Here is a 230,686-nt window from a genome sequence, read left to right on the forward strand (position 1 = left end):
TTTTTCTGGAGAGAAATCGACACGTGGGCTAAACGGATCCTGCACGAAGTGCATGTCCTCGCCCGCGCCTATGGGTGGCGGGAACAGGACATCCTGAACCTGAGCCCGCTAAGGCGCCAGTGCTATATCGACATGGTGGGCGCATGAGCAGCTTTCTCGACAACCTGTTGGCGCGCAACCTCAGCAAACCTGCCGATAGCGACACCTTGTCCGGCAACACGCAAGAATGGTTGCGGCCGCGCACACCATCCTTGTTTGAGCCAGCCTTGCCAGGAACCGGTGGTCCTGCAATGCAGGATACAGAAGAGGATGAGTCGCACAATGCCGGCGCAACGCCGCACCGGAATAGCGATCCGCGCCGCCAGGGCCATTATGGCCAGGTTAGGCTCGGCGCCGTGCCGGCAGCCCTCGGCGCAACGCCTTTACCTGGTTCTGCACGCAGCAATGCGGCGCCGGATTTCGGGCAGGAGCCTCCCGGCAATTCTGCCGCTGCCGGACAACAAAGCGATGCGCCGCGATTCACGCCAGCTCGCATTGCATCGATGCCTGGGGTCGAAGATGCGCCGGTCATTGAACCAGGCGGATCAGGCAGGAATCGGCGCCGGACTGCAGACAACATCGATGAAACAGCCGGTTTCGATACACGCTTGCGGTCCACTGAATCGCAATTGCGAAACCTGGTCCGGCGCTCGGCGCCCGAAGTCCGGCCCTCGCACGAGGCTGGCGCAGAGCGACGCGACGAAGCGCGTACACGGCTGGCTGCGCCCGCACCTTCGCGCACCGCTGCGATGCCGTCCACCCCGTTCAATGCAGTTTCGCAGGCAGCACTCGATTCGGCGCTGCGATCCCAGCTGCAAGCGCGTGCCGGCCAGTCACGTTCCAGCGCGGCGCCACGCGGCGGGATACACGGCAGTGCAGGCGAAAGCGGCGCCGGGCAACGCACATCGAACATACAAGTATCGATAGGCCGCATCGAAATTCGCGCGGCCAGTGCCGGCACACCGGCGCCGTCGCCAACACGCAAGGAAAGGCCTGCGCCCCAAGCGATCGGCCTGGATGAGTATTTGCGGCAACGTGCAAGCGGAGGCCGCGAATGAGCAATTCACTGGCTATCGCCGCCGCCACGGCAACCTTGCAGGCACTTGTCGGGCAAGGCGTGCGCACCGAGCCCGATCTGAACGATACGACTGTCACGACCTTGTCGCCCGACAAGGCGCGCGACAGCAATAATTCGGCCAACCAAATCAACCTGTTCCTGTACCAGATGCTGCCCAATGCCGCCTGGCGTAATCGCGACATGCCGCGCCAGGTCATGCCGGGCGAGACCGGCATGCCGCCGCTGGCGCTGGATTTGTATTTCCTGATGACGGCTTACGGCCGTAATAACGATGTCACGCAACCGTTCAGCCATCAGCTGCTGGGGCGGGCGATGAGCGTGTTATACGATCATGCATTGCTCGGCCCGGACGAAATACGTGCCGCGATTACGGCATCAATGCCGAATAGCGACCTGGACCGTCAGCTGGAGCGGGTGCGCATCACGCTGCAACCGCTGTCGCTGGAGGAAATTTCAAAGCTGTGGACCGGTTTCCAGACGCAATATCGCTTGTCGGTCGCCTATGCCGTCAGTGTTGTCCTGCTGGAAAGCACACAGCCGGTCAAGACGCCGATACCGGTACTCACGCGCGGACCGGGAGACAGCGGCGTGGCCTCGCAAGGCAGCCTGATACCGCCATTCCCGGGATTGGATGCGGTCATCCCGCCGAAACGGCAAGTGAGCGTCAGGTTGGGCGAACTGCTCACGCTCGCCGGCCATCACCTGGCCGGCGCCAATATCGGCGTGGCATTTCAGCATCCGCTGTGGAGTACGCCGGTCGAGACCGCTCCGGAAGCCGGCGCGAGCGACGTGCAGCTTACCGTCAAGTTACCCGATCAGCCGGCCGCCTGGCCTGCCGGTTTCTACACGATTGCGGTATTGGTCCAGCGTCAAGGAGAAAGCTATCGGCGCAGCACCAGCCAAATGTCGTTTTCAGTCGCTCCCAGCATGACGATTGCGCCTGCGACAACGGTTGCCGGCAATATTACGTTCACTGTGACCTGTTCACCCGAAGCACGCCCCGAACAGCGCGTCATGCTGCTGCTGGGGGACCAGGAAATCATGGCGCAGAGTTTTGCTGTTCAAACCAATACACTGAGCTTTCAGGCAATGGACGTTGGCGCCGGCACGTATTGGGTGCGCTTGCGCATCGACGGTGTCGACAGCCTGCTGGTGGATCGCTCCGTGAGTCCGCCCTTGTTTGACCCCAGCCAGAAAGTAACCGTCACATGAGCGGCTCGACCAATTGGCAAGATGCCAACGCCGAATATCTGTCGACCGCGCTGGCGTGGCTGCGCGGCCGGCTGGAGGCGCACACGGGACAAGTGGCGGAGATCGCACCTTTGCCTGTGACGGCATCTGCTACCGCATCCGCCACGCAGGCGGCTTCGCCAGTCTCGTTCTGGCAGCGCGCTTTCAAGGCCGCGGTCCAACAGGCGCCTGCCCAGCTGACAAGTGCCCCAGTATCGATGCGGACAACCAAGGCAGGGGCACTGACAGCAAAGAACTCTTCTGAATTGGCAACGAGCAATGCCAACGGCGCGCCCCTCCCCGCCCTGCCGCTGCTGGCAAAACAGCTTGGCCTGTCTACCTTCGAACAGGATGTCTTGCTCTTGTGTGTCGCCATGGAGCTGGATACCGGGCTGGCCGCCCTGTGTGCACGCGCCAACGGCGACGCAAGCCGGATCTATCCGACATTTGCGCTGGCAATGACGCTATTCGACGCACCGGCATGGGAAGTCTTGTCGCCGCAACGTCCCTTGCGCTATTGGAGGCTGATCGAAATCAATCAACCGGGCGCCCAGCCGCTCATCACCAGCGCATTGCGGGCGGACGAGCGAATCGTCAACTACCTGAAGGGCCTGAACTACCTCGATGACCGGCTCGCGCCTTTGGTAACGCCGCTGGCCTCGCCGTCGTCCCAGGTAGATCCGCCTGCCTCTCAAGCTGCTGTTGTCGAGACCATCGTCGATCAACTCAAATCGCATGGCGGAACACGCATACCGCTGGTGCAACTGCTCGGTACCGACACGGCCAGCAAGGAGCTCGTCGCGCAATCGGCGGCAAAGGCATTTGCGCTGCAGCCATATCGCATGCCCGCCCGCCATCTGACCGTATCGGCTGGAGAACTGGAGAGGATCGCGCGGCTATGGCAGCGCGAAAGCCTGCTGTTGCCGCTTGCCCTGTACCTGGACACGCAGGAGATCGGCAGCGACGACACGCACAGCGAGCCCGGTGTGGCGGTCAATCGTTTCCTCTCCCGTATCGATTGCGTGATTTTCCTCGATAGCCGCGATCCCTGGTCCGGTGTCGCGCCAACCAGTATTTCCGTAGACATTGGCAAACCCAGTTCCGAAGAACAACAGGCGATCTGGGCCGCAGCATTGGGCGACGCCGCGGGGGAAAGCCCGGCGCTGCTGGCCGGACAGTTCGATTTGAATTTCGCGCGCCAGCAGCAGCTGGCCCGCCAGGCACTGGCGCAAACCGCCGACGCTCAGGCGCCCTTGCAAACACGCTTGTGGGACGCCTGCCTGGCCAGCACCCGTCCGCAAATGGGCGCCATGGCGCAGCGGCTTGATCCCAAGGCGTGCTGGGATGACCTGATTTTGCCGGCTTCAGAAAACGGACTATTGCGCCAGATCGCTGCCCAGGTGGGACAGCGCGGCACCGTATACAACCAATGGGGATTCCGCAGCAAAATGAATCGCGGACTCGGCATCAGCACCTTGTTCGCCGGCGAAAGCGGAACCGGAAAAACCATGGCAGCCGAAGTCATCGCCAACGATCTGCGGCTCAACCTGTATCGCATCGATCTCTCCGCCGTGGTCAGCAAATACATCGGCGAAACAGAGAAGAACCTGCGCCGGCTGTTCGATGCCGCTGAAGACGGAGGTGCAATCCTGTTCTTCGACGAAGCGGACGCCTTGTTCGGCAAGCGCAGCGAAGTCAAGGATAGCCATGACCGCTACGCGAATATCGAAACCAACTATCTGCTGCAGCGCATGGAAGCCTATCGCGGCTTGGCCATACTTGCGACCAATATGAAGAGTGCGCTTGATCCGGCCTTTCTGCGGCGCTTGCGCTTCGTTGTGAATTTTCCTTTCCCCGGGGCGGCAGAACGCAAGGTAATGTGGCAGCAGGCCTTCCCGCCACAGGCGCCCACCGATGGGCTGGATTTCGATCGCCTGGCCAAGCTCAACCTTACCGGCGGCCACATCCACAACATAGCGATTAATGCAGCTTTCCTGGCGGCGCGAGCCAAGGGCCGGATCACCATGCCAGTTGTGCTGGATGCCGCTCGTACCGAGTTCCGCAAATTGGAGCGGCCAATCAACGAGGCGGATTTCCGCTGGTCCGCCGTTTCGGGACTGGTGGCATGAACACGCCTCCGGAAAGGATCACGGTGCATATCGAGCGCCTGGTGTTGGATGGCATGCCGATCGGCAAGGCGCAAGCGCCAGCGCTGCAAGCCGCGATCGAGGCCGAATTGGCGCATTTGCTGGCTGTTCATGGGATCGCGGACGAATTTCGCTCAGGTGCGGCATTGGGCAGCATTCGCACCGGGACAATGACCCTGTCCGGTGAAAATAAGCCTGGCGGGCTCGGCCGGAAAATTGCCCGGGCGGTGCATGCGGGCATTGGGAACGTGCAGGCGAGCGCCGGACACGAAGAAAGCCATGAAGCGGTTGCAGCGACAGTACCGCGAGGAGCACGCTGATGAGCAAGCAGACAAGCAGCCACAACAGGCCAAAAGTTGCGGCCGGCGGTTCTTCGAATCCGAGTGTGGCCCGGCGCACCCACACGCTTGGGCCGCACGTCAATCTGCAACGAGATGTCGGCAGCGCGCCGGTCCGGGATGAGATCGATACATCGGCAGTGACGAATGTATTGAAATCGCCGGGACGGCCACTGGATGCATCGACACGCGCCATGATGGAACCGCGCTTTGGCTACGACTTCAGCCGCGTGCGCGTGCATAACGACGCGCAAGCCGCGATGTCAGCCCAGGCAGTGCAGGCGAATGCCTATACCGCCGGCCCCGACATGGTGTTTGGGGCTGGCCAATATGCTCCCCATTCGACGCAGGGACAACGCTTGATGGCGCACGAACTGAGCCATGTGGTGCAGCAGGCATCCGGGCCTGTCGCGGGCGCACCGGTTGCCGACGGACTGTCGATCAGCCAGCCGTCCGATCCGTTCGAGCAGAGTGCTCGCGCGAACGCAATGGAACTGGATAGCGCAAATACGAGTGGACGCAACGCTCAGGCCGGCAATGGTCCGCATGGTTTGCGGCCTTTGCCTGCTGCTCAGGCGAGTGCGGGCGAGACACATCTGCAAAGGGATGCTGCCGACACCGCCAATACCATCGGCGGCGTGTCAGCCGGCATTGCAGGCGCCGGCCTGCTGGCGGGAATTGTCGGCACGGTATTTTCGGGGCAAAGCGCCGCTGCTGCTGGCCGGCAGGCAGATGCTGCCGAAGCCGCTTCCGTCGGCGCGGCAACGGCCGGCGGCCTTGTCATCAATCACGACACCGTGCCGCCGGGCACGGCAGCCAGCGCGGCGCCTGCGGCTGCGGGAGCGGCCGCCGCCACCGAAACGGAATTACCCACGATTCCCTTGATGCGGATAGGCATCGGCGATGCAATCAATGACTTCGCGGTAATTGGCGTCACCTTGCGCGCCAGCGGCAATACCATCACGGGCGGCCAAACCGAAACGATAGACTCGAACGGCTACGTCGGAGGACTGGCTGGCAACAACCTGTTCATGACCTTGCATGCGCGGCCAACCCCGCCGGTGGCCGGCAAGGACGTGACACGCATCGTGTACGAGGGCAACAACAACCCGGCGCGCCACGGATCGACGAGCCACATTCAGCGTTTTAACGGTGTGATCCGGGTCGATGCGACCGGTGCGATACTCGGCAATCCCGCGCTGGAAGCGCACGCGCATGGCGGGGATCCGGTGCAGGCGAATCCCTCCGGACAACCGCCGGTTCCGGTACGGATAACCACGCCGCCGGAGACAAGATGAGCAGCCGCAGCTTCACAACCGCCCAAGCGCCGGCCAAGCCGCAGGCAGCGCCACCCGTTGCTGCAGGGTTTGCGCAGCGCCGGTGCAGCTGTGGACAACACGTCATAGGCGGCGGCAAGTGCGCGGAATGCAAGAGAAAAGCTGGTTTGCAAAGAAAAAAGGGAGACCATGCGCAGGATCTCGGCGACATGGACGTATTGCCAGATGCCGTTCCGCAAACTCAGGGGCAACCGATAAGCGGACTAACACGCGCCTTCATGGAAACACGTTTCCAGCATGATTTCAGCCAGGTGCGGGTGCATACGGGCAGCACAGCGGCGGAATCGGCGCAGGCTGTCAACGCATTGGCGTACACGGTTGGGCGCGACATTGTGTTCGGCGCCGATCAGTACATGCCGCATACCGCAAGCGGCGCGCTGCTGCTAGCGCATGAGCTGACCCATGTGGTGCAACAAGCCAATGTTGCCCCGTCCGCCTCCTCTAAACCAATCAGCGATCCCGACGATGCCGCCGAGCGCGAAGCCGATGCTGTCGCCAGCCAGGTCGTCAGCGGCGACGATCACCAGCCGGTTGCGGTCAGGCAGTCGCCAATCGCCGCACTGCACGCGCTGGATCAAGGGACTGGAATCGGCATCGGCATCGGGATCGGCGTGGCAGGCTTCGGCGCCCTGGCCATCGCGGGACTCGCCGGCGCCTTCGACAAGACCGAATTCAGCGATCAGGAGCTGACAAACTACCTCGCAGTGCTCGATACCGGACGCATCGAAGGCCATACCGACAGCGACAACAAGGCGCGTGCCTTGGTCAAGCGCTGGGTTACCGGCACCTCCAGCTTTTTGCTCAGCCCTGTGCGCAAGATGTTCATGATCCGTGAAATGCAGGATGGCTTTGTCAGCGACGATGACCGCGAAGGAATTCTTACACTGCTGGAAAACAGCCCTGACATGGGCTTGGCCGCGATCCTGAGTCCGCCCTTGAATTTCCCTTCATTGCTTAGCGATTTGAACTCTGGCGCCTTTGCCAATCGCACAATCCTGTTTTTCGTGAAACGCATGAGCCTGCACAGCGATCCGCTGCTTGCGCAGTTCGTGTCATGGTATGCGAAAGAAAACTTCGGTTCTGACCAGCAAGCGATGGCGCAGAAAATCTTGCGGGATGTATTGGCGGTTTCCAATCTGGACTTTGCCGATGCCGCCGAATTCAAAAACGAAATTTCCAAACGCTTGCGCATCAGTGGGCTGATGCGAGAGTCGCAGGCCGACTCCAACGGCTTTGACTATCCCGAAAACATCAAGTCGAACGACGTCAATGAACCTAACGGATGTGCTGACTATCAGGCGCCTCCGGAGGGCTCCATTTATAATCCTGCGAATGCCCGGGTCAACAAGGCTGCGCGCGACTACTGGTCGAACGTAGTGACGACGAACGGTGCGGCGAACCCGAGCGAACGTAATCTCAGTTATTACTTCGACCTCAGTCCCAAAGGCAAGGAAAACGCTTACGAAGCATTAAAGACGCTGTTCACGCCGCAAGACAGCATCTGCGACAAGACCTTGATTCATTGCGACTACCTGGTCAATGTCATTCAGTTCCGGACCTACGCCGAGACCATCGGGATCGATAAATTCAACGATTATGTCAAAGGCGGCCGCATCCTGATGCGCCTGACTTATACCGGTTTTTCGGACCCATACCAGGTACAGGACCGGCCTTCGCCCAAGGGGCTCGGTTATAGCCAGAATGCAAGGCCTCAATCGCGCTCCGATCTCATGATCGGCGACCACGTGACATTCTGGAACCATCTGGCATTCGATGGCTTGAACGAGATAACCGGTTCCCCCTGGCGGTTGGAGAATGCGGTCCTGGTCGACAAGGGCGCCAAGGGAGAGGATATGTTTCAAGGGCACGGATCCGGCGCTCCGGTCAACGAGCATGAAATGCTAAAGGAGTTGGCGGTAGCGTTCAACGGGTTGGCCAAACCTGCCTTGGCCGCGACTGAAGAGATGAAACTCGGACACCTGCAGCAATCCGAATTTGTGCAAAAGTACGGTCATCAAGTGCGCATGCAACAGGGGCGATGGGTCGTCGTCGACCCGGGACGCGAATCGTTCCGCAATGGCTGGATCTACGACTTGCGCCCTGTCGATGAAGCCAATCCCGAGGCGGATCCATGGTTGCCTGGCCTCAAAGACCCGATGAACCTGAATCAAATGAATGTGGTTGACCGCCCGATCGAATCCGCGCCGGGAAAAGCGCCAACGCCGTGACCGCGACCATACAGGACAGGCAGACACCCGATGAGCACATTTCCTAATTCACCGCGCATCTTGAAAGGCGGCATCGTCCTGCTCGATCCGGACAAATTCACCGTGCTGCCCAACGGCGTGATCGTGCTGCAGTACAACCCGGATACGCTGACGCGCACCCTCAAGATCAAGGGGGCGGAGGAAGGCGGAGACCGTTCCGAGGCGATGCGCCTGACCGGCCCGCCGGTGGAGACCATCAAGCTGGACGCGGAAATCGACGCGACCGATCAACTGGAATTTCCAGACAAGAATCCGACTGCCGCGCAACTGGGCATTTTCCCGCAACTGGCGGCACTGGAAGCGTTGGCATATCCCGCCAGCGCCTCCTTGCAGAACAACTTCAGCCTTGCCCAGCAAGGCACGCTGGAAATCATGCCGATGGTGGCGCCGCTCATGCTGTTCATCTGGAGCGCCAGCAGGATCGTGCCGGTACGCCTGACCGACTTCAGCATTACCGAAGAAGCATTCGATCCGTCGCTCAATCCGATCCGCGCCAAGGTCAGCCTGGGTCTGCGGGTACTGAGCATCGACGACCTGAACTTCGCCGACAAGGGCGGCAGCCTGTATATGGTGTATCAGCAGCAAAAGGAACGCATGGCAAATATGAATACCGGCGGCACCTTGAGCGCGCTGGGCGTGAGGGGGCCGCTATGAGCAATCCGATGACCGATCCGGTACAAGCCATGCTGGCGCAAAGTGCGCTGAAGAATACACAGTTCACCAATCTCAGCCGCTACTATGGCGTTGAAACCGTCACCCTGGTGCTGCCGCAAGGAAAAATGATTTCCTGCCTGAAGCGGCGCTTTCTCCCTGGCGCCGATCAGTTTCAATTGCTGGAGGAACACACCGTCAGACAGGGCGAACGGCTCGACAATATCGCCGCCCGCTACCTCGGCGACCCGGAGTTGTTCTGGCGCATCTGCGACGCCAACAGCGCGATGCGGCCGGAGGAACTGACCGAAACCCTGGCGCGAGTGCTGCGCATCACACTGCCCGAAGGCGTGGCCGGAGTTGCGCTGTGATCTCGTATCCGCGGACCCGCACGGGGAGATCGGCGCCATGAACCGCGGCTTCTATCTCAGCCTGATGATGGGCTCGTTCAATGCCAGCCCCGTGCCGCGCGCAGTGATCGACGCCCTGACCGAAATCCAGGTCACCAGCACGGTCGGCAGCCAAGGCGGATTCCAGTTGAAATTCACGCTCGGCAAGAACTCGGCCATGCAGCAAATGCTGGAAGGCGGCTCGTTCGATCCACGCACGCGCGTCATCATTGCCGTCACGGTCAACGGCAGCACCGAAGTGCTGATGGACGGCATCATCACAAAACAGGACGTGACACCCGCCAGCGGCGCCGGCAAGACCACGCTGACGGTCACCGGGCTCGATTTGACCGCACTGATGGATTTCATAGACCTGACCGGCATTCCCTACCCTGCCTTGCCGAAATTCGTGATTGTGGAGGCGATTCTGGCCAAGTACGCGGTGCTGGGCGTGATCCCGCTGGCGCTGCCGGCCAGCATCCCTACTTTCGAAAATCCGCTCGACCGCTTCATCAAACAGCAAGGCACCGATTATCGCTACGTATCGTCGCTGGCGCGCGAAGACGGCGCCGTATTCTATCTCGACCCGGGGCCGACGCCCGGCAAGAGCCTGGCCTATTACGGCCCGGACCTGAGCAAGATGTTTGGCGGACCGCAGCCCGCGCTGTCGATCAATTTCGACGCCAGTTCGAACATCGACGCCTTGAGTTTTTCCTATGACGGCACGCTGGCGACCCAATATCTGGTCACGATCATCGAACCCAACAGCAAGATTCCGATACCGATTCCGGTGCCGAATCTCGACCTGTTCAAGGCGCCGCTGGCTGCGCATGCGCCGACACCCTTGCGCAGCCAGCAGCTGCGCCCGACCGCCAATCAGAATCCGGCCGGCGCCGCACTGGCTGGCCTGGCTGCCTTGTTCCTCAGTGCGGATGTAGTGAGCGGCAGCGGGCAACTCGACGTCATGCGCTATGGGCGCATATTCAAGGCGCGGCAATTGGCGGCGGTACGTGGCGCCGGGCGTTATTACGACGGCAAGTATTACGTCAAGAGCGTGACCCACAACATCAAGCGCGGTGAATACAAGCAGAGTTTTACCTTGTCGCGCGGCGGCCTCGGTTCTTCAGTGTCACAGGTGAGCATATGAGTGAAGGTCCAAAATTCTTCGGCATCTATCGCGGAACGGTCGTCAACAATATCGATCCGATGCAGATCGGCCGCATCATGGTGACGGTGCCGGACGTCAGCGGCATCACGCCGTCCACCTGGGCCATGCCTTGTGCGCCTGTCGCCGGCAAGCAAAGCGGCGTGTTCATGGTGCCGCAGATCGGCTCCGGGGTATGGCTTCAGTTTGAGGCAGGCGACCCGGACCGGCCGGTCTGGACCGGCGGCTGGTGGGGATTGATGGCTGAAGTGCCGACAGCCGCCGCGGTGCCGCCGGCGATTCCGCCAGGCCAGAACATCATATTCCAGACTACCTTGCAACACTCCTTGATATTGAGCGATGCGGTGCCGTTGCCGGTGGAAGCGCCGGTTCCGGCGCCGGCGCCGCCGGGCACAGGCGGCGTCATCTTGCGCAGCCCGAGCGGCGCGACCATCGTGGTCAACGATACCGGTATCTATATCAACAACGGTAAGGGCGCAACGATAGAAATGATAGGACCGAGCGTGATGATCAATAAAGTAGCCTTGGTGGTGACCTGACATGCCGGGCTTCCTGTTGCATGTCGGTGCAACCGTGCTGTGCGCCCACGGCGGGCAGGCGCAGCCGGCCATGCCGAATCCCCGTGTGCTGGTGAGCGGCCAGCCGACGGTTGCGATGACCGCACCGTACGTCGTCGCCGGATGCGCATTCCCGCCGCCGCCTGCCGCCAACGGGCCATGCGTGACCGCCCAGTTCGTGACCGGATCGGTACGGGTGAGCAGCAACGGCCAGCCGCTGTTGCTGCTGGATAGCCAAGCGATCTGCGCGCCGACCGGGACGCCCTTGATGATCGCGCTGACGCAGGTGCGCGCAACGGCGATGTAGTTCAACCAGAGAACAAGGCAACCGGTCACAGGCGAGGCGACGATGAACATAGACTACCCTTTGCACTTCGACGGACGCGGCCGGACTGCTGCGACCGACGGCAACGACCATATCCGCGACATGATCGAACAATTGCTGTTCACCAATCCGGGCGAACGCGTGAACCGTCCCGACTTCGGCAGCGGATTGATGCAAATGGTGTTTGCGCCGAACAGCCCTGAGCTTGCTGCGGCCTTGCAGTTCACGCTGCAGGCCGCCTTGCAGCGTTATCTGGGCGATCTGATCGAATTGCAAACGCTAGACGTCGGCGCTCAGGATTCGACCCTCAGCATCGTGCTCAAGTATGTGGTGCGGCGTACCTCGCAGAGCCGCACCGACAGCTTTACGAGGAGTACCGCCTGATGGACGATCTACTGCATTGCCAGAGCGGGCAGCGGCGCGAAGATGTGCGTAATGCCAAGCTGTATGGACTCGACTACCTGGAGGTCAGCGATGACCTCCAGGTGACGTTGCTGGTGTATTTCCTCGGCAAGGCGCCGGAACACATCCAGGCAGCTAATGTCCGCATAGCGGGAGGCCAGCGCATACGCGATATCCGCGTCACGCGGCTCAACTTGATGCGCCAGCCTGATCCCACGCTGGACGACGTGATGGAAGTGACGGTCGATCGCTATGGCGACTTTTCTACCTATACGCTAAGTGTGGTGGAGACCGACCAGGCCGGTCGTGCGACCGGGCAGATCATGCTGGGCTTCGACACGCGCTACAGCACGATCTCGTTCAGCTTCAAGGCATCGTGTCCCAGCGACCTTGATTGCAAGGCGGTGCAAAATTGCCCGGCGCCGCTCCGCAGCGAACCGGACATTAATTACCTGGCCAAGGATTACGCCAGTTTCCGCCAACTGATGCTGGACCGGCTGGCGCTGATCATGCCCGATTGGCAGGAAACCCACGTCGCCGATCTTGGCATAGCACTGGTCGAGGTGCTGGCCTACACTGGTGACTACCTCAGCTACTATCAGGATGCGGTGGCCACCGAGGCTTATCTGGCAACGGCACGCCAGCGTATTTCGGTACGGCGCCATGCGCGCCTGGTGGATTATCGAATGCATGACGGCTGCAATGCGCGCGCCTGGCTGAGCATCCATACCGACGCCGACCGCAGCTTCGACGCCAGGCAGGCAAGTTTCATCACCGCCTACCCGGGGGCGCCACGCGACAAACATATACTGACGACGCAGGATCTGGCCAATGTGCCTGCCGGCAGCTACGAAATTTTCGAGCCTCTGGTGTTTGACGGAAATCAAACGCTGCAACTGCATGCGGCTCACAACGAAATCCAGTTTTACACTTGGGGCGATTGCGAATGCTGCCTGGCGTCCGGCGCTACCAGCGCCACGCTGCGCGACCAGTGGGCACGCGGCGGTGCCGACACAGAGATCAATACCGGCAAGCGCATGCTGCAGTTGAAGGCCGGCGATGTGCTGATCTTCGAAGAGATGATCGGTCCCGGAACCGGCAATCCGGCCGACGCTGACCCTCGGCGCCGGCAGGCAGTGCGCTTGACCGATGTCGCGGCCGGCGTCGATCCCTTGTATCAGCAGCCCATCGTCACGATCAACTGGGGGGCGGAGGATGCATTGGCTTTTCCGCTTTGCCTGTCTGCCCAGGCGCCGCCTCCGGAATGCAATTGCCTGGAAAATGTCAGCGTTGCGCACGGCAACGTGGTCTTGGTAGATCATGGCCAGAGCATCAATGAAGTCTTGGGCCAGGTTCCTTTGTACACGATACAAGAGCGTTGCCCCGGCATCTGCGATCCGGCCGACATCCTGGTCACTCCCGGCCGCTTCCGCCCGGCATTGCAGCAGCACCCGTTGACCTTCCGCCAACCGATACAGCTCCAGGAGTCGGCCTGCGCCTTGCTGGCGCAGCAGGTGCGCCAAGCCTTGCCGGCGCTTTCCCTGGATAGCATCGCACCGGCGCCGGACGGCAGCAAGGCCTTGTTTGCGTTCAGCGACGTGCAGGATCCGACCAATCTGGCCAGCATCTTGCACGACGCCAAGGACCAGGCATCGCAAGTCTTGCTGGCGCGTCTGACACCGGCCACACGGCAGGCGCTGGCCGCCTATGATTCCAGCGCGCCGATACCGGCAAGCCTGTTTGCCGGGCTGGCGAAAGAGCTCAATGCGATGCTGCAGACTTGGAGCGCGGCCTGCGATCTTCTCGACAGCGAACCGGACGCGCTCAACATGGTAGTCGAAACCGACAACGATGCCGCTGGTCACGTACGCTTTGCCGAAGCCGCCAGCGAAGGCGCCATGGCGCCGCCGGCCGGCATGCTATTTGAGGCACATTACCGGGTTGGGAATGGCCGTGCCGGCAATGTCGGCGCCGAAACCATTAATTTCCTCGTATTGCGCAGCGAGAGCTGGCCGGGAGCGGAAGTTACTCCGCGCAATCCAATGCCTGCTTGCGGTGGAACCGATCCCGAGGCCCTGGCCGACGTCAAACTGTTCGCCCCGCATGCTTTCCGCAAGACCCTGGCGCGCGCGATCACCGCCGACGATTATGCAACGCTGGCAATGCGCAACCCCAAGCTGCAGCGCGCCGCTGCCACTCTGCGCTGGACCGGCAGCTGGTACGAAGTATTGGTGGCGATCGATCCCTTATGCACAGAACAAGCTGATCCCGTCTTGTTAGGCGAGATCAGCAATTATCTCGAGCGCTTTCGACGCATCGGCCATGACCTGGTTGTCAAGCCCGCTCAATACGTGCCGCTGGATGTGGAGTTGAAGATTTGCGTGAAGCCGCACTACTTGCGTGCACAGGTGGAAGCCGCCTTGCTCGACATCTTCAGCAACCGGCTGCTGCCGAGCGGAAAAAAGGGCCTGTTCCACCCTGACAACCTGAGTTTCGGCAACGGCATTTACGCCAGCAAGCTGACCGCGGCGGCGCAAGCGGCGCCGGGCGTACAAGAGGTGGATATCGTCAAGCTGGAGCGTTACTTCGAGGGGCCGAACGACGAGGTGCAAAACGGCGTCTTGCAACTCGGCCCGCTGGAAGTGGCGCAGCTGGACAATAACGCAAGCTTGCCCGAAAACGGCCGGCTTGCGTTTGACATGAGAGGTGGACGATGAGTCAGCCGCGCAATGCTTCGTCCGGCTGCGCTTCCTGCGGATGCGCAAGCTGCGCCTGTTCAGCCGATCTGTCCTGCGATTGCTGCAGCGGGATTGCCGTGGCGACACCTGTGGCCGAGGCCAACCGCCCTGGCCTGCCTGCCCTCAGCTATCGCGTCGGCACACATGCCACGTTTATGGAGAGCATGTTGGCGCGTCTTACCGGCCTGGCCCTGGATGTGGCGGCGTCGGATGGCAGCAACGTGAATAGTGAAGCAACGCAGCGCATCTACCCGTTGAAGGGCCTGACAACACGCGCGGAAGACGATCCGTCGATTGCGCTGCTGGACGCCTGGGCGACGGTCGGCGACGTGCTCAGCTTCTACCAGGAAAGAATCGCCAATGAGGGATATTTGCGCACTGCCGCCGAACGATTCTCGGTATCCCAATTGGCGCGCCTGGTCGGTTATCGACTGCGCCCCGGCGTCGCCGCCAGCGTCTATCTGGCATTTAATGTGGCCGATGGCTTCCGCGGCGACCTGCCCATGGGTACACGCGCGCAGAGCGTGCCGGATGCGGGCGAATTGCCGCAATTTTTTGAAATCGATGAAAACCTGCCGACGCGCGACACCTGGAATAATTTGAAACCGCGCCTGACCAGGCCGCAACTGATCACCACGCCATTTCAAGCAAGCCCGGCCGCAGCCGGCAGCAACGCGCCAATCGGCAGCGAAGCTGACATCATCGACACCTTGTATTTCCAGGGTACGTCGACCAATTTGAAAAACGGCGACGCGCTCCTGATCGTACTCGATCGCGATAGCGGCCAGCAGGTAGTGCGCTTCATCGAATCGGTCAAGCCGCAGCCGATGCAAAACAGGACTGAAGTGACTCTGCAGCAAGATCCGTTCGTGGTGCAATACGGACATCAGGTACTCGACAACGTCAAGAATGCACTGCAGCCGTATATCGAAGAAACCGGCGGCGTTTTCTCCGGCAATCAGGTCGCCGAGCAGGTGGCCGCAATCCTGCAGGTTCTGCTGAACGCTCTCGCCGCCTCCGACGGCACGCCAGAGGCAGCGGAGCCCTTGGTTCGCGATGTGCTCGCCCAAATCCGCGACAAGCACGACCTGGCCGTCAGGCGCAGCTTCACCCGCCTCGAACCATGGCTGAACATGCTTCTCACGACAGTTGAAACCCTGGTCGAGCAAATCCCGCAACTGGACATCAGCCCGTTGCCGCCCGGCGGTCCACCGGTAGCTGCCGCAGCGAGCTCGATGCTGATCTCCGCCTTGTCCAACCTGGATGCCCTGCTTGCGCCGTTGTCGCTGCCGCCTTCGCTGCAGCCAGCCAATGCCAGGCGCCTGGCGCGCACAATCACGCAGGCATTCGCGCCGCAATCCGACATGGCGCCGCGCCTGCTGGCCAATTTCCGCCCTATCGCCGCACCTAGCCTGTACCAGGCCTGGTCCAAGCTTGGCACTGCCGGCGGCGACGTGACCGTGTACGCAATGCGCGTCAAGGCGCCGCTGTTCGGCCATAATGCGCCGCCCAGGATAACCGGCGTGGCAAACGGCGTCGTCACTGCCTACGGCGAATGGCCGGTAGCCGTTGCTGCGACCACCGGAACGCCAGCGCGTTACCATGAAAAAAACGATGTGGTGTCGCTCGATGCCGCCTATGACAAGATCCATCAGCAAGACTGGATCGTGGTCGACACCCGCGCAGTCGATAGCGCTGCAACCAAGATTGTGCCCACGCCGGGCTTGCTGGTTGCAAAAGCCGGCGGATCAACGGCCACCGTCTCGCGCTCGGATTACGGCATGAGCGGCAAGACGACGCGCATCAACCTGCTCGATCCGGCCAGTTTGGATACAGTCAACTGGCTCGACGTGTTTTCGGCAAATGCCGCGAACTCTGTCGACTTCGATGCGATCCGCAATACCACCGTATATGCGCAAGCGGAAGCATTGACCTTGGCCGAGGAACCGCTGGATGCCGACATCGAAGGCGATACGCTCGAACTGGCCGATCTGTATGATGGCCTGGAATCGGGACGCTGGATCATTGTGTCCGGCGAGCGTACCGACATTCCCGAGGTCAGCGGCGTCGCCGCCAGCGAACTGGTCATGGTAGCGGCGGTCGCCCAGGGCACGCGCACGGCGGCATGTGCGGTGTTTCCTGGCACGGCAGCGCCGATTCCATTTGCTCAGGTGTACTACACCAGCGATCCGAATAGCGCGGGCGACCGTCTGGTAGTGGGTAAATTGGCGAAAAATTTCAGCCCCAGCCAGATTCCGCAAGCGGCCATCCCCAATCAACAGTTTTGCGACCAGGTGCAACTTGCCGACGGCCTCTATGCCAATGCGTATGTACCCACAGACGCCGAGCGCAGCGGCAGCTTCAGTGCATTCACCGGAATGCTGCTCGACCCGCAGACCAGGCTGCCGTTCCCGGACGGGCAGATTCCGTCGTCCCAATTCATGAGCGAAGGGCTGTGGGCATGGCGCATCTCGTCAGGCGCCACGCATACCATACTGACGCTGGCCAACAAGCTGGCCTACAGCTACGATGCCGCCACGGTAGTCATCTACGGCAACGTAGCCAAGGCCAGCCAGGGGCAAACTGTCGGCGAGGTGCTGGGCAACGGCGACGCTTCACAGGCGCTGCAGAAATTCGACTTGCACCAGACACCGCTTACCTACCTGCCCGCGCCTACCCCGGCCGGCGCACAGAGCACGCTGGAGCTGCGAGTCAACGACGTGCTGTGGCATGAAGCCGATACGCTGGACGGTCTGCAGCCGACCGCCCGCAGCTACATCCTGCAAACCGATTCCAGCGAAGATGGCGACACCACGTCCATCATTTTCGGCAATGGCCGTCAAGGCGCACGCCTGCCGACCGGCAGCGCAAACGTCAAGGCGACGTACCGCTACGGCATGGGAAAGGCCGGCAACGTCAAGGCACGCCAGATCAGCCAGCTTGCTACGCATCCGCTGGGCGTGCAGGATGTCGTCAATCCGCTTGCAGCCAGCGGCGGCGCCGATGCCGACAGCCGCGACCAGGCGCGCCGCAATGCGCCGTTGGCGGTGATGGCGCTGGACCGGCTGGTATCGACGCAAGACTATGCAGACTTCACGCGCACTTATGCCGGCATCAGCAAAGCCAGCGCAACGCGTCTCACAGATGGCCGGCGCCAGGTCGTACACGTCAGCATTGCCGGGGCAGACGACATTCCGATCGACTTCAATTCCGACCTGTATCGCAATCTGCTGCAGGCGCTGCGTCAGTTTGGCGACGCACAGCAAGCGCTGCAGGTCGTGCCGCGCCGGCTGAAAGTATTGGTGCTGCACGCAGGTGTGCAAATGCAGCCCGACTACCTGTGGGAGGCGGTCGAGCCGAAAATCCGGGCCGCCCTGCTGGAGGCTTTCGGTTTCGATCAGCGCGAGCTGGGGCAAAGCGCCTACCAAAGCGAAGCCATCGGCGCAATCCAGCAGGTAGAGGGCGTGGCCTATGCCGACCTGAAAATATTCGATGCAGTCGCCGAGGGCATCAGTGTCGGCCAATTGGCCAGCCTGGCCGGCAGCTTGACGCTGCAGCCGCACATCGAGGCGGAACTGGCGCGGATCGATCCGGGCGCAACCGATTTTTCCAAACGCATCCTGGCGGCAGAACTTGCCATCTTCACGCCAGCGATACCCGATACGCTCATCCTGACGGAGATCAGACGATGAACACCAATGCCGACCGCCTGTACGATCTGCTTCCAGTCATCTACCGGCAGCGCGACGCTGACCAGGGTTATCCTTTACGCGCCCTGTTACATGTCATCAGCGAACAGGTCAATCTGGTCGAGGCGGACATCGCCCAGCTCTACGACAACTGGTTCATCGAAACCTGCCAGGACTGGGTGGTGCCCTACATCGGCGATTTGATTGCTTACCAACCTGCGCGCGACGCCGGCGAACCCAGCGACATTTCCACGCAGCGCGGGCAGATGCGCAACCGCGTACTGATCCCGCGCCGCGACGTGGCCCATACCATACGCGACCGCCGCCGCAAAGGCACACTTGCCGTGCTGGAGTCGTTAGCGCAGGACGTGGCCGGCTGGCCGGCTCGCGCGGTCGAATTTTACCGTTTGCTGGCGGTGGCGCAGTCGATCAACCACCTGCGCATGCAACGCGGACGCACTGTCGACGTGCGCAACGGCAGCGCGCTGGAGCGGCTGGGCGGCCCATTTGAGGAATTGGCGCACACTGCCGATGTGCGCCGTATCATTTCGCAGCACCGCATCGGGCGCTTCAATATTCCCAGCGTGGGGGTCTACGTTTGGCGCCTGAAATCCTATTCGGTCACAGAGGCGCCGGCCAACTGCTACGAAGAAGCCGGACCGAATTGTTTCCATTTCAGCGTGCTGGGCAACGACATCCCGCTGTATACGCCGCCGGCGCAGGCCGAACCGCCGCATCCGCCCCAGGAACTGGACGTGCCGCAAGCAATCCGGCGCCGTCCGTTCGAACAGAGCTTGCTGAAGAAAACCTTTGACTACGTCGGCGCGGGTAAGAGTTTTCAGATCTGGGTCGGCACGCCCAGGCAAGCGATCCCGCAGGAACAGCTGGTGGCCGCGGATTTGAGCGACTGGACCTATCGCCCGCTCCCCGGCCAGGTGGCTGTCGACCCGCTGTTGGGCCGCATCGCATTCCCGCCCAACCAGGCACGCCGTCAAGGCGTATGGGTGTCTTACCACTACGGCTTCAGCGCCGATCTCGGCGGCGGCGAGTACGACCGCACACTGGCGCAGCCGGCACATCATCAGTTATACCTGGTCGGCGAAGGGCAAACTTTTACCCGCATCAACGACGCCCTGGCGCAATGGCAAACCGATCAGCCTGCCAATGCGGTGATAGAACTAAGCGATAGCGGCGTCTATGTGGAACAGATCAATGTCGAACTGAAAGAAAAGCAGACGCTGCAAATCCGCGCTGCCAATCGCAAACGCCCTGTCATCCGCATCCTGGATTGGCAAACCTCCTTGTCTGACAGCTTGAGCGTCAGCGGCGCAAAGGGCGCCTGGTTTACACTCGACGGCGTGCTGGTGACCGGACGTTCAGTGCAAATCAGCGGCGACATTGCCGGCGTCACCATACGGCATTCAACATTGGTGGCAGGCTGGAGCCTGGATTGCGACTGCGCACCGCGCCGCCCGACCGAACCCAGCCTGGAGTTGCTGAATGCGCCCGATTGCATCAATATCGAGCACAGTATCCTGGGCATCATCCAGGTCAACCGCGACGAGGTCAAGCTGGACCCTGGCCGGATATGCATCAGCGACAGTATCGTCGACGCCAACAGTCTCGACCGCATCGCACTGGGCGCACCCGAAGGCTTGTGCGCGCACGCTTTGCTTACCATCGTGCGCAGCACCGTGTTCGGGAGAGTGCAGACGCATGCAATCGAATTAGCCGAGAATTGCATCTTCATGAGTCCGCTGCTGGCATGCCGCCGCCAGTTCGGCTGCCTACGCTTCTGTTACATACCGGCCGGCTCACGTACGCCGCGCCGTTATGAGTGCCAGCCGGATCTGGTGGTGCACGCGGTGACCGATCAATTCAATGCCGGCAACGGCAGCATGTCGCCGCAAGCACGCGACGCCCTGCAGCAGCGTGAACGCACGCGCGTCGTGCCGGATTTCAACAGCACGCGCTACGGCACGCCGACCTATTGCCAGCTTAGCCTTGCCTGCGCCGAAGAAATCGTGCGCGGCGCCGACGACGAAGCCGAAATGGGTGTTTTTCACGACCTGTATCAAACGCAACGGGTCGCCAATCTGCGCGCACGTCTCGACGAATATACACCGGCAGGAATGAACGCCGGCATCCTGTTTGCCAGCTAGGAGATCCAGAAATGAAAGCAGACCTGACTCGCAACACCTTCCATCCGCTCAAGCACTTCAGCCGTGTTCTGATGCAGCAAGGACGGGTGCAAGTGGATGCCGACTGGAACGAACAGACCGCCATCCTGCTGCATTATTTGCATACGCTGGGGGCGGATCTGATCGGCGCGCATGGCGGGCCGATCGCACATGCCGGGTTCGCCTTGACGCCGCTGACACCCGGAGGCGCGGCCAGCGGCGATTTCCGGATTACACCGGGACGCTATTATGTAGACGGCATCTTGTGCGAACTGGACACTGACGCGGTCACGCTCACCGTGCAGTCTGCCGCCTCTGGCCAGGTCGTCGTGCAAGTGCCGGCGTGGACGCTGAACGGCATCCCGTTCCAGGCCGGCCAATACGTGGAAGTCTTCGATGCCAAGATTCCCGCACAGACGCCGCCGTTTCCGCCCACCGTGGTCACGATCGCCAGCGTCGACCCCACCCACAGGCTGCTGACCTTGCAAGGCGCGCCGGCCGGTCTGCCGGCACCGCAAATGCCGACATTGCGGCGCGTCGTCAGTTACCTGACCCAGCCCGACTATCCGGTGGCAGCCGGCGCCAAGCTGGCGGCCGGCGACTACCAGGTCTGTCTCGATGTATGGGAACGCCATGTCAGTTACGTGGAGGACGACAGCATACGCGAAGTCGCGCTCGGCGGACCGGACACCGCTACCCGCAGCAAAGTGACCTGGCAAGTGAAATTGGCGCCGGCTTGCGTTGCGGCAAGCGCCAACGCTGCAACCGGCGCAGGGACGGCCGGCAGCGCGGGCAATGCAGGCCAGACCTCACGTTGCTGCAGCGTGGACGAAATCAGCCTGCATTTTCAGCCGCCCAGCCGGCCGCAGCTGAAAGCGCGCGCCAAGCTGGATGCCGGCGCCACCGACCCGTGCATCATTGCGCCGGATGCACGCTATCGCGGCGCCGAGAATCAGCTGTACCGCGTTGAAATCCACTCCGGCGACACCACTCCGCCGACCTTCAAATGGTCACGCGAGAATGGCTCGGTGGTGTTTCCCATCGTCAGCGGCGGCGGCACCAATGTATTGACCCTGGAAACACTTGGGCGCGACGACCGGTTCGGCCTGCGCGAGGGCGATTGGGTCGAAGTGGAAAACGACGATTACGTGCTGCAAAACCTCGCGTCCCCGCTGCTTCAGGTGCAGGCGATCGACCGCGTCGGCCTGAGCGTCACATTAAGCGGCAGCACCGACAGCACAATCAACGATGGCGCCAAACACCCGCTATTGCGCCGCTGGGACCAGCAACAAGGCGACGCCACCGACGGCGGGCTGCAACTGAGCGCCAACGGCGCAGCCGCGATTGTCGAGGACAGCACCGACAATTGGCTCAGCCTGGAAGACGGTGTACAAATCCAGTTCCAGAAACCGGGATCGAATGCCGCCCCCAACCAATACCGTACCGGCGACTACTGGCTGATCCCGGCCCGCACCGCGACCGGCAACGTCGAATGGCCTAGCGAGCCGGATATTCAAGGCCAACCTGTCCCGCTGGCGCTTCCGCCTGATGGCATCGTGCACCATTACGCCCCGCTGGGCGTGCTTACCGTTGATGCCGGCGGCAACGTCGCCGCGGTTTCGTCAGACTGCCGCAAACAATTTGATACCGTCGTGAATCTGACACCGAAAAAACCATGATCCAGGAGCGCCGAAAAATCGAAAGGACAGAGCTGAACGGCTTTGTGGCATAAATAATCACCAACCGTAAGTAAACTGCCAAGGGGCTGAAACAATCGGCAGCTTGACGCCTTGTAATTTTTTGCCCAATATCACGCACATCGGGAAATAATGGATATCCATGATCATTCATCCCGATGCCCGATGCCCGTTTCCTGTTTCCTGTTTTGCAAGCTACGAGGAAACAGTTGAAACCGGCGCAAAATCCACACTTGCCAATTGAGGTTGCCCCAGTCGGCTCACATTCCTGAGCCTGCACGCTGAACGCCATTCACACGTTTCTGACCCGATCGGGACGATGAATTGAAACACCGCCGCCAAGGCGGCAAGTTGCGTTGCATTTGCGGATTGCTTACCACTGCTGATCGTCAGCGAACCGCCCTTCTCCTTTTTGACAGTACATCTTGGCGCCAAGGCGCTGAAGGAATTTCCCATGATTTATGACGTCGTGATTGCCGGCGCAGGTCCGGTCGGCTTATTTCTCGCCTGTGAGCTCCGGCTCGCAGGCATCTCTGTGCTGGTGCTGGAGCAAACCGAAGACCCGCGTTCCCCGTTAAAGCGGCTGCCGTTCGGCATGCGCGGACTATCAGCGCCCGCCATCGAAGCTTTCTACCGTCGCGGATTGCTGAACGACATAACGGCGCCGCTCCGCGTGAAAGATGACGCGGGAAGCAGCCGCACCTCAATTGCCGGGCCGGAGATGCAACAGCCGCGCCGCCAGGCTGGCCATTTCGCCGGCATCCCGTTCGACTACGACAACGTCGATACCTCGAAATGGCCGTATCGCCTGCCAAGCCCCGCCACCACCAATATGGCGGCTGACATGGAGCATATCGAAACTGCTTTGGCCGCTCGCGCAAGCACGATGGGGGTCGAAATCAGGCGCGGCCTCGGCGTCGTAGACATCGACCAGTCGGATGAAGACGTGGTCATTCGAACCAATGGCGAAACTTTTCGCGGACGCTGGCTCGTCGGTTGTGACGGCGGCCGCAGCACGGTGCGCAAGGCTGGCGGCTTTGAATTCACCGGCACCGATCCCGAATTCACCGGCTATTCCGTCCAGGTCGAGATTGGCGATCCTGGCAAGCTTGGCTCAGGCCGCATCTACACGCCGACCGGCATGTATTTTCAATCGCGGCCCGGGACCATCGCAATGGTCGATTTCGACGGCGGCGCTTTCCACCGGACCCAGCCGATCACGCTTGAGCACGTGCAGGCGGTGTTGCGCCGTATCTCCGGTACCGAGGTCACCCTGACGGCCCTCCAGCTTGCCACCACCTGGACGGATCGCGCTTACCAGGCGAAGGCTTACCGTAAAGGACGGGTGCTGCTCGCCGGCGACGCCGCGCACATCCATTCCCCTTTAGGCGGCCAGGGGTTCAACCTCGGGCTTGGCGACGCCATGAACCTTGGATGGAAACTTGCTGCCACCATCCGCGGCCACGCGCCGGCCGGCCTGCTTGACAGCTATTCGAGCGAGCGGCAGCCGGTGGCAGTGCAGGTCCTTGACTGGTCTCGCGCCCAAGTCGCGCTCATGCGGCCGAGCATGCATTCGCGCGCGCTCGAAGCCATCATCCGCGATCTCATCGACACGCGCGACGGCGCAACATACTTCGCCGAGCGCGTGTGGGGTGTTTCTCTGCGCTACGATCTAGGCGGCAGCCACCCCCTTGTGGGCCGCAGCGCTCCCGACTTCGAGCTTGTCGATGGCACAAAACTCGGTGCGCTCCTCAGCAAAGGAAGCGGCCTTTTTTTGGACTTTGACGCCGGCAGACCGTTTCAAGCGCTTGCCAGCGGCTGGGGCGATCGGATCGCGTATGTTGCCAGTGACGCCAAGGATCGCCTTGGCTTGCGCGCCGTACTGGTGCGCCCCGACGGCGTCGTCGCCTGGGCTGCCGAGGCTGCCCGCGGTCACGAGGAAGCTGCCAAGGCCGCGTCGCAATGGTTCGGCGAACCCGGAAAGATGGGGTGATTTGCCGGAGCCGGCCAGACGAAATCTTGGAAGAAACCTCGGAATTTTGGACTACGGAGCGGTGAGCTGTCCGCCGTCATTTGCATCTAAACGTTATATTCTTATGGGAATAACGTAATATACGTTTCAGCCGCAATTGCCTCGATTGCAAAAACACCTGAAAAATCTGCTTTGGCCGATATTCATTCCGTAGCCGAGTCGAAATCCTCATCGTTTCCATGTTTATAAGACAGCTCAAATATTTGGTGACATTGGCAGACATAGGACACTTCTCACGCGCCGCAGAAGCCTGCCATGTATCGCAACCGGCTCTTTCCAATGCCATCCGCAACCTCGAAAAGGAACTTGACCTCAGCCTGGTGCGCCGCGGCAGGAATTATGAAGGGTTGACGGCGGAGGGCGAACGCGTTGTCGGCTGGGCGCAGCAGATGCTGTCGAGCTACGACGCCATGCGCCAGGAGACTGTCGACGCGCATAAAAACCTGTCCGGGACCTTGCGTATCGGCGCCATTCCAACCACCATGCCGATTGTTCCCCTGCTGACCCAGTCCTGCCAGGCCAGCTACGACCAGATCAAGGTCACCGTCCTGTCTCTGTCTTCCGATGAAATTGCGCGCCGCCTGGACACCTGCGACATCGATATAGGCCTGACCTTCATGGACGACAAGTCGATGGACGGATTCCAGGTTTATCCTTTGTTTGTTGAGCGTTACGTGTTGGCCGTGCGCGACGGCTCCGTGCTCCAAGGCCGGATATCATTGACCTGGGCCGAGGTCGCAGAGCTGCCCTTGTGCCTGCTGACCGCCAACATGCAAAGCCGCCGCATTGTCGACGCCGCGTTCCGGCGCGCAGGCGTCAGCCCGCGCATCCGCATGGAGAGCGATTCGATTTTCGCCCTGTATTCCCAGCTGCGCTGCAGCGATTTTTGCGCGGTTGTGCCGCACAGCGTGCTGAGCCTGATCGAATTGCGGCAGGAAATCGCCATGGTGCCGATCACCCCTGGACTTTCGCGCGACATAGGACTTGTCGTGCGCCGCCAGGATCCCTACCCGCCGGTCATCACGGCGGCGCTTGAAATGGCGCTCAAGACGCCGCTGCAGGCGCGCTTCGACAGTTTGATAAGCGGGGTGTATTGAACGATTGCTCCACGGTATTGGATCGTTGACGGCGAACCGCCCAGAATCCTCCATGTCCCCTTGCCTGAAAACCAGCAACGGCTACGACATAAACCTACCAGGAGGATTCAAATGGCAAAAATTGTCTGTGTTCTGTATGACGACCCGGTCACCGGCTATCCGAAAACCTACGCCCGCGACGACCTGCCGCAGCCAGAGCGCTATCCGGATGGGCAAAGCCTGCCTACGCCGAAAGGCATCGATTTCAAGCCCGGCGCGTTGCTGGGGAGCGTCTCGGGCGAATTGGGCCTGCGCAAATACCTGGAAGCCCAGGGCCATCAACTGGTGGTCACTGCCAGCAAAGACGGCGACAACAGCGTTCTCGACCGCGAACTGCCGGATGCCGAAATCGTCATTTCCCAGCCGTTCTGGCCGGCATACATGACCGCCGAGCGCATCGCCAAAGCCAAGAAACTGAAAATGATCGTCACGGCCGGCATCGGCTCCGACCACACCGACCTGCAAGCTGCGATGGAACGCAACATTACTGTCGCCGAAGTGACCTACTGCAATAGCCACAGCGTGGCCGAGCACGTCGTCATGATGATACTGGCCCAGGTGCGCAATTACATCCCATCCTACAACTGGGTGGTCAAGGGCGGCTGGAATATCGCGGATTGCGTGGCGCGCTCCTATGACCTCGAAGCCATGAATGTCGGTACGGTCGCCGCCGGCCGCATCGGCTTGCGGGTCTTGCGCCTGCTTAAGCCGTTCGACGTCAAATTGCATTACCTGGACCGCCACCGCCTGCCTGAGTCCGTGGAAAAAGAGTTGAACCTGACTTACCACTCCAGCCTGGAAAGCCTCAGCAAGGTGTGCGACGTCATCACCCTCAACTGCCCTCTGCATCCGGAAACGGAGCACATGATCAATGAGAAGTCGCTGAAAAATTTCAAGCGCGGCGCCTACCTGATCAACACTGCGCGCGGCAAGCTGTGCGACCGCGACGCCATCGTCAGCGCGCTGGAGAGCGGGCAGCTGGCTGGTTACGCCGGCGACGTCTGGTTCCCGCAGCCGCCGCCAAACGACCATCCATGGCGCACCATGCCGCACCATGGCATGACGCCGCACATTTCCGGCACCAGCCTCTCGGCGCAGACGCGCTATGCCGCAGGCACCCGGGAAATCCTGGAATGCTATTTCGAAGACCGGCCGATCCGCGACGAGTACCTGATCGTCCAAGGCGGCAAGCTTGCGGGGGTAGGCGCGCATTCCTACAGCAAAGGCAACGCCACCTCCGGCTCGGAAGAGGCCAGCCGTTTCAAGAAGGCTTAAACCGGTCGCAGGCCTGTGAATGCGGGCCTGCGGCATTCCACGCGTGGAAACAACCTATCGCGCTAGGCCCACGCATGACTAGCAGCAGTCATACGCCCCTGCCCCATTTGGAATGACCAAATTGTCATTCATTTGTAATGCATTTGCCCTCCCTCCTGCCCTACTCTGTTTTCCTGGAATCCCTCGGTGCAATTATCGGATCCGCTCTCAACGTCGCGCGCCATTCGGCGCAGAATATTGTTGTAATGACTTGGCGGAACCGGCGACTAACCTGTTGTAGTCCAGAAAACACTGAAAGACTGCATTGCCGCAGCTGACACGATGCTGATGGCGTTGATAACGGAGAAAAAATGATCTTGTTTTTGCTGGTGTTCCTTGGCGGCGTGCTGACCATTCTCAGCCCTTGCATCCTGCCGGTTTTGCCTTTCGTGTTCGCCCGTGCGGAACAGCCGTTCCTGCGGTCCGGCCTGCCGATGCTGGTCGGCATGGCCGCAACCTTCGCCGGCATCGCGTCGCTGGCGGCGGTAGGCGGCGCCTGGGCTGTGCATATCAATCAATATGGCCGCGTGCTGGCGCTTATCATGCTTGCGGCATTCGCGCTGACGCTGTTGTCCAAGCGCCTGGCCGATATCGTTGCGAAACCATTCGTCTCGCTGGGAAATCGCCTGGTGCAAGGCGCATCGGATAACCAGGGCGGTTCCGGCGCGGTGCGGGCGTTCCTGCTGGGTATCGCCACCGGCCTGTTGTGGGCGCCCTGCGCCGGCCCTATTCTGGGGCTGGTGCTCACCGGCGCGGCCATTTCCGGTCCGAATACGCACACTTCGCTATTGTTGTTTGCCTATGCGGCTGGTGCGGCAACATCGCTTGGCGCCGCATTGCTGATCGGCGGCCGTCTCTTCACGCTGATGAAAAAATCCCTGGGCGCCGGCGAATGGATCCGGCGCGGCCTGGGCGTGGCGATCCTGCTGGCTGTCGTCGCCATTGCCGCCGGCTGGGACACCGATGTCCTGACGCGCTTGTCGCTCAACAGCACCAACCGCCTGGAACAATCCCTGATTGAACGGATCAAGCCCACGGCTGCCGACGAGGCTCCCATCGCCATGAGCGGCGGCAACGCCATGATGAGCAGCGCAGGGGAACATCGAGATCCGGGCGTTGAAGGCCAGCTCCCTTCATTGGCCGGCGCGACGGCCTGGATCAACTCGGCGCCGCTGACGCCAGAGGCATTGCGCGGGAAAGTCGTCGTGGTCGATTTCTGGACTTACTCTTGCATCAATTGCCTGCGCTCCCTTCCTTACGTCAAAGCCTGGAGCGAGAAATACAAAGACTACGGCCTGGTCGTGCTAGGCATCCACGCTCCTGAATTCGCCTTTGAAAAAGACGTGAAGAACGTGCAGCGCGCGGTCAATGAAATGAAAATCGGCTATCCCGTCGCGCTGGACAACAACTTCAGCATCTGGCAGTCCTTCAATAACCAGTATTGGCCGGCGCATTACTTTATCGACGCGCAAGGCCGGATCCGAGGCCATCATTTCGGCGAAGGCAACTATGACGAATCGGAAATGCTGATCCGCCAGCTTCTGATTGACGCCGGTGCAAAGAACCTTCCCGCGCCGGGTGCATCGATCGATGCCGGCGGCGTGCAAGCCGCAGCCGACAACGAGCACATGCAGTCGCCCGAAACCTACCTGGGTTATGAGCGTGCCGACAACTTCGCGGCAGTGCCGGAGCTTCAGCCGGACCATGTGGCTGAATACCGCTTGTCCAAGCCCTTGGCGCGCAATCAGTGGGGGCTGGATGGCAAGTGGCAAGTCGATAGGGAGAAAGCCATGCTGGCCGGCGGGACCGGCAAGATCTCTTTCCGCTTTTATGCGCGCGACCTGCATCTGGTGATTGGTCCCGGCGCCGACGGAAAGCCGGTGCGGTTTCGCGTCACGCTTGACGGCCAGCCGCCTATGCAGTCGCACGGCGCTGACATCGATGACAAAGGCGACGGCACAGTCAGCGAACAACGGCTCTATCAGCTGATCAGGCAAACAGGCAATGTCGGCGAACACACCTTTTCCATCGAATTTCTCGATGGCGGCGCCCAAGCGTTCGCATTCACTTTTGGATAGGAGGCGATATGAATATCCCGGATAACAAGGCAAAGGCCGATGCAGCCGCGCCGAATGCCCAGCGCCGTTTGTTCATGAAAATGAGCTTGGGCGCCGTCGCGGCCGGCAGCTTGCTGGGCCGAGCCGCAGCGGCGCCGCTGGCCGCTGCAAACCCGAGCACCGAAGTGACCATCGATCTGTTTTCTCCCGCGGGAAAACGCGACAAGACGGTCCGCCTCCCCAAACTGGTAAAGACGGACGCGGACTGGCGCAAGCAGCTCCCCGAGATTTCCTATCTGGTTACGCGTCAGGCAGGAACGGAACGGCCGTTTACCGGCAAAGACTGGAATAACCACAACGATGGCTTGTATCGTTGCATCTGTTGCGATACCGCGGTATTCGACTCCAAAACCAAGTTCGAATCGGGCACCGGCTGGCCGAGTTTCTGGCAGCCGATTTCAGCGGCTAACGTTGTCAGTGAAACCGACCGTAGTTTTGGCATGCAGCGCACGGCGGTATCTTGCCGTCTGTGCGATGCCCATCTGGGGCACGTATTTGACGATGGCCCCAAGCCGACCGGCCTGCGCTATTGCATGAACTCGGCAGCCATGCGATTTGTCGCCCGCGCATAAAATTGCAAGTTCAGCAGGCGGCGGCCCAGTGCCAACTGATCCGGGGTTGCCGCCTGTGATACCGGCATCCGGTTCAGTCCGCCCGCGGCTGTTGCAGCGCACGGTCGTTCGTCGCCAGGTACAAGCGTTTGTAACGTTCATAGCGCGGCTTGAGGCGCGCCGCCAGCGTGGCGGACGGCACAATCAGCTCATCCCCCGGCAAGCTGCTGCACACCACCTCCGCCGCTTCGCCGGTAGCCGCCATGCGCGCCAGCCGGGCCGCACCGAAGGCGCCGCCAAGGTCGCCATCCACCGGCCGCTGCAGCGCAAAGCCGCAGGACGAGGCTACCAGCGAGCCCCAGAAACGGCTGCGGGCGCCGCCGCCGACGAATACGGCCTGGCGGATGCGAGTGCCCGCCGTGCCTAGCGCTGCGTAGCCGTCGGCCAGCGAGAATGCCACGCCTTCCATCACGCTATAGGCAATCGCAGCGGCATCGGTATTCGAGCTCAGGCCGAAGAACATGCCGCTGGCCTGGGCATTGTTGTGCGGCGTACGTTCGCCGTTCAGGTAGGGCAGGAAAATCGGCGCCGTTTCGATAACGGTGTCTTCCGCCAGCCGCGCAAACGCCGCTTCGCTGCTGTGCCCGGTCAGGCGCGTAGCCCATGACAGGCTGGTGGTGGCGGCCAGCGTCACGCTCATCTGGCACCAGCGCTGCGGCAAGGCGTGGCAGAAAGCGTGCATCGCCTGCGCCGGATTCGGCGAAAAATGATCGTTCGAGACGAATATCACGCCCGAGCTGCCGAGCGACACCACGGCGCTGCCGGGGGCCACGGCCCCCACCCCGACTGCCGCGGCAGCATTGTCGCCGGCGCCGCCGGCTACCAGCACGTTGCCGCTGAGGCCCCACTGGCGAGCCAGGTCGTCCTTCAGCTGGCCGGCCACGTCGCGCCCCTCGATCAAGGCCGGCATCTGCTCGCGGCCCAGGCCGGTCGCCTCCAGCATGCGCTCAGACCAGTCGCGCCGGGCGACATCCAGCCACAAGGTGCCTGCGGCATCCGACATGTCCGACACCAGTTCACCCGTAAGGCGGTAGACCAGGTAATCCTTGGGCAGCAATACCTTGGAGATGCTGCGGAACACGGCTGGCTCATGTTTTTGCAGCCACAGCAGCTTGGGTGCGGTGAAACCCGGCATCGCCAGGTTGCCGGTGATCTGGCGCGATTCCGGCACCAGTGCTTCCAGTTCGATGCATTCGGCGAAAGAGCGGCTATCGTTCCACAGGATCGCCGGCCGCAGCACACGATGGCGCGCATCGAGCAGGACCGCGCCGTGCATCTGGCCCGAGACGCCGATCGCGCGCACCGCGGCAAATGCCGCCGGCGCCGCTGCCCGCAATTGCTCCAGGGCGTCGCAGGTCGCTTGCCACCAGTTTTCGGGACTTTGTTCCGACCACATCGGATAAGGCCGGCTGATGGTCTGCTTGACGGCGCTGCTGGCGATCGCTTTGTTGCCGCCATCCACCAGCATGGCTTTGATCTCGGAAGTGCCGAGGTCGATTCCCAGGTACATGAATGAATCCTTCTTTTTTATTGGGTTGCAGACTGACTGGTTCCGCAGCTGCCTTGCGTCAGGTGGCAGGCCCTGAACTTGGACGGCGACATCTGTTTTTTCTGCAAGAACTGGTGATTGAAATGGGAAACGTTATTGAAGCCCACCCGGTAACAGATATCGGTCACCGACAGCTCGCTGTTCATCAACAGTTCGCAGGCGCGGTTGAGCCGCAGGTGGTTGACGTACTGGACGAAGGTCAGTCCGGTATTTTTGCGGAAGAAGCGCGAGAAGGCGGCGCCGGCCATGCGCGCCAGCTCGGCAACGTCGGCTTCCCTCAGGTCAGCGGTGTAGTTTTCCAGGATATACGCCAGCACCTGGTTGATGACGGCGTTGCGGCGCTGGTCGATGCTGGGGTCATAGCTGGGGCTGGCCAGCCGCACGCGCGGCGCATGCGACAGGAAATCCAGCAAATCGAGGAACAAGACCACGCGCCGGGTATCGCTGGCGTTGAGCATGGCGCTCAAGGTTTCGTGTGCGCGCACCTCCGCTTCCTTGCCGAACTGGACGCCAAGGCGCGCCTCGTCGAGCAGGTTCTGCACCTGGCCGAATTCAGGAAACAGCGCCATGCAATCCTGCATGAATTCGGCGCCGAACTGCAGCACCAGGTCGCGCTCCGCCACGCTGGCGCCGGGCGCCAGTTCGCTCACCCAGTTGTGCGGAATGTTGGGGCCGGTGAACACCAGGTTGCCCGGCCCGCAATCGCCGATGTAGTCGCCGACAAACATCTTGCCGCGGGTCTCGCGCAGATAGTGCAGCTCGTACTCGGGATGATAGTGCCAGCGCGCCACCTGGTGCGGATAACCATGCGACCAGACGCGGAACGACTGGTACTGCACTTTCTGGATAAGCTCAAGGTCTGGCTGCATGGTGTCGTCTCCTGTTGTTGCCTGTAGCCAATAAATATCAATGGCGCAATACCAGGCTGCGACCTGTCTCTGCATCGAACACATGCAGGTCGTTCATCGAGACATTAAAGCATACTTGCTCCCCCATCCGCGGGCAACGGTTGGCCGGCACCAGCGCAGTGATTTCGCGCCCGGCATGCAGCAGGCTGACCAGTGATTCAGCCCCGAGCAGTTCCACCAGGTCGACCTGCCCCAGTATTTCAACCTGCTGGTCGCCGGCGCTGGTGGTGAACATGTGGTTGGGCCGTACTCCGAGCACCACGGATTGGCCGTCGCCGATGGCAAACAAGGATTGCGGCAGGCGCCACCGGGCTTGGCCGCTGTCCAGCACGGTCATCCCATCCTCATGGCTGGCGACGCAATCGATGAAATTCATGGCCGGCGTGCCGATGAATCCGGCGGCGAATCTGGATACCGGGTGGTTGTAAATTTCAGCCGGTGTGCCGACCTGCTCGATCCGTCCCGCTTTCAGGAGCACGATGCGGTCAGCCAGCGTCATCGCTTCCAGCTGGTCGTGGGTAACGTAGACCGAGGTAGTCGCCAATTGCCGGTGCAGGCGCTTGATGTCGCCGCGCAGCTGAGCGCGCAGCTTGGCGTCCAGGTTGGAGAGCGGCTCGTCGAACAGGAATACCGCCGGCGTCTTGATCATGGCGCGGCCGATCGCCACCCGCTGCTGCTGGCCGCCCGACATCTGCTTCGGCTTGCGCTCCAGCAGCGGCTCCAGGCTGAGCATCTGCGCTACCAGCCTGACCCGCTCGCTGATCTCGCTCTCCGGCGTCTTGAGGCGGCGCAGGCCGAAGGCCATGTTGTCGTACACCGTCATGTGCGGATACAAGGCGTAATTCTGGAACACCATGGCGATATCGCGTTCGCGCGGCGGCAAGTCATTCACCTGCCTGGCGCCGATATGCAAGGCGCCGTCGCTGATTTCTTCCAGCCCCGCCATCATGCGCAGGATGGTCGATTTGCCGCAGCCGGAGGGGCCGAGCAGCACGATGAATTCAGCGTCCGCAATCTCCATGCTGAAATCGTGGACTACAGGATTGCCTTCATAATGCTTTACCAATTTGTCGCAAACAATGCTGGCCATGGTGCTTATTCCAATTCGATCTGGATCTTGACGTCGTGCGGATTGCCGCTGGCGGCCGCGTCGAAGGCGGCGACGCCGTCGGCGAATTTGAACGAGCGCGAAATGAATGGCTTGACATTGATCTTGCCGGAAGCGATCAGGGCCAGTGCGCGCGGGAAGATATTGGCATAGCGGAACACCGATTCGATGCGGATTTCCTTGGCCAGGAGCGCCACGATGTCGATCGCCACCTTGTCAGCCGGCAGACCCACCAGCACCAGGCAGCCGCCCGGGCACAACAGGTCGAAGATGCCGTCGTAAGCCTTGTCGCTGCCGCTGGCTTCGAACACGATATCGGCGCCCCACTCGCCGCTCAGGCCAATCACGGTTTCCAGCAGCGATTGCTGGCGCAAATTGACCGTGGTGATGCCGGGATAGGCGTGGATCAGGTCCAGTTTTTCCTGCACCAGGTCGCAGATCACCACCCGGCTGCAGCCCCCGGCCAGCGCCGCCAGCGCCGTCATCATGCCGATGGTGCCTGCGCCCATCACCACCGCCAGGTCGCCCGGCTTGATCCTGGCCTTGGTGGCGGCCTGCAGGCCGATCGCCAGCGGTTCGACGATGGCGCCTTCGGCGAAGCTGACATTGTCCGGCAGCTTGAAAGTAAACGCGGCCGGATGCGAGACAAACGGCGTCAGGCAACCGTGGATCGGCGGCGTCGCCCAGAAGCGCACGGCCGGATCGAGGTTATAGAGGCCGAGCCGGACCGCCTTCGATTCGAAATCCGGCACGCCGGGCTCCATGCAGACGCGGTCGCCTACCTGCAGGTGCCTGACGTCGGCGCCGATTTCGGTCACCACGCCGGCGGCTTCATGTCCCAGCACCATCGGTTCCTGCACCACGAAGGAACCGATATTGCCGTGCTGATAATAATGGACGTCGCTGCCGCAGACGCCGACCGTATGAATCTTGATCTTGACGTCGCGCGGACCGATGGCCAGAGGCAAGTCAATCTCGCGCAACCGGATGTCATGCTGTTTTTCGAGAACCAGGGCTTTCATCATCTACTCCATTATCTTGTTAGCGCAGCGAGACGGCGCTGCTCCGTGTTTTGGTTTTGTCCGGCCTTGTGCAAATCTCAGCGATGCTTGAGCATGGAATTGAGCAGCTGGCTCAGCAAACCGAGGAATACCAGCGGCGGCAATGCCAGCAATACAGTGGAAGCGTTGACCACGCCCCACGGCACTTCCTGCCCCATCGAGGTAAAAGTGGCGGCGATCACCGGCAGCGTCGCGGCCTGCTGCGAGGTCAGGGTCAGCGCCATCATCAGTTCGTTCCAGACCAGCACGAAGCTGAATACAACGCCGCCCAGCAAGGTCTTGGACGCGATCGGCAAGGCAATCCGCCAGAACACCGCATACGGTCCGTAGCCGTCGATGGTCGCGGCTTCCTCGACTTCGCGCGGGACCCGCTGGAAGGCCGGGATCGAGAGCCAGATGATGGTCGACAAGGTGGTCAGGAGATAGGTCGCGATCAGTGAAAAACGGGTGTCGTAGACGCCCAGGTCGATCCAGACCGCCATCAGCGGAATCGCCACCGCCACCGGCGGCAGGAAGCGCAGCGACAGCACGAAGAACTGGACATCATCGCGCCGGCGGAATGGATAGCGGGCAATGGCGTAAGCGGCAGGCACCCCCAGCAACGCCCCCAGCCCTACCGCGGCGCCCACCACCAGGATGCTGTTGTACAGGCCGGACAGCACTTCCGGCGTGTGCAGCACCTGCCGATAGTTGTCCAGCGTCGGCCGGAACAGGAAGCGCGGCGTCGGCGAGACGATATCCATCAATTCCTTGAGCGAATTGAGCAACGCCCACAGCACCGGGAACAGCGCCACCGTCACCAGCAGCGCCAGGCCCAGCCAGCCGAATGCCTTGGATAACCCGCGCGTCAGGCTGCCGCCCGCGGTAGCTTTGCCAGGTGCTGCCAGCCTCATCTCGGCTCCCGCCGGCATGTCTGCAATTATTCTTGCCATTTTTTAGCTCGCTTCCAAATGATTGTGAACAGCGCGGTGGTCAGCACCATCATCAGGACCGCCATCGCCGAGGCGTAGGAAATATCGCCGGACAGGCCGATTCCTTGAGAGTAGGCGTACATGTCCAGCGTCTCGGTGGCGATGCCTGGACCACCCTTGGTCATGACATAGATCAGGTCGAATGAACGCAGCGACTCGATCATCTTGATCAGCGCCAGGCTGACCAGCGGCGCCCGCAGCATCGGCAGCGCCACCAGGGCATACACTTCCCAGCTGCGGGCATAGTCGATGCGGGCCGCCTCCAGCGGTTCCGGCGGCAAGGTTTCCAGCAGCTTGAGCACAATCACGGCAAAAAACAGGCCCCATTGCCAGACATCGACAAACGCCACCGCCAGCAGCGCCAGGCCGGGATCGGACAGGAACGCGATGTTGCCAAGGCCGACAAAACCCAGCAGCCAGCTGACGATGCCCAGCAAGGGCGAGAACATGAATTTCCACAGGAAGGCTGCCGACACCCGCGGCAGCAGCACCGGGATGATAAGCAGCACCGACAGCAGGTTGCGCGTGCGGGGCGAGGTTTTCTCGAACAGCCAGACCGCCAGCAGCACGCCAACCACCAGCGTGCCAAGCACGGTGACTGCTTCCCATTGCGCCGATACCTTGATGGCGTTGAGGAAACGGCGGTCCGCCGCCAGCCGTGAAAAATTCTCGAACCAGACGAAATGGCTGTCGGCGTATTGCAGCATGCGGTCGCGCAGCGCCAGGTAGATCGCGCCGACGGTGGGCACCAGCGCCAGCACGGCAAGGATCAGCAGCGGCGGCAGCAGGAACACATAGGGCAAGGAAGAGCTATGGCGTTTATTCATTGTCGTTTCTCGAAAGGCTGCGCCAGGCGGCGCCGGACCGGAGCCGCCTGGCAATCCGGCGTGACGTTCAGTTGCGGCGGCCGGCGCGGGCGATGACGGCGTCGGTATACCTGGCGGCGTCGTCCAGCGCGGCCTTGGCGTCGGTGCGGGTGCCTGTGAACAGTTCTTCCAGCACAACGCCAAGGTTATCGCCGACCTGCGGCCACAGCGGCGACGACCAGATATTCAGCCTGGTGGTGTCGGTGATCGCGTTCAGGCCGGCGACGATCCCCGGCTGCACATGCTGCTGGAAATAAGGGCTGCCAATCGTGCTGCTGCGGTTATAGTCGCTGAACACGCCGTCCTTGAGGCGCGCCTGCTCCTGTTCCTTGCTGCTGGCCCAGGCGATGAATTTGCCGGCAGCCTGGCGCGTGCACTCATCTTTGCTGCCGTAGGCGGCAATCGCAAAGCCGTGGCCGAAACCTGCCGAAGACAGCGGCGCCGGCGGCCGCGCATAACCGACCTTGCCCACTACCGACGATTTGCTAGGGTCTTCCATCCAGTCGGCGAACGGCGTCGATTCGATCATGAAGGCTACCTTGCCGGCACGGAAGCTTTCGACCGCATTGCTCCAGTCGTAGGTGGCGGTGCCGGGCGGCGTGTACTTCAGCAGGTCCATGTAGGTTTGCGTGGCTTTCACCCCGGCCGCCGAATTGAAACCGGCCTTGCCGTCCTTGCCGACCCATTCGCCGCCCATGGCGGTGAAGAACGGCGACCAGCGCCACACGTTCATGCCCGAACCGCGCTGGCCGCGCGCCACCCAGCCATAGACCGCCGGCGGGTTATTCAGCTTCTTGATGGCGGCCTGCAGTTCTTCCAGCGTCTTCGGCACCGCGATGTGCGCCTTGTCCAGCAAGTCCTTGCGGTAATAGAGGAAGTCGCCGCCGCCGTATAGCGGCGCAAAGTAAGCGACATCCTTGTAGCTGGCGACGGCACGGCGGCCGGGCAGGAAATCGTTGTAGTCGTATTCCTTCGGATAGTATTTCAGCAAGGGCAGGATCCAGCCGGCGGCGGCGAACTCTGCCACGTTGGCTTCGTCCACGTAGTAGACCTGGTAGGCGCCGGCCTTGGTGGAGGCGTCCAGGCGCGATTTGCCGCGGCGATCGTTCTCGCCGAAATACACCAGGTCGACCTGGGTGCCGCTGGCCTTGCGGTAGTCGGCCAGCGACTTCTCAAGCGTGGTGAGGCCAAGGGTCTTCTGGGCCAGTACTTTCAATTGCGGAACGCTGCAGGAATCGGCCGCGGAAGCGGCCGGCATCAGGAACACCAGGCCGGCAAGCGCGCCGGCATAGGCGAGTTTATTCATCACTATTGTCTCCTCTGTTTTTTTATGCACCGCGTCTGTGTGACGCAGGGAGACTATAGGGGTGCCCGGCCGGCGGGCGCTACCACAAAAACCGGGGCCGGCTTGTAGTATTTTCACACCCGGGCAGGCCCGTGGATTTTCTACAACCCCACCCTTTTGGCAGCTTTCTGGAGGGGCAAGGGGCTCTCCGTCAGCGCACTTTGATCACGACTTTCCCTTTCGCGCGCCCGGTTTCGACATAGTCCAGCGCCTGCCTGGTTTGCTCGAACGGGAACACCCGGTCGACCACCGGCCGGATGTGGCCGGCTTCGATCAGCCTGGTGATTTCGCCAAGCTGCTGGCCGCTGGCGCTCATGAAGTGAAAGGAGTAGCTGGCGCCGCTGCGCCTGGCGGCTTTTCGGACACCGTAACTGAGCAGCCCCATCACCAGCCGCAGAAAACCGTTCAAGCCGCGCTGCCTGGCGAAATCGGGATCCGGCGGGCCGGCGATGCCGATCAGCTTGCCGCCTGGCTTGAGCACGCTCAGGGATTTTTTCAGTGTGTCGCCGCCCTGCGTGTCGAGCACCAGGTCGTAATCTTTCAGTTTGGCTGAAAAATCATCCTTCCTGTAATCGATGACGATGTCGGCGCCCAGGCTTTTCAGCATGTCGGCGTTGGCCGCACTGGCGGTGGTGGCGACCGTAGCGCCGATGTGCCTGGCCAGCTGGATCGCAATCGTGCCGACGCCGCCCGAACCGGCGTGGATCAGCACTTTCTGGCCTTTCTTCAGCTGGCCTTTTTCGACCAGCGTCTGCCATGCGGTCAACGCCACCAGCGGCATCGACGCGGCCTCCTCCATCGTCAAATTGGCCGGCTTGAGAGCCAGCGAATCTTCCGTGATCGCAATGAATTCGGCAAACGTGCCGATGCGGTCGTCGTCCGGCCGCGCATAGACTTCGTCGCCCACCTTGAAACGGCGCACGCGCGCACCGACGCGCACTACCACGCCGGCCATGTCGCAGCCCAGGATCAGCGGCATCTTATATGGCAACAGCAGCTTGAATTCGCCGTCCCGGATTTTATTGTCCACCGGATTGACGCCGGCAGCATGGATCTGCACCAGGACGTCGTCGTCGCGCAGTACCGGCTCGGGCCGGTCGCCCGAGGTGAGCACGTCCGATTTGCCGTAGCGGTTGATGAAGTAGGCTTTCATGTATTGCTCCCGTTTTATCGTAGATTATTGTGGCAGGACCGTGACGGGTTTGCGCAGCGCCGGCTGGGAGTCAAGCCGCAAGTCCTTGCGTACGCCGGCTTCGACCAGCGCGGCGGGTGCGAACCGGCGCAGGAAGCGCAGGCGGCCGGCCAGCGCACCCGAGGTATAGCGCACTTTCGGCGTCGCCGCCAGCGCCACTTGCACCACCGTCCGGGCTACCACGGCCGGACCATCCGCGCCTTCCAGCGCTTGCTTCACGCGCTGGTCCAGTCCGGCGCGCAGGTCGCGATACTCGTCGAGCGCCTGGTCGGGCTGTAGCTGGTTGGCGTCGAACGCTGACTTGATGTAGGCCGGTTCGACCAGCGAAACACGGATGCCCTGGGTGCGCAGCTCTTGGTCCAGCGATTCCGAGTAGCCTTCCACCGCATGCTTGGTGGCCGAGTACAGCGCCATGTACGGCATCGGCACAAAACCCAGTACCGAGCTGATATTGATGATGCGCCCGCTTCCGCGCCGCCGCATGTGCGGCACGACGGCGCGGATCATCCTGACGATCCCGAAGAAGTTGGTGTCGAAAATCGCCTGCGCCTGCCGGATCGAACTCTCTTCGGCCGCGGCGGGCGCGACGCCAAAGCCGGCATTGTTGACCAGCAGGTCGATGCGCCCTTCAAGCCGCAGCACTTCGTTGACGGCGGCCGCCACCGATTCGTCGCTGGTCACATCCAGCGCCAGCATCTGGAATGCGCGCTTGCCGCTTTGCCCTTGCGCGCCACGGCGGCTGGTGCCGTACACCTTGTAACCCGCCCTGGCGAGCTGCTCGGCGGTGATTTCGCCGATACCCGATGACGCTCCGGTCACGATTGCGATCTTGCTGTTCATTGCGCTTCCTCTCAGTGTAAGCATTTAATATGACGATCATCATATTTTGTGTCAAAAAAAATCCCGGAACGTGGGCTGCCAAGCCGGCCTTATTTGCCAGCCTCAGAAAAATGCTTGAGCGCCGCTTCGCGCAACGCAGCGGACAGCCTGGGATCGTCGACCGCCCGCGCCATCATCATCGTGCCGACCATCGAAGTGACCATGAACATCGCCTGCTCATGCGCGCCCGGTGTTCCCCAGTCGGGCAGCTGGCGGGCCACCATATCGATCATCGCCTTGATGTGGCGCGTGGCCGCGTGCCGCACCTCCGGCGCCTGGCGGTGCATCTCGGAGCCAAGCGCTGCCACCGGGCAGCCATTCTCGACGTCTTCCAGGTGCTGCTGCGATAAATAGGCTTGCATCACCGCCTGCAAGGATTGCCCTGGCGCCGCCGCAGCCGCGATGTCGGCCGACAAGCTCACCGCTTCCGCGCCGGCGCTGTCAGCCGCTTCTGCCAGCAGCATCTCGCGCGAGTCGAAGTGCGCGTAAAAGCCGCCGTGCGTGAGGCCGGCTTCCTTCATGATATCCGCCACCCCGGTGCCGGCATAACCGCTGCGCCGGATCGCGCGCGCGGCTACCTCGACGATACGGTCGTGCGTCGCTTCCTTGCGGCTCCGGGTGGCGCGCCTGGCACCTGGATGGTTTGGTTTAATCTTCATGACGACCATCATATATCATTTTTTAAAAACTCGCACGCTTAGGAATTTCCTTACTATTCAATTCGTCAATCCTGTGAAAAATTCAAGATTTCCTGATGGCACATTTCTTTTCTCTTCCCTATCCTTGCCGCTGGCCGACTTTATCAATCAGAACAAATATGTCTTACCTCGTCCGCGAGTGCATATTTTTATCGATAGGAAATATGAAATGAAAAAGCTGTTATTCGTGATTTCTTTACTCCTCAGCGCTGCTGTTGTCGCAAAGGAGCCTCCCAAGAGATATGACCATGTAGCGGTTGCGCCAACCACTGCCGAGGAGAAAGAAATTGCCGGCCTGTTTGATCGCTGGAATGCCGCCCTGGCGACGGGAAAACCCGAGGAAGTCGTGAAACTGTATGCGCCCAACGGCATATTGCAGCCGACCGTATCAAACAAGATCCGTGCGACGCCGGAAGAAATCAAAGAGTACTTTGAACATTTCCTGCTGCTCAAGCCAAAGGGCACCATCAACTATCGCCAGATCCGCATATTGGGTGAGAATCTTGCGCTCGATAGCGGCGCCTACACTTTTGATGTATTGAAGAACGGCAAGCCGGCCAAGGTGCGGGCACGGTATACCTATGTCTATGAAAAAATCGATGGCGACTGGAAAATCATCAATCATCATTCGTCGGCAATGCCAGAGTTTACCGAGGAAGATTAACTGCCATATGGATTAAATCCCGGCAATCCTGATGAAGAATCAATAGGTTAGGCGACTATTCTCCAGCGCGGCTTTACGCTGGAGAATTACCTTGCCGAACCCTTGGACCGGATCTTGGTCGGGATCTTCAGGAGAAATATCCATTTTCGACAATGCATCCAGGCTGGGCACAAAATAGATTGCCGAGGAAAGTGCGGTAGCGAAATCCAGCAGCCTGTCGGTTTTCGAGACGTCGTCGGAACCTACGCCGTACATCTGTTCAAGCATTCCCATCGTGACCGTGATGTCGCTGCAAAAACCGACAAACATGATGCCCGCCTCTTTCGCGTTTCCATAATTGGCGTTCCTGCGGACGATATCTTTTTCTTCGCCGTTTCTCCTGAACTGGTTCCTGCCGACGTGGGAATCCTCCGGCAAAGGCGATAGCTGGTGGCTTCCGGCCTTGGTCCTGCCCCAGACGTTTTCAGCTTCGTGAACAGCCAAACTCCTTAATTTTTCAACATCCATCTTCCATTTCTGGATCAGCACGGTTGATCCGCCCGCGCCTTTTTCACCGTCGGCAATGATGGCCACGCTGTTGGCGCGGAACGGATTGGGATTTGCAACGCCGTCCGCAAAACCGTCGAATGTCACGTCGTTGTGATAAGGGAAGCAAATCTGTTCACTGGCAAGATCGGCAAAAGGACCCAGCAACGATACCGCTTTGCTCATGCTGTCATACAGGGTTGCGGCGCTTGATTGCGTGATCCAGATCCAGAGGTCATGTTGGGCAGCAGGAGCGATCATGCCGTTGGCGCCTACAACATCCTTGTCGAAAGAACAAAGATTGTCGGGAATATCTGCCGGACAAACCTTTCGCCATACACCACCGAGATGGGCGAAGCCATCGCCCGCCGCATCAGCGAAGCCGCCTGAACCAGTTCACTGAATCCTTTGCCGGAGCCATCCAGTCTGTGCCAGAATCCAGTTCAATAATTCAACAATCCAACATTCAAACGGGAGGTCACAATAATGTTTCATTTTGCACGATCCGCATTCATGTCAAGCCTGGGTTTAGGCATAGCTCTTGGTTTAACCGCTTCCCCTTCTTTTGCCGAACCCGACAAACAGGTTTATGAAAAAGCCGAGCAATACAAGGGCGAGGCCTTGAAACTGCTGGAACGTCTGGTGAATATCGATACCGGCACCGGCGACGAACCGGGATTGAGCCAGGTCAGCGGGATAGTGATTGAAGAGTTAAAAAAAATCGGGGCGCGCGTTGAAACCTATCCGGCAGCGGCGCCCGCAAATGGCAACAACGTGGTGGCGACATTCACCGGAACCGGCAAAGGAAAAATCTTGCTGATGGCGCACATGGATACGGTTTTCAAGCACGGAACAGCCACAGCAAAGCCGTTTTACATCAAAGACAGCCGCGCTTACGGCCCTGGCGTCATGGATGACAAAGGCGGCATCGTCACCGGCCTGTATGCGTTAAAAATCCTGCAACAGCTAGGGTTTAAAGATTATGCGCAGATTACTTTATTGCTCAACTCGAACGAAGAGACCGGCTCGGCCGGCTCACGCGCGCTGATCGAAAAAGTCGCCAAACAGCACGATGTGGTGCTTAACCTCGAACCGGGCCGGCCGGCCGACGGCCTGGTGGTATGGCGCAAAGGCAGCGGCACGGTGAAGGTTGAAGTGACCGGCAAGGCAGCGCACGCCGGCGTTGCGCCCGACAGCGGCCGCAATGCGGCGATGGAAGTGGCGCACCAGATATTGCAGCTCGGCCAGCTTGGCGATCGCGAAAAGCAAACTACGGTCAACTTTACCGTGATAAACGCGGGCGGCGCGACTAACGTCATTCCAGATCACGCTACCGCCTTCGGCGACGTGCGGGTCGCGGTTCCCGAAGAGTTCGACCGTGTCGAAAAAGACCTGGCCAAAGTATCCGAGAAAAAACTGATCCCCGATACCCAGGTGACGACACGCCTGACGCGCGGTTTCCCGCCGATGCCGGCAAACCCGCAATCGGAGGCGCTGGCCGCCAAGGCGCAAGCCATCTATGGCGAGCTGGGCAAAAAACTGACGCTTGAGGGCAGCGGCGGCGCAGCCGATTCGAGCCTCTCGGCAGGTGTCGGGATCCCGACACTGGATGGCTTCGGCATTGTTGGCGGCGGCATCCATACGCCGGAAGAGTACGCCGAAGTCGACAGCGTGGTGCCGCGCTTTTATCTGCTGACCCGCATGATCATGGAGCTGGGCAGCCGGAAATAAGATTCCGCCCGACCAATAGCACGGCCCCCGAGAAAGCGTAAGGATCGTTCTTAATCAGGGGCCGGCTGTTGTTCAGCGATGTGTTTCCAGCCCTTGGCGCCGGCATTGCCTGAGCCAGGCTTGAAGGTGGCCAGCGCGTGGTTCAGGCGCGGTAGCGCAAGGCATCGACCAGCAGCATAAACGCAGGCGATGCCTGACGCCTGCTCGGGTAGTACAGATGGTAACCGGCAAAGGGAGCGCACCAGTCTTCCAGCACGCGCACCAAGTGTCCGGCGTCCACATGTTCAAGCACCATGTCTTCGGGCAAAAACGCCAAGCCGAAACCAGCCAGGGCCGCCCTCAAGCATGGGCTGCTGCTATTGAACGTCAATTGGCCCTCGACCCGCACCTTCAGCGGGTGGCCATTTTTTTCAAACTCCCAGGCATACAGCCCGCCATAGGTCGGCAGGCGGAGATTGGTGCAGTCATGCGCGGTCAGCTCGTGAGGGGTACGCGGCGGCGGACGTTGCTGGAAGTAGACTGGCGATCCGACCACGGCCATGCGCAGGTCCGGCCCGATCCGCACCGCGATCATGTCCTTGGCCACCTGGTCGCCAAGGCGTATGCCGATGTCGAAGCGCCCTGCCACGATGTCGGTCAGCCCGTAGTCGATGGTCACCTCGACCTTGATGTCAGGGTAGCCGGGAAGGAATGTGTTCAGTTTAGGCCACAGCACGCTGTTGGCTGCGTGTTCAGCGGTGGTGATGCGCAGCTTGCCCGCAGGTTTGTCGCGCTGTTCGCTCAGCGCCGCCATCTCGGCTTCGATTTCATCGAGGCGCGGCGCCACCGTCATCAATAGTCGTTCGCCAGCTTCAGTGGCGGAGACGCTGCGCGTGGTGCGCGTCAGCAGGCGGATCCCCAACCGGTTTTCCAGCGCGCGGATGGTGTGGCTGAGCGCAGACTGCGACACGCCGAGCTGCGCGGCGGCGCGCGTAAAGCTGCCCTCGCGCGCGACAGTGACAAAGGCCAGCAGATCATTGAAATTTTCACGCGCCATTCATGAGCCTTTCTCATAAGTCCATGCCGATAATAGCATCTAATCACGGCAGTCCTTGCGCGATAAACTGCCTGGCATCCCCTCACGGAATGCAAAGGAAATGCCATGGAACTCAAACGCGTGGGCACGATCGCTTCAATAAACGGCCCCGAGGCTACTTTTACCGGCAAGGTCCGAATAGAAATGCTGAGCACGCCGCCGGCGCCGGCGCGCACTTCCTGCGCCAGCGTCACCTTCGAGCCAGGCGCTCGCTCGGCCTGGCACACCCACCCGCTGGGCCAGACGCTGATCGTCACCGCCGGTTGTGGCTGGACCCAGTGCGAGGGCGAGCCAGTCGTGGAAATTCGCGCCGGCGACGTGATCTGGTGCCCGCCGGGGCACAAGCATTGGCACGGAGCGACGCCGACCGCCGCCATGACCCATATTGCGGTGCAGGAGGCGCTCGACGGCGTCGCGGTGGTCTGGATGGAAAAGGTCAGCAACGAACAATACCTGGCTGGCAGGCATGCCCGGCAATCCAACTGAACTGCCATTCACCGGACACGAAAGGAAATCTGAATGAAAGACGTCATTGTAGTCATCGGATCAGGATCGATCGGCCAGGCGATCGCCCGCCGGATAAGTGCAGGAAAGCACGTTTTCCTGGCCGACCTGCGCGAAGATAATGCCAACGCCGCCGCGAAAACTCTCAGTGAAGCCGGATTCGAGGTGAGCACTGCAGTGGTGGATGTCACTTCGCGCGAGTCCGTCCATGTTCTCGCCAAGATGGCCGAGGCCCTTGGCGCAGTCACCGGATTGATCCATGCGGCAGGAGTTTCCCCGACGCAGGCGTCGCCTGCCCAGATCCTGCGGGTCGACCTGTATGGCACCGCGCTCGTGCTGGAGGAGTTTGGCAACGTCATCGCTCGCGGCGGCGCCGGCGTGGTGATCGCGTCGCAGTCCGGGCATCGCCTCCCAGCGCTGACGCCGGAGCAAAACAAGGCTCTGGCGATCACGCCGGCTGACGAACTGCTCGCCCTTCCCATGCTCCAGCCGGACCGGGTGACGGACCCGCTCAACGCCTACCAGATTTCCAAGCGAGGAAACGCATTGCGCGTCATGGCCGAGGCGGTGCGTTAGGGTAAGCGCGGGGCGCGAGTCAACACAATCAGCCCTGGCATCATCGTTACACCGCTCGCCAAGGATGAGCTTTCCGGCCCGCGCGGCGCAGGATACCGGCGAATGATGGAACTGTCCTCAGCCGGCCGCGCCGGCACTCCCGACGAGGTAGGAAACGTCGGCGCTCTGCTCATGGGGCCGGACGGGGCGTTTATCACCGGCAGCGATTTCCTCATGGATGGCGGAGTCACAGCCGCTTACTGGTACGGTGAGCTTGCGCCGGCTTGATCAAGTCCCAGGCTGGAGCATCCGGTTTTGTGGAATTTATATTACCGCTTCAAGATGCTCGCGAAGCCTTGCAATATCGCCCTCAACGTCGGCCTGCTTCATGACGTCGTGGCAGGAAAATGCCGGAAGGATTTCTGCGCCACAAAATTTGTAGTTGGCGGTATTGCTGACGAATACGTCGTCGACCGATTTGCCTTGGAACAGGACCTGTCCGGCGTCGCCGAATGCCTCTTCAGGAGCGTTCCATGTCAAGGAAAGCATGTACTTCTTGCCCTGCATCTTCCCGCCAGTCCCGTACTGCTTGCCCGGGTCTTGCCGGGTGCGTCCGTCATCGGCCAGCAAACTCTGTTGCACCAGGCCTGCCGTGAACACTTCGTCGACGTATTTCTTGTATATCCATGGCATGCCGAACCAGTAAACCGGGGATTGCAGAATGATGAAGTCTGCCCTGACGTGTTTTTGAACTTCGGCATCGATATCGTAGCCTGCCTCAATGCTTGTCTGCATGACTTCGTAATCCCGGTTCTCCATTTCCTGCGTGATGATTCCAGCCATGGTCTGGTTCAGCTTGCCGGTGGAGATGCCTTGGTAGAACTGGTGGGCGTTGATTATCAGTGCTTTTTTCATCGTTGATCCTATGTGCTTGCCTGTGTGAGTGCAGCGTTGAACCGCTGTTTGTCCGTGGCTGTCATTGTGAGCCCGGCAGGCGCAGGAAGGTTTGCCGGATTTGATCTTGTTATTGCCTGATCCGATGAATTCGCAGCGAATCTGGAAAACAAGCAGGTCGCTGGTGCTAGACTAGGTTTCGATGATAATTTCTGCGGCAGCCATATGAAATCAGGAAATGGAATCCCTTTGGCAAATACAGGCGATCTTGCGCGGCTGGCAGGAAATATTGCCCAAACCGATGGGGATTACACGACAAAAATCCCTGCATTGATGGTTTATCGCCGCAGCGCAGCCACCGATCCGATGCCATGCATCTATGGCCTGGGGCTGGGCATAACGGTACAGGGCCGCAAGCGTGTCACGCTTGGCGACGAGATCTTTGACTACGGCCCGGGACAAGCGCTCGTTACATCGGTCGACCTGCCGGTGGCGTCCTACGTTACCCGTGCCGACTCTGTCGAACCCTACCTGGGCGTGCGTCTTGAATTGGATGGACGCGTCATTGGCCAGGTGGCTGCCGAGATGGATTTTGCGGCGCCGCTCAAGGCGCCGGCCTCGCGTGCAATGTCCGTCGTGGCATTGGATGATGGCCTGCTCGATGCGCTGACCCGGCTGCTGCGCCTTTTGGATGAACCGCACCTGATTCCACTCATTGTTCCGCTGATCCAGCAGGAAATTGTCGTGCGGCTGCTGAATGGAGAGCATGGGCCGACGCTGCGCCATCTCGTCACGGCCGGCGCCCCGGGCCAGCATATCGCCAAGGTGATCGCCTGGCTGAAGCAGAACTTTGCGGCGGATATCCCCATCGATGACCTGGCTGCCAGAGCCAGCATGAGTCCATCCACCTTCCGGCAGCATTTTCGTGCGGTAGCCGGCATGAGCCCGTTGCAGTATCTGAAGCATCTGCGCTTGCAGGACGCCCGGCAACTGATGCTGAATGAAGACCTGGATGCGGGCAGCGCCGCACTGCGCGTAGGGTATGAAAGCGCTTCCCAGTTCAGCCGCGAATACACCCGCTTGTTTGGCGCGCCTCCGCTGCGGGACATCAAACGATTGCGCGAATCTGCCTGAGCCGGGAAAAAGCCGGCGACGGCGATAAAACATAGGAATAGGCAAGAAAGGCGTCGGAACCGGCAAGCTGATCCGATCGGCGAAGATCCATAATTTACGCATTGGCCAGCGTGTACGTCCAACGCCGCCGACACTGCCGGCGCAGTGTCTGCCCGCAGTGTCTACCATGTCCTGCCCCACTCACATTACGGAGAACCGCCACCCATGAGCTCGCTCAACGTCAACGGCCGCCAGTACACAATCGACGCCGACCCCGGCACACCCATCCTCTGGGCCTTGCGCGATACGCTAGGCATGACCGGCACCAAGTTCGGTTGCGGCGCCGCGCTGTGCGGCGCCTGCACCGTGCACCTGGACGGCCAGGCTACCCGCTCGTGCATTACCCCTGTCTCCGCTGCGGAAGGCAGAAAGATCACCACCATCGAAGCCGTCACCGATGGCAGCGACCCGGTCGGCGCGGCGGTGCACGCCGCATGGGTCAAGCACGACGTGGCGCAGTGCGGCTACTGCCAGAGCGGCCAGATCATGAGCGCCACCGGTTTCCTCAAATCGCTGCCCCGCGGCAAGCAGCCGACCGCCGCCGAGATCGACTCGGCGATGGCCGGCAACATCTGCCGCTGCGGCACCTACGTCCGCATCCGCGCCGCAGTGGCCGATGCCGCCAAAACCCTCGCCTGAAGGAACTGCCATGCTGCCCAATGTTGATTACAGCGAAATGCCGCGCGCCCTGCAGCATTTGCTGACCCGAGGACATGCTGAAGAGGCTGCCAGGCTTCCGCGCCGCCGGTTCCTGAAGCTGGCCGGTTCTGTCGGCTTGGCGCTCGGCGCCTTTCCCCACCTCGCGATGGGACAAGCTACCGGCAACGGCCAGGCCGGTAGCGCCCTCAAGCCAACCCAGCAGCCGTTAACTTTCGTTCACATCGCCCCTGACGGTGAAGTCACGGTAGTGGTCAACCGGCTGGAATTCGGCCAAGGCGTGCAAACCGGCTTGTCGATGATCCTGGCCGAGGAGCTGGATGCGGACTGGAGCCTGGTCCGCAGCAGGCACGGCTCGAACGATCCCGCCTATGTCGATCCGTTCTTCGGCATCCACATCACCGGCGGCTCCAGTTCGGTCAAGAACAGCTTCGCCCAGTATCGCGAACTCGGCGCCCGCGCCAGGGCCATGCTGCTGGGCGCAGCGGCGGTCCGCTGGAATGTGGATGTGGCTGCCCTGCGCACGGAAGCGGGCTCGGTGTTGGGGCCTGGAGGGCGCAAGCTGGGTTACGGCGAACTGGCCGAAGCCGCAATGGCCCTCCCCGTGCCTGAGAAGGTCACGCTGAAGCACGCCAAGGATTTCCGCATCATCGGCCGCCCCACTGCACGCCTGGACGCGCGCGCCAAGAGCAGCGGACGGCAGCAGTTCGGGATTGACGTCCGCCTGCCGGGCCAGCTGACGGCCGTAGTGGCGCGCCCGCCGGTGTTCGGCGCCCGCCTGGCCTCGCTGGACGACAGTGCGGCGCGCGCCGTCAAAGGCGTGAAAGCCGTGCTGCGCGTGCCGCTGGACCGCGGCGCCGAAGGCGTGGCGGTGATCGCCGACGGTTACTGGCCGGCCAAGCTAGGCCGCGACGCGCTGAAGCTGCAGTGGGACACCGCGGCCGTCGAGAAAGTCGACAGCGCACAGCAGCTGGCCCAGTACCGTGAGCTGGCCGCCCGCCCCGGACCTCGGCATTTCGACGCTGACATGGCGCCCCTGGCGGCGGCGCCGCGGCAGCTGGAAGCGGAATTCGTGTTTCCCTACCTGGCTCACGCAGCCATGGAGCCGCTCAACTGCACCGTCGCGCTTGCCGACGGCCGCGCCGAGATATGGACCGGCTCCCAATGCCCCGGCGTGGACGGCGCCGCAGTCGCACGCGTCCTTGGCATCAAGCCGGAGCAAGTGGCAGTGCACGTAGAGATGGCCGGCGGCGGCTTCGGCCGGCGCTTCTCCAGCGGCAGCGATTTTGTGGTCGAAGCCTGCGAAATCGCCAAGGCGGCCCGGGCAGCCGGCCTCAAGGTTCCAGTGCGCACGCTATGGAGCCGCGAGGACGACATGCGCGGCGGCTACTACCGCCCGATGCACTTGCACCGCGCGCGCATAGGTTTCGACGAACGCGGCAAGGTGCTGGCCTGGGACCATGTCATCGTCGGCCAGTCGATTACCACCGGTTCTGTATTTGAACAGTACCAGGTGAAGAACGGCATCGACGCCACGGCAACCGAGGGCATGCGCGAACCCTACGCGCTGCCGATGCGCCTGACGGTTCATCACCCCAAACTCAACGTACCGGTACTGTGGTGGCGCAGCGTCGGCTCCACCCACACTGCCTTCGTGATGGAAACCTTGATCGACGAGATCGCCCGCAGCACAAGACAGGACCCGGTGGCTTACCGCATGCAGCTGTTCGGCGACAAACATATGCGCCACCGGGCTGCCCTGCAGCTGGCGGTGGACAAGAGCGGATATGGCAAGCAGCCATTGCCGGCCGGGCGCGCCTGGGGGGTGGCGGTGCACGAATCCTTTTCCTCCGTGGTGGCTTACGTGGTGGAAGCGTCGGTGCGGGACGGGCAGCCGGTGTTGCACCGCGTGACCGCCGGCGTGCACTGCAACCTCGCGGTCAATCCGCGCAGCGTTGAAGCGCAGATACAGGGCGCAGCGGTCATGGGGCTGTCGATGTGCCTGCCGGGTTCGGCCATCACGCTCAAGGAAGGCGTGGTCGAACAGAGCAACTTCGGCGACTTCACGGTAGCGCGGATCACCGACATACCGGCCTTGGAGGTCCACATCGTACCAAGCGCCGAACCGCCGACCGGCATGGGCGAGCCGGGCTTGCCGCCGCTGGCTCCGGCATTCGCCAACGCCATTTCCCTGCTGACCGGCAAGCCGCTGCGCCAGCTGCCGTTCAACCTGGCGTAAGCCGGCGCCATGGAAGATCTCGATACCCTGGTCTTGCGCACCGCGCTGGACTGGCAGACGGCGGGCCTGCCCGTGGTGCTGGTCACCGTAGCCCGGACCTGGGGTTCTTCTCCCCGGCCGCCCGGCTCGCTCATGGCTATCAACGGCCGTGGCGAAACCGCCGGTTCGGTATCCGGCGGCTGCATTGAGGACGACCTCATTGTCCGTATCAGGAAAGAAGGGACACAGGCCGTTTGCGCAAGCGGCCTGCCTACCGTGCTGCGTTACGGCATCTCGGCCGACGAAGCGCACCGCTTCGGCCTGCCTTGCGGCGGCACCGTGGAACTGGTGCTGGAGCCGGTATCAGCACTTAGCCGGCTGGACGAACTTTTGCTGGCCTGCGAGCGGCGGCACAGCACCGAACGAGTGCTGGATCTGCAGACCGGCCAAGTGCAACTGCGCGCTGGCAGGCGCGATGGCGTGCCCCGGCTGGACGGCAAGCAGCTGGCCACCTACCTGGGGCCGCAGGCCCGCCTCATCGTCATCGGAGCCGGAGATCTCTCGCGCTACTTGTGCCAGATGGCGCTGAGCCTGGGTTTCGAGGTTGTGGTCTGCGACCCGCGGGAAGAATACCGTGCAAGCTGGCTACTCGATGGCGTGACGGTCAGCCACGAAATGCCGGATGACCTGGTCTTGCAGCTGCAGCCTGATGCGCGCACTGCCGTGGTAGCCCTGACGCACGATCCGAAACTGGATGACTTGGCCCTGATCGATGCGCTGCAGTCGGAGGCCTTTTATGTCGGCGCCATCGGCTCGCGCCGCAACAGCGAGCAGCGTCGCGACCGGCTGCGTACATACTTCGACATCACGGAGCCCGCGCTGCAGGGCCTGCATGGTCCGGCGGGCATGTACATCGGCAGCAAGACGCCGGCCGAGATCGCGCTGTCTATCATGGCTGAGATCGTGGCCGTGAAAAACGGCGTCCTGCTGCCGTCAGCCACGCCCGTCGTGGATGGCAAGTCGCTGTACGAAAGCGCCGGGCGCCAGGCGTCGGCCGCCGTTTCCAGCTGCACCGTATAAGGCCCCTGTTTCTCTAGCTGAGGATCAGCCCGGGATTGTCGCAATCGCATCGATCTCGACCAGCACATCAGGATGAAACAATGCCGCCACGCCGATCAGCGAACTGGCCGGAGGATGCGCCGTATTGACGAAGCGATCGCGCACGGAGCGTATCACCGGAAGTAGCTCAGGCTTGAAATCGCGCACGTAGATTGTCAACCGCGCCACATTGCCAAAACTGCTGCCGGCGGCTATCAGGGTCGCCTCAAGATTGGAAAAAACCTGTTCAAGCTGGATCTCAAGTCCCGGTCCGGCAACGGAACCGTCGGCACGGAGTGGCACGTGGCCGGAAAGCAGCAACAGCTTTCCGGTCTCGACAACCGTCGCTTGCGAAATTCCCGGGATGGTTGCTCCAGGCGGGTTGATTGTGCGGAATGTCATGGGCGGATTTTCTCAGGTTACATGTCAGGCATCTTGAATCCAGCCCCTTCAAGCCGGTGTCCGATGTCTGCAAGTTCTTTCATCGGCAAGGCGACGCCCAGGTCCTTTGCAATCGCCACATAAATATCGTAGGCCGCACGAAAGGAAAGCACCCCGGTTCCCGCCTGATGTTCCAAGATCGAAAGGACATTCGTTAGCAGCATGTGGTCCAAGCTGCCGGTTGTCTCCTGCCTGGTCCGGGCCATGATTTATTCGCCTTTAAGTTGACGATAGGCAATTATGCCAGAAACAGGCCCGCGCTATAAATCCCTGGCAAGCCGGAAGCCAAGGTCGTCGATGGCAAATGTCGGATGGCTGCGGCGACGGCTGGTGGCGAGGCCGCCACGCCCGCCATGACGCCGTCGGCAACCGCTGCGGCCACGCCAGGAGCCATGTACAGCGATTCCATGACGGCTACTGTGAGATTGGCCGCGTCGGCTCCAGCGTGCGGGCGCCGCTCAGCACGCGGTTGGCCTCGCGCGCCAGCCGCAGGTAAAAATCGCTGGACAGGCTTTCACCATCCGCATCCAGCGTGATGAACGGCGGCCGGTTGGTCGACGCCGGCGGCTCGGTCGGGATCAGCGATTTGTCGGGAGCCACCTTGTACATCGCCGTGCCCTCGTCCACTTCATCGAACATGGCGGTGTAGAAGATATTGTTGCCGGCCGATTTGAACTCGTAGAACTGGGTCCACCAGAAACGGCCGCCCTTGCGCGGCAGGTTGCGTCCGCCCGGGAACATGACGGGCATGTAGCGCCGCCCCACCCGCTTGGCCTCGGCCAGGTCCGGCGCGATGACGTCGCGCCGCCAGGCTTGCGCGCCGGCTTCATCGCCATAACGGCCTACGGTCCACGGACTGATGACGTCGAAGCGGCGATACACGTCTGCCCATGCAGGATCCTGCAGCGAATCGTCGCCCATCGTGCGCCAGCGCGAAGGCACGCCGCCGATCACGAAGGCGCGCTGGTTGTCGGGCGCGTTTTTGGTGAACCAGTCGATCAGTTCGTTCGCTTGCGCCGGGGTGGCGTTGTGGCCGGTGAATCCCATGCCCCAGATCGAGATGACCGGACGCCCGCCCTGGTGCAGGTAACGGCTCGACGCCAGCGATCCGTCTGCCGCCAGCGCCGCCCAGTGATCCTTGATGCGCGGGATGATGTTCTCCGATTTTTCTCCCGAGATGTCGTACATCACCGCCCAGGCCCGGCCGTTTGCCTCAGCGCCGGCACGCACGTTGGCCGTCACGCCGTCGCGGAAGCGCCGGTCGGCCGAACCCGGCGCCAGCTCGACCACGAACTCCTGCAGGAAAACGCCGTCCAGGCCATACGCCTTCATCCACTCGAAATGGCGGTTGACCGTGCTGCGGTTCCAGGCGCTGTAGAGCGTTGCGGGGGATCCATCGGGCATGACGAACGCGGTATTGCAACGTTCGCCGGCCGGCACGTCGCGCATGTCGGGCCACATGTCGACGCTGACGTTCTGCGGGTTCGGCGTTGCGCCTGGCGCCCAGTGCCGCCAGCCGTTGCCGGCAGCGCTCAGCGGCGAGCCGTCGCCGTTACAGGCAAACCAGCCTTGGTAACCGAACATGTGCTTGCCGTCTATGGTGCCGGCGTCGACCACTGTCGATGCGTTGCCGATGCTGAACCAGTTGAAGTTGCCGGCCAGGCCGCCGTTGACGACGCTGTCCAGGTGCAGCTGGATCACGTGCTGCCCTGCGCTCAAGGTGATATTGCTGGAAAGCGTTTGCCAGTTCTGCCAGCCTTTGGTATCCGGGATCGTCAGCTGCGGCGTGGCGCTGACGCCGTCTACATTGAAATGGAAAGTGCCGCCCTGTCCCTGGCTGGCGACCCGGACTTGCGCGCTATAGTTGCCGGCGGCCGCCACATTGACCGTGTAGTTGAGCCATTCGCCGGCGGGGGTCCAGCCGACGTCATAGCCAGCGCCGGTATCGGAAGTCGCTTCGATGCCGACGCCTTCCGTCTTGCGGTACTGGCCGCCCTGGTTGGCATTGCCCGGGTTGTAGTAACCGACATTCTGTCCGCCGGTGTCAAAGTCTTCAGCCTGGATCGTTCCCGGCAGCGGCCACGCTTTGCCGCCGTAAGGGGAACCGGCGCTGGCAGCCGCCTTTGCGCTGGCGCCGGCCGTCGCCGAACCGGAGCCGCCGCCGTCGCTGCAGCTGCTCAGGAGACACATGCCGATGAAGACAGGCGTGATGCTTCTTAATAAATATCGGGTGGGAGTAGTTTTCAAGAGGGATTCCAATAGGGTGTTTACTGTGGTCTTGGATTGCTGGCGATTGATGATTGCCGGCCATCGCGCCAGGGTGCTCGATGGCCGGCAATCAAGGCTCCAGCTACAGCCCGAGCGCCGAAATGAACTTGTTGGTGTAGCCCAGCGTGCCCGCTTTGCCATAGTCATTGCAGGTGCCGGACGAGTTGTTGTCGGAGCTCGGCGGAGCGCAATCGCGGTCGCGCGAGAAGGCCCAGAAATGGACGCCGGCCAGTTTCTTCGACAAGGCATAGTTCGACACGGTGACCGCATCGGCCAAAGTGAAGGTCTCGGCGATGCTGTCGTTGCCGCCTATCATCGGCGTCACTTCGATCTGGCTGTACGGCACCTTCCAGTGGTTGTGCAGGCTTTCGGCGGCAGCGATGGTCGATTTGCCCATGTCGCATTTGCCGCTGCTGTTGAGCGTGCACAGCGCCGCATTTTCCTGGCCCGACTCGGCAAAATCCATGGTCATCAGGTTGATCGTGTAGTTTTTCAATCCGTAGTTCTGGATCGCGGTCATCACCTTGACGCCGGTGCCGCCCAGGCTCTGGCTTTCGTTGCCGCCGTCGGTCGCCAGCGTGAAGCTGTAGCGCAGGTTCGGATATGCCGCCTGCGCCGCCGACACCCGCGCCACCAGGTTGTTGATATCGCTTTGGGTCTGGCTGCTTTCTATGTCGAAGTCGATGCCCAGCAGGTTGGCGCTGTAGTAGGTCTTGATGAATTTGGTGAAATTGGCGTCCGACGTGCAGGTAAAGCTGCCGCCGCCACCGCCGGTCGCCACGATGTACTTCTTGCCCGCATTGACGAAGCTGGCCACGTTCGCCTTGGCAAACGCCGCGGCGGAGACGCCGCTCCAGTTTTCGCTGCCGCAGCTGCCGGTGGCGAAGGCCCAGGTCACCGCTTGCAGCTTGGCTGGCATTACCTTCAGCAGGATTTGCGAACTGCCGGTCACGGTAGTGTTGAGCTGGTCGCCGTTATAGTCGCCTGAGTAAAAATAAGGGCTGTAGATGAATCCGGTCGGCGGTGGCGCGGCCGGGCCGCTGCAGGTGGTCGGCTGCCAGTACCAGGTGCTGATGGTCGGGTCGGTGCCGTCGCTGCCGTTGGTGCCGGCATTCACCTCCTTGTAGAAATTGCCGTTGGCCGGAAACTGGACCACGCTGCCGATCGCATAATTGATGCCCGCGGTCCAGGTGGTGTACTGGCAGGTTGCAGCAGGCGTCGCTGCGGCCTGGCTGAACCCGGTTTCCGCTGTTGCAGGCTGCCCGGCGCCGTACGCCGAGAACGCCATGCTTGAAAGACCGATTGCAAGTCCTTGTATCAATTTCGATTTCATTTGATTCTCCTGGATAGATTGGGATGGCTTGCTTGTTGCGAGCGTGGTCTGGGTGCCGTCAATCAATGCGGAAAATTGCCGGCCCCGGTTTTTGTCGCGCTCTGTGATCTATCCTCGATATTTCCACATGGAAACAGTTGTCCGACGACTGTAGGGTGCACAAAATTTGCTGTCAACCTGTATCTTGGTGGTATTACCGTAAAGGCTTTTGCGTCATGTTGCGACGCAATGGATACGGCTGCAGGTCGTTGTTTACAATGGTTTTACCGCAAGTCATCAGACCTGTTGCTTTTGCAAGTGGACTTACTGTTTTTTCAGGGATTTTTAGTAAAAACCAGGAAATTTCATTGAAATTGAAAAAATCCTGGCTTGCGCGCACAAGGAATGTGCGGCAAGACCCGTCTCCCAGCGTGGCGTGTTGAGGCGGGATTGAAGCTGCGTCTACTGTGGAGATTACTGGCCGGCAGGCGCTTGTTGTGCCTTGTTATGCTCGGCCAGCGCTACCGCTTTGTAGTCATAAGAAGGATAGAACTCCGTCCTGTAGCTGCCCCAGGCGGTGTCTTCCAGCACGCGGTTTACCTCGCGCAGGCGGGAAGCCGGCAAACGCAGCGTGATGACTTGCCCGATGCCCATCGTTACATACCAGCTTACTACCTCTATTCCCGGCGGCGGGAACGCTTTGTAAAACCCTTGCCTGGCAAGCTGTGCATTGAGCTCGCCAAGCGGGCGCGACTGGTCGTGCTTCAGGAACACGGTCAGCAATAGCGCATTGTCAGGCGTGGCGGCCGCATTGCCGGCTGCGGGAGCGGCTACCGGTTGCGCATTGGCGCCGCCAACGCAGAAAGCCGCCGACGCCAGCAATACGGATATCAGCAACGTCTTGAATTTTCCTTGCATAAGGTTCTCCATGTGGTTAACCGCGATTCGGTCATTCTAAGGTTTGACCGTTTCCATGCCTCTTTCCTGCAGCACCCGCGCCGTTTCGGGACCTGCCAGCAAATGCAGTAACGCCTGTGCAGCATCCTGTTCCTTGCTGGCGGCGCCGATGGCCGCGGTATAGACGGTGAAATTCTGGATTTCGGCCGGCAATGGCCCAACAAAAACCACGCCTTTCACCGCAAGGATTTCGCTGACCTGCTGGAAACCGAGTGTCGCTTCATTGTTCAGCAGATGATCGCCAACGTAGCCGCCCTGCACTTTTACCGCCTTGCGCTCGATCGCGTCGCCGATTCCCCATTGCTGGAACAGTTTCGCCATGTAGATCCCGCTGGACCCGCCAGCGGCGGGATCGATATAGGCAACCGACCTGGCGTCAAGCAGCGCCCGTTTTAACCCTTCTACGGTACTGATATCCGGCTTCGGCGCGCCTGCCGGCACCATGGCGCCAATGCCCACCCGCGCCAGGTCCACCACGCTGGCGGCGTCCGCTTTCCGGCTGGCGACCAGCCGCGCGACCAGGTCCGGCGTCATGATGGCGACGTCGAACGCTGCGCCGCCCTCGATGCGCCTGGCCACGCCGCCGGCGGTATCGTTTTCCAGGATGATCCGGTGGCCGGTGCTGGCCTCGAATTGCGGCGCCATGGCTGCTACCACTTGTTTGTATGCGCCGGCGGTCAGCACCTTCAGGTCGTCAGCCGATGCGGATGGTGGCAGCCCTGCGCCTAGCGCAATTGCTGCTGCGCCGAAAACGATAGCTTTTCTTATTGCGTTCATACCGGGGCCATAAGAAACATTCTTGAAGTGCAGACACGAAGTTTCTGGAATCATGCCAGCACCTATTTTCTATGCATCAAATCCTTGGGACAATTCCTATGTTTTTATCTGAAACAAATGTGTATTGTTTTCGATTCTGTTGCCGAACAGCCGGCAACTAACCTGCAAAAATACAAAATGAATCGAAATCATCGCTTAAATTGGACCGGCATCACAGGAAACTGCCTGGAAATGCTAACCTCGTCACGACAATTTTTCAAGAAGCTGCATTTGCTTTTGGGCATTGCCGTGCTGGGTTTGCTATATGGCTGCGGCGGCGGTAACTCTAGCCCTGATCTGGGCGCCAACGTCGATCCGCCCGCAGGTCTGGTCTATGCTGTCAGTTCGGCCAGTTATGCACAATATCAAGCAATCACGCCGAACGTTCCGCACAGCAGCGGTGGCAAGGTTGACAGCTATAGCGTGGAGCCGGCCCTGCCGGCCGGCCTGGCGTTAGACCCGATAAGCGGCGTTATTCGCGGCACGCCTGCGCAGGCCGGCCCTGCGGTTATCTATACCGTCACTGGCAGCAATGCGCATGGAGCGGCAACCGCCTATCTGCAAATTGAAGTCACGGCTGCCACTACCGCGCCAACCTTGCTGCACTATGCAGACAATCCGGTTTCCTACCCGGTGAGTACCACCATCAATCCCAACCTGCCCTACACCGAAGGCGGTGCAGTGGCGCAATTCCACAGCACTCCAGCCTTGCCGGGTGGGTTGCAGCTGGATTCCTCGACTGGCGTAATCAGCGGCGCACCCAATACCGTGAAGCCGGCAGCAACCTATGTCATCACCGCCAGCAATGCTGCCGGCGCCGTGTCGAGGGCGCTGACGATCAGCATTGCCGATTCTTTGCAGGCGCCTGGCAGCTTGACTTATCGCCAGCCGGCAGCCATCTATTCGCAAGGTCAAGTCATCGCTCCAAATTTGCCCGTTGCCACTGGAGACGCCATTACCGAGTTCAGCGTCCAGCCGCCGTTGCCGGAGGGGCTGAGCCTGAACACAGATAGCGGGGAAATCAGCGGTACGCCAGCTACCCTGCAGGCGGAGCGAACCTACACCATTACTGGAAGCAATCAGGCTGGCAGCAGCTTGGCAACCATTACCATCGCCGTCGCCATACCAGGTTCATTTGAGCCGGGGACCGGCATGAGCAAGCGTCTCCTCGCCCACACTGCCACCTTGCTGCCAAATGGGAAGATACTTTTCGCGGGCGGAGGATTCGGCACCGACGTCTTTGATACAGCAGAAATTTATGATTCAGGTACCGGTATCTGGACACCCACCGGAAAGCTGAACCGCACTCGTCAATATCACACTGCTACCCCGCTGCCAGACGGCAAGGTACTGGTTGTTGGAGGAGATCCATACAACGTCAACTTTTGGAGAACAGCAGAGATTTATGATCCAAGCACCGGCATCTGGACACTTACTGGAATGACGAATTTTCCACGCATGGGCCATACCGCTACCCTCCTGCCAGATGGCAAAGTACTGATTGTTGGAGGAGAACAAAACAACCCATCTGCGAATACGGCAGAGATTTATGACCCGAGTTCTGGCCAGTGGACGCTCACTGGAACGACGAATCACCCTCGTGCCCGATTTCACGCCGCCACGCTATTGGCCACTGGCAAAGTTCTGGTCACGGGTGGAAATTCTTCTGGAGCCACTGCGGAACTGTATGATCCTGATACTGGAGTCTGGAGGGCAACAGGAAACATGGGCAGTGCTCGCAGCCTCCACGCCATGGTCACGCTTCCAGATGGAAAAGTCCTGCTCGCGGGCGATACCAATGCAGCAGAACTTTATGATCCTGCTTCAGATGTCTGGACACCGACCGGCGTCATGAACTATACCCATCAACGCCCTACCGTGACACCGTTACTTGATGGAAAAATCCTGATCGTTGGCGGATATACGAGAACGGCCGAACTCTATGATCCAAGCACCAATTCCTGGGCACTAAGCGGCGACCTGCATGCCATGCGTGCCGGCGGCCATACCGCCACTCAGCTGCACAACGGCAAGGTACTGATCGCTGGGGATGCTCTTGCGACGGAGCTCTATATCCCGTAATTCGATTTGACTGCAATCCAATTCAGTGAGGCTGACGCCAGCTTAACTTGACGGCGCTACGCATTCTTTAATCATGAAGCCACAGGCTCTGCCTGTGGTTTTTTTTCGACTCGACTTCACCCGCACAGCCACCTTGTAACCAGACTTCAAGGTACTGGCCGCTGGCGAGGGAAAGAGTGTTCTTGCGTCGGAACCCTATATTCCTGGTTGATCATCAGGCCGCCCTCTGTTTTCCGTCAAACAAGTTTTTAGGAAAAATCCTATATTTTTCTTTGGCGCGAATGTGTATCGTTTTAGGTTCTACCGCCGAACAGACACTGGTCAAACGGCACGGAATGAAAATGCATCGGACTCATTACTCAAACCGGAATGACCGGCCTGCAGCCGCGAAGAGCATGCCGACCAAGGCATTCAATTTAATCGCTACGATTGGCAGTACACCTCAAGAAACCAAAGGCAGGACATACGTCCGATCGTTTTGGTGCATATGCGCTGCAGGAACGGATATGGTGGCGCGGCGTCCCGGGCACAAAAAATATGATTACCCAATGATACTTTAAGGAGATGATATGAAACCCATGGCTCTTGCTTCATTCTTTCTTTTTTCTGCCTTTGGATTTTCCTGCAGCGCCAGCGTTGTTGCGGCGGAAGGCGGTGCTGGCAGCAATACATCAGGCACATTAAGCGTGGAGTTTGGAAAGCCCACGCACATGCAGCGCCTCTATTACAAAAAGATGTATGACAAAAAGCCATTTCGCGATGCAATTTTATTTTATTACGACAACGGCTTATACAAAATCATTTCTCCAGGCGAAGATCATTATGGAAGCTACGTAGTGGAAGGCAGCTTCGACGATTCGAGATACACGGTGCATTACATCGCATTTCCCTCGGCCGACTGGAACAACACCAGTGCTTATCATGTGCTGGAATTCGATAATGCGGCGGGTCAGTTTACGCAGCGCGCTATCGTACCCATCGATGGAAAAATTCCGCAGCAACACGGCGATTTTTCGGTGGGAGAAAATAAAGTGATCAATCCTCTTGCGGTTAACTGGGAAAGCGGCAAGAGCTTGATGCCTTCACTTCCCTCTAAGAACTAAGCAGAATATGGTGGTGAGGCTTTAGCTTCGTCGTCCAAGATGGTCAAATGGCTGAGGTGGGCCCTTATTTTTCATAAGGGTTGAGCCTGAACACGGATAGTGAGGAAATCAGCGATACGCCGAATACCCTGCAACGCGGTAAGGCGCACTAGGTAGGGCGTAATAGCGCAGCGTATTACGCCGCATGCGATGCCCAAATGAGAAAACGGCGTCAAATTAATTGGGGCGAATAGCAGCAAGAAAATGCTGTTTATGTTATCAAACGTACGGCGCAATACGCTTCGCTATTGACGCCCTACGCCTTGCCGCGTTTGGTTGCATGCGCCTGCGGTGAGTACGGTCAAACCAGCAGCCGGCGCTACGAGCGGCAGCACGATCACCGTCGCTATCAAACTGGAAACAATCCATTTTTATTCCGCAGACATTGTTTTTCACAATTGATAACAATTATTGTCTGTAATATAATGACAGCGAGAGTTCAGCCTCGCTGATTTACTCGTCAATCAGCTTGTAAATTTTTATCCGCACTGCGGATATCCTTCGCATCGATGTACGCCGCACGTCTCGACAGATGTCCAGCCGCAACGATCGCTCCAGATAAGTTTTGCCAGCCGCACCGCCAGCCAACATCTCACTGCTTTAAGGAAATCCTATGAGAAAACGCTTGCCTCGCCTGTTTCGTACAAGCTCCATTATTGTCGCCGGCTTGCTCGCCGCCCCCGCATCGGCTGCCGACGTCGATCCTGAATTTTCTGCCGCTGAAAACCGCCTCAAAGCCAATAATGCTTTCGATAGCCTGAGCCGCTCCAAGGCAAGGCGCGCTTTCGACGCCCTGCCGCCAGCCGATCGCGAAAGACTGTTGTCGTCGCGAATCAGAAAGGCTGTGCCGGGTGCGGCCAACACCAGGATTTTTCTGCGGGACGAGACGGATGACTGCCGCAACATGCCCAGTTATAGCGAGAATAGCGTCGGCTTCAGAATCGGCGTGACGCCGGACGGCTTGAAATTCAGCGGCGGACCCGGCGAATCGTTGCAGACGCCTTATCCATCCATGCATAAAGACGCAGGCTTTTGCGATTTTTCCCTGCATGGCATGACGCCGGCAGTTCGGCAAAATCCAGACGAATACCGGGGCAATTTGCACGGTGCGAATATCGCGCCTCCTTTTAGAAGCCGCCATTCACCCACGTCTACGCTGGCCGAATCGCTGCGCAACCAGCGATATGCCAATGAACAGCAACGGTTATCGGCAAACCCGCCGCCGATGCCGGTCACCACGGATACTTATCGCGAAGGCCGCTCAAGCCGGACTCCCCATTTGCCAGGCAGGGTTATCGTTACCACGCCTGGCGGCGGCCTCAGATTCAAGCCGTAGCAGGTACGGCGTACCCGGTAGGTGTAATGGCGAAGCGTATTACGCCATTACACCTTACGCCTTATCGCGTTGTTATTTGTCTCAGTTTATTTGATATCGCTTGTTTTTGTGAGGCATCACATGCGGCGTAATACGCTTCGCTATTACGCCCTACGCCTCGCCACATTGCACGGCCGGATCAAAGCACACTTCCTCCAACGGCCTCCTTGAGCGGGGCTTCTTTTTTCCCGGAAAACAGTTTCTTCAGCCAATGCTCGAACTCGTCGACATAGGTAAACACCACCGGCACCACCAGCAAGCTCAGGGCGGTCGAGGTCAGCAGGCCGCCGATGACGGCCACCGCCATCGGCTGCCGGAAGCTGGAGTCGGCGCCGAAGCCTAGGGCGATCGGCGCCATGCCGGCGATCATGGCGACGGTGGTCATCACAATCGGCCGCGCCCGCTTATGGCAGGCGTCTATCAATGCCTCGAACACCGACAGGCCGCGGTCGCGCTTGCCGACGATGGCGTATTCGACCAGCAATATCGAGTTCTTGGTCACGATCCCCATCAGCATCACCAGCCCGATCATCGACGGGATGTCCAGCTCGCTGCGCGCCATCAGCAGCGCCAGGAAAGCGCCGCCGAGCGACAACGGAATCGCCGACAGGATGGTGACCGGCTGCAGGAAATCGCGGAACAGCAGCACCAGCACGCAGAACACGCACAGCACACCGATGACGATCGCCATCATGAACCCGGCGCCCAGCTCCGCCGCGATTTCCGCATCGCCGGTCTGGATCAGCTGCACGCTGGACGGCATCTGCTTGACCGCCGGCAGCGCTTTCGCCGCCGCCAGCGCTTCGCCCAGGGGCATGCCGCCGAGATCGGCGCTGACCGTGACGTAGCGCCGGCGGTCGTATCGTTCGATTTTCGACGGCCCGCTCTCCACCGACAGGCTTGCCACCGAAGAAAGAGGCACCAGGCCGTTACGGCCCAGCACATGCAGGTTGGCAAACGTGGTCACGTTCTGGCGATCGACGTCCGGCACGCTGACATTGATATCGACCTGCCGGTTGTCGAGATTCAGCTTGGCCAGGTTTGCCGAAAAATCGCCAGCCGTGGCGATCCGCACCACCTGGCCGATGGCGGCGGTCGACACGCCCAGTTCGCTGGCGCGCTGCAGGTCGGGCCGCACGATGATTTCCGGGCGCTCCAGGCTGGCGGTGGAACTGATGTTGGCCAAGCTGCCGACGCCGCGCAGCTGCCGCTCCATCGCCTGGGCCGTCGCCTTCAGCGCATTTTCATTGTCGCCGGCAAGGATCAGCTGCATTTTCTCGCCAGGGCCGCCCGCACCCACCGTGAAGCGGGCGCCGGGCACATTCAGCAAGGCGCGCCGCACCGCTTTCTCGATTTCGGTCTGGCGCGGACGTTTGGCGCGATCGGCCAGCGACAGCGTCAGCGATCCGTTGCGCACTTCGCCGGCCTGCAGCTGTCCGCCGCCGACCACCTGCGACACGCCTACCGTGGTAAAGATAGCGTCGATGCCGCCCACGCTGCCCAGCGCGGTGCGCGCCCGTTCGGCTACCGCCAGCGTATTCTGCAATGAGCTGCCGGGCGGCAGTTCGACGTTGACTGTCGTATACCCGCGGTCGGCCGGCGGCATCAAACCGGTCGAGATGAAGGGAATCAGGGCCACTGAACCGACAAAAAACAGCGTCGCCGCCAGCATCGTGGTCTTGCGGTGCGCCATGCACCAGCGCACCGCATGCAGGTACCAGCGCATGATCCGGCCATCCTGCTGTTCAACCGCAGGCTTGGATTTCAACAGGTAGGCGGCCATCATCGGCGTCAGGATGCGCGCCACCAGCAACGAGGTAAGGACAGCGATCACCGCGGTCCAGCCGAACTGCTTGAAGAACATGCCCGCAATGCCGCTCATCATGGCCGTCGGCAGGAACACCACGACCAAGGCCATGGTGGTGGCCATCACGGCCAGCGCGATCTCGGTGACCGCGTCGCCGGCCGCCTGCAGGATCGGTTTGCCCATATGCGCATGGCGCTCGATATTCTCGATTTCGACAATTGCATCGTCCACCAGGATGCCGACGATCACCGCCAGCGCCAGCAAGGTCAGGGTATTCAGGGAAAACCCGAACCACGCCATGGCGGCAAAGGCAGGCAGGATCGACAAGGGCAGCGCCGAGGCCGCGACCAGGGTCGCGCGCCAGTCGCGCAAAAAGAACCACACCACCAGCACCGCCAGGATCGAGCCTTCGTACAGCATGTCCATCGAGCCTTCGTACTGCTCCTTGGTGTAGCCGACCGTTCCCGAAATCCGCGTGAATTTCAGCGTGCGGTTGCCGGCTTGCAGCTTTTCCAGCGCCGCGCCGACGTTTTTGGCGATCACGGTTTCGTCGTAGCCCTTGGCGCGGAATACCTTGAAGCCGACCACCGGCTTGCCGTCCAACAAGGCAATCTGGGCGCGCTCGGCGTTGGCGTCGCTGATGGTGGCGATCTGGTCCAGCCTGAGTTTGCGCCCGTTGGCCAGCGTTATCGGGAACGCGGCCAGCTCTGAAGCCTGGTGCACCGTAGCGATCACGCGCGCAGATTGTTCTTCCTGGCCGAACTGCCCGCGGCCGCCCGACGATTCCTGCTGCATGTTGCGCAGCGCCTGCGAGACATCGACAGCGGTCACGCCCTGCGCCGCCATGCGCACCGGATCGACGGCGACGCGCACCTGGCGCGTCAGGCCGCCCACCCGGTCTATGCGACCGATGCCCGGCACTGCCAGGATCGCCTTGCCGACGGTGTCGTCGACAAACCAGGACAGCGCTTCTTCGCTCATGTCGGCGGCGATGGCGTACACCAGCACCGCATCGCCGCCGACGGTGACGGCGCTGACGGTCGGCTGCTGCAGGTCGGTCGGCAACTGCGAGCGTACGCTGTCGACTGAATTCTTGGTGTCGATCAGGGCGTCCGAGAGATTTTTCTCAAGGACGAATTCGACCGTGATCTGCACCTGGCCGTCGGTGATCGAGGTGCGCAGGTGCTTGAGCCCGTTCATGGTCGCCAGCGCGTCTTCCACCTTGCGCGCCACTTCGGTTTCCAGCTGCGCCGGCGCCGCGCCGGGCTGGGTCAGCGTGACATTGATGGTGGGCAGGTCGATATCCGGCAAGTTTTGAATAGGCAGCTTATGGAAACCCATGATGCCGGCGACGGTCAGCAAGGCAAACAGCAGGATCGCCGGGATCGGGTTGCGAATGGACCAGGTGGCGAAATTCATTTGGCCTCCTTGGCTGCCGGCGCAGCGGCGGCATCCGCGGCGCTGCTTGCTACCCGCACGGTATCGCCTTCATTGAGGAAACCGGCGCCGAGAACGACAACCTGATCCGATGGCGCCACGCCCTTCACGATTTCGATGTCGGTGCCCTGCCGGCGCCCGGTGACAACCGCCAGCCGCTCCACTTTATTGCTGCCGTCGTCCTTGAACTTGAGCACATAGGTATGGCCGTCGCGGATGGCGATGCTCTGCGCCGGCACCACCAGCGCCTGCTTCGGATTGAGTGCGATCGCGCCGTTGGCGTACATGCCGGCCCGCACCTGCTGGCCGTCGGCGATATCGGCATACACCAGCCCCAGCCGCGAGCTGCTGTCCAGCGACGGTGCGGTTTGCCGGACCACGGCAGACGCCGTGCCGCCGCCGGGCAGCGCCAGCGCCACCTGCTGGCTGGCCGCAATCCGCGCCAGCTGCTCCGCCGTCACTTCGCCGCGCCACTCCAGGCGCCCTTTCAAGATCATCCTGAACAGTTCCTGCCCGGTCGATACTACCGAACCGGCGGTGGCGGAGCGTGAGCTGATGACGCCGTCGTCGGGCGCGATCACATCGGTATAACGCAGCTGCAGCTGCTTGAACGCAAGCTGCGCGCGCGCCGTCTTCGCCAGCGTGGTCGACTGCAGCACGTCCTGGTCGCTGATGCCGCCGCTGCCCTGCAGCGAAATGGCCCGTTTGGCGTTGGCTTCGGCCTGGTCGTAAGCGGCCACCAGTTGCGCTTCTTCGGCGCGCAGCAGGTCGGGATTGAGGCGCGCCAGAACCTGGCCCTTCTTGACATGGTCGCCGACATTGACCCGCACCTGGTCCAGCTGGTAGCCGCCGATCTGGCTGCCTATGATCGCTTCCTGCCAGGGTGCGACGGCGCCGGACGCAGTCAGGGTCTCGGCCCAGCTTGCCTGGGATGGCCGGGCGATCGTCACTGTCAGCGCCGGCGTGGTCTGGGTCGGCTTGGCTTCAGCCTTGCCCGATTTCACCAGCATGGTTACGCCGGCGGCGACCGCTGCCACGGCAAATACAAGGGCGACGGCGATGGCGACGCCCTTGCGCCGCGGGGAGGATTTGACGGGTGCTACCATTGGTTCGGACGCATTCATGGCTGGGTTTCCTGGTGTATTGCTATCGTATGGTTGTAATGGCGCTGGTGCGGACATGCACCGTGCTAGCCCGGGTTATCGATTTGCCCGGTCGCCTGCATCAGGCTGATCCAGGCCTGGCCCTGGTCGCGCTTGGCGGCAATGAAATTCTCTTCGGCGGTCTGGCGCTGGCGCCGGATGTCTTCCAGCTCGAACATGCTGATGGCGCCGGCCCGCCACTGCGCCTGGCTGGCGCGGAAACTGAGCTGGGCGGCGTCTACCGCATCCTGCGACGATTTCACCCGTTCTTCGGCCGAAGTCTGGAACGCCAGCGCATCTTCGACGTTCTGGACCACGGTACGTAAAGTCGACTGCAATGTGGCGGCAGCTTCCCGGTAGCGTCCGGTGGCGGCATCGACATTGGCCGCGCCGGCGCCGCCGTCGAATAAAGGAACGCTCAATCCCGGCCCGGCCGACCAGCTGGTGAAATTGACCGAATTGCCGACGGCGCGCAGCCAATTCCCCGACAGCATCGCGCTAAGGCTGATGGTCGGCAGCCGCTGCGCGCGCGCCACTCCGATATCCGACCAGGCCGCAGCCAGCAAGCGCTCGGCGGATACCAGGCTTGGATGGTCGCGCAGCACCGTCGCCGGCAGCTCCGGCTGCATGGCCGGCGGGGTCGGCATGACATGCGCGACATCGTCCAGGATCGCGCTGCTTTCCTGCGGATCGGCATTGCTTGCCGTTGGCAGCAGCAAGCGGCGCACCGCTGCCGCCGGCTGTCCGGTCAGCGCCACCAGCGCATCGACGCTGCGCGTGCATTGTTCCTGCTGGCTGATGCGCGCGGTGCGGGCGTTAGCCAGGTTGGTCAGCGCGCTGAATTCCGCCGAAGGCGCGATATAACCGACGGCGCGCCGCTTGCGGGTAAGGGTCAGCTCGGTTTCGCGCGAAGCGATGTCAGCATCGCGCACCTGCAGCGAATAGGCGCAGGCGCGCAGCGAAAGACTGGTATTGGCGACTTGCGCCGCCAGCGACAGGCGGGCGCCCTGGGCATCGGCCGTGCGCGCATCGAGGCGCCGTTGCGCCGCCGAGACCGATTCCCTGATGCGTCCCCAAAGGTCGATCTCCCAGCTGAAATCGGCGCCGACCGAGGATGAGCTCTCCAGCATGGTAGTGGAACTGCCGCCCAGCGTGTTCTGGGTCTGCGCGCGCGTGGCGCTGGCGTTGCCGTTCACCGCAGGCAGGCGCTGTGCATTGGCGACGCCGGCCGCGGCCTTGGCCTGGTCTACCCTGGCCGCAGCCTGGGCCAGGGTCGGATTATCGGCAAACGCCGAGGACACCAGGCTGTCGATGGCGGGATCCCCCAACTGGGTCCACCACTGCCCATTCGCGGCCACTGCGCTGCGTTTGCCGGGATGCGGATTGTTTTCCCAATCGGCCGGGACCGGCTGCTTGGGCGGTGAATAGGCGGGCTGGGTTGCGCACGCGCTCAGGAGCAAGGCAACTGCTGCGGCGGCGGCAAAGGTTCTCATTTTTGGCATATCCGTTTCAATCCATTCCTGCTTTACCTGGAGCCCGATGGGTTTTGTCCGACTGACATTATTTAATAGATCGAGCATTCTATCTATTATAAGCAGGAATCAGCCGCCGTCAATTTATGTTAGATTGATCGCTCTATTTTGTATCTTTTTTGGTTTTTAGGAGGCCGCATGCGCAAAATCGACCCGGTAAAACACGAGCAAAAGCGGCGCGACATCCTCGAAGCCGCGGGCCGTTGCTTTGCCAAGGACGGGTTCCGCGGCGCCAGCATTTCCAGCATCTGCTCCGAAGCGAAAATCAGCGCCGGCCACCTGTATCACTATTTCGCCAGCAAGGAAGCGATCATCGAGGCCATGGCCGCGACCGGCCTCGAACATGCGGAAGCGCGTTTCAATCACTTGATGAAAAGCGACAATCCGATCGAAGGCCTGATAGCCGAAATCGAGCAAGCCAACACCCAGAGCTGCTCCGCGCAGCAGCATCAGATCGACATGCGCGCAAAAAAACAGCTGCATGTGGACATGCTGGCCGAAGCCGGCCGCAATCCCGCCATGGCCGAAATCGTCAACCAGCATTCCACGAAAATACGCGGAATGCTGGCCACCCTGCTGGAAACAGCCCAGAAACGCGGGCAGATCGACCAGACCCTGGATCCAGACCTGGCCGCCGCCATTCTGCTGAGCGCCATGGAAGGCGTCGGCAACATGACGATGCGCGATCCCGAGCTCGACATGAAAAAGAAGCTGGACATGCTGAGCACGCTGATCAAGCGATTCCTGACACCGGGCTCAGGTAAATAAAAATAGAGCCCGGGTTTAAGTCATCGATCTTGTTACCTGGCTTGCTTCACCGCCAGCCATTCGTTCAGCGCCGCCCTGGCAGTCGGGGTGAAGTCGGTGAACACGCCATCCACGCCCAGCTCGAAATACGCCTTGTACTCCGCCTTCGGGTCACCGTTATAGGTGCGCGTCAAGCGCGCCGGCTCATCGCGGTAGGTGAACGGATGCACGAACAGGCCTAGCCGGTGGGCGTCGGTGACCAGGCTGGTCGGCGCCATGTTGGAGGCGTCCGACAGCTTCTTCACCGCATTGCCGGCGGCGTCCACGCCTTGCGGCGGCAGTATGTACAGTTTCCATGGACCGATGCCGTCGGCATAGGTCTTGACTTCAGCCAGGCCTTCCGGCGTCGCCATCGCCGCGAAGGTGCGCGGATCGCCCTTTTGCAGCCAGGAGAAAGGCTTGGCGGTGTCCGGCGAACCGTAAGTCATGACGCCGGTCTTGAAGTCGGTGCCGTCGCCGTCCATCAGCTGCACCACCTTGGTCTTGAGGCCGAGGCGGCGCATCAGCTTCAAGCTCTCCGGTTCGAACGATTGCACGAAAACCGGGGAATCATGGGTGTTCCAGCCTTCCTTATCCAGCATCGCGAGCAGCTTTTCTTCCAGCGGCACGCCCAGCGCGCGCTGGTAGATCGGATTCTTGGTTTCCGGATAGATCGTCAAGGTGCTGCGGGGATTGGCGGCGCGCGTGGCTTTGGCGAGGTCGATGACTTCCTGGAATGTCGCCATCGGGTACATGCCGTCGTACTGGTGGCTGCGGACCGCGATCGGCTGCTTGACGCGCAAGGTCTTCAGTTCGGCCGCCGTGAAATCGCTGATATACCAGTCCGGCGCCACGGCCACGCCGTCGACCGTGCGCGATTTCTTGCGCGACGCAAATTCAGGGTGGCTGGCGACATCGGTGGTGTCGCTCAGGAACGGGTTGTGGCAGACGAACAGCACGCCGTCGCTGGACGACATCAAGTCCATCTCCAGCGAATCGGTGCCGGCGGCGATCGCCGCCTGGTAACCGGCGATGATTTCTTCCGGATACAGGCCGGCCAGCCCGCGGTGGCCGATGACCAGCGGCGGATTGCCGTCGAGCGTCTTGAGGCCGGGGTAATGCGCGGCGGCGCCGGACGTCGGCTGGCTGGCGCAGCCCGCAGCCAGGGCGGCTGCGGCAAACAATGAAGCTGTCAGTACGTATTTCATAGGGCTCCTGCAGGTTGTTCAGGGAAAGTGTCTGGAACGGCACAGCGACTATTACACAATGTCTGCGCGTTGCAAGATATATGTCTGGTTGGGACACAACTTTGCCTGGAAATGCGAGCAAGATCCATACCCATGCTGGTAGCGTGAAATGATTGTCTGGAGGAATGTTTAGCCGACAAGCTGATTTAATTTTTCATATAAATCAGCCTGTTATTGCATATATTTAATTTATTACTTTAAATATTTTACTTTTAATATCTTGCTTTAACTTCGATGATGTTCGACCTTGGTCAGGCCACCTGCTCCCGCCACCAGCGCCGTCCCTCTTGCGGCTCGGCAAGGCTGAGCAGTTCGCCCATCTGCGGCGTGCTGACCGCCACTCCTTGCCGTTCGGCCAGCGCAATGATGCGTTCGAACGGGTCTTGCCAGACATGCAAGGCAAGGTCAAAAGTACCGTTATGCACCGGCAGCAACTGCTTGCCGCCCAGGTCCAGGTGGGCCTGCAGGGTCTGTTCCGGCTGCATGTGCACATCCGGCCAGTCAACGCCGTAGGCGCCGGTTTCTATCATGGTCAGGTCGAACGGGCCGTAGCGGTCGCCGATTTCCTTGAAGCCGCCGAAATAGCCGCTGTCGCCGCTGAAAAACAGCCGCAGGTCGTCATCCAGAATTACCCAGGAAGCCCACAAGGTGCGGTTGCCGTCACTCAGGCCGCGCCCTGAAAAGTGGCGCGCGGGCGTGGCCACCAGCTGCAGGCCGCTTACCATGGTGCTTTGCCACCAGTCCAGCTGCTGTATCTTTTCTGCCGGCACGCCCCATTTGACCAGCGTATCCCCTACCCCCAGCGGCGTCAGGAAATGCTCTACCTTGCCGGCCAGCTGCAGGATAGCGTCATAGTCCAGGTGATCGTAATGGTCATGCGACAGGATCACGCCCTTGATCGGTGGCAGCTCGGCGATGCCGAGCGGCGGCTGGTGGAAGCGCTTGGGGCCGATCCACTGGAACGGCGAGGCGCGCTCGGAAAACACCGGATCGGTCAGCCAGAATTCGCCGCGCAGCTTGAGCAGCATGGTGGAATGCCCCAGGCGAAACAGTGAGCGGTCCGGCGCCGCCAGCAGCTGCTCGCGGCTGAGCGCCTGCACCGGAATGGGCCTGGCCGGCACCGTGCCGGGCGGCTTGTGGAAGGCAAACCGCCAAATGATCTGCAAGGTCTTCCACAAGCCGTTCTTGTGCCTGGGAAGCTGGTTGCGGAATTTGCCGTCGCGCCGCTGCGAGGGCCTGGGGAGAATATGCGTATCGAGTGCTGTGAGCGTTTCGCTTGCCATGCCGTTTATCCTGTTGCCACTGTGGTTGGTTGACGATCCCCTGCAATGGCAAGGAATATTTACACTACACAGTGTAGTTTAAACAGGAAAAAAGTAAACTTATTAGTGCAAATAATTTGTAACCGGCGCCCGCGCTCCGGCCCAAAAATCATGAAGCTGACGGCAGCAGCGCCCGGACGCTAATGCCGCCGTACAGCAATCCTTGCAGCACCCTACCCCGCGATGGCAACCCTGAGCGCCAGCGCAATCCCCTTGGCTGCTTGCGAGATCTCGTCCAGCGACGGGAAGCTGGGAGCGATGCGGATGTGGCGGTCCTCGACGTCGTTGCCATAAGGGAATGCAGCGCCGGCAGACGTCAGCGTGATGCCTAGCTCTTTGGCCAGTGCGATAGTCCGCTTGGCGCAACCAGGCGGCGTGACGAGGTCGATGAAATAGCCGCCGTGCGGCCGGGTCCAGGTTACTCCGTCGATCCCGCCCAGGTAGGCGTCGAACTGCGCCAGCACGGCGTCGAATTTCGGTTTCAGCAGCTGGCGGTGGCGTTCCATCAGCGCTTCGACATTGGCGCGGTCTTTCAGGAAGCGCACGTGGCGCAGCTGGTTGATCTTGTCCGGGCCGATGGTGCGCACCGATGTCTTGCGCTGCCACCAGGCGATGTTGGCTGCCGATGAAGCCAGCGCGGCCAGGCCGGCGCCGGCCAGCGTGATCTTGGAGGTCGAGGCAAAAACGATGGCGCGGTCCGGATTGCCGGCGCGTTCGCAAGCTTCCAGCACATTGATGGTGGTGTGCTTCTGCTCGCTCAGGTGATGCAGGCGGTAAGCATCGTCCCACAGCAGCAGGAAATCCGGCGCGGCGGTCTTCATGGCGGCCAGGCGCTGCACCACTTCGGCTGAATAGATGGCGCCGGAAGGATTGCTGTATTTGGGAACGCACCACATGCCCTTGATGCTGGCATCGCCGGCCACCAGTTTTTCCACCAGGCCCATGTCCGGGCCGTCGTCGCTCAGCGGCACGCTGATCATCTTGATGCCAAGCGATTCGCAGATCGAGAAATGACGATCGTAGCCTGGCACCGGGCACAGGAAAGTCACCGGCTGCTGCCGGCTCCAAGGCGCATGGCCGGTTATCCCGTATAACAGGCAGAACACGATGGCGTCGTGCATCAACGCCAGGCTGGCGTTGCCGTCCACCACCACCTGCCCGGCAGGCACGTCCAGCAGGCTGGCAAACAGGGCGCGCGCTTCCGGCAGGCCGCTGGCTATGCCATAGTTGCGTGTGTCGGTGCCGTCGGCGGCGGTAAAACCGTCGAGTTGCTGCAGCAAGGCGCTGGACAGGTCGAGCTGCTCCGGCGCCGGCTTGCCGCGCGACATGTCGAGCTTGAGGCCGAGCTGCTTGAATGCATCGTATTGCGCTTGAATCTCTTGTGAAGTCATTGGTTTTTCCTGCAAAGGCAGCCCCAGGCTGGGGCTGCGCGTTAATCAATCAATCAATAGCCCAGCGCCAGTCCCGAGTTGCGGCGCGGGTCGTTGGCGCCGTAGAACCGGTTCTTGCCAACCGGCTTGCCGCCCAGCGATGGCGCCCCGACCAGTATGGCGGCGACATGGTTGAACGGTTGCGGCACGGTGAACTTCTGGCCCCAGCCTTCGAGGATTTTCTGGGTATCGGGGCTGAGCGTGAACGGTTCGAGATTGGTGGCTTCCGGCAGCCACTGCTGGTGGAAGCGCGGCGCATCGACCGCCTCCTGCAGGTTCATGCCGTAGTCGATCATGTTCAGCATGGTCAGCAGGGTCGCCGTGATGATGCGGCTGCCGCCAGGCGTGCCGACCACCATTACCGTCTTGCCGTCCTTGGTGACGATGGTCGGGCTCATCGACGACAGCGGACGTTTGCCGGGAGCGATGGCGTTGGTCTCGCCCTGCACCAGGCCGTACATGTTGGGCACGCCGATCTTGGCTGTGAAATCGTCCATTTCATCGTTGAGCATGATGCCGGTCTTGCTGGCCATGACGCCGGCGCCGAACCAGTCGTTCAGCGTGTAGGTGACCGACACCGCGTTGCCCCATTTGTCGACGATCGAATAGTGCGTGGTGTTGCTGCCTTCATGCGGCGCCACCCCGGGCTTGATGTCCTGCGATATACCGGCCTTGTGCGGATCGATGGCGGCGCGGATCTTTGCCGCATAACCCTTGTCAAGCAAACGCGCCAGCGGATTCTTCACGTAGTCGGGATCGCCCAGGTAGCTGTTGCGGTCAACATAGGCGTGGCGCATGGCCTCGATCTGGTAGTGCATCGCCTGCGCTGAGCGGAAGCCGAGGTTTTGCATCGGGTAGCCCTCGAGGATATTCATGATCTCGCAGATGACCACGCCGCCCGAGCTGGGCGGCGGCGCCGAGACTACGTGGTAGCCGCGGTAATCGCATTCGACCGGCGCCAGTTCGCGGGTTTTGTACTGGTCGAGGTCAGGCTGGGTGAGGATGCCCTTGCCGGCCTGGCTGGAGGCGACGATGGCTTGCGCCACCCAGCCTTTGTAGAAGCCGTCGCTGCCCTTGGCGCTGATTTCGCGCAAGGTCTTGGCCAGGTCCTTTTGCACCAGTTTCTGGCCGACGCGGAACGGCTCGCCTTTGTTGAGGAAGATGGCGCCCGAGTCGGCCGCATCTTTCTTGAAGGCAGCGGTTGCGGTGTCCAGCATGTCGACATCGCCCTGGTCCAGCACGAAGCCGTCTTCAGCGTACTTGATGGCCGGCGCGATCACCGCGGCGCGCTTCATCGTGCCGTATTTGCTCAACGCCAGCTCCATGCCGGACACCGTGCCCGGCACCCCGACCGCCAGGTGGCCCTTGGTGCTCAGGTTGGGAACCACGTTGCCGTTCTGGTCCAGATACATGTTGGCGGTGGCCGCCAGCGGCGCCTTTTCGCGGAAATCGAGGAAAGTCTTGCGGCCGTCGGCCAGCTGGATGGTCATGAAACCGCCGCCGCCGATGTTGCCGGCGGCCGGATACACCACCGCCAGCGCATAACCGACCGCCACTGCGGCATCGACCGCATTGCCGCCGTCCTTGAGGACGTCGACGCCGATACGGGTGGCAAGGTGCTGGGCCGTGACGACCATGCCGTTCTCGGCCGCCGCCGGCGCCAGCGAGGCGGCCTGGGTGCAGGCATAACAAAGGGCGAATGCGGTCGCAAGCAGCGACTTGGCCAGGGGATTCGATTTCATGTGCAGGTCTCCAGTGCTGGGGAAAGGGACGTTGTCAGCTGCGGCCCGGCAGCGCAGCGATGCCAGGACCGTGCACCACATTCTATAGTGGATAGACGAGGAAAAGCGCGAACTAAGCCGCTGCCGGCCTGGGCTTGCGCAACGCCGTCAGCGAAGCCCGCTGCTGCCCTTGCCCGTCGAAGTTGCCGGGCGCCAGCCACTGTTCAAAAGCCGCGCGCAGTTCCGGCCACTCGCCGTCGACGATCGAGAACCACGCAGTATCGCGCGAGCGGCCCTTGTAGACGATGGCTTGGCGGAATATGCCCTCGAACTGGAAACCGAGGCGCGCGGCCGCCTGGCGCGACGGCGCATTGAGGCTGTCGCATTTCCATTCGTAGCGGCGGTAGCCGAGGTCGTCGAAGGCGTGCCGCATCAGCAGGTACTGGGCCTCGGTCGACACCGGCGTGCGCTTCAGCAACGGTGAAAACGCCACAAAGCCGACTTCGACGACACCATTGGCCGGGTCGATCCGCATCAGGGCCAGGGTGCCGACCGCCTTTCCCGTCTTGCGCTCGATCACCGCATAGTGCAGAGGATCGCTGCCGGCGGCGGCCTGCTCGGCATAGCTGCGGTAGCCGGCGGCATCGGCGAACGGGCCGACCGACATGTAGGTCCAGTCGCGGCCGTCCGCCGCCTGGCTGTAGGCGGTATACAGGTCGGCGGCATGGCGTTGCGCATCCAGCGGCTCGAGGCGGCAGTAGCGGCCTTCGATGGCGGCGTTGTGCGGGGGACGCGCACGGGCAGTCCAGCTTGGCAAGGGTTCGCCGATCGGCTGCTGGTACGTATTCAAAATGCTGGGCATAGAAGATTCCTTGCTGGATGAGGCCCGGCATGCGCCGGGCATGTGCTAAAGTAAGCCCTTCGTGGCCCTGGAAAAAGATCCACATCCCACATATTTCATGGTGCCACGCTGACACTCCCATGACGACCGCCCCCGCCCGCCTGCAGCAAGCCCTGCTCGAAGCCCCGCTGGACAAAGACAGCGGCGCAACGCCGATGCAGCGCCAGCTGCATCATCGCATCAAGGAAGCGATCCTGGACGGCCGGCTTGCCCCCGGCAGCCGCCTGCCCGGCTCGCGCGCCTTGGCTGAAGCGCTGTCGATCTCGCGCAATACCGTGACCGCCGCCTACGACCTGCTCGCCGCCGAAGGTTATGTCGCGCCCGACCGCCAGGGCACCAGGGTGGCGACGCTATCGCGCCCGGCGCCGCCGCATCGGCATCTGCAGCGCGGCGCATCGCCTGCCCCTGCCGTAGCACTGCGCCTGAACCGCATCCCGGCCAGTCCACCGCGCACGGACGCCAGCGCGACGCTGCGCCCGGGCGTTCCAGCCTTGTCCCATTTTCCATTGGCGGCCTGGCGCCGTGCCGTCGACCGCGCGATCCGCCGCAGCGGGCCGTCGGCCCTGGGTTACGGCGACCCGCTGGGCGAACCGGCGCTGCGCGCTTCCATCGCCCGCCATCTCGGCATCGCCCGCGGCGTGCGCTGCGAAGCGGAGCAAGTCATCATTACCGAAGGCGCGCAGGAAGCGCTGGCGCTGTGCGTGCGGCTGCTGACCAATCCCGGCGACACGGCCTGGGTCGAGGATCCCGGTTATCGCGGCGCAAAAGCGGCCATGCATGCCGGCGACTTGCACATCGCGCCGCTGCGCATCGACGGCGACGGCGTGATCGCAACGGAAGACGACTGGAAATCCCCGCCGCGCCTGGTCTACACCACGCCCTCGCATCAATACCCGGCGGGCGCGGTGCTGACGGTTGCCCGGCGCCTGGAGTTGATCGCGCAGGCGCGGCGCCATGGCGCGTGGATCATCGAGGACGACTACGACAGCGAATTCCGCCACGCCGGCGAACCCATCGGCGCCATGCAGGGACTGGTGGCGCAGGCGCCGGTGCTGTATGTGGGAACCTTCAGCAAGACCATGTTCCCTTCGCTGCGGCTGGGATTCCTGGTGCTGCCGGCGGCGCTGCTGGCCGAGATGCAGACGCCGCTGGAAGAAATGCTGCGCGGCGGCCACCGCTACGAACAGCTGGCGCTGTCCGAGTTCATCGAAAGCGGCCAGTTCAGCCGCCACCTGGGACGCATGCGGCGCCTGTACCGCGATCGCCAGCAGGCGCTGCGCGAAGCCATCGCGCGCCACCTGCAGGTACCGCACATGATCGAAGGCGGCCACTGCGGATTGCACCTGACGGTGCGGCTGCCGGCCAGCTATCCGGATCGCAAGATCGCCGCGGCCGCGCGCCGTTATGGCATCTCCCCCTACCCGTTGTCGGGTTTCGCGCTGCAGCCCAGGCCGGAAGACAACGGCCTGGTGCTGGGCTACGGCAACACTTCCGCCGAGCTGTTCGAACCCTTGATGCGCCGGCTGTCGCAGCTGGCGCGCGCCGCGCAAATCTCCTAGCCTGCTGGATATTCTTCGATGGCGTCGACGCGGTCCGGGTAAAACGCCAGGTGATCCTTGATCCCGGCCACCGCCGCATAAGGCGCTTCATAACTCCAGACGCTGTTCACGCTACGGTCGCCGCCGGCGGGAATGCTGTAATAAGAGCATTCCCCTTTATAGGGACAGTAGGTGGTATGCGTGCTGGGCGCCAGCTGGGACATGTCGACATCCTGGCGCGGGATATATTGCACCGCCGGATATGCCGACTCGCGCAGCGTCAGCGCCTTGCCGGTGTCGGCAACGACGCGCCCGGCGACGGTGACGCGGACCCGCGCCAGGTTCGGCGTCACCGTGATCGGATGGTCCGGGCCCGGGATCTTTATCGGTTTCTCAGTCATGGCGCTAATCCTTTCCTGTGGCTTGCGTTAAACGTGTGCTGGACACGATAGCACGCAGCGGGCGACGGTGCCGGAACGGCATTCAGTTCCGAGCCAAACGATTGTCAGACACCGGAATGGTGCTGCCCGGCGCATTGGCGAGCGAACTTAAATCTCTGGATGCTTTTCGAAAAACAACTCCAGAAATATCAATAAACGCATATCAAAATGAAATAATATTTGTTTTTCAAATAACGTATTAGGCGTAAAGTATCGCCATGCCAACTCAGGATTTCCCGACATGACCGCAACCAGTGCCTGTACCACCGCAGTTCCCGGCAACTCGCGCGCCGTAGCAGAAACAGCAACGCCGCAGCTTCCCATCTACCTCGACTATTCAGCGACCACGCCAGTCGACCCGGCCGTGGCGGCCAAGATGTGCGAATACCTGACTGAAAAATTCGGCAATCCAGCCAGCAGTTCGCACGCGTTCGGCTGGGAAGCCAGGGCGGCCGTGGAACGGGCGCGCAGGCAAGTAGCCGCGCTGGTAGGCGCCCAGCCCGGCGAAATCGTCTGGACTTCGGGCGCTACCGAATCGAACAACCTGGCCCTGAAAGGCGCCGCCCACGCCTTGCGCGAAAGCGGCCGCGGACGCCACCTGGTGACCATGAGCACCGAGCACAAGGCGGTGCTGGACACCATGCGCACGCTGGAACGCGAAGGATTTGAAGTCACCTACCTGGCGCCGCAGCCGAACGGCCTGCTCGACCTGGAAACATTCAAGGCGTCGCTGCGCAGCGACACCATCATCGCCTCCGTCATGATGGTCAACAACGAGATCGGCGTGATCCAGCCGGTTGCCGAGCTGGGAGAAATCTGCGCCGGGCGCGATATCGTGTTCCACGTCGACGCGGCGCAAGCGGCCGGCAAGGTCGCCATCGACCTGCGCAGCCTGAAGGCCGACCTGATGTCGTTCAGCGCGCACAAGATCTACGGTCCGAAAGGGATAGGCGCGCTGTTCGTGCGCCACGATCCGGCGCTGAAGCTGGAAGCCCAGATCGACGGCGGCGGCCATGAGAACGGCATGCGCTCCGGCACCCTGGCTACCCACCAGATCGTCGGCATGGGCGAAGCATTCAGCCTGGCGGCGCAGCTGCTGGACAGCGAAAACGCCAGGATACGCAGCTTGCAGGACCGCTTGTGGGAGGGCTTGAGCGATTGCCCCGGAGTCGTGCTCAACGGCGACCGCCGGCAGCGCGTGCCACACAATTTGAACCTGAGTTTTGAGATTCCAGGCAGCACGCCTATCGCGGCGCAGCTGCTGGACATCGCGGTGTCGGCCGGCTCCGCCTGCAATTCGGCCAACGCCGCGCCATCCTATGTGCTGTCCAGCCTGGGACGGCCGGACGCGCTGGCGCGCAGCGCGATCCGCTTTTCATTGGGACGCTATACCACCGCGCAGGAAATCGACTATACGGTGGCGACGCTGAGGCGGTTGCTGAACGCCTAATCGCTCCGAATCGGACAGTTAAGCATCCACTGCACCCCGAAGCGGTCCGTCAGCTTGCCGAAGTAGTCGCCCCAGGGCTGGATGCCAAGCGGCGTGGTGACGTTTGCGCCTTGGCTCAAACGCGCGAACAGCTGGTCGGTCTGCTCGCGGCTGTCGGTCATCAGGATGTGCGCCGAGCCGCGCATGGGTTCGGCGTCGTCATTGTCTGAAGCATAAAACAGGACGCCCGGTCCCTCGAACCTGGAATGCATGATCTTGCCGCGCATCGCCTCGTTCTTCAGCGGCATGCCGCCGGCGCCGTGATACATGACTTCGGTCACCTGGCCCAGCCCGCATTCGGTATAGAAGGCCAGCGCCTGTTCGCAGCCGGTGGTGAAAAACAGGTAGTTCGATTGCTGCATCGTCATCGCTCCTGGTGTGCGCTAACCTTCTCGAGGAAAGCCTGCATTACACCATTGAATTGCCGCGGCCGCTGCAGCGGCGCAAAATGGCTGACGCCCGGCATCACGATCAGCTCCGCTCCTGGAATGCTGCGGCTGAGATGTGCGGCATGTTCGGCTTTGATGAATTCATCATGCTCGCTTTGCACGACGGCGACAGGCGCCTGGATTTCAGCCAGGTCGCGCGCCGAATAATTGGGTTGCGTCTTCATCATCAGCCCCACTGCATCGGCAAACGCGGCGAACTGGTCCGGCGTGGCCGATAGCTGGGCGTAGTCCTTGGCGTGACGGCTGAAGCAACGGTCGATGACAGGCGTCGCCTGGAACTCCTTGACGCCGCTCGGATCCATGTTGCAGCCAAAGAAAAACACGCCGGCGACGCGCGCCGGCGCTTGCATGGCGAGGACCAGTGCGGTGCAGGCGCCGTCGCTCCAGCCTACTATCGGCGCTGTCTTTATATGCAAGACGTTCATCACGGTCAATACGTCGGACGCCATCAGCTCATAGCTGAACGGCCGTGAATCGCGTGTGCTGCGGCCGTGGCCGCGGCTGTCGATCAGCACCACGCTACGGCCGGAGCCGACCAGCATCGGCAGCTGGTAACCCCAGTTGCCGCTGTGGCCAAGGCCGCCGTGCAGCAGGATCACCGGCGGGCCGGAACCGTAGGTCGCATACCAGATGCGCGCGCCGTCGCGGGTCACATGGCCCTGGTCGTCCGCCGCCGGCAGCGGCGCGGCGCCATGCGCTGCGAAATTCCTGAGGTCGTCGTCGAATGTTTCCATCGTATTCATTGCAAGGTTCAACGCCAGGCCCGATGCAAGGCTTAACGCAAAATCGCGCCGTGTTTGCCGATCATGATCATTTCCACGAATTTCGAGCCGTCATGATTGTCCGGCGTATACGATACCCGCACTCCGCCCAGGTCGAAATCGCGCATGGTTTCCAGCGCCGCCATCAGTTTTTGCCTGGTCGGATTAGGGCCCGCGCGGCGCAGCCCCTCGGTCAGCAGCTTCGCTGCCACAAAACCCTCGAATGCCGAATAAGAAGCCGGCGGAGGCTTCGGCATGCTTTTCAGGACGCTCTGGAATTCGCGGCTCACGCCGGCGCTGAAATTCTTCGGGTACGGCATCACCTGCATCACGCTCACCCCTCGGCCATCCTCGCCCAGCGACTCGAAGAAGGTATCGGAACTGACATTGGAAAGCATCATGAAGGAGGGATGGAATCCTTTCTTGTGGACCTGCTTGACAAAATCGGCGCAGGCCGACGGCGTGCAAGCCATCAGCACGGCCTGCGGATTGCCGGCGATGATGGCGTCGACCGCCTTGTCGATTTTCAGGTCCTTGCGGTCGTAGCTGGCAGTCACCAGGGCCTTCAGCTTGTGCGTCGCCAGGTTGCGCTCAAAACCGGCCAGGCCGTCGCGGCCGAAGCTGTCGTCCTGGTACAGGATCGCGACCTTGCGGATCGCCAGGGAACTGAACAGTTCCACCATTTTCGCCGTTTCGTCCTGATAGCTGGCGCGCAGGTTGAACAGGTAGGGATTGAATGGCCGGTGCAGGCTTTGGCCGCCGGAAAACGGCGCGATCAGCGGTACTTTCTCCACCTGCAGCAAAGGCAGGACGGCTTCCACCGTCGGCGTGCTGCGGTAGCCGAACAAGGCCAGCGCGTTATCCTGGGCCAGCAGCTTCTCGGTATTGCGTTTGGTGGTTTCCGGCTTGCGCTGGTCGTCATAGGATTTCAGCTCGATCTTGCGCCCATGCACCCCGCCTTGCGCATTGACCCAGCCGAAATAAGCCAACGCGCCCTCCATGTTTTCCTTGCCGGTAGCTTCGCCCGATAACTCCACGGACTGTCCGATGACGATCTTTTCCTGGGCTCCGGCGCTGGCCATGGACGCCAGGAAAAGAAGCGCAAATAGCGTCTTCATGATGATTGTCTCCCTGATTATGATTATTTTCGGTCGACAATACTCTCACGAACCTTGCAAATAGCTTTCATTTTTCAAGGTTTTTGATCTTTGCAAGGCAGAGATAAGACAATGACAAGAGCGGGGGGGATGTGTTTTTATCAACGTCCACCATTGCAGCTGGTTCAGGCGCCTCGGAACAACGGCTGGCGGCGGCTGGCGAAAGCGCTCAGCCCCTCGCTGAAATCCTCGCTGGCGCAGGCTTGCCGCCGCAGTTCGGCGATCTGTTCCAGCGCCTGCACCGGCAGCGGCTGCAGGTCTTCCAGGATGCGCAGCTGCTCCTTTACCGCCCGCACCGCCAGCGGCGCCTTGGCGGCGATCCCGCGCGCCATCTCCAGCGCTGTCGCTTGCAGCTGATCCTGCTCGACCAGCCGGTTGACAACGCCGAAATGGGCTGCGCGCTCGGCCTCCAGCGGCCGGGCGCAAAAGAACATCTCCTTGAGCACATGGATCGGCAGGTTATGGAAAAAGCGCAGCAGCCCGCTGGTGGTATACGGCAGGCCGATGTTGGCCGGCGTCATGGCGAAGCGCGCGCTGCGGTCGGCCACCACCAGGTCGCAGCTCATCGCCAGGTCGACCGCCCCGCCCCACACCGATCCCGAGATCATCGCGATAACTACGCCCGGATAAGCCCGCACGCTGCGCAGCACGCGCTCCAGCGGCTTGCCGTAGGCAAGCGGATCGCGGTCGTGCGCAAGTTCGCCCAGGTCGTGGCCGGCGCTCCACACCGCCTGCCCGATCCCGCTGCCAAGCAGTATCACCGGCAGCCGTTGCGCCGCCAGCTCATCCAGGCGGGCCTCCAGCGCGCCCAGCAGCTCGGCGCTGAGCGCATGGCGACGGGAAGGATTGCTGAACACAACCTGGCCTATCCCCGTTTCGACGATGTGGGCGCTGACCGTGGCCGAAGATCCATCCGGTGCCTGGTTCATTGCGCCACCTCTACACATTGTTCCGTTGCCGGCGGCGGACCGGCTTCGTTTTGATACACGATGTTTGCCGCCAGCAAGGCATCGATAGCCGCATCGTCGAAACCGGCTTCGCGCAACGCTTCCACCGTGTGCTCCCCGAGGCCGGGCGGCGCCCTGTGGGTAACCGGCGGCGCCGCGCCCACGCCATAGGCCGACACCGGCGTGACCACCTGGCGCAATGCACCTAGCGTGGGATGCTCGACCGTTTCGACCAGCCGGCAATGCTGCACTTGCGGGTCGTCGAACACTTCGGCCAGAGTATTGATCGGCCCCGCCGGCAAACCGGCGTCGATGAACAGCTCGCTCCATTCCCGTTTGCCGCGCGTCTTCAGGCGCTCTTCCAGTATGGCCTTCAACGCATCGCGGTGAAGCACGCGTTTCTCATTGCTGGCGAAACGCGGATCGTCCGGCAACTCCGCCAGGTCGAGCAGCTGGCACAGGCGCAGCCACATGCCGGCAGTGATCGGCGCCAGGTTGAGCGGACCGTCGGCGGTCTCGAACACGCCGTAGGGCGCGATCACCGAATGGGCGTTGCCGGTGCGCTGGGGAATCTCGCCCAGGCTCAGGTAGCGCTGGCCGTGCACGCTCAGCAGCCCCACCAGGCTGGCCAGCAGCGAACTGCCGACATGCTGGCCGCGCCCCGTGCGCTCCCGTTCCAGCAGCGCGGCGAGCACCGCCATCGCCAGCCACATGCCGGAACTCATGTCGCCGATGGCGGTGCCGGTGCGGGTCGGATCGCCGTCAGCGAAACCGGTCAGGCTCATCATTCCCGAATAGCCTTGCGCGATCTGGTCGAAACCGGGCCAGCCGCTGAGCGGACCGTCGGCGCCGAAGGCGTTGATGCTGCCCATCACCAGGCGCGGATTGCGCGCGCTCAGCACGTCGAAACCGAGGCCCATGCGCTCGACCGTGCCCGGCTTGAAATTCTCGATCACTACGTCGGCGCCGTCGATCAGCCGCTGCAGCGCGGCCAGCCCTTGCGGCTGGCGCAGGTCGATGCAGATGCCGCGCTTGTTGCGGTTGCAGGACAGGTAATAAGTGCTGACGCCACGGTCGAACGGCCCCCAGTTGCGGCTCATGTCGCCGTCCGGCCCTTGCTCCACCTTGATGACGTCGGCGCCGAGGTCGGCCAGCGCCATCGTGCAGAACGGCCCGGACAGCGCGCGGCTGAGGTCGATTACCTTGATTCCCTTTAATGCTTGCATCTGCTTCTCCAACTGATGACTGGTGACGGGTGAATGACGGCGCAGCCGGCGCTATCCGGGCAATGCCTGGTGGCGGGTTTCCACTGCAAAAGGCAGGATCAGCAGGCCGGCCGCGAAAGCCGCCGCGGTCCAGGCGATCGGCAGGCCGAGCGAGCCGTGCCATTGAATCGCCGCGGCCAGCAGGAAGTTCACGCCGGCGCCGAGGAAACGGCCGACGGAAGCGTTGAAGGCAAACGCCGTGGCTCGTATCCGGGTCGGGTACTGTTCCGGCAGCCACAGCGAGAAGATGGCGAAATTACCGCCGAAGAAACCCAGGAACAGCAGCGACGCCATGAACAGGTTGAGCCCGTCCGGCAGGTAGAACACCCAGCCGAAGGCAAACACGATGGACAGCGCCATGCCGCCGAAATAGATGCCGAGCGCGATGCGCCGGCCCAGCCGTTCGGCCAGCCACGGCGCCGCCAGGCAGCCGAGGATGGTAGCGAACGACAGGATCGCCGCGCCGACCGACGCCAGGTGCACGGCGCCGACGCCGTCGATGCCGGCCCGCTTGGCCAGCGTAACCACCGCGCTGGCTTCATAGACCGAACCTGCCCACAAACCGATGATCGCTACGCCCACCAGCGTGGCGCTGGTCAGCGTGCGGCGCAGGTAGGCCGGGGCAAACAGTTCGCGCAACGAGCTGCGCGCGCTGGCCATGGCGGTCGAATTATGGCTGCCCTTGCGCCACTGCCCCGGCTCCTTCACACGCAGCACGGTGAAGATTGCGAGCAAGGCCGGCGCCAGGCCGCACAGGAACATGGCGCGCCAGCCGTAGGCAGCGCCGACCGTGTAGTTCAGCCAGGCGGCGATGAAAAAGCCGACATAGTAGCCAGTCTGCAGGTAGCCGGCGCCCATCTTGCGGCGGTCCTCCGGCCAGCTTTCCGCCACATAGGTACCTGCCAGCGCCCACTCGCCGCCCACGCCGATGCCGGCGATCAGGCGGAACGCCGCCAGCGCCCAGACATTGTCGGCAAACGCGGCGGCGCCGGTAAACACTGAATAGATGAGGATGCTGGCGGCCAGGGTCTTGACCCGGCCAAAACGGTCGGCCAGCGGCCCCCATATGAAAGACAGCCCCCAGCCGATCAGGAACAAGGCAAACAGGATGGAACCGTACATGCCTAAGTTGCCAGGCGTGGCGGCAATACCCGACGCCGGCAGCAATTCGGTCAGCGCCGGGATCAGCACCAAGGCATAGATCACGGAATCGACCCCGTCCATCACCCACCCCGCATACACCGCCCAAAAGCCGCCGACCTGCTCGCGGCTCAATGGTGTGCGCCTGGGCTTGGCGCCCGGCTCCTGTAGTGCAATCGCCTTGACCATTCCTGTCTCCTTGTCAACCTGTGTCGGCCGTGGTGACGCGATTCCGGACTGCCTGGCCGGGCCTGCGTCGCATTTTTGTGGAGCCAGTATAGGGAGACGGTAAATAATTTAAAAATATGTTATTACTCTCTCGCTATAGGATTAACGTATGGAATAAATCGCTTGAGGAGGAGATGAAATGGACTTGCGGCAACTGCGGTATTTCGTCAAGGTGGTCGAGTGCGGCAACGTCACGCACGCCAGCGAACTGCTGCATATCGCCCAGCCCGCGGTCAGCCAGCAGATGCGCAACCTGGAACGGGATCTCGGCATGCAGCTGCTGGAACGCAGTGTGCACGGGGTGGCGCCGACGGCGGCCGGACGGACGCTGTACCGGCATGCGACTGAGCTGCTGCGGCAAGCCGACGGCACGCGCGAGCTGTTGCGCCAGGACGCCGAACTGCCGCAAGGCAAGGTGTCGGTCGGCATGCCGTCCAGCACCGCGCGGGTGTTGGCGATGCCGCTGGCGCGCCTGGTGCGCTACCGCTATCCCGGCATCGTGCTGGAACTGATCGAAGCGCCGAGCGCAGACCTGGGCGGCCTGATCGGCGACGGCCGGGTGGAAATCGCGGTGGTGGCCGATGCCGTCGAAACGCGCGGCGTGGCGGTGCAGCGGCTGGTCACCGAGGTGCTGCACCTGATTGCATGGCCGGATTTTGCGCTGCCGGCCGGGCCGGTGAAACTGGCCCAGCTGGCGCGCATGCCACTGATCCTGCCCAGCGCGCCGAACTCGATACGCAGCCGGGTCGATTGGGCGCTGCGTGAAGCCGGTCTCTCGTGCGAGGTGCTGTTCGAGGCCAGTTCCACCGCGCTGCTGTTCGCGGCGGTGATCGCCAGGCTCGGCGTCACAATCCTGCCGTGGTCGGCTGCGCATGTCGAACTGGATGAGCGCAAGCTCAAGCTGGCGCAGGTCGACCATCCCCTGTTCTTGCGCGACCTGTCGCTGTGCTGGCACGATACCGAGCTGCTCAGCAATGCCGTGCAGAAGGTCAAGGCGATCATTGTCGAGCTGTTCGATGTGCTGGGGCAGCGCCCGGAATGGACCACCGAAATGCGCAGCAAACCGGCAAAAAAATTGAAATAGCCGTGCCGCTCGCCGCGATCAAGGCTGGCGGCGCAGGATCAGGCCGATCTCGGCGAACTGTTCCAATATCTCGCCGATGCGCGCGGTCGCCACCGCGTCCAGCGCCTGCACCGCCTGGTGGCCGTGGAAAGGCTTTTTCCGCGCGCGTATCCATTGCAGCACTTGCCGTGCGTCCGGCGCCAGCAAGCTGCGCTCGCGCTTGCGGCCCGATTTGGTGACCAGCACATCGTCGTCGCGGCCACGGCCGATCTCGAATTCCACCTCGGGGTTCCGCTCAAACGAAGCAGTAAACGCCCCGCCCCAGTCGGCCAGCAAATCCGCGGCGGACAGCGACGCCACAGCGTCGCCGGTGGCATCGATCAGGTTTTGCAGGCGCTGCCGTTTTTCTTCGTGGCCCATGGTGGAACCGAGGCCGAAGGCCAGTTCGCGGCCCGCGTCGTGCTTCAGCATCCGGTCCTTGATTTCTTCCATCAGCAGGTCGGTCCAGGATGGCGGATTGATGGTGAACAGCAGGGATAGCGACGGCTCGTGGTTGAGGGTGCAATGCCAGTAGCCCGGATGCAGGTAAACCAGGGTGCCGGGCTTGGCCTCGAAGCTTTTGCAGCCGGCAGGCATGCGGGTCGGAAACGGCTGGCGCGCGTATTGCTGCATGTGTTCGTTGACCGCCGCGCCGGCAGACCAGCCGACGTGCGGGTTGACCACATGCCGGTTGGCGGCGACGCTCCACTGCTTGCTGCCGATCAGCTGTATGTTGATGGTGACGTTGGGATCGAAATGGAAGGTCGAGCCGGTGCCTTGCGAAATGAACGCTTCGAAATAGACATCGTCCTGGCGCAGGCCGAGGTCGCGCTCGAGCGCACGCGCAATCGGTTCCAGCGCCGGCACGTGGTCTTCCACCTTGCTCAGGTACAGCGTGTAGCCGCTTTCATAGAAGGCGGGCAGCTGGCGCGCGGTGGCGTTGATCAGCGGGTTCTTGGTGTCGCGCGGGGCCCAGGCGTCGGCGTCGCCGCGCCAGGCTTCCAGCAGTGCATCGATGCTGGACAGCTCCGGGATGGCGGCGATGTCGGCGAAACGCTGCGGTGAACCGTGGCCTATGTAAGGTTTCTTCTGCCAATAGCGCGCCATGAAGGTATCTACCGCTAACGGATGGATCAGATCGGCTAATCCCAGCTTTTTCATCGTCGCTCCCCCTCGTCTCGGAACCATGGATTACCAGGGACAATTCAGAAACCGGGCCCGCTTGCGCCTGGCCCTTCCAGAAGCTTATTCAGGAACTTGATGCACGGACTTGATGCACGGACTTGATACGCATGCATGGTTAAGATTAGCTCAATATTTCCATATAGCAATATTATTTTTGTGCTACCGTCCATTGCGGCCGCAAACGAAGCGTCGGCCACGCCGGGCATGATGCTCGGCGTGGTTTGCCATCCGCTGGCTATCGCCGTGAAGGGCTATCGCTTGGTGGTATGTACGATGTGATAGGCAAAGGCCGAGGCTACCGGCGCCCCATCCAGCCTTGCCGGAGAAAACTGCGTTGACTGCAGCCCTTTGATTGCCGTGTACGCCAGGATTTTTTGATCGTCGCTCAGCATGAGTTCCCCATTGTTTTTGGCGCCAAGGATATCGACGGCGCTGACAGATCCGGTTTCGTCGACATGCACGATCAATTTCACATCTTCTTTGTGAGACATCGAATTATCCATGCGGACTCCTCGCGACACTCCCAAATTGCGCAACAAGCTGCGAATGTTTGGCGACGGGAATGGGGGAATCACCTTTTCATCGGTGATATCGACAAATTTCCGCCATAGCGACTGCTCATTAGGCGACAGCTCATCCCAGCTTTTATTGACGTCCACGGCGATCCCAAGCGATGCACGGCTTTTGCTGATGGATGACCCGGTCCTCGCATCGCCGACAGCGATGGAATATTCCGCTTCCGACGCATGCGCGGGCAACAACAGGCAGCTGGCGATGACAACCGGTAAAACCGTCCGAGCCTGAAAAATGACCATGTATCTAATCTCCGCCAAGAAAAATCAAGAAAATGGCGCGCTGTGCCCGCTACGAAAAAAAGACAGCGCGAATGGAATCAGTTGCCACGGCATTTTCATTGCAGGAAGGCTACCCTGTCAAACTGGAAACCGGCTGCAATTGCAAAGCTGTCCTGTTTTCCAGTTTACCGGGCAGCCTGGAATCGAAGCAGTCCGGCAGCGGTAGTTATAATTGGCAGTAAAAACGCCATCCGCAGCACTTGAGTGATATATTGCCCTATTGCAACTTATTGTTTGGGTGAGGAACAGCGTAATTTGCAGCTCTCAATACCGGCCGGGCCCCATGCGGCATTGTGAGTTGTATAATGGATAACTTGGTTCAGGTCCACCACGCGGATACCCACCCTTTGACATTGCCAATGTACTCATTATTACCCGCCTTGGTAGCCTCGGTTTTCCTGGGTTACGGCTTGTACGTACTTTGCACGCAGGGATTCACCCGCATCGGCATCAGCTTTTCCGCGCTGTGCATCATCTCCGCGTTCTGGCAGGGAACCTGGGCGGTGCTGTTCCAGGTCCATACACCGGGCCTGGCGATGTTCCTGATCAAGTTCGGCTACCTGCTGATCCTGTTCCTGCCGACCAGCCTGTACCACTTCCTGACCGAGGTCTCGGACCGCGCCAAGGAACGCCACCTGGTTTACCTGTCTTACGGGATCGCCTCGGTCCTGGCGCTTTTCCTGGTTGGCGGCGACCTGTTCATTTCCGGCTTCTACCAATATTTCTGGGGCTACTACCCCAAGGCAGGACTGCTCCACCCCATCCATGTACTGCAGACGGTAGTGGTGGTCAACCGCGGCCTGTATATCACCTTCCTGCAGCAGAAAAATGCGCCGCCCAACAAACGCATCAGGCTGCGCCTGTGCATCGCCGGCATCCTCACTTATTTTTTTGCCGCGGTCGATTACCTGTGCAACTACGGCTTCGAGTTCTATCCGCCCGGCGTGCTGTTCATCGCCGTCAGCCTTGGCATCATCACGGTGGCGATCGTCAAGTACGGACTGTTCAACCCCATGGCGATTGCCGCCAGCGTGGCCCACGAAATGCGCACGCCGCTGCTCTCCATCCGCAACCAGGCGCAAGGCATCAACAAATATATCCCGACGCTCCTGCACAGCTACGAGCTGGCGGTCGCCAACAACCTGTGCGAATCGTCGCTGCCGCCGTTCGCGATGACCTATCTCGCCACCATAGGGAAGACGCTGACGCACGAAGTGGACCGTACTAATGCGGTGCTGGACATGATGCTGGCGTCGATCAAGATGGACCAGATCGACAAGACCAATTTCAGCCAGCACGCCATAGGACACTGCCTGGCGGAAGCGGTCGACCGCTATACCTATGACCGCCAGGACCGGGAGCGCATCGTGGTCGCCAACGCCGAGGAATTCCGGTTCTACGGATCGGATACGCTGCTGATACTGGTGCTGTTCAACCTGCTGAAAAATGCGCTGTACGCCATCAAGATGGCCGGCAAGGGTGAAATCCGCATATCGACGGCGCGCGGCCCGACTGTCAACCGCATGTATTTCAGCGACACCGGGACTGGCATAACGGGCGAGGCGCTGCCGAACATTTTCGACGGCTTCTTCACCACCAAGCAAAGCGGCGGCACCGGGGTCGGCCTCACGTTCTGCCATCGGGTGATGGCGTCGTTCGGCGGACGCATACTGTGCGATTCCGTGGCCGGGCAATATACGACATTTACCCTGGAATTCCCGATGGTGGAGGACCACCCGTCGGACGATCTGTTTGCGGCGCCGGCGCCGCGCCAGGCGGAGCAAGAGGCTGCTGCCTCTCCTCCGCATGGTCCCTAGGTCAAGGACAGGCTGATACAGCCCGTTACGCCGTTACTCTCCCATCTCGATTTCATATTGCCGGATCTTTTCAAGGATGTGCTCCGGCAGCCGCGAAATCCTTTTCTCCTTGTTGGCGAAAACGATCTGCTGCTGGCCGGTCGCCACCAGCTTGCCCTCTACCAGGAACCGGAACGCCAGCGAAAACGAGCATTGCTTGATGGCGAAAGTATTGACTTCGCACGCAATCTTCTGGAATGCGAATGTCTCGCAGACATACTGTTGCTGCGCCTCTTTCGTGATGAAGACGCCCAGCGACTGCAGCATGTCGGCGGAGATGCACTCGAAAAACCAGCGCTCGCGGCAAATCCCCTGCCATTCGAAATGCCGGGCGAAATAAATGTTCCCGGTGGCGTTCGAATCTTTCAGGTAAACGTCGATCGAATGGTGGAAGGTCTTGGGTTGGCGCGGCCGCAGATAAGTGAGCGGGAAAGGAATGGCTTCTATTTCGGTTTCTTGGACAACAGGACGCTGGGTCAAGATGGCAGACATGATGGTAACTCCCATAAGCAAATGGAAAATGGCTGGTTTCAACAGCCGCTATTGCCTCCCCGCCCGGTCCGGGCACGAGGATGCAGCTTATAGTGTTAATCATGTGACGCCACTTACAAGGAACGACGCCATAAACAGCCGCGAGGCGGCAAACGGCGATATGTGGTAATTGCCGCCGCTTATTGGCGATGGTTATTTGATGCGCTGTTTTTCCAGCTTGCGCGCCAGCGTGCGCCGGTGCATTCCCAGGCGCCGCGCCGTTTCCGAAATATTGAAGCCGGTTTCCACCAGCACTTCATGGATGCGTTCCCATTCCAGCGTCTTGATCGAGGTCGAGCGGTTGCTCAGTTCAATCGCCGCGGCGCCGGCGACATGGCCGAAAGCCGCTTCGATATCATCGGTGTTGGAAGGCTTGGCCAGGTACTGGCAGGCGCCAAGCTTGATTGCTTCCACCGCCGTGTTGATGCTGGCGAAGCCGGTCAGCACCACGATCAGCATGGCCGGATCGTGCTTATGCAGCATCTGCACGCACGCCAGCCCGGAAGTGCTGTCGTTCAGCTTGAGGTCGACTACCGCATATCCGGGCGAATGCTGGCGCAGCAGCGCAGCGGCCTGGTCCAGGTTCGACGCCAGCAATACGGCATAGCCGCGGCGCTCGAACGAACGGCCCAGCGTGCGCGCGAAAGTGGCGTCATCTTCGATGATCAGCAGCAGGCGGTCAGTTGCCATGTCCGGCATCCCCTTCAAGGCTGATCGACGCCAGCGGCAGCGTGAGCTGGACCAGCGCCCCACCCTGCTCGCGGTTGCGCGCGGTTACCGTGCCGCCCAGCTTGCGGGCGACGTTAACCACGAAAAACAGGCCCAGGCCGCTGCCTGGCCGTCCCTTGCTCGACTGGTAAGGCTTGCCCAGGTGCGCCAGCATCGCCGGCGCAAAACCAGGGCCGCTATCGGTCACCACCAGGGTCAGCGCATCGTCTTCCCGCGTCGCTTCCAGGCTGACCCACTGCGGCGATGCTTCGAGCGCGTTGTCGAGCACATTGCAGATCATCTGCTTCAGCGCCGAGTCGAAGGCGACCGGCATATCCTGCTCGATCCGGTTTTCGTAGGCAAACGAGACAATCGGCCGGGTCGCGCACCATTCCTTGGCCAGGTCGTTGAGGAAAGTGCTGATGGTGGTTTTCACGGACGACTCGCCGCGCGCCTCGCCGGCCGACAGCAGGATGCCGCTGACGATGCTCTTGCAGCGCTGCAGCTGGGCTTGCATCTCGCCGATTTCTTCCAGCAGTTCGCTGTTCGTGCTGAACTCCGGCATGCGCCGCCAGTCGCCCAGGATCACCGACAAGGTGGCCAGCGGCGTGCCGAGCTCATGCGCGGCGCCGGACGCCAGCAGCCCCATGCGCACGATGTGGTCTTCCTCCGCCGCGCGCTGGCGCAAATCGGCCAGCTGGGCGTCGCCGGCGCGCAGGTTGCGGCCGATGCGGGTAACGAAGAACACCAACAGGGCCGCATTCAGCACAAAACAGATCAGCAAGCCTTCCACATACAGGCTGGACAAGCCGCTGCCATGGTCCGGCGGCAGCGCCAGAGGCTCGCAAAACAGCGACAGGCCGGCCAGGCAGACGCTGGTGACGGCGACGATGGTCCAGGTCGACCAGGTTTCCAGCAGCACGGCGCTGAGGATCACCTGCAGCAGGAACAGGAAGGCGAAGGGATTGCCGATGCCGCCGCTGAGGTACAGCTGGGCGGTCAGGATGCCGACGTCGACCAGCAGCGCCAGGAACAGCTCGCCGTTGCTCGCCACGCGCCGCTCATGCCAGCGCAGGTGGCTGGCGATGTTGAACGCTACCAGGCAGGCCAGCACCTTCAGCATGTGCGGCAGCGGCAACTGGATGCCGAAGCCGACGATGACGATGGCGATGGTGGTGATCTGGCCGACCACGGCGATCCAGCGCAGCTGGATCAATTGCAGCATGTTCTTGTGGCCGGCGGCGTTTTCGACGCCGGCCGCCAGCGTCCAGCGCCGCTTCAAATCTTCTGTATTTGCAAGAATATCAATTTTACTTGCCATCTTCACTTTCACGGTCGATACCATCCGCATTGGCGCCGGCGCCCGGCCGATAACGCCGGCGCAGGTTCCTTTCCTCGCGCCCTACCCAGAAACAGGCGCCCGCCACCATCAAGGCAAGAGCATACCAAGTGAGAGCATAAACCAGATGGTTATTGTGAAAGGCAATCACCGTCAAGCCGCCGACCGGGCGGTTGCCGCCGGTGTCCCTGCCGGCTGTCGCCGCGTCCGCATCGATGAAATAAGGCGCCGCCGGCGACAGGTTGCGCGCCGCCGCTATCGCTTGCACGTCGCGCGAAAACCAGCGGTCGCCGGCCGGATCGTTGTGGCGCAGAAAACCGCCGCCCGGCTCGCTCATGCGCAGCAGTCCGCTTACCTCGGCCGGACCGACATCGGGGCCGTCCTGTTCGGCGCCGGCCTTGGCCGGCACAAAACCGCGGTTGACCAGCACCACGCTGCCGTCCACGCTGCGCAGCGGCGTCAGCAGCCAGAATCCGCCGCCGAGTTCGGTCGAAGCCTGGACCCTGGCTGTCAGTGCGTAGAGGAATGTGCCGCTGAGACGCACGCGCCGATATTCATCGGCGTCGGCATTGACTTGCGGCCAGCGTTCAGGGCCGGGAGCGGCCACGGCGGGCGCGTGCACCCGCTGTTCAACCCGTTCGATCAGGGCCAGCTTCCATTGCAGCCGCTTGAGCTGCCAGGTGCCCAGCGCGGCGAAACCGGCAAACACCAGCCCGGCGCAGATGGCCAGCGCCAGCAGCACGGTTGTGGAGCGCGGCCTTGGCGCAGCCGGGGCCGCATCCTGACTGTCCGTCACCATGCCGCGCGGCGCCTGTTTCATTGCATGTGTTGCATATGCTGCATGTCGTGCGTTTTTGGCATCCCAGGCATCTCGGGCATCGCCTGCATCGATTCCGGCACCACTTCCGTGGTGTCAGGCATCATGCCCGGCATCATGTTGTGGTTCAGGTGGTACATCACCCACAGAGAACCGCTCAGCATGATGAACACCAGCATGATCGTGAAGATCAGCGCCAGCATCGACCAGCCGCCTTCGGATTTGGTGTTCATGTGCAGGAAATACACCATGTGCACCACGATCTGCACCGCGGCGAAACCGAGCAGCACCAATCCGGTGGTGCTGGATTTGTCGAAGACCTTGCCCATCACCAGCCAGAACGGGATCGCCGTCAGGATCACCGCCAGCACGAAGCCGGTGGTGTAGCTCTTCAGGCTGCCGTGGTCGGCATGGGTGTGGCCGTGGTGATCGTCGTGGCCATGGGCGACGACGCGCGCCGGGTGCTGTTGATGTCCGCCGCTCATGGCAAAACTCCCATCAGATAGACAAAGGTGAAGACGCCGATCCAGACCACGTCCAGGAAGTGCCAGAACATCGACAGGCACATCAGGCGCCGGCCGTTTTCAGCGGTCAGCCCATGGCGCTTGACCTGGAACATCAGCGTGACCAGCCAGACGATGCCGAAGCTGACGTGCAGGCCGTGGGTCGACACCAGGGCGAAGAAGGAAGTCAGGAAGCCGCTGCGTTGCGGTCCGTAGCCTTCGTGGATCAAGTGCGCGAATTCATACAGTTCGAAGCCGATGAAGCAGGCGCCGAGGATGCCGGTGACGGCCAGCCAGGCCAGCGTTGCGCCCTGGCGCTTGCGCTGCATCTCCAGCATGGCGAAACCGTAGGTGATCGACGACAGCAGCAGCAGCGACGTGTTGACCGCCACCAGCGGCAGGTCGAACAGTTCGGCGCCGGTGGGGCCGCCTGCATAGTTGCGGCCCAATACGGCGTAGGTCGCGAACAGGCAGGCGAAGATCAGGCAGTCGCTCATCAGGTACAGCCAGAAACCGAGCAGCGTGCCGTTCTCCGGGTGATGTTCGCGGGTGTAGAAGCGCGCGCTTGGATCAGCCGCGCCGGCGGGGTTCATAGTGATATCAGACATGGCTAGCCAGCAATCGTGTGCGTTCGCCCTCGGTACGGACGACCTGGTCCGCCGAGATATGGAAATCGCGGTTGTAGTTGAAGGTGTGGATGATGATCGCAGCCATCATCGCTGCGAAGCCGAGGCCGGCCACCAGCCACATGTGCCAGATCAGGGCAAAGCCGACGGCTGCGCTGAGCGCGGCGATGATGAAACCGGCTGCCGTGTTCTTCGGCATGTGGATAGCGACAAAATCCTTCAGCGGACGGCTGTAGCCGTTGGCCTTCATGTCGGTCCAGGCGTCGTTGTCATGCACCACCGGCGTGAAGGCAAAGTTGTAGTCAGGCGGCGGCGACGAAGTCGACCACTCCAGCGTGCGCGCGCCCCATGGATCGCCGGTGGTGTCGCGCAGCGATTCGCGGCGGCGGAAGCTGACGATCAGCTGCACGATGAAGGAAGCGATGCCGAGTGCGATCAGCACGGCGCCGAAAGCGGCGATCTGGAACCAGATCTGCAGCGACGGATCTTCGAAGTGGCCCAGGCGGCGCGTCACGCCCATCAGGCCCAGCACGTAGAGCGGCATGAAGGCGACGTAGAAACCGATGGTCCAGAACCAGAAGCAGCACTTGCCCCAGAAATCGTCGAGCTTGTAGCCGAAGGCTTTCGGGAACCAGTAGTTGATGCCGGCAAACATGCCGAACAGGACGCCGCCGATGATCACGTTATGGAAGTGGGCGATCAGGAACAGGCTGTTGTGCAGCACGAAGTCAGCCGGCGGCACCGCCAGCAGCACGCCGGTCATGCCGCCGATGACGAAGGTGATCATGAAGCCGATGGTCCACAGCATGGGCAGCTCGAAACGGATGCGGCCGCGGTACATGGTGAACAGCCAGTTGAAAATCTTGGCGCCGGTCGGGATCGAAATGATCATCGTCGTGATCCCGAAGAAGGAATTGACGCTGGCTCCCGAGCCCATGGTGAAGAAGTGATGCAGCCACACCAGGTAGGACAGGATGGTGATCACCACGGTGGCGTAAACCATCGAGGTGTAGCCGAACAGGCGCTTGCTGCTGAACGTCGAAACCACTTCAGAGAAGATGCCGAACGCCGGCAGGATCAGGATGTAGACTTCCGGGTGGCCCCAGATCCAGATCAGGTTGACGTACATCATGGCGTTGCCGCCCATGTCGTTGGTGAAGAAGTTGGTGCCGAAGATGCGGTCCAGCGACAGCATGCCGAGCACCGCGGTCAGCACCGGGAAGGCGGCGACGATCAGGACGTTGGTGCACAAGGCGGTCCAGGTAAACACCGGCATCTTCATCATGTTCATGCCTGGCGCGCGCATCTTGACGATGGTTGCAATCAGGTTGATGCCGGACAGCAGCGTCCCTACCCCGGCAATCTGCAATGCCCATATGTAGTAGTCGACCCCCACATCCGGACTGGCAAGAATGCCCGACAGCGGTGGATAAGCCAGCCAGCCGGTACGGGCGAACTCGCCGACGAACAGCGAAGCCATCACCAGCATGCCGCCGAAGGTCGTCATCCAGAAGCTGAAATTGTTCAGGAAAGGAAATGCCACGTCGCGCGCGCCGATCTGCAGCGGCACCACGTAGTTCATCAGGCCTGTCACCAGCGGCATGGCGACGAAGAAGATCATGATGACGCCGTGCGCGGTGAAGATCTGGTCGTAGTGGTGCGGCGGCAGGAAGCCGGCGGAATCGCCGAAGGCAAACGCCTGCTGGGCGCGCATCATCAGGGCGTCGGCAAAGCCGCGCAGCAGCATCACCAGGCCCAGCACCACGTACATGATGCCGATCTTCTTGTGGTCGATGCTGGTGAACCAGTCGCGCCACAGGGTGCCCCATACCTTGTAATAGGTCAGCGCGCCAAGCACGGCCGCGCCGCCGATGGCGACCATGATGAAGGTCGCGATAAGAATCGGTTCGTGATAGGGAATCGCTTCCCAGGTGAGACGGCCGAAGATCAGCTTGGTCAGATCAATATGGTCTAGCATCGTTACTTTCCGGTAAAAAAGGGAAACACGGCGCCTACCGTGCATGTTGCGGCGCCGCCGCTGGCAGAACAGAACACTGCCGGCTCTTGCTGCAAACGGTTATTCATGGTCTTTGGCCTGGTGCCCAGCCATGCTGTGGCCGCCGTCGGCCGCCATCATCTGGTCCATGCACATCTGGCCCGGCTCGATGCAGCGGTTGAGGATGGCGTGGTACAGGCTTGGATCGACAGCGCCGTAGTAACGCACCGGTTCCTTCTCGCTCGGTTTTTCAAGCTGCAGGTAGTCGGCCCGATCCAGCTTGGCGCTGGCGGCCTTGGTGGTTTTTACCCAGTTGTCGAAATTTTCCGCGGTCATGCCGTGGAACTTGAACTTCATGTCGGAGAACCCGGCGCCGCTGTAGTTGGCCGAAAAGCCGTCGTATTCGCCCGGCCGGTTGATCACCGCATTGAGGGATGTCTGCATGCCGGGCATGGCGTAGATCTGGCCGGCCAGTGCTGGAATGAAGAAGGAATTCATGATGGCCGACGAAGTGATCTTGAAGCGGATCGGCATGTCGACCGGCGCCGCCAGTTCGTTGACGGTGGCGATGCCTTGTTCCGGGTAGATGAACAGCCATTTCCAGTCCAGCGCCACCACTTCTACCGTCAGTGTCTTGGTATCCGCGGGGATCGGGCGGTTCGCATCGAGGCGCGACAGCGGCCGGTAAGGATCCAGGGTGTGGGTGCTGATCCAGGTCAGCAGGCCGAGCGCGATGATGATGAGCAGCGGCGCGCCCCAGATCACCAGCTCCAGCTGGGTCGAGTGATCCCAGTCGGGTTCGTAGCGTGCGGCGGTATTGTTCTTGCGGTAGCGCCAGGCAAACCATATGGTCAGCGCAATCACCGGGACGATGATCAAGAGCATCAGGATCGTGGAAACCACGATGAGGCGGCCCTGCTGGGAAGCGATGTCGCCTGACGGATTCATCACCACCGTATTGCAGCCAGCCAGCAAAATGAGGGGAAGGAGGAGCAATCCGCGCCGGGATAAGAGGGAAACCATAGAGTAAAAGTACCGTCGAAGCTATCAGATTGTGATAATGTACACTGACTGGTATGCGTTGGCGATTGGACGTTTTGTCCTACCCTTACCAGTGTGTTGTTTCGTAAATAATGAGGCTTCAGGTTTGCGAAGCGGCACACTCAGGAAGGGTTCGGCACGGCCGGTTGGCATGGCCAGTATTGACAGAAACCCACTAGAGACAAAATTATGATGACGAGCACCCATAGCCACAATGGCGAAGTTTCCGCTGATTTCTCGTCGCACTCGACCGTCAGTGATGCGCGAAACGCTAAACCAGACTCTATCGCCCCCGGCGAGATAGCTATCGGCGTAGTAATCGGCCGAGCGTCTGAATATTTCGACTTTTTCGTGTACGCCATGGCCTCGGTGCTGGTGTTTCCCTCGGTGTTCTTCCCGTTCGAGCAGCAGCTGGAAGGCACGCTTTACGCATTCGTGATTTTCTCCTTTGCCTTTCTGGCAAGGCCGTTCGGCACGGTCCTGTTCATGGCGATCCAGCGCCGCCTCGGACGCGAGGTCAAATTGACGGCAGCGCTCTTCATATTAGGCATCTCCACGGCCGGGATTGCCTTCCTGCCAACCTTCCAGCACCTGGGATTCTACGCCATCGTCTTGCTGGCGCTGCTGCGCATCGGCCAAGGCATTGCGCTGGGCGGCTCCTGGGACGGCCTGCCCTCGCTGCTGGCGCTGAATGCGCCGCAGAACCGGCGCGGCTGGTACGCCATGCTGGGCCAGCTGGGAGCGCCGGTAGGCTTCATGATCGCCGGCGGCCTGTTTGCTTACCTGCTGTCGAACCTGACCACCGAAGACTTCCTTGACTGGGGCTGGCGCTATCCGTTCTATGTGGCGTTCGCCATCAACGTCGTCGCCCTGTTCGCCCGCCTGCGCCTGGTATCGACGCCGGAATATGCGCGCTTGCTCGACGAACGCGAACTGGAGCCGACCAACGCCCTGGAAATGACGCGCTCGCAAGGACGCAACGTCATCATCGGCGCCTTGGCAGCCTTGGCCAGCTACGCCCTGTTCCATCTGGTGACGGTGTTCCCGCTGTCCTGGATCACCCTGTATTCGATGCGTTCCGTGAGCGACTTCCTGATCATCCAGGTCATCGGCGCCGGACTCATGGCGCTGGGCGTAGTCGCCTCCGGCCTGATCGCCGACCGCCTCGGCCGCCGCACCACCCTCGGCGCCTGCGCGGTGCTGATCGCGGTGCTGAGCGCCTTTGTGCCGACCCTGATGAACGGCGGCGAATTTGGCCAGAACGTCTTCATCCTGCTGGGCTTCATCCTGCTAGGCCTGTCGTACGGCCAGGCCGCCGGCGCCGTCACCGCCAACTTCCCGGCGAAATACCGTTACACCGGCGCCGCCCTCACCTCCGACCTGTCCTGGCTGGTGGGAGCCGGTTTCGCACCGCTGGTGGCGCTTGGCCTTTCGGCCCATTTCGGCCTGGCTTACGTCAGCTTTTACCTGCTGTCGGGCGCGGCCTGCTCGCTGGCAGCATTGAGCCTGAACCGCGCCCTGGAAATCCGCGATTGACGACCTTCCGCTGACAATGCAGAAAGCCTGTTTTCACATGAAAACAGGCTTTTTTTATTTCCGTGACCCGTCCTAAGACAAGTTGTCAAAGGCATGATCGGCATCATTGTTCCGTGCGCACCTCTTTCCGCCACGCCCAAATTCATTCGGCCGTAACAAATGGCATGTATCTTCGGCAGGCTTCCATCCCGGCCACGCCATCACCTTCCGTCCTCAGAAAAACATCGTGAAAAATTCGCTTTTCCACCCGCTTCTCCGCAACCTGTTTTGCCTGTTGCTGCCGGCAATCGTTGCCGGCTGCGCGCCAGCCACGCTGCAGCCGCCGGCACAAGACGCAAGACCGCCGCTGATCCTGGTATCGATCGACGGTTTCAAGCCGGATTACCTGACCCGCAGCGTCACGCCGAACCTCAACGCCCTCGCGGCACAAGGCGCCAGGGCCGAGGCCATGCGGCCGTCTTTTCCGTCAATCACTTTCCCCAATCACTACACGCTGGTGACAGGATCAAGGCCAGACCGCCATGGCATCGTCGGCAACACCATTGAAGACAGCAGGATTCCGGGCGCCCGTTTCAGCCTCGGCAACCGGGAAGCGACCAATGACCGCCGCTGGTGGGACGAAGCAGAGCCGATATGGGTCACCGCCGAGCAACGCGGCGTGCGCACCGCGACCATGTTCTGGCCGGGATCCGAGGCCGCCATCCATGGCGTTCGTCCGAGCGAATGGCGCAGTTACGACAGCAAGCTGCCAGCGAACCAGCGCGTCGACACCTTGCTAGGCTGGCTGGACAAGCCGGTCGCATCGCGCCCGGCTTTCCTGACGCTGTATTTCGAAGATGTCGACCACGCCGGGCACGAATACGGCCCGGATGCGGCGCAGACCACCGAGGCTGCGGCGCACGTCGACGAAGCGATAGGCAGGCTGGCAGCCGGACTGCAGGCGCGCGGCATCAAGGCCAACATCGTGGTCGTGTCCGACCACGGCATGGCCGCCATGAGCAAGCAGAGGGTTATCCGCTTGGACCAGGTAGCGCCGGCCGGCAGCTATCGGGTAGTGACGGGCGGGACTTACGCCGGACTTGAAGCAACGCCGGGAAAGGATGGCGTGTTAGCTGATGCGCTGCTGAAGCCGCAAGCGCATATGCAGTGCTGGCGCAAAGAGGCAATGCCGCCGCGCTTCCACTACGGCCGGAATCCGCGCGTGCCGAGCTTCATCTGCCTGGCTGAAACCGGCTGGCAGATTGCAGCCGACGCCCGTTCTGCCGAGCGGACGCCGGCGGGCGGCCACGGCTATGACAACATGGCGGCCGAGATGCAGGCGATTTTCATCGCAGCAGGGCCGGCGTTCAAGACCGGCATCGTCCTGGCGCCGTTCGACAATGTCGACGTCTATCCGCTCATGATGAATTTGATCGGCTTGCAGCCGCTGCCGTCGGACGGTGAAATGACGCTGGCGCCGGCCTTGAACTGAGCCAGGGAAATATGGACGGCGGCGCTGAACGCTCAGCGTTTGCGCGCCAGCGTCAAGCCGTCGCCGACCGGCAGCATGGACAGGTCGATCCGCTCGTCGCGGTGCAGCTTGCGGTTCAGGTCCTGCAAGGCGGCGGTGTCGTCATCTTCCGCGACATCGGCGACGCTGCCGCCCCACAGCACATTGTCGATGGCGATCAGTCCGCCTGGACGCAATAACTGCAGGCAGCGCTCATAGTAGGCATCGTAGCCGGTCTTGTCGGCGTCGATAAAGGCAAAATCGTATTGCCCCGCGGCGCCGGCGGCAAGGCGGGCGTCGAGCGTCGCCAGCGCCGGCGCCAGCTGCAAGTCGATCTTGTGCACGACTCCGGCCGCTTCCCAATACGGGCGCGCAATGCTGGTGTATTCGTCGCTGATGTCGCAGGCCAGGATGTGGCCGTCGTCGGGCAGCGCAAGCGCCACGGACAGCGCGCTATAGCCGGTGAACACGCCGATTTCAATCGTGTTGCGCGCCCCCGTCAAACGTATCAGCAAGGCCATGAACTGGCCCTGCTCGGGAGAAATCTGCATGCCGCCGCGCGCATGCTTGGCGGTCGCTGCGCGCAGCGCGGTTTGCGCTGGATGCTCACGCAGCGAATGCGTCAGCAGGTAATCGTAGAGAGTATCGTCGAGATTCAGCGTGCGGCTGGACATGGCATGCGCTCCTGGAATGAAGGCAATCAATTTACCATACCCGCCATGGGCCGGCTGCCGCCGGATATGACGCGGCAGGCGGCGCTTATACAGAAACCAATTTAGCATCGTCGAAACGCTTCGTTCCCCTTCCCCGCCGCTGCGACTAGCATGGTCGTTTGCATGCAGGATGCATGCGCCAGACCGATTGAGGGAACCCGTAGAGATGAAGACCATATCCAGCCAGAGGCGGCTTGTTTTACAGGGACTGGCCGCCGGCGCGGCGGTTGCTGCGCTGCCGGCCTTGGCGGCCGAAGAGCGTACGCTGCGCATCGGTTACCAGAAGTTCAACACGCTCAACATCCTGAAAGGCAGCGGCAACCTGGAACAGGCTTTGCAGCCGCTGGGATGGAAAGTCAAATGGTTCGAGTTTGCGGCCGGCCCGCAGCTGACCGAAGCCCTGAATGGCGACGCCATCGATTTCGGCCATGCCGCCGACACGCCCTCCGCCTTTGCCAACGCCGCCGGCGTCAATGCCGTGTACCTGGCCGCCGAACAGCCCTATCCGAAAGGCATCGGGATTTTTGTCGCGCAGGATTCGCCGATCCGCTCTGTAAAGGAGCTGAAGGGCAAGAAAGTCGCGCTGGGACGCGGCTGGAATGTGCAATACCTGCTGGTGCGGGCGCTGGAGGAAGCCGGCTTGAGCTACAGCGACATCGTCCCGGTCTACGTCACCAACGCGGCCGACGTGCGCGCCACTTTCCAGTCCGGCAATGTCGACGCCGCTACGCTGTGGGATCCCTACCTGGCGGGCCAGCAGGTTTCGACCAGTCCGCGCATCCTGCGCGACGGCGCCGGCTTGTCCAGCAACCGCACCTTCCACCTGGCCAATCCCGGTTTCGTCGACCGCAACAAGAACATCATCCGCATCCTGTTTGCCGAACTGAAAAAAACCAATGCCTGGGCCCAGTCCCACCCGCAGGAAACCGCGGCCTTGCTGGCGCCGCAGCTGGGCGTCGACCCCAAGGTGTTGCAGCTGGCGACCGAGCGCCGCAACTACACCGTGGTGCCGATCGACGCCGCCATCATCGCCGAACAGCAGCAGATCGTGGAAGTCTTCTACAAACTGAACCTGATCAAGGCGCAGGTGCAAGTCAAAGACAAGGTGTACGCCGAGGCTTTGCTGTAGCGCCTGTTGACCCGACCCGTTACGGAAAATGAACCATGATGCACCTTGCCGCCTTCCTGATCGCCGGCAACGCCGCCCACAGCCAGGTTTTGTGGCGCCATCCGGAAAGCAGCCCGGGCGGTTTCCTGAAACTCGATTATTACGCGCGCATCGCGCAAACGCTGGAACGCGGAAAATTCGACCTGCTGTTTTTTGCCGACCGCCTGGCAGTCTCGACCCGCTTCGGCGGCGACCACCGCTATGGCGTCAGCCACGGCGACCAGGATGCGACCCGGCTCGATCCCTTGCCGGTGCTGGGCGCATTGGCTGCCCTTACCAGCAAAATAGGACTGGGCGCGACACGTTCAACCACCTACAGCCAGCCGTATAGCCTGGCGCGCGAGTTCGCCACCCTGGACCATCTTTCGTCCGGACGCGCGGCATGGAACGTGGTGACTTCGGTCAACCAGGGCGAAGCCGACAATTTCGGCTTGCGCCATACCTTGAGCCACGACGCACGCTATGACCGCGCCGACGAATTACTCGACGTGGTGCATCAGCTGTGGGGCAGCTGGGCGCCCGACGCGCTGCTGCTGGAGGCAAGCAGCGGCCGTTACGCCGATGCCGACCGGGTGTCTGCGATTGCCCACAGCGGCGCCTACTTCAATGTGCGCGGACCGCTGAACATTCCAGCCTCGCCGCAGCGCGGGCCGGTCATCATCCAGGCCGGATCGTCGCAGCGCGGACAGGATTTTGCCGCGCGCTGGTCGGAAGTGGTGTTCGGCATACAGCCCGACCTGCCCCGCATGCAGCGCTTTTACCAGGACCTGAAAAGCCGTGCCGCCAAATTCGGCCGCAAGCCTGGCGACATCAAGGTGCTGACCGCCGTCATGCCTTTTGTCGGCGCTTCGCGCGCCGAGGCCGAAGACAAGCGCGCCCGGCACAACGCGCTGGTCGATCCTATCGTCGGGCTGTCGACGCTGTCGAGCCACATGAACGTGGATTTTTCAGGCTACGCGCTGGATGCACCCATCGCCGACCTGGAAGTAGCCGGCATGCAAGGCTTGTTCAGCCTGATCCGCGAGCTGTCCGCCGAACGCCAGCTCACGCTGGCGGACATCGGCCGCATGTATGCCAGCGGCGTATTGGTGCCGCAGGTAGCCGGCACCGCCGCCGACATCGCCGACTGGATGGCGCATATCGTGGCGCAGCAAGGCGCTGACGGTTTCGTCATCACGCCGGTGCATTTACCGAACGGCTTTGAAGATTTTGTTGACCTGGTGGTGCCGGAATTGCAAGAACGCAAACAGTTCCGCCTTGACTACCGGGGCGACACCCTGCGCAGCTACCTGCAAGGCTGATTTCCCCCAAGCCCGGAAATATCCCGCCGCGGCTTGCCGCGCCGTCCTGCATTCACCTGCCGCGCGCAGGTGAAGCCTGCAATTTTCCTATCCGTAGCCCCCACCACCTTCCTTGAACGCCAGGTGTTGGTCCCGCTCACCCAATTGTTGATGATTATTGAATAGTATTGTCAATTGCAGCCAGTTTATCCATAAAAAATTAACCGGCATGATGTATCCACTGCCCGGCAAACCGATATCCAGGCACACCAGGGTGGTTAAAAACAACCCTCAAACCAATCTCAAGGAGCTTCACATGAACAACGCAAAAGTAGCCATCGTCACCGGATCGTCGCGCGGCATCGGCGCGGCAGTAGCGCAACGGCTGGCCGCAGACGGCTTTGCCGTCATCGTCAATTACGCCGGCAGCGCCGCGGCGGCCGAAACGCTGGCCCGGCAGCTGGTCCAGCAAGGCGGCCAGGCGCTCGCAGTGCAGGCCGATGTCAGCGACCCGGCCGCGGTGCGCGCCATGTTCGATGCCGCGGAACAGGCATTCGGCGGCGTCGACGTGCTGGTCAACAATGCCGGCATCATGCTCAATGCCGCTATCGCCGACACCGACGATGCCGGCTTCGACCGCCAGGTCGCCATCAACCTCAAAGGCAGCTTCAACACCCTGCGCGAAGCCGCCAGACGGTTGCGCAACGGCGGCCGCATCATCAACTTCTCGTCAAGCGTGGTCGGCATGCTGCAACCGTCCTATGGCGTGTACGCCGCCACCAAGGCAGCAGTGGAAGCGATGACCAGCGTGCTCGCCAAGGAGCTGCGCGGCAAGAACATCACGGTCAACGCCGTCGCGCCAGGGCCGACCGCCACCGACCTGTTCCTCAACGGCAAACCGCAAGAAGTGGTCGAGCGCCTCGCCAAGCTGGCGCCGCTCGAACGCCTGGGCCAGCCGCAGGACATCGCCGCCACAGTCGCCTTCCTGGCCGGCGCCGACGGCGGCTGGATCAACGGCCAGGTGCTGCGCGCCAACGGCGGCATCATCTGAGCGCTGGAACGACGCGCCATTTTTAGATACCCGCGAAAGGAAAACATCATGCAGCAAGTCATCGTCATCACCGGCGCCTCCAGCGGCTTCGGCGCCCTCGCCGCCCGCGCCCTGGCCGACGCCGGGCATATCGTGTATGCCAGCATGCGCGAAACCAAGGGCCGCAATGCGCCCCAGGTCGCTGAAGCCGCGCGCTATGCCGCCGAACACAAGGTCGACCTGCGCAGCGTCGAGCTCGACGTCGCCGCCGCCGATTCGGTCGACGCCGGCATCGCCAGCATCATCGCCGCCTGCGGCCGGCTCGACGTGGTGATCCACAATGCCGGCCACATGTCGTTCGGCCCGGCGGAAGCATTTACGCCGGAACAGTTCGCCCAGCTGTACGACATCAACGTGCTCAGTACGCAACGCGTCAACCGCGCCGCCCTGCCGCAATTGCGCAAGCAAGGCAAGGGCCTGGTCATGTGGATTTCTTCCAGCAGCGCGCGCGGCGGCACGCCGCCTTACCTGTCGCCGTATTTCGCGGCCAAGGCTGCCATGGATTCGCTGGCGGTGTCGTATGCGGGAGAACTGGCGCGCTGGGGCATAGAGACCTCGATCATCGTGCCTGGCGCATTCACCAAGGGCACCAATCATTTCGCTCATTCCGGCGCACCGGCCGACAAGGCGCGCGCTGCCGAGTATGACAATGGTCCCTACGCCGGCGTGCCGCAGCAGGCGCTGCAGGGACTGGCGGCGCTGGAGCCGGCCGACGCCGATGCCGGATCGGTGGCCGACGCCATCGTCGCAGTGATCGGCATGCCTTTCGGCAGCCGTCCGTTGCGGACCCATATCGATCCTTCGCAAGATGGCTGCGAGATCGTCAACGGCGTCGCCGACCGTGTGCGCAGCGAGATGTTCCGCCGCATCGGCCTGGAAGACCTGCTGCGCCCGAAGGTAATCGGCTGATGCGGTTTTAGCCGGCCTTCTTCAGGCAAGCCGCCTTGGCCAGGTCGAGGCGTTTTTCCAGGTTGGCTTCCAGCGACGGCGATTTACCGGTCTGCACCAGCAGGTTGTATTCGCTTTGCGGCACGCTGTCCCAGTAGGCATCGGATACGCAGCCGCAAAAGGCCGGCATTTTTTCCGGCGCCTTTGGCGCACCGCGCGCCGATCCGCCCATTTTCAGGCAGATGTCGGTATTGGCTTTCTTCAATTCCGGCATGACCTTGGCGCCCCATGCCAGCTGGCTGGCGGCGGCCAAGGAAAATGCGGCAATCGCGGCGACGATTTTTTTCATCTTTTCTCTTATTTGAAATTCATCAGGATAGTCATCACGATCGGGAAAGCAATGATGATAAAGGTAATCGGGAAGATGAACATGATCAGGGGCGCGATCATTTTCATCGGCGCTTCCATCGCCAGCTTCTCGGCGCGCTGGAACCGTTCGGTGCGCTTTTGTTCGGCGAACTTGCGCAAGGTGGGGCCGAGCGGCACGCCGAGCTTGTCGCACTGCAGGACGATGCCGACAAAACGCGAAATGTCGATGTTGCCGGTGCGGCGCGCGAACTTGCCCAAGGCGTCGGCGCGGCCGGCGCCGGTTTTCATGTCGCGCACCACCCGTTCGATCTCATGGCGCAAGATGCATTCCGGGCCGCGCTCGCAGAAATTGACGATGGCAGTGTTCAAGGTCAGGCCGCATTCGCAGCAAAGCGTCACGATATCGACGAAAGACGGGAAATAGCGTGAGATTTCAATATTGCGCTTCTTCTTCTGGTCGCGGATCCACATCAGCGGATAAAACCAGCCTATCAGGCCCAGCACCAGCATGATGATGAGCACGATGTAGTCGACGCCAAACGCTGCCAGGCCGACCAGCGCCGCAAAAAAAAGCGTCACTGCCAGCGAGAAGAACTGCAAGGCGTAAGTCTCGCCGGGCGTCATGAAATATTCCAGGCCGGCGGTGTTCAGCATCTGCTTGCGTTTCTGCAGGCGCGCCTCCGACACAGTCGCGCCAAAATAGAAATCGAAGAACATCACGCCATTCCAGACTTTTTTCAGCAACGGCGGCAGCGGATCCATGTTCGGCCGGAATTTGGTGACCTTGACGTTGGCCACCAGCCGGAACAGGTAAAACATGAATACGCTAAGGCTGCCGAAGGCCAGTATGATCGCGCCGTAAAGATAGATTGAGCTGCTCATGGCATTTTTCCGATAACGATAGGTCCGCGGCCGTCAGACATCGATGGCCAGGATTTTCTGGATCACCTTGTGGCCGATATAGGCCATGGTGAGACAGATGAAGAGTACGATCTTGCCGTAAAACGTGGTCAGCAGCAGCCCCATTTCGGCCGGCTGGATGAAGAACAGCGCAATCCCGACCAGCGCCGGCAGGCAGATCATGACCCAGCCCTGCATCTTGCCCTGCGCCGTCAGCGACCTGATCTTGCCTTCGATCGTCAGCTTTTGCTGGATGGTGTTGGACAGGCTCATCAGCGTTTCCGACAGGTTGCCGCCCACCGATTTCGAGATCCGGAAGGTCATCACCAGCAGCTGGAAATCGACCAGGTCGATGCGCTTGCCGACTTCTTCGATCGCCGTTTCAAAATCGACGCCGACCTTCTGCAGCCGGATCACATGCGCAAACTCGCTGGCCAGCGGCGAGCTGCTCTCCTTGGAATACGACTGCAAGGCAATGCTTAGCGACACGCCGGCCGTCAGGCTGGAAGCGATCACGGTGAGCGCCGTCGGCAATTCGTATTCGATGCTGTTGAGGCGGCGCTTGCGCTTGTAGTTGCTGATCCAGAGCGGCGCCTTGAAGATGAAATAGCCAATCAGCAGCACCAGAAATATGTTGCGCAGCACGAAATAGATTACCAGCACCAGCATAAGGGCTGCCGCCACCTGGGCGAACAGCACCATGTAGACGCGGCCGTCGCGCAGTCCGGTCCATTCCTTGATGTGGCCGATGTAGCGCACGTGCATGTCGAACAGCACCTTGAGGAAGTAGCTCTTCGAGTTCATCAAAGACCAGGCGACGAACAGCACCAGCGCAAACAGGATCCCTGAAAACAGCAATATCTGGTTATTCATTTTCCAATCTCTCCATAAAGACCGGTTTCATCCCAGAATACCGGAATTCGCCATAAGTCTTGCCGTTGTGGTCAAGGCCCTCGCGATGAAACTTGAAGATGTCCTGCAGCTGGACGGTTTCCGATTCGATGCCGACCACTTCGGTGATCGCCGTCACCTTGCGCGCGCCGCAGGAATAGCGCGTGAGCTGGATGATCAGGTGCACCGCCGAAGAAATCTGTTCGCGGATCGCCCGCACCGGCAGGTTCATGCCGGCCATCAGCACCAGCACCTCCATCCGCGCCAGCGCGTCGCGCGGCGAATTGGCGTGCAAGGTGGTCATCGAGCCATCGTGGCCGGTATTCATGGCCTGCAGCATGTCCAGCGCTTCGCCGCCGCGGCACTCGCCGACGATGATGCGGTCAGGCCGCATCCGCAGCGAATTGCGCACCAGGTCGCGGATCGCCACATGGCCCTTGCCCTCGACATTGGGCGGCCGGCTTTCCAGCGACACCAGGTTCGGCTGCGACAGCTGCAGCTCGGCCGCATCTTCGATGGTGACGATGCGCTCATCGTCCGGCACGAAAGCCGACATCATGTTGAGAAAAGTGGTTTTACCTGAGCCCGTACCGCCGGAGACCACGATGTTCAAGCGCTGCTCGACTGCGCTGCGCAAGATGTTGAGCATGTCCTCGGTCATCGACCCATATTTGATCAGGTCTTCGGCCACCATCTTGCGCCGCGAAAATTTCCGGATGGTCAGTGTCGGTCCGCGCAGCGACAGCGGCGAAATGATCGCATTCACCCGCGAGCCGTCGCGCAGGCGCGCATCGACCATCGGCGAACTTTCATCGATACGCCGCCCTAGCGGCGTGACGATCCGTTCGATCGCGCCCAGCACCGCCAGGTCGCTGGTGAAGGTAGCGCTGGAAAGCTCCAGCCGTCCGCCGCGCTCTACCCATATTTCATCGTGGCGGTTGACCATGATTTCGGTCACGCTTTCGTCGGCGATCATCGGCTCCAGCGGCCCCAGCCCGACCGCCTCGTCCAGCACCTCCTTGGTCAGCAGGTCGGTGTCGATGTTGTCCGGCAGCGTGAAGGTGGTGCTCAGCAATTCCTTGATCAGGCTCTTGACGTTGGCCTTGAGGTCGTGCTCCGACATCTTGTTGGCGTCGATACGGCGCAAATCGATTTCATGCAGCACTGCTTCATGCAAGGCCTTGCGCCAGCGCGAAAACTCGAAATCGATCACGCGCGCCGGGATATTCGCGATTTGCTTGCCGCCGGCGCCTGGGCGGGTTCCGGGATGCGGCGCCGCTGGCGCAGGCGCTGCCGCAGCTGCGACCGGCGCCGAGCGAGGCGGCAGTGGCGGCGCCTGGATCGGCGCTGCAATGTGCGGGCGCGGCGCGGCAGGAGCCTGGCTGGCCTGTTTCAGCGGGCGTTCCGCTACCAGCACTTCTTCGTAGTCATGCTCGATGGCGCTGATCGCATGGTTGACGGCGTGGTTCTGCCGCTCGCGGCCGGCGCCGGCTTCATGCCTTTCCTGGTTGGTATGCAAGGTCAGGCTGTAATTGCCGATCTTGATCACGGTGTTGCTGCTCAGCGGCCCGAGACGGTTGATGCGCTCGCCGTCGACCCAGGTGCCGAAGATGCTGCCGCTGTCTTCGATGAAGACACTGCCCTCGTTGAGCAGGAAAGTCGCGTGCAGCTTGCTGACATTCCAGCCTTTGAGGCGCAGGTCGCAGCTCTCCGCCTTGCCGAGGACGAAGCGATCCTTGTCGACGAAAACTTCATCGAGTATGTCATAATCGTCCGCGACCACCATCAACACAAATCCACTTTGGCTCTCTGCCATGAAAATTATTCCCGCATATAGAAATGATCAGATCATCATCGCCAATGTCACCATCGGCGACTCGTTTTTAAGCCGTGCGCGCGGCCTGATGTTCACCAGGACGCTAGCGCCTGACAGCGCCTACCTGCTCAAGGACTGCAATTCCGTCCATACTTTTTTCATGCATTTCACCATCGGCGTGGTGTATCTGTCGCAAGACTTCGCCATCACCAAGATCGTCCCGGTCCTGGAGCGCCGCAGCCTGTCCTCCGACCGCTCCGCGCGCCACACCCTTGAACTCCATCCCGCCACCCTTGCCGCGCTGTCCCTGCGCGTCGGCGACCGGCTGCACTTCTAGCCGGCCGCCGCCGAATCAGTGACTGCCGTACTCAGGCGGCAATGCCGGTTCCGGCCGCGGCGCCGGCTGCACCGGCGGCTTGACCGGCATTTCCTTCTGCAGGTTGCGCAGCGTCGGCAACTCGGCTTCCTCCGGCATGCCCACTGCCTTGCGCGACTGGTTGATGCGGTTGCTTATGTTGCGCAAGGCATTCGAACTTTCCCCAGACTCCCCATCCTGCGTATGCGGGATCGCCACCAGGTATACCTCGGTCTGGTTGCGGATGGTGCCGGTGCTCTTGAACAGGTTTCCCAGCAACGGCACGTCGCCCAGCCCCGGCACTTTCTGGATATCGGTGCTGCCGTCCTGGCTGTACAGGCCCGACAAGATGATGGCGTCGCCGGTCTTCACGGAAAAATCGGTCTCGGTGCGGCGTGTGGTGAAACCCGGAATGCCGCCGACGCTGACGGTCGGGTCGATCTTGCTGACCTCAGCCTTGAGGATCCCGGTGATGTTGCTGAACGCATCCAGCTTCGGTGCGATCTCGATCAGGATGCCGTAAGGCTTGAAGGTGACGTTGGTGCCGTTCTGGCTGACCGTCGGGATCGGCACCTCGCCGCCGGCGACGAACCTGGCCTGGCCGCCGTTGCGGGTAGCAATGCTGGGCGAAGCCAGCACAAAGGCGTCGCCGCTGTCGACCGCCAGCTGGATCACCGAGGGAATCGCAATCGAGGCATTGACGCTGGCGCTGACGCCGCGCAGTTTCTCATTCGGCAAATCGAACTTGCCGCCTGTGCCCGTGTCTTGCGGCAAGGGCCGCAGGTTGACCGCGCCGCGCGAGGCTTCGCCGAAGATACCGATGTTGAAGCCGTTGAAGCTCTTGGCCCAGTTGACGCCGAGGTTTTCCAGGTAGCCCTTCTTGAATTCGACAAAATACAGGTCGAACACCAGCATCTGCGATTCCTGCTTGTAAGCCGGCACGGTGTCGATGTCGAGCTTGGTGCTGTTGATCAGGTTGGCGTACTGGTCGGTCAATGCCGTGATTTTGGAAAGATCTTCGCGCGAGCGGATATTGCCCTCGACGTAGAGACGGTCGCCACGGCGCACCACATCTACGTCCGGCAGGCCGGCCAGTGCAGCCTTGATGTCGCGCTGCTGCTTGATGACGTTGAGCGCAGTCACCCGCAAGCGGATTTCGCGCGAAAAGTTCGGCTTGTTCCAGAGCAGGATGTTGGTCAGGCCGACTTCCTGCGCAATGATCAGCAGCCGGGTCTTTTCAATCACCGCGGTCGAAGCGATCTTGCCGTTGCCGATGGCGATGCGGTTAACCGCACCTACCTCGATCACGCGCGCCTCGCCGGCATACATGACCAGCTCATCATCCACCGCCTGCTGCACCCTCGGGGCGCCATGGCCGGTCGAAGGACTCAAAGCGACCAGGTCGCCGGCATTGCGGATAGGAATCCCTTCTGGTCCGCTCATCTGGTTTCTTTGTTCGATCGCATTGCCGTCCAGGTATTCGACGCCGCCGTTGCTGCTGCTGCGGACCTGGTTCTGGCTGGTTTTTTGTGCCTTGTTCTGGTTTTGCAACGTCTCCGGCAAAGGTGTAGCGGCAAAGGCGCGGCTGCCAATCAGGGCGGACAACAGCAGGCAGGAGCGGAAGGTTCTTGGATTAGTCATGTTATTGCGTGGCTTTTTGTTGGATATCATTGTGGATTACCGGCTGCGCTGCCCAGGAGACGCTTGAAGGCTTCGAGCTTCCTCGCCTGGTCCTCGCTGTTGTCGGCATATTCGCCAGTCTTGAAGCGGCCGCCGATGATGTAGTCGACCTGCGGGCCGGGCATCTGCAGGCGGCGCTTGGCGTCAGGATCGATGACATCGGACAGGAACAGCCTTTTCTCGGCGTCGCCCTGGTCGTCAGGACTGCGCAGCACGGCGACGATGCGGGCGCCGGTCTGCACCAGGATGACTTTCTGGGCGTCTGCCGCCGGCACCGAGATAGTCACCGTGCTGTAGGTAGCGCGTCCGGCCTGGCCCTGGCGCTCGCCCAGACCGGCTTCACGCGCGCGGTCAGCCGCCAGCACTTCGCGCACCGTGGTCTGGCCGGTGGCGCGTACTTCGATATTTTTCAGCAACGGCGCCAGCACCGTGTCTTCCTGCTGCGGCCCGGCGCTGGGCGGCCCTTCCTGCGGCCGCTTCATCATGTAGAACAGGTCGATGTGGTCGCCGGCGCGCAGCAGGCCGGAGAAAGAATTGATCTCGTCCACCGGGATCGTGATGGCGCGGCTGCCGGCCTCGATCGACTTCGAAAACGGCACCGATTCGTACATCAGGAAATACGATTCCAGCAAGGGCGTACCCTTGCGCACCGGGCGGATGATCTTCTTGCCGATATAGGCATCGATCTGCTCCGGCGAGATGACGTCGAAGTTCATGTATTCCTTGGGCACCGTGCGCGAGGCCAGCTGCTCCATGGTCAGCACGTCGCCGGGGTTGAGGTCGATCCGCGGCACCGTCACCGTGGTGCGCACCTTGCTGGCTTCGTCGCTCAGGCTTTTTTCGATTTCACTGGAACGGGTTTTCAGGTAGCTGTTGGCGAGGAAGACGGCGAATGCGGCAATCAGGACGATGATGACCAGCGGCAGCGCTTTCTTGATTTTTTGCAGGTTGATGAAACGTTTTATATTCATGATGTGAGAGTAAAAGTAATCGTCGTTGCGAACTGGCGGGAGTCGCTGCTGGTATTGGAAAATCGGAGGTATTGCGGCTCTGGCGGAAAATGCGCAACAGCCTAGTGGGTAGCTTTGTCATAATCCTCGCCCCACCAGTGTTCCTTCACATCGTTCTTTTCGCCGGCGGCCCAGTCGCCCATGTCCATCGCGCCCAGGCAAAAGCCGATCTGCGGCTCGGCCGGATCGAACTTTCCTTCCAGCCGGCTCAGGATGCTGTTCCAGATCAGCCTGACCACGTCGAAGGCCTGGTAGCCGCCGCTGCCGCCGATAGGCGGCGATTTGGTTCCCAACGGGTAGAAGGGATGCCAGTGCAAGGCGTTTTGCGCCCGGTAGCTGGCCGATGAGGAAAACGGATAGCGGCCGCGTTCCAGCGCCTTGGCCTGGAATGACGCAGCAATGCCGGAGCTCTGGCTGCTGTCGCCGAACAGGCGCGTGAGGCCGATGATGATGCTGTTGGCGATAGGCACCTTGAGCGGATAGCTCCACCAGATCTCGATCGACAGCACGGTATTTTCCTGGATGCTCTTGTTGGTGATGTCGCCTTTCAGCTTGCTGTCGGACAGATCTTCTCCGCCGTCGGGAGCGACCGTGCCTAGCGGCGTGCGGAAACGCATGTAGTCGGCCGGCAGCTTGAGGATGCCGTAATCGAGCCCCTGCAATTCAATCACGCCGGATTCCAGGAAGGCGGCCTGGGTCGGATTGTGGTACAGGATGCAGGAATTGAACATCGCGTCTTTGTAGGCTTCGACCTGGGCTTCGACTACTGCTCCCTTGCCGGTGTCGTTACCCATGTACATCGGCGTGATGCCGTTGATGTACCCCTGCAGCACCGAGCTGTCGCCATAGCGCATCAGGCCCTTGACGAAGGCCCATACCGCCGGTCCGATTTTCTGCTTGGCCTTGCCGAGGAAGCCGGAGATAGGACCGGCGCGGTTTGCCGCTTCGTCGGGATCGCCGCTGGACGAGCCGGCCGCATTGTTGACCGGCACGCCGTTGCTGGCGGCTTCGGCCTGGCCGGAGCCGGCCAGCTCATTGCCCGGGGTAGTGACAGTCGAGGTTACATCGCGCCCGGACGAGTCCTTGCTGTGCACGATCTTGCCGACCGCCGCATAACCAAGGTTGCCCAGCTGCGCCGTCAGCGGATCGGTGACGAAACGCGGCACCACCCGGCCGTTGCTCATGGCGCCGATGCGCGCCGCTTCCTGCACCGCAAAGTTGTGCGCCAGCTTGGCCCGGTACATCAAGACCATTTGCAGGCACAGCAAGGCAAATATCAGCACCACCGGGATCGCGACGACGAATTCGGCCAGGCTGGCGCCACGCCCCAGTTTCAGATTTCTTCCGACTTTGATCAACATATATTACGCTCTCGGCTTGTTTGCTAAATTGGCGTGGCGCTGACACCTAAGCCGTTGATGTAACTGAAATTCAGATGACGTATGGCGTCCAGCAGCAGGCTGAGCAAGGACACCCCGTCCACCGACACGAACAGCACCAGCGCCACGCACACCAGCAGGATCGAATATTCAACCGCGGCCTGCCCTTGCTGGCGGCGCTTCATTGCTGTTCCCTGCTGCATCGGCCGCCTCTTCATCGTGTAATCCAGTTGACCACGACAAAGGTCTGGCCGGCACCCCTGGTAAAGGTGTAGGTCGCTTCCTGCTGCTTGGGCGAGACATAGCGCATCACCGTGCCGCCGTTGTCTTCGGCGGTTTTCTTGAAGCTCAGTTTCCACGCTTCCGCAGCGCGGTCTTCCTGGTAAAACGCAATGTTCTGTTCCATGTCGAAATTGTTGGTCATGGTGGTCAGGATCGATTCGCCCACCATGTCCACCGTGCGTACTTCGTTCAAGATCACCGTGCCCGGGGGCTTGCGCAGATGCTTGGCAAGCACCGGCGCCTTGGTGTCGATGTCCTGCTCCATGCGCGCAGGCAGGTCCGACATGCTGAGGTAGCCTTGGGTCTGCTTGCGGTTGTTGCTGCTCAGGTTGGCCTGTTTCAGCCAGCCATCCTTGACGCCAACGATCTGCACTTCATGGCCGGCCGCCTTGGTGGTGACTTTCCATTTAGCCTTGGCCCAGCTCGCCGCCAATATCACCGCGGCTTCCCGCAGCGGCTGCGGCCCCTCGATTTCATAGATCAGCATCGGTAAACCATTCACCTCGATTTCATCGGCCAGGCGGGTCTGTTGCCAATTATCCGGCACGCCGTCCAGCATCAAACCTTCCACCGACTTCCATTTATCCGCTGCATATGCGCCGGTGCACAGCAACAGGCACCAGCAAACCGCCATCAACACTTTCAAATAAATCCCCTTTTACCTTGTCTACTACGGCGCCGGAGAAAAGCGCCAGGCTGGATTGTCGAACATGGAGATGGTGCGCGCGCGCATGATGCCGGCCGGGCACAGCTCATCCTGGGTGTATTGGGTCAGCCGGATGGCGCGTCCGGGATCGGCCGTGCAGTTCACCGCCATATAGTCTGCTTCGGCCATGCTGCCCGCGAGGCTGAGATTTTCCTTGTAGTCGTCGGTAGATTTGTATGCCTTGATGATGCCGCTGGGATTTTTCAGGCTGTTGAAATCCAGGCCCATGCCCTGCGAGACCAGGGTCGAGACCTGGGCCGGGTTGATGCCGGCCAGGTCGACCCGGAAATTGCCGCCGAAACCGGAAGCACCGCCGATCAGTCCCGGCAGGTTGAAGTAATTACTGTTGAGTATCTTGCCGACCGGATTGCCGGTGCTGCCGGAGCTGGCGGCGCCGTCGTAAAACGGGCTGAGCTGCTCGGCGATGCGGTGGTTCGCCACCGGCACCGGCGCCGACCAGGAATTGGTGACCATGGTCAGGCTGCCCAGGCTGCGCGGATTGAGACCGCCGGCAGGTGTGCCGGTTTCCCCTTTGGCGATGCCGAAGGTTTTTTCCATGTAATTCTTGATGAAATCGCTGAGGCCGATCGTGCCGCTGACCTGGACCCGTTCGTAGGGTTCGCGGTCCAACGTCAGGTTGGTCAGGGTATTGCCGGTCGGGTCGAATCCCATCGGCCCGCCCGGCGACTTGCTGGAATTGGTGGAAACGCTCAAGGCGCCGTTGGCGATGGAGCCAAAGGTTGCGTTCTCGAATTTGTCGGTAAAGAAGCGCGCCGCGGTGCTCATCCAGTCGGCATGGTCCTGCAGCAGCGCGGTGCTGCCGTCGGCCTGGCTCTGGCGCGCGCCGCGCGGCGTCAGGTAGACGTTGCGGAACACATTGGGAGCAAGGGCGGCGTCGCCGCTGTACAGCGATTTGTAATCGGCATCGCCGTTCGCCTTGTAGGCGGTGCGCTCCCACACCGCGAAGCGCGCCGCTTCGGTATTGAGCTGCTTCAGTTCGCCGAAACGCCAGACCCACTGCAAACCGAACAGGAACAGCATGAGCACGCTGCAGGCCAGGATCGACTCGAACAAGGCCTGCCCTCGCTGGCCGGGTCCGGCCTTGCGCGGCAATGTGAAAATTCTGGATGAGATAGGCATGGGGTCGCTGTTCAATTTATTGTGAAGAACAATAATTTTTCCGGATAATTCAAGCCTTCCAGCCGCGCATTCCAGTAAGGCAGCATCAAATTGGCGTGCGATATCACTTGCATGCGGCTGGTCCAGCGTTCAACCGGCGCCCGGTAATACACCCGCGCCTTGCCCATTGCCTGCAGGTAGTCCTGCTTGATTTCGGTGTCGTAATCCTTGATCGGCGCGCGGCCCAGGTTGAATTTGCCTTCCTCTCTCAACGGCGACTTCATTGCGCCTACCGATTCCTGCAGCCCCACTACAAACGACGGCCCCAGGTCCTTCAAGGCGTTGTCCTGTATTTCCTTGGAAGCGACAAACAGGTTGCTGGCCCCGCGGTCGCCGATTTTGTAGTTGCCGATATTGGCGTCGCGCATTTCCCAGAAGCCGAACCGTTCCGCCGGCAAGCCCATGTCGGCTGCGACCACGCCGCCCAGGCCGGGGCGCTGGAACAAGGTTTCGGTGCCGCGCGATGTACGCATGTTGATGACATCGATCAGATCGCCCAGGCCCAGCGCATTCAGAAGGAACTTCAGGAAACCGTTGACATTGTTGAGCGGATCGCCGGCAGCTTCCTGGGCCATTGAAAAGCCTTGTCCCAGCATGTTCGACACGGAAGTCGCCACATTGCCGCCCAGGTTCGAGAGATTCTGGAAATTCGCCGCCTGCTGCGCCAGTGCGGTTGCCAGCTGCACTTCCGGATCGCCGCTGCCCGGGCTGGGTGCATTCAGCGATGAGCCCGAAGCCGGCATGCCCGCGGGAGAACCGCCAAGCACGGTGCTGGTGCTGCCGTTAGGCATGTTGATCACGCTTCCCGACGAATTGCTTGAGTTAAGGCCGTTGCCAGCGGCTTCCAGCGCCGGCTCCAGCGGCGCCACGATGGCGTTGTTGAGCGTGCTGGTGGCGTTGGCGTTGGCGGATTGGCCTTTCATGGCGCTGTTGCCGGCCGCCCTGGCAATATTCATGACGCCGCGGTTGTAGTATTTTTTTGCCGAACCGGCGGCCAGCGAAGCGCATGCGCCGCTCTTGCCGCCCAGGCGCGGCGCATAGATTTCACCGCTGGGCAATGTGAAATACATGCAATCGTCGAGGCCGGTCGCTTCGCCCCAATAGGCTTTTTTGGCAGCGTCGTCGGCCTTCACCACATCAGAGAATTTTTTCATGTCCTCGGGAATTTCCTGGTTTGCATCCACGCCCTGGCGGCCGACTTTGGACATGGTCACGGCGCCGGCCAGCGGAATGTGGATATTGAACAGGTGCGGATTGATGTCGATCACATCGAAGTTGCTCCAGCCGTAGGTGCCGTCCTGCATCTGCATCATGCGCGTGCCGCCGGTGCGTTCATACAGGCACATGATGGGGCTGACGATGACGCCCACCGTATTCATGAAGGCTTCGATCACAGGGCCGATGACATCGGCAGCGACGTTGCCTTTCAGCGCCGGCACGATCTGTTCCAGTCCGTTGGTTTCCAGGCCGGTCAGCATGCCGTTGATAGCAGAAAGATTGCAGCCGTCGACCGCCCACAGGCCGACGGCATTCGGAAACAGGCGGCGGCCGCCGCTGCCGCTGGTGAAGTTGAACATTTCCTTCATCATCATATGATGCACAAGGTTGAATTCAATCTTGTCCTTGTCCTTTTCCCCGGCCTCCTGCATCTTGGTCAGGCCGAGGAATTTGCGCGGCGGCTGGTGCAGCTTGATCATGCTGCCGAAATCGACCATGCTCTTGCCGATCTGGTAGACGATGGTTTGCGGGATGTATTCGGCTTGCGGCGCATTGGCTGCCAGCAGGTCGTTCTGCATGCTGATCATGGAGGACACCGTGGTCGCCAGGTGCACCTGCTGCGAGGCGAAGATCGCGTAGTTCGACAAGGATACGGTGGCGGTGCCGGCATTGGCCAGCACTTGGCTGGTGAGGCGCACGCCGTTCACTATCTTTTCCCAGAAGTCGCCGAACTTGGAGATGGCGTTGGTGACGCCCGACAGGGCGGAGCCGATATAGGGAATGAATTTGGTCAGGGCGGCGATGCCCTTCAATACCTTGCTGTTGTTTTTCCAGTACTGGTCCGACATGCCGACGCTCGACCACATCGCCGTCATCTGTCCCACCGCCTGGTAATTGGAAATCATGGCGCGGTTGGTATATGCGGTGTAGTTCAAGCCTTCGGCAGCAACGTTAGCGGTGCTGAAAGCGATGGCGTCGGCGGCGTTCACCAGCTGCCGCTTCTCGCTGGTCACCTGCGCCATGTTGTAGACGGCAAACAGGCCCACGCACAGCACCGCAAAAAAGAAGATGGCGATAGGCAGCACCGCGCCGCGCTGGCGCCAGCCGCCAAGAGCCGCGCTCCTGTTGACCCTGCTCTTTTCCGATGCCCGTTTCACTATGCGCTCCCTATCAGAAATCAATTATTGATGATTGACTGACGGCCTCCGGCCGAACCAATTCATTACTTTTCTGATGAAAGTATTTGAAAGTATTTTTTATGCGCAGCTGAAACACCCGGCCGCGGCAAGCCCCGCTAAACGGAGCGTGTTGATTGAGATTCGAGGATTTGCTCCGGCCTGCAGCGATGCGGGCCGGAGCGGCGGTCGATCAGCGGTTGTCGCTGCCGTAATCTTTCATGGTGCGTTGGGTAGCTGCTTTGGTCTTAGCCAAATCTGCCGCAGTTTTGGCTGCCGTGATCTCTGTCGAACCATCGTTGCCCGACATTTCTTGTGCCATGCCCGCAACCTGATGTCGAATAACGCCGCCAAAAGCCGCAAACACGCCGATACTGACAACCGCAATCAGCGCTACGATGATGATGTATTCCGACATGCCTTGGCCGCCTTGGCGCAATGCGGTTTTAATACGACGGGATGGTGAGTTTGAAAACAATGCCATTTTGGATCTCCTGAGGCTGGTGGTGGTGGGACAATTCCCTGTTGCTAAAACTGAGCGTGTTCAATTTTTAGTCTATCCAGCTACCGTGTTTTCTAATTCCTCGCGAAACACTGTCGCAGCCTATCCCGCACCATCGTCAACGACGATGGCGTGCCTGAATCATTCGAATGATTTTTTTGTTTTACTTCACCGACGCAACGGCGCGGGAACCGAACAAGGCAATGCGCTCGGAGAGCCGGCGCCGGCGTTCGGTCAACACGTCGATCAGACCATCCAGTTCGTGAAGTTTCTCTATGTGTGGCGCCAGGTCCGCGGCGCCTTGTTTTGGATCAAAATTTTCGCTTCCGGAAGACTGCAGGAAAGTGCCAATCTGCCGCGTGCTGAAACCACATTCAATCAGGTCCTTGATCTGCCTGACGATTTCCACAGTCTGCAGTGGATAATCGCGGTAACCGTTAGCCAGACGCTGTGACAGGATCAGTCCTTGCGACTCGTAGTAACGCAAGATACGTGCGCTTACTTTTGCTCGATTTGCTATTTCTCCTATTCGCATTTCGCCTTTGCCTTGTTAACAAATAAGCGGTCCGGATAGCGGTGCAAACAAGGTAAAGAGATGACAGATATTTTTGTGCCAGCTTTTCATAACGTATTGCGATCCGTCCGAATTGCTTGATCCGATTAATAAAACGTTCTACTAACTGCGGTCTTTACACAGGTGAAGATATACAACGAACCTTGCCATGGTGCGCTTAGAAGGTGCTGACGATACGCCGCGCAAGCGCTCGCCTCCCTGATGTTATGCAAGACATGTGCCACTCAAAGTGAATGTTAATACATGTCTTTTATTGTCAAATAATGTTGAAGTAGGGTAACTATAGAACATTGACACTAATGAGAACGTCAAGAAAAAAATCACTTCAATCGGTACGACAGAGCAGTAATTCGTTGTTTAGTTGCAGCAATATTTTTGTTTAGCGCCAATGCCGTTTTGTTTAGTAGAACCAAAAATTGGCACCTGCATTTCATTGATGCGAAGCCGGCATGACCTTATTTGAAGGTCGTGAACACGATTCATCGGAAACGGTTTTTCATTCGTAAACGACGCGCCGGAGGCGGCGCGCGCAGGCATCCGGCAATGAAAAAATTGCAGTTCAGGATGGCTCTAAAATGATCTGTAACCTTATGCGGCACATCCATGCATGCTGTCGCGTCCGAACTGTGCAAATTTTTTTCATTTCAAAAAAAACGCGACGATGCCATCGATGCGGATTTTGTCCGCCATATTTCATGTCAATGTTTGGCAAGGTTTGATCTTCTTCGATGCCGCCGCCATCGCGGCCCGCACTCCAGTCGGATCGCTTGTGATGGTCGCCGTGTACGGCAGATGGGCGGACTGCCGTTCCTGGCCGCTGCCGGCGCATAGGCAAAAAAAACGCCCGGGCCGCGCTTGCTGCCCGGGCGTATCTGTTGCAGAGCCAGTTCAGTTAAGCGGTATTTCCAGGCCGAACGATCTAATGTGCGTCGAGCGGAAAATTGCGCTCCACATATGCCACCAGCTTCTTCACGCTTGCTGCGATACTTTCATGGCCGGTATCGATGGCGAGCTGCGGATGCTCCGGTATTTCATATGGCGCGCTGATGCCGGTAAACTCACGCAATTCACCCGAACGCGCCTTCTTGTACAAGCCCTTGGGGTCGCGCGATTCACAGGTCGCCAGGTCGGCAGCGAGATGGATTTCGTGAAACGCCTCTCCGCAGGATTGCCTGGCTCGCGCACGGTCGGCCCGGTAAGGAGAAATGAAGGCCGTGATGCAGATCAGGCCGGCGTCGGCAAACAAGGCGGCGACCTCGCCTACGCGACGGATATTCTCGCTTCTGTCCGCTGGACTGAAACCGAGATTTGCATTCAGGCCTTTGCGTATATTGTCGCCATCCAGCACGTAGCAGGAATATCCCAGCGTCGTCAGCGCATGCTCCAGGGCCATGGCAAGCGAAGACTTGCCTGACGCAGGCAATCCGGTCAGCCACATGACAGCGCCACGGTGGCCGTAATGCGCCGCGCGCTGCGATGCATTCAAGGCATGCGGTACTGCGGTCAAATTTTTTTCCATTCAACACTCCACAGGATACGGCGCCCCGCGACGGCCAGGCGGCAGCATACATGATGCCTCAAAACGCAGCGGCCGGAACGGTTCATGTCCGTGATTCAAGCGTCAGCTACGCCACACAGGCGCAGGATGCGGTAATATTTGACGAACGGTTTTCCTGCACTCAGCAGTGCCGCAAACGTGCCGGGCAGCCATTCAATATGAGAACAAAGGCCATGAGATGATTCCAGCATTCGTCGGCGTAACGGGTTTACCCAGGGCGGGTTCCACGCTGCTGTGCCAACTGTTGGCCCAACACCCCGAGATTCATTGCGAAGGACATAGCTCTCCCCTGTGCAACACCTTGCTGGGGATCCGCCGCATGATCAGCGAAGACACTTTTTTCCTGTCGCAGCTCGATACCCAATTCGAGCAAAGCTATGCCCACCTGACGTCGGCGATGCAGGGATTCTTGCGGGGCTGGCACCACGATTGCGGCAAGAAGGCGGTAGTGGACAAGAACCGCGCATGGCTGCATGCGATAGAGCTGCTGCTGCATATCGAACCGAACGCCAAGCTGATCGTGTGCCTGCGCGAACTCGGACAAATCTACGGTTCGATCGAAGCGCAGCACCAGCGTACGATCCTGGTCGACTTCATCGACCACCTGGCCGACTTCGATCGCTTCGGGCGGGCTGACATGCTGTTCGCCAAAGACAAGGCCATCGGTGCGCCGCTGATCTCCCTGCATGCGGTTGCCGACCTTCCCAAGCATGTGCAGGAACGCCTGTATTTCATCCGTTTCGAAGACTTGATGGAGCGGCCCTCGGCCTGCATGGCGCACCTGTATTCCTGGCTGGGACTGTCGCCGTTCGAAATCGATCCTGATCATCTGGTGATAGGGCTGCAGGAAAGCGACAGCCACTATCACATGAAATACAGCCACAAGCAGGCGCGCCAGGTCAGCAAGCCGAAACGGCACGATATTCCGCCGCGCATACAGGCGCAGATCGAAACCGCCTGCTCCTGGTTCTACCAGCTTTATTACCCGCAGAAGATGTAAGGCCCTGGATTGAAGGTTCCCTAAAACGCCTTGCCGATTTCGGCCCAGGCGCGCACGGACTTATTGTCGCCAATCAGCTGCGGCGTCGAGCCGAACGGCGCGGCGATATAGAGCTTGGCATGCCACTGGTCCGGTCCGCTCCAGTTCATGCCGACGCCGGCTCCGCTCAATGTTGCGCCATTGTCGCCCGGCAGCCAGGGATTCTTGTTGACCGTCACGTGTTCGCTGTCGACGAAGGCCAGCACTTGCCAGCGCCCGCTCGCGAACTGACCGAGCTCGTGCCGCAGTTCGATCGAACCGAAAACCCCGGTATCGCCCGACAGTGCGCCGATGTCATAGGCGCGTACCGTATAGGGACCGCCAGCGACCATCTTTTCCGCAGGATCCAGGTTGCCGTTTGTCCATTGGCCGGCCAATGCGAAATACAGGGAATCGTTCTGCGTCAGGTTTTGCAGCTGCGCGAGATTGCCGTTCCATTTCGTGTAGCTGCCCTGCGTCTTGGCGGTGACGGAATCAGACAGTTGCGCCGCCCGGTCATCGAAGCCGACACGCCCCGCGGTGATGCCGATATTCCAGGTGCCGATGCCGCCGGCCAGCACACCGTTGCGCCAATCGCCGTTCAGGCTCGCGCTCCAGTTATCCAGATGGCGGTCAGTCTTGATGTTGCTGACGCCGATACGGTCGTTCAGTTGCTTGTGGTCGTACTGGATCTGGCCGTACAGATTGGCATCGCGCGCGCGCACGAAGGGATGTTTGACCCAGATGCCCGCTACCTGCGCGGTGCCGCGCGCGTCCAGCGCGCCCAGGGTATCGCCGAGGATGTAATGCAACGCCGAATAGGAACCGCCCATGCGCGTGCCCAGGCCGTTGAGCAGGGTTTCATAGGCAATGCTGCCGTAATTCATGTCTCTGCCGCTGGTCAGCGCGCCGATGCTGAGGATATCGCCATGGTGCAGCGGATTGAAGACATTCACGGCGGCGCCGAGGCGAGCCCTGCCGGTATAGCGGTTGCCGAAATTGTCCAGCGTCACATTGCCGGCGACCTGCGCCGTCGGATCGGCTTGCACCTGCAGGTCGGAAGTGCCGACTGCTTCGCCCGGCTTCAGGAGCGCACTGACGGCGACGCCCGGAATGTCCGAGGCCAGCAGCAGCGTGCGGTCAAGCCCCGCCTGTGTAACCACTTGCCCGGCTTGCAAAGGCGACAAGGTTTGCTGCAGCAAGGCGTCGCTCACCCGGCTGCGGTTATCAAGCTTGACCTGGCCGTAACGGGCCTCGATGATCATCACCTTGACCACGCCGCCTTGGATGGTCTGGGCCGGGATGATGGCGCGCGCCAGCGGATAGCCGTGGTTATGGTAGTAGTCGGTGATGCGCGCAACCACTTCGCCGAGCTGGGCCAGGGTGAGGTTCTTGCCCTCGGCGTCGGCCACCAGCGCATGCAGGGTTGCCGTATCGAACACGGTATTGCCGGACAGCTGGATGCTGGTGACGCTGAATGCCGCACCCGCCGGCTGCTGGGCGCCGCCCTCCCGTTCGATGGTCAGGCCGGTTCCCGTCGACGAGGGAAGCGCCGGCTTGAGCGGCTGGATCTGCTGCAGTATCGAACCGGCGCCGGGCGGAGTCACCTGATCGGCCGCAAGCGCGGCGAAGGATGGATAGCTGAGCAGCATGGCTGCGATGATCGGCTTCATTGGATATAGGTACCTACCGTTATTTTTCATTGAGGCTCGCTTATTCATCCGTGCTCACAATATTGTCCGGCAACCTGACTCCGCCGCCCGTGACCTTCACTTCCACACCGTTCATGCCATCGCCGATTTTATTGTTCGGCGGCTGGACATTGAACTGCACCAGGTCGAGCGCCGCCAGGTTGATGCCCGCGTGCGGGGTGGCAAAAACCGAATCCAGCGCGGTGATCACGTTCTGCACCGAGACGGGGGCCGACCCCGGTTTCAAGGTCAACGCAGTAGCGTTGCCTGCCGCTTGCACGAACACATAGTTCATCGCGCTCAGGCCGCCGCCGTCAATCGCATACAGTCCCGGCAGGCTGGTCGGCTGGACGTTGCTGGTCCAGGTCAGGCTGCCGGCCGTAGCACTGTCCAGCGTATCGCCGCCCACCAGGCCGCTCAAGGTGCCGCTCAGGCCGGCCGGCGTTTGCCCGGCAATGGCGCTTGCCGGGACGGCATTATAGGTAAGCGTCGCCGGCGTAATACTGGCGCTGGTCGTGGCCGTGCTGCTCACTATATAGTTGCCGGCATCGGCGCCGCTTGCGCTGATGCCCGCTATTGTCACGGTCTTGCCGGCGCCGGCATTCTTGTCGGCAAAGTTGGCAGAGGTATCGCTGAACGTCAGCGCATCGCCGGCCAGTCCGCCGCTGAGCGTCACCGCGGCCGTCGTATTGCCGTCATAGGTTTTATTGGCGCCGATGGCGGCAACGGTGATGGCCAGCGGCGTGATATCGGCAGTGGTCGATGCGGTGGCGTTGCTGACCAGGTAGTTGCCGGCATCCGCCCCGCTGGCGCTGATGCCCGAAACGGTAACCGTCTTGCCCGTGCCTGCATTCTTGTCGCCAAAAGTTGCCGAGGTATCGCTGAATGTCACCTTGTCGCCGCCTATCAGGCCGCTGCCGGCCAATATCGCCGAACCGGAAGTCGTTGCGTCATAGACCTTGCTGACGCCGCTGGCGGTGACCGTGACCGACTGCCGGCTGACCGTATAGTCGCCGCTAATGCTGCCCAATATGTAGTTGCCTGCATCGGCGCCGCTCAAGGCGCCATTTGCCGATTCGATGCCGATGTGGGTGCCGGCAATCAGGTGGCCGCTGCTGCTGGTCAGCCCAGTCGTGTTCACCGAAACGCCTGGGGCGTTGACAAGATCTCCCGAGATGACATTCGATATGCTGATTGCGCCGGGCGCCAGCACCGAACCGTAGACCGAGCTGCCCGCCGCAACCGTCCCGCTCAAGGCCAGCTGGCTGACGGTGTAGTCGCCGGTGGCGCCGGCAAAGGTGTAGTTGCCGGCATCCGCTCCGCCCAGGGCAGTACCCACCGATTCGATGCCGGTGTGGGTACCGGCAATCAGGTGGCCGCTGCTGCTGGTCAGGCCGGTCGTATTGACCGTGACGGCGCCCGGCGTGACCAGGTCGCCGCTCACGGCGTTGGTGAAATTCACCGACCCTGGCGCCAGGGTCGAGCCGTAGGTCGAACTGCCTGCGCCAACCGTGGCGTTCAACGCCAATTGGTTGACGGTGTAGTTGCCCGTGACGCCACTGAATGTGTAGTTGCCGGCATCGGCCCCGCTCAAGGTGCCGACCGTTTCGATGCCGGTATGCGTGCCGGCAGTCAGGTGGCCGCTGCTGCTGGTCAAGCCGGTGGTATTGACGCCAACCGTCGCCGTACCCAGCGCATCGCCTGAGACCGCATTGGTGAAGTTCGCAGCGCCCGGGACCAGGACCGCACCGTAGGTCGAGCTGCCCGTCGCAACCGTACCGGTCAGGGCCAGCTGGCTGACGGTGTAATCGCCGGTGGCGCCGGCAAAGGTGTAGTTGCCGGCGTCCGCCCCGCCCAAGGCCGTACCCACCGATTCGATGCCGGTGTGGGTACCGGCAATCAGGTGGCCGCTGCTGCTGGTCAGGCCGGTCGTATTCACGGTGACGGCACCCGGCGTGACCAGGTCGCCGCTCACGGTATTAGTGAAATTCACCGCGCCCGGCGCCAGGGTCGAGCCGTAGGTCGAGCTGCCTGCGCCAACCGTGGCGTTCAACGCCAATTGGTTGACGGTGTAGTTGCCCGTGACGCCGCTGAATGTGTAGTTGCCGGCATCGGCCCCGCTCAAGGCGCTGACCGTTTCGATGCCGGTATGCGTGCCGGCAACCAGGTGGCCGCTGCTGCTGGTCAGGCCGGTGGTATTGACGCCAACCGTCGCCGTACCCAGCGCATCGCCTGACACCGCATTGGTGAAGCTCGCCGCACCCGGCGTCAGCACCGAACCGTAAGTCGAGCTGCCCGTCCCTATCGAACCGGTCAAGGCCAGCGGCGTAACGGTGTAGTTGCCGGTGGCGCCGGCAAAGGTGTAATTGCCCGCATCGGCGCCGCTCAGCGTACCGCTCACCGACTCGATGCCGTTATGCGTACCGGCCGTCAAGTGGCCGCTGCTGCTGGTCAGGCCCGCCGTATTGACGGTCACGGGCGCAGCCGTGACGGTATGGCCGGCGACCATATTGGTGAAACTCACCGTGCCGGGCACCAGGGCCGAGCCATAGACGGAGCTGCCGGCGCTGATGCTGCCGGTCAGCGCCAACGGATTGATGGTCAATGCGCCGTTAACGAAAGTGATGAGGTAACCCTGCTGGCCGGTGGAAGAAAGACCCGACGCGATGATCGTGTAAGTGCCGGCGTTGACCGCCGTTTGCGACGTTCCGCCGTAGCTTAAGCTGCCTGCCAGGCCGCTCGGCATGGCCGAATATCGATAGCCATTGAGGCCGGTGTAAGTCACGCCATTGTTGCTGGCATAGGCCGCGCCGTTGAAAGTGCTGCTGGCATTGTTGGCTGTGACGGTCAGCGCCGTCATGCCGGAGAGTAATAGCGGATAGCCGCCGGACATTATCCAGGTGCCGCTGAAATCCCATGCGGGATTCAGATTGCCGTTGGCCGCTGTGCTGGACGTGAAATTGGCCTGGTTCTGCATATTGGCAGTGGTCATGCCGGTGCCGCCGGCGGAGGTGCTCTGGCCGGAGCTTGTCTTATCCCAGAAGCTGCCGGTGACGGCGCCGGTGCTATTGCCAATCAAGCCGCCAACCAGGGTCGAGCCAGCCCCCACGCTCACGCTGCCTGTCGAAAAGCTGTTGGTGACTGTTCCACCGCCGCCGAAGCCATCGTTATTGCCCACCAAGCCGCCGACAAAGCTAGCGCCGGCCGTGCCCGTGACACTGCCTGTGGCATAGCTGTTGTCGATCGCAGGAGTCCCGCCCGTATTGCCGTAATTGTGGCCAACCAGGCCGCCGACAGCGCTGGTGCCGGAGACGTTGCCGGTTGCATAACTGTTGGTCACCCTGGCCGAGCCGGTAAAACCATAATTGGAACCGAGCAAGCCGCCTACATATGACGCGCCGCTCACAGAGCCGGTGGCATAACTGTTGGTAATTAATGCGGTGATGCCGACCGCACCGTAGGCATAGCCAACCAATCCGCCGACACTGCTGCTGCCGATCACATTCCCCGTTGCGTAGCTATAGCTGACCGTACCCCCTTGCAAAGCACCAAGCAACCCGCCGACGCCAAGGCCGCTCGCGCCACCATTCACCGTGCCGGTAGCATAGCTTCTGGTAATCGTGCCGCCCTGCTGGTTCCATCCCACCAAGCCGCCGATGTAATCGGAGGCGCCGCTGGCGCTCACGCTGCCGGTCGAGTAACTGTTGCTTATGGGGCCGCTGTTGTAACCCACCAGCTGGCCGGTATAGTTCGAACCGGTGACGGAAACGCTCCCCCCCACCAAACCGACGTTGCGCACCACGCCGCTCGATTCTCCAAACAATCCTCGGCCCGAGCTGCTTGCGCTCGGGGTGATCGCGAGGCCGTTGATGGTGTGGCCCAGGCCGTCGAATGCTCCCGTAAAGAATGTGGCGCCTGTGCCTACCGGCGTGAAGCCCGCGCCGCTGTTCCAGGCGGAAGTGGAGACAGCGCTGATGTCGCTGCCGAGCGCATAGTAGCCCGCGAGATTTCCCACCATTCCCTGCAGGCTGCCGTCGCCGCTACTGGCGGCCGTGCCCAGGGAGTTGATGACCGTATAGACATGGTTGTTCATCGTCAGCACGCCGCTGCCGCTGAAATTGACGCGGCCGTTGAACCCGCTGCTGCCCAAGGCGACATTGACATGGCCGCTGCCAGGCTCCAGGTCCAGGCTGGCGGACCCGCTGGCCGTCATCGTGGCGTTGATGTTCACGTCGTTGCTGGCGTTCAGGGTCAGCTTGTGGCCGTTCCAGCTGACCGTATCGTCGACGTTGATATTGCCGCTGGTGCCGCTGGCGCCGCTGGCCGAAGAAATCGTGACATTGCCCAGGCCTAATGCTGTGCTAAGCGTGGCGCCGGTCTGGTCGCCGCCGCTGGGCGCGATCGTGAAATCGGTAGGATCGATCAGCCAGGTGCCGGCCAGGCCCAGCGCCGCGGCCGTGGTGATCCTGGCGCTATTCGCCACCTTGACGTTTGCTGCGCTGGTCTCAATGAAACCGCCATTGCCGCCGCCAGGCGCGCTGGCGTCAAGCGTGCCGCCGACGTTGACGGTGCCTGCCGCCATGCCGCCCAGCAGGGTAATCGTGCCGCCCTGGTTTTCCACCGTGCGCGCTTCAATCACGCCGGTGTTGTTGACGACGCTGGCCAGCAACGCATCCTTGGCCCCGGCGCTCATGATCACGCGGCCGCCGTCGGCCTGGATCAGTCCGCCGTTTTCTGCCGCGCTGTTCAGCACGCTCTGGTCGACCTGCAGCTGCAGCAGGCTGTTGCCGCTGAATGTGAGGGTGACGGCGTTGCCCGCGCCGAGCGCCACCGCGCCCTGCGGCGCGCTGATCGTGCCCTGGTTGCTGACATGGTTGCCGAGCAAGGCGACGTAGCCGCCGTTGGCCGCCGTGATCGATCCCTGGTTGACCACGCTGCCGGAGCCGTTGCCGCTGAAAATGCGGGTATTGCCGTTCAGGCTCGCGTCATGCAAATCCAGCGTGGAGGCAACCAGGCCGCCGACATTGACCTGGGCGCCGGCGCCGAACAGGATGCCGTTCGGATTGATCAGGAATACCTGGCCGTTGGCATTCAGGCGGCCGAGGATCTGCGTGCCGTTGGTATCGAATATGCGGTTGACGGCAATCGCGCTGACCGAGGGCTGCACGAAATTCACCGTTTCTTGCGGAGCGATGTTGAAGCCGCTCCAGTTCAGGGTAGCGTTCTGGCTGGTCTGGCTGATCGTGGTGGTGGCGCCGGATTGGCGGATGCTGCCGCTGCCGGCGACAACCTGGCCGCCGGTCGGCGCCGCCTGGGCTCCCATCGCCGTCAGCGACAAGGCCGCCGCCACCAGTTTGCGGCGCCCGCCCTTGCCGCGCCCGCGGGTTGTTTCCGCTACTGCGATCCAGCCGTTGGTCACGGTGCTCCAGACCAGGCGATAGATGTGGTTCATAGATCCGTGGCGTTTCATGGAGTGATTTCCTCATTGAACCTGCACTACTCAACCAGGCAATGCGCACGGCTAGCCAAGACCTGGTCGGCCGCCCGCCTGCTCCTCGCTTAAACAAACCGTGCGACATCGACATCGACGCCGCGTATTCGTCACGCAGAAACTGTGCTTAAGCTGCCCGGCGCCGGAACACAGCGGTACGGCTGAGCAGACTTCAATTAAAAATCGTATTACCGCGACAACGGATTCAAAGGACTGTGACTGGCGCAAGGCGCGCCAAAATGAAAGTTAACATACAGATAATGTCAACCTGGGGGACATAGCTGGTTTCCCTACCCAGCTTTCTTTTAAGCAATATATTACACCAAGTCAATGTGTTACACGCAAGCCAATTGTTAATCTTAATTGTATCTCACTGTATCCGAGCGATTCTGGCCTCAGTTGATTGTCCACAAGACTCTTGCTACGACATTTTTCAAGCAAGTATTGCTGAATCCTATTGCCGAATCCGGGTTTTCCTGTTCAACTTCGGCTTGCTGGAAGTTAACATTCAGCAACCTTGATCCATATCAAAACAGGCTACTCAACGAAGGAAATGCGATGAACATATTTCTCGGTAGCATCATGACTTTCGGTTTTCAATTCAATCCCAGCGGCTGGCAGCAATGTAACGGCCAAACGCTCGGCATCGATCAATATTCGGCCTTGTTTGCCTTGCTAGGCACCAACTTTGGCGGCGACGGCGTGCAAACCTTTCAACTGCCGAACCTGCAAGGACGAATGCCGCTTTGCCAAGGCAACGGCGCCACGCTGAGCCCGCGTGTGATCGGCGAGTTTTCCGGCACCGAAAGCATCTCGATCGGCATCAGCAACCTGCCGTCCCACACCCATACCGCCACCTTTACACCTGCCGGCAGCAGCGGCTACACGGTGTCAGGCAACACCACCGGCAACCTGCTGGCGCCCACCGCGACCAACAACATCCCGTCGGGATCGCCCGCCGGCACCTCGGCCGGGGCGATCTGGGGCTCGACCGCGCCCACCATCCCCTTGGGCGGCGCCGGCGGCGGCTCCGGAGCTACGGTGAGCAACGCCCTCACGGGCAACAGCCAAGCAGTGGGAAGCATGAATCCCTACCTGGCGCTGAACTTCAGCATCGCCTTGGCGGGTATTTTTCCTTCGCGCAATTAAGCATTACCGCAGTAAAGCCAGCCGGCCTCGAATAGCAAAAACACCGGTCTTAAACCGCAGCAATGACAAGGGAGATTTCCATGGAAGTGTTTCTCGGCAGCATAATGACTTTCGGTTTTCAGTTTAATCCTAACGGCTGGCAGCAATGCAACGGCCAGACGCTCGCCATTCAGCAATATGCAGCCTTGTTCTCGCTGCTGGGCACCACCTACGGCGGCAACGGCACGACATCCTTCCAGCTGCCGAATCTGCAAGGACGGGTGCCGATCGGCCAAGGCAACGGCATCGGCTTGACGCCGCGCGTACTCGGCGAAGCGGCCGGCACTGAAAACATTTCGATCACCATCAACAATATGCCGTCCCATACCCATGTCGCCACCTTTACGCCGTCGGGCGGCGGCAGCGGCTACATGGTATCGAGCAATACCACCGGCAACCAGCTGGTGCCGAGCGCGACCAACAACATCTTGTCCGGATCGCCTGCGGGCCCGCAAGGCGCGGCGATCTGGGGCTCGGCGGCCGGGACCATTCCTTTGGGCGGCAGCAGCGGCAGCGCCGGCGGCACCGTCACCAATGCACTCACCGGCAACAACATACCTGTGGGCAGCATGAACCCTTACCTGGCGCTGAACTTCAGCATCGCGCTGGTGGGTATTTTCCCGTCCCGTAATTAGCGGACAGCAATAGCGGGCAGGCCGGCTAGCGGCCTGCCCGCTGCCGTTTTTCATTGCCGATAGATAGATTGAATCCGATGCTAGAACTCGTTGACGCCGCTTATTTCACTCCCTCGACCGGACAGGTCTGCGCGCTGCAGCTGCCGGACGGCAGCGCCTTGCCGGTGCTGGTCGACAGCGTGAATGTGAAAGCGCAATACCGCAACCCGTATGCGCCGGAACAGCAGCGCCTGCCGTTCATCGTCACGCTGACTGCGCAGCAAGCCACCGAATTTCTCGAAGGCCCGTGTGCGATCGATTTGCCGCAACGCCAGCGCCTGGAAGGCGTTTACGTATCGCGCCTGGCGCCGCTCGGACGCGATCCGGCCGGCGCCTATTTCCAGGTGGTGTTCAGCTAAAGGGATTCAAGGCTGCCGCGGATACCACACCATGCGGTCGGCCATCAATTGCGATTCTTCCACCTGGAATCCGAGTTCCAGGTAGATGCGCTTGGCGCCGGGATTGTTGTGCCAAACCACCACCGTAACCGGGCACTGCACATTGCCGGCGGCTTGCAGCACTCCGCGCAGGACTGCCTTGCCGTAGCCGAAACCGCGGGCGACGGTAATAAAAGCAAGATAAATCACGCGCACTTCGTTGTGGCCGAAATCCACCACCAAGGCGCCGACGGCGGCCTGGGTTTTCTCGATGACGAAATGCATGGCGTTTGGATACTCTTCTCCGGTGCCCTGCGCATGTACGGCATATTGCTGGGCGACCACCGTTTCGATGAATTCGGGTTCGCCGTCGATCAACTGCAGATCCGGGCGGGCGGAACGATACAGAGTTGCCAGAAAGGGCTGGTCGCCGGCGGCCGCAGGCCGCAGCGAAATGCCGGCCGGCATGGCAAAGGAAGAAGTGAGCATGCTGAATTTTCTGAGGAATTGAAGTAAATACGGTGGCCGTCACTACGGCTGACATCCATTGCTGGAGCAAGCTTATAACAGAAGCCGCCTTGACGGCTGGAGTTGCCTCAAATAAAGTACTCCGGCGCAAGATTTTACCCGCGCTGCCGCCAAGCTGAGAAGCGCTGCAATCGACATATCCATTGGATTGAAGGTAGCCGAATGAACCGATGCCTCAAGTTGCCGCTGCTGTTTGATCCTGATGCGCTGCTGAAGGATTTGCGCGCTTGCGAAGCCATGGAATGGCCGCCGCATTTCCATACCGAAGACTATGACGGCCTATGGTCGGGCCTGGCGCTGCGCTCGGCATCCGGCAAGGCGGACGATATCTATTCCCACCCAGGCAGCGCCACCCGCCTGGATACGCCTTTGCTCGGCCTATGCCCCTATATCACCGGCATCTTCAACGCCTTCGAATGCGAGATAGAGTCGGCCAGGCTGCTGCGCCTGGCGCCCGGCGCGCTCATCAAGGAACATCGGGACTTGCATACCGGATATCAGTTTGATGTCTTTCGCGTCCACATCCCGATCGAGACCAGCAGGCAAGTGCGATTCCTGCTTGGCGGACAAGCCTTGGACATGCGCGCAGGCGAGTGCTGGTATGCCGATTTCAGCCTGCCTCACAGTGTCGAGAATTGCGGGGACAGCGCGCGCACCAACCTGATCCTGGACTGCAAAAGGAATGGCTGGTCGGACCAGCTGTTCCGCCAGGCCGGCTACGATTTCGAGGCAGAGGCGCGCAGCCGCAGGCTTGACAGGGCAACCCGCGCCATGGTCATCGCACACCTGTCCACGATGAAAAGCGAAACCGCGGAACGCTTGATCAAACAACTGGAAGCCGAGGCAGATAGCGATGAATAGCGCAATACAGCAAGAGATACGGCAAGCCGATACGGCTGTCGTGGCCGAGGAATGGATACCCTACAAGCTGCTGCGGCAAGAACAGCAATGGCGTTGCCTGTGGCTCGACCTGGCGGGCAAGCGCATTTCCGAGCCGTTTTTCTCCGACACGATTTTACGCTGCAAAGCCGGTGCCCCAATCGGCCGGCGCTTTGCCAGCATCAGCTCCCTGGAATACCTGACGGCATGCGCAGCGGCAGCGGCCGACGTGGTCGCGCCAAGCGCATTTATTTTCCATGTTTCGCGCTGCGGCTCAACCCTGGTTTCGCAACTGCTCGGATTGAGCGAAAAAAATATCACCCTGTCTGAAGTGCCCCTGATCGATGAACTGCTGCGCGCGTCCCGCCGGCAGCCGGATCCCTCTGAAACGGAAGCTGCGCTGAAAGCCGGCATTTCTTTACTGGGCCGGCGCAGGTTCGGACAGGAAAAGCATTTGTTCATCAAGCTCGACAGCTGGCATGTCTTTTTTGCCGGCACGCTGAGAAGGCTTTACCCAGGGGTTCCGTTCGTACTGTTGTACCGCAGCCCGGACGAAGTGGTTTTTTCACATCAGAAGCGGCGCGGCATGCAGGCCGTGCCAGGGCTGCTTGAACCGGAACTGTTCGGCATGTCACACGCGGAATCGACAAGTTACGATGGCGACCGCTATATCGCCAAGGTGCTGGAATATTATTATTCGCAATTCTTGCTCATCGCCCAAAATGACGATCGCGCAATCCTGCTGGACTACCGGCAAGGCGGTATCGACATCGTGCGCCGGCTGGCCAGGTTTGCGGGCATGGCCCTGGATGAGGCAGAAATTGCGGAAATGGCAGTGCGTTCGCGCTTTCACGCAAAATATCCGGAACAGGGATTTGCAGAGGAAAAGAAAGAATCTTGCGTGTCTGCATATCTTCAGCCGGCACAGGCAATGTATGCCCGCCTTGAGCAACTGCGGGCAAGACTCTCCCGCTGATACACAACCGCCATTTCAGCAAATATGCCGCATCAGGCAGGGAATGGTTCATGCCACGCCGGCAGTCCATCGCAAGCGGCGTCAGCTACGCAATATGCTTGTGGCAGATGCAATGCCCCCAGCGGTACAGGTGCATATTGTGCAGCAGGTCCTTGGTTGCCGTCGGCACGCCGCTCAGAAGGATTTCCTTGGCGGTCAGGCCGAATACCGCCAGGCTGATCGACGGCGCCAGCGACACCACCGCGTGCCAGGTCCGTTTCGGTATGAACAGCGCGTCGCCCTGCTCCACCCGCGCGTACAAGCCTTTGGCCTGTTCCAGCTCGCGCAGCTGTTCCGGGTTCTTGTCGAAATGCGCGATGTTGATCGAACTCAGGGTGGCGCCCCAGTCGTATTTTTTCGACGGCCGCATGAACGCTTCTTCCGACGGCGGGAACATGACAAATTCCTTGATTCCGCGCGCCTGGCAAAACCAGTTGTTGGGCACATCGCGATGCAGTCCGGTGTGGGTGTTGGCCGGCCCCATGAATACCGATTCCCAGGTCCAGCGCCAGCCCGGCCACAGGCTGCGGATATCGAAATCGCTGCGCAGCTGCGGGAAATCCTCCAGGATGCTCCATTGCGCCAGGTAGTTCCGATGCGGGGTGAACGATTGCATGTGCGCCCAGTTGAGGTGGAACTCCTCGCCCGGCTGCAACTGCAGGCGCCGCCGGTTCGGCAGCAGGCCGGCTTCGTCGCTGACCGGCACGGTCGCCAGCGCGGCAAGTTCACGCAGGTACGGCGCAATCGGCAGCAGCGGACGCTCCTGCGTTTCGCCCTGTTCGACCAGGCCGTTCTGGAATTTCCTGGTCGGCTCCGAGCCGTCCTTGTTGCGCAACTGCGCCATCTTTTCAAAAGACCAGTTTTCCTGCGCCGGCCAGTTACGCAACGCGCCCTTCACCAGCAAGGGCCGGGTCCGTTCGCCGAAGCCGCCCTCCTGCGCCAGTTGCAATGCGTCGATTTCTTCCACCAGCTTAAATGCGGGACCTAAAATTTGTGTCATATCCTGATTACCTGCGATGTCAAGGGAGCCGGCTGTCGTTTTCACTGACGGGGACGTAACGCCGCTCACCACTGTCGGGGCTGTACCATACGCTCATCACGCGGCCCGATTCAGGATCGACAAAACGCTCCCCGGTTTCCTGCCAAGGGCCGTCGTCCGGTTTGGGCGCGTGCGCATAGCGCCAGCGTTCCAGCAATACTGCCGCCGCCAGCAGCAAGCCCCAAAAGGCGAACGGCCAGGCGCCGTCGGCGCCGGCAATGACGCCGACCAGGCCGGCCAGCGCCAGCAGCACCGCAAAACCAAGCAGCAGCAGGCGCAACATGGTCAGGCCACAACCGGCTCGACCACCACCGCCGTGCCATATGCCACGATCTCGCTCATGGTCTGTCCCATTTCCGATGAATCGAAGCGCATCATCACTACTGCGTTGCCGCCCATGCGATGGGCGTTCTTGACCATGCGGTCGACTGCATGGCGGCGCGCTTCCTCAAGCAGCTGCGTATATTCGGTGATTTCGCCGCCGACCAGCGAGCGCAGCCCAGCCATGATGTTGCCCGCCAGGCCGCGGCTGCGCACCACCAGCCCGAACACCTGGCCTTTGACTTCCGTGACCCGGTAACCCGAGATGTTTTCTGTCGTGACCACCAGCATATTTCCCCCATGAAGATTGCCGCAATCCAATTGTAAATCAGCGCGCCCGCTTCACGGGAATTTCCTCGGCCGCCGGCTCAAACCCGCACCAGCAGCTTGCCGATATTCTTCCCCTCGAACAGGCTGTTGAGCGCTTCCGGCAATTGCTCGAAGCCATCGACATAGGTTTCCTGGAAAACAATCTCGCCGCTTTTCACCCATGGCGCCACGATCGCCAGCATTTCATCCATGCGGTGGGCGAAGTCGCGCGCCAGGATGCCCTGGATGGTGGCGCGCTGGAACAGCATGTGCTGCAGGAAGCGCGGACCGAGGTCAGGCGTGTCGAGGCCGCCGTCATACTGGCTGATGGCGCCGCAAATGATGATGCGCGCGCGCCGCTTGATCAGCGGGATGACGGCGTCGGTGATGGCGCCGCCGACGTTGTCAAAATAGATATCGACGCCGCCGGTAGCGGACTGGATTGCCGCGCTCAGCGCCGCCGGCGTGGCATGGGCGCGATAGTCGACCGCGCCGTCAAGCTTCAGCGTTTCGGTAAGGAATCTGCACTTCTCGGGCCCGCCGGCAATCCCGATCACGCGGCAGCCGGCGCGTTTGCCGAACTGCGCCACCAGCGAACCGACCGCGCCGGCAGCCCCGGACACCAGCAAGGTATCGCCGGGCCGAGGCCGTCCGGCTTCGGTCAGTCCGAACCAGGCGGTCCGCCCCGGCATGCCGAGCACGCCCAGCGCGGTGGAAACCGGCGCCGCGGCGGGATCAAGCTTGGTGAGTTCGCTGTGGTGGCAGCGCGCATACAGCTGCCAGCCGCTGTAGGCCGACACCCAGTCGCCGGCCTTGAACAGCGGGCTGGCCGACGCCACCACTTCGCCCACCACGCCGGCGCGCTGGACGATGCCCAGCGGATGCGGCACGTCGTAGGTATTGCGTTCATGCTGCTGGATGCGGATATAAGGATCGACGCTGACGATCCTGGCGCGCAGGATCACTTCATTGGCCGAGAGATTCCCGTCCAGTTCGGTTGCACGCAACTCGTAGTGTTCATTGCTGACGCGTCCATCGGGACGCTTGACGTAAAACCATTGCTGGTTCTGGTATGTGCTTTGCATGTCTGGCGCCTGGTTGCTTTTGGCCTGACAGTGTAGCCAAATTGCAGCGACCGCGCCGGCCACGCCAAAAACCAGACTTCCGGCGTCGTTATGCGGGCGGCAACACGCGTCCCCAGGGAGCTGCGGCGCAGTGCTGCTGCTCGAACATTTCTATGCGCGGCAACAGCTGCAAGGTCGCTCCCACCATATCGAGCCCTTCGACAATCATCTTTTTATGGCGTGCGCCAAGCGAAAAGCCAAACACATGCGAGGCACTGCGGACTTCCATCTTTTCCAGGTCGATGGCCAGATGTTTGTCGTTCGCCTGGTCCTGCAGCAGCAAGTCGATCTGGTCCGCTTCCAGCACCACCAGCAGCAAACGATTGTTCAAGGCGTTGCTGAAAAATATCTCGCCGAAGCTGGAGGCAAGCACCGCCTCGATGCCCAGTTGCTGCAAACCCCATACCGCATGCTCGCGGCTCGAGCCGCAACCGAAATTGGGGCCGCCGACCAGGATATTGGCATGCGCGTACTCGGCGCGGTTGAGCACAAAATCCGACCTGGGGCTGCCATCGGGATGGAACCGCAAGTCAAACAGCACACCCTTGTCCAATCCTTCCTTGGTGATGATGCGCAAGAACTGCTTGGGCATGATCTGGTCGGTATCCAGGTTGTCGATCAGCAGCGGCGCCGCGATGCCTGTTATGTTTGTCTTGTCATGCATGCCGGTTCTCCAGTGTGCGGACATCGCTGATGCATCCGGTGATTGCGGCGGCGGCCGCCATCGCCGGGCTCATCAGGTGGGTGCGCCCGCCGCGGCCCTGGCGGCCTTCGAAATTGCGGTTGGTGGTGGAAGCGCAGCGCTCGCCAGGCGCCAGGACGTCGTCGTTCATCGCCAGGCACATCGAACATCCCGGCTGGCGCCATTCAAACCCGGCGTCGATAAAAATTTTGGCCAGGCCTTCCTGCTCCGCCTGGCGCCGCACTGCGCCCGAACCCGGCACCACCATTGCCCTGACCGTTGGCGCGACATGGCGGCCGCTGACTATCGCTGCGGCGCTACGCAAATCTTCGATGCGGCCGTTGGTGCACGATCCGATGAAGACGCGGTCGACCGGCAGGCCAAACATGGTCTCGCCTGCGGCCAGCCCCATGTATTGCAGCGCCAGCAAAATGGCGGCGCGGGCATGGGCGTCGGCTGCCGCCGCCGGATCGGGTATCGGCGCCGTGACCGCCACCGCCTGGTCAGGACTGGTGCCCCAGGTCACGAACGGCGCCACTTCCGATGCCGAGAACGTATGTTCGATATCGAAGACGGCATCGGCGTCGGAATACAGCTGCTCCCAATCCGCCAGCGCCGGCCTGAATTCCTGCTCGCCAAGGCCGGCTGCTTTCGCCCTGATGTAGTCGAAGGTGGTCTGGTCAGGCCGGATCAGCGCCGCCCTGGCGCCGGCTTCCACCGCCATGTTGCACAAAGTCATGCGGGCCTCTGCCGACAGCGCCGCAATCGTCGATCCTGAAAATTCCACCGCATAGCCGCGTGCGCCCTGCGCGCCGATGCGGGCAATGACCTGCAAGACCAGGTCCTTGACGGAAGTGCCGGCAGGCAGCGCTCCCTCGACCTTGATGCGCATGTCTTGCGCCAGCCGGTAAACCAGGGTTTGCGTCGCCAGGATATGCTCCACCTCGGAAGTGCCGACGCCGAAGCCGAGCGCACCCAGGGCGCCATAGGTGGTAGTGTGGCTGTCGCCGCACAGCACCACCATGCCAGGCCGGATCCAGCCGTGTTCGGGCGCGATGATGTGTTCGATGCCTTGCTCTTCGTGGTTGGCGTCGAACAGCTTGATGCCGAAATCGCGGCAATTGCGCTTCAGGTTGCTGGCCTGCAGCGCCGACGGCGGATCGACGATCACGCGCTCGGCGACGCTGACCGGATGGGTCGGAATGATGTGCGACACCACGGCCAGCTGCTGCCCTGGCCGCAGCACCTTGCGGTTTTTCTCGCGCAAGCTGCTGAATGCCTGCGGGCTGGTGTATTCGTTCATGATATGCAGGTCCGCATACAGCAGCACATGCTGCTCGTCGAGCCTGACAACGGTATGCGAATCCACCAGTTTCCTGTACAGCGTACGCTGCGGGATATTGCCATGCATGGGATAACCTCGGCCGCTCAGGCGCTGAAGAACGGCAGGACTTCGGCCAGCAAGGCGTCAGGCGCTTCTTCTGGAATGTAGTGGCCGCAGGCCAGGGCCTTGCCGCTCAGCTTGCCGGCCAGCTGCCGCCATTCCTGCAAGGGCTGGAAACATTTTTCGATCACGCCTCGGGTACCCCACAGCACCAGCGTCTGGCACTGTATCTTGCGGCCCTGCGCCAGGTCATGGCGCTCGTGCTCGAGGTCGATGCCGGCGCTGGCGCGATAGTCTTCGCAAATGCCGTGGATGGTGGCCGGGTCGCTGAGGCAGCGCAGGTACTCGGCATAGGCTTGCGGCGTGAACGGCGCCAGGCCGGCGCTGCGGCCGCCTATCGTATGTTTCAGGTATTCCTCGGGATGGGCGCCGATCAGCATTTCCGGGAACGGCGCCGGCCGGATCAGGAAGAACCAATGGTAATAGGCGGTGGCGAACGCCATCGTGGTCTGTTCATACATGGCCAGGGTCGGCGCAATGTCCAGCAGCACCAGTTTGCTGACGGCATGCGGATGATCGAGCGCCATGCGATAAGCCACCCGGCCGCCGCGGTCATGTCCCATCAGCAGGAACTGCGGAAAACCCAGCTGCGCCATCAGGTCGAGCTGGTCCTGCCCCATGGTGCGCTTGGAATAATTGCTGTGGTCCGCCAGTCCGGCCGGCTTGCCGCTGTCGCCGTAGCCGCGCAGGTCGGCTGCGACCACGGTGAAGCGTTCGGCCAGGCGCTCGGCCACCTTGTGCCAGATCACATGGGTTTGCGGATGCCCGTGCAGCAACAGCAGCGCGGGGCCGCTGCCGCCGCGCAGGTACTTGATCCGGGTGCCGTTGACCTCGGCCCTGCCGTGCTCGAATCCAGAAAACATTTGCACCTCCACTGTCCTGTCGTTAGGGGGATTGTATAACTAGCCCATAGTTTTATAATTCATTGATATTAATTCCATTATTTCTTTTAATTTAATAATGAACACACTCTCGGATCTCGCTTTTTTTGCCATCCTGGTCAAGGCAGGCAGCCTCGCAGCGCTGGCGCGCGAACTCGGCGTCACCCCGCCCGCGGTCACCAAGCGCCTGGCTAACCTCGAGCAGCGGCTGGGCGTGCGGCTGCTGAACCGCACCACCCGGACCATGAGCGTCACCCATGAAGGAGAGATTTACCTGGCGGACGGCAGCCGCATACTGGCCGACATCGAAGCGCTGGAACGCACGGTCAGCAACAGCCGCGCCGTGCCCAAGGGACTGCTGCGCATCAACGCCAGCTTCGGCTTCGGCCGCAAGCATATCGGGCCGGCCGTGTCGGCATTCCGCAAGCGTTATCCGGAGGTGGACGTCCAGCTGCAGCTGTCGGACCGGCCCTTGAACCTGGCGGACCAGGCTTTCGATATCGGCATCCGCATCGGCGAGATGCCGGATGCGCGCATCATTGCCCGCAAGATCGCCTCCAACCGGCGCCTGTTGTGCGCAGCGCCGGCCTACCTGAAGCAGCATGCCGCTCCCACCGGGCCGCGCGACCTGCAGCAGCACGCATGCATCGTGTTGAGGGAAAACGACGCCGCCTACGGCAGCTGGCAGCTGAGCAAGGGCAAGCGGCACGAAACCGTCAAGGTGCGCGGCACGCTCAGCACCAACGACGGCGAGATCGCGCTGGACTGGGCGTTGGCGGGACATGGCATATTGCTGCGTTCCGAGTGGGACGTTGCGCCGTATCTCCGCTCAGGGCGCCTGCGCCAGGTGCTTGGCGACTGGGCACTGCCGCCTTCCGACATCTTTGCCGTCTATCCCGAGCGCCTCAACCTGTCCGCCAAGGTCACGGCGTTTGTCGACTTTGCGGCGGACCGTTTCAAGTCTCATCTATCCCGGGAAGATGAGACGGGCCATGCCTGGTAGGCGTTTACCGGGCAGCGGACGGCTCGGCGTTCCACCAGCCGCCGCCCAGGGCTTGCAGCAAGGCGGCCGTGTCGGCATAACGCGCAGCCAGCGCGACGATGCGGTCCAGCTCGGTTTGCAAACCCTGGCGTTCTGCATCCAGCAAACTGAGGTGGCTGACGCCGCCTGCCTGGTATTGGCGCGAGGCGATCGCCAGGCTGTCCCGCGCATTCTCCGCGGCTTTTGTCCTCGCCTGCAAAACCTCGGCATCGTTCTCCAATGCGCGCAAGCTGTCCGCTACCTGCTGCAAAGCCTGCAGCACGGTCTGCTGGTAACCCGCCGCGGCCGCGTCGTAGGCAGCAGCCGCGGCACGTTTTTTGGCGCGCAGCTCGCCGCCATGGAATAGCGGCTGCATCAGCTTGAGGCCGATATTCCAGACGTTGAGGCTATTGGCCAGGTCGGCGATACGTCCCTGCTCCGCTCCCACGCTGCCGGACAAGGTCAGTTGCGGATAAAGGTTGGCGCTGGCCACGCCAACCTGGGCGCTGGCCTGGTGCAGCGTCGCTTCGGCGGCGCGGATATCAGGACGCTGGCGCGCCAGCGTCGACGGCAGGCTCAGCGGCAGCCGGTCCGGCAGCGTCAGGGTGTCCAGCGCAAGCGGCTGCATGCCGGCCTGCGCCGGCGCCCGCCCCAGGTAGACCGCGAGCTGGTGGCTTACCTGCGCTAGCTGTTGCTGCAGCGCCGGCAACACTGCCTCGCTCTGCGCCACCAGCGTGCGCTGGTTCTTGAGGTCGCGCTCGGCGATGCCGCCGGCGGCAAAGCGCTGCTGCATGATGGCGAGCTGCTGGCGCTGCAGCTGCAGCATCCGTCCGGTGCCCGCGAGCTGGGCCTGCAGCGACGCCTGCCGGATCGCGGCTGTCACCACATTGCCGGCCAACGTCAGCTGCACGGCCTGCAACTCGGCGGCCTGGTTATCCACCTGCGCCTGCAAGCCTTCCAGCATGCGGGTATTCGCGCCAAAGGCGTCGACCGTGTAGGACACGTCGAGAGAAGCGTTGTACAACGTAAACGGTCCCGCCTGCGGCACATTGGGAATGCCGAGCGCGGCGGTATCGATCTGCTGGCGTACTCCGCCCAGCTGCAGGTCGACCTTGGGGTAACGGCTAGCGCCGACCTGGCTGCCCAGGTTTTCGCTGGCCTGGCGCAAGGCGGCTTTTGCCTGCGCCATCGAGGGACTGTTGGCCAACGCCTCGCGCACCAGCGCATCCAGCTGCGGCGAATGGAACAAGGTCCACCATTGCGCCGGAATGTCCATGCCGGCATCGAAACGCTGGGCGGCGCCGCCGGCTCCGGCGCTGGAAACGGTCGCCAGCGGCTGCACGCCCGCCGTGTACTGCTGCACGGCGGGCGCCGGCGGCGCCTGGAAATCCGGCCCCACGGCGCACGCCGCCAGCAAGCCGGCGACGCCCAGGCATAACCAGGACCGGCGCCGCGGATAATTCACGATTGGCTTCATCCCGGTATTCCTCAATCCAGCGTGCGCCGGTAAAAGCGCAGCGCGATGCCCATCACGACCAGGGTAAACAGCATCAGCGGCCAGACATTGGGCCAGAGGTCGATCCAGCCGTTGCCCTTGAGCAGGATGCCGCGTATCAGGCGGTTGAAATAAGTCAGCGGCAGCAGGTTGCCGATGAACTGCGCCCATTTCGGCATGCCCTGGAACGGGAACATGAAGCCTGACAGCAGGATGTTCGGTAAAAAGTAGAACATGGTCAGCTGCATGGCCTGCAGCTGGTTTTGCGCGATCGACGACAAGGTGATGCCGACCGTCAGGCTGGCTGCAATGAACAGCAGCGCCGCCAGGTAGATCGCCAGCACGCTGCCGGCAAACGGCACATGGAACATGAAACGCGCGCCGAGCAGGATGATGCTGGCCTGGATCAGGCCGATGGCGATGTACGGCATGATCTTGCCGGTCATGACCTCCACCGGCGACACCGGTGTCGCCAGCAGATTTTCCATGGTGCCGCGCTCGCGTTCGCGGGTCATCGACAAGCCGGTCATCATCACCATCGTCATCGACAGGATGACGCCCATCAATCCCGGCACGACGTTGTACTGGGTCACGCCTTCCGGGTTATACAGGCGCTGCACCTGCACGTCGAAAGCCGGCGCGCCGCCGCTGAACCTGGCCAGCGCGCCCTTCAAGTCCTTGTTGGCGACCGACTGCACCAGTTGCGGCAAGGCAGCCAGCGCCATGCCGGTAGCGGTGGGATCGGTGGCGTCGGCCTCCACCAGCAGCGCCGGCCGTTCACCGCGCAGCAGGCTGGGGGTAAAGTTGGCCGGGATATTCAGGACGAACAGCACTTTTCCCTGCGCCAGGGCGGTACGGGCGGCGGCCTCGTTCGGCAGCTCGGCGACGATGTCGAAATAATCCGACGCTTTCATGGCAGCGACGAAGGTGCGCGTGAATTCGCTGTGGTCGGCGCTGATGACGGCGGTCGGCATATGCTTTGGATCGCTGTTGATGGCGAAGCCGAACAGCACCATCTGCATGACCGGGATCACCGTGATCATGCGCACCGTGACACGGTCGCGCATCAGTTGCAGGAACTCCTTGAGCACGATGCTCCACCAGCGCGAGAATGAAAAACCCGAGAACCCCGAAAAACCCGAGAACCCGCTCATGGCTGCTCCCCGAAATTGTCGGCCGAGCGGTTCATCATGTAGATGAAGACGTCTTCCAGGCTGGTGTCGATCAGCTCCATGCGCAGGCCCTGTCCCTCGGTCATGCGGCGCAAGGTTTTCTCCAGCAGCGCGGCATCCTTGCCGCACACGTGCAAGGACGTGCCGAACACCACCAGCTGGTCCACGCCGGGCTGGCCGTGCAGCTGCTGCGACAGGCCGACCAGCTGGTTGTCGTGGATATCGCCGTTACGGCTGTTGTAGATCGCCCAGGTGGTCAAGCCTTGCCCAGCGACGACTTCGGCGGCAGTGCCTTGCACCAGCAGCTGGCCGTACGCCAGGTAAGCCAGCTTGTGGCAGCGTTCGGCTTCGTCCATGTAATGGGTGCTGACCAAGACGCTGATGCCCTCGGCCGCCAGCCGGTGCAGTTCTTCCCAGAAATCGCGGCGCGCGGCCGGATCGACGCCGGCGGTCGGTTCGTCCAGCAGCAGCAGTTCCGGCTGGTGCAGCATGCTGGCAGCCAGCGCCAGCCTTTGTTTCCAGCCGCCGGACAGGGAGCCGGCCAGCTGTTTGGCGCGGCTGGCCAGTCCCAGTTTTTCCAGGCTCTGCTCGACCACTTCCTTGCGGTTCTTCATTTCATAGATGCGGGCGACAAAATCCAGGTTCTCGCGGATGCTGAGATCGTCCCAGTACGAGAACTTCTGCGTCATGTAGCCGACCCGGCGCTTGATCTCCCCGCTTTGCTTGATGATGTCGAAACCCATGCAGGTGCCGTGGCCGGAATCGGGCGTCAGCAAGCCGCACATCATGCGGATCGACGTGGTCTTGCCGCTGCCGTTCGGCCCCAGGAAGCCGAATATCTCGCCGCGCCGCACCTGCAGCGACAGGTCTTTCACCACGTGCTTGCTGCCGAAATGCTTGTTGATGCGGTCGACATCGACCACCAGGTCGCCGTTGGCGTTATCGGCGCCGCCGGTCGCCGCCGTCATGGCAGCCTCACTTCCAGCGGCTGCCCCGGATGCAGCTTGGGGGCGTCAGCCGGCGCCGGCCGCGCTTCGATCATGTAGACCAGCTTGGCGCGCGACTGGTTGCTGTAGATGATGGGCGGGTTATATTCGGATTCGGTCGAGATATACGAGATGTGCGCCGCTACGTTGGGCTGGCAGCCGTCGCAGCTGAGGGTCACGGCCTGGTTCACCTTGAGCCGCCCCAGCACGGTTTCCGGCACGAAAAAGCGGATCTTCACATTCTCGGGCGGCAGCATGCGCAGCACCGGATTGCCGGCCGCCACCCATTCGCCTTCACGGTACATGGTGTCGAACACCAGTCCGCTGCGGGTAGCCGTGACCGCTTTTTGCGCCAGTTTCCAGTCGGCCTGCTCCAGCACCGCCTGCGCCGCCGCGACCTGGGCCTGCTGCGCCCGCACTTGCGCCTCGCGATTGGGCAGGCGATCCACCGCCAATTGGCTCTGCCATTGCCTGACCTGGGCGGCGGCAGTCTCCGCCGCGGCGCGCGAATCGTCGAGTTGCTGTTTGGCGATGCCGCCGGCCTGGAACTGGAGCTGGTCGCGGCTAAGCTGGAGCGCCGCCTTGCTGGCGGCAGCCTGGGCCTGGGCCAGCTGCGCGCGCGTTACTTCCTGTTCCTGCGGCCGTTTGCCGCTCTTGATGTCGGCCAATTGCGCCTCGGCTGCGTTCAGCTGGCGCTGGGCCTGGCGCTGGGCGGCGATCTCGTCGCCCGATTCCAGCATGAACAGCGGCGCGCCCGCCGCCGCCTGCTGCCCGCGCTGGACTGACAGGCGATCGAGACGGCCTGCCTGCGACGAGGCGACATAGACATACTCGCCTTCCACGTATCCCTGCCAATCGTTGTCGTTATTCGGCGTACATGCCGCCAAGGCCAGGTAGCCCAGGGCCGCAAGCGCAAGAGTCGAAAACCGCGGGAAACGTTTGGCAAGGCTGGGCGACATGGGATTTTTCCTCTGCTATTCGTCTATACGCGGAGCGGGATTCGGAGCGGCCGGCAGCGCCAGCCCGTGCAGCAGCAGCGCCGTGACATGCCGCTTCAGGCCATCCTTGTCGAGCAGCGCTACCTTATTCAAGGGCGGCGGCAAGACCGGCACGTTTTTCAAGGTGCGCGCCATCGCAAGCGGCAGCATGGTCAGGCCCAGCACCGAGATAAAGATCAGGGCCGGCTCCAGCCCCGGATTGATGGCGCCCGCCTGCTGGCTGCGGCCGACGTTCCCGGCGAACATGGCCAGCTTGGCCAGCGGCACCCGCCGCACCATGCGCTCCCGCAGTTCGCCGCCGTCGCTCAGGACCTCGCGCACCCACAAGGCAGGTATCCACGGCATGGTTTCCGTGGCGGCGATAATGCGTTCGACGATGCCCATGATCATCTGCTCAGGCGGCTCGTTGCCGGTGACTGGATCCCAGATGCTGTTGACGAACAGGCAGACCCGCTCGTCGGCCACGGCGTCGATCAGCTGGTCGCGGTTCTTGAAGTAGTAATGCACCATGGCTGGCGTCACCCCGGCCTGGCGCGCAATCGCCGCCACCGTAGTCGCCGCGACTCCTTGCGATGAAAACAGCAAGGTGGCGGTATCGAGCAGTTTTTCACGGGAATCCTGGTCCGATGCCAATGGACGGCCGCGTGCTGGTGCTGGTCTGGTCATGCACCAATATTAATCAATGCATTAATTAATTACAAGGATGAATATCCAGATCAAAGTCCCGTAAAAATCGGATAAATCACATTAATAATGTAATTTATCCGATTGATTTAATACTGTATTTTCAGATTTCTCCGGCAATTATCGCCGCCGGTCATGAAATCATGCGCGCGGCGCCTCATCGTGTTTCAGCGACTGCGCCAGCTCGCCAGCCTTCAGCGATCCCATCAGCGACAGCAAGGTATTGAACGCATTGGTGTCACCACCGCCACCCATCTGGATCTGCGGCACCAACGGCACTTTCGATGTCTCGAACGCTTCGGCCAGGCGCAGCATCACGGTCTGCATCAGCTGCTTGTCGGCGCCCTCTCCTTGCAACGCTTCGGACTTGGCCTTGATCGCCGAGGCTTCCGCTTCACCTACCGATTTGATCGCCGAGGCGCGGCCGGAGCCTTCCATTTCCTGCTTGAATTTTTCAGCATGCGCCAGCGCCTCGATCTCCTGGCGTTTCTTTTCCGCCGCTTTCACGTTGGCCGAACCCTGGTTTTCCTTGATCGAGATATCCACCAGCGATCCGGTCAGTTCCTTCTGCTTGGCGGCGCGCTGCTCGGCCTCGTTGAGCTCGCGCTCCTTGTCGGCGGCAATCTGCTTTTGCGCAAAAGTCTCTACCTGTTCCCGCGCAATCTGGCGGTCGCGCAGCTGCGCCATGATGTTTTCGATCTTGGTATCGCCGGGCTGCGGTTTGGGCGTACCGATCAGCACTTCCTGGAATTCCAGCGAATACGCCTGGAAACGCTCCTTCATGTCGGCCGACGCATTGGTCTGCAACTCGCTGCGCGACTGGATCAGTTCAATGAAGGTCTTGGTCTGCGAGACATTCTTGAAGTACGAAGACACCATCGGATCCAGCGTCTGCTCCACCAGCTGCGCCACGTTGCCGAAGCGCTGCACCACCATCGGCGCCTTGCGGTAGTCGATGTGCACCACCACCGACAACGGCAATTGCGGCTCGAAGGCATCCTTGGTGATCAGGGTGATTTCGCGCAGGTTGTTGTCGAAGCTGGAACCGCTCTCGCCGGATTTCCACATCAGGACGAAGTTGGTGGTGGGCACCAGCTCGATTTTGCCGGCATAGGTGTTGAACGCATACTTGCCGGGCATGAGCGGATCGCGCCACACGCCGCGGCAACCGCTCTCGACCAGTTCGCCATGGCTGTATTCCTTGCCCGACAGATCGGAGCCTTTGCGGCCGGTGTACGACACCACCACGCCCACATAACCGACCGGAATGATGGTCTTCTTGATCAGCTCGACCGTCGCAAACAGGCGGTTGATGTAATAAGTGCCCTCCACCAGCACCCGCTCCTGACGGCCGCGCAGGCCGCTCGCTGCCAGGAATTTTTCCGGCTCCTGGAACGAGTTGTGGGTATCGCCGACATCCGGCGCCAGCAATTCGTCTTTCGGCAGTCCAGGACCGTCCTGCACCGTCACGATGGCCAGCTGGTCCGAATCGTGGGTGCCGGCCACTTCCTTGAGCACCACCGGCGTAAAGCCGTTGCGTTCATCCAGCACGCCCCGCATCTGCTCGTAGTAGGCTTTTTCCTTGGCGTCCAGCGACAGCGAATAGGTAGCCTCTTCCGTCATCACGACGAACAGGGCCGGATTGATGATGTGCGTGCCTTCGCGCAGTATCTTGCGTTGCGGCCCCTTCTGGCCGCCGCCTTCAAGGAAGGAACGCACGTCGCGGAAGTCCTCGACCTTGGCGTTGTCGGCTAGCGTCTGTCCGGCAGGCAGGTCGATGCCGTCGCGCGCAAAAACATAGCCGATCTTGCCCTGCGTGACGGAAACCATGGGATGGATGTGGACCCGGAACTGGAACGGCGCAAAGAAATGAAAACCGCCGCGCCTCAGCTCAGGCTGAAGCCCGGCCTCGCCATGCAAGGCCAGCAGGCCGGCTTTGACCGATCCGCTCGAGCTCCACAACTTCTCGACGACGCCGATGCGGTCGTTTGGAATGTATCGGACGATGCCCGATACCGAAAAAAACACTGCAAGCACAAAAGCAACTGCAACCAGGATGACAAGGGCCGTGGGAAACCATCCCAGGCTTGATATTAGATTAGACATATCGTTTCTTTCTTTATTGTTGTACGACTGTTCTTCCCTGCCGGCGCATCATCGCGCCAGCCGTCTTGCCATAGGGGATCCACGGCAAGATCATTTTTTACCGCTTTCTGGAATTGGATAACTCAGGAACTCCCGTTGCGGTCCAGCGAAAAGCCGAAATCGCCATCCATCCAGGTGTCTTTGTCGCGGCTGATCGCCTGCGCCGGCAGCCCGGCGCTCTTGACCGCAAAACCCGGCATTTTCTTGACGGCGGTGCCGATCGCCATGAATTCGACCAGCCCGCTGCCGATTTCCGCGATATAGGTCTTCACCCCGACCACTTCCTCCGCTCCAAGCTCATCGGCTTCGTCTTTCAGGCGCGCGATGGCAATCTCGCGCGCGTCATGGATCAGCGTGGTCAGGTCGCTGATCTCGCCTTTGGTGAAAGACTTGAACGCAGCCATGAAGCCGCCCACCACGCCCAGCGAGTAGATCGACGTCGACATCAGCAGCTTGACCGGCGCGTAGCCGAGGCTGGTCATTGCCCACAACTCTTCACCGGTAAGATCGCTGGTGACCGGCGTGCCGTCCGCGCTGGCCGGAAGCGCGCTGTGCCGCGACGCCGTGCCGGCCATCAGCATCTCATGCGTCCCCATCCACGGCAGGATGGTGGTGCGGATGCCCACCACGGCGTTGGCGCCGTCAGCCTTGGCCTGGCTCACCAGCCGCTCCAGCGCTTTGTGGCGGGTCGTGTTGAAGATATTGCTGTACTCGGTGATTTCACCGCGCACCAGGGTCTTCAGCGACCCCATGATGCCGCCGCCGACGCCCATCGAATAAGCGATATTGCCGAACGCATGCTGGATCGGCTCATAACCGGCGTCCATATGGCAATACAGTTCCTGCGCATCGCCGGCCGTGGTGAAGAAACGGCTGGACGCATCGCGCGCATGGACGCATGAACCGACAAACAGGAACTCCGTGCTGCCGCTGAACGACCGCAGCTCGCTCGATACTCCCGCCACACCCGAAGCGCCGTGCTGCGCAGCTTCCTTGCGCATGCGTTCAAATGCATTCGCGCGGCCTTCATGGATCGCCGCCGTCACTTGCGTGATCTCGCCGCCGAGCATGTTTTTCAGGCCGGCGCCGATCCCGCCAAGGAAACCCATCGAATTGACGCTGTTGCCGACGACGATTTCACCCGCCGAGTAATTCTTTAAAGCCAGGCAAAAAATTTCATTTCCGGATAAACCCGTTACTTTAGCCATACGCCTTCCTTTTTTATCGACAATAAATGTCCAACGGACCAGCCTGAACATCCAGGCAGACGGGCCAGGGGACGAATTGATTCTGGACCTTAAAATGGAAGGCTGCTACTGATTTCGAGCAACTGCGGCTCGAATGTTCCTTCAGTCGTAGTGGAGTGAATTACTGATATTCAGGCTGGATATTTCAGTTTTTGGAAGCAGATGCAAAGAGATGCTGTTCTATCAGACAGATTCAATCCGATACACGTCCAGATTGTTCAATTTCAACGCAGAATGTGTATCCAGCTTGAGGATTCCCAAGTCGGGCAACAATTCTTCCGGCTCTGCCAGGCCACGCCTGACGTTCCGTTAGAATGCTAGTCGTCCCAATCGCTTTTTGCGATTATCGCCAAGACGTACCTACCGGAGCAGCAACGCGTGACAAACCTCAAACTTCCCGCGCAGAACCCAGGCCGTACCGCGGCGATGCCCTTCATCATGCTGACCGTATTGATCGACATGATTTCGATCGGCCTGATCATCCCGGTGCTGCCGGTGCTGGTCGGCAAATTCACCGGTTCGCAGGCCGACCAGGCATTCTGGTATGGCGCGGTGGCCTTTGCTTTCGGCATCGCCAATTTTTTCGGTTCGCCGATTCTTGGCGCCCTGTCTGACCGCTACGGCCGGCGGCCGGTGCTGCTGCTGGGATTTTGCGGGCTGGCGCTGAATTTTTTCGCGACGGCGTTTTCAACCGCGCTGTGGATGCTGATCGTGGTGCGCCTGGCGGGCGGCGCCATGCAGTCCAATGCCGCGGTCTGCAATGCCTACGTGGCCGACATCACGCCGCCGGAGCAGCGCGCCAAGCGCTTTGGCATGATCGGCGCGATGTTTGGCGTCGGTTTCATCGTCGGCCCGGTGATGGGCGGTTTGCTGGGCGCCGTCAATCTGCGCTTGCCGTTCATTGTGGCCGGCAGCCTGGCCTTGCTGAACCTGATGTACGGTTATTTCGTGCTGCCCGAATCGCTGCCGCCTGAGCGGCGCCGCGCATTCGGCTGGCGGGCGGCCAATCCACTGGCTTCGCTGCAAGCCTTGTCGCGCCTGAAAGCGGTCGGGCCGCTGGTGGCGGTGATCGCCTGCAACGGCCTGGCGCAGTTCATGTTGTTCACTATCTGGGTGCTGTACACCACGTTCAAGTTCGGCTGGGGACCCTTGGAAAACGGCCAGTCGCTGGCAGCCGTCGGCATCATGTCGGTGATCGTGCAAGGCGCCTTGCTGGGGCCATTGCTGAAACGCTTCAGCCCGCAGCGGCTGGCGGTGATCGGGCTGGTCTCCTCCACTGCCGCCTACCTCTTGTGGGGAGCCGCCAGCCAGTCATGGATGATGTATGCGGTGATTTTCGCCAATATATTCGGCGCCACGGTGAATGCGTCGATCCAAAGCATCATTTCCGGTGCGGTCGATTCGCACAGCCAGGGCCAGACCCTGGGCGCGGTCAGTTCGCTCAACAGCCTGATGGCAGTGATCGCGCCGGTCATCGGCGCGCCGTTGCTGGGGGTGGTCTCGCATTTGCCCAAGGGCGACTGGCGGATTGGCGCGCCGTTCTATTTTTGCGCGGTGCTGCAGCTGGCGGCGCTGGTGCTGGCTTTCCTGCATTTCCGGCGCCAGCGCCGCCAGCGCGCCGAGATTCAGCCTGCCGGCGCCGTACTGGAAACGGAAGACATGCAGTAACCGCCAACGCCGCCGTTCAGGCGGCGACCGGAACCCGCAGCGGCGAACCCTGTTCTGGCGCGCGGCTTGACAGGCGGCTGAGCGGGATTTCCACCCAGCGATAAAAAAGTGCGCCGGCGGCAAGGCTGGCAGCCCAGGCCAGCACCATGCCGCCCGCCTGCAGCAGCGGCCGCGCCGGCACGAACTTGGCGAACGCCGCGTTGACGACCAGGCAGACCGGGAAATGCACCAGGAAGATCGAGTACGAAATCCGGCCGAACGAACGTATCCAGGCAAAGCGCTGGCGCGACAGCAGCACGCCGCGCCGGCTCGCCAGCACCAGTGCGCAGGCTACCAGCAAGGCGAGCGCGATGCGGCTGCGGAAATCGATCGTCAGTGCGTACAAGGTCGGCACCAGTATCGCCGCCAGCAGCAGCGCCACCGCCGCCGGCCGCCGGCCCAGGTCGCGCGCCCACCAGGCGATCACACCCAGGCCGTAGCTGCCGAAGAAATACGGCGCCCAGGCGTCCCAGCCTGCATCGCGGTTGAAATAGAACAGGGAGGCGCTGACGCCGGCCACCACCAGCAGCGGCGCCAGCCATGGCATCGCGCGCCGCCTGGCGAGGCCGCCGGTCAGCCACAGCAGCATGGTGAGCATGGCGTACAGCTGGAAATCGATGGCGACGTACCAGGCGCCGGCCGAGATCGACTCATAACCCAATATGGAATGCAGCAATAATGCGTGGGCGGCCAGTTGCATGGCCGTCGGCATGGCGGAGATGGAGTAATGCGTCATCCACAGCGCGGCCCAGGCGGAAGCGCCTATCGCCAGCACGGTCGCGGCCAGGAACGGCGGCACCAGCTTCATGTAGCGCCGCCACAAGACCCGCAGCGGGTCGGCGACGGTGGAGCTGCCATGCGGCGACAGCGATTTGGCCGCGAGGAAACCGCCGACCACCAGGAATACCTGGACCGCGATGCGGGCGTATGTGTCCAGCCAATCGATCAGGCCAGGCGCGACAGGACGAACGTGGTCTGCCATCGGCCCGTAGAACGCCAGGTGGTGCAAGACAATCAGTTGTGCCGCAATAACCTTGAGCAGGTCGATAAAGCCGAATTGGAAATTAGAATTACGTTCTGGTGCTTTCGATGAGCTTGGTGGCAGCGGTGAAACGCTCATTGTTACATCCATGTTAAAAAAGATGCCAATGATAGAGATTCAAACGCGCTTGTCCAGCATAATAATATCTTGTAACATTTCCCAATAGCAACAAATTGGTTATTTAAAAAACATTATTCACTGCGGTCTTGCACCTTTCCCACCGCCAGCTGGTATTTCTTGATCTTGTCATACAAGGTTTTCTTGGGCAGGCCCAGGCGGTCGGCGGCGATGGCGACGTTGCCGCCGCTGGCGTTCAGCGTCTCGGTGATCAACATGCGCTCATAAGCATCCACCTGCTGCGGCAACGATATGCCGCTGGGCACGTCGCCGCCGTCCTGGACCGTCAGATCGGCCACGCCCTCCGCCACGCCTAGCACCAGCCGGTCGGCAAAATTGCGCAGCTCGCGCACGTTGCCGGGCCAGTCGCGGGTTTGCCATTGCGCCATCTGCACCAGCGTCCATTGCGGCAACGGACGCTGGTAACGGATCGCCGCGCCCTGGATGAAGTGCGCCAGCAGCAGCGGAATGTCCTCGCGCCGCTCATTGAGGCGCGGCAGGTCGATGCTGACCACGCCGATGCGGTAATACAGGTCTTCGCGAAAACTGCCTTGCGCGCTCATCTGCAGCAGGTTGGCCTTGCTGGCGGCGATGATGCGGCAATCGATGGCGATCGGCTCGTTGCCGCCAAGCCGCTCCAGTTTCCGTTCCTGCAGCACGCGCAGCAATTTCACCTGCAAGGCCAGCGGCATGCTTTCGATTTCGTCGAGGAACACGGTGCCGCCCTTGGCGTATTCGAGCTTGCCGATGCGCCGTTTCTGAGCGCTGGTGAACGCTCCCGCCTCGTGCCCGAAAATTTCGCTTTCAAATACCGCTTCCGGCAGCGCGCCGCAATTGATGGCGACAAACGGTCCTTGGCGGCCGCTGGCCACATGCAGCTGGCGCGCCACCACTTCCTTGCCGCTGCCGGTCTGGCCGTTGACCAGGATATCGACCATGGTCGGCCCGACGCTGCGGATCATGGTGCGGACTTTTTCGATCGCGGCCGATTGCCCGATCAGGCTCGGCATGTCGGGATGCGCAGCCCAGGCCGCTTTCAGGCGCCGGTTCTCAAGGATCAGGCTGCGCTTTTCCTGCGCCCGGTTGGCGGTCTCCATCAGGCGTTCGGCGGCAAACGGCTTTTCGATGAAGTCGTAGGCGCCGGCGCGCATGGCGTCTACCGCCATGCTGACATCGCCATGGCCGGTCACCACGATCACCGGCAGGTCAGGATCCAGCGTCACCACCTGGGTCAACAGCTCCAGGCCGGAGCGGCCCGGCAAACGCACGTCGGTGACAATCACGCCGGCAAATCCCGGATTCAGCCAAGGCTGCGCCTGTTCCACGCTGCCGCAGGCATGCACGGCAAAACCGCCCAGCTCCAGCGTCTGGCTGATCGCTTCCCGCACTGCCTGTTCATCTTCGATCAATACTGCTTCCAGCGTTGCCACCCTCACCTCCATCAAGTCTCGACCGTTTCCAGCAACGGAATCCGCAGCACGAATTCGGCGCCGCCGCCGCTGTGGTTGTTTGCCGTCAGCCGGCCGTTCATCGCCTGCACGATGGACGATGAAATGGCCAGGCCCAGGCCCAATCCCTTGCCGGACGGCTTGGTCGTGAAAAACGGCTCGAACAGATGCAAGGCGACCTGCGCCGGAATGCCCGGTCCGGAATCGCGGATGCGGATCACCGCTTCGCCCGCCTCGCAATCCAGCACCAGTGAGACGGTTTTTTGCTCGGCATTATCCACCGCGTCCAAGGCGTTGCGCAACAGGTTGATCAGCACCTGTTCGGTGCGCACCGAGTCGCCGACCACCTGGGCCGTGCGCCGGATATCGATCTCCAGCTTGGCGCCGTGGGTCTGGAACTCGTTATGCAGCAGCAGCGCCGCCGCCTCTATCGACTTCGGCAAATCGATGGCGGCGACCGCTTCGTGGCTTTTCCGGGAAAAGCCGTTGAGCTGGCCGACTATCTTGCCCATGCGGGCGCTGGCATTGCTGATATGGGCCAGGTTTTCGCTGGCCTTGTCGCCCTGGCCGCGGGTCAGGAAGGTCATGGCGTTATCCGCAAACGCCCGGATCGCCGCCAGCGGCTGGTTCAGCTCGTGGGCGATGCCGGCCGCCATCTGCCCTAGCATGGCCAGCTTGCCGGCCTGGATCAGCTTGTTCTGGGTCGAACGCAACAGGTGTTCGGTTTCCTGCAGCTTGGCGTACTTGGCTGCCAGCGTCTGGTTCGCCACCATCAATTCCTGCGTTCTCTGGGCAATGGTCCGGTCCAGGTATTCGGCCGACACCAGCCGCTCTTCCAGGCGGCGCCGGCGCTGGTACAAGGCCCACAGGGAAATTCCCGCAATCGCCAGCAGCAGCAGCGCCGCCATGGTCCACAGCATGGCGATGCGGGCGATCCGCGCCTGCGACGGGAACAGCATCAGTTGCCAGCCCAGGCGGCCGACGCTGCGCGTGACGTGCTGGCCGAACTCCGCGCTCTGCTGCTTCGGCAAAGAACTGACCGGCGTAATCGGCCGGTCGGCGTACTGATGCGTGCCGGTGAGGTCTTGCTGCACGGTTCCGTTGAGCGGATACAGGCTGTGATATTTCCAGTCCGGGCGATTGCTCAGGAACACCACGCCGCTGCTGTCGACCAGCGTGATCGGATCTTCGCTGCTGCGCCAGGTGTGCTCGAATTCGGTCAGGTCGATCTTGACCGCCATCACCCCCAGCGCGGCATTTTCGCCATGGGCGGCAGCGCTGGCGTAGATCGGCTGGGCGATAAAATAGCCAGGCACATTGGTGGCGTTGCCGATGCCGTAGAAACTACCGGCGTTGCCTTTCATCGCATCGCGGAAATACGGACGGAAACCGAAGTCCCTGCCGACAAAGCTGGTAGGCGTGTCCCAGTTGCTGGAAGCCAGCGTCAAGCCTTTGCGGTCCAGTACATAGATCGCCACCACCTTCGATTGCCGCTGGATCAGCTGCAATGTCTGGTTCAGGCGCTGGATGTTGAGCTGGTCTTCGGGATGGGCCAGCGCCTGCAGCACATCCGACTGGAAGCCGAGGGCAAACGGCAGCGTCTCGAATTTCTGCAGCACCGATTCCAGGTCGAGCGCGATGATTTGCAGTTGCCGCTCGCTGGCTTCGCCGACGTCGCCGCCGGCTTTCCTGGCTGCCATGACGTAGGTGGTCAGCGCCACGGCAAGCGCGCCGGCAAGCGCCAGCACGGTCCAGAGCAGCGGCTTGTTCGCCCTCGCCTTCACCAGCAGATTTGTCATGGCAGCCGCCTGAATGGAAAAAAAGCAGGCGACAGCATCGCCGGCATGGCTTTAACGCGATCCAGCCGGCGCGCCGCCAGGCGCGTATTGCTGGGTGTCAAGCGGAACGTCCTTGAGATAACCTTCCTTGCTTGGATCGCGCATCTTGTAAGCGACAATGAAAGCCAGCGCGCACATGCCCGACACATACCAGTAGAAAGTCGATTCCATGCCGGCCTTTTTCAGCTCCAGCGCAACCAGCTCCGCCGAACCGCCGAAAATCGCATTGCCCACGGCATAAGACAAACCGACACCCAGCGCGCGCACTTCCGGCGGGAACATTTCCGCCTTGATCAGTCCGCTGATCGAGGTATAGAAACTGACGATCGCCAGCGCCAGGATCACAAAACCGAATGCCGCGTAAGGATTGCTGACATCTTTGAGCGCATGCAGGATCGGCACCGTCGCCACGGTCGCCAGTGCGCCGAACCAGAGCATCGAAGTGCGGCGGCCGATCCTGTCGGAGAGCGCGCCAAACAGCGGCTGCATCAGCATGTAGACCAGCAGCGCCGCGGTCATCACGGTGCTGGCCGTTTTCGCGCTCATGCCGGCGGTATTCACCAGGTACTTCTGCATGTAGGTAGTAAAGGTGTAGAAAATCAGCGAGCCGCCGGCAGTGAAACCCACCACCGTCAGGAACGCCGTCTTGTGTTTCATCAGGCCCGCCAGAGTACCGGCATCCTTGTTTTTACGTGTTTCAGCGGTCGAAGTCTCGCTCAGCGATTTACGCAGGTAAAGAGCAACCAGCGCTGCTATCGCGCCCAGCACGAACGGAATGCGCCAGCCCCAGGCGTGCAGCTGTTCGGTGGTCAGTACCTGCTGCAAGATCACCAGCGCCAGCACTGCGAGCAGTTGGCCGCCGATCAGTGTCACGTACTGGAACGAGGCAAAAAAACCGCGCCGCCCTTCCAGCGCGACTTCGCTCATGTAGGTGGCGCTGGTGCCGTATTCTCCGCCCACCGACAAGCCCTGGAACAGGCGCGCCAGCAACAGCAGCAGCGGCGCGGCGATGCCGATGGTCTCGAAGGTCGGCAGGCAGGCAATCATCAGCGAACCGCCGCACATCATCAGCACCGAGATCATCATGGCGGTACGCCGGCCGTGTTTGTCGGCAATGCGGCCGAACAGCCAGCCGCCGATGGGGCGCATCAGGAAGCCGACCGCAAAGATGGCGGCGGTGTTGGCCAGTTGCGAAGTCGCGTTGCCGCTAGGGAAAAACTTTGGCGCAAAATAGATTGCGCAAAACGAATAGATGTAAAAATCAAACCACTCGACCAGGTTGCCGGACGAGGCGCCGACAATGGCGAAAATGCGCTTCCGGGAGTCCGCGGCGGCGGCATGGTCGGACGGATGAAGTGTGGACATGGTTGTCTCCTGGTTTTAATGTTTTTGTGCAATCCTGACAGTCCGCTGCATATGCAACTTGCGCGCAAGCTACATCATGCCATCTGGAAGGCACAACAGGCAAAGGGGAATAACGGCCAGCAGCCTGTCGGACTTAGGGGATCGAAGCGAAAAAATAGCTGGGCGAGGACAGATTTTGCCGGATTCGCAGTGTCAATAGCCTAGCTATTGACCAAGAAGCCGGTGAAATATGGTCCGTCCAGGTATTTTTGCAGCCGATCATCCTAAGTCCGACAGGCTGCTAGGGTTACGGCAAACTTGAATCGACGATGGCCACGCTATTGCAGCAAGGCAAGATTCTCTTGGCAAGCATTTTTGTCTCCTATGGATTGGTTTTTTATCCAAACCATTGCAGACATCGTGCCAGCCCGGGCAAAAAAAGCTAAGTATCTGATTTACTGGAGATAATTCCAGAGAAAAGGCAGAGCGCCGGCGCCCGCCGTGCGGATATCCGCAATTGCAGCGCCATTTGTTGCGGATATCCGCCCATGCGGACCGCGCTCTTGGGCTACCATCTGCGCTGCAAAAATAAAGGAGCCTGCAATATGAACCACGAAGACCGCATGGTCGATATTGAAATCAAGCTAGCCCGCCAGGATGACATGCTGGACGAGCTGAACAAGCTGGTCTACCGGCAGCAGCTGAAAATAGACCAGCTGGAAGCGTTGTGTACAGCACTGGCGCGGCGGATCAAGGATGCCGCCGACAACAGCAATGCGGGCCAGGCCGCCAACGAACGCCCGCCGCATTACTGATTGCTTGATGGCTTTAGAGCGCTTGGGTCCGGGTCTCCAGCCACTGCCTGGCGTCGCCCCGCACATGCGGCGACAGGCGTGCCCTCACCTCGGCGTGATAGGCATTGAGCCAGTCGATCTCGTCGCTGCGCAACAGGCTGGCGTCGAGGCAGCGCGTATCGATCGGACACAGGGTGAGCGTCTCGAAGCGCAGGTATTCGCCGAATTCGCTGGCTGCCGCCGGCTGGTTCAGCACCAGGTTCTCGATCCGCACGCCCCATTGGCCGGGCCGGTAGATGCCCGGCTCGATCGAGGTGATCATGCCCGGCTCCATCGCCGTGTGCGCATCGGGTGCAGCATTGCCGGAGATGACTTGCGGACCTTCATGCACATTCAGGAAGTAGCCGACGCCGTGGCCGGTGCCGTGGCCATAGTCGATGCCGGCGGCCCAGATCGGCGCACGCGCAATCGCATCCAGCAAAGGCGATTTGATGGAGCGCGGAAACTGCGCTGACGACAGGGCAATCACACCTTTCAGCACCAGCGTGCAATCGCGCTTTTGCGCTGCCGACGGCTGGCCGACCGGCACCATGCGCGTGATATCGGTGGTGCCGCCCACATACTGGCCGCCCGAGTCGATCAGCAGCAAACCGTCGCCGCCGATGGTGGCGTGCGATTCGGCGCTGGCCTTGTAGTGCGGCATGGCGCCGTTGGCGTTGAAGCCGGCGATGGTAGCGAAGCTGGGGCTGACAAAACCCGGCCGGCGCGCCCGTGCAGCGGTGATATGGGTATCGACCATCAGTTCGGTGACGGTTTCCTTGCCCAATGCCTGCTCCAGCCAGGCAAAGAACTCGCACAGCGCTGCGCCGTCCTGCTCCATGGCGGCGCGCACATGCGCTACCTCGCCGGCGCTTTTGCGCGACTTGGCAAAGGTGGTCGGGTTGACTGCCTCTGCCACCTTGACCGCGGCCGGCACCGCTTGCCGCAATCCGAGCGTGACGCGGCGCGGATCAAGCAGCAGCGTGGCGGCGGCCGGCAAGGCCGCCAACGATGCAGCCGCTTCGGCGTATGGCGCCAGCGCGACGCCATCCTGGCTGAGCAGGTCGCGCAGGGCCGGCGGGACTTTGCCGTCGGCGACGAACAGCGTGGCTTGTCCGGGTCCGACCAATGTGTGGGCCAGGAATACCGGATTGTAATTGACGTCGGCGCCGCGCAAATTGAACAGGTAGGCGATGTCGTCCAGGGTCGAGATGAAGTGCCATTGCGCACCGTGCTGCTGCATGGCCTGGCGCAGCTGCTCCAGCTTGGCCGCGCGCGACAACGGCGCATGCGACGCCTGGTGCTGGTACACCTCGGCCATCGGCAAGCCGGGCCGCTCGCTCCAGATCTCGCCCAAGACATCGAGGTCGGTACGCAGGTTGCTGCCGCCTTTGGCCAGCGCCTGTTCCAGCGCACGCGCGGTAGCCAGTCCCAGCACCGCGCCGTCGACTGCCAGCGTTTTGCCGGCTGGCAGATTGGCCGCCAGCCAGTCGAGATGCAGCAAGCTGTTGCCCGTCGGCGTTTTCATCAGCACGATCTCGGTGCCCGCCAGCTCCGCTTCCGCCTGCGACCAGTAGCGGCTGTCGGCCCACAAGCCGGCGAAATCGGCGGTAATGATCAAATTGGCGACCGAACCGGTGAAGCCTGACAGCCATTCCCTGCCCTTCCAGCGTCCCGGCAGGTACTCGGACAAATGCGGATCGGCCGACGGAATCAGGCAGGCGTCGACATTGTTGCGCTGCATGGCGGCGCGCAGCTGCTGGATGCGCGGCGCGGAAGTATTCTGGGAAAAGGTTCGGGAGTTCATGGGAGGCTGGCTGGAATGATCTATTTGGGTGGATGGAATCACTTACCGTTAAGCCGCCAAGCATACCATTGCGAGGGGAAAAACGGGGTCTTCCGACCAGGTCTTGCAGCGAACTCTTGCACCCGTCCGCAACTGACAATCGAAAAAACGAGTAAGCTCACACGTCACGGTATCTGCAAAAGAATTCTGATCATCATAATTTCTCCCAGAGGAAATCGTCATGACTCGTAAAACCCCCATTGAGCTCTATCGCAACATAGGCATCAGCGCGCATATCGACGCCGGCAAGACCACCACTACCGAGCGCATCCTGTTCTATTCCGGCGTCAGCCACAAGATCGGCGAAGTGCACGACGGCACCGCCACCATGGACTGGATGGAACAGGAGCAGGAACGCGGCATCACGATCACCTCCGCCGCCACCACCTGCTTCTGGCAAGGCATGGCCGGCAATTACCCCATGCACCGGATCAACATCATCGATACCCCGGGCCATGTCGACTTCACGATTGAAGTGGAGCGCTCGATGCGGGTGCTGGACGGCGCCTGCATGGTCTACGACGCCGTCGGCGGCGTCCAGCCGCAGTCCGAAACCGTCTGGCGCCAGGCCAACAAGTACACCGTGCCGCGCCTGGCGTTCGTCAACAAGATGGACCGGGTCGGCGCCGACTTCTTCCGCGTCCACCAGCAGATCCGCGACCGCCTCAAGGGCAATCCGGTGCTGGTGCAGATTCCGGTCGGCGCGGAAGACAATTTCCACGGGGTGGTCGACCTGGTCAAGATGAAGGCCATCATGTGGGACGACGCCACCCAGGGCGTCAAGTTCGAGTACATCGAGATTCCAGCCGAGCTGCAAGCCAGCGCCCAGGAGTGGCGCGGCCGCATGATTGAAGCGGCGGCCGACGCCAGCGACGCCATGATGAAAAAATACCTGGACGGCGCCGACATCAGCGAAGAGGAAATCAAGGCCGCCCTGCGCCAGCGCACCATCGCCGGCGAGATCGTGCCGATGCTGTGCGGCAGCGCCTTCAAGAACCGCGGCGTGCAAGCGTTGCTGGACGCCGTTATCGATTACCTGCCGGCGCCGACCGACATCCCGCCGGTGCAAGGCCACGACCAGGACGACCTGGTGGTAGAACGGCGCGCCGCCGACGACGAGAAATTCTCGGCCCTCACCTTCAAGATCATGACCGATCCGTTTGTCGGCCACCTGAGCTATTTCCGGGTCTATTCGGGCGTGCTGGTGTCGGGCGACGTGGTGTTCAACCCGAACAAAGGCAAGAAGGAAAGGATCGGCCGCGTGCTGCAAATGCACGCCAACCACCGCACCGAGATCAGCGAAGTGTACGCAGGCGACATCGCCGCCGCGGTCGGCCTCAAGGAAGCCAGCACCGGCGATACCCTGTGCGATCCGGGCAGCATCATCACCCTGGAAAAAATGGTGTTCCCGGACACCGTGATCTCGCAGGCGGTGGAGCCCAAGACCAAGGCCGACCAGGAAAAGATGGGAGTAGCGCTCAGCCGCCTGGCCGAAGAAGATCCGTCATTCCGCGTCAAGACCGACGAGGAATCGGGCCAGACCATCATTTCCGGCATGGGCGAGCTGCACCTGGAAGTGCTGGTGGAGCGCATGCGGCGCGAATTCGGCGTCGAGGCGACGGTCGGCAAACCGCAAGTGGCTTTCCGCGAGACCATCCGCAAGGTGTGCGAATCGAGTGAAGGCAAGTTCATCAAGCAGTCCGGCGGACGCGGCCAGTACGGCCACGTGGTGCTGAAAATCGAACCGCAGGCGCCGGGCAAGGGTTTTGAATTCGTCGACGCCATCAAGGGCGGCACGGTGCCGCGCGAATACATTCCGGCGGTGGAAAAAGGCGTGCGCGAAACCCTGGCTACCGGGGTGCTGGCCGGTTATCCAGTGGTCGACGTCAAGGTCACGCTGTTCTTCGGCTCCTCGCACGATGTCGATTCCAATGAAAACGCCTATCGCATGGCGGCTTCGATGGCGTTCAAGGATGGCTGCCGCAAAGCCAGCCCGGCCTTGCTGGAGCCGATGATGGCAGTGGAAGTCGAGATGCCCGAGGAAAAAATGGGCGACGTGATCGGCGACCTGTCGTCGCGGCGCGGCATGATCCAGAGCATGGACGACATCCCTGGCGGGGTCGGCAAGATCGTGCGGGCGGAAGTGCCGCTGGCGGAAATGTTCGGCTACTCCACCACCCTGCGCTCACTGACCCAGGGACGCGCCACTTATACGATGGAATTCAAGCACTACGCGGAAGCGCCGGCCAACATCACCGATGCAGTGGTGAACGCCAAGCATGTGGGAACAGGCAAGCACTGAAACCCGGCGTGGCCGGAACTGCGGCAGTTCCGGCCATGCCATCGTTGGCAACGTTTGCTTGCAGCGCGACTACAGCTCGTTTTCGTCCAGGTCGTGCTCCAGGCCGTCAATCGGCAGCAGGTGGCCCAGTTTCGCCGCCTTGGTGTCAAGGTAACGGGTATTGAACGGATTGCGGTTGAGGATCAGCGGAATCCGCTCGACCACGGTAATGCCGATTTTCTGCAACGCCGCCACCTTGCGCGGATTGTTGGTCATCAGCCGCAAGGCCGTGATATCCAGGTGCTCCAGCATGGTTTCGCATAAGCTGTAATCGCGCAGGTCGGCGGCAAACCCCAGCTGCTGGTTGGCTTCCACCGTGTCCGCGCCGCCGTCCTGGATATGGTAGGCGCGCAGCTTGTTGATCAGGCCGATGCCGCGCCCTTCCTGGCGCAAATACAAGATGGCGCCGCGCCCTTCGGCGGCAATCTTTTGCAGCGCCCCTTCCAGCTGCGCGCCGCAATCGCAGCGCTGGCTGAACAAGGCGTCGCCGGTGAGGCATTCGGAATGGACGCGCGCCAGGACCGGCGCGCCGTCGTTGACTTCGCCCAGGGTCAGGGCCAGGTGTTCTTTGCCGGTGGAGTGTTCGATAAAGGCATGCAGCTGGAAGGTTGCCCAAGGCGTGGGCAGCGCGCAAGAGGTCACATACTCCAGTTTTTGGTCGGTTACGGCGGCGGCCAGGCTGCTTTTGTTATTAGTGGTGCTCATCAGATGGATTCATGGTGAATAAAAGGCATGGCATTGCATAAATGGCATGCCGATAACATGCGTTTCGGTTTTAACGTTACATAACATATCAATTACTAGCCATCCATTTTACGAGCATTCGAAAAAACACGTATGACGCTCCTGCAACTGTATCTTGCCAGCGGCGAAGTTAATAAGATAACAATGGAATGTTGGCGTGGGACCGTAAAGCAGCCGAAGCGACAGTTGACGGCTTAACCGTCAGGCCATGCGATTTTGTCAAATAGCCGTTGCAACCGCTTGCCGCGCTGCGGGTTGACCATCTCCACATAGGCGATCCTGCCGGCCAGGAATTGGCGATGGTTGTCCCGGCCGTCCCGGTTTTGCGATGCCGGCCCGTGGCGGATGCAGTTTGTCAGCGCGGCCTTCAGGTTGTCGAATTCCTGGCGCGGGATATTGGGGTGGCGGTTGACCACGATGCCTGTTAGCTGCTGCCTGACGCCGCTGCGCATCATCCGGGTTTTCCTGGTGTTTATCGAAAATCCCTCTTCCAATGCGATCGCCGCCACTTGCACATGGAAACGGTCCATCGCCCGTTCCAGTTCGCCGTCGCCGGAAAACGCCAGGTCGTCGGCGTAGCGGCTGTAACCGGCGTTGAGCGAGGCAGCCAGGGCCTGCAGCCGCAGATCCAGCCGGTAAGCGCACAAATTGGCAAGCGCCGGCGAGCACGGCGAACCTTGCGGCAGATGGCGCTGGCGGAAAACCTGCCGTTCCTGCCAGGACAATGCGCCGGCGCTCGCCGGATCTTGATGATTCAGCACGCTGCCCGGCGTCCGGTGCGTGCAAAGGCGGGACAGGACGCCGGCTACCCTGGACGGATAACCCAGCCCGGTAAATAGCGCATGGATCCGCGCTGCCGGGATGCTGGTGAAAAAATTCTTCAAGTCCATGCGTATCACTATCCGCTTGCCGGCATGGCGCGCCGCATGCGTCACGCAGGAGTGGCCGCGCCGGAAACCATGCGCCGCCGGGTGCAGCGGCACCAGGTCGAGCAGGCCGCGCAGTATCTGGCCTTGCATGGTCCGCAGGCGCGGCTTGGGAATTTCGAGCAGGCGCAGCCCGCCGCTCCGCTTTTCTATCCAGCGATGGTGGTAATGCTGCAGGGCAGCGGCCTGTGGCGGACTGTTGCGCCATTTGTCGGCGAACCAGTCCAGCTCGGACGGCCCTGCTTTGAGCCACTGCGCCAGGTCGGCAGTGGTGGCTAGCGCTGGCAGCGGCAGCATCGATGCCCATGCCGGCTTGCCGGCCGGCAGAGGCAGGTCCAGGCAAAAATGCCTGATCTGCGGCGGCTCGCCATCCAGCCATGCAGCGGCAAAGCCTTCGTGCGCCAGGATCAGCGCGGCCAGTTCGGTGCGGCCATGGCGATGCAGCTGGTCGCCGAGCTGTTTGTATACTGCCCGGCACAATGAAGGTATCCAGCGCCATTTCTTCCCAAGCGCCCGTCTTGCGCCTAGCTGCATGGCCTCAACGCTCGCTTCGCGTGCGAGGAAGGTGTCGGCAAGAGCCAAGGCGACGTAGGTTTGTGGAGTCATCCGGTCAAGGTAAGCGAGGCGGCGGAGAGCCTTCAACCAAGTCCCGTCATGCGTGAGCCGAGCCTGCACCGTGGTGCAGGGCCGCTCATGCGTTGCATTGCCCAGCCAAAAATATCCCGCGGGGTAACCCCGCGGAGGCGTTCCATTACACAAGGTAACAGTGCGCCGGCTTGAAGGGTCCGCCGCCCGGCCACACTATGTGAATATGGCAGGAGTGTCAACCGGCATGCGGGCGGCGCCGCGGCCGGCATGCTTGCCTAGGCAAGCATGCGATTTCAACTATCTGTCGGTGGCGGCGCATATTATTGTTAGAATCTTACCTGTTGAATTTTTTTAATACTTCATGCGCGAAGTCCCCGACCTGATTGCCTGCGAAGGATGCGATGCCCTGTATCGCAAGGTGCAGCTGCGCCGCGGAGAGATTGCCCACTGCCCGCGCTGCGGCACCGAACTGGAGCGTGACGCCGGCCGCCAGCGCGAGCGCATCCTGCCGCTGACGGTGGCCAGCCTGATCATGTTCGTGATCGCCAACAGCTTTCCCATCGTCGAGATCGAGCTGCAAGGCTTGAGCAGCCGCACCACCCTGTTCGGCGCCGTGCTGTCGCTGACCACCGAAGGCATGTCGCTGGTGGCTCTGCTGGTGCTGGCCACCACCATCCTGTTTCCGCTGCTGCAGCTGCTGTTCCTGTTTTACCTGCTGGTGTCGCTGCGTAGTCAGCGTAACCCGCAGCGCCGCCCGCCCGGTTTCAGCTGGCTGGTAAGGGCCATGCAAAGTTTGCGGCCGTGGGGCATGGTGGAAGTGTTCTTGCTCGGCGTGCTGGTGGCGGTAGTGAAATTATCGAACATGGCGACCGTGATCCCGGGCGTGGCCCTGTGGGCGTTCGGCGTGCTGACAGTGCTGCTGACCGCGGTGGTGTCTTTCAACCCCCGGCATTTCTGGCAGATGGCCTATGCCGAACGCAGCCAGGAAGAGATTGCATGAGTACCGGCGCCGCCACCGCGAATGCTGCCATTCCCGCCGAAGGCGAAGACCTGGCGGTGCGCACCGCCGCCGGCCTTGGCATGATGTCCTGCCATCATTGCGGCACCGTCTGGCAAGAGGTGCGCGAACACGAGCATTGCGGGCTGTGCGGCACCGCGCTGCACCTGCGCAAGCCGGACAGCATCCGCCGCAGCTGGGCGTTCCTGATCGCTGCCTGCATCATGTACATCCCGGCCAACCTGATGCCGGTGATGATCACCAAGACCTTGCTCGGCGTGCAAGAGGATACGATCATGAGCGGCGTGATCTATTTCTGGGTATCCGGCGCCTGGGAGCTGGCGGCGATCATTTTCATCGCCAGTTTCCTGGTGCCGCTGTTCAAGCTGGCGTCCCTGATCCTGCTGACCTGGACCGCGCAGAAGCGCAGCCGCTGGCGCCGCCTGCAACGCGCCAAATTGTACCGGCTGGTGGAAATCATCGGCCGCTGGTCGATGCTGGATGTATTCGTGGTGTCGCTGCTGGCGGGCCTGGTGCAGATCGAAGGGTTCGCCAAGATCACCGCCGGCTTCGGCGTGCTGGCGTTTGCCTCGGTGGTGGTGCTGACCATGCTGGCGGCGCTCAGCTTCGATCCGCGCCTAAATTGGGACAACAGCGGGGACAGCAGCGATCAAGAGATGGATGAGAATCAGAGGATGAAAACACAAGATGAGCGATGAAAACACCCGGGACGGCGCCCTGCCCCCTTTGCCCGAGCCCAAGCTGAGCCGCAAGCGCGACTGGCTGCCGTCGCTGATCTGGCTGATCCCGATCGTCGCCGCGGTAGTCGGCTTGACGCTGGTGGTCAAGATCCTGGTCGAACGCGGGCCGTCGATCACCATCACCTTCCGCACCGCGGAGGGCCTGGAAGCCGGAAAAACCAAGGTCAAGTACAAGGATGTCGATATCGGCCTGGTGCAAACCATCACCTTGAGCAAGGACCGTTCGCACGTGCTGGCCAACGTCCAGCTGTCGAAGGAAGCCGCAAGCTTTACCGCCGCCGACACCCGTTTCTGGGTAGTGCGGCCGCGGGTAGCGGCTTCCGGCGTCTCCGGCCTGAGCACCTTGCTGTCGGGCGCCTACATCGGCGCCGACGCCGGCACCTCCAAGGAAACGAAAGACGAATTCACCGGGCTCGAAGTGCAGCCCATCGTCAGGCTCGACGCCTCCGGCAAGCAATACATGCTGCACGCCGCCGACATCGGTTCGCTGGACATCGGCTCGCCGGTCTACTACCGCCGCATCAAGGTCGGCCAGCTGGCGGCATTCGACCTGGACGCCGACGGCAAAGGCGTGACCTTGCGCATTTTCATCGATGCGCCTTACGACAAGTTCATCGGCGTCAACACCCGTTTCTGGCATGCCAGCGGCTTCGACATGCAGATCAACGCCAGCGGCTTCAAGCTGCGCACGCAATCGCTGGCGACCGTGGTGCTGGGCGGCATAGCCTTCCAGGCGCCGGACGACCAGCTCGGCACCACAGCCAAGGAAAACACCACCTTCAACCTGGCCGCGGACGAAGAAGCCGCCCTGAAGGAACCGGACGGCCCGTCGGAAACCGTGGTGATGTATTTCAACCAGTCGCTGCGCGGCCTGACGCCAGGCACCACCGTCGATTTCCGCGGCGTGGTGCTGGGCGAGGTCAAATCGATAGGCATAGAATACGATACCAAGCGCCGCGAATTCAGCATGCCGGTGGTGGTGCAGGTCTATCCCGAGCGGCTGGGACGCCGTTATGCCGAGGATGAAAAACACTCGAGCTACACCGCCAAGCAGCGCCTGCAATACATGGTCAGCCGCGGCCTGCGGGCGCAGCTGCGCACCGGCAACCTGCTGACCGGCCAGTTATATGTCGCACTCGACTTTTTCCCGAAGGCGGCGCCGGCCACCATCGATACGTCAAGCGCCATCATCGAGCTGCCGACCATTCCCAACAGCCTGGATGAAATCCAGTCGCAGATCGCCGAGATCGCCAAGAAACTCAGCAAGGTGCCGTTCGACCAGATCGCCGCCGACCTGCAGAAAACCCTGGGCACCCTGAACCGTACCCTGCTCAATGCCGAGCAGCTGACCAAGAGCCTGAACAACGACGTCGCGCCGGAAATCACTGCTGCCATGAAGGACGTGCGGGTCACGCTGGACAACGCCAACCGCACCCTGTCCGACAATGCGCCGCTGCAGCAGGATATCCGCGCGACCCTGCAGGAACTGACACGCTCGGCAGCGTCGGTGCGGATCCTGACCGACTACCTGGAACGCCATCCGGAAGCCCTGATCCGCGGCAAGCAAGAGGAAAAGAAATAATGACATCCACCACATCGACACGCATCTGCGGCATCGCTGCCGCGCTACTGCTGGCCGGCTGCACTTCCGCTCCCACCCACTTTTACACGCTGGCGGCGCCGGCAGCGGCGGCGCCGGCCATCCAGAATTCCAGGCTGTACATCGACGTCGCGCCGGTCTCCCTGCCAGAACGCCTGGCGCGGCCGCAACTGGTGGTGCGCAGCGCCGGCAGCGCTTCCAGCACGCGGGTCGACATCCTGGAGCAGGAACGCTGGTCGTCGCCGTTCAACAATGAATTGCGGGACGCGCTGGCCAGTGGCATCGCCAATCGCCTGGGTGCGATCGACGTCAGCCGCAGCGGCCGGCCGACGGACCAGCCGGTGTACCGGATTGCGGTCGAGCTGCGCGAATTCGACGCCGTGCCCGGCGACAAGGTGCAAGCCACTTACGGCTGGACCATCAGCCGTTCCGACAACGGCCGCAGCAGCGCCTGCCAGCTGAAAGTGGCGGCCACAGTCACTCCGGGGATAGATGGCTTGGTGCTTGGGGTGCAGCGCACCGTTGCGGATGTGGCCAATGGCATTGCCGCCAACATCACGGCATTCAAGGTGAATCCCGCAGCCGTTTGCCAGGGCGCAAGTCCGCAGGCATGAACATCAAAAAAGCATCAAAAAAACGTCAGAAGCGTTCGTAACCCAGCAGATAGCGCCATTCGCCGACCGCCAGGCCGGCCATCGGCAGGCGGCCGATACGGATGCGCTTGCTGGCCACCACTTGCAGCCCGACCTGTTCGCACATGTGCACGACCAGCCCGCGCGGCGGCGCCTTGAGGGCGAAACGCAGGCGTCTTTCGTTTTGCCAGCTGACCTTGATCGGCGGCAGCGGCTTGCGGTTGAAACTCAAGCCGTGGTTCAGCAATTTCAGCCCGTCGGGAATGATGTCACCCGCGACTTCGACTATGTATTCATGCTCGATCTTGGCGGCGTCGTCCACCAGCTTGCGGGTTATCCGCCAGTCCTGGGTAAACACCAGCAAGCCGCTGGCCAGCGTCTCCAGCGGTTCGATCAGGTTCAGGTTGGCCAGGTGGCGCTTCAGGAAACGCAGTTCGGCGCGGTCGTCGGCGGCGCGCTTGTCCGGCACGATCAGCTGCGCCGCCAGCTCGCTCAGCGCCGGGCCGGCGAACAGGTCGAAGCCGGCCGGCTTGTGGAACAGGATGGTGACCGGGTCTTGCGGTTCAAGCGTAGCGTCCGCGGCCAGCTCCACCTGCTGCCGCGCACCGATGCGCAAGCCAGGTTCTTCCACCACTTTGCCATCGACCTTGACCCAGCCGCCCTCGATATATTGTTCCGCCTCGCGGCGGGAGCACGAAACCAGTTCGGCGAGATGTTTTGCAAGGCGGATTGATTCAGTCATGTATGAGATCCGGAGACATAAAAATTGCGGACGGCCATTGTAACCGTCTTACCCCTGGTTCATTTGCGATACAGTTCAGGCCGCGGCTTGTTGCGCTGTTCGTAGATCGTCTTGGCGTCTTCGCGCGCGCGCTCCAGCGTACGCATGACGGGATCGTCGTCGTGCAGGGTGAAAAAATCCTCGGCTTGCGCATTCATCACATACTTGATCGCGGCCTTCTCTTTCACGTCGTACAGCTCCACCAGCAAGGTGGTGACTTCATCCAGGTATTCTTCATAGGTCATGGTTGACTCCGGTGTTCCTTGCCGCGCTCACCTTCATCCACGGTGTTACAGGAAGAGCCCGGCGAGCGTATTTTGCACCAAATGCGCCTGGGGACCAAGCCATCAGGATGAATGTCCCCGCACCGGCGGCTTCAATCCGGCGAATCTTCGCCACAAGCGGCTGATTTCTGGCCTGTGTTTGCCGCCGGAAGCCAGCAGGCTGACCGCCACGCCGCAGGATCCGGCCAATTCGGGATGCAGCTCTGCCAGCTGCTGCAGCAGCTGGGCAGCGACGCTGCGGTCGTTGTCCGCACCCAAGCCATCTTGCAAGTCGCCGAGCGCCGCCAGGTAGGCATGGGTGTGCCTGGCCGGAAAATACGACACAAAGAATTCGGTGGCGTAGCGCGCCTTCTTGGCCGCGATCCTTACCCGGTGGCGCCTGGCGGCGTCCTGCCGCTTGATGCGGCTGCCCCGTTTCAGCAATTTTTTCTGCAGCCCCGCGAGCTTCCTGACCGCGAATTTTTCCAGGGGCGCAGACAGCGCGGCCACCTGCCCTGCGCCCAGTTCTTCGCGCCAGCGCCGCCCTTCTATCCAGCTGCCCAGCAATAACAGCAGGCGCGTATATGCACGCGAAGTCACCGCAGTCGCGACCGCCTGGCGACGCCTGCCGGCTTCACTGAAAGTGAGCTGCCGCAAACTGTCCAGCTGCCGCTCGTCCGGGCAACGCCTTACCGCTTCGTCCAGCGTCGCCACGGCCAGCACCTCCCAATCGCGCGCCGGCCCCAGCGTGGCCGCCAGCCAGTCAAGCCGTTCCGCTATTTCCGGCTGCGCCGGGATGACCTTTTTAAACAGGCCCAGCACAGCGCGCAAACGCCGCAATCCGACCCGCATCTGATGCAGGCTTTCCGGATCGGCGCCATGCACCACGCCATCTTCATTGCCTTGCATCTGCGCCAGGCAATTGCCGAGCAGGGCCTGGAATCCCTGCTCCAGCGTCAAGCCGGACGCCAGCTCGATCGGCTTGGCCTTGACCACGGCAGGCGCGTGCGGCGCATGCATGGCATAACCGCGCTCGGCCTTGCTGGCGTTGGCGGCGCGCAGCGGCAGCGTCTGCTGCAAGGCCAGCGCCAATTCAAACAGGCTCGCCGCGTTGCCGGCCTTGAGCTCCAGTTCGATTTCGCTGATCGGAATGCGCTTGCCGCCATGCAGGATTTCGCCCTGGTCCAGGGCTAGCTCGACTTCGTCCCCGGCCTGCGACCGCAGCAGCCAGATCGTGCGTTTGAATTGTGTGGTGAATATCGGCAGCAGACGATTGGCAAGGCTTGGCGCCGCCAGCAATGCAGCCACCGCCGAACCGGGCTCCAGCAGTCCGCGCAGCGCGTGCAAGTCAGGCGCCGCGCCGCTGACCTCGGACTCCCATTCAGGGCGTTGATGCAAGCCGGCCGCAGCCTGGCCGCCGCTCTTGCAAGTCTGGATCCAGCGCGAGCCCGCCTTGCGCACCCGCAGCGCGGTGTGGCTGCGCTGCAGGTGCAGGTCGGGCGTGTCGAAGTAGATGCTGGTCAGCTGCTGCGACCGGGGCTTGCCGGTGGCGTAATGTTTTAACAGGGGATGGCGGCGAAAGCTTGCGACGTCCCGCGGCTCCAGTAGCAGTTTTAATTCGATTTCCATGCTTCTAGCATACTTCCAAACCGCTGCTTTCAGTAAGCTATTGTGTTAATGCCATGCACCTGGAATGCGCCGGAACCAGCCAGAATCCTAGAATTCGCGGCTGCGCGAACGGCAGGCTCGCTTCATCGCCGGAATCATGCTGTAGCCGCTTTGCCGATAATAACGATAGAAATAGAAAAAGGTTTTCATGTCAGGCGCGCCAATGTCCGAGGGATTGAGGGTTTCCAGCAAGAACGGAACGCGTGGCGCGGCAGTTGACCAGATATCGATGAAATAACAATCTTTAACCTTTGCACTCATCCTGCCCGCTTCTAGCCCGCTTCTAGCCCAACTCTTGTCCGATAGCCGGCCCTGCCTGCACAGCCGGCTTCCGGCAGCGTAATATCATGCTGTCCAGATCAAGCGATTGTCATCGATGCCGATTCCATATTTGAGAAAACTGACTGGCAAGGAGCGCAGCCAGCAAGCAAACCGCCACCTGGCGTTTTTCCTGTCCTTCATCGCCGGCGCGATCAATGCCGGCGGCTTCCTCGCGGTCGGGCAATACACTTCCCACATGTCCGGCATCGTTTCGTCGATGGCGGACAATCTTGCACTGGGTTCGCTGGGGCTGATGCTGGCTGGCCTGGCATGCCTGCTGTCGTTCCTGTTCGGCGCCATGACATCTGCCCTGCTCATCAACTGGGGACGGCGGCAAGACCTCCATGCGGAATTTGCGCTGCCTTTGATGCTGGAAGCGGGCTTGCTGCTGGTGTTTGGCCTGCTGGGCGGCAACCTGGAGGGACATAAATGGCTGTTCGTGCCGATGACAGTGATACTCCTGTGCGCCATCATGGGTTTGCAAAACGCCATCATCACCAAGATTTCCAAAGCCGAGATCCGCACCACCCACGTCACCGGCATGGTCACCGACATCGGCATCGAACTCGGCAAGCTGGTTTACTGGAACCGGCTGGAGCCTGGCAGCAAGCAGCCAGACGTCATCGCCGACCGCGCCAAATTGCGGCTGCTAACCACCCTGGTCATGCTGTTTTTCAGCGGCGGCCTGGTCGGGGCACTGGGCTTCAAGCATATCGGCTTCATCGCCACCGCGGTGCTGGCCGCTACCTTGATGTGCCTGGCGATCGTGCCTATCGTCGACGATTTCCTGAAATTCCAGCGCAATGCCTGAATTCAAGACAAGACTTGTGATTGTTTAAGTACTACCAGCCGCCGCCCAAGGCGCGAAACGTCGCCACCACGGCACGGCCGCTGCCGGTTTGCGCGCGCGCCAGCTGGTCGCGCGCGGCCAGCAGCTGCCGGTCTTGCTCCAGCACTTCGGCCAGGCTGGTGGCGCCGCCCTTGTAAGCGTCCTCCGAAGAATCCCGCGCCCGCACGTTGGCATCGACTTCACGGATCAATTCCCGGCGTTCAGCGTCGAGCTCGGTTTGCATCACCAATGCGTTCTCGACGTCCTCGGTCGCCCGCAGCATGGATTGGCGGTAACCTGCCAGCGCTTCCGCGTTGACGCCTTTGGCGCGCGCGACTTCGGCATCGACCCGGCCGAAGTCGAACAAGCGCCAGCGCAGGCCGACCAATGCCAGCGGCTGGAAACTGGCGGACGATGGTGTCGCGCTGCTCAAGCTTTCAAAGCCGAGCAGCGCCGACAATGAAAATTTCGGATAGTACTCGGCAATCGCCACGCCGATGCGGGCATTCGACGCCGCCAGGCGCCGTTCGGCGGCAATCACATCGGGCCGGCGGCGCAGCAGGTCTTCCGGTTTCAGGGTTACCGCCAGCGCCGGGATGGACGCTTCAGCGGCGGGTTCCGCCAGTTCCGCGGCATAGGTGCCGGGCTGGGCGCCCATCAGTACATCGAGCCGATTCAACTGGACATCGCGTTCAGCCCGCAGCGGTGGGATGGTGGCCTTGACCTGGGCCAGGCGCGCTTCGGCCTGGGCTTGCTCGCGCTGGGTCGACATGCCCTCCTTCAGCCGCAAGTTGACCAGCTCCAGCAAATCGCTGTCGGCCTTGATCTCGTCCGCCGCAAGGGCGATGCGGGTTTGGGCGCCGCGCACGCGGAAATAGGCATCGGCGGCTTCGGCCGCGACCGATACGCGCACGCCCAGCCTGTCGGCCTCGGCCGCCTGCGCTTCGGCGCTAGCCGCCTCGGCGCCGCGGCCCAGTCCGCCGGCCAGGTCGATTTCCCAACTGGCGCCAACACCGTCGCTATACAAGGTGGCGTTACGGCGGTAACCGGGCTGGTGGCTGGCCAGTTCGCCCAGCTCGCTTTGCAGCGACTGGCGCTCTTTGGCGACCTGGGCGCTCACGCTGCCGACCGGCAGCAACGCCGCGCTCGACAGGCGCGCAACGGCGCGCGCCTGCTCAACCCGGGCCAGCGCGGCGGCCAGGTCCAGGTTCTGCGCCAGCACCCGCTCGATAATCCGCGTCAGCGCCGGATCGTTGAAATGTGTCCACCAGGCATCCAGGACGAGCGGCGCGCTGGCCGCCACTGGCGCCGCATGATGAAACGCCTTTGGCATGGTCGAGGCCGGCCCGGCATAGTCGGGACCGGCGGCGCAGGCGGCCAGCGCCAGCAACATTGCTGCGCCGAGCAGCGCCTTCGGCGCACGCGACAGGCGTGCCGCCGGCATTACGGCCTTGCTGGTTTTCATGGCGGTTTCCTTTTGCCCTGCTGTTTAAAGAAGAATTTAAAAAAGAATTTTTAGTAACTTGCATTACGATAGTCACTAGTGTAAAGTGACTTTCATTATGAAAGCAAGTTGTTTTTTTCAAGTCTCGCCGATAGGCATATACATATAAGGAGCTGCAACCATGACTGATTCGGCAACTGACACGGGCGCGCCCGCCTTGCCGCCAAAACGGAAAAAACTCGGCGGCAAGATACGGATAGCCACCGGGCTCGCCATCGTCGTCGGCATCGGCGCCGCCGCCTACGGCTGGCATTGGTGGAACAACGGGCGCTTCATGGAGAACACCGATGATGCGTATGTCGGCGGCGACATCACCGTGATCAGCCCGAAGGTGCCGGGTTATATCGTCTCGGCAGCAGTGACCGACAACCAGGCGGTCCACGCCGGAGACCTGCTGGTGAAGCTCGATGACCGCGACTACAAGGCCACCCTGGAAAAAGCCGAAGGCGCGGTTGCCGCGCAGCAGGCCTTGCTGGCCAACCTGGATGCGACGCGCAGCCTGCAGCAGGCAGTGATCGCGCAAACCAGGGCCGGCGTGACCGCCAGTTCCGCCGAGACGCTGCGCTCGCGCGACGATGAACAGCGTTACCAGAACCTGTCGGCCAAGGCTGCGGTCTCGGTGCAAAGCGCACAACGGGCCAACGCCGATTACCAGCAGGCGCTGGCCAACGGCCAGAAAGCGCAAGCCGTGCAAACCGCGGCGGAACGCGAACTGGGCGTGATCGCCACACGCCGCCAGCAAGCCGCCGCCGCACTGGCGCAAGCGGTTGCCGAACGCGATATCGCCAGGCTCAACCTCGGCTATACCGAGTTGCGGGCGCCGATCGACGGCACCATCGGCAACCGCTATGCACGCAACGGCGCCTATGCCGCGGCCGGCAGCCACATGATGTCCATCGTGCCGGCGCGCGGATTGTGGATCGACGCCAATTTCAAGGAAAGCCAGCTGGCCCGGATGCATCCCGGGCTGTCCGCCACCATCGAAGCTGACGTGTTGCCGGGCCGCCGGTTCCACGGCCATGTCGCCAGCATGGCGCCGGCCACCGGCGCCCAGTTCAGCGTCCTGCCGCCGGAGAACGCCACCGGCAATTTCACCAAGATCGTGCAGCGCGTGCCGGTGCGCATCGTGCTGGATGACGCCGACAGCGTGCTGGGTGTGCTGCGGCCGGGCTTGTCGGTACAGGCTGAAGTCGATGCCCGCAGCAGCCGGAGCCTGCAGTAATGAACACTTCGGCTGCCCGCGCGCCATTGCAGCTTATCCTGCCGGCCGACATGAGCACCGTGGCCAAGGTGCTGGCCTTCGCTTCCATGTGCGTCGGCATGTTCATCGCGCTGATCGATATCCAGATCGTTTCGGCCTCGCTGCGCGAGATCGGCGGCGGCTTGTCGGCCGGCGCCGATGAGACGGTCTGGGTCCAGACCAGCTACCTGATTGCCGAGATTATCGTGATCCCGCTGTCCGGCTGGATGTCGCGCGTGATGTCGACCCGCTGGCTGTTCGCCATCTCGGCCGCCGGTTTTACCCTCACCAGCCTGCTGTGCGGCATGGCATGGAATATCCAGAGCATGATCCTGTTCCGCGCGCTGCAAGGATTCCTCGGCGGCTCGATGATCCCGCTGGTGTTCACTACCGCATTCGCCTTCTTCGCCGGCCCGCAGCGCGTGATCGCGGCCGCCACCATCGGCGCCATCGCCTCGCTGGCGCCGACGCTCGGCCCTTCCGTCGGCGGCTGGATCACCGACAACTATTCCTGGCACTGGCTGTTCTTCATCAACCTGGCGCCGGGCATCTTCGTTACCGTCGCCGTGCCGATCCTGGTCAAGATCGACCGCGCCGACTGGTCGCTGCTGCGCAACGCCGACTACCTTGGCATGGCATTGATGGCGCTGTTCCTCGGCTGCCTGGAATACACGCTGGAAGAAGGCCCGCGGCTGGACTGGCTGGGCGACCCGGTGATCACCGCCACTGCCTGGATTGCCGGGGTCTCCAGCGTACTGTTCGTCTGGCGCAGCCTCAGCTACAAGTTTCCGGTGGTCGACCTGCGTGCGCTCAAGGACCGCAATTTCGCGCTTGGCTGCTTCTTCTCGTTCATTACCGGCGTCGGCATCTTCGCCACCATCTACCTGACGCCCGTATTCCTGGGCCGGGTGCGCGGCTACAGCGCCATGCAGATCGGCATGGCGGTGTTCTCTACCGGCGTCTTCCAGATCCTGTCGATCCCGGTGTATTCCTTCTTCGCCAACCGGGTCGATTTGCGCTGGCTGATGATGTTCGGGCTGGCCTGCTTTACGCTGTCGATGTGGCAGTTCTCGCCGATCACCCACGACTGGAGCGGCGCCGAACTGATGCTGCCGCAAGCGCTGCGCGGCATGGGACAGCAGTTCGCGGTGCCGCCTATCGTCACGCTGACGCTGGGCGGGCTGGCCATGGAACGGCTGCGGCTGGCGTCCGGCCTGTTCAACCTGATGCGCAACCTGGGCGGCGCCATCGGCATCGCGGTTTGCGCCACCATCCTCAACGATCGCACCAACCTGCATTTCTTCCGGCTGGCCGAACACCTGACCCGCAGCAACGACGCCACCAATGCGCTGCTGCAAGGCGCCGCCGGCACGCTGGGCGAGACCGGGGCGCTGCGGCAGCTGTGGAACCTGACTTACCGGGAAGCGCTGACGCTGACCTTTTCCGACACCTTCCTGGCCATCATGGCTTGCTTCATCATCGCCACCGCGATGGTGCCCCTGATGCGCAAGGTCGCGCCGCCCAAGGCGCCGTCGGCCGACGCCCATTAACCTGACTTTGCTGTCCCTCTCCAACCGAACCAAAGGAAACACATCATGAAAATCAAAGACTCAGTCGCTTTCGTCACCGGCGCCAACCGCGGCCTCGGACTGGCCCTCGTCCACGAACTGCTGGCCCGCGGCGCCAGCAAGGTTTACGCCGGCGTGCGCGATCCGGCCAGCATCAAGCTGCCGGGCGTGGTTGCCGTCAAGCTGGATGTCACCAATGCCGAAGAAGTGGCCGCCGCAGCCGCCCAATGCAAGGATGTGACGCTGCTGATCAACAACGCCGGCATCGCCAGGGTGTTCAGTTATCTCGATCCAGCCGCGATCGATACCGCGCGCGAGATTTTTGAAGCGAATTTCTTCGGCACGGTACGCATGAGCCAGGCATTTACCCCGGTCCTCGCCAATAACAAGGGCGGCGCCATCATCAACATCCTGTCGGTGGCGAGCTGGGTCAATTCGCCGGAACTGTCCCTGTACGGCGCCTCCAAGTCTGCCGCCTGGGGTTTCACCAACGGCTTGCGCACTTCGGTGCGCGCACAAGGCACCCAGGTTGTCGGCCTGCACGTCGGTTTCATGGATACCGACATGACCCACGGCTTCGATCTGCCCAAGGTGAGTGCGCAGGACGTAGCGGTGCAGACCCTGGCCGGACTGGAAGCCGGCCTGGAGGAAGTGCTGGCGGACGATATCACGCGCACCGTCAAGCAGGGCCTGACGACCGGCATCTACCTGGCGCCGCTGCAACGCTGATGCCGATGGCAGTCGTTTTGCCGCAGGCGCAACAGCAAGCCATTGCCTGCGCCTGAGGATTTGTCCCCGAATAGGGCCACAGTTGCTATCATATTGAAAGTCTTGAAAACGCTGAGAGGATATCCATCATGCAACGCAAAAGTTTCGGCAACATGCAATGCCCCATCGCGCGCAGCCTGGAACGTGTCGGCGAATGGTGGAGCATCCTGATCCTGCGCGACGCCTTCTACGGCCTGACCCGTTTCGACGAGTTCCAGAAACACCTGGACATCGCCCCCAACATGCTGACGCGCCGCCTCAACGCGCTGGTCGAAGAAGGCTTGCTGGAGCGCCATCTTTATTGCGAAAAGCCGCCGCGCCATGAGTACCGCCTGACCCAGCGCGGCCGCGATTTCCGTCCAGTGCTGCTGGCGCTGATGGCCTGGGGCAACCAGCATTTCGCTCCTGAAGGCGCAAGCGTCCTGCTGCTCGACACCGCCACCGGCAAAAGCGCCGATCCGGTGCTGATCGACAGCACGACAGGCAAAAGGATCAGCGAAAAAGACCATGTCATGGGCCCGGGCCCGGCCGCTGCAGAGCCTATCCTGCAGCGCTTCGCGCGCGCGGCTTCCGTGACTTCCAAATAACGCGGCGCCGGCAGCATCTACCGAATCAACCAAATTTTTTTAGGGATAACCATGTTCACGCCGCTGACAGCCGAAATTGATGCCGACTACGCCTCGCTGGCGCGCCAGGCCGCGAGCCTGCTGGAAGACGAACGCGACCTGACGGCCAACGCCGCGCAATTTTCCGCATTCATCTACCAGTCGCTGGCCGACCTCAACTGGGCCGGCTTTTATTGGGTCAAGCCGGCCAAAAAGGCAGGTGGCGAGGAATTGCTGGTCGGACCGTTCCAAGGCAAGGTCGCCTGCGCCCGGATTGCGTTCGGCAAAGGCGTGTGCGGCACCGCAGCCGCGGAGCGGCGCGCCATCCTGGTGCCGGACGTGCATGCGTTTGCCGGCCACATCGCCTGCGACGCCGCATCGAACTCGGAAATCGTGATCCCGGTGATAAAAGATGGACAGCTATACGGCGTGCTCGATATCGACAGCCCCACGCTGAATCGCTTCCGCCCTGAAGACCTGCAGGGGCTGGAGGCGCTGCTCGCGTTGTTCGTCGCGGCGACCGATTTCGCTTAAGTTCAGACCGTCTTGATGAACAGCGCAACCAGCTTGCGCGTCAAGCCGGTGTAGGGCGGATAGAACATCTTGGCCAGCATGATACGGTTGCGCACCACCGCCCGCTCATGCGAAAACGCCAGGAAACCGTGGTGGCCGTGGGCGCTGCCGATGCCGGAATTGTTGACGCCGCCGAACGGCAGGTTGCCGTGCAAAAACTGCACCACGCAATGGTTGATGCAGGCGCCGCCCGAGGTCGTCTGCTGCATCACCTTGGCGATGTTGGCCTGCTTGCGGCTCCACACATAGAGCGCCAGAGGTTTCGGTTCGGCATTGATGCGGGCTATCACCGTATCCAGCTGCGCATAGCCAATCACCGGCAACAGCGGCCCGAAGATTTCCTCGCCCATGATCTTGGCGTCGTCCGGGATCCCGTCCAGCAATGTCGGCGCGATATAGCGCTGCGCTTCGTCGACCACGCCGCCGGTGATGACCCGCGCGCCGCGCGCAGTGGCGTCATCCAGCAGGGTTTTCACGCGCGCGGTATGGCGCTGGTTGACGATGCGCGCCAGGCTGCTGCTCCCGGCCTGCTCGGCTCCTTTGCCATAGGCGCTCTCCAGCGCCGCCACGCAGTGCCCGAGGAAAGCGTCCTTGACGCTGGCGTGCACATAAATGTGATCGGGGGCGATGCAGGTCTGGCCATTGTTGGTGAACTTGGCCCACAGGATGTTTTGCGCTGCCGCTTGCAGGTCTGCCGTCTCGTCGACGATGGTGGGCGATTTGCCGCCCAGCTCCAGCGTGACGCTGGTCAGGTGCCTGGCGGCGGCCGCCATGACGATCTTGCCGACAGCCGGCGAGCCGGTGAAGAAAATATGGTCGAAAGGCAGCTCCAGCAATGCCTGGGCGACCGGCGCATCGCCCTCGAACAGCGCCACCTCGTCCTCGCTGAATACCGCGCGGATGATCTTGCCGATGACCGCTGATGCATGCGGCGTCATTTCCGACGGCTTGAGGATCACCGCATTGCCGGCAGCCAGCGCCGACACCAGCGGCCCCAGGCTCAGGTTCACCGGATAATTCCAGGGCGCCACGATCAGCACGCGTCCCTTGGGTTCGTATTGGGTATAAGCCGAGGTGCCGACCATCATGCGCGACGGCCAGACTTTCTTCGGTTTCATCCAGCGCCCCAGCTTGCGGATGGCGTCGTTGGCCTCGGCGATCACCGGCAGGATTTCACTCAGCTCCACTTCGGCGGCAGGCTTGCCGAAATCGGCAAAACCGGCGGCAATCACTTCATCCTTGTGCGCCAGCAGCGCGCTCTTCAGTTTCCTGATTTTCTGCAGGCGCTCGGCCTTGCCCGATTGGCGCAGGCGCAAAGCCGTTGTCCCCTGGGCATCGAATACGCGCCGGATCTCCTGCCGGACCTGGGCAAAATCGGCGCCGGCTGGCGTTGTCATTGTGTTCATGGCTGGCCTTTGACAAGAGCATTTGTATGCACCAATTAAAGCACATCGCCCGGCGCCGAGGACGGGCTTTTAATCGAGCGCTTCCTCGGCTTTGCCGATGCTTTTCCAGCCGGCTTGTTCAAGACGAACGGCCTATGCCAGGTCCAGGGTATTGGTCAGGTCGCCCAGCGGCGCCTGGCGGTTTTCCCGGAACGCCTGGTCGCGCGCCACCAATGCGTCCAGCTTGCGCAAGCCGTGCAGGCGGGTAATGAAACGCATGATGGAGGTGGTGTCGTACACGGTATGGTCGACAAACCCCTTTTTTGCATGCGGCGAAATGACGGTCGCAGGAATCCGCGAACCCGGTCCCCAGCGATCGCCCCTGGGCGGCGCCACATGGTCCCACCAGCCGCCGTTTTCATCATGGGTGACGATCACCACCATGTTCTGCCATTGCGGCCCGCGCTGCAGATGGGCGATGACGTTGGCGATGTGGCGGTCGCCCGATTCGACATCGGCATAACCCGCGTGCAGGTTCAGGTTGCCTTGCGGTTTATAAAAACTCACCGCAGGCAACCGGCCGGCATCGATCTCCGCCAGGAATTTGTTGGTGGCGGGATCGTCGCCCAGCCCGGCGTCTTTCAAATGGGTTTCGCGCAGCGCCGTGCCGGGAGCAAAACTCTTGAAGTAATTGAACGGCTGGTGATGGTACTGGAAATTCGGCACCGCATCGTCGTTCGCCTTGCCCTCCAGCGCGGCCTGCCAGGCGCCGGCATACCAGGCCCAGCTGACACCCTTTTCCGACAGGCGGTCGCCGATGGTGGCATAGGTTTGCGGCGGCAGCACCATCGGATCGCCGGCATCGGCGTAGGCCGCATCGCCGCCCTTGGCCGGCTTCACAAAACTGGGCTGGTACGGCGGCGCCATGGTGTTGACCGCGTAACCGTCCGGCGTGATGGCGCGGTCGCGCAGGAATTTGGGCGGGCCGTCGATGGCCGAGGCCGGATTCTTGTCGTCCAGCTTCAGGCGCGTTCCCTTCGGATCATCCCCTTCCACGGTGGCCACGTTGTGGCGCGCCGGACTATTGTGGACATCGGGATAGAAAGGCGTCTGCCCGGAAACCAGGAAGATATGGTTGAGGTAAGAACCGCCGAAAGCCGACATGAAAAAATTGTCGCACAAGGTGTATTGCTCGGCCAGCTTCCACAGGCGCAGCTTGCTGGCGGTTTCGCCGTAGTGGCCCATGGTCAGGGCGCCGGAATCGGCCCACGCCACGAACTGGTCGTTCTTGCCGCCGTTGATCTGCATCTGGTTCTGGTAAAACTTGTGCCACAGGTCGCGCGTGATCACACTTTGCGGCAACGGTTTGCCGTGCTGGTCGCTCAGCTTGAACGGCGCGTTGGGCAAGCCGCTGATCTGGTTTTCTGCAATCACGTAGCGCTGGCCGCCGACTTCCTGCGCCTGCGGCACCAGGCCGCCCCAGATCTTGGGCAGCTGCGCCAGCGGTGTCTTGCCGTCGCGGTCCAGCTGCGTGTAGCGGGCCTGCATCGCCTGTGACAAGGGTTTCTGCACGCCGGGGAAATTGCCGTACAGGTTATTGAAACTGCGGTTCTCGGCGTAGATCACCACTACATGCTTGACCGCCGATTGCAGCTTCTGGTCCAGCAGTTTTTCCTGCGCTGCATCGGCGACCTGCTGGCTGCCGTCGCTGGCGCAGTCCGACAACGCCAGGCTGGCGCCGACGGCAACCACGCTGCCGAGAAAGCGGCGGCGCGTGAAACCGACGGTCTCGTCTTCTTCTGTCACTTCCGGTTTTTGATCTTCGTTCATGGCTTCTTGATGTTGGTTCGCAGCGTGCCATGTTAGCAGCAGACCGTCATCTTTTGCCATGAAACTCTCAATCCGGGCGCGGCGTCCGCAGCGTGACGAACTCTTCGGCCGAAGTCGGGTGGATGCCGATCGTGTCGTCGAACACGCGCTTGGTGGCGCCGGCGCGCAAGGCGACGGCGATGCCCTGGATGATCTCACCGGCGTCCGGCCCCACCATGTGGCAGCCGAGCACCTGGTCGCTGTCGGCGTCGACGATCAGCTTCATCATGGTTTTTTCATGGTAGTCGCCCAGGCTCAGTTTCATCGGCCGGAATTTCGTCTCGAAGACTTTCAGCTTGTGGCCGGCGCCCTGCGCCTGCTCTTCCGTCAGTCCGACCGTGCCGATATTGGGCAGGCTGAACACCGCCGTCGGAATCAGCCGGTAATCTACCGGACGATATTCCTCGGGCCGGAACAGGCGCCGCGCGACGGCCATGCCTTCGGCCAGCGCCACCGGCGTCAGCTGCACCTTGCCGATGACGTCGCCCAGGGCCAGGATGCTGGGTTCCGAGCTGCGGTATTCCTGGTCGACCTTGATGAACCCTTTCGCGTCCAGCGCCACGTCGACATGCTCCAGGCCGAGGTTGTCCAGCATCGGCCGCCGTCCTGTGGCGTAGAACACGCAGTCGGTGTCAAGCACGCGGCCGTCTTTCAAGGTTGCCTGCAGGCTGCCGTCAGCCTGTTTGGCGATGCTGGCGATATCGGCCTTGAACTGCAGGTCGACGCCTTTCTTCTTGAACTCGTCATTCAGGTGCTGGCGCACGCCATGGTCGAAACCGCGCAAGAACAGGTCGCCCCGGTACAGCAAGCTGGTCTGCGCGCCCAGACCATGGAAAATCGACGCGAATTCGACGGCGATATAACCGCCGCCGACCACCAGCACGCGGCGCGGCAATTGCTTGAGGAAGAAGGCTTCGTTGGAGGTGGTGGCGAATTCCTTGCCGGGGATGTCCGGCACTTGCGGCCAGCTGCCGGTAGCGACCAGGATGTTGGCGGCGCTGATGCGCTGGCCGTTGATCTCGACCGTATGCTTGTCCAGCAGCCGGGCGTGGCCTTCATGCAAGGCGACGCCGCTGTTGAGCAGCAAGCCGCGGTAGACTTCGTTGAGCCGGTGGATCTCGCGGTTCTTGTTGGCGATCAGCGTGCTCCAGTCGAACTGCGGCTTGCCGGCAGTCCAGCCGAAACTGGAGGCTTGTTCAAAGTCCTCGCTGAAATGGGCGCCGTACACCAGGAATTTTTTCGGCACGCAGCCGACATTGACGCAGGTGCCGCCCAGGTAGCGGCTTTCCGCCACCGCCACACGGGCGCCGAAGCCGGCGGAAAAGCGCGCGGCGCGCACGCCGCCGGAACCGGCGCCGATTACAAACAGGTCGACATCAAAAGACATTGGCATTCTCCGCGGCCATGGGCAGGCCAAGACACTCGCCCGGAACGGCGAGCAATGCCAAATATTACGCCATCGACTACGCCATCGCTTGCTCGTAGGTGAAACTGGAAGGCTTCAGCGCGGTGATCACGATGTGCCGGGCGCCGTGCATTTCAACATCCTTGTTTTCATTCAGGAAAATGTCGCCTTTGAAATTCTCGGCGGTGATCCACAGCAAGCCGCTCAGGCACTTGATTCTTTCGCCCTGTTTCAAGGCTTTCTGGATCGAGATGGTCTGGTCTTCAGCCAGGTAGACAACGTCATGGGTATGTGCGCGGGTCAGCAGATGGCTGATGTTCTCTGATTTCATGGTTTGCCTCGGTATGTTGGCGTCAATCGCGTCAAACATTGACTGCCGGAATGTAAATTTATTATTATTTATTCCGACAGCGATAACAATCCAGGAAATCAGAACAACACTTGTGCCTGCCAGGCACAAATCAAATCAGTCGAGCAAGCTCTCATCCCAGGCGTACACGGTCTGCCGCTGTTCGCCCAGCCCATCGATGCCGAGCCGCACCACGTCGCCAGGCTTGAGATACAGCGGCGGTTTTTGCCCCATGCCGACGCCGGGCGGCGTGCCGGTGGAAATGATATCGCCCGGGTACAGGGTGGCGAACTGGCTGATGTAATGGACCAGGAAAGCGACATTGAAGATCATGGTCTTGGTGCTGCCGTCCTGGAAGCGCTTGCCGTTGACTTCCAGCCACATCGACAGGTTTTGCGGATCGGCCACTTCGTCGGCGGTGACCAGCCACGGCCCGACCGGACCGAAGGTGTCGCAGCCCTTGCCCTTGTCCCAGGTGCCGCTGCGTTCGATCTGGTACTCGCGCTCGGAGACATCGTTGATCACGCAATAGCCGGCGACATGCGACAGCGCCTGGTCCAGCGCGACATAACGCGCCTTGCTGCCGATCACCACACCCAGTTCGACTTCCCAGTCGGTCTTGACCGAATTTTTCGGCATCACGATGGCGTCGTCGGGACCGCTGATACAGCTGCTCCATTTATTGAACAGCACCGGCTCCGGCGGCACCGGCAAACCGGATTCGGCGGCGTGGTCGCTGTAGTTCAGGCCCACGCACATGAATTTCCCCACGCCCGTGAACGGCGTGCCGATGCGGCCTGGCGCGGCAATTTCCGGCAGGCTGGCCGGATCGAGTCCGCGCAGCTTTGCCAGCCCGGCGGGCGTCAGCTGCTGCGGCGTGATATCCGCGATCACGCCGGACAAATCGCGCAGCTTGCCGCCGGCATCCAGCATGGCGGGCTTTTCCTGGCCTTTGTGGCCTATTCGTAACAGCTTCATCTGTTGCTTCCTTTTTTAAAAAACGCCCTGCCTGGAAATACCCATGCGAAGCGGCAAGTTTTAGCTCAAAATACGCAAGCTGGCCCCGAGCCAGCCTCCTGCCAATCTTCTGGAAACATGTATGCCGAATCTTAATTTATTGCTGGGTTTTGCGCTGGTGGCTTTCGGCATGGTGCTCACGCCCGGACCCAATATGATCTACCTGATCTCGCGCTCGATCTGCCAAGGCCCCAAGGCCGGTTTCGTATCGCTGGCCGGCGTCGCCACCGGATTTGTGTTTTACATGCTGTGCGCGGCGTTCGGCATCACCGCCCTGCTGTTTGCCGTGCCGCTGGCCTACGACCTGCTGCGCTTCGGCGGCGCCGCCTATCTGCTGTACCTGGCCTGGCAAGCGGTAAAACCGGGCGGGCGCTCGCCGTTCGCGGTACGCGACCTGCCCGCCGACAGCAACCGCAAGCTGTTCCTGATGGGCTTGTTCACCAACCTGCTCAACCCCAAGGTCGCCTTGCTTTACCTGGCGCTGCTGCCGCAGTTCATCGATCCGAACGGCGCCAGCATCCTGGTGCAGTCGCTGGTGCTGGGCGTGATCCAGATCGTGGTCAGCATCACCGTCAATTCGATGGTGACGCTGGCGGCCGGTTCGATCGCCGGCGTGCTGGGCAGCCGGCCCAGCTGGCTGCTGATCCAGCGCTGGCTGATGGGTACGGTGCTGGCCGGCCTGGCGGTGCGGATTGCACTGCAGGCAAAAAAATAAGCGGGCCGCTCCGGTTATTGGCTAAGATGCAAGCTTGCAAGAGATTCGGAGCTGCCTGAATGCCGTATTTGCCGTTTGCCCTGGTTTCCACCGTCGTTCTGCTGCTGCATGTGGCCGGTGTCGTCGCCGCCATCCACGCCTTGATGCACACCCGCACGCCGCAAGGCGCGGTGGCCTGGGTATTCGGGCTGGTGCTGCTGCCCTACTTCACCCTGCTGCCTTACCTGTTCCTGGGCAGTAAGCGTTTCACCGGTTATGTTGAGCTGCATCACTCGCGCCAGGCCCGCTTGCGCCAGCTGGACGATCCGGCCCAGCTGACCCTGTCTGAACAGTACCCGCCGCATGCCGGCGCCCAGCGCTACCAGGCCATCAGCAAAATGCTGGGGGTGCCGTTCCTGAGCGGCCACCGCCTGCGCTTGCTGGTGAACGGCAGGGCCAGTTTCGATGCCATCTTCGAAGCCATCGCCGGCGCCGAACATTATGTGCTGGTGCAATTTTTCATCATCCACGACGACGAACTCGGGCGCCGGCTGCAAGCAGCGCTGCTAGAGCGCGCCGCCGCCGGGGTCCGCATCCACGTGCTGTATGACGGCGTCGGCAGCCACGACCTGCCCGCAACCTACGATGCGATCCTGCGCGCCGGCGGCGTCCAGATCCACCGCTTCGCCACCCGGCGCTGGCGCAACCGCTTCCAGCTCAACTTCCGCAACCATCGCAAGGTGGTCGTGGTCGATGGCTGGCGCGGTTTTGTCGGCGGCCTCAATGTCGGCGACGAATACCTTGGCCTCAAACCGCCGCTGGCGCCGTGGCGCGACACCCACATGGAGTTGCAGGGTCCGGCAGTAGCCGACCTGCAGCTGGCCTTCGACGAAAACTGGCACTGGATCAACGGCGAACCGCTTGCCTTGCTGCCGCCGCGCGCCGGCGACGGCCCGGCCACCAGCCTGATTGCCGCCACCGGTCCGGCCGACGCCCAGGAAACCTGTTCGCTGTTCTTCGTCCAGGCGATACACGCCGCCCGCCGCCGGCTGTGGCTGACCACGCCTTACCTGGTGCCGGACTCCGCCGTCAACGCCGCCCTGCAGCTGGCGGTGTTCCGCGGCGTCGACGTACGCATCCTGATCCCGGCCATCGCCGACCACCGCACCGTGTTCCTGGCATCGACCTTGTACGCGCACGAGTCGGTGCGCGCCGGCATCCGCGTGTTCCGCTACCAGCCCGGGTTCATCCACCAGAAAGTGCTGCTGATCGACGACGACACGGCGGCGGTCGGCAGCATGAACCTGGATAACCGTTCGCTGCGGCTCAACTTCGAGATCACCGCCTTGAATATCGATCCGGCATTCGCCGGCGAGGTCGAACAGATGCTGAAGACCGATTTTGAGCAGGCGCTTGAAATCGATGCAGCCGACTACGAGCGGCTGCATTACCTGTACCGGGTGCTGATCCATGTCGCCCGTTTGTTCAGCCCTGTATTGTAAAACCAACAAATTGTAGAGATGTGTCTACATATTTTTGCATAGCCCTATATTTGTAGTAACATATCTACATTACAAATCATTGTGGGCTGCCAAGATGACTATCACAACCCTCTCAAGCCGTCAGTTCAACCAGGATGCCAGCAAGGCAAAAAAGGCCGCAGAAGCCGGTCCGGTATTCATCACGGATCGCGGCCGGCCGGCGCACGTGCTGCTGACGTTCGATGAATACAAGAGAATCAGCGGCGGCAGGACCAAGATCGCGGATTTGCTGGCTATGCCTGGAATCGAAGCCATAGAACTTGAAATTCCTTGCCTGGACGACCTGGCACAGGCAGCGGATCTTTCCTGATGTATATCCTCGATACCAATGTCGTATCCGAGCTACGGAAAATCCGTCTCGGGAAAACCGATAAATGCGTTGCCGATTGGGCCGACAGCGTGGATGCGTCTGACTTGTACCTATCTGCGATCACTATCCAGGAACTGGAAATCGGCATATTGCTCGCGGAACGCCGCGACCCTTCGCAGGGCGCCATATTCCGGGCCTGGATGAGCAGCCATGTTCTGCCGGCCTTCTCAGGCCGCATCCTGGTCGTGGACACCGCTGTCGCCCTGCGCAGCGCGCGGTTGCATGTCCCGGACCCGCGGCCGGTTCGTGACGGGCTGATTGCTGCGACCGCCCTGGTTCACGGCATGACGGTCGTAACACGCAACGTCATTGACTTTCAGGCGACCGGCGCGGCAATTCTCAATCCATGGATCGACGTTCAATACTCTGACCTGCGTTAAAGACAAGTAAAATTTGTTTGAAAAAATTTACCTAAAACACTGTTTTTATATACAGTAATGGTATGCTATGGCCGTATTAAGCATTCAAACACATTGATTTCATGTCCTCGCCCATTCGTCGTATTGCGCACCTGGATATGGACGCTTTCTACGCGTCGGTGGAGCTGCTGCGCTACCCTGAACTACGCGGCCAGGCGGTAGTGATCGGCGGCGGCTCCAGGCATAAGCCGGAGCCCGGGAAAGACGGAAAGCTCCAGTATCACAAGCTGCGCGATTATGTCGGCCGCGGCGTCGTCACCACCTCCACCTACGAAGCGCGCGCCTTGGGCGTGTTTTCCGCGATGGGCATGATGAAAGCCGCCAAGCTGGCGCCGGATGCGATCCTGCTGCCGACCGATTTCGAGTCTTACCGCCATTGCTCGCGGCTGTTCAAGGCAGCGGTGGCCGAGATCGCTCCGCTGATAGAGGATCGCGGCATCGATGAAATCTATATCGACCTGAGCCAGCATCCGGACGACATCCGCGTGCTGGCGCAACGCATCAAGGATGCCGTACGCGAGGCAACCGGATTGTCGTGTTCAATCGGCATCGCTCCCAACAAGCTGCTGGCCAAGATCAGCTCGGAGCTGGAAAAGCCGAACGGCCTGACCGTGATTACCGAAGCCGATATCCCGTCGCGCATCTGGCCGCTGGCGGCAAGGAAAGTCAACGGCATCGGCCCCAAGGCAGCTGAAAAACTGAGCGCGCTCGGCATCAATACCATCGGCGAACTGGCGGCAACCGACCCCGCCGTGCTCCAGGATAATTTCGGCCGCACCTACAGCGAATGGCTGATGCGCACTTCCAACGGCCTGGACGACCGCCCCGTCGTCACCAGCTCCGAAACCAAATCAATCAGCCGCGAAACCACTTTCGAGCGAGACCTGCACGCCAAGCTCGACCGCGACACCCTCACGCCGATATTCACGGACCTGTGCGTGCGGCTGGCCGGCGACCTGCAAAGGAAAGGTTATGTCACCCGCACGGTGGGAATCAAATTGCGCTTCTCGGATTTTCGCATCGTCACCCGCGACCTTACGCTGTCCACCGCGACCGACGACGCAGGCGCGATCCGGCAGGCGGCGGGGGAATGCCTGCGCCGCGTTACCTTGGACAGGCGCCTCAGGTTGCTAGGCGTGCGGGCCAGCGCGCTTGCCAGGAAAGAGGAAGCCGCGAACGAACCGGCCGTCTTGCAAGGCGAGCTGTTCAGCAGTGAATAATGAACAGGCGATGAGGCCCTTGCTTCACTTGCCCGCAACCACCTCGATGCAATACAGGCCCCAGGGACAGAGAGCGAAGCGCTGGTCCAACGGTTTTTGCGCCTGTTCAGCGATACGGTCGGCATCGTAGATCGCGAAGACGGGCCCAAAACCGCCGATCCCCATCGGCTTGCCGTCGATATGCGTCGCCAGGATGTAGCCATATTTCCTGAGCTGGGCGAAACTCAGCTGCGGCATGTAGCCGTCCACCGAATGGAACACGATCTGCGTCTCCGGCGCCTTGCTGGCGCCCAGCATGTCCAGCACATCGGCCAGGCGCGGGCCGCGCAGCTGGTGCGGCTTGCTGTCGTATTCAAGGGTCGGGTTGATGGTCACTGCCGGCAGCTTTGCCAGCGCAGCCAGGTCGAAGGTGAACGCGCTGGCGAATTGCACGTTCTGCTTGTGCATCATCTGGTCAATCACCGGATCGACCGGCCCGCGGTTGCTGCGTTCGATGGCGCCGGTTATCGTCAGCACGGCTGGCGCTGTATTCTTTGCGGCGGCGATCGCGTAAGCTGGTGCTGCGGATATTCCCAAGGTGCCGGCAAGCGAAAGGCCGGCGGTCCACAGAAACTGGCGTTTTTTCATTCAAGGCTCCATGGCAAAGGCGTGCGGCCGATGTTACACGAAGTTACCATCCGATAATATCGCCGTTGTCAACCGAATATCCCCCACGGCGTTTATAAGACATCCCGCTGCAGATGCGGATTGTGAAACCCTATCAACGGAAGGAATAAATATGAAAAAGCTATTTGGTATCGCCGCTCTCCTCCTCGCATTGACTCCGTTCGCACAAGCCCAGAACTCCGGCGACCCGCTGGCCGGCCATCCTGATGCACGCAATGACCGCAAGGTTGAAACCACCAAGCAAGAGCCTGTCAAACATCACGGCAAGATGGTGAAGAAGCATCACCGTGTTGAGCACAAAAAATAATTTGTAGTAGAAGCACCGGCTCGCAGCATGCTTTGCTAAGCGAGCCGGTACTTGACTCTGATGATATTGGATTCACTCACTCCACTTTTTGCTCTCATTTTTTGAAATTCGACCGTATCTAGCTCCCGCAAGCACGCCATGATCGCTGCCCGCGCAAGCAGATCGCGCTTGAGCAGTTTTGCTTGCCAGCGATTTTTTTTGCGTTTGGCGGCGAGCAATATTCGGCCCGGGGCCTCATACGTCTGCTGACGGTTTGCGCTACAGGCGCTGACGGACTGCAGCAACATAACGCTGGATTGCGCCAGCCAAAATCTCTTTCTGTGGCGTCAAGCCAAGCAACGCGAGAGGGCCGGCCTTCTCGAGCATGCGCCGCCGCGGAGCATCGGCCAGCAGCGCATGCACTCGCTCGACGAGTTCGTTGTACGAGCAGCCCTCGACGGCGTCGCGCAGCACCGGTGGTATCTCGGAATGCGGGTAAAGCTCTGACACGACTGCTTTGCGGTTGCGCAACAGGATGGACAAGCGCGGCAATTCTGCAGTGCTTGTGTGATCTGCCTTGCGCATGTTTAAGGCGACCTTTGCACGCGGCAGCAAGGCATCGCGCTGCGCGGGCGTCCAGGCCTTTCCTATCGGATAGACAACCCGAAGCCCGTGCGACTCCAGCGCGCTCAGAACGGAGAGCCGACGGGGCATGGTTTCACCGAAGAAGATGACATCGATATCCTGCTGGTCATCGTTCAGTACTTGATCTTCGGACACGATGGGCGTCGCCTTCGGCTCGAAAGTCAGGGGTACGTAGTCAGACCTGAGTATCCCCAGAGCTTGGTGATGCTTCAGATTATCAAGGCTGTACTCCCAGACCCATGCGCGCTGGAGCAAGTGGCGATAACCGGGCATTTCTGCCAACAGTTCAGGCAGGCCAGGCTCAAAATTGACAACGATGGCGTTGAGCGGCAGCTCCGCATCGGAAGGCAAGCCAAGACCCATCGCGAAAAAGAAAAGGTTGATGTCGGCATTGTCTACGCTGGGCGCGGCTTCGATGCTGGTCGAGTACCCCAGCTGCTCGCACGCAATGCGAAAGCTCTCCATAACCTCCGTCACGTTCTCGTTGCCCAGCGTACAGAAGCGCAGATGCGGCCGGAACGGGAAGTCTTCCGGCCAGCCTGCCGGGCCTGTCGTGCTCACAGCCGCTCCTTCACCGAGGCAATGTCGCCAGGAATAACCGCTGCTGAGTTGAATCGTAATCTTTCCTCTATTCGACAGGGTTGCTCGACATCTGAACCTGACGACGATTTCCACTCGTTTGTATTTAATCCCACGACTTATCTCTCAATATTCTTTATGGGGAAACTATCAGCTTTCCAATATAGCATCGATGAATTATTTTCTATTTAATGATTTTTCAAACATTGCATTCAAGAATGCGTCAAATTGTGTATGCCTTGGTCGCCACCCGCCAAAACATAGTTAAATGCCACCTGCGATCCGCCTGACTGTGCAATCGAGGCAATCCGGTTGCTGCCCCCCATAATTCTTGAAATATTTCTTGCTCGGCGCATCGGGTCATTGTGTTGCAACCGGCCGCACCAGGTAACCCAGCCCCGCAGCCGCCAACAACAGCACGGTCGCCGTCCACAAGGCGATCCTGACGCCGCCGACCATACCGCCGCCAAAACCGTCGCTGACCAAAGCCCCGAACACCGCCACCCCAACCGCTCCGCCGACCTGCCTGGCGGTATTAAGCACTGCCGACGCCGTCCCCGCCCGGTTTTTTTCCACACTGGACAATATCGAGGTCGTCATGGCCGGCACCGCCAGCCCCATGCCGGCCGGGATCAGTATGAAACCTGGCAGCATCTGCAGGAAACTGGCATGGCTGGCGATGCCGATAGTGCCAAGCAAACCGTATCCCAGGGCGCCGATCAGGCCGCCGAGCACCATCGGCAATCGTATGCCGGCGCGCCCGATCAGCCAGCCGCTGGCCAGGTTGGAAAATATGAAGGTTCCGGTCAAAGGCAGGAACGCCAATCCCGCCTGCAGCGAGTTATAGCCCTGCACTTTCTGCAGGTAAAAGCTGATCACGAAAATCACGCCGTAGTAAGAAAAATTCACCAGCACGCCGAACAGGACGGCCGCAGTAAAACTGGTCTGGCGAAAGAAGTTCAGCGGCAGCATCGGATGCGGCACTTTCTTTTCCACCATGACGAAGGCGACGCCTGCGGCCAGGGCCACGCAGAATCCGGACAATACCAGCGGATGCTCCAGTCCTAGCGGATGCAGTTCGATCACCGCGCCAACCAGCCCGGTCAGCGCGACAATCGCCAGCACCTGTCCCAGGAAATCGAAGGGATGCACATGCAGCTTGCTTGCCATGGCCGGCACCACGCGCAAGGTCAGCAAAAAACCCAGGATGCAGATCGGGATATTTACCCAGAAGATGCTGCGCCATCCCGCGGTCGCCAGCAGCAGGCCGCCCAGCACCGGGCCGGCGGCAATCGAGACGCCGCCGGCCGCGGTCCAGAGTCCGATCGCCTTGGCGAGCAGTTTTTTATCGTGGGCGCAGGCACGGTTCAGGATCGCCAGCGAACTGGGCACCAGCAGCGCCGCGCCTATGCCCTGGATGGCGCGGGCGATGTTCAGGAAACCGGCGTTCGGCGCCAGCCCGCAGGCGATCGAAGCCAGGGCGAACAGCAGGAATCCGGCCAGGAACAAACGCTTGGAGCCGAATTTGTCGCCCAGGGCGCCGGCCGACAGCAGGAACACCGCAAAACCGAGGGTATAGGCGTCCACCACCCATTGCAAAGCCGAGACGCGCGCCCCCAGGTCAGCGCCGATCTGCGGCAGCGCCACGTTGACAATGGTGATATCGAGCTGGACGATGATAAAAGCGAAACTGCTGGCCGCGATGGTCCAGCCAGCGGCGGGCATGGCCGCTTTCGCAACAGGTGTGGCCGGTGCTTGCGCCAGTTGGTGAGATGTCATTGCAGCGGCTCCGTTGCCTGAATGGTCAAGGCTCGATTCTGGGCTTGTTGCGCCCGCTTGTCACACAACAACAGTACGGTTACCATCAAACTATGAACGATGAACCCGACCTCAGCCGGCTGGCCCGCACCATCGGCGACCCGACCCGCATCCAGATGCTGGCGCTGCTGATGGAAGGACGCGCCCTGACCGCCAAGGAATTGGCGTACGGCACGGAAATCAAGCCCGCCACCGCTACCGCGCACCTGCGCCAGCTGCTGGAAGACAAGCTGCTCGACATGACCACGCAAGGCCGCCACAAATATTTTCGGCTGGCCTCGCCGGAAGTGGCGCGCCTGATCGAATCCCTGATGGTGTTCGCCCCGAAGCGCAAGCGCATCGGCCTCGCAACCGGCAACGACGCCATCTGCACCGCCCGTTTCTGCTACGACCACCTGGCGGGAAAGCTGGGAACCAGGCTGACCGAGGTCCTGCTTGAACGCGGCTTGCTGCATGCCGACGACGGCACTTTTTCATTGTCCGAACAAGGCGAAACCTGGTTCGAAGACTTCGGCATCGATACCCGCCAGCTGCAGAAGAGCCGGCGCCAGTTCGCCTACCCCTGCCTCGACTGGAGCGAACGGCGCGACCACCTGGCCGGCGCCCTCGGCGCGACATTGGCGAAGCGCATGGTGGAACTGGGCTGGCTGACCAGGAGCAAGCATTCGCGCGTGGTCGGCATCACGCCGGAAGGCCGCGCCGCGCTGGCGGAACGGTTCGGGATCGCCCTGCACCACGAGTAGCCGGCCGGCATGGCTGGATACAGACCTGCAAAATAAAATGGACCGGGTAATCAGCCCGGTCCATTTTTTTAACGGTTATACAGCAGCCGGCGAATGCCTATTGCTGGCGCGCCGTCAGCACGCGGCGCGAGAAGACCCAGGCCACTGCGGCAAACACGATCAGCCCCAGCCATTGCGCAGTGTTTTCAAAGGAAGCGCCAACCAGCGCCAACGGCGAATCGTTGCCGGTAAAACCGATGATGGCCGCCAGCAGCACGCCCACCAGGCTTTCGCCGACGATCAGGCCGGACGCCAGCAGCACGCCACGCCGGTTTGGCGCTTCGGCGAACTGTTCATACGGCAGGCCCGCCTTCTGCGCACGCTTTTTCAGGATGCGTTCTATCGCCCAGGCCAGCAAGGTGCCCAGCACCAGGGTCGAAGCGACCGTCGGCGGCAGGTAAATGCCGATGCCTACCGCCAGCACCGGCAAACGCGCCACGCCGCCGCGGCGGCGCAGCACTTCGTCGATCGTCACCAGCACTACGCCCAGTCCGAGGCCGATCAGTATCATGTCCCAGTTCAGCTGATGGGTGAAAATCCCGGTCGCGATGGCGGTCATCAAGGTTGCCTGCGGCGCCGACAAGGCGTGCGTCACATCCATCTCGGCGCGCGGCATGGCGCCGGCGAAACCGTAGGCGTTATACAGCAGCTCCAGCACCGGCGGAATCACCACGGCGCCCACCACGCAGCCGATCAGCAGGGCCACCTGCTGGCGCCAAGGCGTGGCGCCGACCAGCCAGCCGGTTTTCAAATCCTGCAGGTTGTCGTTGGAAATGGTGGCCACCGCGATCACTGCCGAAGTGGTGAAGATCGCCAGCGCAATCCCAAGCTTGTTGCCGCTCTCGGTCGCCAGCAGGCCGTCGCCGCCGCCGACCAGCAGGATCAGCAGCGACACCAGCACCACGGCGACGATGCCGACGCCGGAAATCGGACTGGCGGAAGAACCGATCAGCCCTGCCATGTAGCCGCAGGCAGCGGCGATCAGGAAACCGAAGATCACGGCAAACAGGACGCTATAGGCAACCAGCCCCCACACCATGCCGGCCGACAAAGGCGCAGCGCTCAGGAAGCTGGCGAAAGTCGCTACTAGGATGGCCACCAGCGCCAGCGTGATGCCGATGATCCAGCTCGGCGCCAGGTCCTGCTCGGTGCGCGGGATGTTGATGCGTCCCTTACCGCCGCGCAGAGCCTGGAACGAAGTCTTGACGCCTTCCAGCATCGGCTTGAACAAGGTGATCAAGGTCCATACCGCGGCCACGCCGATGGTGCCGGCGCCGATGAAGCGCACATCCTTGCTCCACAGGCCGGTAGCATATTTGGCCAGCGTCACGCCGTCCGGGATGCTGTGCATCGAGGTCAGTACCGGCACGGCCACGCCCCAGGCGATCAGCAAGCCGATCAGCATGGCGATGCCGGCCACGATGCCGATCAGGTAGCCCGCGCCCAGCAAGGCCAGCGAAAAGCCGGCGGACAGGCGCACCACTGCCGGACCAGCCGCGAACCACAGGTTGATGCCTTCGCCCAGCACCCGGAAGCCGGATGAGAACAAGGTCACGGCAGCGGCGGTGAAACCGCCGGCCATGATGTCGACGATGCCGGTTTCGGTCCTTGTCCCGGCCTTGCCGGTGGCGCCGTCGAGTTCGACTTCGGCGCTGCCGACGCGCAGGATTTCAGCCGCCGCCACGCCTTCCGGATAAGGCAGGTCGCTTTGCACCACCATCGCATGCCGCAGCGGGATCGTGAACATCACGCCCAGCATGCCGCCGGCGGCGCAGATCGCCAGCGTCTGCCAGTACGGGAAACCCTGCCAGTAACCGATCATCACCAGACCAGGCAGGATGAAGATGATGGAAGACAGCGTGCCCGCGGCCGAAGCCTGGGTCTGGACCATATTGTTTTCAAGGATATTGGCGCTCTTGAACATGCGCAGCACGGCCATGGAAATCACGGCGGCCGGGATGGCGGAAGAAAAAGTCAGGCCGACTTTCAAGCCCAGGTACACGTTGGAGGCCGTGAACACGACCGTAATCAGGGCGCCAAGGATGATGCCTCGCAGCGTCAGCTCGGGCAGCGAAACATTGTCGGGAATGCGGCCAGCTCTATTCAACAAATCGGACATCGGAACTCCATCACCAAAATTGCAATCTGCCAATTATCCTCGAAACAGTTGCGCTCAATCAAAGAATTTCAGTTAGGTCTACAATGCCCAGGCGCGGTTCGTCACGTCAATTTGGCAGCAAGGAATCAAGGCATTGCCAATTCGACCATGCCGCCCCGATTTATCCATCAATAGGTTATCAACCCCAAGCTGGAAAGGTAGAACCCACCATGACAAGCCTGAACATCAACGGCAAGCAGCATGAGATCGACTTACCGGAAGACACCCCGCTGCTGTGGACCCTGCGTGACCATATCGGCATGACCGGCACCAAATTCGGCTGCGGCATGGCCCTGTGCGGAGCCTGCACCGTGCACCTGGACGGCGCCCCGATCCGCTCTTGCATCACGCCGATCAGCGCCGCCGCCGGCAAAAAAGTCACCACCATCGAAGCCATCGCCGACGACAAGGTCGGCCATGCCGTGCAGGAAGCATGGATCGCGCTGGGCGTGCCGCAATGCGGTTACTGCCAGGCCGGCCAGATCATGTCTGCCACCGCCTTGCTGAAAACCACGCCGAAGCCGACCGACAAGGAAATCGACGACGCCATGAGCGGCAATATCTGCCGCTGCGGCACCTATACCCGCATCCGCGCTGCAATCAAGCAGGTTGCTGCGCATGTCACCGATAACGGAGTCGCAAAATGAGCGCCGCTTTCGATTTCGCTAAAGATAGCGCTAACACCGAAGTCGCTTCCGTAAGCCGCCGCACCTGGCTCAAGGGAGTCGGCGCCTTTACCGGGCTGGCGCTGACGGTAGGCGTGAACGGACTGGTGATGGCAGCCGATGCCGCTGCGCCGGCAAAAAAATACGGCGGCGCCAACATGCCTGGCGGCACCGTCAACGATCCCCTGGTATTTGTCTCGATAGGCGCCGACGGCATCGTCACCATCATTGCCCACCGCTCCGAAATGGGCCAAGGCATCCGCACCAGCCTGCCGCTGGTGGTAGCCGATGAACTCGACGCCGACTGGGGCCGGGTGCGCGTGGTGCAAGCCAACGCCGACGAAAGCCGCTACGGCAACCAGAACACCGACGGCTCGCGCAGCATGCGCCATTTCTTCACGCCGATGCGCCAGGTCGGCGCCACTGCGCGCCTGATGCTGGTCTCGGCCGCCGCCGCGCGCTGGAACGTGCCGGCAACAGAAATCACCACCAAGAACCATGAAGTGCTGCACGCCAAGAGCAACCGCAAGCTCGGTTACGGCGAACTGGCGGTCGACGCCGCCAAGCTGCAGGTGCCGGCGCAAGCGCCGCTGAAAGATCCGTCGCAATTCCGTTACATCGGCAAGGATGCTTTCGGCAGCGTCGACTTCCGCAACATCGTCACCGGCAACACCCAGTACGGCATCGATACCCGCCTGGAAGGCATGCTGTATGCGGTGGTCGCGCGGCCGCCGGTATACGGCGGCAAAGTGGCCAGCTTCGATCCTGCCGAAGCCTTGAAAATCCCGGGCGTGGTGAAAGTCATCGAACTCAAGGGCAGCCCGCCGCCGGCCAAGTTCAATCCGCTCGGCGGCATCGCCGTGATAGCGCGCAACACCTGGGCCGCGATCAAGGGCCGCGAAGCATTGAAAATCACCTGGGACAACGGTCCGCACGCAGGTTATGACTCGACTGCGTTCAAGGCTACCCTGCAAGAAGCCGCGCGCAAGCCGGCCAAGGTGGTGCGCAACAACGGCGACACCATGGCCGTCCTGGGCCAGGCCGGCAAGCGCATCGAAGCCGAATACTATATCCCGCACCTGGCCCACGCCACCATGGAACCGCCGGCCGCCACCGCCCGCACCGCCAACGGCAAATGCGAAGTCTGGGCTTGCGTGCAGGACCCGCAAGCCACGCGCGATACCGTGGCCGGCCGCCTCGGCTGGAAGACCGACGACGTCAAAGTCAACGTCACCCTGCTGGGCGGCGGTTTCGGCCGCAAGTCCAAGCCTGACTTCGCGGCAGAAGCAGCGTTGCTGTCGCAAGCCATGGACGGCGCACCGGTGAAAGTGACCTGGACCCGTGAAGACGATTTGCGCCACGACTACTTCCATACCGTCTCGCTGGAACACCTGGAGAGTACGCTGGACGCCAAAGGCAAGCCGCAAGCCTGGCTGCACCGCACCGCGGCGCCGACCATCGCTTCGACCTTTGTCGCTGGCGCCAAAGGCGAACAGCCGGGCGAACTGGGCATGGGCGCGATCAATATCCCGTTCGTGATTCCCAACATCCGCATTGAAGCGCCGGAAGTCGAAGCGCATACGCGGATCGGCTGGTTCCGTTCGGTCTACAACATCCCGCACGCATTTGCGGTGCAGTCGTTCGTGGCGGAACTGGCGGCCGCGGCCAAGCGCGACCATCGGGAATTCCTGCTGGAGCTGATCGGCCCGGCGCGCCAGGTCAATCCGCAAGAGATGTCCGACACCACCAACTACGGTGAATCGCCGGTCTTGTATCCGCTCGATACCGGCCGCATGCGGGCGGTGGTGGAGCTGGCGACCAAGGAAGCCGGCTGGGGCCGCAAGGTGCCCAAGGGCCATGGCCTGGGCCTGGCCGTCGCCTACAGCTTCATGTCTTATGTGGCGGCGGTGATCGAGGTGGTGGTCGCGGACGACGGCACGATCAGCATTCCGCGCGTCGACATGGCGATCGATTGCGGTCCCCAGGTCACGCCGGACCGGATCCGCTCGCAAGTCGAGGGCGCCTGCATCATGGGCCTGAGCCTGGCGCTGACCGGGGAAATCACCTTCAAGAACGGCAGCGCGGAGCAAGGCAACTTCCATGAATACGAAGTGCTGCGCGCGTTCAGCGCTCCGCGCAATTTGCGGGTCCACATGGTGCCGCACAAGTACGATATGCCGCTGGGCGGCGTCGGCGAACCAGGCACGCCGCCTATCGCCCCTGCCTTGTGCAACGCCATTTTCGCGGCTACCGGCAAACGCATCCGCAACCTGCCGATCCGCGACCAGGCGAAAAAGAGCTGACCGCGGCAGTCATCCGCTGCGGTGAATGTACATAGCGGTACATAACGGCCATGCGACTTGTCGTGCATGGCCGTTATTGTTGTCAGCGATAGATCTTGACGAGACCTTCGTGCAGCGCAGGAAACAGGCTGCGGTTGAAATTATTCCAGCGCAGTTCCAGGATCGTGTCTTCCTTGTCGATTTCGGTTTTCAGCACGTCGTGGATCACTTCGCCCGAATCGATGCCGTTATCCACGTAATGGAAGGAGGCGCCGGTCATGTAGAGCGGCTTCACGGGCACCGTTTCCATGGTTTGCCAGTCGACCACCTTCTTGCCGCGCGCGCCGTGCAGCGCGTCTAGCGTCGCATAAGCGCCGCGCCGCTCATACGGCGAATCCGCACGCGTAACGCCGGGATGGATGTTGACGATCTTGCGCTCGAAGCGGCTGCCTGGCCGCACCAGCTCGTCCAGGATGATCAGCAAACCGTCCAATACGACGATATCGGCCTGCAGCTCGACCAGCGTGTCGAGCAGCTTCTTTTCGAACGCGCTTTTGCCTGCCGGCCGTTCCGGCGCATTCATCCCAAGCCGCCGGTACGCCGACGGAATCGCCAGCAGCAGGTCGTTCACAGGGCGCCCCTGCACGTTCAGCCCTGGCGGATAAAACCAGCGCTTGCCGGCTTCGCAAGAGAACCCATACTCCTTCAGTTTTTCGCGATCGACGGCCGAATCCGCATCGTCGTCGTAGATGACTTTTTCGAGAGAATACATGTCGCCCAGCGCAGTATCGTTGAGCGCCTCGACCAGATATTCGAGCACCGATTTCATGTAGCGCGCGCCATCCTTGTACGCGACGTCCTGCCCTGCCTTGTCAGCCGCGGCGTTTCTCAGGGACCAGATATAAACGAGTTTTTTCTTTGGCATAAATGTCTTATCCATTCAGACAAATTGATGATCGGCGCCGGTCCCGTACCTCACGCCACAGGACCGGGCCCTATTCCACGCTTTGGTTCAACTCGCGCCTTACCAGTTGTACCTGGCGCTGGCGACCAGCGTGCGCTGGTTACCGTAGAAGCAAGTGTTCGCCGATTGGCAGCCGCTGACGTAGGTGCGATTGAACAGATTCGTCGCATTCAGCGCCAGGCGCCAGTTGGGCAAGTCGTAGTGGATGCCGGCGTCAAACACCGTGTAGCTCGGCACATACAGCGAATTGTCGGAAGCCCCGGCATTGCCGCTCTGGTAGCGGATGCCGGCGCCAGCGCCGAAGCCGGCCAGCGCGCCCGTACGCCAGGTCCAGTCACCCCACAGCGACGCCATCTGGCGCGGCCGCGGGATATCGACCGGCCACTTGCCCAGCGACGAATCGTTGGCCTTGGTGACCTTCACGTCCTGGTAGACATAAGCGGAAATGATAGAGAACTCGCGCGACAGATTGCCAACCGCACTGAACTCGACGCCGCGCGAACGCACTTCGCCGCTCTGCACCGACAAGCTTCCGGTCGGATCGGCAGGATCCGGCGTCTGCACGTTGGTCTGGTAGATCTGGTACAGCGCGCCGTTGAGCATCAGGTTCTTGTTGGCCGGCTGCCAGCGCAAGCCCGCCTCGATCTGCCGGCCCTTGCTCGGCGCGGCCAGGCCGCCGTTAGCCAGCTTGACGCCGATGATCGGATTGAACGATGTCGAATAGCTGACGTACGGCGACAAACCGTAATCGCCCAGGTAAACCAGCCCGACCCGGCCGGAGAATGCATGATCGTCCTGCCGGAAGCTGGTGCCGCCGGCGATATCGTTCTGCCTGGTGTTGCTCCAGTCCTGCCGTCCGCCGAACGTCAGCGCCCAGCGCCGCCATTTGATCTGGTCCTGCGCATACAGGCCGAACATGTTCAGCGTGGTCTTGGTATAAGTGCGCGGGAAAGAATCGGGTCCGGTCAGCATATCGTTGGTGATCGGGACGTACACCGGGTTGTACATGTTCAGGCTGGTCCCGGTCGTCATCCATTCGCTGTCGGTCGTGCTCTGGCGGTTATATTCTGCGCCGACCAATACTGTATGTTCAAACGGGCCGCTGCTGAATTTGGCTTGCGCCTGGTTGTCGATGTCGAAACGGCTGTAGTTGAGCTGGTACAGGCCTGCGTAGCGCAACAGCGTTTGCTGGGACGGATCGGCCGGATCCAGGCCGCCGCCGAATACCTGGCCCTGGTCGAGCGACAGATGCATCAGGCGGGTATTTTGGCGGAAGGTCCAGACCGGATCGAACTTGTGCTCGAACTGGTAGCCGGCCGACCATTGTTTCTTGCGGTAGTGCGAGAAAGTCGGGTCGCCGGTGTACAGGTTTTCGGAAATCTTGCCGTTCGGATTGGGCAGGATGGTGCCTTGCGCCGGCAGGAAGTTATTGGAGGCGTCGCCCCAGTCTTGCAGATAGGTCAAGGACGCGGTAAGCGAAGTGCTGGCGTCCGGCTGCCACCTGATCGACGGCGCGAAAGCGACCCGCTGCTCGGCATGCGGGCCGGTCAGCGAATTGCCGTCGCGGCCGGTGCCGACGAAACGGTACGACAGCGTGCCGTCCTTGTCTATCTTGTCGCCGACGTCGACAGAAACCTGTTTCCTGGCGTAGTCGCCCAGCTGCACCTGCAGTTCGCGGATCCGCTCGCCATTGGCCAGCTTGCTCTGGACATCGACGATGGCGCCGGGATCGCCCTGGCCGTACAGCACCGAAGTCGGGCCGCGCAGCACGCTGATGCTGTCGATCATGTAAGGATCGACGCGCCAGCTTGCCAGGTTCAGCGTACTTGGCACTTGCAGGCCGTTGACGAACACGCTGGGCGTAAAGCCGCGCAATACCGAATACCAGTCGGAACGCACTTCTGAGCCGTACGACGAAAAGCCCGGAATATAGCGCAGCGCATCGTTGATGCTGGCCGCGCCGGTCTGCTCGATCTGCGCCGCGGTGACGACGTTGATCGTCTGCGGAATCTCGTTGAGCGGCGTATCCGTTTTTGTACCGCTGGCGCTGCGCCGCGCCACCAGTCCGACGGTGCCGTCATCGTCCGCGCCGGCGCTGACGTTGATGACAGGCAGCGTGCTGTCTGCCGCCTTGCCATTTTTTTGCGCGTCGTTTGCCGGCTGCGCCGCCTGCTGAGCGTGCGCATGACCAACTGCCGTTGCCTCGAACAGCACACTCACAGCAACGACGATTGCACGCCGACGCGTACCTGTTATCCATTCCATCTTCTACTACTCCCGATTGCAATGCGGTTTGTATTGAAAACCCGCTTTCTTCATCAAAGGGCGGAAGCTATGCGGCCGCCGCCCACTCCGTTTTTCTGTTGATCCACTACCGGACTGAACGTCCGTTCCTGCTTTGCCCCCTGCACCAGCGAGGCGGTGATTTCATCCGAGCGCAGCGCCAGCACCGACAGCAGCGTGTCAGACAAGCCATGGCTATCCTCGCAACAGCCTTGCAGGTAGATGCGCGGCTTGAAGTGCGCCGGCGTGGCGAGCTGGTAGTCGCGCCTGACGTTGCCCTGCGCCAGGGCGTCGCCCAGATACGGCGCCAGCCCGTCCAGCAATCCAAGGTGGTTGGCGCGGCCGTAGCCGGTTGCCAGCACCAGCGCGTCGAACCGCTCGGCGCAGGCATGGCCGCTCAGGCGGTCGCGCAAGGTCAGTTCGACCTGGCCGCTGCTGTTGCGCACCGCTGCTTCGATCGCCGTATTCGCCAGCAAGCGATGACGAGGCTCGGCGGCGACATTCTGCAGGTACAGCATTTCGTAGATCTGTTCGATGAGAGAACGGTCGACCACCGCATAGTTGGTGTCGCGGAAACGATCGATCAGCGAGCGCCGCACATCCTTGGCCTGTGCATAGACAATGTCGGTGTATGCCGGGCTGAAAATTTCGTTGACGAACGGACTGTCGTCGGCCGGCTTGAGCGCGCTGGAACGTATCACCATGCTGACGTCGACGCCGGGGTAACGGCGCGTCAGGTCGACAAACACTTCGGCCGCGCTCTGCCCTGCGCCGATCACCGCGATCCGCTTGCGTGGACAGTTCTGCGGGGCGCCGACCACACGGTCGACGGACGTCAGGTAATTCGAGGTATGAATCACGTTGTGCGGGCCGAGCGCGGTAAACATTTCCGGAATCCGCGCCGAGCCGCCGATCCCCACCGACAGCGCATGCGTCACGCGCTGCCATTCGCGGCCAGCCTCGTCGCGCGAGAAAACCCGCAACGTATCGACCTGGCCGTTGTTGCCTGCCGCGGCCACAGGTTCAATCCCGATCACGGTTTCGCCGTAATGCACGCGCTCGTCAAAAGCCTGGGCGACCCAGCTCAGGTAATCATGGAATTCGACCCGGGTCGGATAAAAATTCTTCAGGTTGACGAAATCCGGCAGCCGGCCGCGCTCGAACAGATAGTTGATGAACGTGAAACGGCTTTTCGGATCGCGCAGGGTAACCAGGTCCTTGAGGAAGGAAATCTGCATCCGGCAATCGTCCAGCAGCATGCCGCGGTGCCAGCCGAATTCCGGCTGCCGTTCGACAAAACAATGGTTCAGGTGCGATGCGCCTGCTTCTTCGGCAAGGCGCACGGCAAGCGCAAGGTTGGACGGCCCGAAGCCGACGCCAATCAGGTCAAAAACGCTATCTCGTTGCATGTCTATGTTCCTTATCAGTTTTACCCGGCACGCCAGGCGTGCCGATTGAAAAAAATTCCTGGACGATGGCGATACAGCCGAAAAATCCGGTTTCAGCCCGCATCGCGCAGCGCCATCGCAACCGGAGACCGCGCGGCCAGGCGCTTGCCCAGAACCGAGAAATACGGTGCAGCGAATACTTCGACGATGGTCAGCGTGTAACCCGCAGTCCTCGCCGCGTCGACGAAGCGCACGATATCGAATGAAGTGGCGCCGGCTTCGAACAGGTTGGCGTCACGCGATGGCGCGTCGCCATCGAACAAGCCATCCCAGACTCTTTGCAGCGCCTCTGAAAAATGACCGGCTTCTGCATGCAACTCGTCGATTCCATCTGTATTTACCGTCGCCAGATCCTGCGGCGTGACATCGGTGAAGCGAGGCTCGGCCGTACCAAGCGCTGCATGCGGCGCGTCGACGAACAGGCGCACGACCTCCAGGTAATCCGTTGCCAGCGCCTCGACAAACGGGCCATCGACCAGTTCGTTGGCATACGAGAATGCTCCGGTCACGCGGCCGTCCGAATGTTCTACGATATCCAGCTCCAGCTCGAACACCACACGGTGCCTGACATCGTTGAATTCACTAAGCGCGAGGCCGGCCCAATCGTGCCCGGCGGCGGCCGGACGCATGTAGTTGAACATCACCTGGAACAAGGGATTGCCGATCGCCGAGCGCGGCAAACGCAATGCAGCGACCACATCGGAGAATGGCGTATCGGCATGGGCATAAGCGGCAAGTGCGCCGTCACGCACCGCAGCCAGGACCGTGGCGGGAGAATCCTTGCCGGCAAGGCGGATGCGCACCACTACCGCATTGATGAACAGCCCAAGCGCAAGGCGGGCGGCGTCGCCCGTCAGTTCGCGCGTCGACGCCAGCACGCCGACCGGCTGGTCAACCGCGCCAGTCGCACGGTAAAACGCTACGTTCAGCGCCGCATGCAGCAACATGGGCAAGGTGGCATGGGTTTCAAGCGCCATTGCACGCGCGCGCCGGACCAGGCTGTCATCCAGCGCGAAGGCAATCCGGCTTGCCGCCCAGCGCGGCTCGCTGGTCCGCCCGGATGAAGGCGCCGGCAAGACGCTGGCCGGCACATCGCCGAGGACGCTGCGCCAGAACGCCAGCCGCGCCCGCGGCGCCGTCGCCGGCAGCACCGGCAGCACCGGCATTGCCGGCAATGGCGCAGGCGCGACACGCGCCGGTGCGGAACCAGAAACCAGCGCGGCATAAGTGGTGCGGATATCGTCGAACCACAGTTCGATCGACTGCCCATCCGACACGATGTGATGAACTACCAGCGACAGCACATGGTCGCCGGCTGCCAGGCGCAGCAGCCTTGCCCGCCACAGCGGTCCGGCGCCAAGCAGATTGAATGGCGTGAGCGCATCTTCGTCGGTCAGCGCGACGGCGCTTGCCGTCGCCGATGCGTCGCCGCTCAGGTCGATTACCGGCAACGCGGCCTGCCAGTGCCGGTCGATACACTGGCCTGGCAGGCCACCTGCCCGCTCGACCAATCTGGTGCGCAAAGCAGGATGCCGCGCAGCCGCCAAAGAGAAAGCCTCGCTCAGAGCGCCGGCATCGAGCGAACCGTGCAGGCGCAATGCAATCGGAATGTTGTAGGCAGCGTTCTCCGGCTGGGTGCGCCACAAGAACCACAAACCAAGCTGCGCGGCTGACAGCGGCAGCACGCCATTGGCGTCGGGAGCGACAGCGGCATCCGCCCCATGGAATTCGGTTTCAAACATCGGTTCCGTACGGACCGAAGCGAGCACCCGCTGCGCATATTGCGCCAGGCTTGGCGCTTCAAACAGCGCGCGCACCGGCACGTCGTACGCTAGCCGCTCGGCCACCCGTGTCGCCACTCGCACCGCCGCCAGAGAATGGCCGCCCAGTTCGAAGAAATGATCGGCACGGCCGACCCGTTCGGCGCCCAGCACCTCGCGCCATATCTGCGCCAATGCCGTCTCGACGCCGGCCGTGGGCGATTCGTACACGCGCTCTACCCGCTTTGGCTCCGGCAACGCAGCGCGGTCGACCTTGCTGTTCGTATTGCGCGGCAAGGCATCCAGCACGATGATATGCGCCGGCACCATGTAGTCGGGCAACGTGTGGCGCAGATGGGCGTCCAGTTCGGCTGCGTCAGCCTGCAACGGACGCTGGCGGGCCTCGTCGCTCAATTCGACATAAGCCACCAGCGCCGCCTGGGCGCCCTTGCCGTGCACGATTGCCACCGCTTCGCGCACATCTTCATGTGCCGCCAGCTGCGCTTCGATTTCACCCAGTTCGATACGCAGGCCACGCAGCTTCACCTGATGATCGACACGGCCGATGAAATCGAATACGCCATCGGCGCGCCGCTTGACCAGGTCGCCCGTACTGTAGAGCCGCGCGCCGGGCGCTCCGAACGGGTCCGGCACAAAACGCTCGGCAGTGAGCGCGGGCCGGTCCAGGTAACCGCGCGCCACTCCTACGCCTTCCCCGCCCAGGAACAGTTCGCCGATCACTCCCACCGGCAAGGGATTGAGCCGCGCATCCAGCACATGTGCGGTACGCGCGCCGACCAGGGTGCCGATCGGCAGGTAAGCACTGTCCGCCAGGCTGGCGGCATCGTCGTGCGGATAGAACATCCACAGCATCGGCGTGATGACGGTTTCGGTCGGACCATAGCCGTTGACGATGCGAACTTTCGGGAATGCACGGCGCATCAGCGCGAACGCCTCGCGCGATGTCGCTTCGCCGCCCACCGTCAGCGAACGCAAGGCAGGCGGCGCGCCGTGCGCCAGCGCCCATTCGGCCAGCTGCGTGGCGCAGCCGGGCGGCACGTAGGTCATGGTGACGCCCTCGCGCACCATCATCTTGCAGGTCAGCGCCGGCGGCCAGAGCGTATCGGCGGTCACCGCCACGGCTGCGCCCGACATGTATTGAGAAAACCAGCCTTCGTGCGCGCCGTCGAAATTGACTGACTGGAACAGCAGGAACACATCGTCTTCGCCAGCGCCGTAGCGTTCGGCGATTGCCGCGCAATGACGGGCGAAAGAGCCATGGTCGACCACCACGCCCTTCGGTTTTCCGGTCGAGCCGGAGGTATAGATCACATAAGCGGCCTGCGTCGGCGCGACGGCCGGCAGTACTGCCGGCGCAATCCCGGCGTCATCCGCGCCGCTGTCGTCGCCGTCAATCCGCCAGATGCGCAGGGAATCCGAAGCCGGCAGCGCCGCCAAACTTTGGTCTTCGGCAATGACATGCGTAATCTGCGCATCATCGAGGATCTGCGCCAGGCGTTCCCGGGGATGGGCCGGATCGAGCGGCACAAAAGCGCCGCCCGACTTCAGCACCGCGATCAGGCCGACCAGCAAATCGACCGAACGGCTGAGCGCGACGCCGACCCGCATCTCGGCGCTGACGCCGGCGGCAACCAGACGCTGCGCCAGCCGCGCCGCGCGCCTGTCGACTTCGCCACGGGTCAGCGAACGATCCATATCGGCGACGCCGCGCGCATCCGGCCGGGTTCGCGCATGCTCGGCGATATGTTCGTGCACCGCCTTGAATGCAGCCGGCTGATGCGCTTGCGGGCAATTCCAGGCATCCAGCTGCGCGCGCTCGGCCGGCGGCAGCCATTGCAAATCGCAGACCATCGTTGCAGGCGCGGCAACCGCGCTCGCCAGCAATGTGACAAAACGTTCCGCCAGCCGCTCGATGGCATCGGCATCGAACAAGTCAAGCGCATAAGTAAGGCCGGCATCAATGCCGCCGTCGTCGCTTTCCTCGAAACCCAGCGTCAGGTCGAATTTAGCGAATGGCGAACCGGAAGGCAGCATGGTGATGGAGACATCGGCAAGCGATGGCAGATGCCTGCGTGCGCCGTAGGCAGCCATTACCTGGAACAGCGGGTTATGGCTTGCGCTGCGCACCACGCCCAGCGCTTCGACCACCTGTTCAAACGGCACGTCCTGGTGCGATTGTGCATCGATCAAGCCGCGCTGCACCTGCTCCACCAGCGCCGCGAACGGCTGCGTGACGCCAATCCGCGTGGCAAGCGCCAGCGTGTTGACAAAAAAACCAATCAGTCCGGCGGTTTCACCGCGTTCGCGGTTGGCGGCCGGCACCCCGACCTGGATCTGCGATTCGCCGGAGGCGCGGGCCAGCAATGCATTCAGCGCCGCCAGCAGCACCGCGAACGGCGTTGCCCGCTGCGCATTGGCCAGGACTCGCACTTGCTGCGCCAGCCGGGCATCGATCCGGAACAAATGGCGCGCACCGCGTGCGCTGCGTTGCGCCGGACGAGGCGCGGCGCCTGGCAGTATCAGTACGCTGTCGTTCAGTTGCCCACGCCAGAACGCCAGCTGGGATTCCCGTTCGCCAGCGTCAAGCCAGCGGCGCTGCCATAAGGCGTAGTCGGCGTACTGGATCGGCAGCGGCGTCAGCGAAACCGTCTCTTTCATCGCATATGAACGGTAAAACGATCCCAGTTCGGCCAGCATGACGTCGACCGACCAGCCGTCCGATACGATGTGATGCAGCGTGATCGCCAGCCAATGCGTGTTCTGGTCCAGGCGTATCAGGTAGGCGCGCATCAGCGGCCCATGCGTCAGGTCGAACGGTTCTGCCTCATCCTTGCGCGCGATTTCCTCTGCACGCGCGGCGCGTTCGGACGCAGCGACATTGCTCAGGTCGATGCTGTGCCATGGACAGCGCACCGGCGCATGCACTGTCTGCTGCACACCGTCTGCGCTTTCGGTGAAAGTGGCGCGCAAGGCTTCATGGCGCGCGATCAGTGCATCGCACGACAGGCGCAAGGCATGGGCATCGAGCGCACCGTCGAGCTGCAGCCGCTCGGTAATATGATAGGCCGCCGGTTCGTCGATCATCCGCGCATGCAGCCACAGGCGCATCTGCGCAAACGAAGCCGGCACGCTTGCCGTGCGCTCGGTGCGCGGCGGAATCGGCAGCAGGCGGAAATCGATGCCCGCTGCAGCCAGTTTCTGAAGAAACAGCTTGCGCTGCGCATCCGGTAATTGCGCAAAACGGGCGGCAAGGGAAAGCAGGTCAGGTTTCACAGTAGTCATCAGTCGGTTTCCATTTCCAGTTCGCTCAGCAGCGCATCGATCGCGCTGGCGGTATCCGGCCCCGGCCTGGCGCTCCGTTCGGCCAGCGCCAGATCGATCGCAGCCGCGCAGCGCGCCAGCGTGCGTTCGTCGAACAGTGTCCGCAGCGGCAGCATCAGCGTCCAATGCAGGTTGGCCTGGGCATTGGCTTGCGTCGCCAGCAGCGAATGGCCGCCGAGCATGAAGAAATCATCGTCGCGGTCGATGGTGTCGAGGCGCAGCACCCGCTGCCAGATAGCGGCCAGTTCGCGCTCGGTATCGGTCTGCAAGGCGGCTGCCGGCTTGTCCTGGCGCACCGGCGCAGGCAATGCGTTGCGGTCGCATTTTCCGTTTGGGGTGACGGGCAGCGCATCCAGCTCAATCAATTGCGCCGGCACCATGTATGCGGGCAATTGCGCATGCAGCAGGTCGAACAGCGGGCCCTGATCGAGCGTGCTGCCGGCGCCGCGCGCGACGTAGCCGATCAGCTGCTCGTTGCGCACGATCACCACGGCATCGTGCACACCCGCAGCCGTCCGCAGCAAAGCTTCGATTTCGCCGAGTTCGATGCGCTGGCCGCGCAGTTTTACCTGGGTATCGATGCGGCCAAGATAGTCAAGTGCACCGTCAGCCCGGCGGCGCGCCAGGTCGCCCGTGCGGTACAGGCGCGCGCCAGGCACGAACGGATCCGGCACGAAGCGTTCAGCCGTGAGTCCGGAGCGGCCAAGGTAGCCGCGCGCCAGGCCCGCGCCGCCCAGGTACAGTTCGCCTGCGGCGCCTGCCGGCACCGGATGCAAAGCCGTGTCCAGCACATGCAGCTGAAGGTTGGCGATAGGATGGCCGATCGGCACCGAAGCCGTCCGGCTGCCGTCCGCTTCACAAGTCCAGTGCGACACATCGATGGCGGCCTCTGTCGGGCCATAGAGGTTGTGGAGCCGGGCGCGCGGCAACAGCTGCGCGACGCGCGCCACCAGTTCCGGCGCCAGCGCCTCGCCGCTGGCGACTATGCGTTCGATGCTCTGGCAGCGTGCGGCGGCTTTGAAGTCGTCGAGATAGCCCAGGAAAACCGCCAGCATCGACGGCACGAAATGCAGCGTCGTCACCCGGTGCGTTTCTATCGCAGCCACCAGCCGTGCCGGATCGCGGTGGTCGCCCGGTGCGGAGATCGCCAGCTTGGCGCCGACCGCCAGCGGCCAGACGAATTCCCAAACCGATACATCGAAGCCAAACGGCGTCTTGTGCAAAACAACGTCGTCAGGCCGCAGCCGGTATGCCGACTGCATCCACGCAATCCGGTTCGCCAGCGCGCGGTGGGTATTGCCGGCTCCTTTCGGCTTGCCGGTCGAACCGGAGGTGTAGATCAGGTAGGCCAGCTGGTCGGCGCTGAGATCCGCAGCCTGATGCAAGGCTGTGGAAGTTTGCATCAGTTCATCGACAGTAAGGATGCGCGCCTCGGCGTGCAAAACAGCAGCGGTGACGCGCTCACGCAGATGGGCTTGCGTGATCACTACTGCCGGTTGCGCATCGCTGAGCAGATAGGCGATGCGTTCAGGCGGATAATCCGGATCTATCGGCAGGTAAGCCGCGCCGGCCTTCAATACGCCGATCAGCGCCACTACCATGTCGAAAGAACGCTCCAGGCAAAGGGCAACGGCGCTATCGGGACGGACACCGGCATCCAGCAGCGACGCGGCGACGCGGCTGGCGCGCTGATCGAGTTCGCCGTAGCTTATCTGCTGCTTGCGGCTTTGTGCGTCAACGAACTCAAGCGCGACCGCTTCCGGCCTTGCAACGGCGGCACGTTCAAACTGGCGGTGCAGCGCGATTTGCTGTGCATCGGGCCAGGCCTGCGTCGTGGCGTTATGGCGCGCCAGCGTCATCAGGTCGTCATCGGTCGTGATTGCCATCGTACCGAGCGCCGCCTGCGGATTGGCGACAATGGCGTTGACGGCCGCTGCAAACGCGCGATGCAGGGAAACCACGCGCGCTTCACCGATGCGCGCGGCATCGTAGCCGTAATCGATGGTCAGCGTCGTTCCTGCCTCGATGACCAGCGTCAAGGCAAAATCGGTCGCTTCGATGTTGCGCAGGCCATGCATCTTGAGGGCTCGTTCGTCGCGCCCCTGCCATGCTTCATCGACCGGATAGTTTTCGAATACAACCAGCGTATCGAACAATGCCCCGCCCTGTCCGGCCCATTGCTGGATTTCGTACAGCGGCGTATGCGCATGCTCCGCCGCGGCAGCGTTATCGCCCTGCAGTTCGTGCAGCCATGCCGCCGCCGAGCGCTGCGGCGCAGGCACGGTGATGATTGGCAAGGTGTTGATGAACAAACCAAGCACGGTGTCGGCGTCAGGCAGCGCATCGGGTCGGCCTGCCACCGTGGCGCCGAACGCCACCGCCGGCTGGTTGGTCATGCGCTGCAGCGCAAGCGCCCATGCGCCCTGCACCAGCGTATTCAGCGTTACTTTCAGGCTGCGCGCGGTTTCAGCCATGCGCGTCGTCGCATCGGCGGCGAACGTCGCGCGCCAGGTGCGATGTTCGGCTGTACGACCGACTTCCGCTTCTCGCTCGGCAACCCGTGTCGGCTCGTCAAGGCGGGCCAGGCGCTGTTGCCAGAATCTGCGCTCCAGTTCAATATCACGCGCGCCAAGCCAGGCAATGAAATCGCGGTAACGGGTCTTGCCAGACGCGGCAAACAGCTGAGGACGCGGCGGTTCGATGTAATCACGCAGCACATCGGCAAAGAAGCGCGCCGTGCTCCAGCCGTCCAGCAGCAGATGATGGCGCGTCCAGACCAGCCGCCATTCGTCGTCCGTCATGCGGATCAGCACAACCCGCATCAGGGGCGGCGCGGCCAGGTCGAAGCTGCTAGCCCGGTCCTGCGCGAGCCAGTCCTCGAACGCCGGCTGGGCGCTTGCGCCGCGCTCGCGCCAATCGAGGATTTGAACCGGCATCTGCGCCTGGCGATGCACAATCTGCATCGGCACCGCTTCGCTGGGGGTGAAGCCGGTGCGCAAGATGTCGTGGCGTGCAACTGACGCTTCGAAAGCTGTGCGCAAACGCGCCACGTTCGGCGCCGTCAATGTGGTTACCAGCTGGTTCACATAGGTCGACTGTTCAGGTGCGAACAGGGAATGGAACAAGATGCCTTGTTGCATCGGCGACAAGGGATACATGTCCTCGACTGTGCGCAGATCGAACGGCAACCGCTCCAGCACATCCTGCGTCAGGCCTGCCGTGCGCGCCAGCGGATAGTCGCCGGGAGTGGCGCTGCCGCCGCGTTGCGCCAGGCGCGCTGCGCAGGCGGCAGTCAATCCGGCCAGCGCTGCTTCGAAACGCTGCGCCAAGGCTTCGATCGTGGCGCGTTCAAACTGGGTCTTGCCATAGACCCAGTGCACCTTCAACGTGCGCGGGCCGTCGGCATCGATATAGGCATGGATCGCCAGCGCATTGCCGAGCGGGCCGGCCGGATCGCGCTCGCAGCCTGCGCCGCCGAAACGCGGCACCAGCGCGGCATCGCGCGGCGCATCGAACTGGCCAAGATAGTTGAACGTCACGCGCGGACGCGGCACAGCCGCCAGCTTGGCGCGGGTGGCAGCGTCGCCGTAATGGCTTAGTACGCCGAAGCCGAGTCCTTTATGCGGCACGGCCCGCAGCCTGTCCTTGACTGCGCCGAGCGTTGCGGCATGCGTGTTTTCGACCGCCAGCGCCACCGGATAGTGGCTGGTCAGCCAGCCGATGGTGCGGCTGGCGTCGATGTCGTCGAACAATGCTTCGCGGCCATGTCCTTCCAGTTCCAGCCGGCAGGACGTTTGCCCGGTATGGTCGCAAAGTGCCTGCGCCAGCGCTGCGATCAGCAGTTCGATCATTTGCGTACGATAGGCGGCGTTGGCGTCCGTCAGCGCAACCCGCGTGAGTTCGGCGTCCAGCACTTGCACCACGATGTCGGCACCGGCGTTGTCGGCGACTGCCTGCGGGTGGTCAAGCGCCAGGTCCTGGTGAGGCGCGGCAAGCGGCGCCCAGTATGGCACTTCATCCAGGAACAAAGAATCCGCGGCGGCAAGCGCCAGCCTGGCAGCCCATTCCTGAGCGCTGGCGCCTGCGGCCGAGAGACGCGCGCTGCGCCGCTCACGCGCTGCACGGTAGGCGGCATCCAGGTCGTCAAGCAATACGCGCCACGATACGCCGTCGACGATGGCGTGGTGAATCGCGAAATAGAGTTGCGTACTGCCATCAGGCAAAGCCGCTGCAAAGGCGCAGGCGATCGGGCCGTGCGCCAGGTCCAGCGTGCTCTGCAGGGCGTCGAACTGCGCCAGTGCATCGTTTTCATCCCGTGCAGCGCCGGCTGCGAGCGGCAAGGCATCAAATGCCCGCGACGCCTGCGTGACCTGCCACGCGCCTTGCGCACCGTTCTGCGTGAAACGCTGCTTGAAGATGTCGTGGTGTTTTAGCAAGGTATCGAACGCGCGTGCGAATGCATCGAGATCGAGCGGTTCTTGCGGGTTCAGCCTGATTGACTGGTTCCAATGGCCGCGTCGTGGAATATCGAGTGCAAAAAAACGCAGTTGCGCAGGCGTCAGCACCAGGTTGCCCTCACGCTTTGGCGCGCCGGGCTTCGCTTGCTGAGCTGCTGTTGCAACCTCGATGGCAGTTGCTGCCTGGCCAAGCTGCGCAATTGTCGGACCGTCGAACAACTGTTTCGGCGTAAAGCGCACGCCGCGTTTGCGCGACCTGGCGATCACCTGCAGCACCAGGATCGAATCCCCGCCCAGTTCAAAGAAATTGTCTTCGCGACCGACCCGCTCGGCTTTCAGCACATCTTTCCAGACTGCCGCCAGCGTTTCTTCGATCTCGCCGCGCGGTGCATCGCTTGCCGCCACGGACGGCGCCGGCGCGGCGGCCAGCACCCGCAACGCTTGACGGTCAACCTTGCCGTTGGCTGTGACAGGCAATACATCAAGTGCGAGCAGCACGGCGGGCACCATGTAATCTGGCAAGCGCAAGGACAACATTTCGCGCAATGACGTTTCGTTCAGCCTGGTTCCAGCGCGCGGCGTTGCAAACGACGCCAGTCGCATGCGCCCTTCGTGCTCGACCGCCAGCGTTTCGGCCTGCGCCACTCCTTCCAGCGTACGCAGCAAGGCGCTGATTTCGCCGGGTTCGACCCGGTAGCCGCGGATTTTTACCTGGTCGTCCTGGCGGCCGAGGAAATCCAGGCGCCGATCGGCGCGCAGCCGCACGCGGTCGCCGGTGCGGTAGATGCGCTCACCTGGGGCGAATGGATGCGGCACAAAACTTTCGGCGGTAGCCGCCGCCCTGCCCAGGTAACCACGGGCCACGCCCGGTCCGCCGAGATACAGTTCGCCGATCGCGCCTGGCGGCACGCTGGCGCCGTTCGCGTCGAGCACGCAGGCATAGGCATTCGGCAAAGGACGGCCGAGCGGCACGCCCTGCGCCGGCATCGCTGCAGCGCGCAGTCCGGCTTGCGCCGGCGCCGATGTGTCGCAACTCAGCGCACCTACAGTAGCCTCGGTCGGGCCGTAATGATTGATCACGCGGCAGCCGGGCTTGAGCGCCGCGATGCGTTCCACCAGCGCCCACGGCAAGGTTTCGCCGCCCATCACGAGGGCATGCGCGGGCAGCACGTCGGCTGGCTGCTGGGCGTCGAGCAGCGCGTGCAGATGGCTGGGCACGATTTTCAGCACGCCGACCTTGCGCGTGCGCATTTCGTGCGCGAACCGGTCCGGATCGAAGGCACATTCCCGCGGCAGAAGGTGCAGCGTACGGCCCGAGCACAAGGCGCCGAACAATGTCGTATGGCCGAGGTCCGCCGCCACCGTCGACACCATCGCCATCGATGCATCGGCGCTGAACGCCAGCTCGTCCAGCATCCCTTGCACATAATCGGCCAGCGCGCGATGGGAAACCACGACGCCCTTGGGCGTGCCGGTAGAACCGGAGGTGTAGATCAGGTAAGCAGCCTGTTCAGGCGCAGGCGGCAACCGGCGTGCTGCGCGATTGGCGAGCAACGGCGTTTGCGCAAGCGCGTCCAGGCCAAGTGCCTGGGCAGCGCCGATGTGCTGCGCCGAGCCTGCCTGGCTGGCAACCAGGATCCATCGCGCCTGGCAGGCGTCGACCGCTGCCGCCAGCCGTTCCTGGGGCTGGGCAGGATCGAGCAGCACGGCATACGCGCCCGACTTCAGCACAGCGACCAGCGCCACGACGAAGTGCACCGAGCGCTCGATGCAGACCGCAACCGGTTGCTCGGCGCCGGCTCCTTGCTGCTGCAGCGCCAGCGCGATCCTGTCCGAAGCGTCGTCCAGTTCGGCGAAAGTGAGTTGCGTGTCGGCGTCCGCCAGCGCAATCCGGTGCGGCGTTTCGCTGGCATGCCGTGCGACCAGCGCCAATACGCTGTCGAATTCCTGCGGCAGCGAACGGCCGCGCCGTGCGGCAAGATAGTCGGCGTTATCGGCGCAAACCAGTTCGGCGACTGCGCGTGTCGGATCGCTCACCGCATCCGCGACCAGCACGGCAAAGCTGTCGAGCCAGGCTTGCGCCGTGCCGGCGTCGATGCCGTCCAGCGCATAGGCGGCAACCAGTTCGATGCCACGCGGGTCGTCGGTGAAATCCAGCGCAAAATCGAAACGTGCGGCAAGATCCGGCCCCGGCGACATGCGCGCGGTCGCGCCCGGCAGGTCGGCGGCCAGTTCAAGGTCGAACTGCTGGGCAAACTTGACCCTCAGCCACTCGTCACCACGCCGCACCGGCGGCTTCACGGCGTCGAGCACCTGCTCGAATGGCACATCCTGGCATGCAAACGCATCCAGGGCGGTCACGCGCACTGCATCCAGCAAGGCAGCAAACGACTGCAGCGGTGCAACCTGCGCACGCAGTGCCAGGGTATTCAGGAACAAGCCGACCAGCGGCGCGGTTTCCGCATGCTGCCGGTGCGCGATCGGCACGGCGACAACGATATCGGTGACTCCGGTCAGGCGGTACAGCCAGGCGTCGAAGGCAGCCAGCAGTACCGTAAACGGCGAAGCGCGAGTGCGCTGGGCAAGTTCGCGCACCGCGTCGGAAGTCTCTTCGGAGAGCCGCAGCGCCACGCGGCCGCCGCGATAGTCGCGGTCGGCGCGGCGTGGACGGTCAAGCGGCAACGCCAGCGGCCCGGGCGCGTCGCGCAGCACGTCGCGCCAATAACCGAGCTGGCGCTCGCCCTCGCCTGCGGCCAGCAAGTCACGCTGCCATTGGGCGTAATCGGCATATTGGATCGGCAATGCCGGCAGTCCGGCAGCCTGGCCGCTGGCGAACGCCGCATAGGCCGCCGTCAATTCATTGAACGCGCAACGCGAGCTCCAGCCGTCGCTGACCGAGTGGTGGCTGGTCAGCAGCAGGCGTTGCGAATCGCCGGCCAGCGTAAGCAAGGTGGCGCGCACCAGCGGCCCGTGCGACAGGTCGAATGCCTCAGCCACATGGCGTTCCGCCAGTTCGGCCGCCTTCGCCGCACGTTCCGTGGCGCTGTATGGGCGTAAATCGATTTCTGCTATCTGTACCGGCAAGACTGCATGGATGCGCTGCATTACGATGCCGTCGTCATTTTCCACCAGCGTGGTGCGCCAGGCTTCATGCCGTTCCAGCAGGTGGTCAAGTGCGCGCTGCAGCAGATCGGCCTTCAAGGCGCCGGTTACCTCCCACTGCACGGCGATGTGATAGGCGGAGCCGGCATCGCGGGTCTGCGCCAGCACCCAGAAACGCTGCTGGGCGAACGATGCCGGACGGTCAACAAAGGGCGCGCCGTTTCGATCCCGGGACATTTGCACTGGAATAGCGCGCACCTGTGTTTCAATTTCGCTGCGCTCGATCAGCAACGCCAGTTCTTCAAGCGAGGGATTGTCGAATAGCGCGTCAAGCCGCGGGTTCACCCGCCATTCGGCTCGGATCGCTGCCTGCAGCTGCATGGTGGCAAGCGAATCGCCGCCGCGCGTAAAGAAACGGTCTGAACGGCCGATAGGCGAAGCATCGTTCAGCAGCCGTTGCCAGAGTTCGGCGAGACCGCTTTCGACAGCTGTCGCCGGAGCAAGGTAATCGGCGCCGGGCGCATGCGACAGCGCAGCCACGGCGTCGCGCAGCGAGGCCCGGTCCAGCTTGCCGTTGAGCGTATAGGGCAGGCGCTCCAGGCGGACGAAGCGGTGCGGCTGCCATGCCGGCGGCAGATGCGCAGCGAGATGCGCCTTCAATGTTTCATCGCCGAGCGCTTCGTCCAACACTACGCAAGCAATCAGCTGAGTGCGGCCGCCGGCGGTTTCGGCAAGCACGGCAGCGTCACCGACAGCCGGATGGGCCAGCAGGCAAGCGGCAATTTCACCCGGCTCCACCCGCACTCCACGGACTTGCACCTGGTCGTCGATGCGCCCCAGGTAATCGAATGCGCCATCGGCACGTCCGCGCGCCAGGTCTCCGGTGCGGTAGATGCGCCCGCCGGGCTGGCCGGCCGGATCAGGCAAGAAGCGCTCGGCGGTAAGCGCGGGGCGGCCGTGATAGCCGCGCGCCAGGCATACGCCTCCCAGCAGCAGTTCGCCGGCTGCGCCTTGCGGCTGGCCGGCGATCCGCGCAGTGCGTGCAAGCGGCGATCCGATCGGCCAGCCTATCGGCAGCGATGCGTAGCCGTTGCCCGGCTCCAGGATTGGCACGCTGGCGGGATCGACCGGCCACAGCATGGGCGAAATGATCGCCTCGGTCGGGCCATAGCCGTTGACCAATCGGATATCGGGGAATGCCTGCCTGATTTCATTAAAAGTATCTTGCGACATCGCCTCGCCGCCGAACAGCAGCACGCGCAACGCCGAGGGCACCCCAAAACGCCTGGAAGCGGCAGCGAATTCGCGCAGGTAGGCAGGCGGCAAGGTAGTGTTGGTGACGCCTTCGCGCTCCATCATGGCGCGCGCGGCCTCCGGCGGAAACGGCGGCGGATCGCTGATCACGACGCTGGCGCCGATTGACAGCGGCGCCAGCCAGGCTTCGATCGACACATCGAAATTCACCGAGGCGAAATGCAGCAGGCGGTCTGACGGCCCGATCGGCAGCGATGTATTCAGCGCATCGCAATGCACGGCAAGCGGTCCGTGTTCGACCACTACCGCTTTCGGTGTGCCGGTGGACCCTGATGTATAAATCATGTACGCCGCCGCCCGCGGATCTACCGGCGCATCCTCGTCGACAGGCGAAGGCTCGCCGTCCGCAATCGGCTTATCGACAATGAAACATTGCGCAAAACGCGCGCGCATGGCGGCATCGGCGGCATCGTCGACGATGCCATGGGCCAGCCCGGCGTCCTGCACGATCCAGTCCAGGCGAGCGGCCGGATGGCGCGGATCGAGCGCAACGAACACGCCGCCGGCCTTCAGTACGGCAAGCAAGGCGACAAACAGGTCGCAGGAACGTTCGACGCACACGCCGACCCGCACCTCGGTAGCGACGCCCGCCGCACGGAGCCGGGCGGCCAGGCGCGAGGCCCGGAGCTCCAGCTCGCCGCGCGACAAGCGCACGGCATGCGGCGAAAACGACGCCAGCGCGGGCGCATCGGGATCAAGCCGCGCTTGTGCGCGGATCTGGTGGTGCAATGCAATCGGAAAGCTCGTCATAGGCATACATGGCTGCATAAAATCCTCTAGGTCTGGCCGCAAGTACGGCCTCTTTGCTAGATTGACGAACCACGCGCCGGAATTTTTACTTAATTCGCCTGGAAATATTTTTTCTCACCTCCCGCATCAAAGCCCTAAATATTTGCCGCGGTCGTTCGTCATCAGGGGTAAGAACCTCTTTTCATTCATTTTTTTCAACCCCCAACCGACTGACCGCCGATGACCGCTGCCACCCAGCCTTACGCTTCCCCGCCCCCTACCGAATCCAGCGCGCAGGCCAAGCCAGCCATGCGCCTGATCATCGCCCTGCTCAAACGCTCGCGCGGCGCCCTGGCGATCGCACTCACCGCCTGTGTGCTGAACGGCATTGCCAGCGTGCTGCTGGTTGCGACCCTGAACCGCGCATTGTCCGAATCCGGCGCAGCCGACGGCTCGCTCGCCTTGCGCTTCGGATTGTGCGCAGTGATAGCGCTGGCTACCAGGGTCATTACCGGCGTGCTGTTCGCACGGCTGTCGCAAGACACCATGGCGCAGTTGCGCGAACACGTCGCCAAGCGCGTCGCCGCAGCCGAGCTGCGCGATGTCGAACGGATCGGCGCCGCCCCCGTGCAATCGGTGCTGACCGACGACGCCACTAACGTCTCGATGCTGTTCTTCGCCCTGCCCAACATCGTGATGCACGGCTCCATCGTCTTCGGCTGCCTCGGCTACCTGGCCTGGCTGTCATGGCCGGTATGCCTGCTGGCGCTGACCGCGATCGTGGTCGGCTCGATCGGCTACCACACCGGCGACAAGCGCGCCATCGCCTCGCTGGAAGCGGCCGGCCGTTCGCAAGACAAGCTGTTCGGCTATCTCGGCGCGCTGTTCACCGGCGCGAAAGAACTGAAACTGCACCAGGCGCGCGCACGCCAGTTCCTCGACGGCCAGCTCGGCGCGGCCATCGGCGAAGTGCGTGACCACCGCCGGCGCGCGTTCAGTTCATACGCCGTCGGCGTCGGCTGGATCGTGTTCCTGTTCTATGTGTTCCTCGGTGCAGCCGCATTCTGGCCGACGCTCGGCGTACGCGCCGACGCAGCCGCCGCCTCCGGCTATATCGTTGTCTTCCTGTTCATGCTGCTGCCTCTCGACGGCCTGCTCAACAACGTGCCGACGCTGAACGCGGCGCGCGTCTCGCTGGACCGCATCGAAAAGGTAATGGAAGAATTCGGCAACCTGCGCACCGTGCCGCAGCTCAGCGAAAGCGCGTCGCATGAACCGTTCAAGACCCTGGTGCTGCGCGATGTCACCCACTCCTATTTCCATGAGCGCGACGAACGGATGTTCAGCGTCGGACCGATCAACCTGACCTTCAAGCCGGGCGAACTGGTGTTCCTGGTTGGCGGCAACGGTAGCGGCAAGACCACCCTGGCGAAAGTGCTGACCGGACTGTACGAACCTGAAGACGGCGTGATCGAAGTCGACGGCAAAGCAATCGGCTCGGCGGAACGCGCCGCCTATCGGGAGCGCTTCACCGCAGTCTTCAACGACTTCCACCTGTTCGACGCCCTGCTTGGCATCATCGATCCAAACGATCCCTCGCGCGCGCAGGCTGACGCACGGGCAAATGCACTGGTCGCCAAGCTCGCGCTGGACCACAAGGTACAGGTAGTCAACGGCGCATTCTCGACCCGCGCGCTATCCACCGGGCAGCGCAAACGGCTGGCGCTGGTGGTGGCCTACCTGGAGGACCGGCCGTTCTACCTGTTCGACGAATGGGCGGCGGACCAGGATCCGGCATTCAAAGCGGTGTTCTATGAGCAATTGCTGCCGGAACTATGCGCACGCGGCAAGACCGTGCTGGTGATTACCCACGACGACCGCTATTTCCCGCTCGCCGATCGTGTATTGAAACTGGACAACGGCAACATCATCAGCGAAACCTACGGCGCGCCAGCCGCACTGCCGGTCATGGCTGCCAACGGCACCGAAGGCTGAACGACGCCCGTTCCCGCAAGACGCGGGGACGGGGTTCAATCCATCACGGGCAGTGAAACAGGAATATCATCGTCAACGCTTCGGCGGCGGCAGCGACAACAATTGTTCGGTCATGGTATCTGCAAGGCGCAGCGCCGACATCGGCCCGCCAAATACCCACAGGTTACGTTCGACCAGCGCCACCCGCCCTGCGCGCCGTGCCGGCACAAAGGGCCAGATCGGCGAATCGAGTTTCTGCTTGAGCGCTACCTCAGGGCCGGTCGAGCTGACGAACAATACCGCCATGCCCGGCTTCTTGAGCAAATCTTCAGAGGTGACGTAAGTAGTGCCCTCACGGGTCGGTGCGGCGTATCCCAGTTCAACGCCAAGCGCACGCGCCACGCCTCCCGCCATGCTGTTGCCGGTGAAAGCCCAGTAACGGTCAGGCAATCCCAGTTCCTGCAGCCAGGCGACCTGCTCTCCGCTGCGGCCAGCCTGCGCGATGCGCTGCGCGTCACGCGCGAGGCCGGCATCGAGTCTGGCTTCGACGGCGCCGGCTTCATCTTCGCGCCCGGCAAGGCAAGCGATGGTGCGGAAGATCTTGCGCGCCCAATCGAGCTGGGTCAGCGACGTGCCGTTCTTTTCAAGGTCAGGGCTGTATTGGAACAATACGGTGGGAGCAATACGGTTCAGCGCCGCGAAAATCGACGCATGGCGCAGCCCGACGCCGAGAATCAGGTCAGGCTTCAAGGCTGCGATTGCTTCAAAGCTGGGCTCCTGCCGCGTGCCGACGTCCGGTACGGCAGCCAGCCGCTCTTTGTCATAGTCAAACCATCCCGCATAATTCGCAGCGTCAGCCATGCCGACCGGCGTCACGCCTAGCGCCGCCAGGTCTTCCGCGAACATGTATTCGAGCACCACAATGCGCCGCGGCCGCTGTGGAATCCCTGGCTGGAACTGCGACACCACGAGATTGCCGGAAAGCGGTTCGCAAGCCGGCTTTCCGCCGCCGGCGCTTGCGGCATCGGCATGGGATCCGCACAACGCCGCACAGGCCGCTGCTATCGCGCAAAGCCGCCGCGCACGGTTCTTCAACGGATGGTTTCCTGCAGTGCAAGCGCTTCGTCGCGCATCGTCAACAGCAATGGACAGCTTGCGCACAGATTTGTCTCTCCCGGGATTTGATTGCGCATGCAGCAGACGCGGCGCGCGCGAAACGGATTCGGCAGCAAGGCCGACCGCGGCTGGATCTGGCGCACCGGCGAACGCAACGGATTGGGCTCGCCGGTGACCAGCATCGGCTGGAACAGGCAGGCAACCTCCTCTGCCGCACCAGGCAGCGCCGCACACTGTTCTGCCAGATAATCAAGCAGGTTGCCGACATTGCCCCACAATACGCGCGGCGCGATGCACGCCATGCCTGCCAGTGTTTCAATCACCGCCTGCAGGTGCTGGATCAGCGGCGCATGGCAGCGCGTGCAGTCGTTCTCGGGCGGCCGCAATGCGTCGGCAGCAAAATACAGCGCCGCCGGCATGCCCGAGCGCAGCACCAGCTGGGTGCGGGCCGGCGACATGTCCAGCGGACGGCGCAGCAACAGCGCGGCGATGCCGGCCGGCGCCGCCAGCCAGAAATAATATTTGCTCCACTGCGACAGCAGCGCCCGCGCGTGGATTTCGGCGTCGCCGCCATAGTGCGACACCATCGCATCGAGCAGTTCCGCGCGATAGGCGCCAAGCTCGGTCAGCGGTATGCAGACGGATTCAGCGGCATCGTCTTCCCTGTCAGGGACTGCCTGGTTCTGATCCGGCGTTCCAAGCCAGACCTGCCCAAGATAGGAGGCCATCGATGTGGGCGCAAGGCCGGCCAGGCAATGTGCCGGCGTGCCCGCCGCGGGAGCCCGCTGCAAGATGTCCATCAGCGGCCGCCTCGTTTCTCGCGCCGGGCCTGGGCAATCAGCAGGATGAGCAGGTATGGCGCACCGATCATTGCAGTCAGCACGCCGGCCGGAATCTCCCGCGGGGCAAGCAGCGTACGGGCTGCGACATCTGCCAGGATCAGCAGCAGCGCGCCGCAGGCAGCAGCCAGCCAGAGCCGGGTGCGGTGCGTGCGGGCGCCCAGCATTGCCGCCAGGTGCGGCGCCATCAGGCCGATGAAACTGACCGGCCCGACAGCGGCGACCGCAGCACAGGCGGCAAGCGTCGCCACGGTCAGCACCAGCGGCCGCAATACGGCAATCGGCAAGCCAAGGGCCGCCGCCTGGTCGTCGCCCAGCGCCAACAGGTCAAGCGGCTTGGCCAACAGCGCCAGCACCGGCAACGCCAGCAGGCACCAAGGCAGCAGCGTTGCCACCTCGCCCCAGCTGCGGCCGTAGGTGCCGCCCACCAGCCAGACCACAAAACGCGCCGGCTGCACGCTTTGCTGCGTGATCAGCCATTGCGACAACGTGGTCCACAGGGTGCCGAGGACCAGCCCGGTCAGCGCCACCGCCATCGGCGCATAACGATGGCGGCGGTTGAGCAGCAGCGTCAGCAACAACGTGGCAGCGCCGCCCGCGAGCGCGGCGGCGGCAAGTGTCGAATGGGCTGCGAACGGCCACAAGATCAGCGCAATGAAGGTGGCCAGTCCGGCGCCCTGGGTGACACCCAGCACTTCCGGGCCGGCCAGCGGATTGCGCACGATGCTCTGCATCAGCACCCCGCTCGCCGCCAGCAGCGCTCCGGCCAGCAGCGCGCATAACAGGCGCGGCAGGCGCAGGTCGAGCAGCATCCGGGTTACTTCGTCGCGCCCTTCCAGCGCAGCGATCCAGCCGGCCGGGCTGATCGACTGCGCACCCAGCGAGGCGCCGGCAAACAGCAGCGCGCAGCCGGCCAGCAGCAGTCCCGCCGCGAACAAGGGCCACGGCAGCGCCGTCAGCGCACGCACGGCGCGGGTTCCGGCGCCAGACGCCGGCCGCTCCTGACCCGCTCCGGCTGCGCCCGGCCAGGCGATTCCGCTGCGGATCATGGCCAGCATCAGCGGCGTGCCGACCAGCGCGATCGCCACCCCGGTCGACAACGTGGCGTCAAGGTCCAACGCCAGCACGGCGCTGTCGGTGACCAGCACCAGCGCACCGCCCACCAATGCCGATAAAGGCACCAGGGCGCCCAGCTTCGATGCTTTTGCGCCGCGCACCTGGCGCAGCAGGTTGGGCGCGATCAGGCCGACATACGACAACGGCCCGGCAATGCTCACCGCAACGCTGGCAAAACCTACCGCCACCACCATGGCCGCGATCCGCGTCGCATCGATCCGGACGCCGGCGGCGGCGGCGGCGTCATCGCCCAGCACGAACGGATTGAGCGGACGGATCACGAACGGCAAGGCAACCAGCGGCAGCACCAGCCAGGCCATGGCGAGCTGGAGGCCGGCGGCGCCGGGTTGATAGAGGCTGCCGCTAGCCCACAATGCGGCGCCGGCGATGTTTTGCTCGAAAAACGCCAGCACCAGGGTCGCAATTGCCGAAAACAGCAGCATGCAGACACTGCCTGCCAGCACCAGCCGCAGCGGCGTGGCGCGCCAGCCGGCAGCCGCCAGCACGCAGGCCGCGGCGGCCAAGCCGCAGCCGAACAGCAGCGGCACCGAAGCTGGGCCGGCAAGCGCGGGGAAGATCATCGCCGCCAGCAAGCCAAGCTGGGCGCCGCTGGTGATGCCGAGCAGGTCGGGTGAAGCTAGCGGATTGCGCGTGAGCGCCTGGAACAATGCTCCGGCCACGCCGAGACAACCTCCGGCGACAAGCGCCGCCGCGACCCGCGGCGCGCTCAGGTCGAACAGCAGGATGCGGCTGAGCGTGGCAGCGTCGCCGCCTTGCGCGGACGCCGCCAGCCACAACTGCACGCCGGGCGCCAGGCGCGCGGCTGCTGCGGCGGCGATCAGCAGCAAGAGCGCCGCGCCGATCAGCCACGCCCTGCTTTTCATCGGCGCGTGGCGGCTTGCCAGTGCCGGCGCAGGTTTGCCTGCTGCCAACGCGGTCATGCCGCCAGGTCCTTGCCGGCGCCGCCTTCGCGCAGCGATGCCGGTTGGGACGAATCGCCATAAGCCGGCACGCACATGGGCGCGCCCGTCAGCGGATGAGCGATCTTCAGCATGGCCACATCGAATGTTTCGTGCAGATAATGTGGCGCCAGCATGGCGTCGGGCGAACCATGTGCAATGATCTTCCCGGTCCGCATCAGCACGATTTCGTCGCTGAATGCGGCTGCCTGGTTCAAGTCGTGCAGCACCCAGACGATTGTCAGTCCATGCTCCTGGTTCAGGCGGCGCAGCTCGTGCAGGATTTCCAGCTGATGGTGTATGTCGAGATAGGTGGTCGGCTCATCAAGCAAGACGATGGGCGCCTGCTGGGCCAGCGCCATGGCAATCCACGCGCGCTGCCGTTCGCCGCCCGACAACGCGGCAACATCGCGCTCCGCGTAGCCCGCAAGCCCGCTGGCCGCCAGCGCCTGGTCGATGGCGGTGTGATCGGCGCGCGTCAAGCCGCGCAGCCAGCCGCCGTAGGCATAGCGGCCATAGGCCACCAGCTCGCGCACTGTCAATCCGGCGGGAATCTGGTTGAATTGCGCCAGCATGGTCAGCGCCCGGGCCAGCTCGCGCCGGCGGTAAGATGCCAGCGGTGCGCCATTCACTTCCACTTCCCCTGAACGGATCGGCAGCAGCCCTGCCAGGGTGCGCAGCAGCGTGCTCTTGCCGCAGCCGTTCGGCCCGCACAAGGCGGTTACCTTGCCGGCCTTGACCGACAGGTCGAGACCGTCGAGCACCACCTGTTCACGATAGCCAACCTTCAACCCGCGCGCCACCAGCGCCGCTCCAACCGTTTTCACCAGAACGCCGCCTTCCGCTCGCCGGTTTTCGGTTCGCTATAGCTTTGCGCCATCGCCACCACCACCTTGCGCACCCCCTGGAACGGGTCGCGCGCATGCGCGGTCAGCATGTTATCGAGCATCAACACATCGCCGGACAACCATGGGAAGACTATCCGCTGCTGGTCCAGCACGCTGCGGATTTCAGCCAGCGCCTCGGCTTCAATCGGCTCGCCATCGCCGTAATAAACGTTGCGCGGCACGTTTTCCAGGCCGACGGCATCGACCAGCGCTTCCTGCATTTCCTCATCCAGCGCAGACAGGTGAAACAGGTTGAGCTGGTTGAACCAGACCATGTCGCCCGTGCGCGGATGGCTGGCGACCGCCTGGCAGCGTTCGCGGGTGCGCAGCAGCAGTTCGCCGTCGTCGCCGTCGCGCCATGTGCAATCGATGCCGCGCGCGGCGCAAATGCGCTCGACCACCCGCGGATCGTCCGCGCCGAAGGTCTGCTGCCACGGCAGGTCAAGTCCTTGGCCGAAATTGCGCACGTAAAGCAGTTCGCGCCGGGTGAAACGGGCAACCAGCGCCGGATCGAGCGCGCGGTAGATGGCGCGGCTGTCGGCAATCGGCGTCGCGCCGCCCGATGCCGCGGCAAGCACGCAATGGAACCAGATGCGCAGCGGCCATTCGCGCGTATACGACTGTTCGTTATGCAGCGGGATCGAGCGGTGCGGCGGATATTCGGTCGACGTGTACACCGCGCCTTCGACCTGGCTGCGTGGCGTCGACGCGAATTCGTAGCCGATCAGCGGGTGGCCGAACGAACCGGCAAAACCCTGGAATGACTCGATCGACGGCACCCGGAAGCCGGTGAACAGCAGGCCGCCGGCCTGTTCCAGGGTATCGTCGGCAATGGCGCGCAATAGCGGCATCGCCTCTTCCAGGGAGATATCGGCGCCGTCTTTCGGCGCCACAACGGTAGGCAGGCCCGGCGCGATACGCAGGTCATCGAGCGCGGGCTGCGGCATGGAAAGTGGTGTCATGCGAAATCCTCTTGCAGGAACAGCGCGCCAGGAACATCGCCCAGGCGCGCCGGATTACCTGAATTACGATAGGTGCGCCTTCGACGCGGCGCCATCCATATGGCGGCGCAAACTGGCCGGGCGCATGTCGGTCCAGGCTGACTCGATATGCGCGAGGCATTCGGCCTTGGGGCCGCTCACGCCGACTTCGCGCCAGCCTGCCGGCACGGCGCGGAAGGTCGGCCAGATCGAGTACTGTTCTTCGTCGTTGATGACAACCGTATAGATAACGTCGTCTGTCTCTGCGGCGGCAGCGCCAGGGGAATTCAATGTCTGTGTCATGTTCAGGCCTCGTTCAAAATGCATTCAGGAAACGGTGGCGGATGGCGCTCGGTGCACCCAAATGCCGCCCCCTACTTTATGAAGACGATTGGCGCACGCGATTTTTTACCATCGCGGGCGGCATTGGCATGGAACATCGGCAAAGCAGCGCCGCGATCGCATGCTTCCAGGCAGGCGCTGCAGTGCTTCTCGACATCCCGCACCATGAAATGCACCAGCGTCTGCGAGACATTGAGCGCACGCGCGGTGCTCTGCAGCGTTTCTTCGCGCATGCGCACCATCTCGAACGCCGCGCGGCTGCGCGCCGGCAACTGGGCCAGCGCGTCATACACGTGGCGCAGCGTGTCGCGCACAACCAGCGCCGCTTCCGGCGACGGCTCCTGCGACGGCATGTTGAGGCCGCTGTCTTCATCGGCGTGGTAGATGTTTTCGAGATTCTGGCGCCGGCAAGCGTCGATCGAGGCATTGCGCACCATCCGCATCACATAGGCAATCGGCTGGCGTATGGCGTCCTGGCCGGGAAGATCGACCAGCTTGAGGAAAACATCGTGGACTACGTCTTCCGCACGGCTGGTGCAGCCGACGAAACCGCGCGCCACGTTGACGTACAGCGGACGGTTCGCGATCAGTATGTCGAGCAATGGGCCGGCGGGAGAGGACGCGCTGGAACTGAAGATCGATAACGATGCCGCTGCCGAAGACTTCGCCCTTCCAAGCATTTGCGCCATGAATTCACTCCGCTCTGATAAGATGGCTCTAAAGTATCATAAACACGAATCATTCTCAATATCATTTGCGATTACCCTTATGACTTTCATGGCTTTGCCTGGCTGGAAGGAATCGGATCGAGAGTGGGAACAATGGGCGTGAGCAGCCCGCCCGGCTCCGGCTAACGGGCCGGGCATGGGTCTGTTCAGGAAGAAAAGGTATTGGAAAACGGACGGTAGCGCGGACTGTCCGCTATTGGAAACAATTGCCGAAGGTTAGCTGCCAAGCATCCCAGCGGCCAGGCTCATTGGAGTTTTTGGCTGGCGACCAGCACGCCATCGGCGTCTGCATAGATCCATGCGCCGGGAGCCACCGTGACGCCGGCGATGACGACGCTGACGTCGCGTTCCCCTACTCCCTTGCGTACACTGCGTTGCGGATGCAGCGCCAGCGCGCGCACGCCGATATCGCAGGCATTCAATTCCGCCGAATCGCGTACGCAGCCGTTGACGATGATGCCGGCCCAGCCGTTCTTTTGCGCCAGCACGCCAAGATTGCCGCCGACTAGCGCGCAGCGCAGGCTGCCGCCGCCATCGATCACCAGCACCTGGCCGTCGCCGGCGGTTTCCAGCGTGCTGCGCACCAGCACATTGTCTTCATGGACCTTCAGCGTGCGCGCCGGGCCCGAGAAAGCCTGGCGCAGGCCCAGGGCGATGAACACCGGCGGCAAGACCGCCAGGGCGGCGGTGCCGAGCTTGTCTTCGTTGGCGTCGCATAAATCGCAGGTAGAAAAAGTCATTGCATCTCCGTCGCTTGGCAGTCAGAAAAAGATCAGTCGTCCGACGAAAACGTCAGGCCGCCGAATTTCTTGACACTATACATCCGCTTGTCGGCCACCTTCAACAAGGTTTCCAGGTCGAGGCCGTCGGCCGGATACAGGGCGCCGCCGATGGATGCGCCGATCTGGCAGTGCTCGCCGTTGGCCATCAGGATCGGCTTGTTCAATACCGCGTAGATCTTTTCCGCGATCGCCAGCGCCGATTCTTCGTCGGCCACGCCCGGCAGGTAAACGATGAATTCATCGCCGCCGAAACGCGCGACCTCGTCTTCCTTGCGCAAGGTGTTCTGCAAACGCAAGCCGACTTCGATCAGGACCCGATCGCCTTCGTCATGGCCGTAGTGGTCATTGACCTGCTTGAACTTGTCGAGGTCGACGAACAGCACGGCAAAGCGGAACAGGTGCGGCTCGACATCGGTGCGCCGGCGGAATTCGATCTGCGCGATCAGGGAATCGCGATTGAGCAGGCTGGTGAGGCGGTCGGTGCGCAGGTTGCGCTCCATCTCCTGGAAGCTTTGCGCCAGTTCGCCGATCTCGTCCTGGCGGTCGATGTTCAGCTTGGCGAACGGCCGGCCGCTGCCTATGCTGCGCACGGCCAGCGTCAGCTTGCGGATGTCGCGCAAGACCCAGCGCAAGATCGCGTAACCGAACAGCAGGGCCAGCAAGATCACCAGCAGGCCCAGGTACAGGCTCTTGTAGACGCTGGAATTGACCGCTCCCCAGAAATCGGAGCGCGGCAAGGCGACTACCGCCACCCACTCCAGCCCGGCGGCGTCGCGGTGGATTTGCGCCGCCACTTCGATCTGCCCGTATTTGCTGGGGAATGCGCCGACGATCAGCTTGCCCGGCTTGGGCGGACTGGCTGCCGAAGCCGCTACCGGATCGCTGACCGGCGCCATTTCCCGATGCCGCTGCAGATAGGTTTGCACCAGCTGCCAGCTCTGGCGCATGAAAGGCGCGCTGACATTTTTGAGGTTATTCCTGATGTGCTGGTTCTGGGCGCCGTTGCGCGGGGCAAATGCGCCTTCGCTGTTGGAAGAGATGACCAGGTCGCCGTTCGGCTCCGCCACGAAAGCAACCCCGTTCTTGTCCATCGGCAGCGCCTGCAGGTAATCTCGCAACGGCCGCAGCGACAGCTCCCTGGCCACCACGCCAAGCACGTCCTGGCCGGCGTCGTACACCGGCCGCGCCAGCATCAGCGCCGGCTCGCTGCTGACGGCGTCGATGAACACCGGCGACCATATGTCTTTTCTCTGGCTGACGGCGTCCAGATACCAGCTTTGCTCGCGCGGTTCATACTCTTCCGCCTCCAGCAATATCTTTTCGGTAGCTGGCCCGCGGCTGCGATACAAGTGGGTGGGGCCTTCGCCCGCGCCTCTCAGCCTGACGCGAAATTCGTTGGCGGCGATGCGGCGGATGCCGACAAAATGGCCGTCGACACCGGTAAAGCTGATCAGGCTGCCGACTGTCGGAAACAGGCCGCTGGCAATCCACATGCGCTCTTCCAGCCGGCCGACGCTGGCCGGGAACGGGATCGGGGTCGGGCTCTTGTTGGCGGCGCCGGCAACCTGATCAGGCGCGACTACCCGCAACGCCGCGCCGGCGTCGAATAATTGCCTGTTGATTGCGCTGTCGATGCCCCCCATCATGTCCGCCAGGACCTTCTGCGACAACGCATCGGTGGCGTCCTGGCCAGTTTGGTAGAGCAGCCAGCCGACTGAAACGGCCAGGAACAACAACAACGCTGCAAACGGCAAAATGAATAAGCGCTGCAGTGACGTTCGCTTCAAATTTGCCTCGAAATTACGATAATTGCGCCTGGCTTCAGGACAATGCCTCTGTCACTTTACATACCGCAAAAATGCCTGCTCCCGTCGTTGTCTACAATCGAATGCACAATTCACAACACTCAACTACAAACAAGCAATACGAACTAAGAGCATAGACCTAAAAAAAGGCCACACGGCATCGCCATGTGACCTTTAATTCATAAAGCGACACGTTCAAGCCTGCCGCGATTCTACCTGTTTGCGTCTGTAAAATCTGAGCTTAGATTGTCACTTTGAACACTATCTCACCATTGTTAACATTTATGTGAATAATGTCCTTCGGTCCGAACTTGCCTTCGAGAATCAACTTTGACAGGGGATTTTCGATCTGCTGCTGGATCGCCCGCTTCAACGGCCGCGCACCATAAACCGGATCGAAACCTGCCTCGGCGATCTTTTGCAGCCCGGCTTCCGAAATCACCAGCCCCATGTCCATTTTCGCCAGGCGCTGTTCGAGGATCTTCAGCTGGATCTTGGCGATGGCGCCGATGTTCTTCTCGTCGAGGGCATGGAACACCACGATTTCATCGATGCGGTTGATGAACTCCGGCCGGAAATGGTTCCTGACTTCAGCCATCACTTCCATCTTCACCACCGCCGGATCGCTGCCCTCCATTGCCTGGATCCGATGCGAACCCAGGTTCGAGGTCATCACGATCACCGTATTCTTGAAATCCACGGTACGGCCCTGGCCATCGGTCATGCGGCCGTCGTCCAGCACCTGCAGCAGTACGTTGAACACGTCCGGATGGGCCTTCTCGATTTCATCCAGCAGGATCACGCTGTACGGCTTGCGGCGCACCAGCTCGGTCAGGTAGCCGCCCTCCTCGTAACCGACATAGCCGGGCGGCGCGCCGATCAGGCGTGCGACCGAATGTTTCTCCATGAACTCGCTCATGTCGATGCGGATCAAGGCATCGGTGCTGTCGAACAGGAAACCGGCCAGGGCCTTGCACAGCTCGGTCTTGCCGACGCCGGTCGGCCCGAGGAACATGAACGAGCCGTATGGCCGGTCAGGATCGCTCAGCCCGGCGCGCGAACGGCGGATGGCATCCGATACCGCAACGATCGCCTCGTCCTGGCCCACCACGCGCTTGTGCAGTTCGTCTTCCATCTTGACCAGCTTGTCGCGCTCGCCCTGCAGCATCTTGGACACCGGGATGCCGGTTGCGCGCGAGACGATCTCGGCGATTTCGTCGGCGCCGACCTGGGTCCGCACCAGCTGCGGCTTGCCGTTCGGATCGGGGTGCGCGGCCGCCAGCGCATCTTGCCTGGATTGGGTTTCCAGCGCTTTTTCCAGCTCATTCAGCTTGCCGTACTTCAGTTCGGAAACCTTTTGCCAGTCGCTGTTGCGCGTCGCTTCGTCGATTTGCAGGCGCAGCTTTTCAATCTCTTCCTTCAGGTGCTTGCTGCCCTGGGCGCTGGCTTTCTCCGATTTCCATATTTCTTCCAGGTCGGCGTATTCGCGCGACAGTTTCTCGATTTCTTCCTCGATCAGGGCGAAGCGTTTTTGCGAAGCTTCATCCTTCTCGCGGCGCACCGCTTCACGCTCGATCTTGAGCTGGATCAAACGCCGGTCGAGCTTATCCATCACCTCCGGCTTGGAGTCGATTTCAATCTTGATCTTGGCTGCAGCCTCATCGATCAGGTCGATCGCCTTGTCCGGCAGGAAACGGTCGGTGATATAGCGATGCGACAATTCCGCCGCCGCGACGATCGCCGGGTCGGTAATTTCCA

187 protein-coding genes and 3 pseudogenes (2 of these 190 cut by a window edge) are annotated in these 230,686 nt (G+C 61.8%); 76 read left to right on the forward strand and 114 right to left on the reverse strand.

The genetic code is table 11. The annotated features are described in order from the left end of the window. The 14 genes in view from V8G57_RS11640 to V8G57_RS11705 are tightly spaced (at most 42 nt apart) and all read left to right on the forward strand, a layout consistent with a single transcriptional unit that may run on beyond the window. Window positions 1–147: the 3' end of a T4 family baseplate hub assembly chaperone gene (locus tag V8G57_RS11640; protein ID WP_342829528.1), read on the forward strand. Its footprint begins 633 nt before the window's first position; 147 of the gene's 780 nt are visible here — the last part of the coding sequence; its start codon lies beyond the left edge, outside the window; its stop codon occupies window positions 145–147. After that, window positions 144–1,097 (forward strand): hypothetical protein, encoded by a 954-nt coding sequence (locus tag V8G57_RS11645; protein WP_342829529.1) that lies wholly within the window; start codon window positions 144–146, stop codon window positions 1,095–1,097. Before V8G57_RS11640 ends, V8G57_RS11645 begins: the two co-directional genes overlap by 4 nt. After that, window positions 1,094–2,329, forward strand: coding sequence for a Pvc16 family protein (locus V8G57_RS11650; protein WP_342829530.1), 1,236 nt, complete (start codon window positions 1,094–1,096; stop codon window positions 2,327–2,329). The genes V8G57_RS11645 and V8G57_RS11650 overlap by 4 nt, the downstream gene beginning before the upstream one ends. Then, window positions 2,326–4,476: an ATP-binding protein gene (locus V8G57_RS11655; RefSeq protein WP_342829531.1), complete on the forward strand. Its 2,151-nt coding sequence runs from the start codon at window positions 2,326–2,328 to the stop codon at window positions 4,474–4,476. The genes V8G57_RS11650 and V8G57_RS11655 overlap by 4 nt, the downstream gene beginning before the upstream one ends. Continuing rightward, window positions 4,473–4,814 (forward strand): hypothetical protein, encoded by a 342-nt coding sequence (locus V8G57_RS11660; protein ID WP_342829532.1) that lies wholly within the window; start codon window positions 4,473–4,475, stop codon window positions 4,812–4,814. The genes V8G57_RS11655 and V8G57_RS11660 overlap by 4 nt, the downstream gene beginning before the upstream one ends. Then, window positions 4,814–6,130 (forward strand): eCIS core domain-containing protein, encoded by a 1,317-nt coding sequence (locus tag V8G57_RS11665; protein WP_342829533.1) that lies wholly within the window; start codon window positions 4,814–4,816, stop codon window positions 6,128–6,130. Before V8G57_RS11660 ends, V8G57_RS11665 begins: the two co-directional genes overlap by 1 nt. Next, on the forward strand, window positions 6,127–8,397 hold the full coding sequence (locus tag V8G57_RS11670; RefSeq protein ID WP_342829534.1) for an eCIS core domain-containing protein: 2,271 nt from the start codon (window positions 6,127–6,129) through the stop codon (window positions 8,395–8,397). The genes V8G57_RS11665 and V8G57_RS11670 overlap by 4 nt, the downstream gene beginning before the upstream one ends. 30 nt (window positions 8,398–8,427) lie before the next feature. Continuing rightward, the gene (locus V8G57_RS11675; RefSeq protein WP_342829535.1) at window positions 8,428–9,090 is read left to right on the forward strand and encodes a hypothetical protein; all 663 of its coding nucleotides are present in this window, start codon (window positions 8,428–8,430) and stop codon (window positions 9,088–9,090) included. Beyond that, on the forward strand, window positions 9,087–9,458 hold the full coding sequence (locus tag V8G57_RS11680; RefSeq protein WP_342829536.1) for a LysM peptidoglycan-binding domain-containing protein: 372 nt from the start codon (window positions 9,087–9,089) through the stop codon (window positions 9,456–9,458). Before V8G57_RS11675 ends, V8G57_RS11680 begins: the two co-directional genes overlap by 4 nt. 37 nt (window positions 9,459–9,495) lie before the next feature. Beyond that, window positions 9,496–10,623: a hypothetical protein gene (locus V8G57_RS11685; RefSeq protein ID WP_342829537.1), complete on the forward strand. Its 1,128-nt coding sequence runs from the start codon at window positions 9,496–9,498 to the stop codon at window positions 10,621–10,623. Beyond that, window positions 10,620–11,180: a phage baseplate assembly protein V gene (locus tag V8G57_RS11690; RefSeq protein WP_342829538.1), complete on the forward strand. Its 561-nt coding sequence runs from the start codon at window positions 10,620–10,622 to the stop codon at window positions 11,178–11,180. The genes V8G57_RS11685 and V8G57_RS11690 overlap by 4 nt, the downstream gene beginning before the upstream one ends. A gap of 1 nt (window position 11,181) precedes the next feature. Beyond that, window positions 11,182–11,505: a hypothetical protein gene (locus V8G57_RS11695; RefSeq protein WP_342829539.1), complete on the forward strand. Its 324-nt coding sequence runs from the start codon at window positions 11,182–11,184 to the stop codon at window positions 11,503–11,505. Window positions 11,506–11,547: 42 nt separating this feature from the next. Continuing rightward, complete coding sequence (locus tag V8G57_RS11700; RefSeq protein ID WP_342829541.1) at window positions 11,548–11,907, forward strand: GPW/gp25 family protein; 360 nt, start codon at window positions 11,548–11,550, stop codon at window positions 11,905–11,907. Beyond that, window positions 11,907–14,642, forward strand: a complete 2,736-nt coding sequence (locus V8G57_RS11705; protein WP_342829542.1) for a putative baseplate assembly protein — start codon at window positions 11,907–11,909, stop codon at window positions 14,640–14,642. The genes V8G57_RS11700 and V8G57_RS11705 overlap by 1 nt, the downstream gene beginning before the upstream one ends. A gap of 1 nt (window position 14,643) precedes the next feature. Here V8G57_RS11705 and V8G57_RS11710 read toward each other — a convergent pair whose 3' ends face one another. Continuing rightward, window positions 14,644–14,766, reverse strand: coding sequence for a hypothetical protein (locus V8G57_RS11710; RefSeq protein ID WP_342829543.1), 123 nt, complete (start codon window positions 14,764–14,766; stop codon window positions 14,644–14,646). A gap of 61 nt (window positions 14,767–14,827) precedes the next feature. On the opposite strand from V8G57_RS11710, the gene V8G57_RS11715 reads away from it, so the two are divergent. The 8 genes from V8G57_RS11715 to msrB all read left to right on the forward strand — a co-directional run bounded on the left by V8G57_RS11715 (window position 14,828) and on the right by msrB (window position 29,400). After that, window positions 14,828–18,355: a putative baseplate assembly protein gene (locus V8G57_RS11715; protein ID WP_342829544.1), complete on the forward strand. Its 3,528-nt coding sequence runs from the start codon at window positions 14,828–14,830 to the stop codon at window positions 18,353–18,355. Beyond that, entirely contained in the window at window positions 18,352–20,514 is a 2,163-nt protein-coding gene (locus tag V8G57_RS11720; RefSeq protein ID WP_342829545.1) for a hypothetical protein, read from the forward strand. Before V8G57_RS11715 ends, V8G57_RS11720 begins: the two co-directional genes overlap by 4 nt. 11 nt (window positions 20,515–20,525) lie before the next feature. Next, a complete protein-coding gene (locus V8G57_RS11725) occupies window positions 20,526–22,211 on the forward strand; it encodes a DUF6519 domain-containing protein (protein ID WP_342829546.1) in 1,686 nt (561 codons plus the stop codon). A gap of 472 nt (window positions 22,212–22,683) precedes the next feature. After that, complete coding sequence (locus V8G57_RS11730) at window positions 22,684–24,222, forward strand: FAD-dependent monooxygenase (RefSeq protein WP_342829547.1); 1,539 nt, start codon at window positions 22,684–22,686, stop codon at window positions 24,220–24,222. Between the two features lie 218 nt (window positions 24,223–24,440). Continuing rightward, complete coding sequence (locus V8G57_RS11735; protein WP_342829548.1) at window positions 24,441–25,358, forward strand: LysR family transcriptional regulator; 918 nt, start codon at window positions 24,441–24,443, stop codon at window positions 25,356–25,358. Window positions 25,359–25,469: 111 nt separating this feature from the next. After that, window positions 25,470–26,672: an NAD-dependent formate dehydrogenase gene (locus tag V8G57_RS11740; protein WP_342829549.1), complete on the forward strand. Its 1,203-nt coding sequence runs from the start codon at window positions 25,470–25,472 to the stop codon at window positions 26,670–26,672. Window positions 26,673–27,022: 350 nt separating this feature from the next. Further along, window positions 27,023–28,789, forward strand: coding sequence for a cytochrome c biogenesis protein DipZ (locus V8G57_RS11745; protein ID WP_342829550.1), 1,767 nt, complete (start codon window positions 27,023–27,025; stop codon window positions 28,787–28,789). Window positions 28,790–28,869: 80 nt separating this feature from the next. Next, entirely contained in the window at window positions 28,870–29,400 is a 531-nt protein-coding gene (gene msrB, locus V8G57_RS11750) for a peptide-methionine (R)-S-oxide reductase MsrB (RefSeq protein WP_425458275.1), read from the forward strand. 73 nt (window positions 29,401–29,473) lie between these two features. Here msrB and xylB read toward each other — a convergent pair whose 3' ends face one another. The 10 genes from xylB to V8G57_RS11800 form a co-directional block, all read right to left on the reverse strand. After that, window positions 29,474–30,949, reverse strand: a complete 1,476-nt coding sequence (gene xylB / locus V8G57_RS11755) for a xylulokinase (protein WP_342829551.1) — start codon at window positions 30,947–30,949, stop codon at window positions 29,474–29,476. 17 nt (window positions 30,950–30,966) lie between these two features. Continuing rightward, the gene (locus V8G57_RS11760) at window positions 30,967–31,857 is read right to left on the reverse strand and encodes an AraC family transcriptional regulator (protein WP_092399402.1); all 891 of its coding nucleotides are present in this window, start codon (window positions 31,855–31,857) and stop codon (window positions 30,967–30,969) included. 37 nt (window positions 31,858–31,894) lie between these two features. Then, window positions 31,895–32,986, reverse strand: a complete 1,092-nt coding sequence (locus tag V8G57_RS11765; RefSeq protein ID WP_092399400.1) for an ABC transporter ATP-binding protein — start codon at window positions 32,984–32,986, stop codon at window positions 31,895–31,897. Window positions 32,987–32,991: 5 nt separating this feature from the next. Further along, window positions 32,992–34,026, reverse strand: a complete 1,035-nt coding sequence (locus V8G57_RS11770) for an NAD(P)-dependent alcohol dehydrogenase (protein ID WP_342829553.1) — start codon at window positions 34,024–34,026, stop codon at window positions 32,992–32,994. Window positions 34,027–34,103: 77 nt separating this feature from the next. Beyond that, window positions 34,104–34,997, reverse strand: coding sequence for a carbohydrate ABC transporter permease (locus V8G57_RS11775; RefSeq protein ID WP_425458270.1), 894 nt, complete (start codon window positions 34,995–34,997; stop codon window positions 34,104–34,106). Further along, window positions 34,985–35,863, reverse strand: a complete 879-nt coding sequence (locus V8G57_RS11780) for a carbohydrate ABC transporter permease (protein WP_342829554.1) — start codon at window positions 35,861–35,863, stop codon at window positions 34,985–34,987. Before V8G57_RS11780 ends, V8G57_RS11775 begins: the two co-directional genes overlap by 13 nt. Before the next feature lie 67 nt (window positions 35,864–35,930). Continuing rightward, window positions 35,931–37,208 (reverse strand): ABC transporter substrate-binding protein, encoded by a 1,278-nt coding sequence (locus tag V8G57_RS11785; protein WP_342829692.1) that lies wholly within the window; start codon window positions 37,206–37,208, stop codon window positions 35,931–35,933. Window positions 37,209–37,398: 190 nt separating this feature from the next. Beyond that, complete coding sequence (locus tag V8G57_RS11790; RefSeq protein ID WP_342829555.1) at window positions 37,399–38,400, reverse strand: NADP-dependent oxidoreductase; 1,002 nt, start codon at window positions 38,398–38,400, stop codon at window positions 37,399–37,401. 24 nt (window positions 38,401–38,424) lie between these two features. After that, a complete protein-coding gene (locus V8G57_RS11795; RefSeq protein ID WP_342829556.1) occupies window positions 38,425–39,279 on the reverse strand; it encodes an oxidoreductase in 855 nt (284 codons plus the stop codon). Between the two features lie 89 nt (window positions 39,280–39,368). Next, window positions 39,369–39,989, reverse strand: a complete 621-nt coding sequence (locus V8G57_RS11800) for a TetR/AcrR family transcriptional regulator (protein WP_342829557.1) — start codon at window positions 39,987–39,989, stop codon at window positions 39,369–39,371. Between V8G57_RS11800 and V8G57_RS11805 the strand changes: the two genes are divergently transcribed. Beyond that, a complete protein-coding gene (locus tag V8G57_RS11805; protein WP_342829558.1) occupies window positions 39,976–40,680 on the forward strand; it encodes an SgcJ/EcaC family oxidoreductase in 705 nt (234 codons plus the stop codon). The two genes, V8G57_RS11800 and V8G57_RS11805, sit on opposite strands and share 14 nt — an antisense overlap. Window positions 40,681–40,719: 39 nt before the next feature. Here the strand turns inward: V8G57_RS11805 and V8G57_RS11810 are convergent, their stop codons facing one another. Beyond that, a complete protein-coding gene (locus V8G57_RS11810; protein WP_342829693.1) occupies window positions 40,720–41,517 on the reverse strand; it encodes a Dyp-type peroxidase in 798 nt (265 codons plus the stop codon). Window positions 41,518–41,718: 201 nt separating this feature from the next. Between V8G57_RS11810 and V8G57_RS11815 the strand changes: the two genes are divergently transcribed. Next, window positions 41,719–42,936 carry a M20/M25/M40 family metallo-hydrolase gene (locus V8G57_RS11815; RefSeq protein ID WP_342829559.1) on the forward strand — a complete coding sequence of 406 codons (1,218 nt, stop codon included), beginning with the start codon at window positions 41,719–41,721 and terminating at the stop codon, window positions 42,934–42,936. Window positions 42,937–43,078: 142 nt separating this feature from the next. Here V8G57_RS11815 and V8G57_RS11820 read toward each other — a convergent pair whose 3' ends face one another. Further along, complete coding sequence (locus tag V8G57_RS11820; RefSeq protein ID WP_342829560.1) at window positions 43,079–43,972, reverse strand: LysR family transcriptional regulator; 894 nt, start codon at window positions 43,970–43,972, stop codon at window positions 43,079–43,081. Window positions 43,973–44,077: 105 nt separating this feature from the next. On the opposite strand from V8G57_RS11820, the gene V8G57_RS11825 reads away from it, so the two are divergent. Together V8G57_RS11825 and V8G57_RS11830 are read left to right on the forward strand one after the other, a co-directional pair. Continuing rightward, window positions 44,078–44,497 carry a (R)-mandelonitrile lyase gene (locus V8G57_RS11825; protein WP_342829561.1) on the forward strand — a complete coding sequence of 140 codons (420 nt, stop codon included), beginning with the start codon at window positions 44,078–44,080 and terminating at the stop codon, window positions 44,495–44,497. Window positions 44,498–44,530: 33 nt separating this feature from the next. Continuing rightward, window positions 44,531–45,358, forward strand: a pseudogene (locus V8G57_RS11830) (SDR family oxidoreductase). A gap of 36 nt (window positions 45,359–45,394) precedes the next feature. On the opposite strand, the gene V8G57_RS11835 reads toward V8G57_RS11830, so the two are convergent. Continuing rightward, entirely contained in the window at window positions 45,395–45,985 is a 591-nt protein-coding gene (locus V8G57_RS11835; RefSeq protein WP_342829562.1) for an NAD(P)H-dependent oxidoreductase, read from the reverse strand. Between the two features lie 228 nt (window positions 45,986–46,213). Here V8G57_RS11835 and V8G57_RS11840 point away from each other — a divergent pair, with 228 nt between their 5' ends. The 4 genes from V8G57_RS11840 (at window position 46,214) to V8G57_RS11855 (ending at window position 51,092) form a co-directional block, all read left to right on the forward strand. Next, window positions 46,214–47,098 carry an AraC family transcriptional regulator gene (locus tag V8G57_RS11840; RefSeq protein WP_342829563.1) on the forward strand — a complete coding sequence of 295 codons (885 nt, stop codon included), beginning with the start codon at window positions 46,214–46,216 and terminating at the stop codon, window positions 47,096–47,098. Window positions 47,099–47,302: 204 nt separating this feature from the next. Next, a complete protein-coding gene (locus V8G57_RS11845; RefSeq protein WP_342829564.1) occupies window positions 47,303–47,776 on the forward strand; it encodes a (2Fe-2S)-binding protein in 474 nt (157 codons plus the stop codon). 10 nt (window positions 47,777–47,786) lie between these two features. Continuing rightward, on the forward strand, window positions 47,787–50,033 hold the full coding sequence (locus V8G57_RS11850) for a xanthine dehydrogenase family protein molybdopterin-binding subunit (protein ID WP_342829565.1): 2,247 nt from the start codon (window positions 47,787–47,789) through the stop codon (window positions 50,031–50,033). A 9-nt stretch (window positions 50,034–50,042) separates the two neighbouring features. Further along, window positions 50,043–51,092 carry an XdhC family protein gene (locus V8G57_RS11855; RefSeq protein WP_342829566.1) on the forward strand — a complete coding sequence of 350 codons (1,050 nt, stop codon included), beginning with the start codon at window positions 50,043–50,045 and terminating at the stop codon, window positions 51,090–51,092. 24 nt (window positions 51,093–51,116) lie between these two features. Here the strand turns inward: V8G57_RS11855 and V8G57_RS11860 are convergent, their stop codons facing one another. The 7 genes from V8G57_RS11860 to V8G57_RS11890 all read right to left on the reverse strand — a co-directional run bounded on the left by V8G57_RS11860 (window position 51,117) and on the right by V8G57_RS11890 (window position 56,865). Further along, a complete protein-coding gene (locus tag V8G57_RS11860; RefSeq protein ID WP_342829567.1) occupies window positions 51,117–51,512 on the reverse strand; it encodes a RidA family protein in 396 nt (131 codons plus the stop codon). A 17-nt stretch (window positions 51,513–51,529) separates the two neighbouring features. After that, complete coding sequence (locus V8G57_RS11865) at window positions 51,530–51,724, reverse strand: hypothetical protein (protein WP_342829569.1); 195 nt, start codon at window positions 51,722–51,724, stop codon at window positions 51,530–51,532. Window positions 51,725–51,789: 65 nt separating this feature from the next. Beyond that, window positions 51,790–51,960 (reverse strand): hypothetical protein, encoded by a 171-nt coding sequence (locus V8G57_RS11870; protein WP_342829570.1) that lies wholly within the window; start codon window positions 51,958–51,960, stop codon window positions 51,790–51,792. A 5-nt stretch (window positions 51,961–51,965) separates the two neighbouring features. Beyond that, window positions 51,966–53,798 (reverse strand): carbohydrate-binding protein, encoded by a 1,833-nt coding sequence (locus tag V8G57_RS11875; RefSeq protein ID WP_342829571.1) that lies wholly within the window; start codon window positions 53,796–53,798, stop codon window positions 51,966–51,968. Between the two features lie 103 nt (window positions 53,799–53,901). Then, the gene (locus V8G57_RS11880) at window positions 53,902–55,152 is read right to left on the reverse strand and encodes a glycoside hydrolase family 18 protein (RefSeq protein ID WP_342829572.1); all 1,251 of its coding nucleotides are present in this window, start codon (window positions 55,150–55,152) and stop codon (window positions 53,902–53,904) included. A 453-nt stretch (window positions 55,153–55,605) separates the two neighbouring features. Next, complete coding sequence (locus V8G57_RS11885) at window positions 55,606–56,049, reverse strand: hypothetical protein (RefSeq protein WP_342829573.1); 444 nt, start codon at window positions 56,047–56,049, stop codon at window positions 55,606–55,608. Window positions 56,050–56,085: 36 nt separating this feature from the next. Then, window positions 56,086–56,865, reverse strand: a complete 780-nt coding sequence (locus tag V8G57_RS11890) for a substrate-binding domain-containing protein (RefSeq protein WP_342829574.1) — start codon at window positions 56,863–56,865, stop codon at window positions 56,086–56,088. 27 nt (window positions 56,866–56,892) lie between these two features. On the opposite strand from V8G57_RS11890, the gene V8G57_RS11895 reads away from it, so the two are divergent. The 3 genes from V8G57_RS11895 (at window position 56,893) to V8G57_RS11905 (ending at window position 61,464) form a co-directional block, all read left to right on the forward strand. Beyond that, window positions 56,893–58,986 carry a putative Ig domain-containing protein gene (locus V8G57_RS11895; RefSeq protein ID WP_342829575.1) on the forward strand — a complete coding sequence of 698 codons (2,094 nt, stop codon included), beginning with the start codon at window positions 56,893–56,895 and terminating at the stop codon, window positions 58,984–58,986. A gap of 569 nt (window positions 58,987–59,555) precedes the next feature. Then, entirely contained in the window at window positions 59,556–60,089 is a 534-nt protein-coding gene (locus V8G57_RS11900; RefSeq protein ID WP_342829576.1) for a hypothetical protein, read from the forward strand. A gap of 652 nt (window positions 60,090–60,741) precedes the next feature. Further along, complete coding sequence (locus tag V8G57_RS11905) at window positions 60,742–61,464, forward strand: hypothetical protein (protein WP_342829577.1); 723 nt, start codon at window positions 60,742–60,744, stop codon at window positions 61,462–61,464. Window positions 61,465–61,642: 178 nt separating this feature from the next. On the opposite strand, the gene V8G57_RS11910 is transcribed toward V8G57_RS11905, so the two are convergent. From V8G57_RS11910 to V8G57_RS11920, 3 genes are all read right to left on the reverse strand, one after another. Then, window positions 61,643–64,729 carry an efflux RND transporter permease subunit gene (locus V8G57_RS11910; protein ID WP_342829578.1) on the reverse strand — a complete coding sequence of 1,029 codons (3,087 nt, stop codon included), beginning with the start codon at window positions 64,727–64,729 and terminating at the stop codon, window positions 61,643–61,645. Continuing rightward, window positions 64,726–65,871: an efflux RND transporter periplasmic adaptor subunit gene (locus tag V8G57_RS11915; RefSeq protein WP_342829579.1), complete on the reverse strand. Its 1,146-nt coding sequence runs from the start codon at window positions 65,869–65,871 to the stop codon at window positions 64,726–64,728. Before V8G57_RS11915 ends, V8G57_RS11910 begins: the two co-directional genes overlap by 4 nt. A 65-nt stretch (window positions 65,872–65,936) precedes the next feature. After that, on the reverse strand, window positions 65,937–67,391 hold the full coding sequence (locus V8G57_RS11920) for an efflux transporter outer membrane subunit (protein WP_342829580.1): 1,455 nt from the start codon (window positions 67,389–67,391) through the stop codon (window positions 65,937–65,939). Between the two features lie 168 nt (window positions 67,392–67,559). Between V8G57_RS11920 and V8G57_RS11925 the strand changes: the two genes are divergently transcribed. Further along, entirely contained in the window at window positions 67,560–68,189 is a 630-nt protein-coding gene (locus V8G57_RS11925) for a TetR/AcrR family transcriptional regulator (RefSeq protein WP_342829581.1), read from the forward strand. A 32-nt stretch (window positions 68,190–68,221) separates the two neighbouring features. Here the strand turns inward: V8G57_RS11925 and V8G57_RS11930 are convergent, their stop codons facing one another. The 5 genes and pseudogenes from V8G57_RS11930 to V8G57_RS11950 all read right to left on the reverse strand — a co-directional run. Beyond that, window positions 68,222–69,415, reverse strand: a complete 1,194-nt coding sequence (locus V8G57_RS11930; RefSeq protein ID WP_342829582.1) for a glycerophosphodiester phosphodiesterase family protein — start codon at window positions 69,413–69,415, stop codon at window positions 68,222–68,224. Between the two features lie 290 nt (window positions 69,416–69,705). After that, complete coding sequence (locus V8G57_RS11935) at window positions 69,706–70,737, reverse strand: MBL fold metallo-hydrolase (protein WP_342829583.1); 1,032 nt, start codon at window positions 70,735–70,737, stop codon at window positions 69,706–69,708. Between the two features lie 212 nt (window positions 70,738–70,949). Next, window positions 70,950–72,167 (reverse strand): aspartate aminotransferase type Ic, encoded by a 1,218-nt coding sequence (locus V8G57_RS11940; RefSeq protein WP_342829584.1) that lies wholly within the window; start codon window positions 72,165–72,167, stop codon window positions 70,950–70,952. Window positions 72,168–72,220: 53 nt separating this feature from the next. Beyond that, window positions 72,221–73,843, reverse strand: coding sequence for a gamma-glutamyltransferase (ggt, locus tag V8G57_RS11945; RefSeq protein ID WP_342829694.1), 1,623 nt, complete (start codon window positions 73,841–73,843; stop codon window positions 72,221–72,223). 226 nt (window positions 73,844–74,069) lie between these two features. Then, window positions 74,070–74,789: pseudogene (locus V8G57_RS11950) on the reverse strand (GNAT family N-acetyltransferase); the annotation flags it as partial. Window positions 74,790–74,908: 119 nt separating this feature from the next. Here V8G57_RS11950 and pdxR point away from each other — a divergent pair. Next, the gene (gene pdxR, locus V8G57_RS11955; RefSeq protein ID WP_342829585.1) at window positions 74,909–76,387 is read left to right on the forward strand and encodes a MocR-like pyridoxine biosynthesis transcription factor PdxR; all 1,479 of its coding nucleotides are present in this window, start codon (window positions 74,909–74,911) and stop codon (window positions 76,385–76,387) included. On the opposite strand, the gene V8G57_RS11960 is transcribed toward pdxR, so the two are convergent. Then, a complete protein-coding gene (locus V8G57_RS11960) occupies window positions 76,384–76,767 on the reverse strand; it encodes a DUF427 domain-containing protein (RefSeq protein WP_342829586.1) in 384 nt (127 codons plus the stop codon). The two genes, pdxR and V8G57_RS11960, sit on opposite strands and share 4 nt — an antisense overlap. 280 nt (window positions 76,768–77,047) lie before the next feature. Between V8G57_RS11960 and V8G57_RS11965 the strand changes: the two genes are divergently transcribed. Continuing rightward, window positions 77,048–78,256, forward strand: coding sequence for an IscS subfamily cysteine desulfurase (locus V8G57_RS11965; protein ID WP_342829587.1), 1,209 nt, complete (start codon window positions 77,048–77,050; stop codon window positions 78,254–78,256). Here V8G57_RS11965 and V8G57_RS11970 read toward each other — a convergent pair. The 6 genes from V8G57_RS11970 to V8G57_RS11995 all read right to left on the reverse strand — a co-directional run bounded on the left by V8G57_RS11970 (window position 78,253) and on the right by V8G57_RS11995 (window position 84,203). Then, the gene (locus V8G57_RS11970) at window positions 78,253–78,657 is read right to left on the reverse strand and encodes a VOC family protein (RefSeq protein WP_342829588.1); all 405 of its coding nucleotides are present in this window, start codon (window positions 78,655–78,657) and stop codon (window positions 78,253–78,255) included. The genes V8G57_RS11965 and V8G57_RS11970 overlap by 4 nt on opposite strands. 2 nt (window positions 78,658–78,659) lie before the next feature. Continuing rightward, window positions 78,660–79,478 (reverse strand): alpha/beta fold hydrolase, encoded by an 819-nt coding sequence (locus V8G57_RS11975; RefSeq protein WP_342829695.1) that lies wholly within the window; start codon window positions 79,476–79,478, stop codon window positions 78,660–78,662. A gap of 41 nt (window positions 79,479–79,519) precedes the next feature. Beyond that, window positions 79,520–80,623, reverse strand: a complete 1,104-nt coding sequence (locus V8G57_RS11980; RefSeq protein ID WP_342829589.1) for an ABC transporter substrate-binding protein — start codon at window positions 80,621–80,623, stop codon at window positions 79,520–79,522. A 164-nt stretch (window positions 80,624–80,787) separates the two neighbouring features. Then, window positions 80,788–81,591, reverse strand: coding sequence for a methylmalonyl-CoA decarboxylase (gene scpB / locus V8G57_RS11985; protein WP_342829590.1), 804 nt, complete (start codon window positions 81,589–81,591; stop codon window positions 80,788–80,790). Continuing rightward, window positions 81,588–82,835: a CaiB/BaiF CoA transferase family protein gene (locus V8G57_RS11990; protein ID WP_342829591.1), complete on the reverse strand. Its 1,248-nt coding sequence runs from the start codon at window positions 82,833–82,835 to the stop codon at window positions 81,588–81,590. The genes scpB and V8G57_RS11990 overlap by 4 nt, the downstream gene beginning before the upstream one ends. A 51-nt stretch (window positions 82,836–82,886) precedes the next feature. After that, a complete protein-coding gene (locus tag V8G57_RS11995; protein ID WP_342829592.1) occupies window positions 82,887–84,203 on the reverse strand; it encodes an MFS transporter in 1,317 nt (438 codons plus the stop codon). A 178-nt stretch (window positions 84,204–84,381) separates the two neighbouring features. Between V8G57_RS11995 and V8G57_RS12000 the strand changes: the two genes are divergently transcribed. After that, the gene (locus V8G57_RS12000; protein WP_342829593.1) at window positions 84,382–85,326 is read left to right on the forward strand and encodes a LysR substrate-binding domain-containing protein; all 945 of its coding nucleotides are present in this window, start codon (window positions 84,382–84,384) and stop codon (window positions 85,324–85,326) included. A gap of 18 nt (window positions 85,327–85,344) precedes the next feature. Here V8G57_RS12000 and V8G57_RS12005 read toward each other — a convergent pair whose 3' ends face one another. After that, on the reverse strand, window positions 85,345–86,505 hold the full coding sequence (locus tag V8G57_RS12005) for a JmjC domain-containing protein (RefSeq protein ID WP_342829595.1): 1,161 nt from the start codon (window positions 86,503–86,505) through the stop codon (window positions 85,345–85,347). A gap of 275 nt (window positions 86,506–86,780) precedes the next feature. After that, the gene (locus tag V8G57_RS12010) at window positions 86,781–87,344 is read right to left on the reverse strand and encodes an energy transducer TonB (protein WP_092398609.1); all 564 of its coding nucleotides are present in this window, start codon (window positions 87,342–87,344) and stop codon (window positions 86,781–86,783) included. Between V8G57_RS12010 and V8G57_RS12015 the strand changes: the two genes are divergently transcribed. Both V8G57_RS12015 and V8G57_RS12020 read left to right on the forward strand, forming a co-directional pair. Continuing rightward, the gene (locus tag V8G57_RS12015; RefSeq protein ID WP_139220073.1) at window positions 87,343–87,549 is read left to right on the forward strand and encodes a hypothetical protein; all 207 of its coding nucleotides are present in this window, start codon (window positions 87,343–87,345) and stop codon (window positions 87,547–87,549) included. The genes V8G57_RS12010 and V8G57_RS12015 overlap by 2 nt on opposite strands. A gap of 193 nt (window positions 87,550–87,742) precedes the next feature. Next, window positions 87,743–89,200: a sensor histidine kinase gene (locus tag V8G57_RS12020; protein WP_342829597.1), complete on the forward strand. Its 1,458-nt coding sequence runs from the start codon at window positions 87,743–87,745 to the stop codon at window positions 89,198–89,200. A 33-nt stretch (window positions 89,201–89,233) separates the two neighbouring features. Here the strand turns inward: V8G57_RS12020 and V8G57_RS12025 are convergent, their stop codons facing one another. The 8 genes from V8G57_RS12025 to cyoA all read right to left on the reverse strand — a co-directional run bounded on the left by V8G57_RS12025 (window position 89,234) and on the right by cyoA (window position 96,782). Next, on the reverse strand, window positions 89,234–89,731 hold the full coding sequence (locus tag V8G57_RS12025; protein WP_254785106.1) for an acyl-CoA thioesterase: 498 nt from the start codon (window positions 89,729–89,731) through the stop codon (window positions 89,234–89,236). Window positions 89,732–89,923: 192 nt separating this feature from the next. After that, window positions 89,924–90,460, reverse strand: coding sequence for a response regulator transcription factor (locus V8G57_RS12030; RefSeq protein WP_092398784.1), 537 nt, complete (start codon window positions 90,458–90,460; stop codon window positions 89,924–89,926). After that, window positions 90,450–91,799 (reverse strand): ATP-binding protein, encoded by a 1,350-nt coding sequence (locus V8G57_RS12035; RefSeq protein WP_342829599.1) that lies wholly within the window; start codon window positions 91,797–91,799, stop codon window positions 90,450–90,452. The genes V8G57_RS12030 and V8G57_RS12035 overlap by 11 nt, the downstream gene beginning before the upstream one ends. After that, window positions 91,789–92,637, reverse strand: coding sequence for an SURF1 family protein (locus tag V8G57_RS12040; protein ID WP_342829600.1), 849 nt, complete (start codon window positions 92,635–92,637; stop codon window positions 91,789–91,791). The genes V8G57_RS12035 and V8G57_RS12040 overlap by 11 nt, the downstream gene beginning before the upstream one ends. Next, window positions 92,634–93,119 (reverse strand): cytochrome o ubiquinol oxidase subunit IV, encoded by a 486-nt coding sequence (gene cyoD / locus V8G57_RS12045; protein ID WP_092398616.1) that lies wholly within the window; start codon window positions 93,117–93,119, stop codon window positions 92,634–92,636. The genes V8G57_RS12040 and cyoD overlap by 4 nt, the downstream gene beginning before the upstream one ends. Beyond that, entirely contained in the window at window positions 93,116–93,745 is a 630-nt protein-coding gene (gene cyoC, locus V8G57_RS12050) for a cytochrome o ubiquinol oxidase subunit III (RefSeq protein WP_092398618.1), read from the reverse strand. Before cyoC ends, cyoD begins: the two co-directional genes overlap by 4 nt. Continuing rightward, a complete protein-coding gene (cyoB, locus tag V8G57_RS12055; protein WP_092398620.1) occupies window positions 93,738–95,741 on the reverse strand; it encodes a cytochrome o ubiquinol oxidase subunit I in 2,004 nt (667 codons plus the stop codon). The genes cyoC and cyoB overlap by 8 nt, the downstream gene beginning before the upstream one ends. Window positions 95,742–95,840: 99 nt before the next feature. Further along, window positions 95,841–96,782, reverse strand: a complete 942-nt coding sequence (cyoA, locus tag V8G57_RS12060) for a ubiquinol oxidase subunit II (RefSeq protein ID WP_342829601.1) — start codon at window positions 96,780–96,782, stop codon at window positions 95,841–95,843. Window positions 96,783–96,992: 210 nt separating this feature from the next. Between cyoA and V8G57_RS12065 the strand changes: the two genes are divergently transcribed. Together V8G57_RS12065 and V8G57_RS12070 are read left to right on the forward strand one after the other, a co-directional pair. Then, entirely contained in the window at window positions 96,993–98,336 is a 1,344-nt protein-coding gene (locus tag V8G57_RS12065) for an MFS transporter (protein ID WP_342829696.1), read from the forward strand. A 226-nt stretch (window positions 98,337–98,562) separates the two neighbouring features. Then, a complete protein-coding gene (locus V8G57_RS12070) occupies window positions 98,563–99,807 on the forward strand; it encodes an alkaline phosphatase family protein (protein WP_342829602.1) in 1,245 nt (414 codons plus the stop codon). Between the two features lie 32 nt (window positions 99,808–99,839). Here V8G57_RS12070 and V8G57_RS12075 read toward each other — a convergent pair whose 3' ends face one another. Further along, entirely contained in the window at window positions 99,840–100,499 is a 660-nt protein-coding gene (locus V8G57_RS12075) for a class I SAM-dependent methyltransferase (RefSeq protein WP_092398624.1), read from the reverse strand. Between the two features lie 205 nt (window positions 100,500–100,704). Here V8G57_RS12075 and V8G57_RS12080 point away from each other — a divergent pair, with 205 nt between their 5' ends. From V8G57_RS12080 to V8G57_RS12095, 4 genes are all read left to right on the forward strand, one after another. Continuing rightward, complete coding sequence (locus tag V8G57_RS12080; protein WP_342829603.1) at window positions 100,705–101,667, forward strand: aliphatic sulfonate ABC transporter substrate-binding protein; 963 nt, start codon at window positions 100,705–100,707, stop codon at window positions 101,665–101,667. Between the two features lie 35 nt (window positions 101,668–101,702). Next, on the forward strand, window positions 101,703–103,007 hold the full coding sequence (locus V8G57_RS12085) for an LLM class flavin-dependent oxidoreductase (protein ID WP_342829604.1): 1,305 nt from the start codon (window positions 101,703–101,705) through the stop codon (window positions 103,005–103,007). Window positions 103,008–103,302: 295 nt separating this feature from the next. Beyond that, a complete protein-coding gene (locus V8G57_RS12090) occupies window positions 103,303–104,037 on the forward strand; it encodes an SDR family oxidoreductase (RefSeq protein ID WP_342829605.1) in 735 nt (244 codons plus the stop codon). A gap of 48 nt (window positions 104,038–104,085) precedes the next feature. Continuing rightward, entirely contained in the window at window positions 104,086–104,985 is a 900-nt protein-coding gene (locus V8G57_RS12095) for an SDR family oxidoreductase (RefSeq protein WP_342829606.1), read from the forward strand. Between the two features lie 7 nt (window positions 104,986–104,992). On the opposite strand, the gene V8G57_RS12100 is transcribed toward V8G57_RS12095, so the two are convergent. Genes V8G57_RS12100 through V8G57_RS12115 form a run of 4 tightly spaced genes read right to left on the reverse strand, consistent with a single transcriptional unit; the run spans window position 104,993 to window position 108,940 of the window. Beyond that, the gene (locus V8G57_RS12100; protein WP_092398632.1) at window positions 104,993–105,313 is read right to left on the reverse strand and encodes a hypothetical protein; all 321 of its coding nucleotides are present in this window, start codon (window positions 105,311–105,313) and stop codon (window positions 104,993–104,995) included. A gap of 8 nt (window positions 105,314–105,321) precedes the next feature. Then, window positions 105,322–106,215 carry a type II secretion system F family protein gene (locus tag V8G57_RS12105; protein WP_092398634.1) on the reverse strand — a complete coding sequence of 298 codons (894 nt, stop codon included), beginning with the start codon at window positions 106,213–106,215 and terminating at the stop codon, window positions 105,322–105,324. A 33-nt stretch (window positions 106,216–106,248) separates the two neighbouring features. Then, the gene (locus V8G57_RS12110; RefSeq protein WP_092398636.1) at window positions 106,249–107,106 is read right to left on the reverse strand and encodes a type II secretion system F family protein; all 858 of its coding nucleotides are present in this window, start codon (window positions 107,104–107,106) and stop codon (window positions 106,249–106,251) included. Continuing rightward, the gene (locus tag V8G57_RS12115; protein ID WP_342829608.1) at window positions 107,099–108,940 is read right to left on the reverse strand and encodes a TadA family conjugal transfer-associated ATPase; all 1,842 of its coding nucleotides are present in this window, start codon (window positions 108,938–108,940) and stop codon (window positions 107,099–107,101) included. The genes V8G57_RS12110 and V8G57_RS12115 overlap by 8 nt, the downstream gene beginning before the upstream one ends. Here V8G57_RS12115 and V8G57_RS12120 point away from each other — a divergent pair. Next, complete coding sequence (locus V8G57_RS12120; RefSeq protein WP_342829609.1) at window positions 108,939–109,277, forward strand: DUF192 domain-containing protein; 339 nt, start codon at window positions 108,939–108,941, stop codon at window positions 109,275–109,277. The two genes, V8G57_RS12115 and V8G57_RS12120, sit on opposite strands and share 2 nt — an antisense overlap. Before the next feature lie 15 nt (window positions 109,278–109,292). Here the strand turns inward: V8G57_RS12120 and V8G57_RS12125 are convergent, their stop codons facing one another. The 10 genes from V8G57_RS12125 to cysC all read right to left on the reverse strand — a co-directional run bounded on the left by V8G57_RS12125 (window position 109,293) and on the right by cysC (window position 120,519). After that, the gene (locus V8G57_RS12125) at window positions 109,293–110,936 is read right to left on the reverse strand and encodes a type II and III secretion system protein family protein (RefSeq protein WP_342829610.1); all 1,644 of its coding nucleotides are present in this window, start codon (window positions 110,934–110,936) and stop codon (window positions 109,293–109,295) included. 26 nt (window positions 110,937–110,962) lie between these two features. Further along, window positions 110,963–111,946: a Flp pilus assembly protein CpaB gene (gene cpaB, locus V8G57_RS12130; RefSeq protein WP_092398644.1), complete on the reverse strand. Its 984-nt coding sequence runs from the start codon at window positions 111,944–111,946 to the stop codon at window positions 110,963–110,965. A 101-nt stretch (window positions 111,947–112,047) separates the two neighbouring features. Beyond that, entirely contained in the window at window positions 112,048–113,346 is a 1,299-nt protein-coding gene (locus V8G57_RS12135; RefSeq protein WP_092398646.1) for a TadE/TadG family type IV pilus assembly protein, read from the reverse strand. Between the two features lie 23 nt (window positions 113,347–113,369). Next, window positions 113,370–113,549: a hypothetical protein gene (locus V8G57_RS12140; protein WP_092398648.1), complete on the reverse strand. Its 180-nt coding sequence runs from the start codon at window positions 113,547–113,549 to the stop codon at window positions 113,370–113,372. Window positions 113,550–113,578: 29 nt separating this feature from the next. Next, window positions 113,579–114,292 (reverse strand): hypothetical protein, encoded by a 714-nt coding sequence (locus tag V8G57_RS12145; protein WP_144737505.1) that lies wholly within the window; start codon window positions 114,290–114,292, stop codon window positions 113,579–113,581. A 24-nt stretch (window positions 114,293–114,316) separates the two neighbouring features. Further along, a complete protein-coding gene (locus V8G57_RS12150) occupies window positions 114,317–115,492 on the reverse strand; it encodes a hypothetical protein (protein ID WP_139220075.1) in 1,176 nt (391 codons plus the stop codon). An 11-nt stretch (window positions 115,493–115,503) separates the two neighbouring features. Next, the gene (locus V8G57_RS12155) at window positions 115,504–117,906 is read right to left on the reverse strand and encodes a pilus assembly protein TadG-related protein (RefSeq protein ID WP_342829612.1); all 2,403 of its coding nucleotides are present in this window, start codon (window positions 117,904–117,906) and stop codon (window positions 115,504–115,506) included. A 211-nt stretch (window positions 117,907–118,117) separates the two neighbouring features. Then, window positions 118,118–118,408 (reverse strand): Flp family type IVb pilin, encoded by a 291-nt coding sequence (locus tag V8G57_RS12160; RefSeq protein ID WP_092398656.1) that lies wholly within the window; start codon window positions 118,406–118,408, stop codon window positions 118,118–118,120. 181 nt (window positions 118,409–118,589) lie between these two features. Continuing rightward, entirely contained in the window at window positions 118,590–118,961 is a 372-nt protein-coding gene (locus tag V8G57_RS12165; RefSeq protein ID WP_092398658.1) for a MerR family transcriptional regulator, read from the reverse strand. 958 nt (window positions 118,962–119,919) lie between these two features. Then, window positions 119,920–120,519: an adenylyl-sulfate kinase gene (gene cysC / locus V8G57_RS12175; RefSeq protein ID WP_342829613.1), complete on the reverse strand. Its 600-nt coding sequence runs from the start codon at window positions 120,517–120,519 to the stop codon at window positions 119,920–119,922. 217 nt (window positions 120,520–120,736) lie between these two features. Between cysC and V8G57_RS12180 the strand changes: the two genes are divergently transcribed. Next, window positions 120,737–121,558, forward strand: a complete 822-nt coding sequence (locus tag V8G57_RS12180; protein ID WP_342829614.1) for a sulfotransferase family protein — start codon at window positions 120,737–120,739, stop codon at window positions 121,556–121,558. Between the two features lie 20 nt (window positions 121,559–121,578). Here V8G57_RS12180 and V8G57_RS12185 read toward each other — a convergent pair whose 3' ends face one another. Then, complete coding sequence (locus V8G57_RS12185; protein WP_342829616.1) at window positions 121,579–123,249, reverse strand: ShlB/FhaC/HecB family hemolysin secretion/activation protein; 1,671 nt, start codon at window positions 123,247–123,249, stop codon at window positions 121,579–121,581. Window positions 123,250–123,289: 40 nt separating this feature from the next. Continuing rightward, window positions 123,290–128,737 carry a two-partner secretion domain-containing protein gene (locus V8G57_RS12190; protein WP_342829617.1) on the reverse strand — a complete coding sequence of 1,816 codons (5,448 nt, stop codon included), beginning with the start codon at window positions 128,735–128,737 and terminating at the stop codon, window positions 123,290–123,292. 579 nt (window positions 128,738–129,316) lie between these two features. On the opposite strand from V8G57_RS12190, the gene V8G57_RS12195 reads away from it, so the two are divergent. The 3 genes from V8G57_RS12195 to V8G57_RS12205 all read left to right on the forward strand — a co-directional run bounded on the left by V8G57_RS12195 (window position 129,317) and on the right by V8G57_RS12205 (window position 130,979). After that, window positions 129,317–129,907 (forward strand): phage tail protein, encoded by a 591-nt coding sequence (locus tag V8G57_RS12195; protein WP_092398670.1) that lies wholly within the window; start codon window positions 129,317–129,319, stop codon window positions 129,905–129,907. 80 nt (window positions 129,908–129,987) lie between these two features. Then, window positions 129,988–130,581, forward strand: coding sequence for a phage tail protein (locus tag V8G57_RS12200; protein ID WP_092398672.1), 594 nt, complete (start codon window positions 129,988–129,990; stop codon window positions 130,579–130,581). Window positions 130,582–130,658: 77 nt separating this feature from the next. Beyond that, window positions 130,659–130,979 (forward strand): DUF6916 family protein, encoded by a 321-nt coding sequence (locus tag V8G57_RS12205; protein ID WP_342829618.1) that lies wholly within the window; start codon window positions 130,659–130,661, stop codon window positions 130,977–130,979. Between the two features lie 6 nt (window positions 130,980–130,985). On the opposite strand, the gene V8G57_RS12210 is transcribed toward V8G57_RS12205, so the two are convergent. Continuing rightward, the gene (locus tag V8G57_RS12210; RefSeq protein ID WP_342829619.1) at window positions 130,986–131,486 is read right to left on the reverse strand and encodes a GNAT family N-acetyltransferase; all 501 of its coding nucleotides are present in this window, start codon (window positions 131,484–131,486) and stop codon (window positions 130,986–130,988) included. A 201-nt stretch (window positions 131,487–131,687) separates the two neighbouring features. Here V8G57_RS12210 and V8G57_RS12215 point away from each other — a divergent pair, with 201 nt between their 5' ends. Continuing rightward, entirely contained in the window at window positions 131,688–132,386 is a 699-nt protein-coding gene (locus V8G57_RS12215) for an aspartyl/asparaginyl beta-hydroxylase domain-containing protein (RefSeq protein ID WP_342829620.1), read from the forward strand. Window positions 132,387–132,633: 247 nt separating this feature from the next. After that, the gene (locus V8G57_RS12220; RefSeq protein WP_342829621.1) at window positions 132,634–133,380 is read left to right on the forward strand and encodes a hypothetical protein; all 747 of its coding nucleotides are present in this window, start codon (window positions 132,634–132,636) and stop codon (window positions 133,378–133,380) included. Window positions 133,381–133,465: 85 nt separating this feature from the next. Here V8G57_RS12220 and V8G57_RS12225 read toward each other — a convergent pair whose 3' ends face one another. The 7 genes from V8G57_RS12225 to V8G57_RS12255 form a co-directional block, all read right to left on the reverse strand. Further along, on the reverse strand, window positions 133,466–134,419 hold the full coding sequence (locus tag V8G57_RS12225) for a cupin-like domain-containing protein (protein WP_342829622.1): 954 nt from the start codon (window positions 134,417–134,419) through the stop codon (window positions 133,466–133,468). Between the two features lie 19 nt (window positions 134,420–134,438). After that, window positions 134,439–134,741, reverse strand: a complete 303-nt coding sequence (locus V8G57_RS12230; RefSeq protein WP_092398684.1) for a hypothetical protein — start codon at window positions 134,739–134,741, stop codon at window positions 134,439–134,441. 2 nt (window positions 134,742–134,743) lie between these two features. Next, on the reverse strand, window positions 134,744–135,070 hold the full coding sequence (locus V8G57_RS12235; protein ID WP_342829623.1) for a YbjQ family protein: 327 nt from the start codon (window positions 135,068–135,070) through the stop codon (window positions 134,744–134,746). Between the two features lie 77 nt (window positions 135,071–135,147). Further along, window positions 135,148–136,173, reverse strand: coding sequence for an NADP-dependent oxidoreductase (locus tag V8G57_RS12240; RefSeq protein ID WP_092398688.1), 1,026 nt, complete (start codon window positions 136,171–136,173; stop codon window positions 135,148–135,150). Between the two features lie 88 nt (window positions 136,174–136,261). Continuing rightward, window positions 136,262–136,876 (reverse strand): 3-isopropylmalate dehydratase small subunit, encoded by a 615-nt coding sequence (gene leuD, locus V8G57_RS12245; protein ID WP_342829624.1) that lies wholly within the window; start codon window positions 136,874–136,876, stop codon window positions 136,262–136,264. Continuing rightward, window positions 136,869–138,305, reverse strand: coding sequence for a 3-isopropylmalate dehydratase large subunit (gene leuC, locus V8G57_RS12250; protein ID WP_425458271.1), 1,437 nt, complete (start codon window positions 138,303–138,305; stop codon window positions 136,869–136,871). Before leuC ends, leuD begins: the two co-directional genes overlap by 8 nt. 17 nt (window positions 138,306–138,322) lie before the next feature. Next, window positions 138,323–139,201 carry an alpha/beta fold hydrolase gene (locus tag V8G57_RS12255; protein WP_342829625.1) on the reverse strand — a complete coding sequence of 293 codons (879 nt, stop codon included), beginning with the start codon at window positions 139,199–139,201 and terminating at the stop codon, window positions 138,323–138,325. Between the two features lie 97 nt (window positions 139,202–139,298). On the opposite strand from V8G57_RS12255, the gene V8G57_RS12260 reads away from it, so the two are divergent. Beyond that, window positions 139,299–140,222 (forward strand): LysR family transcriptional regulator, encoded by a 924-nt coding sequence (locus V8G57_RS12260; protein WP_342829626.1) that lies wholly within the window; start codon window positions 139,299–139,301, stop codon window positions 140,220–140,222. 4 nt (window positions 140,223–140,226) lie between these two features. On the opposite strand, the gene V8G57_RS12265 is transcribed toward V8G57_RS12260, so the two are convergent. The 7 genes from V8G57_RS12265 to V8G57_RS12295 form a co-directional block, all read right to left on the reverse strand. Beyond that, window positions 140,227–141,717, reverse strand: a complete 1,491-nt coding sequence (locus V8G57_RS12265; protein ID WP_342829627.1) for an efflux transporter outer membrane subunit — start codon at window positions 141,715–141,717, stop codon at window positions 140,227–140,229. Window positions 141,718–141,728: 11 nt separating this feature from the next. After that, window positions 141,729–142,889, reverse strand: a complete 1,161-nt coding sequence (locus V8G57_RS12270) for an ABC transporter permease (RefSeq protein WP_342829629.1) — start codon at window positions 142,887–142,889, stop codon at window positions 141,729–141,731. Continuing rightward, window positions 142,886–143,875 (reverse strand): ABC transporter ATP-binding protein, encoded by a 990-nt coding sequence (locus V8G57_RS12275; protein ID WP_342829630.1) that lies wholly within the window; start codon window positions 143,873–143,875, stop codon window positions 142,886–142,888. Before V8G57_RS12275 ends, V8G57_RS12270 begins: the two co-directional genes overlap by 4 nt. Next, entirely contained in the window at window positions 143,872–144,852 is a 981-nt protein-coding gene (locus tag V8G57_RS12280) for an HlyD family secretion protein (protein WP_342829631.1), read from the reverse strand. Before V8G57_RS12280 ends, V8G57_RS12275 begins: the two co-directional genes overlap by 4 nt. Window positions 144,853–144,867: 15 nt before the next feature. After that, entirely contained in the window at window positions 144,868–145,557 is a 690-nt protein-coding gene (locus V8G57_RS12285; RefSeq protein ID WP_342829632.1) for a TetR/AcrR family transcriptional regulator, read from the reverse strand. Between the two features lie 159 nt (window positions 145,558–145,716). Continuing rightward, complete coding sequence (locus V8G57_RS12290; protein WP_342829633.1) at window positions 145,717–147,681, reverse strand: SPFH domain-containing protein; 1,965 nt, start codon at window positions 147,679–147,681, stop codon at window positions 145,717–145,719. Window positions 147,682–147,803: 122 nt separating this feature from the next. Further along, complete coding sequence (locus tag V8G57_RS12295) at window positions 147,804–148,928, reverse strand: heavy metal-binding domain-containing protein (RefSeq protein WP_342829634.1); 1,125 nt, start codon at window positions 148,926–148,928, stop codon at window positions 147,804–147,806. Window positions 148,929–149,312: 384 nt separating this feature from the next. Here V8G57_RS12295 and V8G57_RS12300 point away from each other — a divergent pair, with 384 nt between their 5' ends. Continuing rightward, on the forward strand, window positions 149,313–150,635 hold the full coding sequence (locus V8G57_RS12300; protein WP_342829698.1) for a TCR/Tet family MFS transporter: 1,323 nt from the start codon (window positions 149,313–149,315) through the stop codon (window positions 150,633–150,635). A gap of 16 nt (window positions 150,636–150,651) precedes the next feature. Here V8G57_RS12300 and V8G57_RS12305 read toward each other — a convergent pair whose 3' ends face one another. From V8G57_RS12305 to V8G57_RS12320, 4 genes are all read right to left on the reverse strand, one after another. Then, window positions 150,652–151,794 carry an acyltransferase family protein gene (locus tag V8G57_RS12305; RefSeq protein WP_342829635.1) on the reverse strand — a complete coding sequence of 381 codons (1,143 nt, stop codon included), beginning with the start codon at window positions 151,792–151,794 and terminating at the stop codon, window positions 150,652–150,654. Between the two features lie 113 nt (window positions 151,795–151,907). Then, on the reverse strand, window positions 151,908–153,275 hold the full coding sequence (locus tag V8G57_RS12310; protein ID WP_342829699.1) for a sigma-54-dependent transcriptional regulator: 1,368 nt from the start codon (window positions 153,273–153,275) through the stop codon (window positions 151,908–151,910). Next, complete coding sequence (locus tag V8G57_RS12315) at window positions 153,275–155,080, reverse strand: sensor histidine kinase (RefSeq protein ID WP_342829636.1); 1,806 nt, start codon at window positions 155,078–155,080, stop codon at window positions 153,275–153,277. Before V8G57_RS12315 ends, V8G57_RS12310 begins: the two co-directional genes overlap by 1 nt. A gap of 51 nt (window positions 155,081–155,131) precedes the next feature. Next, entirely contained in the window at window positions 155,132–156,484 is a 1,353-nt protein-coding gene (locus V8G57_RS12320; protein WP_092398720.1) for an MFS family transporter, read from the reverse strand. Window positions 156,485–157,068: 584 nt separating this feature from the next. Between V8G57_RS12320 and V8G57_RS12325 the strand changes: the two genes are divergently transcribed. After that, window positions 157,069–157,278: a SlyX family protein gene (locus V8G57_RS12325; protein WP_342829637.1), complete on the forward strand. Its 210-nt coding sequence runs from the start codon at window positions 157,069–157,071 to the stop codon at window positions 157,276–157,278. 13 nt (window positions 157,279–157,291) lie between these two features. Here the strand turns inward: V8G57_RS12325 and V8G57_RS12330 are convergent, their stop codons facing one another. Then, window positions 157,292–159,103, reverse strand: coding sequence for an aminopeptidase P family protein (locus tag V8G57_RS12330; RefSeq protein WP_342829638.1), 1,812 nt, complete (start codon window positions 159,101–159,103; stop codon window positions 157,292–157,294). Window positions 159,104–159,323: 220 nt separating this feature from the next. Between V8G57_RS12330 and fusA the strand changes: the two genes are divergently transcribed. Further along, window positions 159,324–161,444 carry an elongation factor G gene (gene fusA / locus V8G57_RS12335; RefSeq protein WP_092398724.1) on the forward strand — a complete coding sequence of 707 codons (2,121 nt, stop codon included), beginning with the start codon at window positions 159,324–159,326 and terminating at the stop codon, window positions 161,442–161,444. Between the two features lie 69 nt (window positions 161,445–161,513). Here fusA and ribA read toward each other — a convergent pair whose 3' ends face one another. Together ribA and V8G57_RS12345 are read right to left on the reverse strand one after the other, a co-directional pair. After that, window positions 161,514–162,188, reverse strand: coding sequence for a GTP cyclohydrolase II (gene ribA, locus V8G57_RS12340; protein WP_342829639.1), 675 nt, complete (start codon window positions 162,186–162,188; stop codon window positions 161,514–161,516). A gap of 233 nt (window positions 162,189–162,421) precedes the next feature. Further along, complete coding sequence (locus V8G57_RS12345) at window positions 162,422–163,759, reverse strand: reverse transcriptase family protein (RefSeq protein ID WP_342829640.1); 1,338 nt, start codon at window positions 163,757–163,759, stop codon at window positions 162,422–162,424. 343 nt (window positions 163,760–164,102) lie between these two features. Between V8G57_RS12345 and V8G57_RS12350 the strand changes: the two genes are divergently transcribed. From V8G57_RS12350 to V8G57_RS12365, 4 genes are read left to right on the forward strand one after another with little or no spacing between them, the layout of a single operon-like run. Then, window positions 164,103–164,741 carry a paraquat-inducible protein A gene (locus V8G57_RS12350; RefSeq protein WP_144737425.1) on the forward strand — a complete coding sequence of 213 codons (639 nt, stop codon included), beginning with the start codon at window positions 164,103–164,105 and terminating at the stop codon, window positions 164,739–164,741. Further along, window positions 164,738–165,457: a paraquat-inducible protein A gene (locus tag V8G57_RS12355; protein WP_342829642.1), complete on the forward strand. Its 720-nt coding sequence runs from the start codon at window positions 164,738–164,740 to the stop codon at window positions 165,455–165,457. The genes V8G57_RS12350 and V8G57_RS12355 overlap by 4 nt, the downstream gene beginning before the upstream one ends. After that, complete coding sequence (locus V8G57_RS12360; RefSeq protein WP_342829643.1) at window positions 165,447–167,081, forward strand: PqiB family protein; 1,635 nt, start codon at window positions 165,447–165,449, stop codon at window positions 167,079–167,081. Before V8G57_RS12355 ends, V8G57_RS12360 begins: the two co-directional genes overlap by 11 nt. Beyond that, complete coding sequence (locus tag V8G57_RS12365; protein WP_342829644.1) at window positions 167,081–167,713, forward strand: PqiC family protein; 633 nt, start codon at window positions 167,081–167,083, stop codon at window positions 167,711–167,713. The genes V8G57_RS12360 and V8G57_RS12365 overlap by 1 nt, the downstream gene beginning before the upstream one ends. Window positions 167,714–167,738: 25 nt before the next feature. On the opposite strand, the gene V8G57_RS12370 is transcribed toward V8G57_RS12365, so the two are convergent. The 4 genes from V8G57_RS12370 to V8G57_RS12385 all read right to left on the reverse strand — a co-directional run bounded on the left by V8G57_RS12370 (window position 167,739) and on the right by V8G57_RS12385 (window position 170,704). Beyond that, entirely contained in the window at window positions 167,739–168,473 is a 735-nt protein-coding gene (locus V8G57_RS12370; protein ID WP_342829645.1) for an rRNA pseudouridine synthase, read from the reverse strand. Between the two features lie 59 nt (window positions 168,474–168,532). Continuing rightward, window positions 168,533–168,757 (reverse strand): hypothetical protein, encoded by a 225-nt coding sequence (locus V8G57_RS12375; protein ID WP_092398740.1) that lies wholly within the window; start codon window positions 168,755–168,757, stop codon window positions 168,533–168,535. Window positions 168,758–168,859: 102 nt separating this feature from the next. Next, window positions 168,860–170,404 carry a CYTH and CHAD domain-containing protein gene (locus V8G57_RS12380; protein ID WP_342829646.1) on the reverse strand — a complete coding sequence of 515 codons (1,545 nt, stop codon included), beginning with the start codon at window positions 170,402–170,404 and terminating at the stop codon, window positions 168,860–168,862. Between the two features lie 87 nt (window positions 170,405–170,491). Next, on the reverse strand, window positions 170,492–170,704 hold the full coding sequence (locus V8G57_RS12385) for a hypothetical protein (protein WP_342829647.1): 213 nt from the start codon (window positions 170,702–170,704) through the stop codon (window positions 170,492–170,494). A gap of 115 nt (window positions 170,705–170,819) precedes the next feature. Between V8G57_RS12385 and V8G57_RS12390 the strand changes: the two are divergent. Continuing rightward, window positions 170,820–171,548, forward strand: a pseudogene (locus V8G57_RS12390) (YoaK family protein); the annotation flags it as partial. 58 nt (window positions 171,549–171,606) lie between these two features. Here the strand turns inward: V8G57_RS12390 and V8G57_RS12395 are convergent. Beyond that, entirely contained in the window at window positions 171,607–173,058 is a 1,452-nt protein-coding gene (locus V8G57_RS12395) for an efflux transporter outer membrane subunit (protein WP_425458272.1), read from the reverse strand. 160 nt (window positions 173,059–173,218) lie between these two features. Here V8G57_RS12395 and V8G57_RS12400 point away from each other — a divergent pair, with 160 nt between their 5' ends. The 5 genes from V8G57_RS12400 (at window position 173,219) to V8G57_RS12420 (ending at window position 177,812) form a co-directional block, all read left to right on the forward strand. Then, on the forward strand, window positions 173,219–174,319 hold the full coding sequence (locus V8G57_RS12400; protein WP_342829648.1) for an HlyD family secretion protein: 1,101 nt from the start codon (window positions 173,219–173,221) through the stop codon (window positions 174,317–174,319). Beyond that, entirely contained in the window at window positions 174,319–175,887 is a 1,569-nt protein-coding gene (locus V8G57_RS12405; RefSeq protein ID WP_342829649.1) for a DHA2 family efflux MFS transporter permease subunit, read from the forward strand. The genes V8G57_RS12400 and V8G57_RS12405 overlap by 1 nt, the downstream gene beginning before the upstream one ends. A gap of 45 nt (window positions 175,888–175,932) precedes the next feature. Further along, complete coding sequence (locus V8G57_RS12410; RefSeq protein WP_342829650.1) at window positions 175,933–176,634, forward strand: SDR family oxidoreductase; 702 nt, start codon at window positions 175,933–175,935, stop codon at window positions 176,632–176,634. Between the two features lie 128 nt (window positions 176,635–176,762). After that, complete coding sequence (locus V8G57_RS12415; protein ID WP_092398751.1) at window positions 176,763–177,260, forward strand: winged helix-turn-helix transcriptional regulator; 498 nt, start codon at window positions 176,763–176,765, stop codon at window positions 177,258–177,260. A gap of 51 nt (window positions 177,261–177,311) precedes the next feature. After that, the gene (locus V8G57_RS12420; protein WP_342829651.1) at window positions 177,312–177,812 is read left to right on the forward strand and encodes a GAF domain-containing protein; all 501 of its coding nucleotides are present in this window, start codon (window positions 177,312–177,314) and stop codon (window positions 177,810–177,812) included. A gap of 2 nt (window positions 177,813–177,814) precedes the next feature. On the opposite strand, the gene V8G57_RS12425 is transcribed toward V8G57_RS12420, so the two are convergent. The 5 genes from V8G57_RS12425 to V8G57_RS12445 form a co-directional block, all read right to left on the reverse strand. Next, on the reverse strand, window positions 177,815–179,257 hold the full coding sequence (locus tag V8G57_RS12425; RefSeq protein WP_342829652.1) for an aldehyde dehydrogenase family protein: 1,443 nt from the start codon (window positions 179,255–179,257) through the stop codon (window positions 177,815–177,817). Between the two features lie 132 nt (window positions 179,258–179,389). Further along, window positions 179,390–181,066, reverse strand: a complete 1,677-nt coding sequence (locus V8G57_RS12430; protein WP_342829653.1) for an acid phosphatase — start codon at window positions 181,064–181,066, stop codon at window positions 179,390–179,392. Between the two features lie 67 nt (window positions 181,067–181,133). After that, a complete protein-coding gene (gorA, locus tag V8G57_RS12435) occupies window positions 181,134–182,492 on the reverse strand; it encodes a glutathione-disulfide reductase (RefSeq protein ID WP_342829654.1) in 1,359 nt (452 codons plus the stop codon). A gap of 76 nt (window positions 182,493–182,568) precedes the next feature. Further along, window positions 182,569–182,841, reverse strand: a complete 273-nt coding sequence (locus tag V8G57_RS12440) for a DUF2917 domain-containing protein (RefSeq protein ID WP_342829655.1) — start codon at window positions 182,839–182,841, stop codon at window positions 182,569–182,571. A 135-nt stretch (window positions 182,842–182,976) separates the two neighbouring features. Further along, window positions 182,977–183,837, reverse strand: a complete 861-nt coding sequence (locus V8G57_RS12445) for a fumarylacetoacetate hydrolase family protein (RefSeq protein ID WP_342829656.1) — start codon at window positions 183,835–183,837, stop codon at window positions 182,977–182,979. Window positions 183,838–183,958: 121 nt separating this feature from the next. Between V8G57_RS12445 and V8G57_RS12450 the strand changes: the two genes are divergently transcribed. The 5 genes from V8G57_RS12450 (at window position 183,959) to dinB (ending at window position 188,120) form a co-directional block, all read left to right on the forward strand. After that, a complete protein-coding gene (locus V8G57_RS12450; protein ID WP_061540312.1) occupies window positions 183,959–184,591 on the forward strand; it encodes a LysE family translocator in 633 nt (210 codons plus the stop codon). Between the two features lie 59 nt (window positions 184,592–184,650). Beyond that, on the forward strand, window positions 184,651–186,072 hold the full coding sequence (cls, locus tag V8G57_RS12455) for a cardiolipin synthase (protein ID WP_342829657.1): 1,422 nt from the start codon (window positions 184,651–184,653) through the stop codon (window positions 186,070–186,072). A 94-nt stretch (window positions 186,073–186,166) separates the two neighbouring features. Continuing rightward, window positions 186,167–186,421 carry a type II toxin-antitoxin system prevent-host-death family antitoxin gene (locus V8G57_RS12460; protein WP_342829658.1) on the forward strand — a complete coding sequence of 85 codons (255 nt, stop codon included), beginning with the start codon at window positions 186,167–186,169 and terminating at the stop codon, window positions 186,419–186,421. Further along, the gene (locus V8G57_RS12465) at window positions 186,418–186,861 is read left to right on the forward strand and encodes a type II toxin-antitoxin system VapC family toxin (protein WP_342829701.1); all 444 of its coding nucleotides are present in this window, start codon (window positions 186,418–186,420) and stop codon (window positions 186,859–186,861) included. The genes V8G57_RS12460 and V8G57_RS12465 overlap by 4 nt, the downstream gene beginning before the upstream one ends. A gap of 101 nt (window positions 186,862–186,962) precedes the next feature. Next, window positions 186,963–188,120 carry a DNA polymerase IV gene (gene dinB, locus V8G57_RS12470; RefSeq protein ID WP_342829659.1) on the forward strand — a complete coding sequence of 386 codons (1,158 nt, stop codon included), beginning with the start codon at window positions 186,963–186,965 and terminating at the stop codon, window positions 188,118–188,120. A 24-nt stretch (window positions 188,121–188,144) separates the two neighbouring features. On the opposite strand, the gene V8G57_RS12475 is transcribed toward dinB, so the two are convergent. Further along, on the reverse strand, window positions 188,145–188,747 hold the full coding sequence (locus V8G57_RS12475; RefSeq protein ID WP_342829660.1) for a putative pterin-binding protein: 603 nt from the start codon (window positions 188,745–188,747) through the stop codon (window positions 188,145–188,147). Between the two features lie 151 nt (window positions 188,748–188,898). Here V8G57_RS12475 and V8G57_RS12480 point away from each other — a divergent pair, with 151 nt between their 5' ends. Then, window positions 188,899–189,093 (forward strand): hypothetical protein, encoded by a 195-nt coding sequence (locus V8G57_RS12480; protein WP_139220079.1) that lies wholly within the window; start codon window positions 188,899–188,901, stop codon window positions 189,091–189,093. A 258-nt stretch (window positions 189,094–189,351) separates the two neighbouring features. Here V8G57_RS12480 and V8G57_RS12485 read toward each other — a convergent pair whose 3' ends face one another. Beyond that, window positions 189,352–190,278 (reverse strand): CgeB family protein, encoded by a 927-nt coding sequence (locus tag V8G57_RS12485; RefSeq protein WP_342829661.1) that lies wholly within the window; start codon window positions 190,276–190,278, stop codon window positions 189,352–189,354. Between the two features lie 378 nt (window positions 190,279–190,656). Beyond that, complete coding sequence (locus V8G57_RS12490; protein WP_425458273.1) at window positions 190,657–192,075, reverse strand: MFS transporter; 1,419 nt, start codon at window positions 192,073–192,075, stop codon at window positions 190,657–190,659. A 92-nt stretch (window positions 192,076–192,167) separates the two neighbouring features. Between V8G57_RS12490 and V8G57_RS12495 the strand changes: the two genes are divergently transcribed. Then, window positions 192,168–192,857 (forward strand): ArsR/SmtB family transcription factor, encoded by a 690-nt coding sequence (locus V8G57_RS12495; protein ID WP_342829662.1) that lies wholly within the window; start codon window positions 192,168–192,170, stop codon window positions 192,855–192,857. A gap of 97 nt (window positions 192,858–192,954) precedes the next feature. Here the strand turns inward: V8G57_RS12495 and V8G57_RS12500 are convergent, their stop codons facing one another. Beyond that, a complete protein-coding gene (locus V8G57_RS12500; RefSeq protein WP_342829663.1) occupies window positions 192,955–195,015 on the reverse strand; it encodes an OPT family oligopeptide transporter in 2,061 nt (686 codons plus the stop codon). A 209-nt stretch (window positions 195,016–195,224) separates the two neighbouring features. Between V8G57_RS12500 and V8G57_RS12505 the strand changes: the two genes are divergently transcribed. Beyond that, complete coding sequence (locus V8G57_RS12505; protein WP_144737369.1) at window positions 195,225–195,701, forward strand: 2Fe-2S iron-sulfur cluster-binding protein; 477 nt, start codon at window positions 195,225–195,227, stop codon at window positions 195,699–195,701. Further along, window positions 195,698–198,022: a xanthine dehydrogenase family protein molybdopterin-binding subunit gene (locus V8G57_RS12510; protein ID WP_342829664.1), complete on the forward strand. Its 2,325-nt coding sequence runs from the start codon at window positions 195,698–195,700 to the stop codon at window positions 198,020–198,022. Before V8G57_RS12505 ends, V8G57_RS12510 begins: the two co-directional genes overlap by 4 nt. An 82-nt stretch (window positions 198,023–198,104) precedes the next feature. Here the strand turns inward: V8G57_RS12510 and V8G57_RS12515 are convergent, their stop codons facing one another. The 5 genes from V8G57_RS12515 to V8G57_RS12535 form a co-directional block, all read right to left on the reverse strand. Then, a complete protein-coding gene (locus V8G57_RS12515) occupies window positions 198,105–198,926 on the reverse strand; it encodes a formyltransferase family protein (RefSeq protein WP_092399347.1) in 822 nt (273 codons plus the stop codon). 99 nt (window positions 198,927–199,025) lie between these two features. Next, a complete protein-coding gene (locus V8G57_RS12520) occupies window positions 199,026–201,230 on the reverse strand; it encodes a TonB-dependent siderophore receptor (RefSeq protein WP_342829665.1) in 2,205 nt (734 codons plus the stop codon). A 53-nt stretch (window positions 201,231–201,283) separates the two neighbouring features. Beyond that, the gene (locus tag V8G57_RS12525) at window positions 201,284–202,657 is read right to left on the reverse strand and encodes a lysine N(6)-hydroxylase/L-ornithine N(5)-oxygenase family protein (RefSeq protein WP_342829666.1); all 1,374 of its coding nucleotides are present in this window, start codon (window positions 202,655–202,657) and stop codon (window positions 201,284–201,286) included. Between the two features lie 92 nt (window positions 202,658–202,749). Further along, the gene (locus V8G57_RS12530; protein WP_342829667.1) at window positions 202,750–207,759 is read right to left on the reverse strand and encodes an amino acid adenylation domain-containing protein; all 5,010 of its coding nucleotides are present in this window, start codon (window positions 207,757–207,759) and stop codon (window positions 202,750–202,752) included. Beyond that, window positions 207,759–217,421, reverse strand: coding sequence for an amino acid adenylation domain-containing protein (locus V8G57_RS12535; RefSeq protein WP_342829703.1), 9,663 nt, complete (start codon window positions 217,419–217,421; stop codon window positions 207,759–207,761). The genes V8G57_RS12530 and V8G57_RS12535 overlap by 1 nt, the downstream gene beginning before the upstream one ends. A 219-nt stretch (window positions 217,422–217,640) precedes the next feature. On the opposite strand from V8G57_RS12535, the gene V8G57_RS12540 reads away from it, so the two are divergent. Then, the gene (locus V8G57_RS12540) at window positions 217,641–219,395 is read left to right on the forward strand and encodes a cyclic peptide export ABC transporter (RefSeq protein ID WP_342829668.1); all 1,755 of its coding nucleotides are present in this window, start codon (window positions 217,641–217,643) and stop codon (window positions 219,393–219,395) included. 72 nt (window positions 219,396–219,467) lie between these two features. Here V8G57_RS12540 and V8G57_RS12545 read toward each other — a convergent pair whose 3' ends face one another. The 10 genes from V8G57_RS12545 to clpB all read right to left on the reverse strand — a co-directional run. Continuing rightward, entirely contained in the window at window positions 219,468–220,469 is a 1,002-nt protein-coding gene (locus V8G57_RS12545; RefSeq protein ID WP_342829669.1) for an ABC transporter substrate-binding protein, read from the reverse strand. Beyond that, window positions 220,466–221,290, reverse strand: coding sequence for a siderophore-iron reductase FhuF (gene fhuF / locus V8G57_RS12550; RefSeq protein WP_342829670.1), 825 nt, complete (start codon window positions 221,288–221,290; stop codon window positions 220,466–220,468). Before fhuF ends, V8G57_RS12545 begins: the two co-directional genes overlap by 4 nt. After that, window positions 221,290–223,386 carry a Fe(3+)-hydroxamate ABC transporter permease FhuB gene (fhuB, locus tag V8G57_RS12555; protein ID WP_342829671.1) on the reverse strand — a complete coding sequence of 699 codons (2,097 nt, stop codon included), beginning with the start codon at window positions 223,384–223,386 and terminating at the stop codon, window positions 221,290–221,292. Before fhuB ends, fhuF begins: the two co-directional genes overlap by 1 nt. Beyond that, entirely contained in the window at window positions 223,383–224,234 is an 852-nt protein-coding gene (locus tag V8G57_RS12560) for an ABC transporter ATP-binding protein (protein WP_342829704.1), read from the reverse strand. Before V8G57_RS12560 ends, fhuB begins: the two co-directional genes overlap by 4 nt. Then, complete coding sequence (locus V8G57_RS12565) at window positions 224,228–225,253, reverse strand: TauD/TfdA family dioxygenase (protein ID WP_342829672.1); 1,026 nt, start codon at window positions 225,251–225,253, stop codon at window positions 224,228–224,230. The genes V8G57_RS12560 and V8G57_RS12565 overlap by 7 nt, the downstream gene beginning before the upstream one ends. A 63-nt stretch (window positions 225,254–225,316) precedes the next feature. Next, window positions 225,317–225,574: an MbtH family protein gene (locus V8G57_RS12570; RefSeq protein ID WP_092399349.1), complete on the reverse strand. Its 258-nt coding sequence runs from the start codon at window positions 225,572–225,574 to the stop codon at window positions 225,317–225,319. A gap of 71 nt (window positions 225,575–225,645) precedes the next feature. After that, window positions 225,646–226,302 (reverse strand): RNA polymerase factor sigma-70, encoded by a 657-nt coding sequence (locus tag V8G57_RS12575; RefSeq protein WP_092399307.1) that lies wholly within the window; start codon window positions 226,300–226,302, stop codon window positions 225,646–225,648. A gap of 284 nt (window positions 226,303–226,586) precedes the next feature. Then, a complete protein-coding gene (gene rraA / locus V8G57_RS12580; protein ID WP_342829674.1) occupies window positions 226,587–227,081 on the reverse strand; it encodes a ribonuclease E activity regulator RraA in 495 nt (164 codons plus the stop codon). A gap of 32 nt (window positions 227,082–227,113) precedes the next feature. Further along, the gene (locus V8G57_RS12585) at window positions 227,114–228,910 is read right to left on the reverse strand and encodes a diguanylate cyclase (protein ID WP_254785139.1); all 1,797 of its coding nucleotides are present in this window, start codon (window positions 228,908–228,910) and stop codon (window positions 227,114–227,116) included. A gap of 259 nt (window positions 228,911–229,169) precedes the next feature. After that, window positions 229,170–230,686 carry the 3' portion of an ATP-dependent chaperone ClpB gene (clpB, locus tag V8G57_RS12590; RefSeq protein ID WP_342829675.1) on the reverse strand. The gene runs 1,087 nt beyond the window's last position, so 1,517 of the gene's 2,604 nt are visible here — the last part of the coding sequence; its start codon lies off the right edge, out of view; the stop codon is at window positions 229,170–229,172.

This window comes from Collimonas rhizosphaerae (assembly GCF_038896935.1).
Taxonomy (GTDB): Bacteria; Pseudomonadota; Gammaproteobacteria; order Burkholderiales; family Burkholderiaceae_D; genus Collimonas; species Collimonas rhizosphaerae.

Coding starts and splice junctions, on each gene's coding strand:
- V8G57_RS12295 (WP_342829634.1), bottom strand. CDS start 148,928: ATGGCTAAAGTAACGGGTTTATCCGGAAATGAAATTTTTTGCCTGGCT.
- V8G57_RS12190 (WP_342829617.1), bottom strand. CDS start 128,737: ATGAAACGCCACGGATCTATGAACCACATCTATCGCCTGGTCTGGAGC.
- xylB (WP_342829551.1), bottom strand. CDS start 30,949: ATGTACCTGGGAATCGACCTCGGCACTTCCGAGATCAAAGCCATGCTG.
- leuC (WP_425458271.1), bottom strand. CDS start 138,305: ATGCATGGCAATATCCCGCAGCGTACGCTGTACAGGAAACTGGTGGAT.
- V8G57_RS12385 (WP_342829647.1), bottom strand. CDS start 170,704: ATGAGTGCAAAGGTTAAAGATTGTTATTTCATCGATATCTGGTCAACT.
- cyoA (WP_342829601.1), bottom strand. CDS start 96,782: ATGGTTTCCCTCTTATCCCGGCGCGGATTGCTCCTCCTTCCCCTCATT.
- V8G57_RS12110 (WP_092398636.1), bottom strand. CDS start 107,106: ATGAATAACCAGATATTGCTGTTTTCAGGGATCCTGTTTGCGCTGGTG.
- V8G57_RS12075 (WP_092398624.1), bottom strand. CDS start 100,499: ATGTCCAGCCGCACGCTGAATCTCGACGATACTCTCTACGATTACCTG.
- V8G57_RS12400 (WP_342829648.1), top strand. CDS start 173,219: ATGACTGATTCGGCAACTGACACGGGCGCGCCCGCCTTGCCGCCAAAA.
- V8G57_RS12035 (WP_342829599.1), bottom strand. CDS start 91,799: ATGGCAAGTAAAATTGATATTCTTGCAAATACAGAAGATTTGAAGCGG.
- V8G57_RS12005 (WP_342829595.1), bottom strand. CDS start 86,505: ATGAAAAAGCTGGGATTAGCCGATCTGATCCATCCGTTAGCGGTAGAT.
- cyoC (WP_092398618.1), bottom strand. CDS start 93,745: ATGTCTGATATCACTATGAACCCCGCCGGCGCGGCTGATCCAAGCGCG.
- V8G57_RS12215 (WP_342829620.1), top strand. CDS start 131,688: ATGAACCGATGCCTCAAGTTGCCGCTGCTGTTTGATCCTGATGCGCTG.
- V8G57_RS11850 (WP_342829565.1), top strand. CDS start 47,787: ATGCTGCCCAATGTTGATTACAGCGAAATGCCGCGCGCCCTGCAGCAT.
- V8G57_RS12200 (WP_092398672.1), top strand. CDS start 129,988: ATGGAAGTGTTTCTCGGCAGCATAATGACTTTCGGTTTTCAGTTTAAT.
- V8G57_RS12235 (WP_342829623.1), bottom strand. CDS start 135,070: ATGCTGGTGGTCACGACAGAAAACATCTCGGGTTACCGGGTCACGGAA.
- V8G57_RS12000 (WP_342829593.1), top strand. CDS start 84,382: ATGGACTTGCGGCAACTGCGGTATTTCGTCAAGGTGGTCGAGTGCGGC.
- V8G57_RS12315 (WP_342829636.1), bottom strand. CDS start 155,080: ATGACAAATCTGCTGGTGAAGGCGAGGGCGAACAAGCCGCTGCTCTGG.
- V8G57_RS12540 (WP_342829668.1), top strand. CDS start 217,641: ATGACCGCTGCCACCCAGCCTTACGCTTCCCCGCCCCCTACCGAATCC.
- V8G57_RS12575 (WP_092399307.1), bottom strand. CDS start 226,302: ATGGCGCAAATGCTTGGAAGGGCGAAGTCTTCGGCAGCGGCATCGTTA.
- V8G57_RS11740 (WP_342829549.1), top strand. CDS start 25,470: ATGGCAAAAATTGTCTGTGTTCTGTATGACGACCCGGTCACCGGCTAT.
- V8G57_RS12345 (WP_342829640.1), bottom strand. CDS start 163,759: ATGACTCCACAAACCTACGTCGCCTTGGCTCTTGCCGACACCTTCCTC.
- V8G57_RS12010 (WP_092398609.1), bottom strand. CDS start 87,344: ATGGTCATTTTTCAGGCTCGGACGGTTTTACCGGTTGTCATCGCCAGC.
- V8G57_RS12395 (WP_425458272.1), bottom strand. CDS start 173,058: ATGAAAACCAGCAAGGCCGTAATGCCGGCGGCACGCCTGTCGCGTGCG.
- fhuF (WP_342829670.1), bottom strand. CDS start 221,290: ATGGACATCTTGCAGCGGGCTCCCGCGGCGGGCACGCCGGCACATTGC.
- V8G57_RS11890 (WP_342829574.1), bottom strand. CDS start 56,865: ATGAACGCAATAAGAAAAGCTATCGTTTTCGGCGCAGCAGCAATTGCG.
- V8G57_RS11670 (WP_342829534.1), top strand. CDS start 6,127: ATGAGCAGCCGCAGCTTCACAACCGCCCAAGCGCCGGCCAAGCCGCAG.
- V8G57_RS12260 (WP_342829626.1), top strand. CDS start 139,299: ATGAACACACTCTCGGATCTCGCTTTTTTTGCCATCCTGGTCAAGGCA.
- V8G57_RS11910 (WP_342829578.1), bottom strand. CDS start 64,729: ATGAATTTCGCCACCTGGTCCATTCGCAACCCGATCCCGGCGATCCTG.
- V8G57_RS12065 (WP_342829696.1), top strand. CDS start 96,993: ATGACGAGCACCCATAGCCACAATGGCGAAGTTTCCGCTGATTTCTCG.
- dinB (WP_342829659.1), top strand. CDS start 186,963: ATGTCCTCGCCCATTCGTCGTATTGCGCACCTGGATATGGACGCTTTC.
- V8G57_RS11650 (WP_342829530.1), top strand. CDS start 1,094: ATGAGCAATTCACTGGCTATCGCCGCCGCCACGGCAACCTTGCAGGCA.
- V8G57_RS12570 (WP_092399349.1), bottom strand. CDS start 225,574: ATGACACAGACATTGAATTCCCCTGGCGCTGCCGCCGCAGAGACAGAC.
- V8G57_RS11835 (WP_342829562.1), bottom strand. CDS start 45,985: ATGAAAAAAGCACTGATAATCAACGCCCACCAGTTCTACCAAGGCATC.
- V8G57_RS12565 (WP_342829672.1), bottom strand. CDS start 225,253: ATGACACCACTTTCCATGCCGCAGCCCGCGCTCGATGACCTGCGTATC.
- V8G57_RS11695 (WP_342829539.1), top strand. CDS start 11,182: ATGCCGGGCTTCCTGTTGCATGTCGGTGCAACCGTGCTGTGCGCCCAC.
- V8G57_RS12380 (WP_342829646.1), bottom strand. CDS start 170,404: ATGGAAATCGAATTAAAACTGCTACTGGAGCCGCGGGACGTCGCAAGC.
- scpB (WP_342829590.1), bottom strand. CDS start 81,591: ATGAACCAGGCACCGGATGGATCTTCGGCCACGGTCAGCGCCCACATC.
- V8G57_RS12040 (WP_342829600.1), bottom strand. CDS start 92,637: ATGAAACAGGCGCCGCGCGGCATGGTGACGGACAGTCAGGATGCGGCC.
- V8G57_RS11765 (WP_092399400.1), bottom strand. CDS start 32,986: ATGGCCAGCATTGTTTGCGACAAATTGGTAAAGCATTATGAAGGCAAT.
- V8G57_RS12530 (WP_342829667.1), bottom strand. CDS start 207,759: ATGACTACTGTGAAACCTGACCTGCTTTCCCTTGCCGCCCGTTTTGCG.
- V8G57_RS12405 (WP_342829649.1), top strand. CDS start 174,319: ATGAACACTTCGGCTGCCCGCGCGCCATTGCAGCTTATCCTGCCGGCC.
- V8G57_RS12420 (WP_342829651.1), top strand. CDS start 177,312: ATGTTCACGCCGCTGACAGCCGAAATTGATGCCGACTACGCCTCGCTG.
- V8G57_RS11735 (WP_342829548.1), top strand. CDS start 24,441: ATGTTTATAAGACAGCTCAAATATTTGGTGACATTGGCAGACATAGGA.
- V8G57_RS11845 (WP_342829564.1), top strand. CDS start 47,303: ATGAGCTCGCTCAACGTCAACGGCCGCCAGTACACAATCGACGCCGAC.
- V8G57_RS12490 (WP_425458273.1), bottom strand. CDS start 192,075: ATGACATCTCACCAACTGGCGCAAGCACCGGCCACACCTGTTGCGAAA.
- V8G57_RS12080 (WP_342829603.1), top strand. CDS start 100,705: ATGAAGACCATATCCAGCCAGAGGCGGCTTGTTTTACAGGGACTGGCC.
- V8G57_RS11800 (WP_342829557.1), bottom strand. CDS start 39,989: ATGATGGTCGTCATGAAGATTAAACCAAACCATCCAGGTGCCAGGCGC.
- V8G57_RS11805 (WP_342829558.1), top strand. CDS start 39,976: ATGACGACCATCATATATCATTTTTTAAAAACTCGCACGCTTAGGAAT.
- V8G57_RS12430 (WP_342829653.1), bottom strand. CDS start 181,066: ATGAACGAAGATCAAAAACCGGAAGTGACAGAAGAAGACGAGACCGTC.
- V8G57_RS12325 (WP_342829637.1), top strand. CDS start 157,069: ATGAACCACGAAGACCGCATGGTCGATATTGAAATCAAGCTAGCCCGC.
- V8G57_RS11785 (WP_342829692.1), bottom strand. CDS start 37,208: ATGAATAAACTCGCCTATGCCGGCGCGCTTGCCGGCCTGGTGTTCCTG.
- V8G57_RS11700 (WP_342829541.1), top strand. CDS start 11,548: ATGAACATAGACTACCCTTTGCACTTCGACGGACGCGGCCGGACTGCT.
- V8G57_RS12475 (WP_342829660.1), bottom strand. CDS start 188,747: ATGAAAAAACGCCAGTTTCTGTGGACCGCCGGCCTTTCGCTTGCCGGC.
- V8G57_RS12205 (WP_342829618.1), top strand. CDS start 130,659: ATGCTAGAACTCGTTGACGCCGCTTATTTCACTCCCTCGACCGGACAG.
- V8G57_RS11690 (WP_342829538.1), top strand. CDS start 10,620: ATGAGTGAAGGTCCAAAATTCTTCGGCATCTATCGCGGAACGGTCGTC.
- rraA (WP_342829674.1), bottom strand. CDS start 227,081: ATGACTTTTTCTACCTGCGATTTATGCGACGCCAACGAAGACAAGCTC.
- V8G57_RS12030 (WP_092398784.1), bottom strand. CDS start 90,460: ATGGCAACTGACCGCCTGCTGCTGATCATCGAAGATGACGCCACTTTC.
- V8G57_RS12460 (WP_342829658.1), top strand. CDS start 186,167: ATGACTATCACAACCCTCTCAAGCCGTCAGTTCAACCAGGATGCCAGC.
- V8G57_RS11905 (WP_342829577.1), top strand. CDS start 60,742: ATGAGAAAACGCTTGCCTCGCCTGTTTCGTACAAGCTCCATTATTGTC.
- V8G57_RS12375 (WP_092398740.1), bottom strand. CDS start 168,757: ATGACCTATGAAGAATACCTGGATGAAGTCACCACCTTGCTGGTGGAG.
- V8G57_RS12305 (WP_342829635.1), bottom strand. CDS start 151,794: ATGAGCGTTTCACCGCTGCCACCAAGCTCATCGAAAGCACCAGAACGT.
- V8G57_RS11940 (WP_342829584.1), bottom strand. CDS start 72,167: ATGACTTCACAAGAGATTCAAGCGCAATACGATGCATTCAAGCAGCTC.
- V8G57_RS11760 (WP_092399402.1), bottom strand. CDS start 31,857: ATGCAGCCAGACCTTGAGCTTATCCAGAAAGTGCAGTACCAGTCGTTC.
- V8G57_RS12085 (WP_342829604.1), top strand. CDS start 101,703: ATGATGCACCTTGCCGCCTTCCTGATCGCCGGCAACGCCGCCCACAGC.
- V8G57_RS11980 (WP_342829589.1), bottom strand. CDS start 80,623: ATGAAGACGCTATTTGCGCTTCTTTTCCTGGCGTCCATGGCCAGCGCC.
- V8G57_RS11885 (WP_342829573.1), bottom strand. CDS start 56,049: ATGCAAGGAAAATTCAAGACGTTGCTGATATCCGTATTGCTGGCGTCG.
- V8G57_RS12425 (WP_342829652.1), bottom strand. CDS start 179,257: ATGAACACAATGACAACGCCAGCCGGCGCCGATTTTGCCCAGGTCCGG.
- V8G57_RS12195 (WP_092398670.1), top strand. CDS start 129,317: ATGAACATATTTCTCGGTAGCATCATGACTTTCGGTTTTCAATTCAAT.
- V8G57_RS12095 (WP_342829606.1), top strand. CDS start 104,086: ATGCAGCAAGTCATCGTCATCACCGGCGCCTCCAGCGGCTTCGGCGCC.
- V8G57_RS12440 (WP_342829655.1), bottom strand. CDS start 182,841: ATGAAATCAGAGAACATCAGCCATCTGCTGACCCGCGCACATACCCAT.
- V8G57_RS12520 (WP_342829665.1), bottom strand. CDS start 201,230: ATGGAATGGATAACAGGTACGCGTCGGCGTGCAATCGTCGTTGCTGTG.
- V8G57_RS11680 (WP_342829536.1), top strand. CDS start 9,087: ATGAGCAATCCGATGACCGATCCGGTACAAGCCATGCTGGCGCAAAGT.
- V8G57_RS12135 (WP_092398646.1), bottom strand. CDS start 113,346: ATGTTGATCAAAGTCGGAAGAAATCTGAAACTGGGGCGTGGCGCCAGC.
- V8G57_RS12515 (WP_092399347.1), bottom strand. CDS start 198,926: ATGCCAAAGAAAAAACTCGTTTATATCTGGTCCCTGAGAAACGCCGCG.
- V8G57_RS11930 (WP_342829582.1), bottom strand. CDS start 69,415: ATGAAATACGTACTGACAGCTTCATTGTTTGCCGCAGCCGCCCTGGCT.
- V8G57_RS11705 (WP_342829542.1), top strand. CDS start 11,907: ATGGACGATCTACTGCATTGCCAGAGCGGGCAGCGGCGCGAAGATGTG.
- V8G57_RS11920 (WP_342829580.1), bottom strand. CDS start 67,391: ATGCCAAAAATGAGAACCTTTGCCGCCGCCGCAGCAGTTGCCTTGCTC.
- V8G57_RS11775 (WP_425458270.1), bottom strand. CDS start 34,997: ATGGCAAGAATAATTGCAGACATGCCGGCGGGAGCCGAGATGAGGCTG.
- V8G57_RS11820 (WP_342829560.1), bottom strand. CDS start 43,972: ATGGCGCGTGAAAATTTCAATGATCTGCTGGCCTTTGTCACTGTCGCG.
- cls (WP_342829657.1), top strand. CDS start 184,651: ATGCCGTATTTGCCGTTTGCCCTGGTTTCCACCGTCGTTCTGCTGCTG.
- V8G57_RS12535 (WP_342829703.1), bottom strand. CDS start 217,421: ATGACGAGCTTTCCGATTGCATTGCACCACCAGATCCGCGCACAAGCG.
- V8G57_RS12160 (WP_092398656.1), bottom strand. CDS start 118,408: ATGGCATTGTTTTCAAACTCACCATCCCGTCGTATTAAAACCGCATTG.
- msrB (WP_425458275.1), top strand. CDS start 28,870: ATGAGCTTGGGCGCCGTCGCGGCCGGCAGCTTGCTGGGCCGAGCCGCA.
- V8G57_RS11965 (WP_342829587.1), top strand. CDS start 77,048: ATGACCGCAACCAGTGCCTGTACCACCGCAGTTCCCGGCAACTCGCGC.
- V8G57_RS11995 (WP_342829592.1), bottom strand. CDS start 84,203: ATGGTCAAGGCGATTGCACTACAGGAGCCGGGCGCCAAGCCCAGGCGC.
- V8G57_RS12180 (WP_342829614.1), top strand. CDS start 120,737: ATGATTCCAGCATTCGTCGGCGTAACGGGTTTACCCAGGGCGGGTTCC.
- V8G57_RS11880 (WP_342829572.1), bottom strand. CDS start 55,152: ATGAAATCGAAATTGATACAAGGACTTGCAATCGGTCTTTCAAGCATG.
- V8G57_RS12105 (WP_092398634.1), bottom strand. CDS start 106,215: ATGAGCAGCTCAATCTATCTTTACGGCGCGATCATACTGGCCTTCGGC.
- V8G57_RS11745 (WP_342829550.1), top strand. CDS start 27,023: ATGATCTTGTTTTTGCTGGTGTTCCTTGGCGGCGTGCTGACCATTCTC.
- V8G57_RS12505 (WP_144737369.1), top strand. CDS start 195,225: ATGACAAGCCTGAACATCAACGGCAAGCAGCATGAGATCGACTTACCG.
- V8G57_RS11730 (WP_342829547.1), top strand. CDS start 22,684: ATGATTTATGACGTCGTGATTGCCGGCGCAGGTCCGGTCGGCTTATTT.
- V8G57_RS11975 (WP_342829695.1), bottom strand. CDS start 79,478: ATGGAAACATTCGACGACGACCTCAGGAATTTCGCAGCGCATGGCGCC.
- V8G57_RS11855 (WP_342829566.1), top strand. CDS start 50,043: ATGGAAGATCTCGATACCCTGGTCTTGCGCACCGCGCTGGACTGGCAG.
- V8G57_RS11825 (WP_342829561.1), top strand. CDS start 44,078: ATGGAACTCAAACGCGTGGGCACGATCGCTTCAATAAACGGCCCCGAG.
- V8G57_RS12225 (WP_342829622.1), bottom strand. CDS start 134,419: ATGACACAAATTTTAGGTCCCGCATTTAAGCTGGTGGAAGAAATCGAC.
- V8G57_RS11915 (WP_342829579.1), bottom strand. CDS start 65,871: ATGAATGCGTCCGAACCAATGGTAGCACCCGTCAAATCCTCCCCGCGG.
- ggt (WP_342829694.1), bottom strand. CDS start 73,843: ATGGTCGTCACGGCCCAGCACCTTGCCACCCGTATCGGCGTCGACGTC.
- V8G57_RS11815 (WP_342829559.1), top strand. CDS start 41,719: ATGTCAAGCCTGGGTTTAGGCATAGCTCTTGGTTTAACCGCTTCCCCT.
- fhuB (WP_342829671.1), bottom strand. CDS start 223,386: ATGACCGCGTTGGCAGCAGGCAAACCTGCGCCGGCACTGGCAAGCCGC.
- V8G57_RS11960 (WP_342829586.1), bottom strand. CDS start 76,767: ATGACTGAGAAACCGATAAAGATCCCGGGCCCGGACCATCCGATCACG.
- V8G57_RS12410 (WP_342829650.1), top strand. CDS start 175,933: ATGAAAATCAAAGACTCAGTCGCTTTCGTCACCGGCGCCAACCGCGGC.
- V8G57_RS12100 (WP_092398632.1), bottom strand. CDS start 105,313: ATGAAAAAAATCGTCGCCGCGATTGCCGCATTTTCCTTGGCCGCCGCC.
- V8G57_RS11725 (WP_342829546.1), top strand. CDS start 20,526: ATGAAAGCAGACCTGACTCGCAACACCTTCCATCCGCTCAAGCACTTC.
- V8G57_RS11665 (WP_342829533.1), top strand. CDS start 4,814: ATGAGCAAGCAGACAAGCAGCCACAACAGGCCAAAAGTTGCGGCCGGC.
- V8G57_RS12185 (WP_342829616.1), bottom strand. CDS start 123,249: ATGAAGCCGATCATCGCAGCCATGCTGCTCAGCTATCCATCCTTCGCC.
- V8G57_RS12090 (WP_342829605.1), top strand. CDS start 103,303: ATGAACAACGCAAAAGTAGCCATCGTCACCGGATCGTCGCGCGGCATC.
- V8G57_RS12270 (WP_342829629.1), bottom strand. CDS start 142,889: ATGAGCGGGTTCTCGGGTTTTTCGGGGTTCTCGGGTTTTTCATTCTCG.
- V8G57_RS12240 (WP_092398688.1), bottom strand. CDS start 136,173: ATGCAAAGCACATACCAGAACCAGCAATGGTTTTACGTCAAGCGTCCC.
- V8G57_RS11990 (WP_342829591.1), bottom strand. CDS start 82,835: ATGCAAGCATTAAAGGGAATCAAGGTAATCGACCTCAGCCGCGCGCTG.
- leuD (WP_342829624.1), bottom strand. CDS start 136,876: ATGCATGACAAGACAAACATAACAGGCATCGCGGCGCCGCTGCTGATC.
- V8G57_RS12350 (WP_144737425.1), top strand. CDS start 164,103: ATGCGCGAAGTCCCCGACCTGATTGCCTGCGAAGGATGCGATGCCCTG.
- V8G57_RS11645 (WP_342829529.1), top strand. CDS start 144: ATGAGCAGCTTTCTCGACAACCTGTTGGCGCGCAACCTCAGCAAACCT.
- V8G57_RS12025 (WP_254785106.1), bottom strand. CDS start 89,731: ATGTCTGCCATCTTGACCCAGCGTCCTGTTGTCCAAGAAACCGAAATA.
- V8G57_RS11715 (WP_342829544.1), top strand. CDS start 14,828: ATGTTGGCGCGTCTTACCGGCCTGGCCCTGGATGTGGCGGCGTCGGAT.
- fusA (WP_092398724.1), top strand. CDS start 159,324: ATGACTCGTAAAACCCCCATTGAGCTCTATCGCAACATAGGCATCAGC.
- V8G57_RS12230 (WP_092398684.1), bottom strand. CDS start 134,741: ATGTTGCGCCTGCTGCTGCTTGGTTTTGCGGTGCTGCTGGCGCTGGCC.
- V8G57_RS12370 (WP_342829645.1), bottom strand. CDS start 168,473: ATGACTGAATCAATCCGCCTTGCAAAACATCTCGCCGAACTGGTTTCG.
- V8G57_RS12500 (WP_342829663.1), bottom strand. CDS start 195,015: ATGTCCGATTTGTTGAATAGAGCTGGCCGCATTCCCGACAATGTTTCG.
- V8G57_RS12360 (WP_342829643.1), top strand. CDS start 165,447: ATGAGCGATGAAAACACCCGGGACGGCGCCCTGCCCCCTTTGCCCGAG.
- V8G57_RS12355 (WP_342829642.1), top strand. CDS start 164,738: ATGAGTACCGGCGCCGCCACCGCGAATGCTGCCATTCCCGCCGAAGGC.
- ribA (WP_342829639.1), bottom strand. CDS start 162,188: ATGAGCACCACTAATAACAAAAGCAGCCTGGCCGCCGCCGTAACCGAC.
- V8G57_RS12255 (WP_342829625.1), bottom strand. CDS start 139,201: ATGTTTTCTGGATTCGAGCACGGCAGGGCCGAGGTCAACGGCACCCGG.
- V8G57_RS11935 (WP_342829583.1), bottom strand. CDS start 70,737: ATGGCAAGCGAAACGCTCACAGCACTCGATACGCATATTCTCCCCAGG.
- V8G57_RS12140 (WP_092398648.1), bottom strand. CDS start 113,549: ATGAAGCGCCGCCAGCAAGGGCAGGCCGCGGTTGAATATTCGATCCTG.
- V8G57_RS12310 (WP_342829699.1), bottom strand. CDS start 153,275: ATGGAGGTGAGGGTGGCAACGCTGGAAGCAGTATTGATCGAAGATGAA.
- V8G57_RS11655 (WP_342829531.1), top strand. CDS start 2,326: ATGAGCGGCTCGACCAATTGGCAAGATGCCAACGCCGAATATCTGTCG.
- gorA (WP_342829654.1), bottom strand. CDS start 182,492: ATGTCTTTTGATGTCGACCTGTTTGTAATCGGCGCCGGTTCCGGCGGC.
- V8G57_RS12150 (WP_139220075.1), bottom strand. CDS start 115,492: ATGCCTATCTCATCCAGAATTTTCACATTGCCGCGCAAGGCCGGACCC.
- V8G57_RS12120 (WP_342829609.1), top strand. CDS start 108,939: ATGAAAATTATTCCCGCATATAGAAATGATCAGATCATCATCGCCAAT.
- V8G57_RS11860 (WP_342829567.1), bottom strand. CDS start 51,512: ATGACATTCCGCACAATCAACCCGCCTGGAGCAACCATCCCGGGAATT.
- V8G57_RS12285 (WP_342829632.1), bottom strand. CDS start 145,557: ATGACCAGACCAGCACCAGCACGCGGCCGTCCATTGGCATCGGACCAG.
- V8G57_RS11770 (WP_342829553.1), bottom strand. CDS start 34,026: ATGAAAGCCCTGGTTCTCGAAAAACAGCATGACATCCGGTTGCGCGAG.
- pdxR (WP_342829585.1), top strand. CDS start 74,909: ATGACGACCGCCCCCGCCCGCCTGCAGCAAGCCCTGCTCGAAGCCCCG.
- cpaB (WP_092398644.1), bottom strand. CDS start 111,946: ATGAATATAAAACGTTTCATCAACCTGCAAAAAATCAAGAAAGCGCTG.
- cyoD (WP_092398616.1), bottom strand. CDS start 93,119: ATGAGCGGCGGACATCAACAGCACCCGGCGCGCGTCGTCGCCCATGGC.
- V8G57_RS12525 (WP_342829666.1), bottom strand. CDS start 202,657: ATGCAACGAGATAGCGTTTTTGACCTGATTGGCGTCGGCTTCGGGCCG.
- cyoB (WP_092398620.1), bottom strand. CDS start 95,741: ATGCTAGACCATATTGATCTGACCAAGCTGATCTTCGGCCGTCTCACC.
- V8G57_RS12275 (WP_342829630.1), bottom strand. CDS start 143,875: ATGACGGCGGCGACCGGCGGCGCCGATAACGCCAACGGCGACCTGGTG.
- V8G57_RS12415 (WP_092398751.1), top strand. CDS start 176,763: ATGCAACGCAAAAGTTTCGGCAACATGCAATGCCCCATCGCGCGCAGC.
- V8G57_RS12210 (WP_342829619.1), bottom strand. CDS start 131,486: ATGCTCACTTCTTCCTTTGCCATGCCGGCCGGCATTTCGCTGCGGCCT.
- V8G57_RS11660 (WP_342829532.1), top strand. CDS start 4,473: ATGAACACGCCTCCGGAAAGGATCACGGTGCATATCGAGCGCCTGGTG.
- V8G57_RS12165 (WP_092398658.1), bottom strand. CDS start 118,961: ATGCGAATAGGAGAAATAGCAAATCGAGCAAAAGTAAGCGCACGTATC.
- V8G57_RS12330 (WP_342829638.1), bottom strand. CDS start 159,103: ATGAACTCCCGAACCTTTTCCCAGAATACTTCCGCGCCGCGCATCCAG.
- V8G57_RS12480 (WP_139220079.1), top strand. CDS start 188,899: ATGAAAAAGCTATTTGGTATCGCCGCTCTCCTCCTCGCATTGACTCCG.
- cysC (WP_342829613.1), bottom strand. CDS start 120,519: ATGGAAAAAAATTTGACCGCAGTACCGCATGCCTTGAATGCATCGCAG.
- V8G57_RS12495 (WP_342829662.1), top strand. CDS start 192,168: ATGAACGATGAACCCGACCTCAGCCGGCTGGCCCGCACCATCGGCGAC.
- V8G57_RS12020 (WP_342829597.1), top strand. CDS start 87,743: ATGTACTCATTATTACCCGCCTTGGTAGCCTCGGTTTTCCTGGGTTAC.
- V8G57_RS11870 (WP_342829570.1), bottom strand. CDS start 51,960: ATGGAATCGCTGTACATGGCTCCTGGCGTGGCCGCAGCGGTTGCCGAC.
- V8G57_RS12365 (WP_342829644.1), top strand. CDS start 167,081: ATGACATCCACCACATCGACACGCATCTGCGGCATCGCTGCCGCGCTA.
- V8G57_RS11970 (WP_342829588.1), bottom strand. CDS start 78,657: ATGCAGCAATCGAACTACCTGTTTTTCACCACCGGCTGCGAACAGGCG.
- V8G57_RS12280 (WP_342829631.1), bottom strand. CDS start 144,852: ATGTCGCCCAGCCTTGCCAAACGTTTCCCGCGGTTTTCGACTCTTGCG.
- V8G57_RS12290 (WP_342829633.1), bottom strand. CDS start 147,681: ATGTCTAATCTAATATCAAGCCTGGGATGGTTTCCCACGGCCCTTGTC.
- V8G57_RS11925 (WP_342829581.1), top strand. CDS start 67,560: ATGCGCAAAATCGACCCGGTAAAACACGAGCAAAAGCGGCGCGACATC.
- V8G57_RS12125 (WP_342829610.1), bottom strand. CDS start 110,936: ATGACTAATCCAAGAACCTTCCGCTCCTGCCTGCTGTTGTCCGCCCTG.
- V8G57_RS12450 (WP_061540312.1), top strand. CDS start 183,959: ATGCCGAATCTTAATTTATTGCTGGGTTTTGCGCTGGTGGCTTTCGGC.
- V8G57_RS11790 (WP_342829555.1), bottom strand. CDS start 38,400: ATGAAAGCCTACTTCATCAACCGCTACGGCAAATCGGACGTGCTCACC.
- V8G57_RS12265 (WP_342829627.1), bottom strand. CDS start 141,717: ATGAAGCCAATCGTGAATTATCCGCGGCGCCGGTCCTGGTTATGCCTG.
- V8G57_RS11900 (WP_342829576.1), top strand. CDS start 59,556: ATGAAACCCATGGCTCTTGCTTCATTCTTTCTTTTTTCTGCCTTTGGA.
- V8G57_RS11720 (WP_342829545.1), top strand. CDS start 18,352: ATGAACACCAATGCCGACCGCCTGTACGATCTGCTTCCAGTCATCTAC.
- V8G57_RS12445 (WP_342829656.1), bottom strand. CDS start 183,837: ATGAAGCTGTTACGAATAGGCCACAAAGGCCAGGAAAAGCCCGCCATG.
- V8G57_RS11780 (WP_342829554.1), bottom strand. CDS start 35,863: ATGAATAAACGCCATAGCTCTTCCTTGCCCTATGTGTTCCTGCTGCCG.
- V8G57_RS12015 (WP_139220073.1), top strand. CDS start 87,343: ATGTATCTAATCTCCGCCAAGAAAAATCAAGAAAATGGCGCGCTGTGC.
- V8G57_RS12115 (WP_342829608.1), bottom strand. CDS start 108,940: ATGGCAGAGAGCCAAAGTGGATTTGTGTTGATGGTGGTCGCGGACGAT.
- V8G57_RS11675 (WP_342829535.1), top strand. CDS start 8,428: ATGAGCACATTTCCTAATTCACCGCGCATCTTGAAAGGCGGCATCGTC.
- V8G57_RS12320 (WP_092398720.1), bottom strand. CDS start 156,484: ATGTCCACACTTCATCCGTCCGACCATGCCGCCGCCGCGGACTCCCGG.
- V8G57_RS12510 (WP_342829664.1), top strand. CDS start 195,698: ATGAGCGCCGCTTTCGATTTCGCTAAAGATAGCGCTAACACCGAAGTC.
- V8G57_RS11795 (WP_342829556.1), bottom strand. CDS start 39,279: ATGAACAGCAAGATCGCAATCGTGACCGGAGCGTCATCGGGTATCGGC.
- V8G57_RS11685 (WP_342829537.1), top strand. CDS start 9,496: ATGAACCGCGGCTTCTATCTCAGCCTGATGATGGGCTCGTTCAATGCC.